Origin of the sequence: Bacillus sp. FSL K6-2861 (assembly GCF_038630725.1) — a bacterium.
In the GTDB taxonomy this organism is placed as follows: domain Bacteria; phylum Bacillota; class Bacilli; order Bacillales; family Bacillaceae; genus Bacillus; species Bacillus velezensis.
Genome location: NZ_CP152037.1, coordinates 2,572,474 through 2,798,578 on the forward strand (window position 1 = coordinate 2,572,474; position 226,105 = coordinate 2,798,578).

Below are 226,105 nucleotides of genomic sequence, written 5' to 3' on the forward strand. Positions count from 1 at the left end.
ACGTTTTTCGTTTACCATTTTCAGTTCCCTCCGTTTAAAGCGGTATATTACCGTGCTTTTTTTTCGGTCTTTCCTCTTCCTTATGCGCAAGCATGTCAAATGCCTGAATCAATTTTTTCCTCGAGTCTTCCGGCCGGATGATATCATCCACCATTCCGCAGGCCGCCGCTTTATACGGACCGGCGTTTTCCTTTTCGTATATGGCTTTTTTTTCGCGCTTCGTTTTCTCCGGGTCGTCAGAAGCCTGTATGTCTCTGCTGTATAAAATCGACGCCGCGCCTTCCGCTCCCATCACGGCGATTTCCGCATTGGGCCAGGCGAATACAAGATCTGCCCCGAGCCCTTTCGAATTCATGGCGACATAGGCGCCTCCGTAAGCTTTTCTGATGATGAGCGTCACTTTCGGCACCGTCGCTTCGGCAAAAGCATACAGCAATTTTGCTCCGTGACGGATGATTCCCGCATGTTCCTGCTGAAGGCCCGGAAGAAACCCAGGAACATCAGCGATCGTCAATAGCGGAATATGAAACGCGTCACAAAAACGGATGAATCTCGACGCTTTGTCAGCAGCATCAATCGTGAGGCTCCCCGCCAAGTGTTTCGGCTGGTTTGCGACAACACCGACTGTACGCCGTCCGAGTTTCAGAAAACCGACAGCAATGTTTTTGCCAAAATACGGCTGAATGTCAAAAAACGTTCCGTCATCCGCCAGCTCTTTTATTACCTGTAACACATCGTAAGGTTTCGAACTGTCCGCGGGAACGAGGGTGTTTAATAACGGTCTGGCGTCTTCCTTTTTAACGGGCAATGCCGTCTGTCCGCCGTGCGGGAGATAAGAAAGCAGGGTTTTCACAGCGGAAAGAGCCTCTTTTTCCGTTCGTGCGGAATAGTGGGCATTTCCGCTTATCACATTATGTATTCCCGCACCGCCTAAACTTTCCGCGTCAATCTGTTCACCCGTCACCTGTTCAATGACTTTCGGGCCTGTAATAAACATGTGCGACGTATGTTCCGCCATAATCACAAAATCCGTCAATGCGGGTGAATAAACAGCACCGCCGGCACACGGCCCAAGGATGACAGAAATTTGCGGAATCACTCCCGAGTAAAGGACGTTGCGCCTAAAGATATGACCGTATCCATTTAATGATACCACACCCTCTTGAATTCTCGCACCACCTGAGTCGTTCAGCCCGATGATCGGAGTTTTATTTTTCGCCGCCAGATCCATTACCGCCGCGATTTTTTCCGCATGTGTCTCGCCGAGCGTCCCGCCGAGTACGGTAAAGTCATGGGCAAACAAATACACGGGCCGTCCGTCAATTGTGCCGTATCCGGTAACAACGCCGTCTCCCGGAGCATTCTGGCACCCGGGCATGCGGCTTTTGGCAAACGGCTGCAGCTCTGAAAAACTGTCTTCATCCAATAAATAGTCAATTCTTTCTCTTGCCGTCAGCTTGCCTTTTTTGTGCTGTTTTTCATTTTTTTCCGCTCCGCCGCCGTTTGTTAAAAAGGAACGTCTTTCATTTAAGTGTCTGATATGATCACTCATGCTCATCTTGAGTTTCTCCTTTTTCAATTGTTTCACAAAGCTCAATCAGGACCCCGTTCGCCTCTTTTGGAGAGAGAAATGCGATCTTCTTCCCGCCCGCTCCGTTTTGCGGTTCATGATGGATCAAAGTCATGCGGCATGCTTCAAGCTCCTTGATCGTTTCCTTCATATCGGCGCAGCGGAATGCCAAATGATGCAGCCCTTCGCCTCTTTTCTGTAAAAAAGAGCTGACGGGAGACGCGTCCGACAGCGGCTCAATCAGCTCAAGCTTTGTGCCTCCCGCCTCTAAAAAAGCAACTCTCACATTTTGGCCGCTTACCAGCTCGTCTCCCATATACGTAAGCCCGAGCATCCGTTCGTAAAATCCTCTCGCAGCTTCAATAGAGCTGACGGCAATGCCGACATGATCAAGTTTTTTCATAGCGCGGCCACCTGCTTTCCGCCATAGGATATGGCTTGTTCATACAAGCAAAACACGTTAAAATGATAGACAGTAATCTTAAGGAGTGAAACAATGTCTCAAAAATTTATGAAAAGCGCCGTTATCGTCATTTTGGGCGTATTTATACTTTCAACCCTCCTCTCAGGCATTATGATGTATTTGCGTTAAAAAAGCAGGCGCCTCATTGCAAGGGGGTTTCCTGCTTTTTTATGAGGGCTTTCCGCTCTATTGCAATGTCCTCGAATGAGCGGTTTTCTTTTGTAATCAATACTTTCGTTCCGGGAGGGATAATCCGGAAAATACGGATGACATCCCGGTTTTTCATACGGATGCAGCCGTTTGAAACAAACCCCCCGATCAGCTCTTCTCTGTTTGTTCCGTGAATGCCGTATATCCTGCCGTCGGTGCCTTTCGCGTCAAAACCGATCCAGCGGACGCCGAGCGGGTTTTCCGGCGCGCCTCCCTCTACATTTTTCTTCCGGTAATACGGATTGACGGCTTTGACCGTTACCGTAAATTCTCCTTCAGGCGTCAAATCATCCGTTTTTCCCGTCGCCACCTGATAAATGCCTTCTATTCGGTTATCCTTCACAACAGCAAGCGCATTTGTGGCTTTATTGACGATAATATAAGGGTCACCCGGCAAAGGGTTCGCGCCAAGCGGCCAAAGCGGTGACAGCAGCAGGACGGCTGACAATAAAAAAAATCGCATGGGCTCCCCTCCTTTTTTCATTAGAATGACCAATGAAAGGAGGACTCATGCGATTGATCCATATGTTTTTTACAGCTTGATGCCTTTGAAATAACTTTTAATCACAAGATATTGTTCCATCTCACCGAGGAGGTGGAACAAAGCCGCCCGCGCTTCAAACTCCTCGCGCGTTGCCGGGAGCGGCATTTCTTCAAATTCCGTTCTCATTTCTGCAAGTCTTTTTAAAAATTTATGAGCGGTATTGCCGGGGTGAATGGCTTCCCTTAATTCATGGATGAAATGGGCGATTATTTTGCCCTGCTCCACCGTTATTGAAATAGAGGTAATCTTCGGCAGCAGCCGTTCAATGATTTCAAATTGTTTCTGTCTCATCTTAAAATAATGATAGTAAAGATTTTCATGGCGCAAAATATGATTCTGAACGTCCCGATAGGCGAGGTTTTTCGCCTCTTGAATCATCTGATGCGTCTCCGGTATTTCCTTCCCCGACCAATCTTGCTCACCAGTTAACAAATACCGTTCGATTTCGGCGAAGATGACGGAAAAGTTGTCCTCAATTTTTTTCCGGTACGCCGCGAGTTTTCTGTCGAGGCTCGGCATATACAGATTCATTAACAGCGCGACGCCGATACCTACGGTGATCAGCTGGAACTCATTCCAGATAAACGCCATCGTAATGCCGCCGGACATGTATAAATGAAGAATGATTACTGAGCTGGTGACGATCCCTTCGTTTATTTTTAAAACGACTGTAGTCGGAATGAACAGCACCAGCAATATTCCGATCGCAAACGGATAATAGCCGATCAGCCCGAAAAAGACATATGAGAAGACGATCGCCAATAAACAGGCGGCAAATCGGGCCCACGAGGCCTGAAGCGACCGCTTTTGCGTAATCTGGATGCACAATATGGTGATGATTCCTGCGGATGCGAAGTTTTGCAGATGCAACAGCTGGGCTAAATAAATGGCCAGCGCCGTTCCAAGTGCGGTCTTTAGTGTGCGGTAACCGATTTTAAACATTGCTTGCTCCATTCTGTTTGTTTCTTTCTCAAAAAAAAGAAGAAGAGCATTCTTCTTCTTTTCTTCCAGTTATATTTTATAATATTTTTTCTAAAAAGTCCTGTGCTCTTTTTGACTTCGGAGAAAGAAAAAATTCTTCCGGCTGCCCGTCTTCCACGATCGTCCCTTCATCCATGAATAATACGCGGTCTGCCACTTCTTTGGCAAATCCCATTTCGTGCGTTACGATCACCATCGTCATGCCCGTCTGCGCGAGCTCTTTCATCACCTCAAGAACTTCTTTGACCATTTCCGGGTCAAGAGCCGAGGTCGGTTCATCAAACAGCATGATGTCAGGATTCATGGCAAGCGCCCGCGCGATGGCGACCCGCTGCTTCTGTCCGCCTGACAAACGGTTCGGATAGTCGTTCCGTTTGTCAAGCAGTCCGACTTTTTCAAGGAGGGCGCACGCCTTTTCCTCCGCCTCGTTTTTAGACTCTTTCTTCACGCTGACCGGCGCGTATGTGATATTTTCAAGCACCGTTTTATGAGGAAACAAATGAAAATGCTGAAATACCATGCCGATATTTTCCCGCACTTTCAGTTTATTCGTTTTAGCTGCGGTAATTTCATTTTCTTTAATGGCAATCGTTCCGCCGCTCGGGGTTTCCAGCAGATTTAAGCAGCGCAGAAACGTTGATTTGCCGGAACCGGAAGGGCCGATGACAGCGACGACTTCCCCTTCTTCGATCTGTGTTGAAATGTTTTTCAGTACTTCATGTTTCCCGAATGATTTTGACAGGTTGTCGACCTTAATCATTGGCTTTCAGCTTCCTTTCTACGCCTTTTCCGATGAATGCTAAGATCAAAACGAGCACGTAATAGATTAAGCCCGCCACAATAAGAGGTTCTAAATAGTTGTATGTTGCGGCGCCGGACTGGTAGGCCCGTCTCATAATGTCGCCAAGACCGATAACTGTGACGATCGCCGATTCTTTCGTTAAGGTGATTAATTCGTTAATAATAGCCGGAGAAATGTTTTTAAACGCCTGCGGCAGCAGCAGATCTTTCATCATTTTTCCGTACGGCACGCCGAGAGCGACGGCAGCCTCTTTTTGTCCTTTGTCAATTGCGTTGATTCCCGCTCTGATAATTTCAGAGACGTAAGCGGCTGAATTGAGCGATAATGCGGTGACCGCCGCCCAAAATTGATCGATCTGAAAGCCGAGGAGCTGCGGCATACCAAAATAGATGATCATCAGCTGCAGCACGAGCGGTGTGCCGCGGAATATCGAAGTATAAAAATCCGCAATCCATTTCAGCGGACTGATCGTGCTGATTTTAAATAAGCTGAGCACGATGCCTAATACAAGACCGATGACCGCCGAAACGAGCACAATTTTCAATGTGACCGCAAGGCCTTCCAATATAAAAGGAATTTGGGGGATTGTTGCTGAGAAATCCAAATTCATACGTGTGATCTCCTTTGTCTTTATTCAAGATAAAAAGCTCAACGAAAAGTTGAGCTTTCTTTTATTTCTCGTTGGTGAACCATTTTTTCTTCAGTTTTTCGATTTCTCCGTTTTTCTCCATTTCTTTCAGCGCTTTGTTGAACTTCGCTGTCAGATCACTGTCTTTGCGGAACGCAATCGCGGAGCCCGATTCGTCTGATTTCGCATCTGCTGACGCAAAGCCCTGCAGATCTTGATTTGAACTGAAATAGCCTTGTGCTACGATGTCTTCGATAATCGCGGCATCAAAACGCCCGGATTTGATCTCTTCGGTTAAGTCTGAGATCCGGTTGCGGTCTTCGAGCTGAAAACCGTATTTCGAAGCGAGCTTCTTGCCTTTTTCCTCTTGAATGGAGCCGAGCTGAACACCGACGGTTTTGCCTTTCAGATCATTCAGGGATTTCATGCTGCTTCCCTTTTTCGTAACGATCATATTGTTAGCAGTATAATAAATATCAGAAAAATCAACTTGCTTTTTCCGTTCCGGCGTAGGTGTCATTCCAGATAAAATCATATCTACCTGCTTGGACTTCAAGGCTGTAATCAGGCTGTTGAAGTCCATGTCCTGCACCTCAACGTCATAGCCAGTCTTTTTGCCTAGAGCTTTTGCCAGATCAACGTCAAACCCGGTGATCTGATCGCCGTCTTTATATTCAAATGGTTTATAGTCAGCCGATGTACCCATAATCAGCTTGTTCTTTCCGCCCTCTGAGCCTGAATTGCCTGATCCGCAGGCGGACAGCGCAAAGGTGATACATGCGGCAGCTAATACCAACAGCCATTTCTTCATGATTCATTTCCCCCATATCTACTGATCTCTTAAATTTGAATATTTATTCGTTAACTTGTATTTTAAACACTTTTTAATTGTGATGCAATACTATTTTCGAAAAATATATTTTCCTTTCTGTGTTTATTATAGTCATTGTTTTTCAGATTAGTGACAGCTGAACGCCGATGTATATATATTTATATTTATACAGATTCCATATAAAAAAACCCCGCAAGCGCTTGGCTCCGGGGTTTTTCTTTCACTTATACTTCTTCACAATATTCTTCAAATGCTTCCTGCAGTTTTGTGACGACGGCCATCGGCTCATGGCCTTCAATTTCATGGCGTTCCACCATTTTCATGATTTTCCCGTCTTTTAAAATGGCAAATGACGGGGAGGACGGCGGGTAGCCTTCAAAGTATTCTCTCGCTTTGGCTGTCGCTTCTTTATCCTGTCCGGCAAATACCGTCACAAGCTGATCCGGGCGTTTATCGTAATGTACGGAATGGTACGCGGCAGGCCGTGCAATACCGCCTGCGCATCCGCACACAGAGTTGACCATGACGAGTGTCGTTCCTTTTTTCGAAAGCGCTTCGTCCACTTCCTCAGCGGTTTTCAGCTCTGTATACCCGGCGGCCGTGATTTCCTGGCGGGCTTGACGCACGACATCATTCATAAATAAATTAAAATCCATATTCAACTGGGACATCTCCTTTTTGATCATCTCTTCTTATGATAGCAAGGAACCTCCCTATCGGCAAATGACACCGCTCATATCCAATTGTTTTTTGTCCCTTTTATGCTCCCGATGTAAGTTTATGACCCTTTAAAAACGGGAAACTTGTTAAGGAGATTGTCTGAAATAAAGGAGCAGTCATATGAGCCAACGGAAAGCAGTTTTAATTTATAACGGAAACGCCGGTCAAAAACAGATTGATAAAACGCTCGGCACGGTCGCCCCCATTTTGGCCCAGTCAGCTGACGAACTTTTGATTAAACCGACCAAACATCAGGATGATGCCCGTCAGTATTGTGAAAATCTCGACAGTTCAGTTGACCATTTATATATTTTAGGCGGAGACGGCACTGTGCATCAATGCATCAACAGCATCAGCAAGCTTGATCACAGACCCGCTGTCGGCATTTTGCCGGGAGGAACGTGCAACGATTTCTCACGGGCGCTCGGCATCCCGCAAAACCTTCAAAAGGCCGCTGAAGCGCTCGCGGCCGGACATAAACGGATGATTGACGTCTGTAAAACGGATGACGGCTATTTTCTGAACTTCTGGGGCATCGGACTGATCACCGAAGCATCAAGCCATATTAATGAAACTGAAAAAGCATGGCTTGGTAAAATCAGCTACTTCACGAGCGCCTTGCGGACGATGACAAGCGCGAACCCGTTTCCTGTCAAATTGACGATTGACGGCGAGGTGAAAGAAGACGAAGCCGTAATGGTGCTTGTCATGAACGGGCATTATATCGGGACAAACAGAGTTCCCCTGCCTGATGCCAGCCTCCGGGACGGCTTAGCCGATGTGTTAATCTGCCGCAACACAAGCCTTGCCGCGCTGCGGGAGCTGATGACGATGGAGCAGGGTTCGTTTGATGATTTCAAAGGGGAGCTGTCCTATATCCAGGCCTCCAGAATTGAAATCGAAACCGCACGTGAGATGGACGCGGATACAGATGGCGAGGTATACGGAACAACACCTTGTACGATCGAAGTGAAAAAACATCATCTCACTATGATTGTTCCCGAGGATTCACAATGAAAATAAAAAAGCTCCTTTTGCCGCCCGGGCAAAAGGAGTTTTTTTTAATAGACGGAAGTATGTTCATCAATGTTTTCTAAGATCTCTTTGACGCGTCCGAGGAATCGGCCGCACACGAGCCCGTCGAGCACTCTGTGATCTAAAGACAGGCAAAGATTAACCATATCACGAACGGCGATCATCCCGTTATTCATGACAACCGGACGTTTGACGATAGATTCTACCTGAAGAATCGCCGCCTGCGGATGGTTGATAATGCCCATAGATTGAACTGAGCCGAAAGATCCCGTGTTATTGACGGTAAATGTGCCGCCCTGCATATCTTCCGCAGTAAGTTTTCCGTTTCTCACTTTTTTCGCAAGGTCCGTTATTTCTCTGGCTATGCCTTTAATCGTTTTTTCATCAGCATGCTTAATAACCGGAACAAACAGCGAATCTTCCGTGGCAACGGCAATGGAGATGTTGATGTCTTTCTTTTGGACGATTTTGTCTCCCGCCCACATGCTGTTCATCTGCGGGAACTCCTTGAGAGCCTGCGCCGCCGCTTTTACAAAGAAAGCGAAAAACGTTAAATTGAAGCCTTCTTTCTGTTTAAATGAGTCTTTAATGCTGTTTCTGTACGCCGTCATGTTCGTGACGTCGACTTCCATCATCGTCCAGGCATGCGGAATTTCTGTTTTGCTTTTATGCATATTGGCGGCGATGGCTTTTCTGACACCTGTAACCGGAATTTCAATATCACCGGCTGACAGAGCGGGTGCCGGTGCTTGTTTTTGCTGTTGTTTCGGCGCTTGTTGCGTTGTTTGAACGGCTGCCGGCGCCGGTGCTTCCGACTTCTGCTGCATTCCCGAATCAATGATTTTTTGAATGTCTTTTCGCGTAATTCTTCCGCCTGCACCCGTTCCTTCAACTTCTTCAAGCTGAATGCCGTGTTCTCCCGCTAATCTGAGCACGGCCGGCGAATAACGCGCTTTATTTGACTGATCTTTACCTTGACGGTTTGCACCGGTGTCTGAAGGGGTATTCTGCTCTTCTTCCCGCTTCGGCGCCTCTTCGGTTTCCGTTTCTTCTGTTTCAATTTTGCAGATGATCTCGCCGACTGCAAGAGTCTGGCCTTCTTCTCCTACAAGTTCTGTAATCGTACCGGTAAAAGAAGACGGCACCTCCGCATTCACTTTATCCGTCATGACCTCCGCGATGGGGTCATATTTATTCACTTGATCACCGGGGGATACCAGCCACTTGCTGATCGTCCCTTCCGTCACGCTCTCTCCGAGCTGAGGCATAGCCATTTGTTCAATCGCCATGTCAAAAACCTCCTTACGTCTTTAAAACTCCGCTAATTCTCTCATCGCGGCTTCTGCTTTGTCAGGATTCATCATGAAGTATTTTTCCATTGTCGGCGCATAAGGCATTGCCGGAACGTCAGGACCTGCAAGCCGCTTGATCGGCGCGTCTAAATCAAATAAGCAGTTTTCAGAAATAATGGCGGCGACCTCGCTCATAATACCGCCTTCTTTCGTATCTTCTGTGATCAGCAATACTTTTCCTGTTTTAGACGCGGCTTCAATGATGGCTTCTTTATCTAACGGATAAACCGTACGCAAATCTAATACGTGTGCAGAAATCCCATCTTTTTCAAGGCGCTCGGCAGCCTGCAGAGCAAAATGGACGCATAATCCGTACGTAATAACAGTAATGTCGCTGCCTTCGCGTTTTACATCCGCCTTTCCGATCGGAAGGACGTAATCATCCGCAGGGACTTCGCCTTTAATCAGACGGTACGCCCTCTTATGTTCGAAAAACAGCACCGGATCTTCGTCACGGACTGCAGCTTTCAACAGCCCTTTTGCGTCATAAGGAGTTGAAGGCATGACAATTTTAAGGCCCGGCTGGTTGGCAAAAATGGCCTCCACAGATTGGGAATGATACAACGCGCCGTGCACGCCGCCGCCGTAAGGCGCTCTGATGACCATCGGACAGCTCCAATCATTGTTTGAACGGTAGCGTATTTTTGCCGCTTCTGAAATGATTTGGTTGACCGCAGGCAGAATGAAATCGGCAAACTGCATCTCGGCAATCGGGCGCATGCCGTACATCGCGGCGCCGATGCCGACACCGGCAATCGCTGATTCAGCAAGCGGCGTATCCATCACCCGCTCTTCTCCGAACTGTTCATAGAGACCCGCCGTGGCTTTAAACACGCCGCCTTTTCTCCCGACGTCTTCCCCGAGAACAAACACGCGCGGATCTCTTTCCATTTCTTCTTTCATTGCTGCATTAATACTGTCAATATAAGACATTACAGACATAAGTATTCCTCCCTACTTCGCATAAACGTGATCAAGCGTTGATTCAGGAGATGCGTATGGCGCTTTCTCCGCTTCGTCTGTCGCTTCGTTTACGATAGCCATGATGTCATCCAGCATGGTCTTTTCTTCTTCTTCACCTAGAAGCCCGGCTTCTTGCAAGTATGCTTTGTATAAAAGAAGCGGATCTTTTTTCTTTGCTTCTTCTACTTCTTCGCGTTCTCTGTAGCTGCTGTCGTCGTCATCACTGGAATGCGGTGTCAAACGGTAGGAAACCGTTTCTATTAATGTAGGGCCTTCGCCTTTAGACGCCCGTTCGCGCGCTTCTTTTACGGCCCGGTAAACTTCCAGCAGGTCGTTTCCGTCAACAGTGACTCCCGGCATGCCGTAGCCTGCCGCCCGGTCGGATATTTTCTCGCACGCCACCTGTCTGTCATACGGGACAGAAATGGCATACTTATTGTTTTCACACATGAAAATGACCGGCAGTTTATACACGGCGGCAAAGTTTGCCCCTTCGTGAAAATCCCCCTGGTTGGAAGATCCTTCTCCAAAGGTAACGAAAGAGACGATATCCTTTTTATCCATGCGTCCCGCAAGCGCAATTCCGACTGCGTGAGGCACCTGCGTCGTAACAGGGGATGAGCCCGTTACGATTCTGTTTTCCTTTTGCCCGAAGTGGCCCGGCATCTGCCTTCCGCCTGAGTTCGGGTCAGCTGCTTTCGCAAAACCCGACATCATCAAATCCTTTGCAGTCATACCGAATGCAAGCACAACCCCTATATCTCTGTAGTACGGAAGCACATAGTCGGTATCACGGTTTAAGGCATAGGCCGCGCCTACTTGCGCCGCTTCCTGTCCTTGACATGAAACAACGAACGGAATTTTGCCCGAGCGGTTTAAGAGCCACATTCTTTCGTCGATTTTTCTGGCTAACAGCATGGTTCTATACATTTCAACGGCTTCTTCGTCAGAGAGCCCTAATGCTTGATGGCGGTTTGTAGTCATTCAAACCCCTCCTTCTTTCCTTTTAAAAATGAATCGCGTTTCCGTCTGCGGCTAACGCAGCTTCTCCAATCGCCTCTGATAGGGACGGATGCGGATGTATGGACTGGCCGATTTCCCAAGGCGTCGCGTCGAGCACCTTGGCAAGCCCCGCTTCAGAGATCATATCGGTGACGTGCGGGCCGATCATATGAACACCGAGAATATCATCTGTATTCCGATCGGCGACGATTTTGACAAAGCCGTCGCTTTCTCCGTATACAAGAGCCTTTCCGATCGCCATGAACGGAAACTTCCCGATCTTCAGTTCATGCCCTTTTCGAAGAGCTTCCTCTTCTGTCAGGCCGACGCTCGCCGCTTCCGGATTTGAATAAATACATTTCGGCACAAGAGCGGCATCAAGCGGAGCCGGATTAAGACCCGCCATATGCTCAACGGCAATGATGCCCTCACGGGAGGCCACATGCGCAAGCTGCAGCCCGCCGACAACATCACCGATCGCATAAATGTGCGATTCCTTCGTCTGCCCGGCTTCGTTCACGATGATAGAACCGTTTTCCGCTTCAATATCCGTGTTTTCAAGCCCGATCCCTTCAATGTTCGGCTGGCGGCCGATGGAAACAAGCATTTGTTCCGCGTGATACGTTTCTTTTTTTCCATTCTTTTCAGCGGCAATTGAAACGCCGTCCGCTTTTTCCAATGTATCCGGAAGCACTTTCGCACCCGTCACGACCTTAATTCCTTTTTTCGTTAACAGTTTTTCCATCTCGCTTGAAATATCACGGTCTTCCGTCGGCAAAATGCGGTCCGCATATTCAATCACAGTGATATTGACGCCGAAATCGTTCAGCATGGATGCCCATTCAATTCCGATGACACCGCCGCCGACGATCATCATGGATTGGGGCAGACGTTCAAGCTCTAACGCTTCATCTGATGTCAGAATATATGTACCGTCTGCTTCTAAACCCGGCAGCATTTTCGGCCTTGAACCGGTTGCGATAATCAATTGTTTCGGTATCAGCATGTCGTTTTCTTCACCATTTGCGTATTCGACGGAAACCGTACCGGGAAGAGGTGAGAAGATGGAAGGGCCGAGCATACGTCCGTACCCGTTGAATACATCAATCTTCCCCTTTTTCATCAAGTGGGCGACACCGCCGGCCAGCCGGTCAACGATTCCCTGCTTTCGTTTTTGCACGCTGTCAAAGCGGAGGGAGACACCTTCCGTTTCAATGCCGAATGCTGCCGCTTCCTTTGCGGTTCGGTACACTTCCGCGCTTCTTAACAGCGCTTTACTCGGGATACACCCTTTATGCAGGCATGTTCCGCCGAGCTTTTCTTTTTCTACAACGGCCGTTTTTAAGCCGAGCTGGGCCGCTCTGATGGCGGCTACATAACCGCCCGTGCCGCCGCCCAGAATGACCACATCATACTCAGTCGCCATTTGTTTTCACTCCTTCGCCGATCTGATATTGCTTTGACTGCTCCTCACCGGCTAAAACCCGAAGCGCGCCTTGCGCGAGAGATTGCAGTTCATTTTCTCCCGGGTACACCAGTACATCCGAAATCCAATCTATGTACGATCTGATGGCGGATACGAAACTTTTCCCGTACGCCAATCCGCCCGTCAGGACGATAATGTCTACTTTTCCTTTTAAAACGGCGCTTGCCGCCCCGATTTCTTTTGCTACTTGATAAGCCATGGCGTCATAAATGAGACGCGCATGCTCATCTCCGGCCTGAATGCGTTTTTCCACCTTCACCGCGTCCGTTGTCCCCAGGTAGCCGGAGAGTCCGCCCGTGCCGACAAGTTTTTTCATCATATCGGCTTTTGAATACTTGCCGGAAAAACACATTTCTACCAAATCACCCGCCGGAACAGTTCCCGCGCGCTCCGGGCTGAAGGGTCCTTCTCCGTGAAGCCCATTGTTGACATCCGTCACCCGTCCGCAATCATGGACACCGACTGTGGTGCCGCCGCCCATATGAGTGACGATCATCTTCATCTGTTCATACCGTTTGCCCAGGGACGCCGCCGCCTGACGGGCAACAGCTTTTTGGTTCAAAGCATGGAAAATGCTTTTCCGCTTGATCTCAGGCATTCCTGATACTTTAGCGAGCGGAGTCATCTCATCCACCACGACCGGATCGACGATATACGCGGGGATATTTAATCCGTCAGCTATTTCCCTGGCAATAATTCCGCCCAGATTAGAAGCATGCTGGCCGTTGTAGCCGTTTTTCAAATCAGTGATCATGGCGTCATTCACTTCATATGTGCCGCCCTCAATCGGTCTGAGCAGGCCGCCCCTGGCACAAACGGCATCGAACTTTGAAATGTTGATGCCCTGTTCGTGCAAAGACTCAAGAATGCTTATTTTTCGAAATTCGTATTGGTCGATGATGCTGTTAAATGTTTTCAGCTCTTCTTCGGGATGCCGCAGCGTCTTTTCAAAGATACAGCGTTCATTGTGAAAGACACCGATTTTCGTTGATGTTGAGCCTGGATTCAGAATGAGAATGCGTTTTTCCTTTTCGAACATTTTCATACCTCCAGATCAAATTCCTATCGTCTGCTTAATATACTTTGGCCGTTTTGCAGAAACTGGCTTCTTGAACGGCGCATGCGCTCAATTCGTTCCTCAGCCAGACGGTCGGCCGCTAAGTATGTCGGAATGCCGTCACGCGCGGAAATATCGAGCACCCGCTCAATGTTTGCATAGATGCCTTCAACTTTTTTCAAAGCCCGCTCAGCATTGTAGCCGTAAAGCTCATCGGCCACATTGATGACGCCGCCTGCATTGATGACATAATCCGGAGCGTACACGATTCCCATTTCATGAATGGTATCGCCGTGACGTGTTTCTTTCAGCTGGTTATTGGCCGCTCCCGCAATGACTTTCGCCTTCAGCTGTTTAATCGTGTCATCGTTAATGACGGCGCCGAGAGCACATGGGGCATAAATATCGCACGCCTGTGAGTAAATGTCGCCGGGATCAACTGCGCGGGCGCCGAAATCCTCAACGGCACGTTTAACAGATTCTTTATTGATATCCGTTACGATTAAAGAAGCGCCTTCTTCGTGAAGGTGGCGGCATAGATTGTAAGCCACATTTCCCACGCCTTGCACGGCAATTGTTTTACCTTCCAGTGAATCAGTGTCAAACGCCGCTTTCGCTGCGGCTTTCATCCCTTTGTAGACGCCGTACGCCGTAACGGGAGACGGATTTCCTGATGAACCGAAAGCCGGAGAAATTCCGGTTACATAGTCTGTTTCATCATGAATGATGTCCATATCTTCAACGGTCGTGCCGACGTCTTCCGCCGTAATATACCTTCCGTTTAAGCCTTGGATGTACCGGCCGAACGCGCGGAACATTTCTTCATTTTTATCTTTGCGCGGGTCTCCGATAATAACGGTTTTCCCGCCGCCTAAGTTTAAACCGGCAGCCGCATTTTTATAAGTCATGCCTTTTGCAAGTCTTAGTGCATCTTCAATCGCCGCTTCTTCACTGTCATATGTCCACATTCTTGTTCCGCCGAGTGCGGGGCCGAGCGTCGTATCATGAATCGCGATGATCGCTTTTAATCCGGATTGTTCATCTTGGCAGAATACCAATTGTTCGTAATCATAAGTCTCCATATATTTAAAAATTTCCATTGGTTCGTTCCTCCTACTGTTCTTGTGATGCGCAAATCGCAAGCGCAATTGAATACAGTTTATTTTCTGCGGTATCCGCTCTGCTCGTTAATGCGATCGGCGCTTTTGCACCGGCGATGACGGCAGCAACACTTGCTTTCGCAAAATAAATCATTGACTTATAAAGCATATTTCCGGCCTCGATTGAAGGAACCAAGAGAATATCCGCCTGGCCCGCTACGCTTCCGGAAATTCCTTTTTGCAGCGTAGCCGCTTGGGATACGGCATTATCCAAAGCAAGCGGTCCGTCCGCAATGCAGCCGGTAATCTGTCCTCTATTGCACATCTGGACGATCGCAGCCGCGTTCAGCGTTGCCTCCATTTTCGGATTAACCGTTTCAATAGCGGCAAGGACTGCGGCTTTCGGCATAGGATTCCCTACTGAATGTGCGACATGAACCGCATTTTGCAGAATATGCCCGAGCTCTTCAAGAGACGGGGCAATGTTCAGCGCTGAATCAGTCACATACATCAGCCGGTCATAGTCCGGCACCTCAAAAACAGCTACATGTGATAACACCCTTTTTGAACGAAGCCCTTCATGGCGGTTTAAAACCGATTTCAGAAGAGTAGAGCTCGGGAGATTCCCTTTCATTAAAACGTCCGCCTCTTGTTCACGCACTGCGCGCACTGCTTTTGCCGCAGATTCTTCGGGTGAATCGGCGTGGATGATTTCAGCATTGAACTTCGGCTCATTTGCCAGAAGCTCTTTCAGCTTTCCGCTGTCACCCGTCAGTAAAAATCGTGCCGACAAGTGTTCTGCCGCCATTTTGACGGCCTGGATCACTTCTTTATCTGCTGCGTGGGCCACTGCAATGGTTTTTGCGTTTTTTGCCGCGGCTTTTTCAACTAGGTCTCTCAGCTTCATTTTTTACCACCTTCCTTGTGCGAATCCGCTTTTAACAATGCAAGTTCCGTGCCAAATATGCGGGAGGGTTTATTCCGGCTTTCTTCAAGAAAACATGCAGCTGTTTGCGCTTTCTCTGCAATTTATTGCATGCCGTCATTTGCAAGGCCGTACTTGTCCATTTTGTAGTACAGATTCCGAATGCTGACACCAAGCGCTTTTGCCGTTTTGGTTCGGTTGAATTTATGATTTTCAAGCGTTTTTTGAATGACGTGCGCTTCAAATTTTTCAACAGCCTGAGACAGCTTTTCCCCTTCCACATCCGGAAAATCACTTTGGGTGCCGTTTTTTTCATTCAGCTCTGATTCAAAAACAGGCAGGTGCTGCTGTTCGATCCGTTCCATGTGCGGCTCTAAAAATATCATTGCCCGTCCGAGAACATTTTCAAGCTCCCGGACGTTTCCCGGCCAGCTGTAGGCTGATAAAGCTCGCAGCGCGTTCGGCGTGAGCCCCTTTACATTGCGGCCGTAATCCTGATTGATTTTTTCAATGAGCCGAATGCTCAGCGCTTCAATATCTTCTTTGCGCTGCCGAAGCGGCGGGATTGAGATCGGATAGCGGTTAATCCGGTAATACAGGTCTTCACGGAACGCGCCTTCCGCCATGGCCTTTTCGATGTTGACGTTCGTCGCTGCGATAATTCTGACATTGACAGAAATCGCTTTAGTGCCGCCGACTCTGATAATTTCTTTTTCCTGCAGAACTCTGAGCAGCTTTGCCTGGGTGCTTTGGGTCAGCTCTCCGATTTCATCTAAGAAAATGCTGCCGTTATTCGCTTCCTCAAAAAGTCCTTTTTTGCCCCCGCGCCTCGCGCCCGTAAACGCGCCTTCCTCATAGCCGAAAAGCTCGGATTCTAGCAGGGATTCAGACAGGGCCGCACAATTGACCCGGATGAACTTATTGTATTTTCGGTCGCTTTCATTATGGATGGCGTGGGCGAAAAGTTCTTTTCCTGTGCCGGATTCTCCCCGCAGCAGAATCGTCGCCGGCGTTTTCGCCCCGAGCTTCGCCTGTTCAAGGGCGACCAGCATTTGTTCACTCGTGCCGATAATGTCGTCAAACGTGTATTTCGCTTCAAGTGTGCGGATGATCTGGCGCGCCCGATTCAGCTCAGCAGTCAGCGTTTTAATTTCTGACACGTCGTGGATGACGCCGACGCTGCCTTTTAAAATACCGTCCACAATAACGGGGGCAACATTTACGATAACATCCTTTTTATTGGGGCCGACCTTCATTCTCACACCCCGCACGGGCCGCCTTGTCCCCAATACTTTCAGGTGCATGCTCTCCCCTTCTGAGATATCGGTGGAAGCGGGTTTTCCGATGACTTCGCTTTCTGACAGCCCGGTCATTTTTGTATACGCTTTGTTGATTAACATTCCGATGCCGTTTTCATCAACGACAGAAATGGCCTCGTCTGATGATTGTATAATCGCTTCAAGCATGGTGCGGATTTGTTTTAAGTTCGTGACCTCTTCCGCCAGTTCAACTGCGTCGGTGATGTCTTTAAACACGCATAACGCGCCGAGAAGTTTTCCGCCTTCATCAATGATCGGCAGTCTTGTCGTGACAATCTGCAGGTGCTTTCCGAGAAGCTGCTTCTGGTTATATTCCGGCTCTCTCGTTTCCAGAATTCGCGGCAGCTTTGTGTTCGGCACTACATCTTTAATTTGGCGGCCGATGACATCCTCCCGTTTTTGGCCGACCATTTTTTCTGCCATCTGATTAAATAAAATGATCGTTTCGTTGACGTCTATAAAAATCATGCCGTCGTGCGTTGAATTAAAAATCCGGTCATGCTTATACGTCTGCGACTTCAGCATTTGGATAAGCTGCTGTTTTTCCTCCATCAGCTGAAACACCATGTACGCCAATTTTCCCGGCATGACGATGGTTTGTTCTTTTTTCTCATGGAGCAGCTCATCCATGACCGCTTTATCGCCTGTTGTATGGATGATAATATCTATATCTTCAGTTATGTAGGGTTTCCAATCTGATGAGGTTGCAATTCCATATCTCCGGGCTTCTTGCAGCCCTTGCGCCTCCGGATCTTGATCAACCACCGCAATAATCCGGATCAGCTTTGTTTTCATCAAAATCTGTAGGAGCGCCGTGCCTCCTTTACCAGCACCTATAATCAGCACCTTCTGCATCCCGATACCCCTTTATATGAAAAAATTTGCACACCTGTATTTCCCGTTGCAATAATTTGCACAACCCCTATGTTACCACGTTTTGATCTCTTGACAAAATATTTTTTCGATTGGACAATAAAGGAAAACAAATCGTAAAGGGGTTTTCTGAATATGAGCCGGCTTGTTGCGCTTTTGATTCTGGTCCTCCCCGGCGCTGTCGCGGCGCTCGGCATTAAGCTGATGAGAGATGCATTATTCGGGCATGCGTTTTCCCCGTTTCCGTCCCTTTTTCTTCAGGGGGCGGCCGGATTGGCGTTTTTTTTGTTCGGCCTTTATGTTCTGGCCGGGTTTATTCTGTACAGAGATCGAAAACGCAATCAAGTCAGCCCGCGGTTCAGGAAAAAAAAGCTGTAAAAAAAGCCCTTGCAAAAAAAGGGCTTTTTCAGTCGTCCGGCAGTATCGTTTTGGCAATGGATTGATCCAGTTCTTCATAGTCATCGTAAGCGATCGTTTCATATAGTTCTTTTCTCGTCTGCATATCCGAAAGCCCCTCTTTTTGCGAGCCTTCTTCTTTCAGAAGGCGGAAAATGCGCTCAAAAGCCTTGGCCGCCGTTCTGAGTGACGTGACCGGGTAAATGACTATCTGACAGCCCATATCGGAAAATTCATCAGCACTGTAATACGGCGTTTTTCCGAATTCAGTCATGTTTGCGAGAATCGGCACACTGATTTGTTTGGAAAACGCTCTGAATTCACTTTCGGATTGGAGCGCTTCCGGAAAAACAGCGTCAGCACCCGCTTTTATATAAGCGGACGCCCTTTTTAATGCCCCCTCCAATCCTTCCTGCTGTCTGGCGTCTGTTCTCGCAACAACAAGAAGAGTCGGCGCGGCCCGCTTGACCGCTTGGATTTTTTGCGCCATTTCTTCAATCGGCACGAGCTGCTTCCCATTCAGATGTCCGCATTTTTTCGGCAGGCGCTGATCCTCCATCTGGACGGCGGCCGCGCGCGCTTCATACATTTCTTTCGCCGTCCGGGCGGCATTCAGCACTCCTCCGAAACCCGTGTCAATATCGACAAGGACGGGCAGATCAGACGAGCGGACCAAATCTTTAACCCGTTCAGCCATTTCCGCCGACGTGATGATCCCTAAATCGGGCAGCCCTCTGCTCGCCGTGTAAGCCGCACCTGATAAATAAAGAGCCGAAAACCCCGTTTTCTTGGCGATAAGAGCGGCCATCGCATCGTGAGCGCCGGGGATCTGCAATAGATCCGGCGCTGCCATCAGCGTACGGAACCGCTCTGCAAGCTCCTCTTGAGACGACTGCTTGCTGACGATCCACGTCATGTTTGTCACCCTCCTATTTTATACGAGAAATAAGTCCATAAATTCACTGACGCTGAGCTTCTGCATTCGGCCGCTGTGTTCGCAGGCCTCTTCGATTTTACGCTGCTGCTTCAATGAAAAATGAGTGCTGATGTTTGCTGAAAACTTGGCAAGAATCTTCGGAACGGCTTCTTTTCTGCGGAACCGGTGCCCGAGCGGGTATTCACATTCAATCCGTCCCGTAGCCGTGCCGTCTGTAAAATGCACCTGTACGGCATTTGATATGGATCGCTTATTCGGGTCTAAGTAATCTTTTGAGTACGCTTTGTGTTCCGTCACCTCCATTTTACTCCGCAATGTATCAATTCGCGGGTCAGACGCCGTTTCCTCTTCATAATGATCCGCCGTGATATCTCCGAAAAGCAGCCCGATTGCCGTAATGTACTGGAGGCAGTGATCCCGGTCAGCCGGATTGTGAAGCGGCCCTTTTTTATCGATAATCCGGATTGCCGACTCATGGGTCATAATCGTGATCCTATCAATGTCTTCGATGCGGTCTTTCACCTCCGGATGAAGCCGGACCGCGCATTCCGCCGCTGTCTGGGCGTGAAATTCAGCCGGGTAGGATACTTTAAACAAAACATTCTCCATCACATAGGACCCAAGCGGGCGGGCAAGCTTTATTTCCTGCCGGTTAAATAATACGTCTTGAAATCCCCACCCAGATGCGGTCAGAGCCGTCGGGTACCCCATTTCACCTTTGTGTGCCATAAGGGCCAAATATACCCCTCTGCTCGTCGCGTCGCCGGCCGCCCATGATTTGCGTGATCCGGTATTCGGCGCATGACGGTACGTTCTGAGGCTTGAATTATCAATCCAGGCATGAGATACGGCGTTATTGATTTCCTCTTTTGAGCCGCCCAGCATTTGCGCGCAAACAGCCGCAGTCGCCACTTTCACAAACAGCACATGGTCAAGCCCCACTCTGTTTAAGCTGTTTTCCAAAGCGAGAATTCCTTGAATTTCGTGCGCTTTGATCATTGCGCAAAGCACATCGCGCACGGTAAGCGGTTCTTTCCCTTCTGAAATCCGCACTCTGGATATATAATCCGCACAAGCCAATATGCCTCCGAGATTGTCAGACGGATGACCCCATTCCGCCGCAAGCCACGTATCATTATAATCGAGCCACCTGTTGATACAGCCGATATTAAAAGCAGCCGTGACCGGGTCTAAAACAAAAGGCGTGCCCGGGACTCTGCTGCCGTTGGGGACGGAGGTTCCCGGGACAATCGGGCCGAGCAGCTTTGTACATTCGGGATAGCTGAGCGCCAAAATCCCGCAGCCTATCGTATCAAGAAGCACATGTCCTGCCGTAGTAAAAGCTTCTGAACTGTCAATCTCCTGATGGAGCACGTAGTCAGAAATCTCTTCGATTACAGCGTCCATTCGGCGGGGTTCTGTCATGTTTTCATCTTCCTTTCTCATCTGTTTACAGGCGCGCTCCGGTATAGCGGACACGCGGGCGGAAAAGCCGGTTTCGGCTGTGCTGTTCAATGACGTGGGCACACAATCCGACCGTCCGTGCACTGAAGAATATAGGCGTGTACAGCGATATTGGGATGCCGAGCATGTAATAGACCGGCGCTGCGTAGTAATCTAAATTCGGATAAAGGCCTTTTTTCTCCCGCATGACGGTTTCGCCGGCTTCACACATATGATAAAGACGGAAATCACCTGAAAGATCAGACAGCTTTTTTAACGCTTCTTTCATCATGAGCGCCCTCGGGTCCATTTTTTTCATGTAGACACGGTGGCCGAAGCCCATGATTTTTTCTTTGTTTGCGAGTTTTTGAGTTAATAATTGTATAAACCCGTCTGTATCCTTCGCTTCCTCAAGCATGTACATAACCGCTTCGTTCGCTCCGCCGTGAAGATTTCCCTTAAGCGAGGCGACGGCTCCGGTCAGCGCACCGTAAATATCCGATTGCGTCGAAGCGATGACACGGGCCGTAAACGTTGAGTTCGGCAATTCATGCTCACTGTATAAAAGAAGCGACCGGTCGAAGATTTCTTCTTCCAAAGATGACGGTGTTTTTCCGGTAATCATATATAAAAAGTTTGCGCTGTATGATAAGGTTCCGACCGGCGCCAAAGGCTCCAGCCCGTTGATGACTCGATAGCTGTTGACCGTCAGATTCGGCATTTTGCCTATCAGTCCGCGTACGCGGTGCTGATTTACGGAAGATGAACGGTCATCGATGTCCTTGTCAAAGCCTCCAAGCGCGGACAAACCCGTCCTCAGTCCGTCCATCGGGTGAGTATGTTCAGGCAGCAGACGGCATATGTGCAAGATTTCCTCGGGAAGGTGCCCGCTGCGCCGAACGTCTTCTTCAAGCGCCGCCTTCTCTTTCGCATCAGGAAGTCTGTCTTCCAATAAGAGATGAACAATGTCCATATAGCCGGCCGTTTTAGAAAGCTCAATCAGATCGTGGCCTTTGATTAAAATACTGCCCTGCTGTGTATCCAGGAAAGAAATCCCCGTTTCCACCGCAATGACGCCATCTAAACCGGGAGAATAAGATTCCATGGTTTCGCTCCTTTGCCCACTTTTTATTGAAGAAGATACTTAGAAATAATCAGCCTTTGAATCTCATTGGTTCCTTCATAGATTTGCGTGACTTTCGCATCCCGAAATAAACGCTCCGCGGGATACTCTTTCATATAGCCGTAGCCGCCGTGAATCTGCACAGCCTCCACCGCCGCTTTCATCGCCGCATCGGACGCGAATTGCTTCGCCATAGATGCTTCTTTTCCGCACGGAAGCCCTCGCTGATACAGATCAGCAGCATGATAGACCAATAATTTGGCAGCTTCCGCATTCGTCGCCATGTCAGATAATTTAAATGAAACGGCCTGATTCGAAGCGATGGGTCTGCCGAACTGGCTGCGGGTTTTGGCGTACTCCACCGAGCAGCCGAGCGCCGCTTCGATAATCCCGAGCGCCTGAGCCGCTATGCCGATCCGTCCGACGTCAAGGTTTTTCATGGCGATTGAAAAGCCTTCACCCTCTTCGCCGAGCCGGTTTTCAACCGGAATTTCCGCTTGGTCAAACTGCAATTCGACAGTATTGGAACCTAACAGTCCGAGCTTTTTTTCTTTTTTTCCGACAGAAAAACCGGGTGTGTTTTTTTCAACGATAAACGCTGAAATTCCCTTTCTCCCTTTACCCGGATCGGTTATGGCGAATGTCAGATACAGATCTGCCGCTCCGCCGTTTGTAATAAAGATTTTTGAACCGTTCAGAATATATGAACCGCCTTTTCGCACGGCTGTTGTTTTCAGGCTGCCCGCATCAGATCCGGATTGAGGTTCAGTAAGCGCAAAAGCCCCAATATATTCGCCCGCTGCCAGCTTCGGAATATACGTTTGTTTTTGGACTTCTGTCCCAAAATGCAAAATCGGGATTGTCCCTACCGATGTGTGGACGGACAAAATGACGCCGACGGCCGCGCTGACTTTTGATATTTCATGAATCGCTAAAATGTAAGATGTTGTATCAGCACCCGCCCCGCCGTAAGCTTCCGGGACGGGAATGCCCATCAATCCCGCTTCGCCCATTTTTTTAATCAGCCGCTCCGGAAATTCATCTGTTGATTCCATGAGCTCAACCACCGGCGCGATTTCCTTGCGGGCAAAATCACGCACCATTTTTCTCATCATGATGTGCTCTTCTGTAAAATGCATGGCTGCCGTCTCCCCTCATGATCTTTACGTCATCTGCCGTACTCATAAAAACCGCGCCCGCTTTTTTTGCCGAGCCAGCCGGCGCTGACATATTTTCTGAGCAGAGGGCATGGGCGGTATTTCGAATCTCCGAGCCCCGCATAGAGAACCTCCATAATGGAAAGGCACGTATCCAGCCCGATGAAGTCAGCTAATGTTAAAGGCCCCATCGGATGCCGCATGCCGAGCTTCATCACCTCATCAATCGCTTCCTTTGAAGCTGCTCCTTCGTAAAGGCAATAAACGGCTTCGTTAATCATCGGCATTAATATGCGATTAGATATAAAGCCCGGGAAGTCATTGACTTCGACAGGGGTTTTATTCATCCGGACAGCAAGCTTCTTTACTGTTTCCGCCGTTTCTTCCGATGTGGCGAGTCCTCTGATGACTTCGACAAGCTCCATGACAGGAACCGGATTCATAAAATGCATGCCGATTACTTTTTCAGGCCTTTTTGTGGCCGCGGCAAGCTCCGTAATGGGAAGAGAAGACGTATTGCTTGCCAATACGGCATGAGGGGGACAGATTTTATCTAGTGTGTCAAACAATTCTGCTTTTGCTTTTTTGTTTTCGGCAATGGCTTCAATTACAAAATCAGCATCTCCCGCTTCTGTGAGCTCTGCCGGGGAAATACGGCTGAAAACGGCATCTGTCTCCTGCTGTGTCTTCCGTCCTTTTGCCTGCTCTTTCTCCAGGTTTGTCTTTATGCGGTGAAGACCTTTTGTTACCGTTTCCGGCTCCCAATCGTATAACTTGACGGCAAACCCGGCTTCTGCAGCCGTCTGCGCGATGCCTGCTCCCATCTGACCGGCACCTGCGACCATGATTGTTTTCATCTTCATCCGGCGCTCCCTCCTTTAATCAGTACACCTCAAGCAAAACGGCATCTCCTTGAGCCGCTCCGCTGCATATAGCAGCTATGCCTAAACCTCCTCCGCGACGCTTTAATTCGTATATTAAACTCATGATGATTCTCGCTCCGCTTGCGCCGATCGGGTGGCCGAACGCAATCGCCCCTCCGTTTACATTCACTTTTTCCCGGCTGAACCCGGCTATTTTTTCACTCACGAGCACGACGGACGCAAATGCTTCATTTACTTCAAACAAATCAATATCGTCAACGGACAGTCCGGTTTTTGTCAAGAGCCGGCTGATGGCCTCTCCCGGCGCGCTTGCCAGCTCGCACGCTTCCAATCCGACTGACGCAAAGCCAAGTATCGCTGCGAGCGGCCTGACATGCTGCTTCGCGGCTTTTTCCTCTGACATCAGCACAAATGCTCCGGCCCCGTCATTTACACCGGGAGCGTTTCCGGCTGTAACCGTTCCGTCGGCTGTAAAAATTGGCTTGAGCGCTGCAAGCTGCTCAAGGCTCGTATCAGGGCGCAGCCCCTCATCCGCTTCAACGGTATGCTGTTTGCCCTTTTTGCCGGTCCAGGTGACGGGGACAATTTCTTCACGCAATTTGCCCGCCTCGGCCGCCTCAGCCGCGCGTTTCTGACTCAAAAGAGCGTAATGATCCTGTTCATCCCGGGAAATGCCGTACTTTTTGGCCGCAGTGCTTCCGTGGACAGCCATATGCACCTGGTCGAACGCACAGGTCAGCCCGTCATGAACCATTAAATCCTGAAACACCCCGTCCCCCATCCTCACACCCCAGCGGCCGGCCGGAATGGCGTACGGAATGTTGCTCATGCTTTCCATTCCGCCTGCAATCAGCACGTCCGCATCTTTCGCCCGGATCATTTGATCACAGATGGTAACGGCCCTGAGCCCCGATGCACAGACCTTATTAATGGTTTCAGCCGGAACGGACCACGGAAGCCCGGCATACCTTGCAGCCTGCCGTGCCGGAATCTGCCCGGCACCCGCCTGGACGACCATTCCCATCACCGCTCCTTCCGCTTCGCTTTCACTGATAGCGGCGCGCTTGATTGCTTCTTTTATGGCAATGCCGCCAAGCTCGGCTGCCTTTACCTCTTTTAATGCGCCGCCAAATTTTCCGAACGGCGTTCTTGCCGCACTGACGATAACCGTTTTTCCCACAATTTTGCCTCACTTTCAATAAGATAAAAGATAACGCTTACACAAAACGCCCTGTTACAATATATGAACCGGCTGACCGAGTTATGAGTGCACCGCCTTTTTCCAGCCCATAAAAAAAGAAGACTGTCTGAACAGTCTTCTCAGCTGCGGCATTCTTTTTTTATAGAAACGGCCAGCTTTGGATAATCGGTAAAAATTGCGTCTGCTCCCGCTTTCATCAGCTGCTTCATATCCTCAGGACGATTGACGGTGAACGGACGGAGCGCCGCTTGGTGTTTTGCAAGATGTTTGATCACTTCAGCGCTCACCGCCGGCGTACCGAGCTTCGGATGATAACCTGAAGCGGGAATGGCGGCAAGATACCGTTCAGGCCGGTACAGCACATCCATTGTCAGCACCGCCCGTTCAATTTCAGGCGCCAAAGCGTGGCAAACCGCGAGACTCTCATGATTAAATGAAGAAAAAATAACGCGCTTTTCCAGTCCGTAATATCTGACTTTTTTAATCACTTCTTCTTCCATTCCTTCGTAACGGAATACACTGTTTTTCAGCTCAATGTTTATCAGAAAATCAGCACGTTCCGCAAAACGCAGCACATCTGACAAAAGCGGAATTCTGACACCTTTAAAAGCATCTTTCCATTTTCCGGCGGCATCGGCGGTTCTGATTTTGTCATACGCCGTATCTTTCACAAATCCTTTCAAAGACGTCGTGCGGTCGAGGGTTTCATCGTGAATGACCACGATCCGGCCGTCTTTTGTCATCTGTACATCAAGTTCGATTCCGTCAGCCCCGTCCTCAATCGCTTTTTTGAATGCGGGCATCGTATTTTCAGGGCAGTCGCCCGACGCCCCCCGGTGGGCAAAAATATTCGTCATATGTGTCACCTCAGGTGTTTGTCATCGGTTTTCTCTATTATAATCGTTATGCACATAAGGAGGGTGCTATTTACACATATTTTATAATTACCGTCCGCTGTAATAGGTTTCGATTCCGTTTACAACGGCGTCCGCGGCGTGCTCTTGTCCGTTATCGCTTTTCAGCTTGTCCGCATCTTGAGGATTTGTGATAAAACCTAATTCAGCCAGCACACTCGGCATCTTTGAATATGTAATGACATAAAAAGGAGCTTCTTTTACGCCTCTGTCCTTCATCCCTAAAGACGTGACAAGCTGCTGCTGGATGTCGGAAGCAAGCCTTTCGCTGTCTGCTCCTTCATATGTCGAATTAAAATACGTTTCCGTGCCCGATGCCGTTGATACGGCTGAATTCGTATGGAGGCTGACGAATAAATCGGATTGGCTGGCGCTTGCTTTCGCCACCCGCTCGTCCAAACGTAAAAAAGTATTGTCAGTCCTTGAAGCAACTGGTTTCGCGCCTTCTGTCTCCAATTTGGCGATCACCTTGTTTGACACCGCTAAATTGATGTTTTTCTCAAGCAGTCCATTTCCGCCGGCCCCGCTGTCTTCTCCGCCATGTCCGGCATCGATATAAATGGTTTTCCCTTGCAAAGGTTCAGCTGCATAAGCAGACGGCGCAAGCAGAAGAAGAGCGGCACCTAAGGCAGCAGCGCTTTTTGTCAGTAAACCCACGTTTTTTTCCTCCCCGTTTTCACATATCTGTTTCTTTTTTCAGTTCCTCAAGCCGTAATTGTCCGTTGCTCTCTTTTTTATAGGTGATTTGCACCGCCGTATGTTCAGGCAGAGACTGACATTCAAACCGCTTAGCGAAAGGCACCTTCACCTCTTGCCTTTCTCCGTCAATTTCGACCGCGATCGTATCGTTTCCGGCCGCTTTTATAAATGTTCCTTCCTGAGTAAATGACGGCGCCGCATCAGCCTCCGCGGTATACTCGCAGCCTGATAACAGCCATGCGGTGAAGATCAGAAGTATGACAGACTTCACACAGATCACCTCACGTTTTCTCATTCGGCTTTATCTTTTAACAGAATGGCCGATTTGTAAAGGGAGCCTCCATTCCTCCAGCGCTTTTCCATATTTGGAATGAAGGCTATCTGACCTGCTGTTTACCTGAACTTAGAAAGAAAACAAGCTGATCAGTCTATGAAAAAGGTTCTGTCTGAAGGCTGAATATGCAGAATTTAACGGAAACGGACGACTTTCTGTTCATTTTGAAAAAATATCAGATCGGCAAAAAAAGAGAGCCGCGTCATGCGCTCTCCCGAATAGAAACATTCATATTTATTTTGAGCTTTTCATAAAATGAACGGGACAACTTAAAAGAGCAGCGTATTGGCGGCAATGATGAGAATAATCACTCCGCTCAGCACCGTGCTGAACTGTCCGACGTGAAAAGAACCGATGCGCAATGACGCGGCTTTTTTTCCAAGCGAGCAGCCGATCCATATGGTCAAAAAGCTTCCGACCGCCGCAGTGATGGAAATGGCAGCGGGAGAAAGCCCGATCAACCCCGCGCTTAATCCGTTGGTCAGCGCATTTGCGGATACGGCCACCCCGAGAACCATGGATTCCAATATACCGATTTCTCCCGAACCGTCGGCATCCGCTGCCTCCGGATTTTGCAGCAGACCGGCAAAACGGCCTTTTTTTTCTGACGCGCCAACACGCGCTGTTTTTCTCGGCACAGCCAGCAGAATGATGCGGATACCGATGACAGATAAAATAAACGCCGCCAGCAATACAGGAAGAAAGCCCGGTAAAACGGCTGAAATCCATTTGCCGAAATAAATTCCGATATAACTGAATACAAAACAGATAAAAGCGATCATCATATTTGACGCATGCGATATTTTGATTTTTCTGATGCCGTATGACATCCCCACTCCTAAATTATCAATGCTCGAGGACACTGCCAAACCTAAAATCAATAACCAAGCCATGTTCGTTTCTCTCCATTCTTTGATGTCTTTTCAACATGTTGTGCCGTTGAATCTACACTATCCTATTCAGCAGCACAGAAAAGGTACCTTTTCTGCAAAAATTATTGATTAATGATCATCATTCCGGCGGAAACGAGGTGACACCCTTGACAGAAAATAAAAATACGACACTGGGGCCCCTTTTAAAATCACTGCTTGATAAGCACTCGCTCTCCATGAGAAAACTCGGCGCCTTAACAAACATTGATACGGCCACCATCTCCCGGATTATAAACGGCAAGCAGAAGGCCAATTTAAAGCATCTTCAGGAATTTTCAAAACATCTCCGCACCCCGCTGGAGGAATTGCTTGAGGCGTCAGGCATAGACATCGGCCATGAAAAAGAAGCTGCGCCGCAAGACCCGATGCACGCGATTCAGGATATGCTGAATATGGCCGAGATGTTTGATCAGCCTTTTTCCCGGGAGCAAATTGAGCGCGAACTGACCAGATATGAACAATATGCCAAAACCCAGCAGGGCCATCGCCTGATTTGCGATGAGTTTCAAAAGAAAATGGACAATGAAGAAAGCGTCGGCCCTTTTATTGATCATTTGAAAAACATGCATCATCAGTATATGGATGAATCAACACCGGCTGAAGACCGCGCGATTCTCGGGAGCGCGCTGCTGTATTATATTTTAGCGACCGACGTCATTCCGGATTACATGTTTCCGATCGGCTACCTGGATGACGCCATCGCCGTTCAAATCGCTTTGAACCGGCTGAAAAAAAAGTAAAGGCGCTTAAAAAAGCGCCCTTTTTGTGTTGAAAAATATGAAACACCGCATTACGGTTTTGTCAAAACAGAGACAGCTGTCATATGATACATCAACCTAACAAAAAGGAGGGTGTCTTCTATGGACAGCAACACAGTTGTGGCAGTGTGCGCTCTGTTAAGTGTTGTGATTCAGATCGGAACGATATTCGCCGCAGGAAAGTGGAAAAAAGAATAAACAAATTGACGGTTTTTTCGCACAAGCGTATGCTTATAAATAACCTTGTAAAAGATAAGAAAGAAGATATGTATATGAAAAAAATCATTCTCCTCTTCGCCGCCGCTGTCATATTCAGCTCGATCGGCCATCAAATTTCAGGAGGATATAAAGATCCTGAAAAGGAACGGAGAAAACCGTTTCATTCGTTTAAATGGTTCAGCCGGTCATAACCTCAGGAAGAAGAACAAGCAAAATAATTGCACACAATTAAAACATAAGCTAGAATACGGACGAGTTAAACTCCTAAGGAAGAAGGCGAAATGATGAAGCAAACTTATAAACCGCTGTTTGAACCTTTTACGTTCGAAAGCGGCGTCACTATACCAAACCGTATTTCAGTCGCACCGATGACACACTATTCATCAAATGATGACGGAACGATTTCCGACCGTGAATTAAACTACATTACTCCTCGTTCAAAAGAAATGGGCATGGTCATTACGGCATGTGCAAACGTAACGCCGGACGGCAAGGCGTTTCCAGGCCAGCCCGGCATCTATGATGATTCTCACATTCCCAGCTTGAAAAAACTCGCTCAGGCGATCCAGTCTCAAGGAGCGAAAGCCGTTGTGCAGATTCACCACGGAGGATTGGAATGCCCTCCTGAACTCGTGCCAAACAACGACGTCGTCAGCCCGAGCGGCTCAGAAGAAGACGGGAGACAAACGTCCCGGGCTCTCACCGAACAAGAAATTGAGCACATCGTGAAAGCATTCGGCGAAGCGACACGCAGAGCGATTGAAGCCGGCTTTGACGGTGTTGAAATTCACGGGGCAAACGGGTACCTGATTCACCAATTTTATTCACCGAAAACAAACCGGCGCACAGACCGCTGGGGCGGAAGCGATGAAAAGCGCCTTGCGTTCCCGCTTGCAGTCGTTGACGCTGTCAAACAGGCAATTGATACACACGCTGAAAATCCATTCGTTCTCGGCTACCGCCTGTCACCGGAAGAGCCGGAAACACCGGGGCTTACAATGAAAGAAACATTCATGCTCGCCGACGCGCTTGCAGAAGAGAACTTGGATTATCTGCATATTTCACTGATGGATGTCAATTCCAAAGCCCGCCGCGGGGCGGATACTTCACGGACGCGGATGGATTTATTAAACGAACGCGTCGGCCATAAAGTGCCGCTGATGGCCGTCGGTTCCATCTATACCGCGGACGAAGCGCTTGCTGTATTAGAAAGCGGAATTCCGCTGGTGGCTCTGGGACGTGTCATTTTGATTAACCCCGAATGGGCGGTGCTGGTCAAAGAAGGCCGCGAACAGGAAATCGAAAAAGCCATTCAAGCATCTGAAATTGAGAAATACCGACTTCCTGAACCGTTATGGGAAATGATTCAGAATACAGGCGGCTGGGTGCCGTTTGAAAAGTAGACTAAAAAACTGCCGGATGTCCGGCAGTTTTTTTGATTCACAAGTTTTTACCGCTTTGTTTACTCCTATTTCTAACACACAGCGTACATATAGTAAATAGATTAATAGAAAGGAGACCGTATATGATGGGTGGTTTTCCTATTACGATTAATAGTCTTTCCGGAAACGGGGTTGTCAATGTCGGCGGTGCGTTTTCGATAAGTCCTTTAACCGTATCAAAAACCGTCTACGGCTCAGGTGGGGGAAATACGGGGATGGTCCTGCAAATGAATCAATCCAGCACATCTCAATCTTCAAGCTCACAATACTCTGATCAAAATGTAACGAAAACATTATGACATCCGTATTTCCCTCCCTTTCCGGCTGGCAGCAGCCGGATTCTTTTTGCCGTTTTGTTTAATCTTATTCCATATCACAGCGTACATATAGTTAGTAGACTGTGAGAGAAAGGAGAAAAAATAGAATGAGCGGTTGCCCGATTACGATAAACAACGTATCAGGAAACGGAGTTGTCAATGTTGGCGGCGCCATATCCATCAGTCCGCTGACTGCATCAAAAACTGTTTTCGGTGCCGGAGGGGGAAATATCGGCATTGTCATTCAAAACAATGCTGTAAGCCAGTCCAAAATGTTTGAACATCAATTTTCAGATCAGAATATTGTAAAGTCAATTTAAGGGCTGCCAAGCAGCCCTAACTGCATAAATAAAGCAGGCACACTGATTTCCCGAAAACTTGATTTTAAACATCAGCGATCACCTTTCCATGTTTTGAATGATTTCAGTTAAAGATGAATAGAATGCAGATTGAAAGCATGAGTACTGAATCTCATTAAGGAAAGAAGGAATCGTGATGAAAAAACTTTGCCGGGAAGTTTGGATTGAAGTTGACCTTGATGCGATAAAAAAGAACGTACGGGCGATCCGCCGCCATATTCCGAATACGTCTAAAATTATGGCCGTCGTAAAAGCGAACGCTTATGGCCACGGCTCTGTGGAAGTAGCGCGGCAGGCACTGGAAAGCGGAGCGAGCGAGCTCGCTGTCGCCAGCGTCGAAGAGGGAATTGTGTTACGGAGAGCGGGAATTACGGCACCTATTCTTGTGCTCGGCTTCACAGCTCTCAGCTGTGTGAAAAAATCTGCCGTTTGGAACATAACATTATCAGCGTTTCAGGTCAGCTGGATCAAAAAAGCGAATCGGATATTGGAAAAAGAAGCAGATTCGAAACGGCTGTCCATTCATATCAATGTGGATACGGGAATGGGCCGGCTGGGTGTGCGTACGGAAGAAGATCTTTTAGCAGTGGTGAAAGCGCTCAAGTCGAGTACATATCTGTCATGGGATGGCATCTTTACACATTTTTCAACAGCGGATGAACCGGACACTGAGCTGACGATGCTGCAGCACGAAAAGTTTATCAGCTTTCTCCGCTTTTTAAAAAATCAAGACATTACGCTGCCTACCGTGCATATGTGCAATACAGCCGCCGCTATCGCATCCCCGGAATTCAGTGCCGACATGATCCGTTTAGGCATTGGGTTATATGGTTTATATCCGTCCGCCTCGATAAAGGAACTGAACCTCGTGGATCTCACACCCGCACTAAGTTTAAAGGCGCGTATCGCTTATGTGAAAGCCATGGTGACAGAGCCCCGGACCGTCAGTTATGGTGCCACATATATCGCCGAACCGGGTGAAATCATCGCGACGATTCCAATCGGCTATGCTGACGGCTACTCCCGCGCCCTGTCCAACCGCGGGTTTATTCTTCACCGCGGCAGACGGGTGCCGGTGGCGGGGAGAGTGACAATGGATATGATTATGGTCAGTTTAGGTGAGAATGAGGGCAAACAAGGAGAAGAAGTCGTCATCTACGGCAAACAACAAGGAGCCGAGATTTCCGTTGATGAAATTGCCGAAATGCTCGGTACGATCAGCTACGAAGTCTTATCTGTGTTAAGCCGCCGCGTCCCCCGCTTTTATTTCAGAGACGGCAAAATCATTAAAATATCAGCTCCGGTATTATACGTGTAGACGGCATAGATCCCGCATTTATGTATAGAACAAGTACCGGCGTGAGTGATTTCCATTATTTTCGTCAGCAAAATTTCAAAACGCCTTCTCTTCCGCGTTCATGCACGGAATAGAAGGCGCGAAAAAGACATCTAGCCAAAAGCTTGCGTTACGAAGCTTTATGCTCCAATCTCAGCTTGTCAGCAACCATCGCGATGAACTCTGAATTGGTTGGCTTTGCTTTTGTCATGCTTACCGTATATCCGAACAGTGAAGAAATGGAATCAATATTTCCCCTGCTCCATGCGACTTCAATGGCGTGGCGGATGGCCCGTTCTACACGGCTTGCGGTCGTGTTGAATTTTTTGGCGATGTCGGGATAAAGGACTTTTGTGATGCTGCCGAGGAGTTCAATATCGTTATACACCATGGAAATGGCTTCACGCAAATAAAGATAGCCTTTGATATGGGCAGGCACACCGATCTCATGGATAATGCTTGTAATGCTGGCATCGAGATTTTTCCGCTTCGGCTCAGGCTGGCTGCGGATAATGCTGCTTTGCGCAGACGGCGCACGGTGTGTGACACTGCTGACATTTCCGCTTACCTGGCGGATATGGCCGACAAGGTTTTCCATATCAAACGGCTTCAGGATGAAATAGGACGCGCCTAAATCGACGGCTTTTTTCGTAACGTCTTCCTGACCGAATGCCGTCAGCATGATGACGTTCGGCTGCTTCTCGAGCTCTGATTCCCGCAGACGCTCCAAAACCGCAAGTCCGTCCAGATGCGGCATGATAATGTCTAAAACGAGCACATCTGGATTCTTATCTTTAAACAAAGAAAGACATTCCTGTCCGTTATAAGCAACGCCGATCACTTCCATATCATCCTGTCCCTCTATATATTCACTCAACAGGCTTACAAGCTCTCGATTATCATCAGCAACACAAACTTTAATTTTCTCCACGTTTCTTCCTCCCCCAATGTATTAACAGGACGCAACCCATTTGACTGCTACATGTTACATTCGACAAAACCACTACTTCCCCTTTTAAAAAATCCATATTTACCAATAATAGTGGTATATCTTTGTTTTTCTAGCATTTTCTAGGTTTTTCGACTAAAAATTAAGTTTGACAAATCAGGAAACGTGAATTTGTCGAAAAATCTTCATGTCTTATTTTACATGAATCCAGGAAAGAAGTGAAGAACGCATCACATAAAAAAACTGCCGGATCATCCGGCAGTCAGCTTGCTTTGTCTTTCCCGTAAACATCAACACCCGCTTCAGACAGCATCCATTCGATATGAACGCCGTAGCCGCTTGTCGGATCATTGACAAATACGTGGGTTACGGCTCCGACGACCTTTCCGTTCTGGATGATCGGGCTTCCGCTCATCCCCTGAACGATTCCGCCGGTTCTTTTCAGCAGTTTCGGATCTGTCACTTTCAACACCATTCCCTTTGTCGCCGGGAATTTTTGCGGCGTGGTGCTGACGATTTCAATATCAAATTTCTCTACTTTATCGTTTTCGATAACCGTCAGCATTTGCGCAGGTCCTTTTTTTACTTCATTTGACAAAGCAATCGGAAGCGCTTTGTCGGAAATGTTGTTTTTAATCGGCTGATGCAGTGTCCCGAAGATGCCAAACGGGCTGTTGCGGTTAATATCGCCGATCGTTTTCCGTTCTGACGAAAACCTTGCCAGTTTTTCGCCGGGATTGCCGCCTTTTCCTTTTTCAATCGATGTTACAGTTGAACGGACGATTTCTCCGTCTTCTACAACAATCGGTTTTTTTGTATCCATATCAGAGATGACGTGGCCCAATGCGCCGTATTTTTTTGTTTTCGGTTCAAAAAATGTCATGGTGCCGATGCCGGCTGCCGAATCGCGGATATAAAGGCCGATTCGATATTTCCCCTCGGCTTCGTCCTTTGTCGGAATCAGCTTTGTTTTGATTTTTTGCTTATCGCGTTTCACCAATAAATCCAAAGATTCACCGGTTTTGCCCGCTTTTTGAATAAACGGGGCGATATCGCTCATTTTTTCAATTTTATGTCCGTTCATTTTAATAATGATGTCGCCAGATTCAATTCCCGCTTGTTCTCCCGGAGACTTTTTCCCATCCTTTGTCATCACTTGGTGAAAACCGACCACCAAAACACCGACTGAATGCAGTTTTACACCGATGGACTGTCCGCCCGGAATGACCTTCAATTCTGGAAGGACACGCACTTTCGTTTTTTTAATGGGAAATCCGGCAAGATCATATACTACTTCTGACCGGCCTTGTGTTTGCCCTGTTATGTTTGCATGGCCGTGCTCTTCTTTCAGCGTAAAGGCTTCTGATAATTCGCCCTTTTCAGCGCTTATTGATGCATTAACCGGAACGGCCTGTGTCTGGTTTTCAAAGACGCTCATTTCTGATGGTATCAGTAAATATTCTTTAAATGGCTTAAAAAAGCCTACACTTAGTAAAGAAACAAGGAGAATTACACCTATTGCTTTCCTCATGTTATCGTGCATTCATTCCTTCACTCTCCTCGCTCCTATCCCACACCACTTTCTTTTTCTGCTACATCTATACTTTTGCCTTCCTGCGCTTGATTTATAACCGGCATACGAAGAAAAACATTGGATACACTGTTAGAGAAATGGAACAAAAAAATAAGCTGCCTGTATCAGCAGCTTATCCTGTCGTTTTTACCTGTCCGGCCTGTTTTAAAAGCTCTTGTGCATGCCGTTTTGTCAGATCGGTCACTTCGACGCCCGCAATCATGCGGCCGATTTCCGCTACCTTGTCCTGTTTAGAAAGCGGCGTGACATGCGTTGTCGTCCGGCCGTCTTTGAATTCTTTTGCGATCAGAAGGTGCGTATCCGCCATAGCGGCAACCTGCGGAAGGTGTGTAATGCAGAGCACCTGTGAACCGGTCGATACTTTATGGATTTTTTCCGCGATGGCTTGGGCAACCCGCCCGCTTACACCGGTGTCCACTTCGTCAAAGATGATGGAGGTGACATCCTGCTGGGAAGAAAAAATACTCTTCATCGCCAGCATCACCCTTGAAAGCTCGCCTCCGGAAGCGACCTTTGACAGCGGTTTTAAAGGCTCACCGGTGTTTGTTGAAATTAAAAACTTCACAAGGTCAATCCCCTTTTGGGTAAGCTGCACGGGCTGCCCGTTAACAACCGGTGCTTCACTGGCTGACGGATCGGTTTTCACGAGAAATTCCGTATCAAACGTTGATTTGCCCATATACAGACTTTTTAATTCCTGATGAATCGCTTCCGCCAGTTTCTTAGCCCATGCTTTTCTGATTTTTGATAAATTGGCGGCTTCTACGGCCACATCTTTGCCGACCGACTCCAATTCCTTCTTCAGCGCTTCAAGGTGGCTGTCGCGGTTCTCGATTTGATCGATTTCCTCTTCTATTTTGGAGCCGTATTCCAAAATGTCTTCTACCGTCGCTCCGTATTTGCGCTTCAGCTGTTTGATCTCATTTAAACGGGTTTCAATAAAATTCAGCCGTTCCGGGTCATATTCCAGATCATCTAACAGATTGCGCATCTGAAAGGTTGCATCCTCCAGCAGATAATAGGAACTTGACACACTTTCTGACAGCTTTTGCAGCGGTTCATTGATATCCGAAATATCTTCAAGCTGGGCAGAGGCCATTCCGACCCAGTCAAGCCCCCCCTGCTCGCTGCGGAGCGCATTATAGGCGTTTTGCAATGATTCATAAATTTTTTCAAAGTTGGATATCTGCTTCCGCTCTTCCTGAAGAAGTTCGTCTTCATTCAATTCAAGCTTCGCCGACTCGATTTCTTCAAGCTGAAATTGAATCAGGTCTAATCGATGCGCCATTTCCTGCTCGCTTTCTGACAGCTTCTTCACTTTTTTGAGCAGCTTCATATAACGCTCATAGCCTTCATGGTAAGCCTGAAGCGCGGATTCGGCCTCAGCGCCCGCAAACCTGTCCAACAGCTCTAAGTGTTTATCGTCCTCCATTAACAGCTGGTTATCATGCTGTCCGTGAATATCTAATAAAAGTCTGCCGATTTCCCTCAAAGCCGCAATCGTCACTAATTTTCCGTTGACACGGCAGACGCTTTTTCCTCCGGCATTAATGTCCCTTCTCATGACAATCATGTCGTCAGATGCGTCTATTCCCTGCTCACGGCATACTTCAAAAACAGGATGACCGCTGTCCAAAAGAAACAGTCCTTCAAGCTCGGCCTTTGTTTCACCGTAACGGACAAATTCAGACGAGCCGCGGCCGCCGACTAATAGGGAAACGGCGTCTATAATAATTGACTTGCCGGCCCCTGTTTCTCCCGTCAGGACGGTGAGCCCCCGTTCAAACGAAATCGTCAGTTCCTCTATAATGGCAAAGTTTTTTATTGATAGTTCAGCTAACAAACAGCATTCCACCTTTTATCTGATAATTACGCTACAGCAGCTCCAAAAGACGGCTTTGAACGCCCTCAGTATCTTCAGGCGTCCTGCAGATGATTAAGATCGTGTCATCTCCGCAAATCGTGCCCATGATTTCTTCCCATTCGAGATTATCCATCAGAGCGCCGATTGCCTGAGCATTGCCCGGCATCGTTTTTAATACGATCATATGGCTTGCTGAGTCAATTTTTACGAACGCATCCATTAATGAACGCTTCAGTTTTGACAGCGGATTGAACCGCTGATCCGCCGGCAGGCTGTATTTGTAGGAGCCGTTGTTTGTCGGCACCTTTACGAGATGCAGCTCTTTAATGTCTCTGGAGACAGTCGCCTGAGTTACCTTATATCCTTCTTCTCTCAGCATGTCAACTAAGTCATCCTGCGTTTCAATCTCATGGCTTGTAATAAGCTCTCTGATTTTTATATGCCTTTGGCCTTTTGTCATGTAAGCACCTCTGTTTTCAAGCTGTTCTTGTCATTATGTTAACCGCTTCTTGATAAAAAGTACATGATGGCAGAAAAAAGGAATAATAGCCCCCTATTATTCCGGTACATCTGTCTTTTTGGCTTTTAATGTCTCATGTGCTTCGCGGACGGTACGGAGAATGTCTTCTTCCGGCAGTTCAGTGCCGTTTCCGTCTTCTCCGCCCCATTCCAAATGAAGCAGAAACTCAATATTGCCGTCTCCCCCTGTAATCGGTGAGAAGGACAGTCCTTTCACTGTATATCCTTCAGAAGCGGCAAATTGATTCATGCGGCGGAGAACGTCAGTATGAACACCGGGATCTCTGACAATGCCTTTTTTTCCGACGGATTCCCGTCCGGCTTCAAATTGCGGCTTCACCAGTGCGATACAATCGCTCCCCGGTACAAGCAGCGTTTTTAAAACCGGCAGAATGAGGCGGAGTGAGATGAAAGAAACATCGATTGTCGCAAATTCCGGCAAACCCTCTGTGAAATCGGAAGGCTCGGAATAGCGGAAATTCGTCCGTTCCATGACGACGACCCTCTCGTCCTGTCTGAGCTTCCAGGCAAGCTGATTATAGCCGACATCCACTGCGTAGGACCGCTCGGCTCCGTTTTGGAGGGCGCAATCCGTGAATCCCCCTGTAGACGAGCCGATGTCAATCATCGTTTTGCCTTTTACCGAGACGGGAAACACTTCCAGGGCTTTTTCAAGCTTTAATCCGCCTCTGCTGACGTATTTAAGAGGGTTTCCTTTTACCGTTAACGGAAGATCCCGGGCGATTTTTTCACCCGGTTTGTCCAATCGGTTTTCATTTGAGTATACGATGCCCGCCATAATGGCGCGTTTCGCTTTTTCCCGCGTTTCCGCAAGGCCTTTTTCTACAAGAAGTACATCTAATCGTTCTTTTTTTGCTGTCATGATCCAATTCCTTTATGTGTCTTCGGCGGCATCAGCAGTTTGATCCGGTTCATAACCTCAGCCTTCGTGAGACCGATTTCTTCAAGCAGGGCGGTTACGCTGCCGTGTTCAATAAACCGGTCTGGGATGCCCATTCTGTCAATCGGTGTATGATACATGCCGAGGTCATGAGCGTATTCAAGAATCGTGCTGCCGAATCCGCCTTCAAGCACGGCTTCTTCTATCGTTAAAATCGGCAGACCTTCATTAAGAATGGCCTTCATCATTTGTTTATCAATCGGTTTTATAAACCGCGCATTCACGACACGCACGGACAGGCCTTCTTTTTGCAGTTCTTCAGCCGCTTCCAGCGCCATTTCAATGGTCGTACCGAATGTTAAAATGACCGCGTCTTTTCCGGGACGGAGCACTTCCCATGTTCCGATCTGAATGGTTTTCAGCTCTTTATCCATCTTTACGCCGAGCCCGTTTCCGCGCGGGAAGCGCATCGCGATCGGACCCTCCTCATAATTAAGGGCTGTATTGACCATATGGCGGCCTTCATTTTCATCCTTCGGCATCATTAAAACGAGGTTTGGTATATGCCGCAAAAAGGCGATGTCAAAGACGCCTTGATGCGTCTCCCCGTCGGCGCCGACCAAACCGGCGCGGTCAATGCCGATAAATACATTCGCGTTTTGACGGCAGATGTCATGGACGACCTGATCGTACGCCCGCTGCAAAAAGGTCGAATAAATCGCAAGAAACGGCTTCATGCCTTGGAGCGCCATTCCAGCCGCCATCGTCGCCGCATGCTGTTCTGCGATTCCGACATCAAACATGCGTTCAGGGAATTCTTTCGCAAACCCTTCCAGTTTAGAGCCGACCGGCATGGCCGGTGTAATGGCGACAATTCTGTCATCCTCGCGCGCCAGCTCCTGCACGGTGCCGCTGACAAGTCCGCTCCATGAAGGCGCCGCGGCTTTCGGCTTGACGAAATCACCCGTATTGATTTTATAAGGACCCGTTCCGTGCCATGTGCCGATTGTGTCGGTCTCAGCCGGTTTATAGCCTTTGCCCTTTTTCGTAATGACATGTAAAAGGACAGGGCCTTTCGTTTTTTTGGCGTATTGCAGGTTTTCAAACAGTTCGTGGTAGGAATGACCGTCAACCGGGCCTAAATACGTAAAGCCCAGCTCTTCAAAAAACATGCCTGACACAAGCATATATTTCAAACTGTCTTTTATCCGTTCAGCTGTGGCGGCCAATTTTCCGCCGACGGCCGGGATGCGCTTAAATAAATATTCAAGCTCGTCTTTTACCCATTGATATTTGCCGGCCGTGCGAAGCCGTCCCAGCATAGAATGAATCGCCCCGACATTCGGCGCAATGCTCATCTCATTATCATTCAGGATGACGATCATGTCTTTCTTCTCATCACCGATATGGTTCAGCGCTTCAAGCGCCATTCCTCCGGTTAAAGCGCCGTCTCCGATAATCGGGATGATATATTCTTTCGATCCTTTAATATCACGGGCGGCAGCCATTCCCATCGCGCCTGAGAGCGAGGTTGAGCTGTGGCCTGTTTCCCATACGTCATGTTCGCTTTCGCTGCGTTTCGGGAAACCGCAAAGCCCTTTATATTGGCGCAAGGTTTCAAACTCCTTGCCGCGCCCGGTTAACAGTTTATGAACATAGGACTGATGTCCGACATCCCATAAAAATTTATCTTTCGGACTGTCAAATTCTTTGTGAAGCGCAATTGTCAGCTCGACAACCCCGAGGTTCGGCCCGATATGGCCGCCAGAGGCAGACAGCGATGTGATGAGGAAATTGCGGATCTCCTCACTCAGCTCTTCCAGCTGTTCAATTGACATCTTTTTAAGAAATGACGGGTCCTGTATTGATAAAAGATCCAAAGCGGATCAACTCACTTTCAGAATGAATTTCTGCAAATTAAACAGTGTCTTTTTGAAAAAAGAAAAAGACTCCCTTTGTATTTTCATCGAAACTGCTTACATTTTACCATAGGAGCGGCAGCCCCTTCAAATCAGGACCGTTTTTAATGATCTCTCGCCGCGATTAAATCACAGAGGTCATGCAGCAATTCTTTCTGAAGAGAAAGGCCGCTGATGATCTGTTTCGCCTCGCTGATATGATACGCAAGCTTTTCTTTCGCACCTTCAAGCGTTAAAAGCGACGGATACGTTGATTTTTCATTCGACGTATCTGAGCCGACCGGTTTGCCGATCCTCTCCTCATGCCCTTCAATATCAAGGATGTCGTCTCTGATTTGAAATCCGATGCCGATATGGCTGCTGAACAAACGGAGCTTTTCGACTTCATCCTCCGGCGCATCTGCCAAAATGGCGCCCGCCGTCACGGAAAAACCGAGGAGCTTGGCCGTTTTCCGCTCGTGGATGGATTCCAGCTCCTCAAGCGTTATCCGCTTTTGCTCCGCTTCCATGTCGGCAGCCTGTCCGCCGACCATTCCTTCCGTTCCCGCCGCGCTGATCAGCTCATCGACGAGACGGAGCCGTTTTTCTGCTGAAACCGCCTCAGACACATGAGATGTGATCAATTTAAAGCTTTCTGTCAGAAGCCCGTCTCCGGCCAATACGGCTGCCGCTTCTCCGAAGACTTTATGGTTTGTGGGCTTTCCCCGGCGCAGATCATCATCGTCCATGCAAGGCAGATCATCATGGATTAAAGAATACGTATGAATCATTTCGACAGCGCATCCGACCGGAATCCCGTCTTTTTCATCTTTTCCGTAAGCATTCAGAACGGCTAAGACGACGAGAGGGCGCAGCCTCTTTCCGCCCGCTTCCAAAGAATACAGCATAGATTTTTTGAGGGTTTCCGGCATCGCAAGCCGTTCTGTATACAAAGAAAGCTGCTGTTCAATCAGTTGTTTGCGCGATGCTAAAAATGCGTCCAGTTTATTTGTCACCTTCGTCTTCCTCCTGAACGCTGAAAGGTGCAAGTTCGCCGTTATCTTTTAAAATAAAGTCCATTTGCTTTTCGACATGCTGCAGCTTTTCATGGCACATTTTTGAAAGGGCCATCCCTTCCTGAAAATAATTAATCGCCTGCTCCAGCGGCACGTCTCCTTCTTCAAGCTTTGCCACAATGCCTTCAAGGCCTTTCATCGCCTCTTCAAATGTCAGCTCTTCACTTTTTTTGGTTTCTGTCATTATCGTTCGCCTCTCTTTTGCAATACTTCACACGTCAGAACGCCGTCTGTCATCTTTACTTCAAGCGTATCATGTTGTTCCACTTGATCAACGCTTTTGATCAGCTCTTTGTCTTTATAGGCCAGACTGTATCCTCTCTCCATCACCTGAAGGGGACTTAATGCATTCAGTTTACCAAGAACCGTCTGAAACTGCGAATGAAGCTGCTTCAGCTGGACATTCATGCTTCGGGCGAGCTGATTTGAGCGCTCCTCGTACCGTTTTTTCGCCTGTTTCAGCTGGGTTTCAGGGTGGAGCGCCGTTAATCTGTACGTATTCCGCTCAAGCTGCCTTTGTTTCCTGTCCGTAAGCCCTGTGAGCTGTGATTGGAACTGCTGATACAAAAGGTCAAACTGCTGTTCTTTTTGGGTATACAATCGTTTCGGAAAACGGAACGCGTAGGATGACTGGAGCGATTGAACCCGTTCTTTTTTCTTGCTGATATGCTGCTGCATCGCTCTTGTCAGGCGGACTTCCGCCGTTTTTGTCCGTTCCATTAAGTCCGTCGTGTGGGGGACGGCGATTTCTGCCGCTCCTGTCGGCGTTGCCGCCCGGATATCCGCGACGAAATCACTGATTGTAAAATCTGTTTCATGTCCGACGGCTGATATAATCGGAATGGCGGAAGCAAAAATCGCCCGGGCCACGATTTCTTCGTTAAATGCCCACAATTCTTCGATCGAGCCCCCTCCCCTTCCGACGATCAGAACGTCACACATTTTTTGTGCATTGGCTTCTTCAATGCGCTTCACAATCGATCTGCTGGCATTTTCACCTTGAACGAGCGCGGGAAGCACAATGACTTTCACAAGGGGGTATCTTCTTTTGAGTGTGGTAATGACGTCTCTGACGGCTGCTCCCGTCGGTGACGTGACGACCCCGATCGTGGCCGGAAAAGCGGGGATGGCCTGCTTATGCCGGTCATCAAACAACCCTTCGCCGGCAAGTTTTTTCTTTAATTCTTCATATGCTAAGTAGAGCGCCCCCACACCGTCCGGCTGCATTTCTTTCGCGTACAGCTGATAGCTTCCGCTCGGTTCATAGACGGAGATGCCGCCTCTTACGATGACCTTCATTCCGTCTTCTGGCTTAAACGCAAGCCTCGAACTTTGCCTCTGAAACATGACGGCCTGCATGCGGGCATGCTCATCTTTTAATGTAAAATAGATGTGGCCTCTCGTATGAATTTTAACATTGGAGAGCTCACCCTTAATCCAAATGTCTTCAAGATGAGGGTCCACATCGAATTTTCGTTTAATGTATTTGGTCAGCGCGGAAACCGTGACATATGCCGCTTCACTCACATCCTGCACTCCTTTCATAAAGGCTTTTTGCCCTAAACTAAGAAAACCCGCTCTGGCTGAAAGGAGCCTTAAGAAGCGGGTATCGTGCTCATTGTCACACTTTTTGTGACTGTCTCCGGTTATCTATGATAACGTACGTCTGGCAGATTTAACAGTATTATGCGCAAGCATTGTGATGGTCATCGGACCTACTCCGCCCGGCACCGGCGTAATGAAAGATGCTTTTTCTTTCGCTTCATCAAACTGAACGTCTCCGCAGAGTTTTCCGCTCTCGAGACGGTTGACGCCGACATCAATGACAATGGCGCCCTCTTTGATTTGATCAGCTTTGATGAAGTTCGCTTTACCGACCGCTACCACAAGAATATCTGCTTTTTTCGTATGCTCAGACATATTTTTCGTCCGGGAATGGCAATATGTGACGGTCGCGTTTTCGTTCAGCAGCAGCTGGCCGACCGGTTTACCGACAATATTGCTTCGTCCGACTACAACAACTTCTTTGCCGGAAAGATCTACGTTCGTCTTTTTCAATAACTCGACAATTCCGTGCGGCGTGCATGGAAGAAATGTATCTTCTCCAAGCAGCATTTTCCCGACGTTGAGAGGGTGGAAACCGTCAACATCCTTATCAGGGGAGATCCGCTCGATTACGGCTTTTTCAGAAATATGATCCGGGAGCGGCAGCTGGACGAGAATGCCGTGGAATTCCGGATTTTGATTATACTGATCAATCACTGTTAAAAGCTCCGCCTCGGTTAAGCTTGAGTCAAAGCGGTCAAGCTTAAATTTCATTCCCATTGTTTCAGCGGCTTTTTTCTTGCCTGTCACATATGAAACAGAAGCGGGATCGTCTCCGATTAAAATGACCGCCAATCCAGGCACTACGCCTTGTGCTTTCAGCTCTTCTACTTCTTTTGCCAATTGTTCGCGTTTTTCTTTAGCCGTTTCTTTTCCGTCGATGATTGTTGCAGTCATTTTCTTTCCTCCTATGATTCGATATCAGTTTTAATGTTAGAAAGAACCCCGTTTACGAATTTTGCAGCTTTATCGTCGCCGAACCGTTTTGCCAGCTCGATTGCTTCGTTTAATGACACGTTAGCAGGAATGTCGTCAGAATAAACCATTTCATACACCGCCAGACGCAGGATCGCGCGGTCTACGTTTGCAATCCGGTCAAGCTTCCAATTGACGAGATGGCCGGAAATCATTTCATCAAGCTGAACCTGATGTTCGATCACTCCGTACACCAGCTGTTCAAAGAAGGCATCTGTTTTTTCACCATCAAGCGCGTGCTCAATGGCATCGTTCGGTGCAATATCGCTGACATCAATCTGAAAAAGTGCCTGCAAAGCTTTTTCTCTAGCTGTTCTTCTTTTCATTTTCTTTCTCCTTCAGATCCGCTTTATCCGCTTGTCGTTAAGCTTAAAGAGATCATAACATATTTTTTTCTCAATCGCATGTCGAAATTTAGGTTTTTTACCCTAATGCCGAATATTTTCACAAAACGCATTAATTTCATTCGGATTTCACAGCATGAAGAAACTCGGCTGCCGTTTGTAAGCCGGCTTTCTTCATGCCTGAAATGACGGGAAACGTATAAAAAACCAAAGGGCTGCCCATCCCCTTGGTTTTTATACGCTCATTACATTTCTTCGTCGGTTTCGACTTCTTGGGCTTTCGTGTCAAATTGAATGCCGACGATATGAATATTGATTTCATTAATGGTCAGAGACGTCATGTTTAATAAGGTTTGGCGGATATTCTCCTGAACGCTTGCCGCCACTTTCGGGATCGAGATCCCGAATTGAACGACGCAATAGACGTCGATGGTAATCCCGTCATCGGCTAAATCGACCTTTACGCCTTTGCCGTGATTGATTTTGCCGAAGCGTTCTACGACGCCCGTGGCGAAATTGCCGCGCATTTCAGCAACTCCTTCAACTTCGGAAGCGGCGATGCCGGCAATGACTTCAATGACCTCAGGAGCAATTTCAACCTTGCCTAAATGAGCCTCATCATGATCCATTTTAAGCACACTGTTGTCTTCCATTCAATTCACCTCCCGCAAAAATTATGAGCCCATTACATCATATGTTTCTAAAAACTTTGTATTAAACTCTCCGCTGACAAATGTTTCGTGTTCAAGCAGTTTCAAATGGAACGGAATCGTCGTTTCAATACCTTCAATCACGAATTCGCTCAGCGCGCGTTTCATCCGTGCGACTGCCTCATCACGCGTTGTTCCGTATGTGATGACTTTAGCAATCATACTGTCATAGTACGGCGGGATCGAATAGCCGGGATATGCGGCTGAATCCACGCGTACGCCGAGTCCGCCCGGCGGCAGGTACATGTTAATTTTACCGGGTGAAGGCATGAAGTTTTTCGCAGGATTTTCAGCGTTGATGCGGCATTCAATCGCCCAGCCGTTAAATTCAACGTCTTCCTGTCTGAGCGAGAGCTCCTGTCCGGATGCCACTTTGATCTGTTCTTTGATCAGATCCGTTCCCGTCACCATTTCTGTGACAGGGTGCTCTACTTGAATACGCGTGTTCATCTCCATGAAGTAGTAGCGCTGTTCTCTGTAGTCATAGATGAATTCTACTGTGCCGGCTCCCGTGTAACCGACGGCCTTCGCTGCTTTTACCGCTGCTTCACCCATCTGCTCCCTGATTTCAGAATCAAGCGCAGGTGACGGTGACTCTTCAAGAAGTTTTTGCAGACGTCTTTGGATAGAACAGTCACGCTCTCCGAGATGGATCGTGTTTCCGTAATTATCCGCAAGCACCTGAATTTCTACATGGCGGAAATCTTCTATGTACTTCTCGATGTACACACCCGGATTTCCGAATGCCGTAGCGGCTTCCTGCTGGGTAATCTCAATGCCTTTGATCAGTTCTTCTTCTGTGCGTGCGACCCGGATGCCTTTTCCGCCTCCGCCCGCAGTGGCTTTTATAATGACAGGATACCCAATTTCACCTGCAAGCGAAACCGCTTCTTCCGTATTTTTTATGATTCCTTTTGAACCGGGCACAATCGGCACGCCCGCCAGCTGCATCGTGTCGCGGGCGATATCTTTTGTTCCCATTTTTGAAATGGCGTCAGCCGTAGGGCCGACAAACGTTACGTTTAATTCTTCGCACAGCTCGGCAAAATCGGCGTTTTCAGCTAAAAACCCGTATCCCGGATGAATCGCATCCGTGCCGGTCAGCTTTGCGACGCTGACGATGTTCGTTACATTTAAATAGCTTTCTTTTGATGTTTTCGGCCCGATACAAAAAGCCTCATCGGCCATTTGGACATGCAGGGCGTCTTTATCTGCCTCAGAATAAACGGCTACAGTTTCAATGCCCAGCTCTTTGCAGGCCCGGATGATTCTGACGGCGATTTCTCCTCGGTTGGCGATCAATAGCTTTTTAATCATAATAGCAGGTCTCCTTACTCAGCTTTTACAAGAAATAGAGGTTGTCCGTATTCGACCAGCTGGCCGTTTTCAACTAACACTTCAACGATTTCTCCTTTTACTTCGGCTTCAATCTCGTTAAAGAGTTTCATTGCTTCTACGATACAAACAACTGTATTTTCGCTCACTTTTGAACCTTGGTTTACGTAAGGGCCGGCTTCCGGCGATGAAGAAGCATAAAACGTTCCGACCATCGGAGACGTAATTTTGTGCAGGTTTTCGTCTTGTTTCGGCGCTTCCTGAGCAGGGGCGGCTTCACTCGCTTCCGGTTTTGCAGCCTGCGGAGCAGGTGCGTAAGCGGCGGGAACGGCTTGGGCTTGTCCCGTTACATTCACTGCCGGCGCTTCATTTTTTTTCAGTTTGAGGCTTACGCCTTCAATTTCGTAAACAAATTCGTCGATGGAAGATTCATCGATTCTTTTTATCAGTTCATGAATTTCGTTGATTTTTAACATCAGTTTCCACTCCTATGTATAAAAAATAGAAATTTATGGGTTGCTACTAAAAGTACATACTATGTTTATCTTACAGGAGCGCTTGTGTAAATTCAACACTGATCTAAAATGACATCAGAAAAGCCCGCAGCGGGTGCGGGCGGTTCAGGTCTCTTATTTTGTCGGTTCAAACGTGACGGCGACGTCTTTCATCGTCTTGATTTCTTTTTCCACCAGGTCAATGATAGCGGAAGCTTTTGCGTTTGAATGTTTGTCAGACATGACGGTAATGTTGATTTTGTCTCCTTCAGCATCCACGAGCGCATCTTTGTAGCCTTGTGTTTTAATCAGCGTTTCCAGCTGTTTTTCCGTCCCTTCAGCATTGCTCAGCGCCGTCATTTTATCGTAGGCTTCGCTTTTTTCCTTTGCGGTCGCATCATCGCTTGAAACAATGCTGTTTAACTGTTCCCTTTCTTTGCTTCTCGCGTCTTCAAGCTCCATGCGGTATGCGGTAAATAAGTTTTCATCAGCTGTTTCTGTGGCGACCGATCCGTCTTTGTCCGAAGCTTCGGCTGATGTTTCTTTATCCTCTTTTGTGCCTTTAGAATCTTTCGTTCCTTTTGTACCGTCTTCTTTTTCCGTGCCGCTTCCGCTCTTATCTTTCGTTTCAGGAGCCGGCGTTTTTTCAGTGGCGACTTCTCCGCTGCTTTTTTCGCTTTTCATCTGCACGGCATTTTTGCTTTCCGGCGACATAATATAATAAACACTTAATACCACGACGAGACTGAGCATTGTTAAAAGCCAAACCGTTTGTTTTTTCAGCATGATTTATGAATCCTCCTTGATTTTTTTAGGGGCAACCGCTACACGGTAGCTCGGAACATCAAGCACCCTTGTGACGGCATCAATGATGGTTTTTTTTATTTGAACGTTGTCCACTCCCTGAGCGACAACGAGTACACCGCGGATATCGGGCTTTTTCGTCTGGACGACGACCGGGGTTTCCTGGTCCCCGTTTCGAATTATGACAATTTGTTCTTCAGAGGTTTGATCGGTTACGCTTCTTTTGCCGCCTTCTTTATCGGTTTCTTCAGTGGTGGTGTCTTTTTTCGTTTTATTTTTCTCAAACACTTTCAAAGATGTTGCGTCTACGTTTACGACAATTGAGACATCCTCCACGCCGATAATCGTTTCAAGGATTTCTTTCAGCTGGTTTTCATAGTCTCTTTCGTAATCATCGATCGTGGTTTTTGCGCTGCCGTCTTTCGATGCCTTAAAAACAGGTGCGCTTTTTTGCCCGCTTTTGTCTTCCGTTCGGCCGGACATGACGGTCTGCACCGCTTGGTCCTTCCCGGTTTTCTCCGGTGAAGAGAACAGCTGGCTGACCAGCATAAAAGATACCCCGAGCACAAACACGAACAGAAAGTAATGATATTTTGTCAGTTTTGGTTTTTCTCCGTCTTTCGCCTGTCCGATCATCAGCTGTTTTTTGAGTATGGTCCATAGTCCGTTTTTATTCATGGCCGTTTTTCTCCCTGCCTTCCATATAAACCGTAATTTTCTCACTGCCGATTTCCCATATATCCGCAAGTTTTTCTTTGATGTCTGCGGCCTCTTTTTTGTCGGCTGCGCCTTCCGGTTCGTATTTGCGGTCTGTGCGGATGTCGATCGGTGCGACGGTTTGCACGGTTTTTTCAGAAGATGGGGCCATATACACGCTGATCGTTTTTACATCTTCTTCTGAACGAACCTGTTCTTCCGCTGTAAGGCGGATGTCGTCTATTTTGTATTCGTCATGACTGAACATCTCCTCCGCTTTCTTTTTTAGTTGGACAGCCATTTCTTCTAAAACATATGCGCGGTTTGATGCTTGTATTTCTTTTTTTTCTGATTTAATTTGATTTTTTATATCAGCGGATTGAGATTGCTCTTGTTTTGTCAAATAATCGAAGATGATTTCCGGGTCTGTTTTGAAAAGTTTGAATATCGGGTTGAGCATGACAATGATTAACAGCAGACTGACAACCATCTTTGCGTATTTTTGCATACTGGAGCTGGGCAGCAGCATGTCGATGACGATGGCGAATAAGATAAATAAAATAATGCTTGTCAGCCATTCTGTTAAAAAGCTCATATCCAATGGGCCTCCTTTATTTCATCATCATGGTGAGGTTGCCTGCTGTAATAATGACTGTGATGCTGAGGAAAAACATGAGAGAGACGATGGCGAGCGCCGCGAAAATATACAGTACGCTTCTGCTGATGACGCCGAGGCACGTAATGACGGGCCCGCCTCCGAGCGGCTGCAGAATAGCGGCCGCGAGCTTATAAATAAAAGCGAGCGAGAGCACTTTGATCGCCGGAAACGCGGAGATGCAGATCAAAATTCCGACTCCGAGGATTCCCACGGTGTTTTTTAATAGGAGCGAGGCGCTGATGACCGTATCCGTCGCATCCGTAAACATCCGGCCGAGCACGGGAATAAAATTGCCTGTTATAAATTTTGCAGTCCTGAGCGTAATCCCGTCCGTCACGGCAGCCGAAGCCCCCTGTACGGAGATGACGCCGAGAAACACGGTGAGAAATACGGCAAGCGCGCCGATCGCGATATTTCTGAGCAGATTGGCAAGCTGCGTGACTTTATATTGATCCGTCATCGTGCTGACGATGCTTAAAATCGCTGACAGGAAGATAAGCGGCATGACGATGTTTTGAATGAGAAGGCCGCTCGTATTCATCAGAAATAAAATAACGGGGTGAAAAAAAGCTGCGGAAACGGCTCCCCCGGAAGACGCCAAAAGCGCAAGTAAAAGCGGGATGAGCGCGAGAATGAAGCTTGTCATCGTCTGGATCGCTTCACTGGCATAATTAACGGCAACATGAAAGCTGTTTAAAGCGAGAATAATCAGCACCATGTAGACGATTGCATAAGCCACTTTGCTGACGGTGCTCTGCTGGAACGCATTTTGCAGGAGCTGCAGAATGACACAAAAAATGGTGAGAAGAATCAAAGTTCCCAGAAGCTTTCCGTTTGCGAGCACTTCATGAAACAAGTATGAAAATAAAGCCTTCAGCCATGCCTCCGGCGAGAACGTTTTTTCTCCGTTAATAAAGTCGATGATGCTTCCCTTTTGGCTTTCAGGCAGAAGACCGCCGTATTCTGTCATGATGTCGTCCCAAAATTTTCCGATGCCTTCTGTTTTCAGCGCTTCGGCCTGCTTTTTCGCCACTTCATCAGCGGATTCTTGGTGAACTGCGGTTTCCTGCGACGCACCGTCTGTTCCGGCAGCTTGTACACATTCAGTCTGAAAAAATAAGAGGATGAACAAAAAAGCTCCCGCCCACCGAAAGCGCTTCATTTTTTGTGCCCCCCCTTTCCATTTTATTTATGATCAAGAAGGAATAAGTCCGAGAATCGTTTCAATAATGACGGTGAGTATCGGCACGGCCATTACCAGTATCAAAATTTTTCCGGCCAGCTCTATTTTCGAAGCAATCGCTCCCTGGCCCGCATCCTTTGTAAGCTGCGCTCCGAATTCAGCGATGTAGGCGATGCCGATAATTTTTAAAATGGTTTCCACATAGACCATATTGACATTTGCATTGACGGCTATTTTTTCTATCATTCTGATAATGTCGTAAATCTGGTCGATGAGATAAAGAAAGATCACGCAGCCGCTGAAGACGACAATCATAAACGCGAAAGTCGGTTTCTGTTCTTTTACGATCAGGGAGAGAAATGTGGCGATCAGGCCTAAACCTACAATTTGAACAATCTCAATCTGTAAGCCCCCCTATCCTTGGAATAGAAACACAGCTTTGATCTTTTTGAACAGGTCATCGACAATCGTCGCCACCATAAATAAAATATAGATAAAGCCAAGCAGCGTCACCCACTGGGCGTATTCTTTTTTTCCCATTTGATCAAGTATGGTGTGCAGAAACGCAACCACGATACCGACTCCGGCGATTTGAAAAATGACATTTACGTCGACTCCCATTTTATGTTTGCTCCCCTCATGTTTACATCAATAGAAGAATGAGTAACAGTCCGGCTAAAAATCCTAAGCTTTTCACCATTTTTTCATTTTTCGCCTGCGCCCGTCCGGCATCCGCTTCCGCCGCTTCCAAATGTGTAAGCGCAAGCTTGATATGTTTCTGCTGAGAAACACGGTCATGGAGCCCGAGCGTCTCTCCGAATTGCTTCAGCACATCATATTCGCTTTTTTTCATCGCCATGGACGACCAATTATGTTTCAAGCTCTGTTCCCAAGCCGTTTTGGCGGAATCGCTTCCCTGCTCAAGCCTTCTGCTGAAAGCTTGAAACAATAACGATACAGGTTTGGAAAGCTGTGCGGCAATTTGTCCCGAGGCGGTATGCAGCGGTGTATGCCCGAACATGATTTCCGCTTCAAGCGATTGGAGCGCCGCGCGCAGCTGACGGATCTGCCTCGGCCTTTCTATATACATTTTGGCGATCTCAAATCCGGTCCAAGTCGTCGCTGTCAGAATAAACACGGCACCCAAAAGCTTCAGCATGTCATCACGCTTTCAGCATGCGGAACAGGTTCCCCGTCCTTTCCGTACATCCTGCTGATCGTTCCCGGACCGCGGCGCCTTGACAGTTCAACATACCGGTCAAACACGTTTTCCTCCCAAAGCATTTTCAGCGACGGCCTCTTTACCAAGTCTTTCATATTCCACCCGTGCGCAGATACGATAACGGATACGCCCGCATGGAGCGCCTCCAGCAGCGCTTGTGAGTCTTCCATTCTCCCGATTTCATCCACAATTATGACATCAGGACTCATAGAGCGAATCATCATCATCAGCCCTTCCGCCTTCGGACAGGCATCAAGGACATCGATTCTGCGGCCGAAACTGTGCTGGGGAATGCCCCGCAGGCAGCCGGCAATTTCCGAACGTTCATCTACGATACCTGTCTTTTTTGCGGGAATGCGTTTTGATCCGGTGCTGGAAAGCCGGGCCAAATCACGAAGCAAGGTCGTTTTCCCCGTTTGCGGAGGACCGATGATCAGCGTATTCAGCCAGTTTTCTTTCCATAAGAAAGGAATGAGCGGTTCTGCGATTCCCAGCTTCTCCCGGGCGATTCGGATATTAAAAGAAGTAATATCCCGGAGTCCTTTGACGGCTCCGTTTTCGACGATGACTCTTCCGGCCAGCCCCACGCGGTGGCCTCCTCTGATTGTGATATATCCTTTTTTCAGCTCTTCTTCCAGCGTGTACATACTGTAATTGCTGAGCCGGCTGAGGATCAGCTGTGCGTCGCCGGCTGTACAGACATATGACAAATACAAAGGTTGTCCTTTTTGGATCAGTTCAACCGGCCTGTCGACGCGGATTCTGATTTCTTCTGTATCCCGTCTCGCTTCTTCGGGCACAGCGGAGATGGCATCTCTCAATAATTCAGGGAGAACCTCTGTAATCTCATTCAATAGAGTCTCCTCCTTTTTTACCGATTGGCTTCTTTAAAATGTATGATCCGGGACAGACTTTATGACACCCCGGCCCTCTATTTATGCACACCGGCCAAAATCAGCACCACTCCCGCAAAAATCAATATTAATTTTGCATATGAGAGCTGTCCGGCAATCTGATAAATGCCGATCGTCATTGTGATGATAAAGATCAGCGGGCCAACGATTGCCAAAATACTATTCACCACAACTGCCTTTCTGATGTCGTTTGTCAAAAGCATGATAATAGCGGCCGATAATTCAATGAGCGAGGACAAAACTCGTAAACCGGCCATCGTTAAAACAGTAGAATTGATTGAACCAAACAAAAATTTCATTGCAATCCCCCAACTTCAAGCATTTTGTTACACTATATGCTCTAGCTGACGGAAGTAGTCTCACTATTTTCATATAGAAGAAAGATTCTGAGGCAGAACGCAAAAAAAGCCTGCCCCGTAAAAGGAGCAGACTCCGAATGTCTTTGACTACGCTCTTGACACGTAAGAGCCGTCTGATGTATTTACAACCAGCGTATCGCCTTCGTTCACGAAAAACGGTACGTTTACGACAAGACCTGTTTCCGTTTTGGCAGGTTTTGTGCCGCCTGACGCCGTGTCGCCTTTAATTCCCGGCTCTGTTTCAACAACTTTCAGTTCAACTGTGTTCGGCAGTTCAATACCGAGCGTTTCAGACTGATACATCATGATGTGCACAGACATATTTTCCAGAAGATATTTCAATTCTTCTTCGATTTGGTTTTCGTTCAATTCAAGCTGTTCATATGAGCTTGTATCCATGAACACGTGCTGATCGCCGTTGGCATAAAGATACTGCATCGTTTTTGTTTCGATTTGAGCTTTCGCGACTTTTTCACCTGCACGGAATGTTTTCTCCTGAATAGCGCCCGTGCGGAGGTTACGCAATTTAGAACGGACAAATGCCGCTCCTTTTCCCGGCTTTACGTGCTGGAAGTCAACGACGCGCCAAATGCCGCCGTCTACTTCAATCGTTAGTCCTGTACGAAAATCGTTAACTGAAATCATGTTTGATGTCCTCCTATATTCCGATCACAAAATAATTAATTCTTTAGGGGAATGCGTAATTGTCCGGTTGCCGTCGTCAGTGATGATGATATCATCTTCGATTCTTGCGCCCCCAACTTCCGGTATGTATATGCCCGGCTCAACCGTTACCGCCATGCCCGGCTCAAGAACGGCCGATGACCTGAAAGACAGCCCCGGTGATTCATGGACTTCCATTCCGAACCCGTGTCCTGTCGAATGGCCGAAATACTGTCCGTAGCCTTTTGCAGTGATGTGATCCCTCGTCAGGGCGTCCGCTTCTTTTCCCGTCATGCCGGGTTTAATATGCAGGACACCAAGCGCTTGGGCATCGTATACGACCTGATAAATCTCTTTCAGTTTATCACTTGGCTCTCCGACCGCGACGGTGCGTGTGATATCAGAACAATAGCCTTTATAATAAGCGCCGAAATCGAGCGTGACCAAGTCTCCCTTTTCAATCAATTTGCCGCTTGCCACTCCGTGGGGAAGGCTGGATCTGACTCCCGAGGCGACGATCATATCAAAGGAAGAGCCGTCTGCTCCTTGACGTCTCATATAAAATTCAAGCTCGTTTGCAACTGAAATCTCTGAGATGCCCGGTTTGATAAACGTCAGAATATGTTCAAACGCATCATCCGCAATCTTCGCAGCTTCCTCTAATATCTTAATCTCTTCACTTGACTTAATCAAGCGCAACTTTTCAACGGAATCCGCGACGGGAACCATCTCCGCTTCCTGCAGCACCGCTTGGTAGGATGCATATGTTCCGTACGTCATGCTGTTTTGCTCGAAGCCGAGTTTTTTAATGCCGTACTCAAGAATCGTATCCGCAGCCGTTTGGATTAAGCTTCCGCCGTGCTCGATAATGTCAAAACCCTTCACTTGCGTCTTCGCCTGCTCGGTGTAACGGAAATCCGTGATAAATGCCGCACGTTCTTTCGATATGACCGCAAGGCCTGACGAACCCGTAAATCCCGTCATATACTGCAGATTGGCGGAGCTTGTCACCAACATTCCGTCTATATCCAGCTGACCGAAAAGATTTCGCAATTTCTCAAGTTTCATTCCCTTTCTCCTCCTCGCCGATTCTTGACTGCCGCCTGACAACGCGGGAGCATCCCCGCCCGGTTTTCAGCATAAAAAATGTTCACTTCTCGTGAACATTTTACCATACCGGACAGGGATTATACACTTATTCACTTGTTGCCAAGCGCCCTTGCAAGCTTGTCTGACGTAAGTTCATTGTAGTTGAAGGAAATTGAGTAGCCGACAAACAAACCGTACAGAATGTAAAGGCAAAGCGTCGTCACGATTGTATCTGATTTCAATTCAGTGACGGATTTCACATCTTCGAAAATCGGATTGAATAAGAAAAAAACCGCACACCATAAAATGACGCCGTACACCATCCCCGGCCACATGGTTTTAAAACGTTTCAGGCAGACGAAATAAATAAACGCCCCGGCAATTGAAATGAACCCGATGACAACGATGCTGACCATCGTGCCGAGCCATTGTTTTTTCCATTCTCCGATCATAAACGGCTGAAGAATCATGTTGGGGCTGATCTCTGAAAAATGAAAGACATACCCGAGATAGCCGATCAAACTCCAAAATACACCGCCGGCAAATCCGATACCGCAAATTCTGCCGGTAAATGAAACAGGCTGCTGATCATCATCCTGCTTCTTTTTTTCTTCCTGTTCTGAATGTTTTTCGCTTGTCATCATGGCACCTCCAGTCATAGACTGCCCCAAAATTGAAAAGTCATAAAAAGCTGCGCCATATTTTCATTCAATGAGTAAAATCTAAAGAAACGGGGTATACTGCATGTAGAAAAAGCATTGATTTTCCGGCTGTCTAACTAGAGGTTTACCGCGGTTTCCTGTACAATAGAGTGAAAGGAAATGGTTAGTAAATCCTAAAAAAACAGGCAGGTTGATAAACAATGTCCAAACAAAAAACGCCCCCTGCTTACGGCGGGCAGGCTGTCGTTGAAGGGGTCATGTTCGGCGGCAGAAAAAATTATGTTACCGCCATCCGCAGGAATGACGGAAGCATTGATTTTTTCAAGCTTCCGAGAGTGCCGAACGCCAAGCTTTCGGCTTTAAAAAAGATTCCTTTTTTGCGGGGAATCGTCGCCATCATTGAGGCGAGCGCCAACGGCACAAAGCATTTAAACTTTTCCAGCGAACGTTACGGGCTTGATCCTCAAGATGACGCAAAGCTGGAGCAGGAAGATAAGAAAGGTTCGGGCTTATCGATGTTTTTCAGCCTGGCGGTGATCGGCGTTCTGTCGTTTTTGTTCAGCAAATTCGTTTTTACGCTCGTCCCGGTCTTCTTAGCGGAGCTTGTAAGGCCCGTATTTTCCTCAGACGCCGCGCAGATCGGAATCGAAAGTCTGTTTAAGCTTATTCTGCTTCTCGGCTACATTTATTTTTTATCAATGACGCCGTTAATTAAAAGAGTGTTTCAATATCATGGAGCCGAACATAAGGTCATAAACTGTTATGAACAGAATTTGCCAATCACAATAGAAAATGTTCAGAAACAGTCACGGCTTCATTACCGTTGCGGTTCAAGCTTTATTTTATTTACGATCATTGTCGGCATGTTCATCTATTTACTCGTTCCGACAGATCCGCTTTGGGTGCGGATTTTAGACAGGATTGCGCTTATACCGGTCGTTCTCGGCATCTCCTTTGAAGTGCTCCAGCTGACGAACAGAGTGCGGAATATCCCCGTTTTGAAAGTGCTCGGTTATCCCGGCCTGTGGCTGCAGCTTTTAACGACAAAGGAACCGGCGGATGACCAGGTCGAGGTTGCCATAGAAAGCTTTAACGAGCTTCTCAGACTGGAAGACATTTCAGAACAGAGCGAAAAACCGTCTCACAACGTAATCTGAACCGTTACCGTTATTATTTTGGAGGTGGGCAGTTATGAATCATCGTGTACAACCTTTTTTTGCTGTATTGATAGCGCTTGGCGCATTCGGTTTCATTTATGCGGCGGTAACCAACCCCGGGCAGATGATTTCAAGAGCGATCACCGTTATTATCGCAGGCATCATTATTTATTTTATCGTGAGGACGGTCCTGAACCGCCGCACCGGCCGTGACGGAACCGCTTTCAGAAAAGCGGCCAGACAATCGCGGCTCCGAATGAAGGAGCAAAAAGCGAAGCACCGCGCCGGACACAGAGGCCGGGTCAGCCATTTGCGGAGCGTGCCGAGCAGCAGCAGACCGAAGCCGATGATTCTTAAGAAAAAAAGCCAGACCCAGCTTACCGTCATAGAAGGCAAAAAGAATAAAAAGAAAAACAGAGCGCTTTTTTAATAACTCCATTGCTTCAAAAATTGCTCTGTTCTGCTTTTTCCTAGCTCAATGAGAGCTAGTTTTTTTTGCGGTGTGAGATGAAACTCCGTCGCCATCACATGTTCCACCGGAATAAAAATAATATTTTGTTCGTACTTTGTCGCGATATGCCTGGCATCATGAGCGTCTTTCATCGTTTCAAACAAAGCCCCGAACAGCTCAAAAGCGTTGCGGATTGTTTTTTTCGGGCGCTCTTTTTCGTTGGGCGAAAGCGAAATTCCGACGACCGGCCGTTTGCGTTCTTTTGAATACAGCCAAATCGGGAAATTGCTTAACACGCCGCCGTCAACAACCGTTGAGGTGCCTTTTTCTGTCTTCAGTTTTATCGGTTCAAAAAAATAAGGAATGCTGCAGCTCATTCTGACGGCTCTGGCAACCGGGAACATCTCCGGATTTAATCCGTAGCGGGGAAGATCGTCAGGAAGCACGATCATCGTTCCGTTCGTCAGATCTGAAGCGATGAGACGGAGCGAGCCTTTTTTCAAATCGCCGAACGCGATGATACCCTTCGCTTTTAATTTATCCGCAATCCATTTTTCCAGCATATCGCCTCTGTATAGTCCGAGGCGCCAATATATCGACACCCACCGCAGGATTTTCAGCGGGAGGAATGAGTATCTCTGATCAAGCAATTGCCTTCCGTCCACCTCATCTATGATGGAATGAACCTCTCTGCTCGTATAGCCCGCAGCGATAAATGCGGCAATAATTGCGCCGGCGCTTGTTCCGGCGAGCCTTTCAAAGCGAAAGCCCTTTTCTTCCAGCGCTTCATAAGCGCCGGCAAGCGCCACCCCTTTTATCCCCCCGCCCGAAAATACGCCGTCAATCTGCATAGCGCGCCCTCTCCCTTCCATCTCAAGGTGTATTATTATTTTAAGAAACGGCTGGGCGAAATAGACCAAAGAATGAAGACATTAAAAAAAGGGCGCCCCATTTCGGGCTGCCCTTTATTCACCGGGATTTTCGGTTTTTTTCTGTACGGATTTCAATTCTTTTTTCCGGCTTTCGTCATCTTCAAAATACTGAACGAGGTCGCCGATGCGGTCAATGCTGTTCCAGCTCAGATGATGTTCGATTCCTTCAACATCATTGTAAATCTTCTCTTCATCAACACCAATGATTCTTAAAAACTGCTCAAGCAATTCGTGTCTGTATACGAGCCGTTTGCCGATCTTTTTGCCTTTTGACGTCAATACGAGCCCGCGATATTTTTCATAAATCAAATACTCGTCTTTATCTAGTTTTTGAACCATTTTCGTTACAGAGGAGGGGTGGACTGCCAAAGCTTCCGCGATATCAGAAACCCGTGCATATCCTTTTTCTTCTATCAGCATATAAATCTGTTCAATATAATCTTCCATACTTGGTGTTGTCATAAGTAACCCTCCCAAAAAGCACCTTAACTTTATAAACCATTACAAGTTTACACTAACGGTCATGAAAAAACAAGGATGCTTCCGGTCTGTCAAGCCTTATCAGCGCTTATAATTCCATTCATCAGACGCGTATTTCGTCTCAGCCAGCTCATTGACAAATGCAAGCTCTTCAGACGTGAGTGTGTAAGGCTCAAGATGAATGTTCAGCCCTTCCTCAAAACCGGCTTTAAAAGCGATTCTGGCCTCATCCATCGTTACCCGTTTCGGCGCTAAGGCGTTGATGGCTACCGCCTTGTTTTTGAAATTCCGCTGCATGCGCTCACGGACTCTGTCGCTCGGATATAAAAACAGATCAAACAGCTTATCCTCATCAATGTCAAGCAGGATGGAACCGTGCTGAAGAATGACGCCTTTTTGGCGTGTCTGTGCGCTTCCGGCAACTTTCCGTCCTTCGACGACCAGTTCATACCACGAAGGCGCATCAAAGCAGACGGACGAGCGCGGATTTTTCAAGCTTTCTTTTTCTTTCTCCGTTCGCGGAATCGCAAAGCAGGCATCAAGTCCAAGGTTTCTGAATCCCTGCAGAATACCTTCTGAAATCACCCGGTACGCCTCTGTCACCGTGGCCGGCATTTCCGGGTGATCCTCTGAAACGATTACGCTGTATGTCAATTCTTTATCATGCAGAACACCCCGTCCGCCTGTCGGTCTTCTGACAAACCCGAGGCCGTGTTTATGTACTGCGTCAAAGTTAATTTCCTTCTTAATATTTTGAAAATACCCGACAGACAAAGTTGCCGGATTCCAGCCGTAAAAACGGATCACCGGTGGAATTTTTTTTTGGCTGTGCCAATATAAAAGCGCTTCATCCAGCGCCATGTTAAATGCCGGGCTTTCGTTCCCTGAGTCAATAAACCGCCATGTTTCTTTTTCCATACACTGAACCCTTCTTTATCGTTTTAATAAAATCAGTTTAACAAACTGCCTTGAAAATGAAAAATATTTCGTTTCATTAAGGATGACAATCGCTTCATGCTTTACTATAATAGTATTTGTCCCAAAACGTCCGGTAAGCCTTGTTTTCAGGAAGCAGGGTTTTGATTTTATAAGTTAAAGGAGTAGAATCGCATTGTCTAATATGATTGCTTTAATTATTGTTGCGGCGTTTATCGTTTATATGATCGTGTCGTATTTTTACCAGCAGCGTTTAATGAAAACACTTACGGAAGAGGAATTCCGCGCGGGCTACAGAAAAGCGCAGCTGATTGACGTCCGTGAACCGAATGAATTTGAAGGCGGCCATATTCTCGGCGCGCGCAACATTCCGCTGTCACAGCTGAAACAGCGCAAAAGTGAAATCCGTCCTGATAAACCCGTTTATCTGTACTGCCAAAACAATGTCCGCAGCGGACGCGCGGCACAGACGCTCCGCAAACACGGCTGTAAAGATATTTACAACCTGAAAGGCGGATTTAAAAAATGGGGCGGAAAAATTAAAGCAAAAAACTAATCATAAAAAAGAGCTTCCGTATAAAACGGACAGCTCTTTTTTTTACACCGTGTCAGCGGATGCCGTCAAGTGTACGTTCGTATTTTAAAACGGGCTTTCTTGCCGCCTTGGTTTCATCCATTCTTTTGACAACTGTTGTATGCGGCGCTTCCTGAACGATTTCAGGCGATTCCTCCGCTTCCCGCGCAATTTGAATCATGGCATCTATAAACGCATCTAGCGTTTCCTTTGATTCCGTTTCCGTCGGTTCGACCATGATGCTTTCTTCAACATTGAGAGGAAAATACACAGTCGGCGGATGATAGCCGAAATCCAAAAGCCGTTTGGCAATATCAAGCGTTCGTACGCCGAGCTTTTTCTGCCTTCTTCCCGATAACACAAATTCATGCTTGCAATGACGGTCATACGGGAGATCATAATAAGGCGCGAGTCTTCTCATCATATAATTTGCATTTAAAACCGCGTTTTCGGTCACAGCTTTTAAGCCGTCAGGCCCCATGGAACGGATATACGTGTAGGCTCTGACATTAATGCCGAAGTTGCCGTAATAAGGTTTTACGCGCCCGATCGACTGCGGCCGGTCATAGTCAAAAGTCAAACGGCCCTCTTTTTTCGTGAGTACGGGTTTCGGCAGATACGGAATGAATTCTTTTTTCACTCCGACCGGACCTGAGCCCGGTCCTCCCCCGCCGTGCGGCCCGGTAAATGTTTTATGCAGATTAAGGTGAACGACGTCAAATCCCATATCTCCCGGTCTTGCTTTACTTAAAACGGCATTTAAATTCGCTCCGTCATAATAAAGCTTTCCGCCGGCCTGATGGACGATTTCAGCCATTTCCGTAATGTTTTCCTCAAATAATCCAAGGGTGTTCGGATTCGTCAGCATCAGCGCCGCTGTTTCTTCGTTTACCGCTCTTTTCAAATCTTCAATGTCAACCAGCCCGTGCTCATTTGACTTGACGGTAATCGTTTCAAAACCGGCGACCGTGGCGGATGCCGGATTCGTACCGTGGGCTGAATCAGGGACAATCACCTTCGTCCGTCCGAAGTCTCCCCGCGCTTCGTGATAGGCGCGGATCATCATCAGGCCGGTCCATTCGCCGTGAGCGCCCGCCGCAGGCTGCAGCGTCACCTCGTCCATGCCCGTAATCTCCTCCAAGTGTCCGCTTAAATCGTATAAAAGCTCAAGCGCCCCCTGAACCGTGTCCTCGTCCTGAAGCGGATGAATAGCGGAAAAACCTGCGATCCGGGCAATTTTTTCATTTAATTTCGGATTGTATTTCATCGTACAGGAGCCGAGCGGATAAAAGCCTGAATCAACTCCGTGGTTCCTCTTAGAAAGAGCGGTATAATGCCGCATAATATCGAGCTCTGATACTTCCGGCAGCTTTGCGTCTTCATCGCGGATATAGTCACCGGGAAGAAGGCTTCCAAGCTCTGTTTCCGGCACATCAAGCTCCGGAAGGCTGTAACCGATACGCCCTTCGCGGGACATTTCAAAAATAAGCGCCTGATCTTGATTATTCATGTTGATCCCCCAATCCCGCAATAAGCGAATCGATCTCTTCTTTTGTTCTCAGCTCTGTGACGGCAATGAGCATATGCTGATTCAGTTCCGGATACGCAAGGCCTAAATCATATCCGCCGATGATGCCGTCTTGCAGGAGCCGCCGGTTTGCTTCCTTGACGGGAAGATTCAGCCTGACGGCAAATTCATTAAATATCGGGCCGTCAAATGCTACGTGCAAGCCGGCTTTTTCCGCTTGGCGTCTCGCGTAATCAGCTTTCAATATATTTTGGCGGGCCATGTCTTTGACGCCGTTTTTTCCGAGCGCCGTCATCGCGACTGAAGCCGCTAAAGCATTCAGCGCCTGATTTGAACAAATGTTAGACGTGGCTTTGTCTCTTCTGATATGCTGCTCGCGCGCCTGAAGAGTGAGAACAAAACCTCTTCGCCCGTTTTCATCTTCCGTTTGGCCGACAAGCCGGCCCGGCACCTTTCTCATCAGTTTTTTCGTTACTGCAAAATAGCCGCAGTGCGGGCCGCCGAACGCCGCAGGTATGCCGAAAGGCTGCGCGTCCCCGACAACGATATCAGCTCCGTATGCCCCGGGCGGTGTCAAAATACCGAGCGCGAGCGGGTTTGAAGAAACAATCAGCTGGCTGTTTCCTTTATGTGCGAGCGGCTCAATGTCCTTTAACGGCTCGATTTGTCCGAAGAAGTTCGGATACTGGACGATCACGGCGGCCGTTTCATCACAAACGGCATGTTCCAATGCTTCAAGATCTGTGACGCCGTTTTTCGCGGGCACCTCTACAACCTCAATATATTGGCCCTTTGCGTATGTTTTCAAAACATCCCGCGATTCCGGATGAACGGCTGCGGAAATGACGATTTTTTTCTTTTTCGTATGTCCCGACGCAAGCATCGCCGCTTCCGCCAGCGCCGTTCCCCCGTCGTACATAGAGGAGTTTGCGATATCCATTCCCGTTAATTCACAGATCATCGTTTGAAATTCAAAAATCGCCTGCAGCTCTCCTTGTGAGATTTCAGGCTGATAAGGCGTATATGCCGTGTAAAACTCTGATCGGGATATCACATGATCGACGATAACCGGCTGGTAGTGATCGTACACTCCTGCGCCCAGAAAAGATGCATATGTAACAGCGTCTTTATTTTTCGCCGCAAGCTTCGTCAGCTCTCTCGTCAGCTCTGTTTCTGATTTTGCTTTTTTAATTTGGTAGTCTTTTTGAAACCTCACATCTTCCGGAATATCGGCAAACAGTTCATCAATTGTTTCTGCGCCGATGGCTTTCAGCATTTCTTTTTTATCCTGTTCTGTCGCGGGCAAATATCGATGCTTCATATGACTCTCCTTTTTCAGCTCTGTTTTGGACGTTTATAAAACGGTGTGCGGACAATCTTCGCTTTTACCGTTTTTTTACGGATTTCCACTTCTACTTCCGTTCCGACTTCACTGAATTCCGTTTTGATTAAGGCAAGGCCGATATTTTTCTTTAAAGTCGGAGATTGCGTGCCTGTTGTGACTTCACCGATCGGAACACCGTCTTTTTTCACGGCGTACCCGTGTCTCGGAATCCCTTTTTCAATCATCTCAAGTCCGACCAGCTTTCGCGGGGCTCCTTTTTCTTTCTGTTCGCGCAATACAGACTTCCCGAAAAAATCGGAATCTTTCTTGTGTTTCACGGCAAATCCGATTCCGGCTTCAATCGGTGTAATATCTTTCGTCAATTCCTGACCGTATAAAGCAAGCTTCGCTTCAAATCTCAGCGTATCACGGGCGCCGAGGCCGCACGGAACGAGGCCTTCATGCTCTCCCGCTGCAAGTATCTCCTTAAATAGATGAACCGCATCTTCATTGCGGCAATATAACTCAAATCCGTCTTCACCGGTATAGCCTGTTCTTGAAAGCAGGACTTGGCGTCCGGCAACGTCCGCCCCATCAATAAACGTAAACGGCTTTAAGGAGGACAAATCACATTCAGTCAGCTTCGTAAGAACCGACTGAGCATTCGGCCCCTGAACGGCAAGCAGTGAAATCCCGTCAGACTGATTCGTCAGCGTGACATCGCCTTCCGTATGTTCCGTCAGCCAGGCGATGTCTTTTTCAATATTAGACGCGTTAATCACGAGCAGATAGCAGCTCTCGCTTTTCTGATAGATCAGCAAGTCATCGACCGTACCGCCGTCAGGATAACACATGGCGGTATAGAGCGCGTTTCCCGGCTTTAAATCGGCAACGTCATTTGTCATCATTTTTTGCAGAAAAGACAGGGCGTCTTTACCGGATACTTCAACTTCCCCCATATGGGACACATCAAACAGGCCCGCTTTTGTGCGGACGGCTTCATGCTCCTCTTTAATAGAAGAAAATTGAACCGGCAGCTCCCATCCTCCAAAATCAATCGTTTTTCCGCCGTATTCTTTATACACGTCATAAAGCGGTGTTCGTTTCAGCATCATCTTCCCCCTTCAGTCATTGGCGCATTGTAAAAACATATAAAAAAGGACAGAGAAACACCTCATGAAAATGAAGGTTTCTCTGTCCCGGCACCTGAAAGTTTACTTTATGAACATATCATAAAGACGTCCCCTTTGGTGGCCTGCTTCTTCTAAGTGCAGACACTCTCCAGAGTTGCGTCGAGCAAGAGTTCTTTTGCCTGAGAGATTCACTCCGCAGTTTGCTCCTTCGGCGCCCGGACGCCCATCTTTCGTCCGAGTCTCTCCCCTTGCTGTCATTCGCTCATATTTACCAATTTTATGGACATACTAAAGCAATATCTTTTAGTGAAATCATTACTTATATCCTACCACCCTCATTTACGTCCGGCAACAAAAATTATGATAAATCAGTTTTTTAAAAGAAAGGCGGTTTTGTTACATATGACAGCAGAGATCATATTTGATGCAAACTGGCCGGGAGAGTTTTCTGAGCGGCTGAAAACGGACGGTCCCTGGTCAAATTGGGAGATGTACAAACTGTCGGCTGAAGTCCAGCAGACCCTTGCCATTCCTGAATTTGAAGGGTTGAGGGCTCCTTTATACCTGCCCGATTTCACTCCGCTCCCCCATCAGCTTGAGGTCGCGCAGAAAGTCGTTGAAAAAATGAACGGCAAGGCGATTTTGGCTGATGAAGTGGGGCTCGGAAAAACGGTGGAAGCGGGCCTGATTTTAAAAGAATATATGATTCGCGGGCTGGCCAAAAAAATCCTGATTCTTGTGCCGGCATCACTCGTTTCCCAGTGGGTGAAAGAGCTTCAGGAGAAGTTTTTAATACCCGCTGTTGAACAGAAGAAAAGCTATGTGTGGGAACAGTGCGATATCGTCGTTTCTTCTATTGATACGGCCAAACGCTCGCCTCACAAAGACATTGTCCTTTCTATTCCGTATGATCTCGTCATTATTGACGAGGCGCACAAGCTCAAAAACAGCAAAACGAAAAATTATGAATTTGCGAGAAGTCTTGTGAAGAAATACTGCCTGCTTCTGACGGCGACGCCGATTCAAAACCGGATCGAAGAAATCTTCAATTTAGTGTCACTGTTAAAGCCCGGCCATTTAGGAAACGAAAGCGGATTTCAAGAAACCTTCAATCAGAAGGACGGGATTGACGCTCATGAGCATTTGAAAGAGCTCGTCAATAAGGTGATGATCCGCAACACGCGGAGCGACACCGGCCTTACATGGACGAAGCGCCACGTGGAAACAGTGCCGATCACCTTTTCACCGACGGAACAGGCGCTTTACGATGACATCGCCGCACTGAAAAACGGCACGGAAAAGCCCGCCAGCGCATTTTCCATTATGACGCTGCAAAGAGAATGCTGTTCAAGCAGGGAAGCCGTGTATATGACGCTCAAAAAAATGCTTGACCAAAAAGACAAACAAGCGCCCGCATTCGATGATCAGACGATTGCTAATTTAATGGACCGCATCAATCAAGTCACGCAAAACTCAAAAGCGATTCAAGTTGTTGACTTGATCCAAAAGATTAATGACAAAGTCATTATTTTTACTGAATACAGGGCGACACAGATTTACCTGCAATGGTTCCTTCAGCAGAACGGCATAAGCTCCGTTCCGTTCAGAGGCGGATTTAAACGCGGAAAAAAAGACTGGATGAAGGATCTCTTCCGCGGCAAAGTGCAGGTGCTGATCGCTACAGAAGCCGGAGGCGAAGGGATCAACCTGCAATTCTGCAACCATATTATCAATTATGACCTCCCGTGGAACCCGATGCGGCTTGAACAAAGAATCGGAAGGATTCACAGACTCGGTCAGGAAAGAGATGTCCATATCTACAATATGGCGACAAAACATACGGTGGAAGAGCATATCTTAAAACTTCTGTATGACAAAATTCAATTATTTGAAAATGTCGTCGGAGAATTAGATGACATCTTAACAAAAATCAAAGTGAGCAATTTTGAAGACCATTTGCATGATATTTTATGCCATTCGCTGACAGAGGAAGAAATGAGAATCAAAATGGACAATCTCACCTCTTTTCTGTCGTACGGTACGGAAAAGCCCGCCAGAAAAAAAGGATCTTAATCTAAAAGGAGGAAGCGCGACATGAGACAGCAGGAGGTTCACGAATTTTTACTGCGCTTTTTTGAAGCGAACCACTGTCCGATTACAGAACACGGGCCGGGTTTTATGACGGTTCAGTTGACGGTCGAGATGGACAAACAAATTATGAACCGCCCGTTTTATTGGCATTGGCGTGAAAAAACGGGCGGCGAACCGAACCCGATGAAGATCACGTTCATCACTGATAAAGAAACGGCTCCGGAGGATATGGACGGCGAATTTATTTACTTTGGAGCCCCGCGCCTCTTTCAAATCTTTCAAGCAGTTAAACAAAATGGGAGATTTACAAGAATATATGAGAAAATTGTATCAGCCGGAGCCAGAGTGCCGCTTCAGCCCTGGCTTGGATTAAATGTAGTGATTTCATACCAATCCGACATGAAAAAAGACAGACTTTTGTCTTTAGGCCTGCATCTTGTTTCTGGAACAATTATAGAGGGGTTTCAGCAGAAGCTTGCACCGCTTCCGCTGACCTCGCAAATATCAGACTATTGCTTTACCATATCGCCGATGATTAAGCCGGAAAGCGGAATTAAAAGAATGGAGCATTACTTAAAAGACGCTGCCGCCAAAGAGCCGTCCGACTGGGCTGACAGCGCGATCGCCAGATGGAAAAAGGACCTCAGGCTGCTCGATCAGTTTTATGAGCAGACAGAGGAAAAACCTGAGGAATACCATTTGGAAAAACAAGCGCTGAAAGCCTTATATCAGCCGAACATTCACATTCAGATTGAAAACGGCGGTTTATTTTTCCTGCAAAGTAATTTTTCTGGATAAGCGTTATCCATTCGACACCTTTCCCGTTTTTTCTGGAAATTCTATATTATAATAAAAGTATATAGAAAAAATTTCTGGCGTTTCGCATGCGATGAATCACTTCCAGACATGTAAAGATAAGGTCATGGGCGGATTGGCTGAAATACATAAACAAGTATTTTAGGAGGAGAAAATGCATGAAAAATGCAAAAATGGAATTTTCGCAATTAGATAAGGAATGGGTTGAGCTGATATTAGAAGCCCAAAAAGCAAATATCAGCCTAGAAGAAATACGCAAATACCTGCTTTCGCATAAAAAGTCTTCTCAACATATCCAGGCAGCCAGAAGTCATACCGTAAATCCTTTCTGAATGTGCTATAATATCACAAGGAAGGTGATGACATTGATTGGCCAGCGTATTAAACAATACCGAAAAGAAAAAGGCTACTCACTATCAGAACTAGCTGAAAAAGCTGGGGTAGCGAAGTCTTATTTAAGCTCAATAGAACGAAATTTACAGACGAACCCCTCCATTCAATTTCTCGAAAAAGTCTCCGCTGTTCTGGACGTCTCGGTTCATACTTTACTTGATGAAAAACATGAAACCGAATACGATGGTCAATTAGATAGTGAATGGGAGAAATTAGTTCGCGATGCGATGACATCCGGGGTATCAAAAAAACAATTTCGTGAATTTTTAGATTATCAAAAATGGAGAAAAGCGCAAAAAGAGGAGTAGTGCCGCCATATGTGCACAACTCCTCTTTTAACTGTCCGACTTTCGGATTAGTTTTTATCCTCACTGTGAGCCTTTTCATTTTCCTTGACGTAACCGTCTTTATCCGTATGATCTTTCGTAATGGTCAAGCCGTTCCATTGCGTTGCTTCAAAAGAGAATTGAAGAGAAATCGCATTGCCTTGGAACTTGTTTTGCACACTTAATCCGTCCGCAGTTTTTGCGGTGTCATTTTTAAATTGGATTTCCATTCTCACCTGGTCATAATCAGCAGGCGTTTTCGGAACTCCGTCGTACTCAGGAGCTGTTTTGCCGTTAATGGTTGCTACATTGACTTTTCCGCTCTCACTCAGGAATTTCGGATCAATGTGCTTGCTGATCGCTTCGGCAGCTGCTTTATCCTGTTTTGTTGACATTAAGTATAAGTCTTTCAGGCTGGCCGCCTTCAAAATGATATTTTTAGGATAACCGTTGCCCCCTTCTTTACCGACTGTCAGAACCGTAATTTCAAACTGACTGAGGAAATCCTCCGCAGATTCATTTCCTTTCTTTGCTCCTTTAAAGTCAGTAAAATTCAAAGCCATCAGCACTTCTTTAATAGCAAGTGAACCATTGTTTCTGAATTCAAAATCTTTCGTCAATTTATCGCCTGGTTTTAAGTTTGACAAATTGACATTGGCTGATTGTTCTTTAGCCGATAAATCAAGTGTTCCTGACGCAAATGTAGCGTCTGTCGACTTCACATCATTAAATGCGGCCCATGTGCCTCCTCCTACTAATGCTAAACCGAGTGCGGCTGAGGCAACGCCCAAGCTTAATTTCTTTTTCATACCCATGTTTGTACTCTCCCCTTACTTTTTATTTTTGTTATCAAATCCTGTCGCCAGGTTGCAACCGTATTCATGTGGAGATGGTTCCCTTTTTCGCATGTTCTTCCAGCGCTTTCGTTTTCCGCTCAATATCGCGGAGGGCGCTGACAATGACTGTTATTGAGTAAATCAAGAGCATGACGCCGGGAACGATTAACAGAATCGCCGTTCCGATCGGCTGGCTGGCCAAATGTATGACATATCCGGCATACGGAAGCTGATATCCCGTATACTGGGCCGCCACTTTTTCAGCTTGAACGGGTGCGGCATCCGAGGCGGCATTATGGTCCCCTTTTGTCTCAAACAGCAGGTTCCCGTCCTTTTTTGTGATCCCGATTATTCTGTGTGTGACGGCTGTTCCGTCATCTTGGGTAAAGGTGATCACATCCCCTTTTTCTAAGTCATTCACGTCAGAAATTTTCTTTACCGCTATGAGCGAACCCGTCTTAAATTCCGGGTCCATTGAACCCGACAGCACGGATTTCAGCGTATAGCCGAAGATGGCCGGCTCACCCCCGGAAGCCCGGGTCGAAATCACCGTTAACGTCAGCACAATAATCAAGCTGAAGATGACGGCATACAAAATATTACTGATCAGTTTCAGCGTTTTTTTCATGTTCTTCCCCGCTTTCTTTTACCGGCTCAGCCGGCTCTTTCTCCGTTTTCTTTAGATCGGAAACGGTCGCCTGTTCCCGGCATTTGACGAGTTTCATCGGTTTTGACCACTCAAATTTTTCTTCGTCCGCCGGATACCCTTCAGGCTTGTAAACCTTGAATGCGTATATGCCCGGCTTCAAAGACCGCTTTGACTCAATTTTATAAATCGTTTTGCTTTTTTTATCAGTAATAAGCCCTTTATCCACAACATTGCCGTTTCGTAAAGGCTGCTGCTGAGAAGCAATTTTATGGAGCTCCCATTTCCAGTCAGAAACAGTCCGCTCTTTTCCCTTATTCTCCAGCTCGGCATAGAGCTGAAGCGGCGCACACACGGTGCCTGACGTATCAGTTTGATTTGTTATATGTAAATCACTTTGATCCCAGCGTTCGTCATAACGGCAATCGTCATCCGTATATTGAAAATCTCCGCACGTTTGAACCGGGAGACTGAAGCTTTTCACATCATTGAAGGAGGAACTTGTATCACCTGTGAACTGAGCACATATCGTCACGGACAGGCAAAAAATGAACGAAAGCCGTAACAATAGCATCATCCGCCATCTCACCTTGCCCTTTTTTTCCATTCGCAACAATCGGAACATGCCTTCCCCCCTGTAAAACTGTTAATAAATATGACAACCGTTCTCTTTAAAGAACCGTATGAACAAAGTATAATCAAGGATTATCGTCTTGAAAAATGTCAAAATCGGTCAAATTGTTCGTTTTTGAGAATGGTATCTTTTAAAAACAGCGTTTTGCTTCAAATTACACACCTTTTTGGAATTTTTTCTAATAAAACGTGAGAAAATAACGAGGTGCCTAGAACAAAATGGCAAGTATATACAGCGAAAGGACGAAGAATGATGATCAAACAAAGTCTGATTTGCCTTTCTCTTCTTGTTTTCGGGGTTTCAGGAACAGCTCAGGCGGAAACGGTGCCTTATTATGCTGTTCACCATAAATCAAAATGGGAAAAGTTAGCAGAAAAGGAAGCTAAAAAAAGATATCCGCTCGCCCAAACGTTATTTATTCAAAAGGTGTGGGATCGGAAAAGAACGGACGAAGCAGTCAAGCAATACCACTTGACATTGCGGGATGGCGCAAAAGAATTTGGTGTGTTTGTTACGATTTCTTTTAATCCCTACAGCCAAAAGGTAAATAAAATTGCCGTCATTGAGGAATACCAATAAGGCCCTCCTGTATCAGGAGGACCTTTCGTGTGATTCACTTTATTTTTTCCGCTGCATCCACAGCTTAAAACTATACGGCAATATTCCGAACCAGTGCTGAGAAGCCGGCACTTTCTTTTCTTTCCGCACTTCTTTTCGCTCTCTCCGTTCCTGTTTCGGCGTATCGAAATATTTAACGAATTGCTCAGTCATATATTTTACATAATCATTTGTTTTCACGGCTCTCACCTCATAGTGCTGTCTTTACTATGAAGTGTTGTCCCGCCGCCTCTTTTTTATACTTCCGTCCATTGAATCAGCTGTTTCTTCTTCTGATCGAACAAAAGGTGAGCCTCCCGTCTCGTACCTGTCGTGGTTTCCGCCTGAATTGTAACCTGAACCGTTTCCCGGCGATCACTCCCCGTGATGTGAAAAGAAACGGTGCCATACGGAAAACGCTGTGTACCAGTTTGGACCTTTTGTCCCTGTGTCATATGGCGGCTTGACAGCAGCGCGCCGTTTTGGAGCAGGTTCTCTCCGATCCAGTACTCCCCGGCCTCTTTTGCAAATGTTTTTCGGGTGATGAAATCAGAGGAAGTATAGCTGATGACAAGTAAAACTGCGGCAGAAACAAACAGAACCGCGGGATATATAAAACCGTCAGATTTGTACATTTAATCACCTTTAAAAGAGCTGTAAACCGGAATGACCGCCTGATTCTTTTTACCTGTAACGCTTGAGATCTCTAATAAGAGCAGGCCGTTTTTCACATCAGCCGTTAATGATGCCGCGTTTTGCAGGATCGGCACGTGGCCTTTTCCGTTTACTCTTTTCCTTATCATCTTATGATAAATTTCAAAACGCACTTCTTCGTCTCCTGTTTTCCGGCATGCTAACGCCCGTCCGCCGTCCGCCGGCTTCACAGTCTCAGCCTGTTTACATTCGTTCATGATCTGCTGAACGGCAATTTGATGCTCCCGGCTGTCTAATCCGCCGTTATCGGTCCGGTTTGATAAAAACAGATGTAAAATCGGACCCAGGGTGCCTGATAGGAAAAGACAGACTGCTAAGGAGAACAAAACATTAAGAAGCGTAAAGCCAGTCTGTTTTGAGAATGCTGAGGCACATTTCTTTTTCGCCGCGGTCAGCCGCACACACTTTGTAATACTCACCATCCTCCTTCCACTTCACACCGGGAGACGGCGGCTTTTTTCCGGTCATCATATAAGTGCTGATATGTTTCTGAAGAAGCTGGTACGCTTCCTGGCGATCTTCTATTTTCAGACCATCTGTCAGCATGGCCGTCCAGACCGGAATGATAGACGTCATAAGGAACAGCCAAATGGCCATTGCTGATAGTGTTTCAATAGTAGAGAACCCCTTATTTCCGTTTAGCATGGACATTTCCGCTCCCTAAGTAAACTGTTATCTCATAGGTGAACCCGGCGCTCTTCAATTGAATCTTTCCTCCCGAATTCGGATGGCCTTTTTCGTTAAATTCAAGGCTCTCCGGTAAAGTCACAAGTGTAATGTGAAGCGAATCAAAGGAACGCTCGACAATCCTTCCGCCTGACTGCAGTTTGTATTTATGCTCTTTTGGAAGAAAAGTGATTTTTGTTCTTTTATGTTCTGCGATAGCCGTTTCCTGAGCAAGCTGAATATCTTTTTGGAGCTGTTCTGTTTTTTGCCGCACGGCAAGGTGGGTGTAGGCCGGTGGAACCGTCGTGAACAAAACCGTCAGCAGGACGGACGCCAGGCTTAACACAATCAGGCTTTCAAGAAGGGTAAACCCATTTTCTGTCCGCCTGTTATTGTTCAACTGTAACTTCTCCGCCACTAATTAAGATCTGTTTACCATTCGGGCAGGCTGTATTCTTTTTGATATACCCTTCTGATTGTAAATCGTTCATATCCGGCATTTTACCTTCATGGTCGATTTCGTACGCCGTCACTTGGGCTTTCACCATATTCTGCAGTCCTTCACAGCCTTTATGCTGAATGCTTTGATTATGTTTTGTAACGTTAGGAATGGTGATTAAAAGCAGAATGGAAACGATAAATAAAACGATCAGCATTTCAATTAAAGTAAATCCATCTTGATTTTTCAGACGAAGCACTCCCTTACATTTGGTTCATCATCTGGTACATCGGCATCAGCATTGACATGTAGACAATTAAAATCATACCGGCCACAACACCGTAAATGACAGGCTGGAGAATGCCGGTATACTTCGCCGCGTTTTGTTCAAGACGCTCCATCATAAACTGGCTGTACGTATAAAGTTCGCGGTGAAGCCGGCCGTTTGCCTGTCCGTGGCTGACTGCAGCCGCAAGATCTTTTTCATAACACGGATGCCCGGAAAGAGCGGATTCTATGGTTTCTCCGGCTTTCAGACGTGTTATGAGCATCTCTGCTTCTTCACGATAAAAAGGCAGAAAAGATTGTTCTTTAAAAGCTGTTAAGCTGTCATAGATAGAAAGGCCGGATTTCAGAAGACTGCTGAGCTGTAAAGAGAAAAAGTAGCTGTTAAAAAGAACGGCCGCTTTTCCTAATAGGGGTATTTTCACAACAATCAGCATTTTATCTTGCGGGGATTTTTTCTTACATAAGAACCAAACGTACAAAAACAAGCAGAAAGCGGCGGACAGCGCCAGTGCGCAGGCTTCATGAAAATGCCGAAAAAACACAAAGATGAAAGCAGTTGCACCGGATGTATTCATATTCATTGATTGATAAATCCCAGAAAACTGCGGAATGATTAAACTTTGCAGGATATAAAACATGACACAGACGGAAAAAATTAAAAACATCGGATACCGGAGCATTTTTTTGATTTGATTCGTCTGCATGAGCTTTCTCTGTAATAATTCGCCGCTTTGTTTCATCGCCCCCGGCAATTCTCCGTGTTTCTCCGCGAAATAGCAGATAGAGACGGCTTCTTTGTGGAAAGACAGTGCCTCAAGCACTTGGTAAAACGCATCACCTTCTCTCAGCCGGCGGATTCCTTCCTTCAGCTCTGCAAGCTGACGTTTATGCAGCTGGAGTTGCAGCAGTCTGAGCCCTTCAATCAGGCTGTATCCTTTTTCCGTCATTTCACCGAGCCTTTTCAAAAAAGCCGCTTGATCCTTCAACGGCCATGTTCGTTTAATCCGCTTCATGATACACCCACCGATCGTAATTGTCGGTCGTGACATAGCCGAGCGCGATTCCTTTTCTGATCAGCCTGCGGAGCGTCTGATATTGAAAATTGGCGTGCTCTCCCTTTGCTTCCTGAAAGCATTGGGTGAGGTTTTTCCCGTAGAGCAGTTCATAAATGCCCGCACGGCGTGTCTGCCTGTACATCCGGCAGTACACGGAACAGTTTTCCTCTTTGCAGAACGGACATGTTAAATCAACCAGACGCTGAGCGGCAATAGCAATGACGGTTTGTTCAATTTCTGTCATGTTCACGCCGAACTCCAGCAGCCTGTATATGGCGCCCTTAGCATCTCTTGTATGCAGGCTTGAAAGAACGAGGTGTCCCGTCATGGCCGCGCGGACTGCGATTTCAGCCGTCTCGGCATCTCTGATTTCCCCTAAAATGATCATATCGGGATCATGTCTTAAAATCGCTTTTAAACCGGCGGAATATGTGACTCCGGCTTTTTCATTCACCTGAACTTGCAACACATCCTCATCTCTTGTTTCTACGGGGTCTTCAAGCGTGACAATACGCCGGTTGAAATGCCTTTTTGCATAGTTGACAAGCGAGTAAAGAGTGGTCGTTTTTCCAGATCCGGTGGGGCCGGTAAACAGAAGCAGGCCGTGCGAATGCTTCAGAAAGGACAATAGTGCGGCGCCCGCCCCCCGAAATAAGGACAGTTTATCCAGAGGGGGAATCTGCCGCTTAGGCAAAAGCCTGATGACAAGACTTTCATCATTCATTGTCGGCAAGGTTGACATTCTCAAATGAACGGTTTCCGTGGGAAGCGGCAGAGACAATGACCCGTTTTGCGGCTTACGTCTTTCTCCTATATCCATGGCCGATAAAAACTTAAAATGAGAAATAAGCCTTACGCATTCCTCTTTTTTTAAGACTCTTTTTTTCACAAGAGCATGGCCGATGCGAAAATGAATGAAAGCATCCTTTTCTCTCGGCACAATGTGTATATCTGAAGCCCTTGCCATATAGGCCTCGTTTATGATGTTCCTGCTGTATGTTTCTATATTTTTCACAAGACTTCCCTCCTTCCGCACGTATTGTAAATCAGATACACAAAAGCCGGCAAAGGAGAGATTATGCGTTTTACAGTGTGTAAAACGTAAAAAAATAAAAAATAAGCCCCCTGACATTGATTTACCGAATGAAATCCGGAACCATTCGGCCATTTTCTGCCATCAAAAAAAGCAGGCGTATGCCTGCTCTTCTTAGCGTTTCTTTTCTTTCCGCAAATATTTTTTTTGATGCTCCCTCAAAATGTCCCCTGTCCAGCCTTTCTGCCGCAGATAAATATAAATCAGCAGGGTTGATACAATAATGAGCACGATGGAACAGATATACGCATATTTCCAATGAAGCTCCGGCATGTTATCAAAGTTCATCCCCCAGAGAGCTCCAAGCGCCGTCATCGGTGTAAAGAGAGTTGTAAAGATCGTCAAGGCTTTCACAATTTCATTTCCTCTTTGGGAGGTAATGACTTCCTCGGCGTGCAGCAGATTGCTCAGTTCCTGATCAAACTCATTGATATATGTAATTCCTCTTTCCATCTTTTGATGAGCTCTGAGGTAATCTTTCTGCCTGTCATTTTTCGGGAGAAAAGCTTCTTTTAAAGCCATTTCCACTTTTTGAGCCCCCAGTGTAAGGCCTTTCCAAATGAACAGCTCATGGCGCAGTTTATGCACATTTTCCAAGATTCCTTTGCTGTTGTCATCATGAATCTGCCATTTCAGCGTCCGCTGCTTGACTTCAAATTCATCCAGTCCGATCAGATAGGAATTCATCAGCTCTCCCAGCAGAACAAAAAAGCCTTCAATCGGATTTTCACAGGTTTGAATCTGCTGTGTGGCATGCTTTTCTTTTACACCGCGCAACAGCGAAAAATCAAAATTAATTGTAAAAAAGAAGTCTCTCGTAATATAAAAGTGAAATACGGTATGGTTTTTTTCATCATCTAATCCTTGATGATAGATTAAAGAACCGAAAACCGCTTCATTATTCTGATCATTTGTATCTGAGCGCAGAAAGTTTATATGATTTTCATGTTCAAACCACTTTTCGCATTGCGGCCAGTGATTGTGATGGATCATTTTTTTCGCTTCTGTCTTTTCATGCGGACCGAGCTGGTACCACAGCCAGTCCGCACCCGAATGTACCTTCATCTCTTGTCATCCTCCAGTATCGCTTTCTTGTTTTATTACCGTAAATGAAGAAGGCTAAACCAGGTTCGATGTTTGAGCAGCTTTCTACAGTGGTATTATTCCGAAAAAAGGGAGGTGCAAGCCTTCCTTCGCGGAAGGCGTTACATTGTATATCATCAAACTATCTGCCATCGTACTATTTATTTTATTAACGGCATGTTTTGTCGCCATAGAGTTTTCAATCGTTAAAGCAAGGCGCTCCCGCATTAATCAGCTCATTGAGGAAGATGTAAAAGGAGCAAAAGCAGCCAAGCATGTCATTACACACCTCGATGAATATTTATCGGCATGCCAATTGGGCATCACCGTCACCGCTTTGGGAATCGGCTGGCTGGGTGAACCGACAGTCAAAGCGATGCTTCAGCCGTTATTTTTAAAGACCGGAGTTCACGAAGCGGTTGCCCAAGTCCTGTCATTGATCATCGCCTTTCTGCTGGTTACATATGTGAATGTCGTTATCGGCGAACTCGCCCCGAAAAGTTTTGCTATCCAAAAAGCCGAGCGGATTACACTTTTGTCTGCCAGACCGATGATTTTGTTTTATAAGTTAATGTTTCCGTTCATCTGGCTGCTCAATCATTCCGCCCGCCTGATTACAGCCATGTTCGGCTTGAAGCCTGCTTCCGAACATGAAATGGCTTATACGGAAGAGGAATTGCGGGTGCTCCTTGCCGAAAGCTATCGAAGCGGCATGATTAAAAAAAGCGAGCTGCATTACGTAAATAACATTTTTACATTTGATAAGCGCACTGCCAAAGAAATTATGGTGCCCCGGAATGAAATGGTGAGCCTGCCGTTAGACAGCGGATCGGGACATATGCTCCGGGACATTATCAAAACAAATAAATATACCCGGTATCCCGTAGTAAAAGGAGATAAAGATCATGTAGTCGGCATCATCAATATAAAAGAAGTTTTATTCAGATTCCTGTCAGAAGGAGCGGCGTTTACAAAACACGAACTCAGCCCTTACATCCAGCCGGCGATCCATGTGATTGAGACGATTCCGATTTATCAATTATTCGTTAAAATGCAGCGGGAACACGCCCATATGGCCATTCTCATTGATGAGTACGGCGGAACCGCGGGATTAGTAACGGCGGAAGACATCATTGAAGAGATCGTCGGCGAAATCCGCGACGAATTTGATACGGATGAAACACCTTCCGTTCAAAAGCTTGGGAAGAACCGCTATCTCCTGAACGCCAAATTGCTGATCAGTGACGTCAATGATGTACTCGGAACAGAGATTACGGCTGATCAAGTCGATACACTCGGGGGCTGGTTTCTTACTCAGCATATTGACGCGAAGCCCGGGAGCACCATTGATTTTGAAGGCTACACATTTACGGTAAAAGAAATCGACAGCCATCATATCATTACGATTGAAGCTGAAAAAGCTGAATAGCTGAGGGAGACATCCCTCCCGGCCATTCAGCTTTTTATCATCTTAATGATTCTTTTACGATAAATCCGTTTTTTGCCAGCGCTTTCGCCAGACTCTGCTCCGTTTTCACCTGAGAAAAATCGATGCCGAGCTTCACGACGGTCTGCGCGATTTCCGGCCTGATGCCTGAGATTGTCGTTTCTATGCCAAGAAGTTTTGTGCTGTCAATCACTTTAAAAATCTGATAAGCGACCATCGTATCCACAATCGGCACACCTGATATATCTAAAAATAAATAAGAAAGACGGAGTGAAGAACATTGGTCAAGCACCGATTCCAAAATCATTTTTGCCCGGTAGGTGTCAATTTCGCCGACGAGCGGCAAAATTCCAATACCGTCGGCAATCGGCATAATCGGCGCACTTAGTTCGTTAATCATTTCTTTTTGGGCGTTTAATTGTGTAACCGTCACTTTATAATATTCCTCTGTAAATACTTCAATCATATGGTCAATTGCTTTGTTCAGCTTCTCTCCCCAATGGAATACCGCATTCGCCCCAGGCTTCTCAGACATTGTTTCACAGCACGTCTGTATGCGGTTCCAGACCAATCTTCGGAATTCTTTAAAGCTCGTGACGCTTTCATAGACCGGTACTTCATGGACGGCCCGGTCCCTTGCGAACTGAAGCGCCCATTTCGTCAGCTCCTCTTCCCCGCCGTCTTTTTCCGATAAAATGCCGGCAACGATTTCAATTAACAGACGGTGCTGCATTTCCGCTTTCTGATCATCTGTAGGCCGCCCCGATTTTGGTATGAGCAGCCACTGGCGTGTGATTTCACCTGATTCTTCAATTAAGGTTCGAGATAATGCTTCACTCAAATGTTTCACGGGTCTCCTCCATTCAAATTCCTTTGTATGTATAAATCGGCGCCGGACGCACATACTGTAATTACATCCGATGGGCTATAGCCAAGCGGTAAGGCAATGGACTTTGACTCCGTGATCGTTGGTTCGAATCCAGCTAGCCCAGTCCCGCAACCGCAAAAAACGAAGATTAGCTGATAAATTTTGATCAGCGGATCTTCGTTTTTCTCTTATGATACAGATTGATGTACCGTTTTTTTCTTCGTCAGCTTCATCAGTTCTCCCGGATTGTATCCGATAACGAGTTTATTGCGATCGATCAGAATCGGACGCCGCAGCAGTTTCGGCTTCTCAGTCAAAAGCTTCAGCACTTCATTTACAGTCATTTCTTCAATGTTCAGGTTGAGATTTTTAAATGTTTGACTTCTCGTCGCCAATATTTCATCAATTCCTTCAGTCGTTAATGATAAGATCTGCTTCAATTCATCAATTGTCGGTGTCTCCCTGAATAGATGGCGCTCTTGAAAGTCAACATTGTGGGCTTTTAACCAATGTTTCGTTTTTCGGCATGATGTGCAGCTCGGGTATGAATAAAAAATAACTTCTTTCATTTTTAAAAATTCCTCCCTCGGATAATCCGTCTCTTTGTTAACATAAGTACCCTGAACTTTTTTTCATTAAACATATTTCAAAAAGATTTTTCGGATCTTTTTCAGAGAGCGGCATAAGATATAAAACACAGGGAAAGACATAAATTCCACAATAAATATAATCATGAAAATGTTTACATTTTGAGTGCCGATCTATTATAATAAACTTCAGATAGACTCTCGGGAGGGGATAAGGAATGAATCGCATGTTCCGGGTGTTAGGATTTTGGACGGGGATATTTGCAGTCATGTTTTTTTTAGGGGGCATGAAAGACGCTTCACTTTTGTTTTTTGGACAGACGATCTTTTTCGTATTTCTTTCTTATTTGAATCTGACTGAGCGGATGTATATTTATATTTTCGGAGCTTACTTAACCGTATTTTTCGCCGGATTTACATATTACTCTATTTTTATTATGACACCGGGCGGCGGAACCCACTGACAGAAAAAGACAGACCGATTATGGTCTGTCTTTTTTCATTTACAGTGAAAAACCATTGATAAACGGGTTTCGCTCCTGCTCTGTCTGAATATCCGTTTCCGGCCCGTGCCCGCTTAACACAAGTGTATGTCCGGGAAGCGTGAGCAGTTTTTGATGAATGGAATCAAGCAATACGTCCTGACTTCCGCCGTGTAAATCAGTTCGGCCGATGCCTCCCTGAAAGAGCACATCACCTGAAATCACCAGATCCGCGTCCTTCACATAATAAGAAACGCTTCCCGGTGAATGTCCCGGCGTAAACAATGTCTCCAAATGGAAAGGCCCGATGTCCAATATGCCGTCGCCTTCAATCAGCCGTTCGGCGGGCCGTGCCGTTACGGCGATGCCCCGCAATATGCCTGATCCGTTTAAGGAAGAGTCCTCCAGCCACTTTTCTTCATTTTTGTGAAGATATACGGGAACATCCCATCTGTCTCTTACTTCGTCAAGCGCGCCGATATGGTCAAAATGGGCGTGCGTCAGTAAGATGGCCAGCGGCTTCAGATTGTTTTCTTTTATGTAATTGTTGATTTTGTCCGCTTCTCCGCCCGGATCAAAAATAAGACAGGACTGATCCTCACTGACAAGAAAATACGCGTTTGCCTGAATCGGACCGGCCGGCATTCGTCTCCATTTCACTTTCATCACCTCTTTATGTATATGCCCTTATTATGAAGGTTTTCTGCGGAAGATTCAATGAATGCGGCCGGGAAAACGCTATCGACAAACAAAATGAAAACGGTTAAAATGAAATGGAAAGATTTTCAGGTTCCAATGACAAAGGAGGAGCATGATGTTACTTGTTGTAATCTTCGGCCTTGTCGCATTATTAGCTGTATTAGGAGTCCTGCGGGCTGTCAGACAGAGAAATATCCTGGGATTTTTGTTAGCCGCCGCCACGCTGGGCGTGTTTGGCTGGTTTACCGTAATGACCGTTGTAACCAGCGGCTATCCGACTGCACATTAAAAGCCTGTATCCATTGGATACAGGCTTATTTTTTATTGCTGCAAATGTTTGCTGACACTTTTGATTTTGCTCTCCAGCGTCGTTTCTTTATCACGTCTGTCATCAATGCGGATATTTGTCGCCACTCTGTGCAGCCCTTTTTGGAACGGGGCTTCGTGAATGTCCTGAATGACTGCGAATAAGTCGCTCAGCTCACCTTCAATCAAAGTGTTCATCGGCGTGAGCTGAAATTTGATTTTGCCGGCAGCTTTGTAACCCTCCAAAATGTTTTGCACATCCGCTACATACTCACTGACGCTCGGTGTTTTTGTTCCGATCGGAATGATTGTCACATCTGCAATTGCCATTTGATTCAAACTCCTTTTTCATTTGTTATGATTGGTTCTGTCATGCCTGTTTTCAGTGAAATCAGACGGTCATACGTAAAGCCGTATAAAGCGTATTCCCCGTTCGGAGAGATCTGAATCGGCTCCATTTCCGTGTTTTTGAGCACCGTCCGCTCCCGTTCATCTCCTAAGTCAAAGCTGATCAGATTGTAAGAGCGGCCTTCAGGCTTAAATATGTAAAACCGCTTGTGTGTCTGATCGTAATCATATTCCATCGGCGCAAAGCTCTGATACTTTTCTTGGAGAGGAAAGCGGTGCGTCACGGATGCCGGCTTTTGGAAAAGGAACTCGCCGTCTCCGTCCGATTGATCCGTTTGTCTGACGGCAATCGTCATGCCCGGGCGGGAATCGGCCCAGATGACGTGATGAAGCACTCTTTTTTCTTTTTTCGTCTGCAAGTCATAAGAATATAAAGGACCCTCTTCCTCCGTTTTTCCTTGCTTGATATATTGGAATTCATCAGTGGAGGTCCAATGGACAAAAGGGGCCTGAACGGGACTCTTTTTTAAAATGCCGTTGTTCATATCGGCCGTATAGGCAGTGAAGTCCCATGTTTCAGTAAAAACGGTAATCATCATTTGATACGGGTCATACGGATTCCAAGCCGTCTCAAGCTCATAAGAGTTAAAGGCTTTGTGATAAAGTCTTTTCCCCTGCTTGTTCATAAGCACAAGCTCAGTCTGACCGCTGCTTGTCACCTGTACGAGAATCAGCTGTTTTTTCCGGCTGATCTTTACATTGACAATATGGCCCTTTGTTTCATAGAGCCGTTCGGATTTTCCGCTGAAAAGATCATATTTCATCAGCTGATGATGTGCTGTATACAGAATCGTTCTGTTATCCAGCCATCCTTCCGTTTTCTCCGCTTCCTTTTTACTGAGCGGAACGATTTTCTGTTCTGCCGATTTTGCCGAAACGCCTGTGTCTTGCTGCTGATGAGATGGTTCACAGGACGCTAAACACAGAACGAATGCGGACAGCAGAACACAAACCAAGTATCTCACCAGCCTTCCCTCCATTCTTTTCTATTGTCCCATATTTGTTTATGTAAACAAATGAGAAATTTCACAGATGTCTCAAAAAACAAGCGACCTCCACAAAATACCTTCCGTCGCTTGATAAATATCAGCAAACTGATGAAAAGGCAAAGGGTTTTTTCCCTTCCCGAGCTCAATGGTATAGCCCTCTTTTCCATACTGCTGTATAAACCAATCCCTAAAACCGGCATGGCTGTCAATGGTTTTAACGCCTTGATAGCGGTTTCCGCTTATCGCTTCAAACTCCCGAATCATCCGGGATGATTGCTCCGGTTCACATCCTTCGTACCCCCAATAAATCTCTTCTCCCTGCGTATGAAGAGCGATCAGCCGGTCAGGCGGCTGTTCCGTTATCAGCCGGTGCATCGCCTGCGCCTCCGGTTCAGTGAGCGGCGCCGTCCCCGGAAAATCACGGTGTGAAGGGGCTTTCGGTTTGCGCCTCTGTTCAATATCCCAATTGGATGGGAAATGTTTATTTAAATCCACACCGTTTATATTCGCCTTCCATTCGCGGAAATCCGGGCGGTGTTCATTTAATCGATTAAGAAATTCATTTTTTTCTGATAAATCTTCACATCCGTAAAGTACGAGATCAACACCGTCGGGATTTACGAGCGGAACGAATGACAATGATGTCAGGCTGAATATATCAAGCGCAGAGTGCCCGAAAACGGTTTTATTTTCGCATAATCCCGCGCAATATTCTTTACACCATTTAAGCGCGACCGAGGTGGTGATCCATTCATTGGCATGAAATGAGGCGTTTACATGGACTTTTCTTTCGGCCGTATCCGCACCTATTTTCAGCTCATAAAGCGGCTTTCCCAATACGGAACTGCCGATTTTACGGCACGTGACAAACGGAAAGACATCCGTTATTTTCTCAATTTCTTCATAAACCGATTGGGACCCGTACACCTTTTCTTCCTTCACCCATTGATCAGTGGAAAGAGTCCTTTCACAGTGCCGGATGTATCGCGAAAGCCCGCTCAGCGTCTCAAGCGGCGGACCCTCTGACTGCCCGCTCACGGCAAAGCCGGGGCAAAATAATTCATCGTTTTCCGCCGTTTTATCAGCGGCTTTCAACAGTTTTTCATCAATTGAAAGCACCTTTGCAATATCTTTCATATGCTGTTTCAATTCAGGTTTGACACGAATTCCCGCCATGTTCATCCCCCTTTTTTAAAAACTATATGACAGGGGAGATAAAAAAAGAAAGCCGCCCGCGATATGGGCAGGCAGACTTTCTTCAGCAGTTTTGATGTTTGAGCCATTCATTTTTGGCAATCCACGCCCCGCCGATGACTCCGGCGTCATTTCCAAGTGCCGCAATCGAAATATCCGCCGCTTCCGCAGAACGCGGGAATGCGGTGATTTTGAAAGTCTCTTCCACTTTTGACCGCAGGATTTCACCCGCTTTAGACACGCCTCCGCCGAGCACGATTTTCGTCGGATTCATGGCGCTTGCCAGATTTCCGAGCACGAGGCCTAAATGTTTTGCGACATAATCGACGACTTCAAGCGCTGTCTTATCCTGCTGTTTAGCCGCTTCGAACACGTCACGTGCCGTCAGATCATCCACTTGTAAGAGCGAAGAGTCGGAAACCGCCGCAAGCTTTTCTTTCGCGATGCGGACGATGCCGGTTGCGGACGCAATCGTTTCGATGCAGCCGGATTTTCCGCAGTTGCACGGAGCTCCTCCTTCCGGAATACTGCAAATATGACCGATTTCTCCGCCGGCCCCGTTTTTACCGTGAACGATTTCTCCGTTGACGATGATGCCTCCGCCGACTCCGGTTCCGAGCGTCACTAAAATGACATCTTTGGCCCCGTCACCTGCACCCTTCCACATTTCTCCGAGCGCCGCGATATTGGCATCGTTTTCAATGACGGCCGGAATACCCGTTTCCGCCTCGAGATGGTCTTTCAGCGGATAGTTTTTCCACCCCATATTTGTCGTCTCATAGACCACTCCCGTCGCCATTTCCACGGGTCCGGGCGCTCCCATTCCGATCCATTTTACGATCCGTTTCGGCTTGTTCAGTTCTTCCAGCTTCTGATCAAGCGCTTTGGCGATCGTGACCGTAATTGTGTTTCCTGATTTATCGGTCGGAACTTCCCATTTATGCTGAATTTCACCGTACATGTTGATGAAGGCCAGCTTGATGGTTGTCCCGCCAAGATCAATCCCCGCAAACCATGTATCTTCCATAATAATCTCCTTTTCTTATTAAAATCCTGCTTTGTTATCTGCCTTTGATCCGCTCCGATTCTCTCTGAAGAACACCGGCGGCTTTTTGCCATAATTCTCTTTCAATCACGTTTGACAAGTACATTTCCTTTAATTCATCTTTCATAAAGTCTATTTCGGCTTGTCTGTCACCGAAATAAACGATATGTCCGAATGACTTAAACAGCTGCTGCACGTCATAAAATGAATTCATCTGCTTCACCATTTCTATTCTTCTTAGTATAAGCGTATTTCATCACTGATCCGGGCGTCAAGCAAAAAACGATTGGAGAAAATATCCTTGTATTATTTTCATAAATTGTATATTCACAATTGTAAAAAAACACTCATTTAAGCGTTTTTCTGTTACAATACTTTCGTGCCCAAAAGCACAAAAGGATTAAAGTTTGATGGGGTGTTGTTTTGAAACAAGAAAAAAGGCTGACGTTCATCTCAGCCATCAGTTTATTTGTCTTGATGTTAGCAGTCATTATGTCCTGCCTGTTTTTCTTTCATACAGAGCCGCATATGCCGCTGTTCTTTTGCGTCATTATTCTGTCTCTGGCAGGTTTGTGGCTCGGTTTCTCGTGGGAGAGTCTTGAAAAAGGAATTGTCAGCGGATTGAAAAACGGTGTGCAGCCGATTATCGTACTGGCTTTGATCGGTATGCTGATCGGCGCCTGGATGTACAGCGGCGCCATTCCCACCGTCACCGTTTACGCTTTGTCAATTATACAGCCGAGTCAGCTGCTTTTGACCGCATTATTTTCCTGCATGATTATCAGCACGCTTGTCGGCTCAAGTCTGACAACTGTCAGTACAATCGGCGTCGCGCTGTTAGGGGTAGCAAGCGCGGCGGGAGTTCCGCTCGAATGGACGGCGGGAGCAGTCATTTGCGGGGCTTGTTTCGGTGATAAAATGTCACCGATGTCCGACACGACGAATTTTGCCGCCGGAATCGGCGAAATTCCGATTTTTAAGCATATTCGCCATATGATGGGCACTACCGTTCCGGCACTGCTGATCACGATTGTTCTTTTTTATATTCTCGGTTCATCGGTTTCAATAAATGCCGCTTCAACGCAAAATATTGAGGCGGTCATTTCCGGAATGAAAGAGGCCGTGCACATTACGCCTTGGTCGCTTCTTTCACCTCTGTTGGTGATCATTTTAGCTGTGAGACGGATTTCCGTGATTCCGGTGCTTACCGCCGGTATTATTTCCGCAGGGCTTCTGACTGCTGTTTTTATTCCTGACAGCAGCATTCAAGGATTTATATCCGCCCTGCAAAGCGGGACGGCGTTTAAAACCGGCGACCAGGCTGTGGCCAGCATTATCAACAGAGGCGGGCTCCAATCGATGATGGGATCAGTCTCTCTGATCATGATCGCCTTTGCGCTCGGCGGCCTGATGGAAAAAACGGGCCTGATCGCGGCGCTGCTTCAAGGATTGATAAAAGGCGTGCATACGAAAGGACGTCTTGTCATGGCGACCGTCTTCTCAAGTATAGGCGTAAACCTTGCGACAGGTGAGCAGTATTTGTCGATCTTAATTCCGGGTCAATCTTATAAACCTTTATATGACAAGCTCAGCATTAAGCGGATTCACCTTGCGCGGTCGCTTGAGGACGGCGGAACATTGATCAACCCGCTGATTCCCTGGGGAGTAAGCGGCGCTTTTATGGCAAGCGCACTAGGGGTTTCCGTCATCGACTACCTGCCGTTTACCTTTTTCCTGTACATTTCTCCTATGATCTCAATTCTGCTCGGTTTCCTGAAAAAAAGCTGACAATACGAGAAAACCTGCCGTTTTTTACCGGCAGGTTTTCTTATGCAAAAAATCCCGCTGAAAAACGGGATTTGTTTAAAATGCCTGCTGAATGAATTTGTTTCTGATAAACGGTATTTTTAAAAAGAAATGAATGAATGACCGTCTAATCCCCGGCTGGCTGAGCACGCTGTTCATCAGACGGTAGCGGTTTTGGTAAACGGCTAAAACAGATACGGCGCATAATGAGTAGATCAACAATTTTTTCATCTTATCCCTCCTGCCCCTATCGTTTGTCAAACAGCGAGAATTATTCCGGTGCAAGAAGTTTTTATGCGATTAAGCGATGGTTTCAGATTCAGTCACGATCATATCGACCGGAATATCGTGGGGCATGCGGGGAATGCGGTCTGTCAGCTGGCAGTCAAAGAGAAGCGACACGGTACGGCCTTTATAACCGGAGAGGTACCGATCATAATATCCTCCGCCGTATCCGATTCTGAAGCCTTCCCGGTCAAAAGCCACGCCGGGCACAATCACAAGGTCAATGTCATTTGGGGCGGCTTTTTCCGTCTGGCTCTCGATCGGTTCACTGAGGCCCGCATATACGGTTTCCAGCTGATCATACGCAGAAAATGTACGGAACTCCATCGCTCCCGTCTGCGGAAAGCATTTTGGGATACAGACTTGTTTTTTCTCTTTCCAGGCCTGTTCAATAATCGGCCGTGTCGGAATTTCCAGGCGTGTCGAGATGGTAAGGGCGATCACGCGGGCCTGTTTCCATTCTTTTAAAGAAAACAGCGTTTCACGCATGCTGCGGCATTTTTTCTCCCATTCACTTTCTGTCATGTCAGAAAGCTTTGCTTTGATAGCGGTTCTGATTTGTGCTTTCACGTTTCTCAAACCTCCCTGAAAGACAAAAAAGCCAGAACTTTATTGAAAGCTCCAGCTTTTTCCGCTGTTTTAAACAGCTTATTTTGTTTCACGGTGTAACGTAGATTTTTTATCACGTGGGCAATATTTTTTAAATTCAACGCGGTCCGGATTGTTGCGTTTGTTCTTTTTAGAAATATAGTTACGCTCACCACATTCAGTGCAAGCCAAAGTAATATTAACGCGCATTATTTTCCCTCCAAACTAAATATCATTTACTTATTCAGACTTATATATAATACCACTATAATGGACGGAATGCTAGAGTGATTTACATGAAATGTTGTTTAAGTGCAGAAAACATCAGTTTATGCTTCTGATCCTCTGAATGAGCTTGCGCCAGGTGAAGGGAAAATATGACGAAACAGGACAAAAAAGGACTTTCTGATGCGAAATCTATAGAGAAATAACCGTTTGCTCCCCGAATAAAAAAGATTTCCCGACAAAATTCCGTTTTTTTCTCTATTTCCTTTAGAATGGCGGCGTTTTATGGTATAAAAAAGAAGGGCAAATTAATAATAGAAGGTGATGAAACGTGGAAATTGCTATTATTGCGTTGTTTATCGTCAGTATAGCGCTTATTGCATTCTCATATTCTCAAAGAGATCCGATGAAAGACGTGGAACAGGAGCTTGAAACGCTTCAGCTTTCCGCCATGCAGGAAATTTACAAGTTGAAAAAGAAAATGACGGTGCTTGAAGAAGAATTGCTGGAAACCAACCTCGTGATCCGCAAAGCCAAAAGCAGCGGCATTAACCAAAAAATCGCCAAACAAATCATTTCAAAATATAACAACGGAATGTCTGCGGAAGCCATCGCAAAAGCGGAGCACGTGTCTGTCGAGGACGTCAATACCATTATTAAAGATAATGAGAAGGTGCTCGTATGACAAAACGGGGCATTCAGGCTTTTGCAGCAGGCATGATTTTAGCGACGGCCGTTCTCGCCGCTGTCTTCTATTTGACTGACCATGACCAGGCAGCCGCCGTTAAAACCGAAAAAACAGCATTGACAGAAAAAGAAGTAAACAGCTACCTCGACGATCAGCAAAAAGTCTCCGTCAACCGGGATGACTATCAAAAACTGCTTGATTCTAAAGAAAAATCGTTAAACAACGACCAAAACACAGACGCCAAAAAGAAAAAAGTAACATACAAACTGACGATTAAAGACGGAATGAGCACTGCTGATGTGTCATCCATTCTTGAAAAAGAAGGGATTATTCCTTCAGCGAAGGACTTTAATGATTACGTCATTGACGCAGGCTACCATAAAGAAATCCGCGCCGGCCATTTCAAAGTCGACTCAGATATGAGCTTTAAAAAAATCGTCAAAACATTAACCCGCTAAAAAAGCTTGCAGGCATCGTCCATTCAGATGGATACGGCCGGCAGGCTTTTTTAATAGGGAGTATAAAACGGACCCGGTCAATGGCCGGGTCCGTTTTTTTCATCCGAATTTTCCGGTGATATAATCATGTGTTTTTTGATGATCCGGCTGAGAAAATATTTTGCCCGTATCGCCCCACTCTACCAGTTCGCCCATATAGAAAAACGCGGTTTGATCAGAGACCCTCGCAGCCTGCTGCATGTTGTGCGTCACAATGACGATTGTATACTTTTCTTTCAATGTCAAAATCAGCTCTTCTATTTTCCGCGTGGACACGGGATCAAGAGCGGACGTCGGTTCATCCATCAGAAGGACGTCCGGTTTTGTGGCGAGCGCCCTTGCGATGCACAGCCGCTGCTGCTGACCGCCTGACAGTGAAAGCGCCTGCTGGTGAAGGCGGTCTTTCACTTCATCCCAGAGCGCAGCTGCCTTTAAAGATTCCTCGGCGATTTCAAGCAGTTTCTTTTTATTTTTTTCGCCGTGAATTCTCGGACCGTACACGACATTCTCAAATATTGACTGGGGAAATGGATTGCCTTTTTGAAACACCATACCGATCTGTTTTCTTAATTCTGCCGCATCCGTCTTTTCTTTCAGCAGATTGCGCCCGTTATAGATCATGTCGCCTGTCACTTTGACATTCGGGGTCATTTGCAGCATTAAGTTTAATGTCTTAATAAAAGTGGATTTCCCGCAGCCGGACGGACCGATGATCGCAGTTACCTTCCGCTCCTCAAAACCGATCGTAATGTCTTTTAAAGCCTGGTGGGCTCCGTACCATACGTTCATGCCGTGAATATCAAATAAATCCTGTGTGTGCACCGCTTCCTTCACAAGGCTCACAGTCCTTCCCCCTATCCGAACTTTCCGTTAATGTAGTCATCTGTCTTTTGCGCTTTAGGACTCGTGAAAATTTGTTCTGTCTGCCCGTATTCCACCACTTCCCCGTTTAAAAAGAAAGCCGTTCGGTCAGACACCCTAAGTGCCTGCTGCATGTTATGCGTAACAATAATAATCGAATAATCTTTTTTCAGTTCTGTCAAAAGCGTCTCGATTCTGGCGTTTGAAATAGGGTCCAGAGCTGAGGCCGGTTCATCTAAAAGTAGCACGGCAGGTTTCATCGCAAGCGTACGGGCGATACAAAGACGCTGCTGCTGGCCGCCTGATAACGAAAGAGCCGATGAATGAAGCCGGTCTTTGACTTCATCCCAAAGCGCCGCCTTCGTTAAGCTTTCCTCGACCGCATCATCCAAAACGGCTTTCCTGCGTTCCCCCGCATACTTCAGCGCATGTGTGATGTTATTGTAAATGGATTTCGGGAACGGATTCGGTTTTTGAAACACCATACCGATCTCCCGTCTGAGAGACACGACATTAATCGCTTCCCCCAAAATATTCAGCCCTTCATAAAGGATCTCTCCCTCGCTTCTTGCAAAAGGAATGGCATCGTTCATTCTGTTAATCTGTCTCAAAAATGTTGATTTCCCGCAGCCGGAGGGACCGATCAGAGCCGTCACCGCATGTTTTTCAATATCCATGTTTACATCTTTAACCGCTTGTTTGTCACCGTAATAAATTGATAAATGCTTCACTTCCAAAATTGAAGACTCCGGCGAACGCTTTGTCTGTTCCGCTTGTTCCCTGATGATGTGATCAATCATGTTTTCGCCTCTTTCCGATTAATTTGCCGTAAGCTTTTTATAAATGACAGATCCGAGCCATCTTGCACAAAGGTTAAACAAGAGCACCGAAATCACCAGCACCGCCGAGCCGCCGTTTGCAATCGCTTCGGCGTCAGGGATGATTCCCTGCGTATTGACACTCCATATATGAACCGCCAGCGTCTCAGCCGGCCTGAAAATGTTGAAAGGAGATGATTCAGAAAACGGGTTCAAATCCGTAAAATTCAGCCGCGGCGTTGTCAGTCCCGCTGTAAATAACAATGCGGCCGCTTCTCCGAATACTCTTCCTGATGCGAGAATGGCTCCGGTTAAAATCGAAGGAATCGCACTCGGAATCAGCACCGTTTTGACGGTATGCCATCTCGATACGCCTAAAGCGAGAGAAGCTTCTTTCAGCTCCTTAGGAACTGCAGTGAGCGCGCCTTCTGTCACCCGGACCATAACGGGAAGGTTAAAGACCGTTAATGCGAGCGCGCCTCCGATAATCGTGTAGCCCCATCCGGTCAGGTTTACAAACATCAGCATGCCGAACATCCCGATGACAATGGACGGAAGCGAAGACAGAACCTCAATACACGTTCTGATAAAATCAGTGATTTTATTTTGGGGCGCATATTCAGCCATAAAGACGCCGCCCCCCACACCAAGCGGTATCGTGATCAGCATGGTGATAAACAGAATGTAAAAGGAATTAAAAAGCTGATCCCGTATTCCGCCGCCTGACGCAATGGCGCTCGATTTTGACGTAAGAAAATGCAAGGAGATTTCAGAGACGCCGTGAATAAGAATGTACAAAAACAATCCTGCCAAAATCGCCGCAATTACAGCGGCGCATAACCCGAATACACCGGTGGCCAATTTATCCGTTATTTTCCGGTTCATTACACTTTCCTCCTAGACGACAAATAGCGTATGAGCAATATAAACAGAAACGACATGATGAGAAGAACAAGCCCCATAGACCATAACGTATTATTTTCAATACTGCCGTATGTGGTATGGCCCATGTTTAACGTAATAATCGTCGTTAATGTTCCCGCCGTATCAAGCAGGCTTTCCGGCAGAAGCTTTGTATTTCCGATAACCATCTGTACGGCGAGTGCTTCTCCAAACGCTCTTGCCATCCCGAGCACGACAGCGGTCAGCAATGTCGGAAACGCCGCCGGGATAAGCACCTTTCTGATTGTCTGCCACCTCGTCGCACCAAGCGCATATGAACCGTCGCGAAGGTGTTTCGGAAGTGACGCAAGCGCATCAGCGGAAATCGATGTAACAGTCGGCAGAATCATTACCGAGAGTACGATCGTCCCCGCCAGAAGGCTGTGACCCGTTCCGCTTGATTTAAAAGAGCCGATAAACGGAACCAATACTGTAAGACCTATGAATCCATAAACGACGGACGGAATGCCGACAAGCAGCTCAATTACCGGCTGCAGCACCTTTTTTCCCCAAGTCGGCGCAATTTCCGTCATAAACACGGCACCCGCAATACCGAGGGGCGCTGCGATCAGAGCGGACAGAACCGTGACCGCAAATGATCCGAAAATAAAAGGCAGCGCGCCGAACTCAGGTTTTGCCTGGGTTGGATTCCAATTCAGACTTGTTAAGAACTCAATCGGGCTTACACCATTTACAAAAAAAGATTGCAGCCCCTTTATGCCGAGAAAAATTGTGATCGCCGCTGATGCCGCAATGATAATCGCGGCACACACAGACACAATCACCCTTCCGCGGACTTCATCCATTTGCCTGTTTTGTTTTGAGCTTATTAAGCGTTCGCTTACAGACTCTTTTTCTCTGTGATTTATCATTTGTTTACACTCCTATAAAGAAGAAGAGGCGGGGAGCCCGCCCTCCCCTCAGCTTTGCTTGCCGTTTGCGTCACGTGTGACTTTCATATCAGAGATCGGAATGTAGCCTTGATCTTTTACGATACTTTTCTGTACTTCATCGCTGTTCATATAGTCAAGAAACATTTTTGTAAGGCCTGACGCTTCACCTTTCGTATAAGAGTGCTCGTAAGCCCAAATCGGATACTCGCCTGTGACGACGTTTTTCTCTTCCGGTTTGATGCCTCCGATCGATAAAGGCGTTACTTTGTCATCGTTTATATAAGAGAATGCCAGATAACCGATAGCTCCCGGCGTTTCCGCAATGATTTTTTTGACTGTATTGGAGGAATCCTCTGTGATGCCCTCAGCAGGATCTGCTCCGTCAAGCGCGTATTTGACGAACGTAGCGCGTGTTCCTGATGAATCAGGACGGTTCACGAGTGTAATTTTTTGATCTTTACCGCCAAGCTCTTTCCAGTTTTTAATTTTTCCTGTAAAGACGTCTGTCAGCTGTTTTTTGGTTATATCCTTTACGCCCGCACCGGGGTTGACCGCAGCCGCCATCGCCACTACCGCTACTCGGTGGTCTTTTAGGGCTTTCGCATCAATGCCTTCTTTTTCTTCAGCAAAGACATCTGAGTTGCCGATTTGCACTGCCCCTTCAGACACTTGCGAAAGACCTGTTCCTGAACCCCCCGCTTGCACCTGCACATCAGCATCCGGATGTTTTTCCATAAACTTTTCCGCCGCTGCCAGTACTAACGGCTGCATGGCTGATGAACCAGAAATGGTTAAAGAACCTGATGCTTTTTTATCCTCACTTGCAGATTGACTGTCTGTCTTGCCGCTTTCCTTTGCATTTCCGCATGCTGCAGCAACAATCATAACAGCAGCCATCAGAAGCATAAGCATCCATTTGTTTTTTTTCATTTCCTGAATTCCCCCTGCATTTAATGTGTAATTTGTCCTACACGTATAGAGTAAAGGGTTCTTGTAAAATGCGTATAAATCAAGTGTTAAGGTTTTGTAAATCCGGATGTTTTTTTGTATAAAAAAACGCTCACAAGTTGTGAGCGTTTTTCTGTTAGTTGTTTGTATTGCCGTTTTCAGCGTCTTCCTGAATTTTATCTTCGTTTTTCTGCTTCGTATTATTATCTTCTTGTTTCTTTTTCAGCTCAAAGTATTTGTCCAGAGCTGCTCTTCCTATATCATCCGTAATCGAATATCGATCGCTGTAATTAATATAGGCCCAAGGAACGACTACAGAAATAGCCACTTCCGGATTATCAGCAGGTGCATATGCGACAAGAGTCGTGTTATATGTTGCTTCACCCGTCTCTGATTTGTCAGGACCGTCATAGAAAGATTGCGCGGTACCCGTTTTACCGGCAGGACTGTATTTCGCAGTCGCAAAATCAGTTGCGGCTGTCCCTTTTGTCATGACGCGTCTGAAACCTGCCTGCACTTCTTTAATGTCTGCATTATTCATATCAATCTTGTTCAGTACTTGGGGCTGAACAGACTCTACAACGGCTCCGATTCCTTTTTTCGAATCAGGCTGCCTGACCTCTTTTACAAGCTGAGGCTTCAAACGATAGCCTCCATTGGCAATTGTAGATACATACTGCGCCATTTGCAGCGGTGTAAACGTATCATACTGCCCGATGGCAAAGTCTAACAGAAGACCGGAGATTCGCTGTGACCCTTGGTACCCGGTCGCTTCATTCGGAAGATCAATCCCCGTCTTAACTCCGAGTCCGAACTGATTGAAGTAGTATCTGAAAGTATCGAATGCCTTCATATCAAGCGGCAGGGACTGGCCTTTTTTGTACTCCCCTTTACCGACGGCAATCGCCGTTTTGAACATGAACACGTTTGATGATTCCTGAAGCGCTTTTTGGATATCTACGGGACCTAAATTCGTCCATGATTTTTTCGGGTTTTTACTTCCCTTGAAATACATAGGTTCATCCTGGAAAACGGTGTTCAAATTAATCGCACCCGTCTGCAGTCCGGTCAACACCGTCGCTCCTTTGACCGCCGATCCCATTGCGTAGGAGGAAGTCATTGCGCCGAGGGCATAATCATTAATTTTGTACTTTCCATTGTCATTCGTAATCTGTTTACCGGCCATCGTCAGCACTTCTCCGTTTTTCGGGTTCATCATGACGACGAAGGCCCGATCAAGAAGCTTCGTGCTCGGTCTTGCTTTTGCCGATCTTAAATTTTTCTCAATGATTTTTTCAACGGATTTCTGCAGGTCCATATCAATGGATAAAACAAGGTCTTTGCCGGCCTGTCCTTTTGAAATCACTTTGCTGCCCGTGACATTTCCGGATGAGTCGGTTAAGTTCTGCACTTTCTCTTTTTGACCCTGCAGCAGGCTTTCATATTGATATTCTAAATAGCTTTTTCCGACCCTGTCATTCCGGCTGTAGCCGAGTGACAGATAGTGATCCAGCAGGTTGGAAGGAAGACCTTCGTTCGCACTGGATACACTGCCGAGCAACGTCCGGATCAGGCTTTTATAAGGATAAGACCGTTCCCAGTCAGACGTCACGTCAACTCCCGGCAGTTCATCCAAATGTTCGCTGACGACGGCCATTTCTTTTGCCGACACCCCTTCATTTTTGATGTATTGAGGCGTCAGTGAGTAGCCTGAATCCATCTGCCTTTTGATCGCAAGGATCTGCATGTCTTTTGAAGTGAGCTCATTCAGCTGTTTGTCTGTGATGCGTTTCAGCTGAAGCTGATATAAATCATCGTCAGACAGTTTTTTGTCTTCAGCTTTTTGCTTTTCTTCGGCCGTAATCAGTTTTTTCGCTTCATCAGGCCTCGTTAACATCCAATAGTCTTTTTTATCCCGCTCAGTCACCTTTTTGGTGCTTACCTTAATCATACCCGACAGTTTTTTTGCGATTTTTAAACGCTGCGCCTGGGTGGTTGAGGCTGAACGTGTATATGTAATCGCATTTAATGCTTTATTCGTTACGATGGGATTTAGGTTCCGGTCGTATATTTTACCTCTCGGAACCGCCGTGCTGACATCAGACTCCTCCTGCTTATTAGCGGCGTTTTTATAATCATCACCCTGAACGATCTGCTTGATGCCAAGCTCGACGATAATCCAAGTGAAAATAAGAAACGCGGCCAAAAACAAAAAATTAAGCCGGATCGGCAGTGATTTTTTCTTTTCTTTGTTTACAGCTATTTTCTTTTTATTTCTCCTCATGACATCACCTTTTCTTATTTACAGAAAGAAATGACACCTTCTGTTCAGGTGCCATTTTTCATTCTAAAGGTTTTTTCGATATTTTTCTACAGATAACCCTTTTATCTTTCTCCTTTTATAAAATTCGGTTCCGCCGCCTGTTTTTGTCGGTCTTCTTCTACTGTTTCATCAGAAGTTTCCGTATCCAGTTTGATGTCTTTTATAAAGTAATAAATCAGCGGATGGCCGGCTCCGAGCAGCACGAGCGCCGCCGGTATTCCCACTTTTTCCTTGAACAATGTAACGATTACAAGGAAACAAAGGATGGAAACGATCCGGCCCGCATTTAAAAATAACTCCCTGAGCACAATGTATTCAATTCTGGCTTTTCTGGCAAGCCGCGCCCGGCCTATCACATCATATGTAAGCGAGACATACGGCACGAGCAGAACTGGATAGCCGATCGCAATAAACACTCCGTACAAAAGGAGCGTCGTGAAGCTCATTTTAAAAATGATGAGAAACAGGGCGCCGTACAAGATCAATCCGCCGATAAGAATCGCCTTTTTCCGCGCTCTTTTTTTAATGAGCCTTGATGCAAAATAATAGGCAAAAAAAGAAACCGCGGAATTGACGAGACCGAATGTTCCGAGCGCCAGCTCACTGTTTGTCGCAATGAATACAAATACGCTGATTAAAAAAACAAAAATCCCTTCTCTCAAGCCTTGAAAAAAGTGCGCGTTGGTAATCCGGCGCCAATTCAGATTCGTGTGGCGCTCATCAAAAACTTTTTTCAGCATAAACCGGCCTTTCGACTCCCTCCGCTTCAGAAAAAAGCTCATGACCACGGCAAGGGCAAATAAGCCGAGCGACAGGCTGAAAATGATTGTATAACCCGTATTGTTTTCAAGTCTTGAAATGACATATCCGGCCACAATCGGACCGATCATGCCCGCCGATGAAGACAAAATGCCTAAAAACCCGTTAAAAAAATCTCTCGTTTCCGGTTCCGTAATTTCGAAAGTCAGCACATTAAAAGCCAGCCAGTAAAAGCCGTATCCAACTCCGAGCACGGCCCCTATCAAAACGAGACGGGAAGCCGCAGTTTCTCCGGCAAGCAGCACACTTAAATAAAAAGCGGCCAAAAAGATAACGCCGAACCTTAGAATAAACACCCTGTCAATTTTTTTAGCCAGCCGGCCCGCCAGCAGAAAGGTAACCGGCTGCATCGTCACGACCGACAAATTGTATATGGCCAAATCAATAAATTTTCCCGACTGCTTCCACAAATACACGTTGACAAATGTATTTGACAGCGCGATGCCCAATGAGTAAAGGCCGCCAATCGTCAATAACAGCAGCAGCCCTTTATTTATTTCGATGTCGCCGATAATTTTTTTTATTTTGCTCATCATTGACTCCCCTTTACTACACATTAGTTTGTCTCACTCAAACTGAGATATGTAAAAGGAATCAAAGTCAATAAAAAAACAAGGCCTCCCGCGGGAGACCTTGTGATCATTCAACTCAATTATTTTGCTTCGCTGTAAAGACGGGCAACTTCATCCCAGTTCACAACATTCCAGAAAGCTGAAATGTAATCAGGACGGCGGTTTTGGTAGTTCAGGTAGTACGCGTGCTCCCAAACATCAAGACCGAGAACAGGTGTTTTACCTTCTGAAAGCGGTGAATCTTGGTTTGGCGTGCTTGTAATTTCAAGTTTGCCGTTGTTTACAACGAGCCAAGCCCAGCCTGAACCGAAACGGCCTGCAGCTGCTGCGGCGAATTTTTCTTTAAATTGATCGAAGCTTCCGAACGTGCTTTTGATCTCTTCAGCAAGCTCACCAGTCGGTTCGCCTCCGCCGTTCGGAGATAAAAGAGTCCAGAATAAAGAGTGGTTTGCATGTCCGCCGCCATTGTTGCGGACTGCCGTGCGGATGTCCTCCGGCACTGCGTTCAAATCAGCAACAAGCTCATCTACAGATTTCTCTGCAAGCGCAGATCCTTCGATCGCTTTGTTGAGGTTTGTCACGTATGTGTTATGGTGCTTCGTATGGTGAATCGTCATCGTTTCCTTATCGATATGAGGTTCTAAAGCATCATAAGCGTAAGGCAATTCTGGAAGTTTGTAAGCCATAATTTTTTCCTCCTTTAAATATATGTACTGAAATGCCGCTTAACGCGAACTTTTCTAATCTCAATGTAACAAAAGAAAGCGTGGTAATCAATGAAAAAGCTCACAATCCGGCGATTCCAGCAGACATATTACACTTTATCCGTTCACGGCCGAAATTAAACCTTTCTAACTAAAGCACCGTCCATAAGAAATATCCGATCATAAAGAGCTGAATGACGCCTTTTGCCGCCACGCTTGTTAAAAAGCCGATTAACGAGCCGAGCCCCACTTTTGCCGCGGACTTGATATCCTTTTGATGAACAAACACCTCAGCGCAGACAGCACCGATAAACGGGCCTAATATAATGCCTGCCACGGGAATAACGAAGGGCCCAATCAATAATCCGATCGTGCTTCCCCAGATTGCCGCCCTGCTTCCTCCGTACCTTTTAACGCCAAGTAAATTTGACACATAATCAGCTGCGAATAAAACCGCCGCAAATACCGCCTCAATGAGCCAAAACAGGTAAGAATAAGGACTGAAGGAAAACAAAAATCCGTAGAGAAGAAAACCGGCCACAATAAAAATAACGCTTGGAATCACCGGATATACAAGCCCGATAAAAGCAATGACGAAGACCGCAATGATAATCAGCCAATACAAAACACTCATGACAAAAACACCCTCCTTTGTTTTGCGGGAGATCACCGCTTCCCACTTTATCTTATTATGTATGATTCCTTATCACCGCTTTAAATACTCTCACTTGTGTTCATCCCCTGTGAACGATACAATAAGCAACATATACCAGTTTAGGCTAGGAAGTGAAGATGTTGAACATATTTACGGCTTTATTGAAAAGTACATACTCTCCGGCAGATATTGCAAAAACACGGTTTCAGGGGATAGGAAAAGCGATCCTTTATGTCTTTTTGCTGTCTGTCCTTTTTACGCTGCCAAGCGCTTATTACCTTTGCTCCGGCACCGTAAACTCAATGAACGGTTTCAAAACCGTGTTAAAGAAAGATTTCCCTGATTTCAGCATTTCAAACGGAGAATTGCAGACGAAAGCGTCCGCCTCTAAGGAAACGGAAGCGAACGGGTTCGTCATCGTGTTTGATCCGACAGATGCTTACGGCGCTAAACAAATAGCGGCGAAACAAAATGCGATCGGCATTTTGAAAAATAAAATGGTGCTTGCTGTAGACGGACAAGCGACAGAAATGAATTATTCGCTGATGCCAGCTGATATCACAAAAAAAGAAATCATATCAGCATTAAACCAAAATAAAACGATGATCGTCACCGTCCTGTCCGTTTTGCTGTTCATCATGACAGCGGCCGGAAAATTTATTGAAGTATCATTTCTCGCCGTCATCGGCCTGATATTGAAAAATGCGCAAAGAAAGACATTAAATTACCAGCAGCTCTGGAAGCTTTCGGCTTATTCCATTACACTTTCGACCATATTCTTTACAATCATGCGCGCGCTTGTTATTACAGTGCCGAGTGAATTTTTAGTGAATTGGTTTGTAAACTTTATCATCCTTTTCCTCGTCTTAAAAGAGATACCGCCAAGAAAAACAGCTGTGTAACAAAGACTGCCCCCGGCGGTCTTCTTTTTTGTCATGAACAAAATGGGACAAGCATACAATGAAGTAAAAATGTATGCGGGAGGCGGTTGGAATGAAGCGGCTTACTTTTGTATTCGGCAGTTTATTTGTGATATTCATTATCTTTTACGATCTTAAAATCGGCACGATCCCTTCTCAAGACCTTCCAGCATACACAGCTGCTGCACAGCCAGCCCGACAGGAATCTTCATACAGAACGGTTACGGTCAAAAAAGGCGATACGGTGATGTCGATAGTCGGCGCACATAAAGCGCCAGATGATATTGCACAAGATTTTGAAGCGCTGAATCCGAATGTAAAAGCAAACGCCATTCAGGCAGGCACCGCTTATAAATTCCCCGTCTACCGCAATTAAACGTTAATTTCTTGTCAGTTCGGCAAATACACTGTTACAATATAACATGTAAATAGAAGTTGCCTGACATGTAAAAGGCTCAGCCTGCAAAAGCGGTAACTACAATTAAGGAGCGATTGACAAGTGAGTGAAATCACACATCGTACAAAAACGCGTCCCGTCAAAGTGGGACCTTTAACAATAGGCGGAAATAACGAAGTCGTCATTCAGAGTATGACGACGACCAAAACACACGACGTAGAAGCAACAGTTGCGGAAATCAACCGTTTAGCCGAAGCCGGCTGCCAAATTGTCCGGGTGGCATGTCCGGACGAACGCGCCGCTAACGCGATTGCCGACATCAAAAAACAAATTTCCATCCCTCTCGTTGTCGATATTCATTTTGACTACAAGCTTGCATTAAAAGCAATTGAGGGCGGGGCCGACAAAATCAGAATCAACCCGGGAAACATCGGCCGCCGCGAAAAAGTGGAAGCCGTCGTAAAAGCAGCGAAAGAAAAAGGAATTCCGATCCGGATCGGCGTAAACGCGGGTTCTTTGGAAAAACGCATTTTAGAAAAATACGGCTATCCGACTGCTGACGGAATGGTTGAGAGTGCGCTTCATCATATCAAAATCCTGGAAGACCTTGACTTTCACGACATCATCGTCAGCATGAAAGCGTCTGACGTCAATCTAGCCATAGAAGCATACGAAAAAGCATCAAAAGCATTTGATTATCCGCTCCACCTCGGAATTACAGAATCGGGCACGCTGTTTGCCGGAACGGTAAAAAGCGCGGCCGGACTCGGAGCGATTTTAAGCAAAGGAATCGGAAACACGCTCCGGATCTCTCTGAGCGCCGACCCGGTTGAAGAAGTAAAAGTAGCCAGAGAACTGCTGAAATCATTCGGTCTTGCTTCAAACGCGGCTACGCTTATTTCATGCCCGACATGCGGACGGATCGAAATTGATCTCATCAGCATCGCAAATGAAGTGGAAGAATACATTTCTAAAGTCAAAGCGCCGATTAAAGTAGCCGTTCTCGGATGTGCCGTTAACGGACCGGGCGAAGCAAGAGAAGCTGATATCGGGATTGCCGGCGCGCGCGGCGAAGGACTTCTTTTCCGCAAAGGCCAAATCGTCCGCAAAGTCCCTGAAGAAACCATGGTCGAAGAGCTGAAAAAAGAAATCGATAAGCTGGCAGAAGAACACTACGCAAAGCTTGAAGCGGAAAAAGCAAAAGCAGAACAAGAAACACAAAAAGCTTGACGGATATTCCGCCAAGCTTTTTTTTGCGTTGTGTTAAAAAAACGGTGTAATGAAGATGCCGAGCACAAGGGAAACAATACCGATTCCCATCGCCCATCCGCCTAAAGCGCCTGCTCCTCTTCTTCTGGCGATATAGCCGACGATAATGCCGCATGCCCCTAATAAAACAGGGAGCACAAACAGGGAAATGATAGAAATAGCCAATGCTGCATACCCTATCCCCCGGCCTTCACTTACTCCGTCCCGATTATCATCACGGTCTGCTGCCCGGTCAGAAGCACGATATGGCTCTGAGATTTCGGCCGCTGTTTCTTCTGAATAAACATCACGCGTGATATCGGTTCCTTCCGATCCATGATCCACGTAGTAGTCGTTGCCTTTTCGATTTTCGTAATCGTATGCCACCTTCAATTCCCCCTTTTTCTTTTATGAAAGGAGCTTTTTTAGTTTCCGCGTTTTTTACGGATTCATGTTTGCTAAACTTTTCTGGTATTGTTAATTGTTTATGTTACACTTGAAGGGATGAATTTATAGGAGTGTGGACATGTTACGGTTAGGTATAGATATTGACGGCACAGTTACGGCACAGGATACATTTGTCCCTTATTTAAACCGCTCATTTCATCTTTCCATTACCTTGGATGATATGACTGATTATGATCTGACGAAGCTTTTGAACATTACAGACGAGGAATTTTGGGAATGGATGAACGTTCATGAAGCAGCCATATATAAAGAAGCGAAGCTCGCGGAATTTGCCAAGCAGGCACTGGACGGACTGAAAGAAGAGCACCGTCTGATCTACATTACGGCAAGACGCGGCCACTTAGAAGATGTTACGCTGGACTGGTTTGCAAACCGGGACATTCATTACGATCACATTGAGCTTGTCGGAGGCCATCACAAAGTGGAAGCCGTCAAAAAACACGGCATTGATTTATTTTTCGAAGATCACCACGGCAATGCGACAATGATCGCAAAAGAAGCAGACATTCCGGTTATCCTTTTTAACTCCCCATATAATCAGCTCCCCATCGATTCCAATATTATCAGGGTGCAGAATTGGCTTGAAGCCGTCGCCTGGATTAATAAAAACAAACATAGCTTTCAGCATGTCAAAAGCTGAAAAAACCTCCTGTATAAGCAGGAGGTTTTTTATCGGCACGCCGGACAGGTGCCGTAAATTTCAAACTTATGGCCGCTGATTTCATACCCTTCCAAATCATCGTGCAGCTTATCCATCGGACAGGACTCAATTTCCTTCGTTTTCCCGCAGGTTAAACAGATAAAATGGTGATGATGATGGGTATAAGAGCATGTAAAACGAAACAGTTTTTCTCCGGAAAGCTCCGTCGTTTCCAAAATGCCGAGTTCTTCATATAACGAAAGATTTCTGTATATGGTATCAAAGCTCAGACCCGGATAGTCGTCATTTAATGCGGCAAGCACGTTTTTGGCGGTCAGATATTTATCAGAATCAGCAAAAAGCTGCAGCATGTCTTCTCGCTTACTCGTATATTTATACCCTTTTTCTTTCAGCAGGTTCAACGCTTCTTGTACGTTCATGAGGACCTCCCCTTTACAACACGGTATCGCTCCAAAAAGAAAATGGCAGCTGTCTGAACAGCAGGCCATTTTCTTATGATGTATCAAATTATACCTATAAAATGATGAAAAGTAAATGAAAGCCTAGTGAATCGCGGTTTTGAACTTACCGCCCCTCGTTTCATGGGTATTCATGATCGTAATAAAGGCGTTTTTATCAATTTCAAACACAATGGATTTCAATTTAGTCACTTCAAGCCTTGTCACGACCGCGTAAATGACTTCTTTGGTTTCATCCGTATATCCGCCTTTTCCCTGAAGCTTAGTAGTTCCCCGTCCAAGCCGGTGCAATATAGCATCTGAGATCTCAGCATATTGCTCTGCAACAATAATGACCGCTTTTGTTTCATCAAGCCCCTGGATGACGGCGTCAATCGTTTTCATGGCAATATAATAAGTCATGAAAGAATACATTGCCTGCTCCGGACCGAACACAAAACCGGCCCAAATGAAAATAAACACATTGATGAGCATAACGAATTCCCCGACTGAAAAGGGCAGCTTTTTCGTGAGAAGGATACCGAGGATTTCAGTACCGTCCATCGAGCCTCCGTTTCGGATGACAAGGCCTACCCCGAAACCGAGCAAAAGCCCCCCGAATACCGTCGCCAAAATAGGCTGGGTCGTAATGGCCTCCACATGGTGCAATGAGGATTCAATCAGCGCTAAACCGACGATTCCGATAACAGTAGAGATGAGAAATGTTTTTCCGATATATTTATATCCGAAAATCATAAATGGAATGTTGAGTAACACAACGAATAAGGCAAAATTGAGGAGGGGATTGGACATAAAGAGGTGGTCTAAAATTAATGAAACACCGATAATGCCTCCGTCGATAAAATTATTAGGGACCAGAAACAATTCAATACTTACGGCGGCTGAACCCGCCCCGATCAGAATCATAATGACCCTGAAGATAAAGTGTAAAAATGATTCTCTTTTATGCTGTTTATTTGGGGTCATAAAATCTCCTTTCCTATAATAACTATTTTAAACAGTAAGCAACTTTATTTTACCATTAAAAGCTGTAACATTTTAATGATCTGCTCAATACATTATGTCTAAAGAGGTGAAAGTATCGATGATTTTAATACAAAGAATTATTTTGCAGCGGCTCAATCAAGTCACTGCGGACGATCTGCTGAAATATTCCAAGCAATACGGAATCAGCATTACAAGAAGTCAAGCGGCTGAGGTAGCGGCTCTGATGCACGGAAAAAACATCAATATTTTTGATGAACAGGAGCGGCTGCGCCTCCTGAAAAAAGTGGAAACGATAACCTCAAAAGAAACGGCGCGGAAAGTTGACGAACTTTTCAATCAATTCTCAGGATAAGAAAGGAGGGACACCCGCCCCTCCTTTCTTTCTTATTGAGCTGATATTTTTTCAAGAAGCTCCTTATCAAACTGCTTTTCTTTCAGCATTTCGATTTCAAAACGGTACGGCGGCTTCTTATTTTTCTTGTCTTCGCCTACATACGGTGTTTCGAGGATTTTCGGAATATCGGCAAGCTGCTCGTGATGAACGATGTACTGCAGAGCGTCAAAACCGATCTCTCCGAACCCGATATTTTCATGGCGGTCTTTCCGGGCGCCTTTGATATTTTTACTGTCGTTCACATGAAGGACTTTTATCCGATCGATGCCGACGATTTTATCAAACTCGTTAAGAACACCGTCAAAATCATTAGCGACATCATACCCGGCGTCATGGGTGTGGCAAGTGTCAAAGCAGACGGATAGATGTTCATTATGCGTGACTCCCGCAATGATCTCGGCCAGCTCTTCAAAGCTTCTCCCGCATTCTGATCCTTTGCCCGCCATTGTCTCCAGCGCAATCTGCACGTTTTGCCCGGGAACAATCACTTCGTTTAAACCTTCAATAATTTTTTTGATGCCCGTCTCAGCCCCGGCTCCGACATGCGCTCCTGGATGAAGCACGATCTGTTTCGCGCCGATCGCTGCCGTTCTTTCAATTTCAGAACGCAGAAAATCAACGCCCAGCTCAAACGTTGCCGGATTTGTCGTATTTCCGATGTTAATGATGTACGGCGCATGCACGACAATCTCGTCGATGCCGTTTTCCTTCATATGGGCGCGGCCCGCTTCGATATTCAAGTCTTCAATTTTTTTGCGGCGCGTGTTTTGGGGAGCGCCCGTATAGATCATAAATGTATTCGCCCCGTACGAAACAGCTTCCTTGCTTGCGGCAAGGAGCATATGTTTTCCGCTCATTGAGACGTGTGAACCTATTTTCAGCAACCCGATTCCCCTACTTTCCTTTGTTAGATTTGTTTCTTCTCTGCTTTCTTTTTATCTTTTCCATTTCGTAGCTCATTTTCTTTTTATAGCCCGGCTTCACTTTTTTCGGTTTTTTCACGAGGCGCTTCGCCATTTGGTCGGCCTCATTCTCCGATTTTTTGCGTTTTTTGCGGCGGTGGCGGTCATCGCCTTTCTTCCATTCGCCGTTTACAAGCTCCGCATAGTCAAACACAATGCCCATCTTTTCGAGTCTTACGAGCGCATCTTCGTCAGAAAGCTCATAAATGGTCAGTGCTTGGCCTGATGAACCTGCGCGTGCAGTTCTTCCGACACGGTGAACATAAAAATCCAGATCGTCCGGAAGCTCGTAGTTGATGACGTGGCTTACGCCTTTAATGTCAATTCCTCTTGCCGCAAGGTCTGTTGCAATGACATAAGTAAATTCCAGATCATTAATCTGCTTCATTACCTTCTTACGCTCACGCGGCGTTAATCCCCCGTGCAGAAGACCGATCCTCATGCCCTTTTCAGTCAGGTATTTCGCAATATGGTCAGCCGTGTTTTTCGTATTTGCAAACACAATGCCCAGATAAGGATTCAGATGAGACATCATATCAAAAAGCAGTTTGTCTTTATCACGCTGTTTAGAAGGAACCAACACATGTTCAATCTTTTCGGCTGTGATTCTTTTCGGCTCAACATGCGCGTACTTCGGATTTTCCATATACTTTTTCAAAAACGGCTTCAGCTTTTCCGGAATCGTAGCTGAGAACACAAGCATCTGCAGTTCTTCCGGCATACGCGATCCGATGTAATCAACGTCTTCTAAAAAGCCCATATCAAGCATCAGATCAGCTTCGTCAATGACGAGAGACTGCGCTTTATAGACGTTCAATGCCTGCGCCTTAATCAGATCCGCGATCCGGCCCGGCGTTCCGACGACGAGATGAGGCTGTGTTTTCAGCTTATCAATTGATTTTTGCTTGTCCGTCCCGCCGATGAAGCATTTTGTCCGGATCGGCTCATCTTCCGCACCCTGTGTGATTTTGAGCGCTTCCTGATGAATCTGATTGGCAAGCTCTCTCGTCGGCGCCGTGATAACAGCCTGTACCGTATCAGAACCCGGATCAATCCGATTCAAAATTGGCAATAAATAGGCGTGAGTTTTCCCCGTCCCCGTCTGGGACTGCCCGATCACGCTTTCGTTTTTCAGTACGGCAGGTATCAGACGCTTTTGAATATCTGTCGGTTCATAAAAACCAAGGCGGTGAACTGCATCTATAATAAACGGTTTTAAGTTGTATCCATCAAATTTAGTTTCTTTCATTTTTCCCAGCTCCTTAAAGCGGCACATTCTGTGTCCATCATCACATTATAACCGATTTTACTTAAAAACACCATGTCTTGGGGGAATCCTGTTTTCGAGACAGAAAAGCAAATGCCCCCTCCGATGCATATTGTAATAGCAGAGAGACAGAAAGGAGGTACAAGTATGTTTCCACAGCAGCCGATGAGAAATATGGCGCAGCAGGGCCGGCCGTTTATGAATCCGCGTATGATGATGGGAGGAAGACCGTCATTGCCGGGACGGCAGCTGATGCAGCAGGGACGGCAGCTTTTCCCTCAGCAGCAGATTGCCGGAGCGGGCCTGAGAAACGCAGGCACGGGCGGAGGGGGCTTAAAAGGGATGCTTTCCCGTTTTTTACCCGGTTCAGGAGGAGGAAGCGCTGCCGCGTCGGCACCGGCGGCGGCCAGCGGAGGAGCAGGTGCAGGACTGCAGGGAATACAGAACCTGGCAAGTCCGGCATCCCTGTCGAGCATGCTCGGCAACGTTCAGAAGGTGCTCGGCGTGGCGCAGCAGGTTACGCCGATGATCCAGCAGTACGGTCCTTTAGTACGGAGTCTGCCCGCCATGATGAAGCTTTACAGCCAATTAAGCAGCAGTGATGACGAGAATGAATCTGACGAGACGAAAGAAACAGACGAACAGGACAAAAAGGATGAAGCTGAAAAAACAGATGAAACAGAAGACGAAAACAAATCAGACGCCTCATCCAAAACATCAAAGAAGACGTCTGAAAAAGCATCCGCTTCAAAAGAAAAAGACGCCGCACAGGCGGACTCAGCGGAACAGCCGCGTCCAAAAAGAACATCGGGCAGATCAAAGCCGAAATTATATATTTAACATTCTTTGATATCTCACGAAAGATTAGCTATAATGAGATCAGAAGAATGCAAGATTTGAGCCGTTTAACTACGGCTTTTTATATTGCCTCTACACTCACTTTTGATAGGAGGACATCTACATTGGACGTTATCAAAATATCGCCGCGCGGCTACTGTTACGGCGTTGTTGATGCCATGGTCATAGCCAAAAACGCGTCACTCGATAAAACACTGCCAAGACCTATATATATACTGGGAATGATTGTTCATAATAAGCATGTCACAGATGCGTTTGAAGAAGACGGCATTTACACGCTTGACGGCACAAACCGTCTGGAGATTTTAAAGCAGGTGGAAAAAGGAACCGTTATTTTCACGGCTCACGGGGTATCTCCGGAAGTAAGAAAAGCCGCTGAGGAAAAAGGGCTTGTTACGATTGACGCCACATGCCCGGACGTCACGAAAACACATGACTTAATCCGAAAAGTAAAAGCTGAAGGTTATCACGTCATATACATCGGTAAAAAAGGCCACCCCGAGCCTGAAGGAGCCGTCGGCGTCGCTCCTGAAATCGTTCATCTCGTTGAAACAGAGGAAGACGTGAGAAATCTCGATATTCAGGCTGAGAAATTAATCGTTACAAACCAAACGACAATGTCCCAGTGGGACGTCCACGATATTATGGAATCAGTCAAAGAAAAGTACCCGTACGTGGAATACCATCAGGAAATCTGCCTGGCCACACAGGTTCGTCAAGAAGCTGTATCAGAGCAGGCAAAAAAAGCGGACTTAACCATTGTTGTCGGTGACCCGAAAAGCAATAACTCCAACAGACTGGCGCAAGTGTCAGAAGAAATCGCCGGAACAAAAGCCTACCGAATCGGAGACATCAGTGAACTGAAGCTCGAATGGCTGAAAGACGTCAATACCGTCGCCGTTACCGCAGGCGCATCAACACCGACACCGATTACAAAGGAAGTCATCCGCTTTTTAGAGCAGTTTGACCACAACGATGAATCGACATGGCAGCTTGAACACAGTGTGCCGCTTAAAAAAATCCTTCCGAAAGTAAAAATAAAAAACTGAGGCCCGGGGCCTCAGTTTTTTATAAGAAGGTAAATGGGTTTGTATCTGTTTCAGAAGCGAAAATGCGCACATCATAGTTTTTCTCCCCGGCCATTGCCGTAAGCTTCTCAGCCGTGCCTTTTCTCATGATCTTTTCAGCATAATGCCCCGGATCCACAACGTTTAATCCCATCATCATCGCATCATGCGCTACATGGAAATAAAGATCGCCCGTCACGTAAACATCTGCACCCTTCCGCTTTGCCTGATAAATATATTTATTTCCGTCACCGCCAAGAACCGCGACTTTTTTCACCTTGCTGTTTCGCTCTCCGACCATCCGGACTCCGTTAACGTCAAACTTTTCTTTCACAAACAGCGCAAACTCTTCAAGCGTCATGTCTTGCTGAAGTTTTCCGATGCGGCCGAGCCCTTTTTCAAGCGGAGACTGCTCCACTGGATAAATATCATATGCCACCTCTTCATACGGATGGCTTTTTTTCAGCGCTTTTACGACGGTTTTCTCCATACTTGCCGGAAAAACGGTCTCAAGTCTCACTTCATGGACGAGCTCCAGCTCTCCCGTCTGTCCGATAAACGGTTCTGCCCCGTCCAGCGGCTTAAAGCTGCCGATTCCCTCAGAGGAGAACGCGCAATGGCTGTAATTGCCGATATGTCCCGCTCCGGCGTTGCCAAGTGCGGTTCTTACAGCTTCTTCATAGTCTTTCGGAACATATACGGCAAGCTTTTTCAACGGGTCCGAATATGTCGGGACGAGCACTTCTGTGTCTGTCAGGCCGAGAGCTTCGGCAAGCAGGTCATTCACACCGCCGTCCGCTACATCAAGATTCGTATGAGCCGCATATACGGCAATATCATGCTTTATACATTTCTCAATCAGTCTTCCGCCAGGCTGATCAGTGGTGATCTGTTTAAGCGGCCGAAAAATCGGCGGATGGTGGGCGATAATTAAGTCAACTTTTTTCTCAATGGCTTCATCTACCGTTTGTTCCAGAACATCCAGTGTCACCATGACATTTTTCACCGGCTTATTCAATGTACCGATCTGCAGGCCGATTTTATCTCCTTCCACCGCAAAAGCCTTCGGTGAAAATTGTTCAAACAGCTGGATGATTTCCTGTCCGTTTACATGTTTAGGCATGTCCGATTACCTCCTTCAGCAGAGAAATCCGCTCTTTCAATTCAGCTAATTTTTCATGACTTTCATGCTTTGCGCTGCGGCTGATCTGTTCATAAATTTGTTCAGTATGCTTAAGTTCCTGGCTCCATTTCCGAAGAAACACTTCATTCCTCTCTTTTAATAAAAACGGACCCGCAAGCATTCCGGCAGCCATCGGCACGTCCCGATACGGCGCATCACGGTCGCCAGTTTCCGCAACGAGGATCTCATAACACTTTCCGTCTTCTTCGAGAATCACTTCATCAATCAATTCATAGCCTTCCTGATACAGCCACTCTCTTATATGAACGGCATGAATATTCGGCTGCAGAATCAGCCGTTCACGCCCCGTCAATTTCGTTTTTCCGGACTCCAAAATATGAGCGATCAGCGCTCCGCCCATGCCAGCGATTGTAATGGCGCCGGCTTCTCCTTTTTTAAGGACGCTCAGCCCGTCACCTTTCCTTACGGAGATAAGAGTGCTTAAGTCCAGTTTTTCCACCTGCTGTTTGGCGGATAGAAACGGTCCGTCTGTAATTTCACCGGCGATTGCCCGGCTTGCCAAATGATTCAAAACGGCATAGCAAGGAAGATACGCGTGGTCCGACCCGATATCAGCAACCAGGGCACCCGGAGGGATATATTCCGCCACAGACTGCAATCTTTTAGATAACTTCATTTCATTCACAATATCACAACTTTTCTCAGGTTCTTTTTCCTTTACTATCATATAAAAAAACCGCCCGGAATCCAAGCGGCGGATAGAGTTTTTCATATGTCTTTTATATAGGGACCGGTAAAGCTTTATTTAATGTCAGAAACCCATTTTGCCATGTCATCCAGTTTTTCGGCCGGCACAAGGCCTGCGGGCATCCCGTTGCCGCCTTTTTCAATTTTTGTTTTAATCTCAGCGACATCTTTTCTTTTGCCGACGCCTTTTAAGTTCGGCCCTGAAACACCTTCATAGTTTTCCCCGTGACAGGTGATGCAGTTCGCTTTATAAATCTCTTCAGGTGAAGCGTTTGCAGTTTCCTTCTCGGCATTTTTGCTTTCACCGCCGCTTGCGATCTGATGCGCATCTCCATTGCCTTTTACAGCTAAAAAGAAAGTCAGCCCTATTCCCAGCACTGCAATGAGCAAAAAAGGAATCAGCGGATTCCACTTCATATCTCCATCCCCCTTATTCATTCTCCCCCTATGTAAACACTTCTAATTCTAACTTATTTTTACAAAAAGTAAATGGTCTTGCTCAGCAATTTCATTGATTTCACAATTTATACAAAAAGCAAAAATAACTGTTTTGTTTATCACAAAATTATCTTTATTCTATTGTATAATGAATTGTATACGCTTACAATAAAGAATATAAATAAACTTATCTCATTTTCCCCCTTTCAGGACATGCCGCATTTTTTCCAAACTCATTTGCAAAACATATGCTTATCCAGTAAAATAAAGGTATATTATCCATATATCTTATACATAAAAAAGAACGGATCAAAAAGACCCGTTCCATTCTATTCGAGAAAATCCTTCAGACGTTTGCTTCTGCTCGGATGTCTCAATTTGCGAAGCGCTTTTGCTTCAATTTGGCGAATACGCTCTCTCGTTACTCCAAACACTTTGCCTACTTCTTCCAAAGTTCTTGTGCGTCCGTCATCCAGACCGAAACGGAGACGCAGCACGTTTTCTTCACGATCTGTCAACGTATCCAGCACATCTTCCAGCTGTTCTTTTAAAAGCTCATATGCCGCATGATCCGACGGAGATGTCGCTTCCTGGTCTTCGATGAAATCACCGAGATGTGAGTCGTCTTCTTCACCGATCGGCGTTTCTAAAGAAACAGGCTCTTGAGCAATTTTTAATATTTCACGGACTTTTTCAGGTGTAAGATCCATGTCTTCAGCAATCTCTTCCGGTGTCGGCTCTCTGCCAAGATCCTGAAGAAGCTGACGCTGCACCCGGATTAATTTGTTGATGGTTTCCACCATGTGAACCGGGATACGGATTGTTCTCGCCTGGTCAGCGATGGCGCGTGTAATCGCCTGTCTGATCCACCAAGTCGCATACGTACTGAATTTATATCCTTTACGGTAGTCAAACTTCTCGACGGCTTTCATGAGACCCATGTTTCCTTCTTGGATCAAGTCTAAGAAAAGCATGCCGCGGCCGACATACCGTTTAGCAATGCTGACAACTAAACGAAGGTTTGCTTCAGCCAGTCTGCGTTTAGATTCCTCGTCACCCTCTTCAATTTTTTGAGCGTAGGTGATTTCTTCTTTAGCAGAAAGAAGATTTACCCGTCCGATTTCCTTAAGGTACATGCGGACTGGATCATTGATCTTTACGCCAGGCGGTACGCTGAGGTCATTAAGGTCAAATTCTTCTTCGGCTTTGGCAAGCTGTTGAATATTAGGATCTTCCGTTTCTTCATTTTCACTAATTAATTCAACACCTTGTTCTCCTAAAAATTCATAATACTCATCCATTTGGTCTGATTCAATTTCAAAGCTGGACATGCGTTCAGCAATTTCTTCATATGTTAAAACGCCACGTTTTTTTCCAGTTTCAGTAAGCTGTTCTTTTACCTGGTCTAATGTAAGTTCTGTTTCTGTTTCGTGGGTTTGTTTATCAGCCATTATGGATCCCTCCTTCCAAAGCTTGCAACGAATTCTAAAAGCGGTATGTTTCTTATCCGACCCGGAAGCCTTCTCTCTTTTTCAGCATGCAGGGCTGCGGATAATAAATGACAATTCATGATGAGGTTAAGCGATCTATTTGCTCCTCCGCAAGGAATCATTGCCAATCAGAACGCAAGCCTCTTTGTGGTGTTACTTTAATGATCGGTTCAATGCAACAATTTCTTGAGCCAGAGACGCAGCTTTCACGAAGTCTTTCTGCCTCTCCGCATCCGCTCTTTCTGCTTCTTTTTCCTTTATCATTGACCATTTTCGGTGATCCAACACTTTTTTTACGTAATCGGATAACTCGGCCTCTGAGAGCTCCTCGTTTACTTGGAGCATCCCTATATCTGAAAGCAGCTGGCTGATTTCCTCATCCTGCATTCTCGCCATAAGATGCTGCGGCGTCATGTCAGCGCCCTCTTCATAAACAGCGTACAGGTATGCTGCCAGCGCACGATGTCCGTCAATGTTAAATTCAAAGCCGACACGCTCAATCACTTTCTTTATGACGTTTCGGTCTCTCAGCATATGAGCGAGCAGAAGTCTTTCCGCGTTCTCATAGGCGGGACGGAGACGGCGCCGTTTTGCTTTTGTCGTCACCCGGGCCCGTCTTGTCTGCGGTTCGGCGTTTTTGTCGCCGGGGGCGTTTTGTCTGGCGTAGATGGAAAGCTGTTCCGTCAAAGATTCTACCGAAAGAGAAAATTCTGAGGCGAGCTGCTTCACATACATTTCCTGCTCAAGCGACCCGGAAAGAGCGCTGATTTCTTTCAGCACTTCTTTCATGTAAGCGAGCCGGTCTCCTTCGTCAGATAAGTTTTTCCCTTTGCGGAAATATTGCATTTTAAAAGCCATGACCGTAACGCTTGCATCAATGATATCGGTCCGGAATTTTTCTCCGCCCCGGGTTCTGATATAATCATCAGGATCAAGCCCGTCAGGCAGCATGCTTACTCTTACCTTACAATCGGCTTTCTGAAGCAGGCCGGCCGCTTTCAGCGTAGCTTCGTACCCGGCTTTATCCGAATCGTAGCAGAGAATGACCTCCTGAACATTTCTCCTGAGAATTTTCACATGTTCTTCGGTGAGCGACGTCCCCATTGTGGCGATACTTTCTTTTACGCCTGAGCTGACGGCGGATATGACGTCAGCGAAGCCTTCAAACAGAACGGCTCTCTCCTCTTTCCTGATCGGCAGGCGCGCTTTATGAAAGTTATACAGCAGCTTAGATTTATGAAACAGCGGCGTTTCCGGGCTGTTCATATATTTCGGCTGCTGGCTTCCGAGCGCCCTTCCTGAAAAAGCCGCCACGGCTCCGTGGTGATCATGAATGGGAAACATAATTCTGTTTCTGAAACGGTCAAAATACCCGCTGCCGTCTTCCCTTCTGATCAGCAGACCCGCTTTTTCCATCAGTTCTTCCTCAAAACCGCGCTTTTTCAAGAATTTCGTCATGAAATCCCAGGAATCCAGCGCGTAGCCGATTTCAAACTCATCTATGAGCTCTTTCGTAAAACCCCTTGATAAAAGGTAATCTAACGCTTCCTGGCCTTCCTTTGTATTTATTAGCAAATGATGGTAAAATTTCTTCAAAAGCTCGTGGGCTTCCGCCATCTTCTGCTCTCCGGAAGATTCCGGCCTGGATGCAGAGTGAATCGTTATATCATCAGGGAAATCAATCTGATATTTATCCGCAAGGTGAGAAACAGCTTCCGTAAATGAATAGCCTTCCATCTGCCGTAAGAAAGAGAAAACGTTCCCGCCCGCCCCGCATCCGAAGCAATGAAAGATCTGCTTATCGCTGGAGACGGAAAACGAGGGCGTGTTTTCCCCGTGAAACGGACAGAGCCCAAAGTAGTTGCGGCCTTGCTTTTTCAATTGGACATAATCACCTATGACTTCAACAATGTCTGCTGACTGCTGCACCTGATTAACTACTTCATCTGGTATGCGGTTTCCCATCTTATAACACTCCGTCGTACATTATTCGATGCTTTGATTTGAAATCCCTTCATCATTCGACAGGATTTTTTTAAGCAGGGTAACAAATCGATTCCGATCTTCTTTATTTAATTTTTTAGGTCCTTTGGAATGAATGCCGCTTCTTCTCATTTTGCCTGACATATGACGGCTCATCAGAGCGAAGTCAATCGTGTCTTCAGTATAAGAACGGCCCCTTTCCGATAAGACGGCAATATTTCTGTTCAGCAAAAGAGAGGCTAAACCGATATCCTGCGTGACTACGACATCTCCCGATCTCACATGGTTTGCGATATATAAATCTGCCGCTTCTTTATGAGGATCAACGTATACCCAGTTCTCGTCTTTGCTTCTGGAAAGCTGGTAGTGTTCAAATGATGCGACGAAAATAACCCGAACGCTGTATTGCGATGCAATGAGCATTATTTCCTCTTTTACGGGGCATGCGTCTGCATCGACAAAAATCGTCTTTTCTTTTTCATTTAGAAGACTAATTCTCCATCCCTCCATCAATCTCCTGCATAAAAACAAGCGAAATCGCATATGCTCCATGACTGCGGATCTATTTTGAGCTTTGTCGAAAAATTTCCGGGAGTTATTCTTGACATCTTACCCATAATAGTTTATTCGTATCACACGAAGCTTAAACCTAAAAATAAACATTTTATCACAATTTTTTATTATAATACAAACTTCGCGAAGATGCCATCCTTTTTGTTTATTCCCTATTTGCATACCCAAAAACCCAGGATAAAGCGTCCTGAGTTATCGGCCCTTTGTTTTGAGGTGATGAATGATGTTCGCTGTTTCCTCGACCGCTTTATTCGAAACGTCAACGACTTGGCAGCCGATCCGGTCCACGATTTTCTCAAAATACTCCAGCTCTTCTTTAATTCTGTTGATATTGGCGTAAATGGCTTTGTCATTTAAGCCGAGAGATTTTAACCGTTCTTTTCGTATATGGTTCAGTTTATCAGGGCTGATTTTTAAGCCGATGCATTTTTTCGGATCAACGCTGAACAGTTCTTCCGGCGGATCGACCTCAGGAACGATCGGCACATTGGCCACTTTCAGACGCTTATGGGCAAGATATTGTGATAATGGGGTTTTAGACGTTCTGGATACTCCGAGCAGGATGATATCGGCTTTTAAAATGCCTCTTGGATCTCTGCCATCGTCATATTTGACGGCAAACTCGATCGCCTCGACCTTTTTGAAATAATCTTCATCAAGCTGGCGGACGCGGCCCGGTTCATATTTAGCGGTCAGACCGTAAGCCGATTCCATTTTATCGATGAGCGGACCGATAATATCGTAATACAGCACATTCGCTTTTTCCGCTTGTTCAACCAGGTATTTGCGCATTTCAGGAACAACGAGCGTAAAACAAATAATGCCGCCGTCCGCTTTGGCGAGAGACACGACTTCATTAATGGTGCCGATATCTTCCACATAAGGTATTCTTCTGATATGCGTATCATCTGCTGAGCCGTTAAACTGGCTGAGCGAGGCTTTTACAACGAGTTCGGCGGTTTCTCCGACTGAGTCTGATACTACATAAATGATGCGATTGTCCATGTTATCCCCCCGTTAGTTTTCAAGCTTATATGATTTCATTTTCTGATAAACTGACAAGTATCCTAGTCATATTCGTTTTGGTAAACCGGCCGATGACCTCAAAGCCTTTATCCGTATCTTTAATAACGGGCAGGGCATCGATCTGTTTTTCAATTAAATACTTGGCGATGTCCATCACATAATCGTCACGCCGGCAGACGGCGATATTCGGCATTCTTGTCATGATAATATGAACCGGTATTGAGGCAAGTTCCTGCTGGCCGATGCTCGCCCGCAGCAAATCTTTGCGTGACAGCACACCGACTAAGACAGCATCACGATCTACGACAAATAACGTGCCGACATCTTCTAAAAACATTGTGCAGATGGCATCGTATACCGAGACATTCTCATTGATGACAACAGGGATCGATTGAAAATCTTTCACTTGCAGCTTTTTCAGTTTATCCGCAAGCAGCTGATTTCCCGTTTTCCCCGTATAAAAATAACCGACCCGCGGACGGGCCTCTAAGAAGCCTGACATGGTGAGTATGGCCAAGTCCGGCCGCAGCGTGGCCCTCGTTAAATTGAGCTGTTCTGCGATATGCTCTCCGGTAATCGGGCCGTTTTCCTTTACAATCTGTAAAATTTGTTCTTGCCGTTTATTTAATTCGATCGTACTCACCACCTTTATGGAAGGGTTTCTTTATCTATGTTTTCATTCTGTGATGTTTATGTAAAAGGGGAAAAGACGATTGCCGATCACACAGCAACCGTCTTTTTCTTTATTTTACAATAAGATGATTCATATTAGCAAAAGACTTGATCACATCTGCAAGAGCGGTCATTTGCGCTAAACGGTTGGTTTTTAATGCTTCATCGTCCGCATTTACCATCGTGTGATTAAAGTAGTCTTCAATCGGCTCCTTTAATCCGCTGAGCACGGCAAGCGCCTGTTCATAGTTTTTGGAGGCAAAGCTTTCCGCGACACTGTCTTTTGTTTTTTGATAAGCGTCAAACAGCTTTTTCTCCTGTTCATTTTCAAACAGATCCGGATTGATATCGCGGCTCTCGCCTTTTTTGCTGATGGAGATGACCCGGCCGAGTGATTCAGCCGTTTCTTTAAATCCGGGTGTGCCGAGGTGCTTCTCAAGCACTCTTGCTTTATGAACGGCTGCATACGGCTCAAGCTCTGTGCTGTCCAGAACGGCTTCGATAACGTCATGACGGATGTCTTCAGCGTTTAAGACGTATTTCAGACGCTGTGTAAAGAAATCGAGGAGCTCATTTTCTTTTTCCGTTTCTGTCAATGACAGCAGCTCTTTAAAAGAAATGCCCCAGTTGCGGTCGATCAGAATGGAAACGATGCCGCTTGCCTGACGACGCAATCCGTACGGGTCCTGAGAACCTGTCGGAATCACGTCAATGCTGAAGAAGGAAGCAATCGTGTCCAGTTTATCAGCTAACGCTACAACCGCGCCGGTGAAGGTTGAAGGCACTTCTCCCCCGGCCGCTCTCGGCATATAGTGCTCATTGACAGCGGCAGCGACGGCTTCATCTTCACCGAGCATGCGCGCATATTTTTCTCCCATCACGCCTTGAAGCTCAGGGAACTCATAGATCATATGTGTAACCAGGTCAAATTTAGAAATCTCTGCGGCGCGCTTCACAAGGTTTTGCGTCTGTTCATCCGCTTTCAGCCGGACGGCAAGTTTGCCCGCAATGGCGGCCACTCTTCTTACTTTATCTCCAAGGGAGCCGAGCTCTTCATGGAAAACGATATTTTCCAGTTTCTTCACGTTTTCATCAATGTTGAGCTTTTGGTCTTCTTTGTAGAAGAACGCAGCATCTGAAAGCCTTGCTCTCAGCACTTTCTCGTTTCCGCGGGCAACATTTTCAATTGCATGGCTGTTCCCGTTTCTTACCGTAATAAAATGAGGAAGCAGATTCCCGTTTTCATCTTTTACCGGGAAGTAGCGCTGATGCTCTTTCATTGTTGTTACAAGCACTTCTTCAGGAATAGAAAGAAACTCGGATTCAAAAGATCCGTAAAGCGCCGTCGGGTATTCCACCAGATGGTTGACTTCGTTCAGCAGGTCCTCATCGATCGGAATGTTCCATTTCTTCTCGGCTGCAAGCGCGTCCAGCTGGCTTTGGATCATTTGTTTGCGTTCTTTCGGGTCAGCAATGACGCTTTGTTCTTTCAGCAGCTTTTCATATGATGACGGCGCATCAACAGATACTTCTTGGCCGAGAAAGCGGTGTCCCTGTGTGTTCCGGCCCGTCTCGACATTTGTGATTTCAAACGAAATGACGTCTTTTCCAAAGAGAGCGATAATCCATTTGATCGGACGGATATAGCGCAGATCCTGCGTGCCCCAGCGCATGTTTTTCGGAAAATGCATTCCGGCAATCAAATTTTCCAGCTGCGGTAAAAGTGTCTTCGTCTCTTGTCCCGCCTGGAATTTTTGAACGAAGACATATTCCGTGCCGTTTACATCTTTTATATACAGATCATCCACTCCGGCGCCTTGGCCTTTTGAAAATCCGATAGCGGCTTTTGTCCAGTTTCCGTCAGCATCCAGAGCAATTTTTTTCGCAGGGCCTTTTGCTTCTTCCTGAATATCAGCCTGTTTTTCTGCTACGTCTTTTATATATACTGCCAGACGTCTCGGCGTATTAAAAAGTTTCACTTCGCCATGGGCGATATTTTTTTCAGCCAGCCAGCCGGTCAGCTTTTCACCGAGCTGCACCATGCTGTCATGTAAAAACCGCGCCGGCATTTCCTCGAGTCCGATCTCTAAAAGCAAGTCTTGTTTACTCATGGGAAGAGCCCTCCTCTTTAAGCATTGGGAACCCTAATTTTTCCCGTTCTTCATAATACGTTTTTGCCACTTTTCTCGCTAAGTTGCGGACACGGCCGATATAACCCGTCCGCTCCGTCACCGAGATCGCGCCTTTTGCATCGAGCAGATTAAATGTGTGAGAGCATTTCAGCACATAATCATAGGCCGGATGCACGAGCCCGTTATCCATTTGTCTGATCGCTTCTTTTTCATAGGTGCTGAACAAATGGAAAAGCATATCCACGTCAGATGTTTCAAAAGTATAAACGGAATGCTCATATTCAGCCATCATAAATAAATCTTTCACAGTAAATCCTGACGTCCATTCAAGATCAAAGACGTTTTCTTTATCCTGAATATATGACGCGAGACGTTCAATGCCATACGTGATCTCAACGGATACCGGTTTACATTCAATTCCGCCCACCTGCTGGAAGTATGTAAACTGAGTAATTTCCATCCCGTCAAGCCATACTTCCCAGCCGAGACCTGCACAGCCTAAAGACGGGTTTTCCCAGTTGTCTTCTACGAAACGGATATCATGTTCAAGCGGGTCAATGCCGAGCGCACGCAATGAATCAAGGTAAAGCTCTTGAATGTTATCAGGCGACGGCTTGATAATGACTTGGAATTGGTGATGCTGATAGAGCCTGTTCGGGTTTTCACCGTACCGTCCGTCCGCAGGCCGTCTGGACGGCTCAACGTAAGCCACTCTCCACGGTTCCGGCCCGATGCTTCGTAAAAATGTATACGGGCTCATTGTGCCTGCGCCTTTCTCCACATCGTACGACTGCATGAGCACACAGCCTTCATTCGACCAGTGCTTCTGCAAGGTTAAAATCATATCTTGAATGTTCATTTCAAGCACCTCCACTTTCTCCATTCTTTTACAAGTGCGGCGGCAACCAAAAAACTCCCGTCTCTATGCTTGCCGGCCGCAAACATAGGGACGAGAGTTCTCCCGCGGTTCCACCCTAGTTGCTGAGGATGTGAATCACTCAGCCTCTTTTTAAAGGGTTGCTCGAGAATGCCTTTCGTTGCGCGCTCATCCTTAGCTTACACTGCCCTAAGGTCGCTTGTATGAGTTGGACGCAAGTACTTCTTTCTGTCACTGCAACATATTTTATAATAAATGATCATATAAAAAGATGGGCAGAATGTCAACTTTTGTTTTCATCCAAAAGGTTCTTCATGCTTTCCATCTGATCTAAAAACCGTTTTGACTTTAAATAAAGTCCTGAATATTCTTCGTAATACAGATCAATGACCCGTTTAATTTCATTTTTGGTTTCCTGTTTTAACGAGACGCTGCCGAGCCTTCCGATATCAAAGTAATAAAAAAGCCTTAGCAGCCTTGCCGTTTGCGGCGAAATCGGAACTCTGTACGGATCCTTTTCAAAGCAGCGGTGGCAGATAAACCCGTTATCTCTTATCGAAAAATGAAACGTCCCTTCCCCGCTTTTGCAGTGGACACAATGATTCAGCTCCGGATACAGCCCCATGACGCCGAGCATTTTCATCTGCACGATGAAGGTGATCACGTCCGGGTCAGTCCCGTCATTCAGCCTCTTAAAGGATTCGAGAATCAATTCGAATAAATAGGGGTTCGGTTTCTTCTCTTCCGTTCCTTTGTCAGTGAGTTCAGCGATAAAAGCGGCATACGCCGTCAAAAATAAATCTTCTCTGATCGTTCTCATGCTGAGAATCATTTCACCCTGCTGGAGCGTGCCGAGTCCTGATGTTCTTTGCATTAAAAATGACCCGTACAAAAACGGCTGGCTGACTGCTGACAGCCGGCTGGCTGACTTCCTGGCGCCCCTTGCCATGACGCCGATTTTGCCGTGTTCCCTCGTCAGCAATGTCACGATTTTATTCGTCTCCCCGTAGTCATTCGTACGGAGCACGATTCCTTCACATTTAGTCAGCATTTCCGCACCTTCCAACAATGGGAGGGGCCAAGAGGTTTACAAAATTGGAAAATCAATTCGGGCTAGCTCATCTTCCGGTTCTTCGGGTCTTTCCAGGTTCTCTTTTTCCAGTTCTTTAAAAAGAAGGTACGTATCAACACTTCCTGTTTGAGAAAATACGTTCCAGGTAAAATTCAACACAAAAAACCCACCTTTCATCATTAAACTAGCTTGCCAATCCAAATTCTTACCCTTATCTTGACCTGATGTCCTCCTTTTCATGTTAAACAAATTTTGCTAATGAATCCCTGCTTCTGTGAGGTAATCTCACACCTCAGGCATGCGCCTTAGATGAATTAATATTCATCCTCTTTGAAGCCGAAATCACGCAGCTGAGACATTTTATTCCGCCAGTCCTTCTGCACCTTCACCCATAATTCCAGGTAAACGCGTGAGCCCAAAAGAGCTTCAATATCAGCCCGCGCTCTTTTGCCGACTTCTTTCAGAAGCGCTCCTTTTTTACCGATGACGATGCCTTTTTGAGAATCCCGCTCGACCACAATGGTGGCGGCGACATGGACGGAGCCGTTTTCCTGCCCTTTAATGGACTCGATAGCGACAGCGATGCTGTGCGGCACTTCTTCCCTTGTCAGATGGAGCACCTTTTCTCTGATCAGTTCAGAAATAATGAACCGCTCGGGATGGTCAGTCACCTGATCGCTCGGATAGAACTGAGGCCCTTCCGGTAAATACGCTTCAATCTGCGCGAGAAGGGTTTCGACGTTGTTCCCTTCCAAAGCTGAGATCGGCACGATTTCCTTAAACGGATAGCGCGTACGGTACTCATCAATTAAAAGAAGCAGCTGGTCAGGGTGGATCTTATCAATTTTGTTTACGATCAGAAAGACCGGTGTAGACGTCTGTCCGAGCTTTTCAATGATAAACTCGTCGCCTTTTCCGTACCCTTCTTCGGCGTTAATCATAAATAACACCAAGTCAACTTCTTTCAGTGTATTCTGCGCCACTTTCATCATAAAGTCGCCAAGCTTGTGCTTTGGTTTGTGAATGCCCGGTGTATCAATAAAAATGGTCTGCGACGTGCCGGTTGTCAGCACCCCTTGGACTTTATTTCTTGTCGTCTGGGGTTTGTCGCTCATGATGGCGATCTTTTGACCGATGACCCTGTTTAAAAAGGTAGACTTTCCTACATTCGGCCTTCCGATGATAGATACAAATCCTGATTTAAAGCTTTCGTTCGTCATGTAAATCCTCCGATGAAAATGCGCCCGGCAATAATTCTTCCGCAGTCATTTCTTTTATTTGTCCTTGTAAGTTGGTCAGAATAACAAGCATATCCTTTGAGCACAGCTCGGAAATTACTTGTCTGCAGGCTCCGCACGGCGAAACCGGTCCCGGAGTATCCGCAGCCACGGCGAGCATCGCAAATTCCGTATCCCCCTCGGAAACAGCTTTGAATATCGCCGTGCGTTCAGCACAGTTGCACATGCTGTATGCCGCATTTTCGATGTTGCAGCCTCTGTACACTTTTCCGTCTTTGGTAAGAAGAGCGGCTCCCACTCTGAAATTTGAATACGGCACATACGCTGTGTCCCGCGCTTTTAATGCTTCTGCAATCAATTCTTGTCTGTTCATGTGTACTTAATTCCTCTCTTACCTTTATCCTGTATGATACCGCTGTCACTTTTATTTTACATAATTATGATTGGTTTTTCACGCCCATTTTTGGCAATGTAAAATAATTGTAAGAATCTTCTGCTAACATATCTTCGGCAAGAAGATGAGTAAACCAATGATACACGATATCACGGCAAAGACGCAAACGGCTCCGGCGGCCGCGTCCTTTGCCGCTTTTGCGAGCGGGTGATACTGATCGGTAACTAAATCCACAACATGCTCTATCGCCGTATTTAAAAGCTCCAAAGCAAGCATTCCTCCGATCAGCATCAAAACAACGGCCCATTCGGCTGTGCTCAGCCCGGTGAGAAAACCGCAAACGATAACGGCGCAGGCCGCGGTAATATGAAATTGAAAATTCCGCTCTGACCGCGCCGTTTTCCAGATTCCCCTCCATGCATGGACAAAGCTCTTCAGGAACCTGCTCCACTCGTTTTTATGATCTCGTGAGTCCATACTCATCCAGCAAATCCTTTTGCTTTGAAAACATTTCTTCCTCTTCTTCTTTTGTCATGTGATCATAGCCAAGCAAATGCAAAAAGCCGTGCACGGCCAGAAAACCGAGCTCTCTCATAAACGAATGGCCGTACTCTTCCGCCTGCTCTTTCGTTCTGTCAGCGCTGATGATAATATCTCCTAAAACAGGCGGCATGTCGGCGCCTACGATTTCAACCTCGTCTTCGCCTTCTTCTTCAAGCGCAAACGAAATGACGTCAGTCGGAGTGTCTTTTCCCCGGTAGTCTCTGTTGATTTCTCTGATTTCCTCATTTGTCACAATCGTGACCGATACTTCAGCCTGGTCCTGAACGCCTTCTTTTTCCGCCGCGAATTGGAGCAGCTTCTCCACTTCTTGGAGCGCATCAGCTGAGACGCTGTTCGTTTCATCAACAATATCTATGAGTAAACTCATTTATTTCACCTTCTTCGTAGCCTCCGGATATTCAATCCGGGAGTGGAAAATTCCTTTTAAAGTCGCACATAGTGTTTTTGCGATCGTATCCAGTTCTCGGAACGTGAGATCACATTCTGAGAATTGTCCGTCCTGAAGCTTATCGGATATAATTCCCCGCACCAGTTTTTCGATCCGCTCGGGATTGGGATTATGCATGGAACGGACGGCGGCTTCAACGCTGTCGGCCACTGAGATAATAGCCGCTTCTTTCGATTGCGGCTTCGGCCCCGGGTAGCGGAACTCTTTCTCTGTAATCTGGTCGCCCTTTTCTTTCGCTTTATAATAAAAGAATTTTAAAAGGGACGTTCCGTGATGCTGCTCCGCGATATCCACAAGCTCTTTCGGAAACTTATAGCTTCTGAGCATATTCGCACCGTCTGTCGTATGTGCGATAATGATATTTTTGCTGAGCTGCGGAGACAGCTTGTCATGCGGATTATCCATATTCATCTGATTTTCAATAAAATATTGCGGACGTTTCGTTTTGCCGAGATCGTGATAATACGCTCCGACCCGTGCTAAAAGACCGTTTGCCCCTACGGCTTCACAAGCCGCTTCCGACAGATTTGCCACCATGACGCTGTGATGATATGTACCGGGTGTTTCCGTTAAAATCTTTCGAAGCAGGGGATGATTCGGATTAGACAGTTCAATCAGCCTCATTGTTGAAAGAATGCCGAATCCCGTCTCAAAAAACGGCATCAGACCGATAATCAAAACGGATGAAGCAAGTCCCGAGACGACCCCCATCAGCATAAGCGTTCCGATTTCAACCGGTGACAGCGCCGTATTTTGTATTAATAAAAGCGACAGCACGATAATCATATTAATAAATGAGACGAACAGTCCCGTCTGCAATATTTTTGATCTCGCATTATGTTTTCCCAAAAACAAAATGCCTGAAATGCTGCTGATTAAATAGTAAATGCCGATGACGTAATTAAATGTTCCCGTCACACCCTGATTAAACATCATACTGCCGCAGATCGCCAGAATGATGCTTCCTAAAATGGCGAGCCTTTCATTGAGCAGCAGCCTGATTAAAATCGCGCCGGCGGCGATCGGCACAAGATAGCCGATATTGGTGTATTCAATCTTCTGAAAGAGACTGACGACTTCCATAATGACGAGAATAAGCGTTGTAATGATAGAAAACAGCAAAAGAGATTTATTTTTCAGCTTAAGCTCCTGCTGCTGTTTCTCAAAATAGTAGACAAGCGTGGCAATAAACAGGCCGATCATCAGAAGGAGACCGCTGATCGGTTTTAACAGGTTGGAATTATTCAAAAGACCCGTCAGTTCAAGCTTCCTGTATACTTCCCGGTCAATCAGGTCATTCTCTTCCACGAGAACCTGTCCCTGTTTGATCTGTACCGGCTGGACGCTGTCTGACGCTTCCTGGCGTTTTTCATCGGTCGCTTTCGGATCAAAAACGTAATTCGGGATGACCGCGTATTTTCCGATTTCAGTCGCAGCCGCTAAATATTTTGACGGCACAGAAGCGCTTTTCAGCTCTTTTGCGACCTTATCCTTCGCTTCAGCAAGCTTTTCAGAAGGAATTTCACTGCTCATCACCGTATTCACCGCGGTAATGACGGAATCCCTCACAAATGAGAAATCTTCATTGTTTGCATGGAGAAGCGATTTAATGGCATCTTCCGAGACGGATTCATTGACATCCTGTGTCAGCTTGTTTTTCACCGATTTTACCAGTGATTTTTCCGAAGGTGACTTTTTGTCTTTTTCCGCATCTTTTTTCACTTCGCCGATGCTGTCAAAAATGGAAGTGATCAGGTCAAGCCGATTGTCGGTATAGCCTTTTTTCAGGGTGTATTGATCTTCCACCGCATCTTCGGCCGCCTGTTTTTTCGATTCCGTCGCCTGCTGATCTTCAACTGTGGCGGGCGCGTAAATCGTTTTATCACTGACTGCAAACAAATCCAAATTAAGTGATTCAGGTTTTACATGAATAAAGAGCAAACCAAACATGATCGCTGAAAGCAGCAGGTACAGCAGCACATGGGCTGAGCGGGCATGTCTGAAACTGCGGAACCGTTCCCGGGCGCTTTTGCCCTTTCCCTTCTTTTTCAAAACAAGAACCTCCTCCCTGAAACATCAGGAACACATCATATAAAAATGACCCGATAACGGGAGATCGGGTCATTTTTGCATTACTTTTGCTTATCATAAGCTTCAATAATTTTTGCAACAAGCGGATGCCTGACCACATCTGTCTGGTCAAGTTCAATCACGGAGATGCCGTTTACGTCCTTCAGCATGTCCTTCGCTACTGCAAGTCCCGATGTGACGCCTTTCGGCAGGTCAATTTGGCTTACGTCGCCCGTAATGATCATTTTAGAGCCAAAACCCAATCTCGTCAAAAACATTTTCATTTGAGCGGGAGTGGTATTCTGGGCTTCATCAAGAATCACATACGCGTCGTCAAGCGTCCGCCCTCTCATATAGGCAAGCGGGGCGATTTCGATAACCCCTCTTTCCATAAGACGCTCCGTATGGTCGCTTCCGAGCACATCATGGAGCGCATCATACAGCGGGCGCAGATAAGGATCTACTTTTTCCTTTAAATCTCCGGGCAGAAAACCGAGGCTCTCGCCGGCTTCCACAGCGGGTCTTGTTAAAATGATTTTTTTAATGTGGCCGTTTTTTAAAGCATGCACCGCTTTTACGACCGCCAAATAAGTTTTGCCGGTTCCCGCCGGCCCGATGCCGAACACCATGTCGTTTTTCTTCATCGCCGCCACATATTCTCTTTGGCCGATGGTTTTGACACGGATCGGTTTGCCTTTTGCCGTTTTCGTTATTTCCTCTTCATACATGCTTTCAAAATAGTCCAGTTCATCTTTTTTTGCCATTTTCACGGCATACAGCACATCACGTTCCGAAATCTCGATCCCCTTGCGAATTAAAGTAAGGAGCGAGCCCAATAATCTGTCAGCGATCTCAAATGTTTCATCATTCCCGGAAACGTAAATGGTTTCACCGCGTGTGATGAGGCTAATGCCCAGATCCTTCTCCATTAAATGTAAAAAGGCATCTTGGCTGCCGAACAAAGAAAGTGCTTCGTCCGGGCTTTTCAGTTTGTGATTAATCGCAAGTAAATGTTCTGCCATTCTTTAGTCTCCCTGAACAATAGGTGTGGTTTGAACGATATCTTCTATAACTTGGTAGAGAATAATCAACTTTACTTTACCATTCTCAACGGATTGGTGCAAAACTTTTTCACTTTCCACCTCTCCGCTGCCGTTTAATCGCTTTTCTACATCTTGTCTTCCCATTTTGATACCGGCCTGAACCGCTTCGCCTTTCGTATAAGTCCGCACGGATGTTTCACTTTCTCTTGTCTGTTCTTGAACGTAAGAAACCGGAAGCTTCATCCCCAGAAATTGAAACGGATGCTTTTCTTCCTCTGTTTTCGGATGTTTCAGCGGCTTCTCATTAAATTCAAAGCCCCAAAAAGGAACGCCCCATGATCCGAAAGACAGCTTGTGCTTCGTCCTTACTTTACCCGTATATAGCGTAAATGATGTTTCAAGAGGCACGGTTACTTCTGACTTGTACCATGTTTCTCCGTAAATTTCCGCTTTTGAGGCGACTTTCCGGTCTTCATTTCCGATCAGTCCTGAGACGAGGAGCTGTCCTTTGTCAACATGATCGTTCACAAAAGCCATCGGCTGCCCCTTTTGCACGAACATCCTTTTGATGACCGCCTTCTTTTTGGCAACGATATGGCGGGGGCTTACGTACTTTTCTTTTGTCGGTTCGTTCTTTTCGACCACTTTCATATGAAGGGCTGTCCCGTTCAATTCCACACCGACCCACGTAATATTATCGATGCCGTTTGTTAATGATTTTTGAATTTTTTCCGGCGTCATCATTAAAAATTGCAAACGGCCTTTTTTCACACCGATTTCTTCAAGGTGCTTTACCATCTGATGCTCGGTTTCTGGCTTGGCCCCTTTAATATCAATTTCCCAAATCATGTTGGACAAAAGAAACAATATAACAAAAAATATCACAAATCCCGCAGTGAAGCCCAGATTTAACTTTGATTTGAGAAGCAGAAAGGGAAGACCCTTTCTTTTTGTAAAGCTTGCTTTGCATTCATGTTTTCTGATGACTCTTCTGAAAGCATGTACATCTTGAAGCTGAATCATCAGCAGAACACAGTCTTGCTTTTTTTTCACCGCAAAGATGGCGATTCCGTTTCTCGTGCATTCATTCAGCAGCCGTTCAATCCCTTTTCCTTTGACTTCCATTTGGACTTTACCCGAAAAAAATGACAGCCATTTGTTTTTCACATTATTTCCCCCCGGCTTTATGAATCGACATATCGTACGTGATCTATCGTGCCTTCCAAAAGGATTTCCTCAGGAAGGATTGCCTTAATGACCAAGTTTTTTCCTGATATGATACACTGCCCCTGCTTGAGCATCAGCCTGACTTCTTCTTCACTGAACAGCAGGAGGCCTCTGTGATTCTCTATGTAGATATGAAGTCTGCCGACCATCGTAATACGAGGCAGATCCATCATAACGTCCGGGGGAATTTCCAATGCTCTTGTCAGCCATGCCTTTACACGATTCTTTCTTTGCCCCATAAAAAAAGAACCCCCTTTCATCTCATATGTATGATTTGAAAAGGGGTTCTAACACTTTATTTTTTACCGATGTTCCGCATGGTCCGGTGCGGTTTTTTTGCACGGGGCGGACCCAAAACCTCACTGAATATAATGCCTTGGACCGCAGTTTCTTTATTTATTTTGAGGGCTGATTTCTTCAGAGACGCGTTTCGTGCGCGTGCGGATGTCAGCTTATGTTCGAGCCCGTTAAACATCTGCTCCGTCTCCGCTAGGCGCTTTTCAGCTTCCCTTCTTTTTTGCTCAAAAGGGTTCTCTTCTGAAACGGCAGGCAATTCTTCCGCTTCCGGCTTATGCTCTTTCTGCGGCTGTTTTTGATCCTGCTTTTTTGCCTGATTTCCGGGACGTGTACCCGGCGGACGTTTTTCATCTTTGTTTTTCTTGCCGAATATTGCCGATATAATGCCGATGACGGCGGCAATGACGAGCGGATTTGTCAGAATCTCGTGCATATAGCGGCTCCCTCCTTAATAGAGAGGTTATTGTTGGTCTTCATCTTGCTGGTCATTCGTCAGCTTGCCGATAGAATCCCTCATGTCCGTATCCGCGTCGATATTTTTTATGTTCATATAGTCCATGACGCCGATGTTTCCTTCACGCAACGCTTCTGCCATCGCAAGCGGCACTTCGGCTTCTGCTTCTACGACTTTCGCACGCATTTCTTCTACGCGAGCGCGCATTTCCTGCTCTTGGGCGACCGCCATGGCGCGGCGCTCTTCGGCTTTGGCCTGCGCAATGTTTTTGTCTGCTTCTGCCTGATCCGTCTGAAGAATCGCTCCGATGTTTTTGCCGATATCAACGTCGGCGATGTCAATCGAAAGAATTTCAAATGCGGTGCCTGAATCCAGCCCTTTGCCAAGTACGGTCTGAGAAATCATATCAGGGTTTTCAAGCACTTTTTTATGATTGTGTGAAGAACCGATTGTCGAGACAATCCCTTCTCCGACACGGGCGACAACCGTCTCTTCTCCCGCTCCTCCGACAAGGCGCTCAATATTGGCTCTTACCGTGATTCTGGCTTTTGCTTTTACTTCAATTCCGTCCATGGCGACACCCGCGATAAACGGTGTTTCAATGACCTTCGGATTGACGCTCATCTGTACGGCTTCCAATACGTCACGCCCGGCCAGGTCAATGGCTGCGCAGCGTTCAAATGACAGCTCAATATTGGCGCGCTGTGCCGCAATCAGGGCATTGACCACCCTGTCGACATTACCTCCGGCCAGATAATGGCTTTCGAGCTGATTTGTTGTTGCGGACAGGCCGGCTTTGTGCGCTTTAATTAACGGATTGACAACGCGGCTTGGTATGACGCGCCGCAGCCTCATCCCGACCAAAGTGAAAATGCTGATTCTGACTCCTGCCGCAAGCGCCGAAATCCATAGCATCACCGGTACAAAGGTGAAGAATATGGCTAACACAATAATGGCAGCAGCAACTAATGCTAAAATCGCCAAACTTGACAGTTCCATCTAATTCCTCCTCAAGGTTATCATCTATATTTCTCTCACGACAATGCGTGAGCCTTCCGCTTTCACTACTTTCACCTGTCTGTCTTTTTCAGTGAATGATCCTTCCGAGACGACATCCAGACGTTCATCATCAATTATGACGGTGCCTGACGGTCTGAGGGCTGTAGCGGTAACGCCGACTTTTCCCAACAGCTCCGTCCGGTTCTGATTTGAAACATAACCGCTCTCCGTGCTTGTTGAATCAGTTAATATTAATTTTTTAAAGAATTTCATTCGTTTCCCCAACACCCTTGTTAATATGATAAAGGCTGTAATAGACACAGCAATGGCGATCAAGAGAGAAACCGCCATTACGGTAAAGCTGCCCGCAGCGAGAAAGAGGCTCGCGATGACGCCTGCAATACCGATAAGACCGATTATGCCTCCGGGCAGAAATATCTCTAAAAGGATAAAAACCAAGCCCGCGCAAAATAAGAATACGCTGTCATAGCCGGCGAATCCGGCAGCGATATGCCCGGTGAAAAACAGCAGCATGGCTGTCAGTCCGACGGCACCCGGTATCCCGAGGCCCGGCGAGAACAATTCAATGGTCAAACCAAGCAAAGCAAGCGTTAATAAGACGGGGACAACAAACGGATTTGTCAGCCATCTGCCCAGTTTGCCGACGAAACCTTCTTCTGCATGGTGAACATCCGCTTTGTCAAAACCGAGCTTTGTATATAAAGCATCAAGGTCTGAAACCGTGCCCTCCGAATATCCGACTTCCTTGGCTTTTTCAGCTGTCAGTGTCAGCAGTTTTCCCTTTGGGGCGCCCGCTTCCTTTGCATTAATGGCGGGATCTGCCATGGCCAGGGCGTATTTCGGATTTCGGTTGTTTTTAACCGCTGCGTCCTCCATTTCTGCATGCCACAGTGATTGGGCCTTTTTGTCTGCCGCGTTTCCCTTTCCGTCGATGATGGCTGCGGCACCCATTTTTCCGCCCGGCGCCATATAGATTTCATCTGCCTGGAGCGCTATATACGCTCCGGCAGAAAGCGCCCGTTTATTAACGTAAGCGGTAACAGGCACATCCGCGCGGCCGATGATATCCGCAATATCCAAGGCTGATTGAACGGCGCCTCCCGGTGTATTGATGTCAAGAATAATGTGTGACGCGCCGGACTCTTTCGCTTCTTTGAAAGAACGCGATAAAAACGAGGCGAGCCCCTGTTCGACATTTTTCTCAACCGGGATGACATAAACCGATGGGTGATCAGCTTTCGCGTTCAATTGAACCCCTAATAAAGATAATACAAATAAGCCCAATAGAGCAACAGCAATTCCGGTTTTTTTTCGGAACAAGGCAAATATACCCTCCTTCCCGTTTCGTTCTTCTTTATATACGTAACAAATGTACTTTAGTTTCATTTTTTTATGTATAAAAAAAGACATCTCTCAAGGAAAGATGTCTTTTTTCTTGTCAATTAAGATAATTGACTGCTGACAAGTCTGTTAATTACGCTGCCGTCAGCTTTACCTTTTACTTTAGGCATAATAGCACTCATCACTTTGCCCATGTCCGCTTTGGAGCTCGCACCGACTTCAGCGATGGTTTCATTTACGATTGTCTGCAGCTCTTCTTCAGAAAGCTGCTTCGGTAAATAAACTTCTAAAATGTCCAGCTCTTTTTGAACTTTATCTACTAAATCTAAACGATTAGCGTTTGAAAATTCATGGAGGGAGTCTTTACGTTGCTTAAGTTCACGAGATAGGACAGTAAGTTCCTCATCCTCGGTCAAACTGTCTTTCTTAAGCTTAATTGCTTCGTTTTGAAGTGAAGCTTTCACCATTCGAACGACAGTCAGTTTGTCTTTCTCACGGCTTTTCATATACAGCTTCATATCTTGGTTAAGTCGCTCAAGAAGACTCATAAATCCACCCTCTTTTAGAATTTGCGTTTTCTAGCAGCTTCTGACTTTTTCTTGCGCTTTACGCTAGGTTTTTCATAAAATTCGCGCTTTCTTGCTTCTTGCAAAGTACCTGTCTTTGATACACTGCGTTTGAAGCGACGAAGAGCATCTTCAAGCGATTCGTTTTTTCTAACGACCGTTTTTGACATTCTCTTTCCCTCCCTCCGAATACACCAATCGACTACCTTTAAAAAGATACATATATAAACATGTACTTTGACATTATAATATAAGCCATCAGTCAGGTCAACTAAGCGAGCTCACTTTTCCGTCATGAATAAGGCTGCTTGTCTATATAATGATGGAAAGGGGTGTTTCGTTTGATGATACTGATTCTCTTTACCGCACTTATCCTGGTTTTTTTACTCGGAATGAGCCTGCTCAGGCAGGGGCTGATCGCATTAACGTATTCAAAAATTGAGAAAAGCCTGCTCTTATTTACCGACCACCCTTTGAAAGCTTTTCTCATAAGCATCGTGTTCACCGGTTTTCTTCAGAGCAGCTCAGCCTTCATGGTCATTGTCATCGGCTTTGTCAGCGCAGGCGCTTTATCTTTTAAACGGACCATTCCGATGATTCTCGGTACGAATGTCGGCTCCACGTTTACGACGGAGTTTTTAGCCATAAAGATGGATGTGCTCATTTGGGTGCTTTTTATCGGAGGCCTTGTGTTTATCCTCCTCCGTAAATATCCGTTCAGGCAGATCGGCATAAGCTTCCTCGGTCTCGGCATCATCTTTTTTTGCATCACATGCTTCAGCCGGCTCGCCGTTCCGCTGACAGAAATGAAGGCGGGGGCGGAGGTTTTGCGGTATGTGAATGATTCGAGCTGGTCCGCTCTTTTTATCGGCATGATATTGACGGCAATCATTCATTCAAGCTCCGTCTGCATCGGCATTTTGATGAGTTTTATGAACGAAGGGGTGATCGGCATTGAACAAGCGGTCAGCGTCGTTCTGGGATCTAATATCGGGACATGCGTCACGGCCGTCATGGCTGCTGTTTCAGGCGGTTATGCCGCCAGACAGACCGCCGGTGCTCACGTTGTGTTTAATATTCTCGGCGTGCTGCTCGTATTTCCCTTCCTGTCCGCATCAGCAGGTTTTACGGAGCGCCTGTCTGATGATCCCGCGCAGATGATTGCGCATTTCAGCCTGTTATTTAACGTAGTCACCGCCTTATTGTTTCTGCCGTTCACACATTTGTTTTACCGGCTGATTGACAGGCTGATTCCTCCGAAACCGTAAAAAAACCGATGCGGGAAGGCACCGGTTTTTTTATCTGTTATGAAGACATGCGCATGTTCCGGGTCATTTCATCCTCAACGACGCGGACGAATTGCCCTTCATTATACGGATAGCCCGCTTTTTGAATTTTGACTTTGACAAGTTTGCCGATTACATCTTCCGTGCCTTTGAAGACGACTTTCATGTAATTGTCCGTATAGCCGACGAACATGCCGTCTTCATCAGACTCTTTAAACGCCTCTTCCGGAATGATTTCCAGAACCTCTCCTTCATAATCGGAGGCGTATTCTTTTGCAAGCTGGTCAGACAGCGCGATCAGCTTATGCACCCGTTCGTTTTTCACGTTCTCGTCAACCTGGTCTTCCATTCTGGCCGCAGGTGTTCCGGTGCGTTTGCTGTAAGGGAATACGTGAAGCTCTGAAAACTTATGTTCTTTAATGAACCGGTATGTTTCCATAAATTCTTCTTCCGTTTCTCCCGGGAAACCGACGATGACATCAGATGTGACGGCAAGACCCGGCAGCGCTTCTTTCAGCTTATTTAAACGGTCCGCGAAAAATTCCATCGTATATTTGCGTCTCATCCGTTTCAGAACGGTGTTTGATCCTGACTGAATCGGGATATGAAGGTGACGGACGATTTTATCAGACGCATCCAGCACTTCAATCACTTCATCAGTGATTTGGCTTGCTTCAATAGATGAAATTCTGATCCGCTTCAGTCCTTCTACACGTGTATCAAGCTCGCGGAGAAGCTTGGCGAAATTATAATCTTTCATATCTTCGCCGTAGCCGCCCGTATGAATCCCCGTCAGGACGATTTCTTTATAGCCGGCATCCACCAGCTGCTGCGCCTGTTTAATGACTTCTTCCGGATCGCGGGAACGAAGCAGGCCGCGCGCCCAAGGGATAATGCAGAACGTACAGAAGTTGTTGCAGCCCTCTTGGATTTTTAACGACGCTCTTGTACGGTCAGTAAAAGCGGGAACATCCAGCTCTTCAAACACGCGTGCTTTCATAATATTGCCGACGCCGTTGATCGGCTGGCGCTCTTCCCTGTACTGCTCAATGTAACCGAGCATTTTTTCACGATCCTGCGTGCCGACGACGATGTCAACACCCGGGATGGCCATAATTTCCGCCGGAGAGGTTTGCGCATAGCACCCTGTTACGCAGATGACGCCGTCAGGATTTTGGCGGATCGCCCGTCTGATGACTTGACGGCTTTTTTTATCTCCCGTGTTTGTTACCGTACATGTATTAATGACATATACATCTGCTGTCTGTTCGAATTCTTTTCGTTCATAACCCGCATCTTTAAACAGCTGCCAGATTGCTTCTGTTTCATAATGGTTGACCTTGCAGCCAAGGGTATGAAAAGCAACAGTTGCCATTACTGATCACCTCTTAATAACTCTGTATGATAGGAAACTGCGCTTAACGCGTAAAGAGGCGCAGTTTCAGTCCGTAAAATTCTCGGTCCGAGGCCGCATAAGACGGCGCCTTTTTCTGAAAGCTGATGAACTTCAGACTCAGTCAGACCGCCTTCAGGGCCGAATACGATTAAAAGAGACGAACCTTGCGGAAGGCTTTTGAGCTCCGCAGCGAAAGCGCCCGTTTCTCCCTGCTTTGATGACTCCTCGTATGCAACGACACATTTATCGACATTCTCCGCCATTTCAAGCAGCTGCCGGAACGTATGAACGGTTTTCACTTCGGGAATTTCATTGCGGTACGATTGCTCCGCCGCTTCCTTCGCGATTTTCGCCCATCTCTCCCGCTTTTTCTTTGCCTTTTTGTCGTCTAGCTTAACGACGGATCTGGCGCCCTGAAAGGGGATGAACATACTAGCCCCCAGCTCGGTCCCTTTTTGGATAATCCATTCAAGCTTATCGCCTTTCGGGAGGCCGCTTGCGATCCTGATCTTCAGCGGCAGTTCACGGTTTTCACCCGTCCACTCAGCAATGCTGCATGATATATGATCTTTAGAAACCTCTTTAAGCAGGCATAACGCTTCATGGCCGTCTTTCGAACAGCAGATAATCCGGCCGCCCGCACTCATTCTCATGACGTTCGCTATATGGTGGACGTCTTCCCCCGTGATTTGAAAATCGGGAGTTTCGTCCATCTCCTGCTTCGTGAGCTCGATAAAATATCGTTGCATACGCTGTGACACCTACTAACTGTTATTTTTTCGCGATGATGCTGACCCAATCTTCCATAGACAGAATTTCTATGATGGTAAAGCCGGCTTTTTCCAACGCTTCTTTTACTTCCTGTTTTTTCTGGCCGATAATGCCTGAAGTAATAAAATGGCCTCCGTCTTTGAGCAGGTCGTACGCCTGTGATGTAAAGCGGAGAATCACTTCCGCCAAAATATTTGCGACAATGACATCATGTTCGCCCGTGATGCCGTCTAACAAATTGTTCTGCTTCACTTCGGCCGTATCACTCACTTTGTTCAATTTTACATTCAGACGCGCGCTTTCAACAGCGACCGGATCAAGGTCATACGCATGAACCGATTCGGCCTCAAGCATGGCGGCCGCGATGCTTAAAATTCCTGAACCGGTGCCGACATCAATGACACGGTCGCCTTTTTGAACGATACGCTCAAGCGCCTGAATGCACAGAACGGTTGTCGGATGCGTTCCCGTACCGAATGCCATACCCGGATCCATTTCGATAATCAGTTCATCTGTATGAACAGGTGTGTACGTTTCCCAAGTGGGAACGATCGTGAACTTTTCAGAAATTTTCACAGGATGATAATACTTTTTCCAAGCTGTCGCCCATTCTTCTTCATTAACTTCAGAAATGGTGATTGTGTTTCTGCCCAAATCAATGTCGTACAAAAGCAGATTATTAATCGTCTCTTTAATGCCGTCCACCGTTTCGCCGAGGAAACTGTTGATCGGCAGATACGCTTTGACAATGACACCCTCATCGGGGTAATCATTGGGGTCGAGCTGGTAGATTTCCCCGTAAACATTCTCACGCTCTTTCATTAAATCAAGCGGATCTTCGATGACAACCCCGCTCGCACCAGCTTCATGCAAAATATTTGAGATGGGTTCGACCGCTTCATGTGTTGTGTGAATGCTGATTTCGGACCATTTCAAAACTACCAACTCCTATCCAATCATTACTCGCCTTTAAATGCGCGTTTTACTTTGTCAAAGAAACTCATTTCTTGTTCATCCGGCAGGTTTCCGCTGACTTCAGCGAACTCGCGGATGATGTCTTTTTGTTTGTCTGTCAGATTCGTCGGTGTGACGACGCGGACGACAATGTGCTGGTCGCCTTGTCCGTAGCCCCGGACGTTCTGAACGCCTTTGCCTCTTAATCTGAATTTCGTGCCTGTTTGTGTGCCGGCAGGTATTTTCAATTTCACTTTTCCGTGAAGCGTCGGCACTTCCACTTCGTCTCCGAGTGCCGCTTGGGCAAACGTTAACGGCATTTCGCAATAAATATCGTCTCCGTCGCGCTCAAAGAACTCGTGGGCGCGCACATGGAATACGACAAACAGATCTCCCGCAGGCCCTCCGTTTACGCCCGGTTCACCTTGGCCCGGAACGCGCAGCTGCTGTCCGTCATCCACACCGGCAGGAATGGTGACATTGATTTTTTTCCGTTTTTTCACTTTGCCCGTGCCGCCGCAGTCAGAACACTTGTTTTTGATGATTTTTCCTGTTCCTTCACAGTGGTGGCAGACTCTTCGGTTAACCACTTTGCCAAACGGCGTGTTCTGTTCGACGTTCAGCTGGCCAGAACCTCCGCAGTGCGAGCACGTATCCGGCTTTGTTCCCGGCTTCGCGCCAGACCCTTTACATGTTTCGCAATTCTCTTCGCGCGGAATTTCAATGATCGTTTCTTTTCCGAAAGCCGCGTCTTCAAATGACAGGGTCATTGTATACTGCAGATCCGCGCCTTGCCGCGGCGCATTCGGGTCACGGCGTCTCGTGCCGCCTCCGAAGATGCTTGAGAAGATGTCATCGAAACCGAAGCCGCCGAAGTCTCCGCCGCCTCCGAAACCGCCGCCGAATCCCTGGTTAGGGTCTGTATGGCCGAATTGGTCATATTGAGCGCGTTTTTGGTCGTCTGAGAGCGCTTCGTACGCTTCTTTTACCTCTTTGAATTTTTCATCTGCTCCGGATTCTTTATTGATATCAGGATGATATTTTTTTGAAAGCTTCCGATAGGCTTTTTTGATTTCATCCTTTGAAGCGCTCTTACTTACCCCAAGCACTTCATAGTAATCACGCTTACTCATCTCGCTTCACTCTCCCGAATTTCTCACATAAATTAGATTGTATCATTTTGAATTATGTTTTTTCAATTCCTTTTATCCCGGGCAAGAAAAAAAGTCAAAGCCAAGAGATGCCTGACTTTGACTTTCTGTCTGTTGAATCAGAATATGCTGTGTGTTCTTCCGCCTATAGTCTGTGCGGGAAAGAACTTATTTTTTCGTTTCGTCGTCTTTTACTTCTTCGTATTCCGCATCGACAACGTTGTCATCCGCTTTTTTGCCTTCAGCGTTTGCTCCGCCTTCAGCCTGCTGCGCTTTCGCCGCTTCTTCGTAAAGCTTCATAGAAAGCTCTTGAACGATTGTTTGAAGCTCATCTTTTTTCGCTTTGATGTCTTCAATTTCGTTTTTCTCGATAGCGGCTTTCAGCGCGTCTTTCGCGTCGTTTGCTTTTTTCACTTGCTCTTCGTCCACTTTGCCTTCCAGATCTTTTAATGTTTTTTCCGTTTGGAACACAAGCTGGTCAGCTTCGTTGCGGACTTCGATTTCTTCTTTTCTCTTCGCATCAGCGTCAGCGTTTTCTTCCGCTTCTTTTACCATGCGTTCGATCTCATCATCAGAAAGACCTGAAGAAGATTTGATTGTAATGTTTTGTTCTTTTCCTGTGCCTAAGTCTTTCGCTCTTACGTTTACGATACCGTTTTTGTCAATATCGAAAGAAACTTCGATTTGCGGTACGCCGCGCGGTGCAGGCGGGATATCAGTAAGCTGGAAGCGGCCGAGCGTTTTGTTGTCGGCAGACATCGGGCGCTCACCTTGAAGCACGTGAATGTCAACAGCCGTTTGGTTGTCAGCTGCAGTTGAGAATACTTGAGACTTGCTCGTCGGAATTGTCGTGTTGCGGTCGATCAGTTTCGTGAACACGCCGCCCATTGTTTCAATACCGAGAGAAAGCGGTGTAACGTCAAGAAGAACAACGTCTTTTACGTCTCCCGTGATGACGCCGCCTTGAATCGCTGCACCCAGTGCTACAACTTCATCAGGGTTTACGCCTTTATGCGCTTCTTTACCCGTTTCTTTTTTGATTGCTTCCTGTACGGCTGGAATACGTGTTGATCCGCCGACAAGGATAACTTTGTCGATTTCGCTCGCAGAAAGATCCGCATCTTGAAGAGCCTGACGGACAGGAGCCATTGTGCGCTCAACAAGGTGAGCGGAAAGCTCTTCGAATTTAGCGCGGGTCAGTGTCAGCTCAAGGTGAAGAGGGCCTGCTTCTCCCGCTGTGATAAATGGTAAAGAAATTTGTGTAGATGAAACGCCGGAAAGATCTTTTTTCGCTTTCTCAGCCGCATCTTTCAAACGCTGAAGCGCCATTTTGTCTTTTGAAAGATCAATGCCGTTTTCTTTTTTGAATTCTGCTACGAGATGATCGATGATGACTTGGTCAAAGTCGTCCCCGCCAAGACGGTTGTCACCGGCAGTTGAACGGACTTCAAACACGCCGTCGCCAAGTTCAAGAACAGATACGTCAAACGTACCGCCGCCAAGGTCGTAAACAAGAATCGTTTGGTCTTCGTCCGTTTTATCAAGTCCGTATGCAAGCGCTGCTGCAGTCGGCTCGTTGATAATACGTTCTACTTCAAGACCGGCGATTTTACCGGCATCTTTTGTCGCTTGGCGCTCCGCATCGTTGAAGTATGCAGGAACCGTGATAACGGCTTTTGAAACTGTTTCGCCGAGGTAGCTTTCAGCATATGCTTTCAGATGCTGAAGGATAATAGCTGACACTTCTTGAGGCGTGTAGTCTTTTCCTTCGATTTCCACTTTATAGTCAGTACCCATATGGCGTTTGACAGACATGATTGTGTTAGGGTTTGTGATGGATTGGCGTTTTGCCACTTCCCCTACTTGGCGCTCGCCGTTTTTAAATGCAACGACTGACGGAGTCGTACGGTTTCCTTCAGCGTTGGCGATAACTGTAGGCTCTCCGCCTTCAAGCACTGCCACACATGAGTTTGTCGTACCCAAGTCAATTCCGATTACTTTACTCACTTTGAATTACCTCCTGCTATGTAGTTATTGATTCACTTTTACCATTGAAGGACGAATGACGCGATCCTTCAGTTTGTAGCCTTTTTGCAGTTCTTCGATAACAATATTGCTGCCGAAGTTTTCATCTTCCACCTGCATGACGGCTTGGTGAAGGTTCGGATCAAATTCCTGGCCGACAGCTTCGATGGCTTGAACGCCTTCTTTTTCAAGTGCGTCCATCAGCTGGCGGCGGACCATTTCCATACCTTGCAGCAAGCTTTTTGTCTGCTCGCTTTCAGCTTCTACCTGTAACGCCCGTTCAAAGTTGTCGAGCGCCGGAAGGATTTCCGTTACGACGTTTTGAGAACGGTATTTCTGAGCAGCTTCCATTTCAAGGCGGCTGCGTCGTTTATAGTTTTCAAAGTCTGCTTGAACACGCAAAAGCTTGTTTTCTTTTTCATCAAGCAAACCCTGCAATTCATCAATTTGGTGCTGAAGGGCTTCTTCCTGACCTGCCGTTTCTTCATGCTGCTCTTGTGAAGCGGCTTGTTCTGCCTGTTCTGTCACTTCTTCTTGTTCTGCTGCTTCAACCTGTTCTGCGGTTTGTTTTTCTTCTGACATTGTGTTCACCTCCCTCAAATGCTGTAAAAAGATGACTGAAAATGATTGCCAAAATTCCCTTATTCATCATACAAACTTGTGAATGCTTTTGACAAGTCCGAAGTCACGTGCTGCAGCAGGCTGACGACTCTTGAATAATTCATGCGCGTCGGCCCGATAATGGCGATTGATCCGATCTGTTTCGTATCAACTGTATAGGTGGCCGTGATTAAACTGCAGTTTTCCATTTCTTCGTAGTCGTTTTCTTTCCCGATTTTGATTGAAATCCCGGCTTTTGATGACTGAAACAGCTTCAGAACATCCTGCTCTTTTTCAATTAAAGATAAGAGCGAGCGGACCCTTTCAATATCATGGAACTCCGGCTGATTCAGCATGTTGATCTTTCCGCCGAAAAACAATTTCTCAACGTGGGCCGCCGGATGGAATGTGGAGCGGAGCGATTCAAGTATGCTGTCATAGTTGGCGATATGCTGCCTTAAATATGTGACAACCTCTTTGAAAATGCGCTCATTCAGTTCGTCCATCGGCACGCCCGCTAATCGATCGTTTAGTATATTGACCAGTTTTTCAATATCGGCCAAATCCACTTTAGCCGGGAAATTGATGGTGCGGTTTTCGACATGCCCCGTGTTCGTGACGAGGATGGCGACCGCCTTATCCGGCTGGATCGGAACGATTTGAATCTGTTTAAGATAGTTCTCGCTCAGCGTCGGCCCGAGGACAATCGATGTGTAGTTTGTCAGGTCGGACAGGATTTGCGCTGATTTTTGGACTGTTTTTTCCAGCTCGAAGATTTTTTCTTTAAATATCGAGTGAATTAAATCCAGATCGGTTTTTGTCAGCTTGACGGGTGACAGCAAATGATCGACATAATACCTGTACCCTTTTTCCGACGGAATCCGTCCTGAGGATGAATGGGTTTTTTCAATAAAGCCCAATTCCTCCAAGTCAGCCATCTCGTTTCTGATCGTTGCAGAGCTGAATGTAATCTCGTCTTTTTTTGAAAGAGTTCTTGATCCTACAGGCTGCGCTGATTGTATAAAATCATTAATAATCACTTGCAGGATCAACAGCTGACGATTTGTTAACATCATCATCACCCCTGTTAGCACTCAAGGTCAGCGAGTGCTAATTCTATATCAAAAGTAACAAACCAAAAGAAAAATGTCAATTATAACTCACCCAAAAAAGCGCCAAAAACCTCATTTCCTAATAATTTGCCCTCATGCGTTAATGCAACCGATTCTTCCGTGTCACAGATCAGGCCTTTTTCGGTTAAATCTTTGAGAACATCGGGAAACAGTTCGTCGACCGAGCGTCCGAATTTATCGAGAAAAGCTTGCTTTTGTACGCCGGACATTTTTCTGAGACCGAGGAACATTTCTTCTTCAATCTGCTCCTCACGTGTCACCTCGTGCGTGTCACGGTAAGGCAGCCCCTTTTCTTCGATGAGCTGCATGTAATGTTTCACAGGCCCGGCGTTGACGGTGCGCGTGCCGCTGATATATCCGTGAGCGCCTGCGCCAAAACCGAAATACTCTTCATTGCTCCAATACGTCAGATTATGCTGGGACTCGTATCCGGGCTTTGCAAAGTTACTGATCTCGTATTGACGGATGCCCGCTTCACTCATCTGCCTCATGACCGTTTCATACATCTCGGCCTCTTGTTCTTGCGCCGGGAGATGCAGGCGGCCTTTTTGCATTAAATTATAAAACACCGTTTTCGGCTCTACGATCAGCGAGTAAACGGAATAGTGCTCCGCATCAAGAGACAAAGCCGTTTTGACGGAATTGTCAAGATCGGCCAGCGTCTGACCCGGCAGGCCGAACATTAAATCGAGACTGATGTTGTCGAAGCCGAGAGCCCTCGCACGTTCAAATGAAGTGAATACGTCCTTTTGTTTATGCACTCTGCCGATTTTTTGTAAAAGCTCATCTTCAAAGGTTTGAACACCGAAGCTCAGCCGGTTGATACCGGCATTTTTCATGATTTTTAATTTTTCCGGGGACAAATCATCCGGATTCGCTTCCGCGGCAAATTCTATGAGTCCGTCAGAAGGCTTCAGCACGCGGTGAATGGAATCCATCAATTTTTCCAGCTGGACGGGTGAGAGCGATGTCGGCGTGCCTCCCCCGATAAAAATCGTGCGGAGATCAGGGCGTCCCGTCCGTTCTATTGTATTTATCATTTCCTTTTCGAGTGAGTTTAAGTACTCATCGACAGGCTGGCTCTGAATAAAATATTTATTGAAATCGCAATAGTGGCAGATATGCTCACAAAACGGAATATGAATATAAGCTGATTTCATTTTGAAACACCTTCTTCTTTACAGAAAGAAGCCGCAGCGCGGGACTGCGGCGGCTTCCGTTATTTTTTCGGGCTGTCATCCATTTTAAGAACGGCCATAAACGCTTCCTGCGGCACTTCTACTGAGCCGACCTGCTTCATCCGGCGTTTTCCTTCTTTTTGTTTTTCAAGAAGCTTCCGTTTCCGCGAGATGTCTCCGCCGTAACATTTAGCCAATACGTTTTTACGCATCGCTTTAATGGTAGAGCGGGCCACGATTTTCTGGCCGATCGCCGCTTGAATCGGTACTTCAAAGTGCTGGCGCGGAATGAGCTCTTTCAGTTTTTCTACAATTACTTTTCCGCGTTCGTACGCGTAATCGCGATGCACGATAAATGATAGGGCGTCGATTTTTTCTCCGTTCAGCATAATGTCCATCTTGACAAGTTTAGACGGTTTGTAGCCGATCAGTTCGTAATCAAAGGACGCGTACCCTTTCGTGCTTGATTTCAGCTGATCAAAAAATTCATATACGATTTCCGCTAATGGCATGTCATAGACAATGCTGACACGATTTGCGTCTAAATATTGCATGTCGATAAAATTGCCGCGTTTTCCTTGGCAAAGCTCCATCACCGCACCGACATAATCGTTCGGCACCATCATTGTCGCTTTTACATACGGCTCCTCGATTCTTTCGATCTTTTGTGGGTCAGGCATGTTGGACGGGTTGTCAACAACAACCTTTTCGCCGTCTGTCATATACACATCATAGATAACACTCGGTGCCGTTGTGATCAGGTCGATTTTAAACTCACGCTCAATCCGCTCCTGAATGATTTCCATGTGAAGCATACCTAAAAATCCGCAGCGGAAACCGAATCCGAGCGCTTGGGATGTCTCTGCTTCATATTGAAGCGATGAGTCATTCAGTTCAAGCTTCTCAAGAGCTTCCCTTAAATCATTGTATTTGGCCGTATCGATCGGATACAAACCGCAATACACCATCGGGTTCAGCTTGCGATACCCAGGCAATGCTTCGACAGCCTGATTGGCCGCGCTTGTTATCGTGTCACCGACGCGTGTGTCACCGACATTTTTGATCGCAGCAGTTAAAAAGCCTACATCGCCGACAGTCAGTTCATCTGTCGGAGTTGCTTTCGGCGTGAACACACCGACTTCTGTCACTTCAAACTCTTTTCCGGTTGCCATCATTTTAATTTTCTGGCCCGGTTTGACCGTTCCTTCTACGACTCTGATATACGCGACGACTCCGCGGTACGCGTCATAAAGCGAGTCAAAGATGAGCGCTTTCAGCGGAGCTTCCGGATCTCCCGCGGGAGCCGGCACTTTTTCTACGATCTGTTCTAAAATGTCTTCGATGCCGATGCCCGCTTTCGCTGAAGCGAGGACGGCGTCTGAAGCGTCAAGGCCGATAACGTCCTCAACCTCTTGACGCACACGTTCTGGCTCTGCGCTCGGGAGATCGATTTTATTAATGACAGGAAGAATCTCAAGATCATTATCAAGCGCCAGATAGACGTTCGCCAATGTCTGCGCTTCTATTCCCTGAGCCGCATCAACAACGAGAATCGCGCCTTCACAGGCAGCCAGGCTTCGCGATACTTCATATGTAAAGTCGACGTGTCCGGGCGTGTCGATGAGATGAAATATATATTCTTCTCCGTCTTTTGCTTTGTATTTCAGCTGAACGGAATTTAATTTGATGGTAATTCCCCGTTCGCGTTCAAGGTCCATTGAATCAAGCAATTGTTCTTTCATTTCCCGCTGGGTGATCGCCGATGTTTTTTCTAAAATCCGATCCGCCAAGGTCGATTTGCCGTGGTCTATGTGGGCGATGATGGAGAAATTCCGGATTCTTGACTGCCTCTCTAAACGCTTTTCTTTATCTGTCACAATCTATCACTCCTACTATTAAACGCAAAATACACTAGCTTAGATTATATCAATAGGATTGTAAACATTCAATTAAAACAAGAAAGAGAAAAGCTTCCTTTAAGGAATCATCCGCTTTTCTCTTCATCAATGCTAACGGTTCAGTTTCGAAACCCACTCATACATCGCCTGCGCCGAGTCCGTCACGGTATTTGAAAGGGTTTCTCCGACTTTTGAAAACAGGTTGAAGGTTTCCGCCTGTTCCAGCTGTTTTTGTTTTTCTTCCAGATCTTTCGCCGTAACGGTTTGCCCCAAAATGGAAGCTTCTTTTTCCTGTCCTTCTCCGCCGCCGAGCGTGAATGCTCCTTTTAAGGAAGGGTCTTTGTATCCTTTCATATCAAGCATTCCGCTGTTTGCCTGCTGCATGCCGAACAATACGCCGAAAAACATGACAATGGCGATCAGCAGGCATTTGCCGGTAAAACGGATCATTCGAATCACCTGATTTCTATTGTTTTTTCTTCTCTCCTGATTGCGAGCTGACCTTTTCTGCATCCCAGTACAGTTCGCTGAACACATCGGCCACGGCATCTGATGCGCGCCTCAGTTCTTCAAGATTGTTATCCACGCCCCCGAATTCCAGCAGAAGCGACCGGTCGTTTAAATCTTGGTTGTATACTCCATTATCTCCCGGAGAGCCTTTTGATAAAACACCGACGCTTAAGCCGGGGTATTTTTTCTCCATCAGCTTATGAAGTTCACTTGCGAGTTTATAGTTTTCTTCAAAATTAGCGCTTTTTTTGCCGACGACGATGGCGACTCTGGCATAGCTTTTTCCTTTGATGTCGGCTGTCGTATTTTTCTTGCGGCGGGAATCCCGGTGAATGTCTATGGTATATTGCAGGTTTTTATTTTTGGCGAGCGCGCTTTTTACGACCGGCCTTGATTCGTCGTAGCTTCGCGCATAATTTAAACCGTCTTTGTTCAGGCGGGCCTGAATGTCGGTTTTATCTACGGTCGCTCCTACACCTTGCGCTTCAAGCGCTTTTCCGAACATATCTCCGACAAGCGTGACATTGGCCTTCGAATGGCGGGCGTTATCCGGATTTGTTTCCCCCTTTAACAGAGGAAGATAGGATTCGGTATTATGAGTGTGGTAAATAAAAACGACTTTTTTGCTGCCTGTTGAATGTTTCGGCGGCGCCGTTTCTTCTTTTTTCGTTTTGTTTTCAATTTCTGCCAGGTTCACTTCTTTTTCTTTTTCCATCACCTTTGACGGCGGCGGAGATTCAGCCGGCATATTCGTATAATCCGTCCCCTGCCCCGCCAGAAGGATCTCCGTATCATATTGGGCAAATCCCGGCAGCTCACGTCCCAAGAAACTCCGCGGGTCTTCCATATTAATGCTTGTCGCCAGTTTTAAGGACAGCCGGGACAGCTGAAAAGAGTCTTTTTCAGGAAGCTCTGAGGCGAAATAATGATTTTCCATGCCGAGGAGGTGTGCAAACGCGTCACCCGGAAGTTCTCCGGCAATTCCGTGAAGAGAATCCGAAGAAAGCCTCAGTTCAGGGCGAAGCGATGTGAGCACACCCGATAATACGAAAATAACGATAAGGCTTGTCATAAACAAAAACATGCCCTTGAGCGCATTTCCACCGTTTACTGCAACGACAATTTGACGGTTTCTGCGTTTTTTTCTCATGATTTGAATCCCTCCAGCGCTTGTCTAGTAATTACTCTATGAACAAGCTAGAGGAGGTAGAACCATTTTAATGATTATAAGAACCTTTGTTATCTTGTGACACTTTTTCATGAAGGGCGGTGTTTAACCCGTTTGCAAGTACGTTCGCCATATCATCAATAAAGGTGTCAATCTCCTTCGGCGTGACCATCAGATTATGGCCGAGCGGAGAAAGCACTTCGTGAATCAGCTGGCGTTTTTCGTTTTCGTCCAGCGTGCCGACAATACCGAGAAAGGATTGGCGTTCTTTTTCTCCGGGAAGGTCTTCGTCTGTCAGCACCTTCTTTTTGCCGAAGTTCATTCCGGCGGGCACCAGAGATCTTGACGGGCTGTCATCTTTCATCTCTCTTCCGAAATGTTTTAATATATAATCCACCGTATCGCTTGCGATCGTAACCGCATCAACGACAGTCGGTACCCCGATTGCGATGACGGGAATGCCGAGCGTTTCCTTGCTTAATTCTTTTCTCTTATTGCCGACGCCTGATCCCGGGTGAATGCCCGTATCAGAAAATTGGATGGTCGTGTTCACCCTTTCAACGGCTCTGGCCGCAAGAGCGTCTACCGCGATCACAAAATCCGGCTTTGATTCTTTGATCACACCTTGAATAATATCGCTCGTTTCAATTCCCGTTAATCCCATCACACCGGGAGCAAGCGCGCTGACCGGCCTGTACCCTTCTTGCACGTTTTCCGGCTGAAGCCTGAACAGATGCCTTGTCACAAGAAGGTTTTCGGTCACGAGAGGGCCGAGCGCATCCGGCGTCACATTCCAGTTGCCCAGACCGACGATCAAACAGCTTGCATCCTTTGGAATCTTTAATGCCGACAGATAGGCGGAAAATTCCTCGGCAAACACTTCCGTTACTTTTTCCTGCATGTCAGAGTCGTGTTCCCGAACCCCTTGAGCCTCGATCGTGACATAGCGTCCCTGCTTTTTCCCCGATAGCTCGGCGCCTTCTTTGGTAATATCGACGGTTCTGACTTTAATGCCGCCCTTGTCGCGTTCTTTTTCAATAAACCCGTTTATTTCTTTTTTCTGACCGGCTTGTCCGTCTTTTACCGCCTGTTTCGTTTCTACCGCTAAATCCGTCCGTATCAGAAATTGATTGACATCCAGTTCGTTGTTTTTCACAGGGAAGACCTCCTTCAATCATCGTGGTACATAGTGTGGCCATTTACAAAACGAATCATGCGAATTTACCCATCAACGAAAAATACTTTACATTTATATTGCAATCTAAAGTTCTGTTTGATAGAATACAATTTGTTCTATTGTGAAGAAGATTTAACCTTAAGACACTGTGCTACAGGTTGTATCTTAGGAGGTGAAACACATGCCAAACATTAAATCAGCGATTAAACGTACAAAAACAAACAACGAACGCCGCGCTCATAACGCGACAATCAAATCTGCTATGCGTACTGCAATCAAACAAGTTGAAGCTTCTGTTGCTAACAACGAAGCGGATAAAGCGAAAACTGCTCTTTCTGAAGCAGCGAAACGCATTGATAAAGCAGTGAAAACAGGTCTTGTACACAAAAATGCCGCAGCTCGATACAAATCTAGACTTGCGAAACAAGTGAACGGACTTTCTGCATAATACAAAAACGATCCCTTTAAAGGGGATCGTTTTTTTCATTCAGTCCGGAGAAGCTCAAGGAGAAAGAGCTCCAGCAAGAGCTGCTTGTCCTTTTTCCCCGTTTTCATTTCATAATCCATCACTGCGAGTCTTTCTATAATACGCCGCAGCTCTTCTTCAGAAAAAAGCGTCGCCTGATCCATCGCCAGTTTTACCCGGAAGGGGTGCACCTTTAAGTTGGAAGCGATTTGCTTTTGGCCGTATCCTTGTCCCGCAAAATACTTTGTCTGCATAATCAGACGGAATTGGTTGGCGATCAGCGCCATAATTTTGATCGGTTCTTCGTTTTGTTTTAAAAGATCATAAAATATTTGAAGACTTTCCGTCCGTTTTCGGTTCACGATTTTGTTGATCAGCTCAAAAATATTCTGCTCCAAACTTCTTGCGACGAGCTCCCGGACATCTTCAAGTGTGATCTCATGTCTGTCACCGGTGTAGGCAGAGAGTTTTTGTATTTCCTGATATATGGATGACAGATGGCCGTTTGCAAGCAGAACCAAATGCTCGGCAGCTTCTGTATCGATCATTTTATTTTCGGATTTCGCCAGATTAATCGTAAAATCAGTTGTCTCCTTTGCATTCAGCTCCTTAGCTTCAATCATAAGGGCTTTTTGCTTCAGCGCTTTCGTCAGCTTTTTCCGTTCGTCCAGTTTCTCATACGGAGCCACAATCACAAAGACCGTGTAAGGTGCAGGCTCCTTCAGATAAGTCTCCAGAGCGGCTGTATTATGCTCTATTTTTTCTTTCTTTTTTTCCCCTGTTAAAAAAGACGGATTTTTTACGATGACCAGCCGCTTCTCTCCCATAAACGGAAACGTTTCCGCATCGGTTACGGCCTGGTCAAGCGGATCCTCTTCAAGATCAAAAACAGACAGGTTAAAATCCTTAGTCTCCTCATCAACGACAGCTTGTCTAATCCGGCTGACAGTTTCTTGGAGCAGATACGTTTCTTTTCCGTATAAGCAATAAACGGAGCGGACATCCCCTTTTTTCAGGGCTTTCCAAACATCAAATACCATGATCGTATGACTTCCTCTCTTTCTTGATCCCCTTCTATCCTAAATTGAGTTTGGCAAATAGTAAAGAGGAAGCTTTAAGGACAGCTTCCTCATTTATAATAAACGCCTGATTCACAAGCTCCCGGGTCTGCTTGTAAAAAGGCGATAATCACAAGAACAGAAAACGTTACCATCACTTCTAGATTTTTCAAAACAATTCCAGTATACTTAGGGAAGTCAGGAGGGATGAAATTGAATGATTTTGAAAAAAACGTTCAAAGCAAACGAAATGATGCTGTTGACTCAGCTGTCGGTTTTGTCGTGTCCTTCGGATTTTTCGCCTTTTTGTTCGTGATGGCAACAGCCATCCATCTTATCGGCTCTTAGCCGCATTCCGGGCTGCTGTCAATCGGCAGTCTTTTTTACTTCTTGCGCCCTGGTTTCTTCTATATCATATGGAGGGAAGACGGAAAACGTTCCGGCGCCTTTTTTAAATCTGTATTGAATCGTTCCGCTGATATCGGTGCGAAGCACATTGACAGAGTACGCCTTCAAACGATCCAGCACTTCTTCATGCGGATGATGGTATCGATTCTCTTTTCCTGCTGAAATCAGCGCTGCTTCCGGCTGAAGCTGCTTCAAAAAGGCTTCACTCGTTGAGCTTTTGCTGCCGTGATGACCCGCCTTCAATATATCAGCCTTCAGATTCGGATACGTTTTCAGGACTTCCGTTTCGCCGTCCGATTCTAAATCTCCCGTCAAAAGCCAGCTCACTCCGCCAAAAACCGTCCAAAGCACCAGTGACGAATCATTTTTACTCCTTCCGTCAGACGACTCCGGAGACAGCACCTGAAACTGAAGATCTCCGGCTGTAATGGTGTCGCCCCGCTTTGCTTCGGCAACGGGAATGTTGTTTTCTTTCGCCATATTTAATATGTTCTGATCTTTCGGTTCTTTTACGAATCCTACGGGGACAATTAACCGTTTGACTCTATGATTTTTGATTAACACTCCGGCTTCCCCGATGTGATCTTGATCCGCATGGGTTAAAATCAGTGCATCCAGCTTTTTCACCCCTTTTCCGTTTAAAAACGGAATCAAAACCTTCTCGCCGATAGAATACGGGTGGCGTTTTTCTTTCCATGATTCTCCGGGATAAGCAATCACTCCCCCTGTATCAACCATTACGGTCCCTTTGCGGTGCGGCGCGCTTATAAACAGTGAGTCTCCCTGCCCGATATCAAGCATATCCGCTTCTCCCCATGGACTGAAATACGGACGGCATATTAAATAAGCCAAAACCGCGCAGAAAAAAAGAGCCGATTTCCTGAGTTTTAAAAAACCTCCCTTTTCCAAAGCCGCAAAAAGCGTAAAAACGGAAACCGCAAGCAGAAGAAGGGAAAGAAAGTCAGGCTTTGACACAATCATAGTAAATAAATCAACGGATGCCGCATATGTAATGAAATCATGCACAGGCTTCATCACAAGGTCAAACATACCAAACAAACATTCTCCCATCTGCCTTGAGAGTAAAAGAAGAAGGAAACCGATGACAGAAACCGGAATGACAAATAACGTATAAAAAGGCACCATCACCATATTCATCGGAAAACTGACAAGTGAAATCTGCTGAAAATGATAGAGAAGAAACGGAAGTGAGCTGAGCTCCGCAATGAATGAAGCCATCGCAAGCCCGGCAAGTCTGCTTTCCCCTGCTTTCTTTAAAATGGAGGATGACAGAATTAAAGAGGCGCTTACCGCAAAGGAAAGCTGGAAGCCCGCCTGCCAAAGGAAGTAAGGATTAAACAGCAGAAGCAGCAGATAAGACAGGGACAATGCAGCAGAGGAATGAATGCCGCGTTTAACAAGAGTTCCGGCGATATAAAACCCCAGCATGAGGGATGCGCGCAATACGGATGGGGCGGCACCGCTCAGCAGCGTATACACCGGCAAAAACAGCAGCAGCAAAATTCCCGCCTTTTCTCTTGTCAGCCCGATTCTGATCAGAGCATAAAATAATCCCGCCGTAATAAGACCGACATGCATTCCGGAAATCGCCATTAAATGAACGACTCCCAAATTTTGATACGCACTCAGTATATCGTCCTCTATAGAAAATCTTTCACCTAAGGTCAGCGCTTCAACAATTCCGGCGGAAGATTCAGGCACGTGATTCCGAATGATCGAAATCAAATTTTTTCTGATGTTCAGCAGTTTAAACAGCGGCTGTTTGGATTTTTCACACTGCTCAATGGAAGTCACGGAAAATAACCAGTGAATCTGCTGAGAGTAAAGATATTCCTTATAATCAAAACCTCCGGGAACCGTCGCATGTGCAGGCTGTTCCAGAGAGCCTGTAAACGTGCAGCGCATCCCCGGTTCAAGCTGTTCAATGAGTCTTTTTTCCTCAAGAGAACGGATTTTGTACGAAGCCGCCCATTTTTCCTTGTCATGTGTACGGATAACAGCTGACATTTTCGCTCCGTCAACCTTCGGAATATTAGTGATGACGGCCTGTTCAGTATAACTGCCGGCCTGATAGCGCGTTACATTCGCAGCGTCACAAACCGTATAAAGAAAGAAATAAAGACAAAAAGAAACGAGGCAGACGATAACCGGAGCATACTGCTTTGTTTTTACAATAATAAAGAGAAGATACAGAAGAAAAAGGAGCAGAACCCAGAAGACATGAGCGGCGGCAATTCCCGCAGTTGCAGAAACCGCCGCCAGAGGCAGAAGAAGGTATTTATATTTCATTTATACGTAACTGGTAAACAGCTCATTGGCCTGTTCATGAATTTTTTTCAGTTCATCTGCCTTAACCCCCGCATCAGATAATTGCTGAATCAGACCTGCTACAAAAGACAATTTTTCACGGTTTTTCAGATCGATGATCATCTCATCAAGTTCGACCTGCTCCACCTTGACTCCGGCTTGGCTGAACAGCTCTTTTGCATAAGGCTGTGTTTTGTAATCTTCGGCATAATAGACCGTTTTGATGCCTGCCTGGATAATTGATTTGCAGCATTGAATACAAGGATAATGCGTCACATAAATTTCGGCGCCTTCCGTCGGAACACCGAACTTAGAACATTGCAGAATCGCATTCATCTCTGCATGTATGGTCCGCTGGCAATGATTATCTATTAAAAGGCATCCTTCATCAGCGCAATGGACGCCGCCGGCGATTGAGCCGTTGTATCCGCCGGCAATCATACGCTTATCTCTGACTATGGTTGCCCCGACTGACAGTCTCGGACATGTGCTTCTCAGCGCCAGCAAATGGCTTTGCGCCATAAAATATTGATTCCATGAGATTCGTTCCACAAGTGTTCCCTCCAAAAAGTCTTGTTGCTTTTCTAAGTTTACATAGATTTAAGCAGAACCGTCAATTCACTTTACCGTAATGGAAGTTTTTATCCGCTCAAATGACTTCTCTCCAAAGCCTGATACATTCATCAAATCTTCAGCAGTCTGAAACCGTCCTTTTTCTTCTCGGTAAGCGATAATCGCTTCCGCTTTTTTCTGCCCCACCCCGGAAATCGCCTGAAGTTCGTCCAGAGATGCCGTATTGATATTGACAGCTGCATTCTCCTTTTCACCCGCCGCTGTTTTCGGGCGATTCTCCTCTTCGCCTTCACTCGGAATATAAACAATCGTCCCGTCCTGCAGCTGCTCTGCTAAATTAACATTCAATTCATCCGCCTTTTTCTTCAGGCCGCCGGCTTTTTCAATGGCTTGCGTCACTCTGTCTCCCGCTTTCATTTCATACACGCCGGGATTTCGGACCGCGCCTTTCACATCAATCATAATCTTGTCGTCTGCGGTGTCTTTTTTGTCCGCGACGGATGCTGAGGCTGTTTGGCCGAGCACGGACTGCTGTTTGACCGGCTCTTCCTTTTCAGAACGAAACAGCCAAATGCAGATAAAAACCGCCCCTGCTACAAGACAAGCGCCCAGAATTTTCAGGTTCCGCCGCAGCCGCTCCGTCATCATCGCTTTCGTCATATTGCATTGCCTCCCCGCATAAGGTTTAGAGGATTAAGGGAAAAAGGAGGGGAATTCATTGAAAATAGGCTTTATCGGCACCGGAAACATGGGAACGATCCTGATTGAATCGTTTATCGAATCAAACGCTGCCGATCCCTCACATATCACCATCACAAACAGAACAATCGAAAAAGCATTAAAACTAAAAGAACGTTTCAGCGGCATCCATGTCACCGAGGATCAGGAAAAGCTCGTACAGGATAATGAAATAATATTCATTTGTGTAAAACCGCTGGATATATATCCTTTGCTGAAAAAACTCACACCGCATTTACGGAAAGATCACATTTTAATCTCCATTACCAGCCCCGTTCAGACGGATCAGATTGAACATACGGTTCCGTGTCAGACGGCCCGCGTCATTCCGAGCATTACGAACCGCGCCTTGGCCGGCGTCTCGCTTGTTACGTTCGGCAAAAGCTGCAGCGAGGCTGCAAAAGCGGATATTCAAACGCTGTTCACTCATATTTCAAAACCTGTAGAAATCAGCAGCGGCATTACAAGAGCGGCGTCAGACATTGTCAGCTGCGGGCCCGCTTTTATGAGTTATCTCGTTCAGCGCTTTATTGACGCGGCAGTGGAAGAAACGGACATCACCAAAGAAGAAGCCGTGATAATGTCGACGGAAATGCTTGTCGGTCTCGGAAAGCTTCTGGAAACAGGGCATTACACGCTTTCCGCCTTGCAGGAAAAAGTATGCGTAAAAGGCGGCGTCACCGGGGAAGGACTGAAGGCTCTCGAAAGCGGTGTTCAGGATATGTTCAACCGTGTCTTTCAGCGTACACATGACAAATACGATGAAGATATATCGTTAGTGAAGAAGCAATTTCACGTGTAACTGAGTATGCCATAAAGTGCTTTATCGCGCCAATCGCAAAAAATGCATTTTAAAAACCATCGTTCACGTTTAAACGATGGTTTTTGGTTTGCCTGCCGTAAAGAAAAGACGTTCAGACTCTGTTGAAGGAGGCCGGTCTGTAAAATCAGCCGTCACCTTCTTCAGTTCAAATCCGGTCTCTGCAAGCATTTGTTCATATTCTTCAATGTAAAATGTTTTTTGCTCATGCGTCTCGTCATAACGGTCATAAGATTGTCCGTTCCATACGAAAAAGGACATATCATGGATGACAGAAAGCTCTTCATCGCCGGCAAAGCTTTGCCAGATATAGCTGATCTGCTCATCCTGATCCGCATGGGTGCTGTCCGGAAAAAGCTCCGTCATTTTAAATGGGGAATGGACGTCAAACAGAAGCAGGCCGCCCTCTTTCAAAACTTGAAAAACACTTTTGAAGGTGCTTAAGACATCACTTTTCGTTTTTAAGTAATTTAGGGAATCACAGCAGATGACAACGGCATCAAACTGTTCTTCAAAACCGGAAAGCTCTCTCATATCCTGCTGGAGAAAAAGAATCGGCTTTCCCGTTTTTTTCTGCTGGGCACAGCTCAGCATATCTTCACTCAAATCAATCCCCGTGACTTCGCAGCCTTTTTCAGCAAGCCTGATGGATATTTCTCCGGTTCCGCAGGCAAGATCAAGCACCCTTCCCTTTTCCGGAAGAGACGCTTCGATCCAGCCCGCCCATTCATCATACGGCGCATGTGACATTAACTCGTCATATACGCCGGCGAAGCCTTGGTAAATCATGAGTTCAAGCCGAGTTCAAGCTCTGCGAGCGGCGCGTCGCCCCATAGCTTTTCAAGATTGTAGTAGCTTCTTTCATCTTTATGGAAAACGTGGACAATGACGTCGCCGAGATCAACTAAAATCCAGCGGGCCTCATCAAACCCTTCCATCTTTTTGACATCAATGCCGTTTTCTTCTGCCTGATCTTTAATTTCACGCGCAATTGCCTGAACCTGCTTATCAGAATTCCCGTGGCAGATTAAAAAGTAATCCGCTATAAGTGAGATTCCTTCCATGTCCAGCGCTAAAATATCTTCTGCACGTTTATCGTCGCATGCTTTTGCCGCGATTTTTAATACGGAAGCTTGATTCATTCTTTAAATTCCTCCTGTCAATTTTGAGACACCAGCCAATTATAGGTTGCAAACGTCTCCGGAAAGACCGGCTGGTTTTTTTTCATCAGAAATATCATTGTATTTTTCATTGCTTGTATGAGCGCTTCGTTCAGATCTGTTTCCGCCAGACGGCGCACCTCTTCCACTCCGGGGAAATGGCGTCCGGGTTCAATGTAATCCGCAACGTAAATGACTTTGTCTAAAAGGGTCATTCCGGGACGCCCTGACGTGTGATAGCGGATTGCATCCAAGATCTCAGGATCAGTGATCCCCGCTTCTTTCTCAGCCAAATACGCTCCCACAGGGGCATGCCACAGCTCGGCATTGTAATCCAAGAGCTCAGCCGGCATTTTTTCCCGCACGATGATCTGCTTCATTTCTTCTTTCGGCCGGAATTTCGCATAATCATGAAAAATAGCCGCCATTTCCGCTTTTTTCGGGTCTGCTCCGAACCGGCCTGCGAGAATAACCGCCGTATCTGTCACGCCGATTGTGTGGATGTAGCGATGCTCGGTCAGCTGCTCTTTGACGCAGGCAAGTGCTTCCTCACGATTCATATAAATCATTCTCCTCTATATACTGCCTCACTTTATCCGGCATTAAGTATTGCGTCGGCTTTTTTGCTTTGAGACGTTCTCTCAGCATCGTTGACGAAACGTCAAATTCCGGAACGTCGGCAAAAAGCAGCGGGTACGGTGTCTCAATATGATACCCCGGGCGCCGCACTCCGATAAATTGAATGAGCGTGAGCAGTTCGTCCAGTTTGTACCATTTCGGGAGATATTCAATCATATCCGCCCCGATAATAAAGAAAAGCTTGTCGTTCGGGTGCCGCTCCTTCAGTAAACGGACGGTATCATAGGTATAAGAAGGGCCTTTCCGGTCCATTTCCGCAAGCTCAAGCTTAAAGCCGGAATTAGAGCTGATGGCAAGCTTCAGCATCTCCACCCGGTGCCGGCTGTCTGTAAAGTCTTCATTCTGCTTATGCGGAGGGATTTTATTGGGCATAAACCAAATCTCATCGAGCTCCGCCTGATGAAGGACTTCATTAGCCATCAGAAGATGTCCGTTGTGCGGAGGGTCAAATGTGCCCCCGAATATTCCGATTTTCTTCATGTCAACCACCTTACGGAAGCTCGATTTGTTTATTTTCCTTTGATTCCTTATACAGTACGATCGTATTTCCGATCGTCTGCACCAATTGTGAGCGGGTGCCTTTCACAAGGGCTTCTGCGACATCATTTTTATCGTATTCGCAGTTTTGAAGCACGCTGACTTTAATCAGCTCTCTTGCTTCTAAAGCCTCAGCAATCTGTTTCACCATGTTTTCGTTGACTCCGCCTTTTCCCACTTGAAAAATAGGCGTTAAATGATGCGCTTTTGAACGCAAAAACCGTTTTTGTTTTCCTGTTAACATTGTGTTCCTCCTAGTTTTCCTTCAACAATTGCTCTCATTAAGCCGCTGTCAGGCTCTTGTCCCGTCCACAGCTTGAAAGACAGTGCGGCCTGTTCCACAAACATGCCGACACCGTCAAGGGTTGTTAAACCTCTTTTTTCAGCTTCTTTTAAGAACGCCGTTTGAATCGGGTTGTATACGATATCACAAACAATGGCGCCCGTTTTGGCCCGTTCCAATGAGAGCGGCACGGCATCCGTTTTCGGATACATGCCGACAGATGTTGTATGAATAATGACGTCATATTGTTCAAGCTGATTTTCAGCTTCTTTTAAAGTAAGGGCGCGTTTCTGCTGAAAAGAGGGAGCAGCCGCAATCAGATTTTCTGCTTTTTCCGGCGTGCGGTTGCAAACGTCAAATTGTTTCGGCTCTCCGCGGACGATCGTCGTAAAAATCGCTCTTGCCGCTCCTCCCGCCCCAATCATGAGGATGGAGAGCTCTGATATCGGTTTGTCCAATACTTTGACTAAGGATTTATAAAACCCATCTCCGTCAGTATTATACCCGATGAGCCTGTCTCCCTCTCTTTTGACGGTATTTACGGCCCCGAGTACTTTCGCGCTTTCATGTATTTCATCCAGATGCTCCATGATCGCGACTTTATGCGGGACTGTGACGTTCACTCCGCAGATGCCAAGCGCCTTGATTCCGTTAACGGCGTCCTTGAGATGATGAGGTTCCACCTGAAACGCAAAATACTGCCCGTTGATGTTCTTATCTTGCAAAGCCGCGTTATGAATATCGGGTGACATTGAATGCCCGATCGGATTTCCGATTACTCCGTACAATTGTTTCATGCTCCCTCTCCCCTTCTCTCTATATTAATGAACGGCGGACAAATACGTGTACGCCTTTCGGAGCGTATGCCGTTATTTTTTTATCTGCTTGCTGCACCGTGACCCAGCCGAGACCCGAAAAAACGATATCCGTCTTTCCTTCTTTAATCGAAAACGTATGGGGTGTAAGCTCCGGAAATTCATCCAAATAATCTTTTCCGGGCGGGGTAAGCAGTTCTCCCGCATGCTTTTCGTATAAGGCATCAGCATTTTCAAGCTTTGTTCTGTGAATCATCAATTCATTCGGCATATAGCAGACAAACGCCGTTTTATCGCCTGATACATAGTCAAACCGGGCAAGCCCGCCGAAATAAAGCGTTTGTTTTTCATTCAGCTGAAAAGTGCGCGGCTTCAGTTCTTTTTTCGGTGTCAGCACCTTTAAGTCACGCTTGTCCACGTAATGCGCCATCTGGTGATGGTTAATGATTCCCGGCGTATCATAAAGCGCAGATCCGTCATCGAGCGGGATTTCAATCGCGTCAAGCGTCGTACCCGGAAATTGAGAGGTGGTAATAATATTCTCTTCCCCTGAGACCTCTTTAATAATCCGGTTGATAAATGTGGATTTGCCGACATTGGTACAGCCCACCACATACACATCGCGCCCTTCGCGGTAATGTTCAATGGCGTCAATGACTTCCTTCATCCCTTGTCCGCGGGAAGCGCTGATTAAAAAGACATCAAGGGGTTTTAAGCCGTATTCTTTCGCTTCGCGTTTCATCCATTGAACGAGCCGTTCCCGTTTTACGGATTTCGGCAGGATATCGGCCTTATTACCGACAAGAATGATCGGATTACCGCCGACAAAGCGGTTCAGCCCGTTTATCCAGCTTCCGTTAAAATCAAAAATATCAACGACTTTGACAATAAGAGAGTCAGTATCGCCGATTGTGTGCAAGATATTTAAAAAGTCATCATCCGTTAATGAAACATCTTGAATTTCATTGTAATTTTTCAGTCTGAAGCAGCGCTGGCAGATGACATTCTCTTTCGTGAGCGATGCCTTTGGCGCGTATCCGAGACCTTGTTTATCCTCGGTCTGGATCGTTACTCCGCAGCCGATGCAAACAACCTTTTCCATTTCTAATCCTCCCACTGAATATGGCCTTTACGTTTCAAAGAACTCAATATTCTCCGTTCAATCCGGCGGTTAAAGCGCGTCATGACTCCGTCAGAGGAAGCGACAGGCACGACGAGGATCGTATGATACCCGTTTCTGTTTCCGCCGAGAACATCAGTAAGCAGCTGATCGCCGATGACCACACAGTCTTCTTTTTTCAGATCCATGCTGCTGACGGCTCTTTTAAAGGCGCGCCCCATCGGCTTTCTTGCCTTATAAATAAACGGTATGCCAAGCGGCTCCGAGAATAATTTCACTCTTCGTTCATTATTATTGGAGACGATCGTGACTTTAATGCCGTGCTCCTTCATTTCTTCAAACCACTCGATTAATCGAGGTGTCGCACTCGGTCTGTCCCACTCCACAAGCGTGTTGTCAAGGTCTGTAATAATTCCTTTCACATTGCGTTCTTTGAGCTTTTCCGGTGTGATATGAAATATATTTTTCACAAATTCGTCAGGTAAAAAAAACTTTTTTAACAAAACCCGCACCCTTCCTTTTCTTTCTATCATCTATATGTCGAAACCTGTCAGATTTAAAAACAAAGTCGGACTCAGTAAAAAAATTTCGACAAAAATTGGGTTTCTTCACCAGTTGTGGATAAAATTACACACATTATCCACTCTTATTACATCCGGATTTATCCAGATTATAAACAAGATACTAACAAGTTATCCACTTACGAGTGTGGATAACAGAACGATTGTTCTTATTTGTATTTCATGGTAGATTAAAGATAACCTCACCATGATTGAAACGCAACCTTCCATCATATGCTTGCGTCTGATGATTGATTACAATTGTAAGGAGGTGCCACTCCCATTAATTGGGTCCCCGGCATGAGAAAGCTTTCTGATGAATTACTAATAGAATCTTATTTCAAAGCCAATGAAATGAATTTGAGCCGTGAATTTATCGAGTTAATTGAAAACGAAATCAAAAGAAGATCGCTCGGACACATTATTTCCGTTTCTTCTTAAACAGAAAAAAGTTCCCGGGCGAATTTCCTTTTTTTACTCAGATGACTGATATTATATCACTTCGGTTATGCGCATTACTACCACTTTCAACAAAAAACACCCCTAAAATAGAGGTGTTTAAGAGGACGGCTGCTATATATTGAACCAATACAGACCGCCCAGGACGAGAATGACGACGAGCAGCACAACAAAAAATGCGTACCAGTACCCCGCATTCACCCGAGGAGGCGGGCATACAGGATATTGCGGAGGGAAACCGCGGTTCATAGCAATCGCCTCCAAAGAGATGTTTTTCTACAGGCTATGAAGCAGAAGCAAAACGGTTTAGGCAGCTGACGGCGTCAGCGTTCCAAAACCCGCCCATTTTTTATGCCTTCAATTAAGATTCTGGCGCCTTTTGGCGTCATATGATTTCCGGAGGGATCTATCAGTCCGGATTGGATCAGCGCCCGGTCTGTATCTTTGCCGCCGTCCACGCGTATAAAGTGTTTCCAGTTATCCACCAGCGGCACTTTCAACTCAGCTGCAACCTGCCTCGTAACGCCGTTATAGGAATTATGCCATTTTCTCGCGCCGCCTTTTTCTTTAAAGGCTGAGGCTTTATATCTCGAATAGTAATAGAGATGATGCGTTCCGTTTCCTTCTATAACCGGGATGCACGTCATTAAAATCGGCTTTATGCCGTGATTTCTGCTTTCGTTTATGAAATAAGTCAGGTTTTCTTTAAACCGTTTCTTTGATACCCGCGGCTGATCGCCCGTCAAAATGCCCGCATCATTTGTTCCGAACATGATAAATAAATATTGGGGCTTACGGTCCAGCACGTCGCTTTGAAAGCGCAGGCGCGCATCCTCAGTCGTCTGACCGCCTATTCCCGCATTTATAACCGTAAGACGGCCGCGTTCCGCTGTTTTTAAAATGTTTACCCACTGCTGCGCCTTCGGATAATCACGATAATCCCAGTTGGAACCGCGCGTATTGCTGTCGCCGAACGCGACAACACTTTTTTCTTTGCCCGCGGCGCATCCTGATAACAGACAGATTATCGTAATAAAAAGAACAGCAAACTTCATTTTCTCTCCCCCCAAACCTTACCTCCTATGGTACACATCTCTTTGGCGGCTTTCAACGCGGCGCTCTCTTTACTGGATATGAAAAGGGCCGGAATCCTGTCCGATCAAATCCGAAACCTTAACAAACGTGTAGCCCTGCTTTTTCAGCTTGGGAATGATTTCTTTCAAAGCCTCAACCGTCTGGCGCCGGTTTCCTCCGCCGTCATGCAGAAGAACGATATCTCCATCTCTGGCATGTGAAACAACGTGCCTGACGATTTTTCCTTTCCCTGGCCTTTTCCAGTCCCTCGGATCTTGGTTCCATGACCACATGATGATATGATAGCCCTCTTTTAAGATGCTTTTGAAAGCCGTATGATTCAGCGACCCTCCCGGCGGGCGGAATAACTTGTCCCCTTCCGGCTGCAGCGATGTGATATGATGCGCGGAGCTGTGAAGCTCTTGTAAAATGTCTTTGCGTTTCAGTCGGTGAAAATAAACATGGTTCATCGTATGGTTGCCGATTTCATGCCCTTCTTCAACGATGCGTTTTGCCGTTATGGGGTATTTGTCTATACGGCTCCCGACACAAAAAAAGGTTGCTTTAACATTGTGCTGTTTCAGCACGTCTAACACAGCCTCCGTATAGACAGGATGGGGGCCGTCATCGAAGGTTAAAGATAGTTTCTTTTTTTCAGACCTTATATCCCAGTACACGTTTCCCGTCTTCTCCATGTCACTTCTTTTTAAAGATTTCGCATCGGCGGACACGGCAGTGAGACTCGTGAGGACGCATATCATGATGATCAGATGAAAGCATCTCAACGTTTACACCTCCAGTAAACACTACTGTTAACGTGTCCCCTTTTATAAAAATCATTCTCTGCATCAAATGATGCACATCACCCGCTTCCCGCTTGTTTTTGTCCAAACCCGGGTGCCAGCCGTTTCTCATCAAACGGCAAATGCTGATAAATCAAATACGCTTATCGGACAGCTTATTTTAATAGAAGGAGATAGATTTGTGCTGTATACTAATTGACAAGAGGTGAACGTGCAGATGATAAAAAAGGGATTCAGTCTTGCCGTCATCATTGCTGTCGTGATGATCGGCTTTTTGCAAAAAGACGTCTGGCTCAGCATGATTCGCGCGGGCGGCATGTACGCCGTGCTTATGAGTATCCTTCTGGTCGCAGCTGACGTATTTTTTCCGATTGTTCCATTCGCCATTATCGCGGCCTTAAACGGAGCGGTTTTCGGGATTGTAAACGGGGTGTGGATTACATTGTCAGGCGCGATGCTCGGAACAATGGCATTGTTTTTTCTCGTCCGGTACGGATTCAGAGACTGGGCCAGAAAAAAGCTGCTGGCTTACCCGGCAGCGGCCCAATATGAAGATTCATTTCATCAGCACGCGTTTACGGCGGTGCTTTTCGGGCGGCTGATTCCGATTATACCGTCGCTTGCCATGAATACCGTCTGCGGGCTGAGTAACATCCGATGGCCAATCTTTTTTTCTGCGTCGGTGCTCGGCAAAATTCCGAACATTGTGATCGTGACGGTCGCAGGCGCTTCATTTACAAGCAACAAACTGCTGTCTTTCGGGATTTACGGAATGTATATGCTCGTCTTAATGGCGGTCATTTATAAGAAGTTTCCCGGCCTTTTAAAAACAACGAAAAAATGAAGCGCGTACCGCTCCCTATTCCGGCGGTACGGCTCCTCTCATTCTGAGAACTTTTCCGTTACATTCTGAACCGATCACTTCCATGTTTTTCTTTCTGTAAAATGACAGAGCCGCTTCATTGCCCGGCGAAACTCTCAGGTGATATTCCGAAACACCGTTCGCTCTGAAAAACTGATTCGCGTATTGATACAGTTTTGTTCCGCACCCCCTTCCCCTCTGCTGCTCAGTCATATAGTAAAGGTGCATATAACCGGTTTTTTGGCTGCGGTAAAATTTGATGGAAGCTTCAAGCTGTCCGATCGGCTGCCCGTTATGAAGAAGCAGCTTAAAATTGTCGGGTGAGTATTTGATTTGGGATGACAGCCACCTGAGATATTCCATCCTTATTAAAATGATCCGCCGTGCCAAAGCTGACGAAAAACGAATCCTCACGAAATGAAACGGCCGTCTCTTTATGTTTGTTTACATTGATCCGCTTGAAATACATCGGGAGTCCTCCTTTTTGAGGCCGCAAATAAGAACGACCATAAAACGGCTGCCAACGCCAGCATAACAGCAGCCCCTGCGATGACGATGCCGCGGACGGAAGAACTGACAGCCGCCGCTCCGAAAACCGCCGTTACCACTATAATGAAGACGGCTTCGACTAATGAATAAAAGCTCCCCACTCTCCCCATGATGTCCACCGGAACATTCTTTTGATAAAACGTCAGAAAGCCTGTATTGGCAAACGCCAGAAAAAAAGCGAGAAGGAAAAATCCGAAAGCAGCCGTCCAAAAAACGTCAGAAAACGCATAAATCATATATCCGGCCGCTGTGAATAAAGAGCCCATTCCCATCAATAAAGAAGCCGGCATTTTTTTATTAAAGAACACATTGACAAGCGCCCCCGCAATAATGCCTGCCCCTGAGACACTGACGAGAAAACCGTAATCGGCATCAGTCAGCTGAAGAACCTCTTTTGCAAAAGCGGCTTCAAGCGAATCAAGCGCGGATGGCATAACGGTCATGACCAGACTGAATAAAAAATAAATGATCATGACGTTTCGCGCCGTGCGGCTGAAGCGATAGACGAGCTTCCAATCTTCTTTGTACACTGCCAAAGAAAGCTTCTGTGCGGGAGAATGTACGTGGGGCTCATTTTCAAGGTTCGGCAGCATCATCGTAATGAAACCGGACAGCACTAAAGCCGCCGCATTCACCCAAATCGCAAAAATCGGCGTGCCGGCGATAAAAAGCAGCCCGGCCGCAGCCGGCCCGAGGAGAAAAGCCCCTGATTCCGACAAAGCCCTTAGTGAATTGAATCGTTTTCTCCTTTCAGCCGGAATAAGCATCGTCACATACGCCATGGAACACGGACGAAACATCGCATTGGCCATTTGAATCAAAAACACGATACAATAAATGGAAAATAAAGACCGTACAGTAAACATCAGCGGCAGAACGGCAATGAATGCAGCCCTGATGAAATCAAGCGACATCATCATATTTCGTTTGTTACACCGGTCGATGATGCTGCCCGCCCACCCATTTGTCATCAAAACAGCCGCAGGCCTGATTAAATAAAGGATGGAAACCGCAAAAGCAGACCCCGTTTCTTTTAAAACAATAAGATTAAGAGACAAAAAATAAATCCATTCACCAATATTTGCTATCCCGATTCCGGTTAACAGAAGCATCGGGTACCGCCAAGACTTCAGGTTTTTCATCTTATCCCTCCCTTAAAAATAAAAAACGCCCTCAAGACAATAAAGTCTTGAGGACGGGAAACAGCCCGCTATGCCACCTCAATTCGGTTTGGTGCCGGCCTAAGCCGGGTACAAAGCTTACTCGGTAACAGGAGTATCCGCCGCATCATCCTCGTGTTTCATGATTCCGATGCGAAGCTAAGAGGTTTGTTTCAACACATCCATTCATACTCCTTCACAGCTCCCGGAGCTCTCTGTCATGAATGATATCTGTCTACTCGTCTCTTCAGCGCTTTTCGTTATATTTTTTTCACCCTTACTTTTTTTAACAATATACAGGCTCAATCAGCAAAAATCAAGAGGCTGTAAGAAATAAAACCTGCCTTTGATTAATTTCCCTGTACAGACACAAACAGCCTGACTGCCACATACAGTTACATATAGGCTTTTGCCTACATAACTTTGTGGAGGTGAGGACGGTGACAGGTGTTTTTGCAGCGCTCGGGTTTATTGTGAAAGAACTTGTGTTTTTAGTATCATACGTGAAAAATAATGCCTTTCCACAACCGCTCTCAAATAATGAGGAGAAAAAATACTTAGACCTTATGGCTGAAGGAGATGAACACGCCCGCAACATGCTGATCGAACATAATCTCCGTTTAGTCGCCCATATTGTGAAAAAATTCGAAAACACGGGAGAGGACGCGGAAGATCTGATCTCCATCGGTACAATCGGGCTGATTAAAGGAATTGAAAGCTACTCAGCCGGAAAAGGCACGAAGCTTGCCACATATGCCGCACGATGTATTGAGAATGAGATTTTAATGCATCTGCGCGCATTGAAAAAAACGAAAAAAGACGTCTCCCTTCATGATCCGATCGGCCAGGATAAAGAAGGGAATGAAATAAGCCTGATCGATGTCCTCAAGTCGGAAAGCGAAGATGTGATCGACACCATTCAGCTCAACATGGAACTTGAAAAGGTCAAAAAATATATCGATATTTTAGACGACCGCGAAAAAGAAGTCATCGTCGGCCGCTTCGGGCTTGATTTAAAAAAAGAAAAAACGCAGCGCGAGATCGCAAAGGAGCTCGGCATTTCAAGGAGTTATGTGTCGCGGATTGAAAAACGCGCATTGATGAAGATGTTTCATGAGTTTTATCGGGCGGAGAAGGAGAAGCGGAAGAAGAAGGGAAAGTGAGCGAAAAGCCGGATCTGACATCCCGGCTTTTCCTATTTTATCTTTTTCAATCATGACTATAAACAGAATATGCGTAGCGCTCAGTATGAAGGGATAAATATACAAACTGTTTAATCGCGTCAAGGCCTGTGATGAATTCATTTGTCATACGGCCATTTTCAAAATCAATTTTGTAGGTTTGGAGGGCTCTATAACTTCGCTGTCATCTTCAATATCATCAATTCAATTTCTGAGGAAAGGGGCATGATAAGATCACTCCTATAACGTTCCTCCATTTATTGATTGAATGAACCATAATAAAAACCGCTCCTAAAGAGCGGTTTTAAAATATAAGAAATAATCATTCTAAGAAGAAATCGAAAGGGATTTATTTACTGCTTTTTGAGCATGGATTAAAGTCGTATCAAATAATGGCACCTCTGAATCCTCTACCTTTACTAATAGTCCAATTTCAGTGCATCCAAGAATGATTCCTTCTGCTCCTCTATCCACCAAATTATTTATGATCTTCTTATAAATGTTTTTGGAAGACTGTTTAATTTCACCCAGACACAGTTCTTGATAAATAATATTATTTATCAATTCTCTTTCATCATCATCAGGAACAATGACATTAATATCATGAGACGCAATACGTGATTTATAAAAATCTTGTTCCATCGTATATTTAGTACCTAGCAATCCTACTGAGCGAATGTCTTGTCTAATAATTTGTTCTGCAGTTGCATCGGCAATATGCAAAATAGGTATAGTGATCATTTCTTGGATATATCCAAGAACTTTATGCATAGTATTTGTACATATTACAATAAAATCTGCACCTGCTTTTTCTAATGATCTTGCAACTTGACCTAAAGCTTCACCTGCTTTATCCCAAGCTCCTATGGATTGATAATGTTCAATTTCCTTAAAATCAACACTGTATAAAAGGCATTTTGCCGAGTGAAGCCCTCCTAACTTCTTTTTTATTTCTTCATTGATAATTCGATAATACTCAGCTGAAGATTCCCAACTCATTCCGCCAATAAGACCAATAGTTTTCATAACCCACCTCGGATGAAATTTTCAAAATATTATAGTTATTCTATAGCATAGATTAGGTCTTTACAATTATTTATTTTTTCAGGATTATTATCATAAATTTTATCGAGAATAAAAAATGATTGCCCGCCCTTTAAGGAGACAACCATCAAATTCCCACCCATTTTCAGTCCTTCATCTTCTCCAGAGCGCCACCGTTTAGGAATAATAATCAAATCAGCAGGTATTATTAATTTGTCATTTCCATTATGCCTTATTTCAATAGATGAAACGGAAATCACTTCAGCCGGCATAATATCCACCGGTGACTCAGAATCAATAAAGTCAGAATATAGAAAAAGAGATGTGACAGTTATGAAAATCATTTTTCTCATTCGTTACTGCATTTTGGTATCAAATGATTTGACTTATAAGTCCTTAACTTGGTCCTCTCTCAAACGATTCAACGCGGGACGCTCTAAAAAGCTCCTCAGAAAATCCTTCACAGGCATACCTCAGTCCCTGCTTTCTATATGCAGAAGATGCGCTCGCCCAGCTCGAAGAAGCCAAACAGCACATTGCCCATTTGGAACAAAAAACCGCCCTATATCAAGCCATTCTGGAGCACCGCTCTTTTGATACAGCCAATCCCGCCAACTGGGAAAAAATACAGCATATGCATAGTGACGTATTTTACTCGCCCACTGTCCGGTAGGTGTGAAAGATATTTATGAGCACATCAATGGCTCTTAAACTCCTAAATTGGAATCCATATTGAGTATGCTAAGTTTGATGACATATTATGAGCGATTAAATTTGTTTATACGGCTATAGGGCTGCAAGTCCTTAATTTTTTTCTTAAGGTTACTTTCTATTAATTAGAAATTGATAGAAGTCGCATCTGTATGCGACTTCTTGTTCGATGTTATTTTCAAGTGTGTCAGTTGTTTCCACGATTTAATGGTGTTCACTGACACTCCGTACTTCTCGGCAAGGTCCTTGCATTTCATACCTTTAAGGTAGTCTTTATGCGCTTGAATGTTCTTTTCTGCCATCTACATCCACCGCTGCCTCCTTTGAATTGAGTTGTTTTGGAAGCTAATTTCTAAAACAACTCAATTCATTACGTTGACTAAATTGCATATTCTGAGTATTAAAAAGTACAAAAAAAGATACCCTTTGAGGTATCTAGTTTATAAAGTACTAAAAGAAGCCATTGACATAAAAATAGAGTTTAAGTGTCTATTGTCCTTATTTAGATCAACAACTTCTTCGAGGCACTGCTCATAAAATTTAGTTCCAATTCCGGTTAACTTCCTTATTACGTGTTCATTCATTTCATGTTTCAACATATTTACCACGGAGTATTTTATTAGACCATTTAAATCACTTCTATCTATACTATTCTTTAAGAAGTTAGCCGTATCAGCTGTAATCTTTTTTAATTGCTCTCCCTCAAATTCAATAAGTAAAAAATCGTTATCTTTTTTAAAAGTAAGTTCATTTGCTAATTTTAAATATTTTTCAAATTGATCTCTGAAATTATTAGGTAAAGGCACAGAATAATCATTTATCTTTAAATTGTTATATTTAAGGTCTAGATTATTTTTTTTCAAGTTGCAAATTATTTCATAGCGTACCCCAGTTAATATTATCAATTTAATGATTATTGCTGATCTAAATTTATTAAAATATCTTTTCTCTTCAAAGGCATTTATATATATATCATCTGAATTTAATGTTTCATCACATTGCTTAATGAGATCATTAACCTCTTCTTCAAGTAATGTATTAAAACCGCTACTGTCTTTTAATATAGAGTTGTTTGAGATAAATTCATTCATTTTATATCTATATGATGAATGATTGCTAGCTGATAAATTTAACTCTCTTTCAAAGTCGAGGTTCTTGATACAATGTTCAGATTGGAGATACATAAAAAATTTTTTTATAACAACACTATACATATAAGCAGTTTCTTTTTTTAAAATTTTTTTCTTGCTCTGTGATCGATTTTCAATATTGAATTTTAAAGAATCAATTATCCTTTCTGTTCTAACACCTTGGAGAAAATCTATAATTGTATCATCAGTGACCTTTAAATGTCTCAGATAATCTTTAAAAGCCTTCAAATGAGTGAAATATGTATAAGGTACACTTTCAAGAAAAGACTCAAATATTTGTTCCATTTTACTCATCTCCCATCTTATTATCGACGAAAAACAATAATAATGGAACCATTTGCAAAATTTGTCGACAAAAAAGCACCCTACAGGATGCTTTATTTTCTGCTCTTGATGTAATCTTCCTTACTGATACCTAAAAGCTCCGCAGAATGCTCATCAGCTGAATGTTCTAAATGGTGCATTTGGTATTTAACGAATTCTTCTGTAAATACCTTTTTGCCGATGAGAATATCAATAAGAGCTTCTATTGTACATTGACGGTTTACCGATCCGCATGCTAACTATTCTAACAAATGTTGTTGATTAACATTAATTGTTCTTGTCATGCTTTCACCTCCTACCTTAATATCGGCAAGAGATTATGACAAAGAACATTGTGCAGAATTTGTCGAACGATTATGCATTACACAGATCCTTTTTTATATTAAAATTATTTCAAGCTTTAGTAAGCTAGGTGGGCGCGGCTCTCACGGTTAATCCGACCAAGTCGAAATCCTTACTCGCCTAGAGGGGGGTGTGGTTATGGAAATCCACATCAAAATTTCCCGAGAGTTTGCAGTCGCTATTTTGATTGCAATCGCTCATGCCTTTCTCCGTTAGGAGAAAGGTTATTTCTAACGCGAATGATTCGCATTTGACGCTACAGGTTTTTTCAGATTCAACAAACGCTCAAAGTAGCAACCTGGGTATAAATGGATGATGAACTCATCTTTCATTTTGCGTACAGTTTCCCTTGAAATGCCAAGGTGAAGGCCAATAGCACGGTAACTCACCCCCTCCCTCATGCAATCATAAATAACTTTGTGTTGCTCTCCTTTGGTTTTTCCGGCGCCTAACTCAACTGCATATACTCGTTCCTCATAGTATTTAAGACGTTTGAAAAGACGCTCTTCTCTCATATCCATTTGTCGCAACTCAGCCTGACTCTTCCCAAGACTTCCTTTTGGCATAGCTGCTTCTAATCCATATTGAGCAACACCCTAATTTTTCATAGGAATTGTTGAACCATAAAGTACCCTTTGCAATCGATGAACATCTTTCACCATCCAGTGATAGCTATTGATTAGATTTTAAATGCCTTTTCGATTCATGAATAGGTCCTCCTTTTCCAAATAAAAACGACACTAAACAAACAGCGTAAATAATACTATAAGTTCAGTGTCCACAGGCTCTCCGTCTTGGGCTTAATCTTTTAAATTTAATAATAAATCATTCAAATCGCAAATAAATTTGTAAACAACTTCGTGAAATTCTTTGCAAAATTCCCTATTTAGTATATGTATTCTGTCACGGTCATCAATTTCAATATAATTGTTTTTTCCAATAATTTGAATTAATTCTTTTTGCTTTGTTTCATCTGGTATCATTGTTATTATTCCTGAATTGTGAATATAACAATTTCTAATCTTAGAATAATCAACTATTTTATTCCAAACATTGTTCGAGAATATTTCTGACTCATTAAATTTCTCATTACTTTTATATCTTAATTTAAAATAACTTTTGGCTTTAAAAATCCCTCTATCATACTTAACTTTGTCTAAAATTGCTTTATCTAAACATCTGCTTATAAGGTGGTACTCTAAAAAGCTATATATACTCGTGAATACACTACTTCTCACAATTGAAGGATATGTGCTATTGAAGTCATGATATTCATCAATATAATAATCCCAATAATCTTCTTCAATTTCTGGGCTCAATTCTTTTGCTTCATTTTCATACCGCATTTTTGATTTTTCAAATCTGTCTTCAACATCATCCAAATATTTAATAAACTCATTTAAAGGTGACAAAACCCTTAAATAGAAAGCAACACCTGATTCCTTTAAAAACATACTATCCTCCAGCGTTTTTGTTTATTTTACTACAAAACCACTTTAAAGTGCCTTTTTAATAAACTATCATGCATTTTAAACCCTATCTCATGATCAACCCGCGCAAAGCTACCCTTTACAGTTTGAATCACTGTTTCACGGAGCATCTAAAACATGGGCAGTTCCTTGATTCTCATCTAAAACAATGATCTGAACTTTTCTGGGTCAATTTTCTGCTGAATAGTGAAGTCTTTTTTGAATTTCTCTTGGATTGTACACTCAAAGCGCCCCCCTGTGTTATGATAGAAGGACCAGTTCATATCAAGAACACTGAGGCTAAGCGTTTCGGTGTTTTTTATTTTTAGGCAGAAATCTCTTTTATCTTGATCTCCACTCTCAGCTCTGCGCTATAAAACTTGCTTACTTTCAGATCCACAACCTGACTATCATCTTTGTATATCAGATGATTCAAGGCACCTTTTACACCCTTTACATAGTTTTCAATATCAGGCTTCGTTTTTCCGGTTCGTCTTTGTTAGAAGGCTCGGAATCGATAATTTCTGAACTGTCTGCTTCATTAATAACTGCTTTTTAGAAAGAATCCCCACTTGCTCAAAACTGCTTTTCATACAGGCTTAAGAGCCATCGCATCCCAGTCATTTTTCCATCCAACATCAGACTTACTGAATTTCTTTTTGTGCTTTTCTACTTGTGCCTTTGTCCAGTACACAGTTTTTCGGAAGCCATTTATCAATTCAAAATAAGCTGCATAACCAATTACCGCATCTGATTCTCGTTTTTCAAAATCAATCTCGATCTCCTCAGTCAGCGGATTCCACTTCTGCAATTCGCTTTCATGAATCGGTATGAAATTGATGGACTTATATTGGCCTGTTCGCAAGGCAAGCTGTATGTACCCTTTGTAGCCAAGCTGGAATTGAGCCTTTCCTTATAAGGAACTATCCAGGCATACCCTAAGTTTTTATGTATAGGCAGGTCGAGTGTAGCTGCCACAGGAGCGCTTTTCATACATACTAATAATAAAAATAAAACCTAGTTGAAACTTTACAAGACAAGCTGAATTGACTATAGTCTAATTAGACTAAAATATTGATGTAAAGAAGTGAAAAATTAGATGATAAAGTCTTTTTTAATGTTGGGGCAGTCGAATATGGCGGGCCGTGGATTTTTGAATGAAGTAGACCCTATCTATAATGAAAAAATAAAAATGCTGCGCAATGGACAATGGCAGATGATGACAGAGCCGATTAATTACGATCGTCCGGTTTCCGGCGTTGGCCTGGCGGCATCTTTTGCAGATGCATGGTCGAAAGCTCATCCCGATGAAGAAATTGGCTTGATCCCTTGTGCGGAAGGCGGCAGTTCATTGAATGACTGGCATTCGGAAGGCATCCTTTTTCAGCATGCTTTGTCCGAAGCCCGCTTCGCCCTCCGATCCAGTCAAATTTGCGGAATCCTTTGGCATCAAGGTGAGAGTGACAGTTATCGTTCGCTGCATGAAACTTATTACGAGAAATTAACTCTTATCATCGGGACGCTAAGAAACGAGTTGGAATTAGATGAGGTACCGTTGATTATTGGAGGGCTTGGTGACTTTCTTGGGAAGACTGGTTTTGGACAGCACGCGACTGAATTTCGACAGGTTAATGAACAATTGCTGCGTTTTGCTGATCAACAACAGAATTGTTATTTTGTTACTGCAGCAGGTTTGACTGCGAATCCTGATGGCATTCATTTAGACGCAGCTTCACAACGCAAATTCGGTTACCGCTATTTCGAGGCTTTTTCGAAAAAGTACCATATCCTGAAACCCATTTCGGGAGAGGAGCAATCACTGAAAGTGAATGGTGACTATTCTAAAACAGAACAGATTTACCTTCATAGTATGGATTTGGCTTCGGGTAAAATCACGTACGCGGAATTTGAAGCGCGGATGGCGAAGGTGATGAAACCATGATTCCCTTACTTATCCTTGGCTTGCTCATCCAAAACCCCGGAGCTCACGGCTATGAACTTCTGGCCTTAATGGAAAAACGTCATTACAAGTACATCGTTAACTTCACGAAAGGTTCATTTTATTACAATCTGCAGCAACTTGAAGAAAAGTGTTTGATTGAACAGATTCAGCAGAAACCCTCAACCGGCGGGCGTGAAATCCGTAACTTTAAAGTCACAGATTCGGGAAGGGCAGAATTCGAAAAATTAATGATCAAATACGGCACCAAATCGGAATATGTGAACCTGCAATTTTATGGGGCGTTACTCTTTGCTGATGAATTCGACAAAAATAAATTACTGGATCTGATCCAATCACAAATCGATCAGACTAAAACTCGAATCGAGCTCCTTGACGAATACCTGTCCATCACTCAAGAAATTCCCGGCACAATCGATTACTTTCGCCGTATGAATGAAAATTCCCGTTCACATCACTTGGTTAATTTAGAGTGGTTCGAAAAATTGAAAGCAGAAATAAAGTGAACTATTGCATAATAAAAAATGCAATGTTGCATATATAAGAATATTAGTTACCTACATATAAAACCTGTGTCGCAGATATCTAGTAACACCATTGATACAGATTTTATACTCCTTCTTTAATTAAACCAGTAATAGGGTTGTCAACACTTGCCCCAAACAAGAGCAAGTGAATCTGCTGCGTGTTCTTCTTTTTCAATCCGTATGAATAACCGCTTTTTACACCTATTCAGTATTCAAGTAAGTCAACTGATTTTTCTCCTTCTTCCGCTAAACTGTTGCTTTCGTCGAATAAGAAAAAGTGATCTCCCTTAAGGAAGAATCACTTCCTCTAATTGAACAAGCAGTGAAGGTGAACACCGTTCTCGACATAACTAAAATTTTTTATCTACCTCTGCGTAAGCAACTTTCAATTGATTGATAGTAAACCCCTCCAACAAGAAAACTCCGGATTTTTCTATTTTTTCAATATAAAACAATGATAACTTTCTTTCATCTTATGCAACCCAAAGCAGTTATGAGGTGTTTTCTTTATCTGTACAAATACAGGTGAATCACTTAATTTATTACATATAAGTTATCCTGCAAAACTGTGCACGAAATGTCGGGTAGATACATTTCGCTCCTGTTATTCTTTTGTGAAAGGAGGTCAAATAAATGGATTCGCTTAAAAGGATGAACAGCGCATTAACGTATATTGAAGAAAACCTCACGAACGATATTGATTTCAAAGAAGCAGCAAGGCTTGCTTTCTGCTCTGAATATCATTTTAAAAGGATGTTTTCCTTCCTTACAGGTATTTCATTATCGGAATATATTCGTCGACGACGTCTTACTCTTGCAGCTTTTGAACTTAAAGACAGCAGCGTAAAGGTGATTGATCTTGCAATAAAATACGGTTATCACTCACCAGATTCTTTTGCACGAGCATTTCAAAATCTGCATGGCATAAGACCATCAGAAGCTAAACATAATGGCCATTCACTTAAAGCTTATCCGCGAATGACCTTCCAGTTATCAATCAAAGGAGGAAATGAAATGAACTATCGCATTGAAGAAAAAGAGGCATTTCGCATCGTCGGCATTAAAAAAAGAGTCCCTATTTTGTTCAAAGGCGTGAATCCTGACATTGCATCGATGTGGGAAAGTTTAGATGAAGCAGCAATCAAACAACTAAAAGAGCTTTCTAATGCAGCGCCTGTAGGACTCATTAGTGCATCCACGAACTTTTCTGACGGCCGGACAGAGGAAAACGGAGAGCTTGATCACTATATTGGCGCAGCCACAACGAAACATTGCCCAAATCATCTATCACAGCTTGAAGTCCCTGCCTCAACGTGGGCTGTATTCGAAGCAGCCGGATCATTTCCGGATGCACTGCAGGAAGTATGGGGGCGGATTTATTCCGAATGGTTTCCATCGTCACATTATGAACAAATTGAAGGCCCAGAAATCCTGTGGAATGAGCATAAAGATGTAACATCGCCATCTTTTAAAAGTGAAATTTGGATACCCATTTCAAAAAAGTAATATATCTTACAATGAAATTAGAGGAATTGAAGGTTTTAAGGAAGGGGTCTCATCCCTTCCTCTTTAAGTTACTAACCCGATCTGCAGCATTATTGATGCCACTAATCTACGAATTGAGTTTTTTAATGAGCAGAGCCGTTCTTACTGAAAATCTAAATTGAGGTGTCCTATTGCGTTTTGATGATCTGCTTCTCACCTCTTATTTTCCGCCTTAACGTCCGATCCTTTCTGCAATTGCTTCTGCAAAGTCGGACGTTGATGATTGACCGCCAAGATCTCCCATTTTGATTCCTGCCTTCACGGTTTCCCGAAGTGAGTTTTCTATTAATTCCGCTGCTTCTTTCAGCTTTTTATCACGATACTGTGTACTGAGCCATTCAAACAACATAGCAGTTGAAAGTATAATACCGATAGGATTCGCAATATTTTCACTGCAATGTCAGGTGCCGAACCGTGAGCAGCCTGGGCCTTGCCTGCTTTCCCATTTGTATTAATTGACAGTGCAAGCCCCAAGCTGCCGACGAACTAAATGTACCGTCATTGCATCGATATGATAATCATCCACTTCAGGGTATTGTTCGCCACTTCTCGGCACGTATTCAAAAAGAGTCCCGAGCCATGTAACCTTCTTACGGCGTTCCATCGCACTTTGAAAGGCTGCATGCGCAATACGTGTAATAGCCTTTTTAGTGAAAACTCCAGTCAATACAGCCACTTCCGGGGTTACCTGCCATACATATTTCGGCCAGCGTAAAAGCCTTCCGTATTTTCACGGTAAATGACCAAATTAGCTTTCCCTGCAATACTTTTCATTCCAGGTATTGTCTTTGCCGGCGGCAATTGCTTTTCACTCAATGGTAACCAGCTTAAACGCTGGCTGGACAGGTTTCAGGGTGTATCTATTCATTGGAGTTCCGTTTCTTGCAACTTAACCAAAAACTTCCTCACGAAGAACAAATCACTTCTCTATTGTGGGATGCTGCCGAAAATAAATCACTTCACAACAGAGAAACTGAAAGCGGTATAAAAAAACAGCTCCGTTAAAATGGAGGGAACTGTCTTTGAATTTTGGATTTTGCAGTTATCCCCATCCGTTAGTTTAATTAGAATTCAGATAATCCAAGACACGATCAACTCTTTCATTGACTGAGTAATCTCCTTCAATTTTTAGCAATGGACAAGATAAATCTGCCATCCAATGTTCGTGTAAAGCTTTGCTTCTAACTTCCATTCCAGCATTATCATATAAAGAAGCCCACTCTAAAAATGTTTTTGATTGTTCATATTTACTGCCGCCGGCTAACACTTCGTTTCCATAACGCTGAAATTCCCTATGCCTTAATCTCTCAAGCCGTATATCTTGCGGAATCCATAAGAAGATGACAAGGTCAAAATAACTTTTTAGATCATCACCCCAGCCGCACACTGCGCCAGAAAGAATCCATTTCTCATTTATTGTCAAGTCTTTTTCAAGCAACTTTCTTCTTTCAGGAATTTCTCTTTTCTTAGTGAATTTGTCTGTCCAATAGTAATCATCAGTATCAAGATGTGTATGAGGCAAATGCTTTGATAATGCAACACCCAATGTTGAAGTTCCGACTCCGGAGGCTCCCAGTATGTGAATATTTTTTTTCATAGTTCCCTCTCCTTATAAAGCAACGAAACTCCCTGTCCGCTGCACAAGGTTCTTACAATTTTAACACAACTACCCAAAAACCTTTACTCTTTGCCAAGGGAATCCAGATGCGTGTTAAAACTTTACTGCTTACGAACTTCATGGTCATTTTCAAACAGAATGATTAACTTTCTCTCCGGCCTTTTTTAATATCCTCATACACTTTCTCAAAAGTCTCGATTGGCAGTGAAAACTTGGTTGTTTTCTCGTTACGATAATTGATCATGATCTCAATTTGATTATTTTTTTGTTCAAACTCAATAAGTGCATTCTCCCATTTATCTCTGATTGAAATGATACAATTTCCATTTTTCTTTTCCTTTTTCTTATAAATGTAATTCACTTTAACTCCCCTTTCATTGATCGACAAAAGGTTTCGGAATAAGGAAGCTCCTCAAAAAAAGGATCAAAACTTTTATCAAGTTTGATTCTTTTCCCTTTTTAGTCATTTCTTTGCGAACGTTTATAGACATTCATGGTTACCAGCCAGCTCAAAACAACGATTCCTGCAAAAAGAATGAGCATATTACTGTATAAGCGGAATGATCAGCGTTAACAGGCAGCAGCCTTTGATTCAGCAAGCGGATCGATAATAAACCGCCTGCAATCGAAATACCCGTCCCCTCACTGACAAAAAGCTCGTAAAATTAAGCAGACTCATTCCGGCGCCGGCTTCCTTTTGTTTCAAACTGCCAGACACAATTGTAGATATAACCGTTTTTGTGAAGGAGAGCCCCCCAAAAACAAAAACGATGATAACGGACATGAGCCATGGTGTCGCATCTATAAAAAAGGCAGCGATTAAAAAGCTGGAAAACATCAATGCAATCCCAATGGTCAGCACATATAAAGAACCTTTCCGATCAACAAGCCATCCTCCAATGTAACCGAAGATGATGACGCTCATCGTTCCGGGAAACATAATCCCGCTTCCAATTGCCGCAGTACTTAATGGTGAACATCTTTCATCATATAAGGAACCATAGACACAAATCCTGCAGCAGTGCCGAATATCAGGCCTCCGCAAAGGACGCCCATCATAAACAAGACATTTTTCCCCAGTGCAGGGTCAACAAAGGATTTTGCACTTCATCCATAACTCCCCCTGCATTGATTGATATACCTTATTATAAATCCTCAAGCCGATGTTTTGAATACTTTGCGACACACACCCGCTAAATGACGAAACATCAAATACTGTTATATTTAAAATTTACAGTACCAAAAAACCGCAATTTCATTTGCTGTTGAAAAATTGGAATAAAGCATTGTATCGACCGCTCCTATGACAAAGTTATTTTTGGCATAAAAATGACAAGCTGAAACATTAATATCTTGTGTTTCAAGCATAAGACCGCATAAATGATTCTCCTTTGCCCACTCAATCACTTTATGCAATAAAGCCGTCCCGACACCATTTTTTCTATAATCTTTTGCAACGGCAATGTCTTCAATCAGTGCGTATCCATTCCAATTAGAACGAAGCTTACTCCGGCCGACACAGTCGTTCTCTGCGTAATAAAAAAAGACAACTTTATCCTCTTCTTCAATATAACTGACATCAATGTCTTCATCGTCATATTTTTTGACATAAGGCTCAGCAAATTTCTCCTCTGTATATGTCCAAACATTGTCCTCAAATGAAGGGATGATTCTCCCTGAAACTACGAAAGGTTCGTTTGGTTTATTGAAGTCTTTCATATTGAATCGCGTCATTTTAGTTATCATCATAATCACCTTTCTGCATTTATTGACCTTAATTTACATCTATTGAACTGTTGATTCGTCTGCATGTCATGGATACCGGTTTAATCACTCTAAGACTAAAACAAAAAAGATACCAACATCGATTGGTATCATCTATTCATTCGAGCCCTTACAACAATATCCTATTTCGGAGCTTCCAAACCGAATTTAATCCATTCCTCTTTTGCCGGACCGTAAATACCCGGAACAGGTAAACCTGCTTGTCTCATAAGGACAGTCATTTGTCCTCGATGATGGTTTTGATGTTGAATTAAAAACATCAAAAGTGAACCATTTGGCAATTGCTGACCAATAAAGTTGACACATTCTTGAAGTGTATCGTCAGTCCATTGCGTTTTTAACGCCTGTACAAATGCATTACTGGCTTGATGATAACTCTCAGCAATAAACCGCGCCGATGCAGGAACAGGATAATCTTCGGCCGGAGCGTGAAACGTTAAATCTGTGTTTGAGGTAATGATGTGAATGGCAGCGACAGTATGCCATGCAATACGGCCTAAAGTCCAATGTTGTGAAGTGATTTCTTGTTTAAGTGATTCATCAGTCAGATGATTCAGCAGTTTCTGTGTCGCATCGGCTTCGAACTCCCAAGATTTCAAAAAATGGTCTAAGGTTTGAAACATAAAAATCCTCCTTATCCTTTTTTGTTTTTCTATGTATCTACAGTTCAATTATAGTGCTCCGCTTAGTTAAAAAAGAACAAAACGATAGACAGACATTTTTAACAGAAAGCCCGATCTGACAACAACAGACAAAATATAAGAACATAACGGATAACTCTATCTTTCTTTTTCTTCAATCGACAAAAAAAGGATAGCTGTTCAAACAGGATTCTTCTGTCTAATATTTTCTCTTTGCAAAAGTCCATATCGCCTTAGTGATTGAACCGGAGACAAAACAGCTCCCCGTCATCATAGCCACCCAAATGAAAAATGTCGGTTCGGCACCTATTACAATAAACATGAATATCAAGGACAAAATGAAGACAATAACAACCATCATCCATACTTTTTTAAAGATGAAATACCCTAATATCCCTAACAGAAAAGAAGCTGCCGGAAGAAAAATGAGAATGATATACGCGGGACTCAACAGCGGGCTAATACAAACACCTCCCAATTTATTTAAAAACGAGGAAGTTCCTACTTTTTGTCTGATATGAAGTGATTTTTTTCATCTTGATATTATGCCGTTTTATTCATTTTATACATATTATACCAATACAATCGAGTCAAATATAGATATTTATTCATTTTAACATATTTTAGGAAAATCAGGAGTGAATTAAAGTCTGAGGATAGCCCGCTTTTTCTTTCCCTAATAAGTCCTGCCGCATTGATTTTAGCCCATCATTGTTTTTGCAGCGCTAATATTCTCATAATCGTGTGCATGACGCTGCTTTCCTCATTTGATTTGATGACAAAGTGCGCCGCATCTTTTATTTCGTCAATGGCATTCTTAACCGCAAAGCTGTAGGATGCCGCTTCCATCAATTCTTTGTCATTGCGGCCGTCTCCGAACGCCATTGTTTCATCAGCCGAAACCCCTAATAATCGCTGCAGTACTTGTACTGTTGTTCCTTTATGTATTCCGATATTTGATATGTCCATCCAGGTATCCTCTGATGCTACGATATATAATTGGTGAAAAAATTCATGCAGCTTTTCTCTCGTTTCCGGACAGTTGGCGTCGGGGTCATGAACCGTAATCTTGATAAAATCGTCTTTTATCTCAGTAAAATCAGTTATTTTCGTTACATGTGCATAAGAGGCATTTACATATTTCATCTCACTTTCAGACAGATTTTCTTTTACGATCGCGCCATTTTTTGTGCATGCGATAATGCTATGCCCGCAGCTGATTTTTTCTAAAGCGCCTATAATTGACAGTCCCGCTTCATTGCTGATCAAAGATTCATATACGAATTTGCCGTTCTTTTTTATACGTGTGGCACTGTCTCCTAAAATCCAAAAATCTTTCGCGTCTTCTCCGAATAAAGCTTCCACCCTTTCACACTGCTTCCCGGTGCAGATGGCGAAAGCGACATGCTGTTCCTCCATTACTCGTTTTGTCTTTTCAAATAACGTTCTGTCAAAATCGCCTTGATTATTTAAAAATGTACCGTCTAAATCAGTAATCACTAATTTAATCATCGTTCAGCACCTCCGCAGTTAAAATGTCTTTTTCAGACAAAGGGTTTTTCACATTTGAGGATGGAATCAATCGCATTTAAGACCCCTTCTTCATTGTTTGATTGCGTGATATGCGCCGCAGCCTGTTTAATGCTTTCATGTGCATTATCCATGGCGACTCCATATTTCACGGCAGACACCATCTCCAAATCATTGCCGCTGTCTCCGAAGGCCGCACACTCTTCATCGCCCATCCCCCATTGTTTCTGGAGAAGCTTAATCCCGCTTGCTTTATGAAGCCCCGGTATGATCAGATCTATGTCACCGTGCCCGCTTGATACAGGCGTGACGAAAGACCCGATGGCGTTTTTTAAACGGCTCAGAAGTGCGGAACAATGTTCAGCGGGAAAGCTGATGGAAAATTTCAAAATGTCATCATCGATGTTTTCAAAATGCGGCACCCTTTTTAACACATAATAATACTTACTGGAATGCAGATATTCATCTTCACCGGCATTTTCATGAATATACGCGCTTTTTTTTCCGCAGGCAATGACGTTTTTCACCTCATACTGCTTTAAAGCACGGATCACTGCTTTTATAGTGTCTTCAGACATCCTGCCCGCGAATAATTCTTCTCCGGCATTCACGACGAAAGCGCCATTCTCGGCAACGAAAGCGATTTCACTTTTGATTTCCGGAAAGAAGGATGTAAGCTGCGCATACTGGTTTCCGCTTGCTACGGCAAATTTAATTCCCCGCGATTTTAATTCACGATACTGATTCATAAAACGCTCTTTGTTATATGCCATTTCATCATTCAAAAACGTTCCGTCCATATCAACCGCTATCAGTTTGATACTCATATTGTCCTCCTTTTTTCGGCCGCTTTTGTCAGAGACCCTTGAAGAGATCATGCATAAAGCGTATGAACGAATTATATCCGCAGTTGTTTTGCGCCGTAAATCATTGGCTGACGTCTTGTTTTGAATGACACAAAAAGTGATTTGTCACATAAATATAACACTATGTTTCTTTTAAAAATGATATGTTACGATTAGATGTACATTCACCATTCTCATAAAAAGGAGAATCCCCCTGCATGTTCACACACGAAATGATTGCTTCATTTAACGAGCTTGAAACTTCTTTATACAACTACATCTCCCTAAACAGCGAGAAAGTCGTCTATATGCGAATCCGTGAATTGGCAAATGAAACCCATGTATCTACGGCTTCTATTTTACGTTTCTGCAAAAAAATAAACTGTGAAGGGTTTTCGGAGTTTAAGGTGAAGCTGAAAATGTATACGGAGGCAAATAAAAAAACGATTTTAAAGAGTCCCCATCATTCCGTTGCCGAGTTTTTTGAAAGAACAGTAAGCGGAGGGATGGAAGAAAAGCTGAAGGAAGCAGCAGCCCTTGCGGCCGATGCAGAAAGCGTTATTTTTATCGGAGTGGGAAGTTCAGGAATTCTCGCCGAATACGGAGCCAGATATTTTTCGTGCTTAGGGAAACTTTCAATGTATATTAAAGATCCTTACTTTCCGGCCCATTCCCATTTCCGTCATAACAGCATCACGATCGCATTATCGGTTTCAGGTGAAGGAGATTCTACGGTGACTCATCTGAATCAGCTGAAACAAGAAGGCAGCCGGGTCATCAGTATTACAAATCATAAACATTCAACCATTGCCAAAATGGCCGATGTGAATATTTCATATTACGTGACGGAAGAATGGGTTGAAAATGCGAATATCACCACCCAAATCCCCGCTATGTACATACTTGAATCAATGGCTCGGGAGATATACAAATTGAGAGAATAAATTCAGGAACGAACCACTGATACGCTGGAAATTTCGGTATTTTTGCAAAAGTGATGAGAAACCCTTCTCTGATGCCAGAGAAGGGTTTTGAAGATCACAGATGAGACACAATACAATTTGCATGGCCTGCCAGTTTATATTCTCCCAAACCGGAAGGCAGGAGAATATGATCTCCTTTTCTAAAGAGATATTCATGACCGCCTGCAATCATTATTCCGTCTCCTTCGATCACGCTGACAAGAAGGAAGGGATGATGCTGGAATAGATTTGCTTCACCTTTTACATCCCACTTTTCGACTGAAAAATAAGGACATTCTATTAAAACAGCTGCCAGCAGATCATCTGTTTGTTTATATTGAACGGTCGGCCGTTCACGGACAGATGGAATGTCTATCACTTCTATACTTTTTTCCAAATGGAGCTCGCGCATCCTGCCGTCCGCATCTTTTCTTCCGTAGTCATACAATCTGTAAGTCGTATCTGAATTTTGCTGCGTCTCTAAAATAAGTGTGCTCTTTCCAATCGCGTGAACAGTGCCGCTTGGGACAAAGAAGAAATCTCCCGGCTTTACCTTAACTCTGTTCAGGAGCCCGTCCCATTCTCCGCGCTCAATCATGGATATCAGTTCTTCTTTTGTTGTTGCGTTGTGGCCGAAAATGATCTCCGCATCTTTTCCACAATCAATGATATACCAGCATTCGGTTTTTCCAAGTTCCCCGTTTTCATGCATTTTGGCAAAGTCATCATTCGGATGCACCTGAACGGACAGGTCTTGGTCCGCATCCAAAATTTTTGTAAGAAGAGGAAAACGATCTCCTTCAAGGTTTCCGAATAAATCTCTGTGATGCTCCCACAATTTACCGAGCGTACATCCTTTATACATGCCGTTTCGAACTGTGCTCTGTCCATTTTGATGAGCGGCGAAGGCCCAGCACTCCCCTGTCCGCTCGGACGGAATATTATAGTGAAAATCACGCAGGGCGGCGCCTCCCCAAATCCTTTCTTTGAAAACCGGATTGAAAAATATCGGTTCAGTAGACATGATCATCCCCCGCTTTATTCGATTTCTTCCAGAAGCTCATACGCCTCTTCTTTTGTCCGAACGGAGAGCAGCCTTTCCCGATAGCTGTCATCCATCAGTTTTCGGGATAACATCTGCAATATTTTCAGATGCTGATTTCCGCCGCTTTCCTTCGGTACGGCAATCATAAAAATCAGTTTTGCATCAGAACCATCAAGGCTGTTCCAGTCAACACCCGAACGCCTTATTCCGAATGCGACACCCGGCGTTTTGACGGTTTCAGACTTTCCGTGCGGAATGGCGATATTCATACCTATCGCCGTGGTTCCCTGCTGTTCCCGGCTCAAAATGGCCTGCTTAAATCCGCTGTCAGACAGCAGCATACCTTTACGGGACATTTTCTCGATCATTTCATCGATAATGTCATCCCTCGTTTCGCCGGATAAATGCGGTTCAATCAAGTCCGTACTGATAATGTCAGTCAGTTTTTTGATTTCGGTCATCCCGGCTTTTCGGCTGTCAGCCTGAGATGGTTCCTTTCTTTCTTTTGCCGCTGCAGCTTCATTTGGTTCGGCAGACGGCAGCACCTCGCCGGGCGCGGGGGATTTCGCCATATCTTTCTTCAGTACATTAACCAACAGAGCGGTGACAAGAGAGCCTGCTGTTACAGCGATAAAAAACATCAGTACATGATCTACTGCTCCAAGTACAGCAACGATGGGGCCGCCGTGTGCCACTCTGTCCCCCACATGGCCGATCATCGCTATCACCGAGCCGGTCATAGAACCCGCCATAATACTCGGGATCACACGAAGGGGGTCTTGGGCCGCAAATGGAATGGCTCCTTCCGTGATACCGAAAAGGCCCATCGTAAATGATGCTTTTCCCATTTCTCTTTCTGCGGCGGCGAATTTTCTTTTTCCTAAAAACGTTGCAATCCCAAGCCCTATCGGCGGTATACAAATGGAAACGGCAATCGGGCCCATAATTTCATAATTTCCTTCTCCGATCATTGCCGATCCGAAAAGAAAGGCCACCTTGTTTACGGGTCCTCCCATATCAAAGGAGATCATCGCTCCTAAAATCAATGCCAGGAGAATTGAGCTCGAACCTTTCATTCCCGCAAGCCAAACCGTTAATGATGCGAAAATATGAGCGACGGGGGCGCCGATCAGAAAGACAAACGCCAAACCGACGATCAGTGAGGCAAACACCGGAATAATAATAATCGGCATAATCGGCTGAATTGCTTTAGGAACTTTACATTTTTTGATTCCAAGCGCCGCATATCCCGCCAAAAATCCCGCAATGATTCCTCCAAGAAATCCTGCGCCGCTTGCACTGTCGTAAAAGCTGCCGGCTGCCGCAATATATCCGCCGATCATTCCGGGGACAAGACCCGGCTTATCAGCGATGCTGAACGCGATGTACCCGGCTAAAATCGGGATCATGAATGAAAAAGAAGCACTGCCGATCTGTTCAATCGTTTTCCAAAAAGACTCGTCCGGAATGACTAACCCCTTTGGTGTTTTTTCTCCTCCAAGCGTCAATGCAACCGCTATTAATAATCCGCCGACGACAATGAAAGGAACCATAAAAGAAACGCCGTTCATTAAATGACGGTAAATCGGGTTTTGTTTTTTGCCCTGCTGACTTGCGGATTCAGCTTTTGAAGCAGATTGATAGACCGGCACTTCACCGCTAAGCGCTTTTTGAATTAATTCTTCCGGTTTGCGGATGCCTTCCTGAACCCCGACAGCCAGCAGCTTTTTTCCCGCGAATCGGTCTTTGTTCACCGAGCGGTCCGCCGCGATAATGATTGCGTCTGCTTCCCGGATTTCCTCTTCGGTCAGCCTATTTTCCACCCCGATTCCGCCCTGGGTTTCCACTTTGATCTCAACGCCTAATCTGCCGGCTGCTTTTTGTAAATTTTCAGCAGCCATATACGTATGGGCAATGCCGTTCGGACATGATGTAATCGCTAACAGTTTCATATAAATCCTCCTTTGCAGTCTGAATTTCAAGATCTTGTCTCAACTTTATACTGAAATCAGCCTGTGATAAGCGCGTTTTTTTACCATAAGTTCCGGAAATAACGGCATTTTTCCCTATAAACAGAAAAAAAGCAGGGAGATATTCCCTGCTTTTAATAGTTTAAATACGATAAAAACGTCATCACATTTTTTTCTTCCGTCAGTTTTTGAATAAATGCCGGCTGCTCGCTAAGATAGGAAAGCTCACTGAATAATTGCTTTACCTTGTTTTGATCTTCGTGTTTGACGGCAAGCATAAAAACGAGCGACACCTTTTCTGTCCCCCACTCAATCGGCTCTTTTATGGTGGCGATTGCAATGGCTGATTGTTTGATATATTTAGAGTTCGCGTGAGGGATGGCAATACCCGCCCCGATATTTGTCGCCGACATTTTTTCTCTCATTACTGCATGAATGCCATACTCTTTTTCTACATAGCCTTTTTCATACAAAGCCTGCGCCAGCTTTTCAATGACCTGATAACGGTGCTCTGTCTCTTGCTGTAAAAAAACGAGAAACGGAGTCGTATCGTTCAGCATTTTAAACGTTTTTTGCTCCCGGCGGTGTGATGTATCAAGCTGTTGCAGAAATGCGCTGAGCTTCTTTTCATCAGCAGACTCCAAAAGCGGTGATACGATAATATGAGGGATCGTTACATTTCCAAGCCCTATCGTAGAAATGACGAAATCTATATCTTTATGCTTTTTGATATACTCTGTCAGCTCCGCTTTTGCGATACAGTCTTTTACCGTAATGTGATGAAATTTGCGTTCAATTTTAGTCCGCAGCAATTGCGACATGCCAATGCCCATATGGCAGACGATGATCGTCCTTTTAGGGTTATGACTGCTTCGGCGCAGCCGTTCGATCGCTGCCTGAAAATGCAGCGTCAAATAGGCCGCCTCTTCTTCAGGAATATAAAGATCAAATGTTTGATTGATGTCTTCTAAAACGTCAATGATAAGATGAAACAAATAAGGGTACATTTTCTTGATGTCGTGAAGCATGGGGTTTGAAACAGAGAGATCATAGCTCAGCCGCTTCAACACCGGATCGAGATGAATGTTCAATCCGTTGATCAGTTCCTGGTCTTTATAAAAATCCAGCATTTGCAGTTCTGAAACACGATTGATCAAATGCCTGACGACTTTGGAAAGCTCAGAATCTTCAAGATCAAGCTTCTTTTCTTGCTGCGATGGATAGCGGACTTTCCCGCCTATTATATGTAAAGTTAAATAGACGGCTTCTTCCTCAGGAAACCGGATGGCAAATACCGGCTCAAGCCGTTTTAAACAAGCCAGTGTCCATTCATATTCTTTCTTCTTTTTTACCGCGTCCAGCTGTCTTGCAGAGATGGCGACCGGCTGTTTCATTTTGATACGGCGGATAGTCAGCAATGTATGCAGCAGCAAACTTTCAAATGTTTCATCCGTAAAATAGATAGAATGTTTTTTTTGTAATAACTTGATTTCTTTTCTTACAAAGTCCGCTTCATAACTTAAAAACTTACTTTTTATAAATTGGCTTGTAAATTCCGCATTATCAATCAAATCTGAAATTCGCGCCAATGCTTTTCTTTTGTTTTTTTCGTCCCCTTCAATCTTTAAGCCGAGCCGCTGTTTAGAAACCAGTATGAGATCAAATCGCTTCAGCCACTCTTCAACCGCACTTACATCCTTTTTAATGGAAGCTCTGTTTACAAAATGCTGTGCGGCAATTTCTTTTGCGGAAACGGGCTTTGAATTCATTAATAAATCATAAGCGATGTGAAGTATTCTTTCTTCATCGGTCTTGTGCCTGCACGTAAAGTGCTCATTATAAATTTGCCGGATTAACCGTGACCTTTCCTGTTCAGATATATGTAAATAGACGCCTAATCCCGGTTTGCGGATCAGCTGAGCTTGAGCATGTTCATTCAGGAAATCTTCAATCGTTTTCAAATCATTCCTGATCGTTTTTTCAGAACAGCGGACCCTGTCTGCGAAATCTTGCACAACTAAGTAGTCATCAGGTTCAGATAACAACAGATACAAAATCTTTTTCTGCCTTGAATTCATGTATTTCATCTGTTTTTCTATCCTTCCTGTCCGTTTCTGCTGGAGCAATTGTGATAGGTTAAATATACTACACATACGAAACCGTTTTCATTTTATAATGAAACAAAAGAGTAAAAAGTTTTGTTTTTTACCGCAGATTCCGGAAAAATCATGTTTTATACTAAAGCTGTTCACCTTTGGTTGACAACAAAACACCAACCGTTTTTAAACGATTGGTGTCGGCAGCGAAAACCTGCTGTTAGAGCCAAAATGTTTCGCCAAGCGCTAATACTTTCAGGTTTTCAGGAGGTAATGCAAGCCGATACCACTCGCCGTGCAGTCTGCTTAGTGCTTCCGGGCCTGTATCATCAGCAAGCCGGAATGCCCCGTAATGCATGGGAATGAAGCTGTCAGCCTTCAGCTCCAAAAACGCTTTCACGGCGTCTTCCGGATTGATATGTGACACTTGCATAAACCATTCCGGTTCGTATGCTCCGATCGGCATCAGAGCCGCCTTAATACGAAACCTCTCTCCGATTTCTTTAAAGCCTTCAAAATAGCCTGTATCTCCTGCAAAATAGATGGACTCGCCGTTTTTGCTTTCTATGACCCAGCCTCCCCAATGAGAGGTATCGGTATCCCAAAGCGTTCTCCGTGTCCAGTGCTGGGCCGGAACAAATGATATGTTCACCCCCCGCATCTCAAAACGATCCCACCAATTCATTTCATGGACCTTTTTGCGGTCTTTTTTGTTGAACAGCTTTTTCAGTCCCGCAGGCACGTAAAAATCCGGGTTTCCTCTCAGTTTTTTTATACTCGGAAAATCAAGATGGTCATAATGCCCATGTGAGATGAGCACGGCATCAATGTCAGGCAGTTCGCTCAATTCATATCCCGGCTCTGTCAGCCGTTTTTGAAAACCCATCCTCCGCGCCCATACAGGGTCGGTCATTATGTTAAACCCCTGTATTTGGATCAGAAATGAAGAATGGCCGATCCATGTTATGGCGGTTTCCGTCCGATTGACGGCAACATCACGGACATCCCTTGTGACCGCTTTCGGAATGTTCTCGCTTAAGTCTTTACTTTTTTCTCTTCGTTCTTTCATCCATTTCCACATGTCCCTGAATCCATGTTCATTCTTCACGCCATTCAAGTTTTCATATCTTTTTTTCATTATCATTCTCCCTTGACACGTGTTCCATTAGATTCATCGGACATTTATACAATGTCTGTAAATACCGCCCCGCTTGCTTTGGCCAAATCTTGAGGCGCTGCTTTCAGCTGCATTCCGATTTTCCCCGCACTGACAATCATAAACTCCAGTGTTTCAGCGGATCTATCAATAAAAGTCGGAAACCTTTTTTTCATGCCGATCGGAGAGCAGCCGCCGCGCATATAGCCGGTTACTCCCAAAAGGTCCTTCGTGGCAATCATTTCTATTTTCTTCTCACCTGCCGCCTTCGCAGCTTTTTTCAGATTCAGTTCTTTTGCAACGGGAACGACAAAGACGTAATAACGATCAGTTCCTGCAGATGCCACTAAGGTTTTATAAACATATTCGGCAGCGTATCCGATTTTTTGTGAAACGGAAAGACCGTCTGCGGGCTGTCCCCCTTCTGTTTTGTAACCTAATAGCTCATAGGGAATGTTTTGCTGCTCAATGATACGGACAGCATTTGTTTTCACTGTTTTTTTCGCCATGGTTTTCCTCCGTTTTCTGTATTTCTTTCTGCTTTATTTTCAACTTCGATTTTAATAAAATGACCGCTCAGTTGCGTGCTTTGTAATACTCAAGTGCAAACTGTTTAAAACGCTCAGCAGCGGGAGAGAGAGCATGGTTTTTCAGCTGGGCTAACGCTATGGTGCGTTCGCATTGGTAATCTGCAACCGGAAGAAAAACGACCGGAAAGTATGAATGCTCCGCGGTTTTCGGCAGCACTGCAGCCCCCAGACCCGCGGCGGTCAGTCCTAATATGGTTGACACTTCCTCTCCTTCAAATGCGAGATGCGGGTGTATATTCAAATCCCGGCACATCAGATCAAACATATACCTCAGCCCGTATCCCGGTTTAAAACCCACAAAATCCTCGTCCTGCATCTCTTTCATTTGAATGCTTTTATTTCCTGCAAGCGGGTGGTTCTCAGGTAGCACCGCATAAAGAGGCTCTTTCTCCAGCACTGTCCATTGTAAAAGCTCGCTGGGAAGCGGCGGAGAGCTGAGACAGATATCCGCATCTCCCGTTTCCACCATTTTGCGAAGCGTTTCATTTGCGCCTTGATAAAGCCGGAAGGTCACGTTTGGGTATAGCTTTTTAAATTCGGCAATCAGCTGAGGCATTAAGCGCAGCCCGAGTGTATGAAGAAATGATACAGATATTTCGCCGTGCTCCAGGCTCATATTCTTTTTCACTTGTTCAACGCCTTCATTTAAAGCTCTTCTCGCTTGTTTTGCTTTTATTAAGAACTGCTCTCCGTGTCTTGTCAGCCGGACGGCTTTTGTCTCTCTGTAAAATAACGGCGCGCCTAATTCTTCTTCGAGCCTGATAATCGATCGGCTTAATGCCGGCTGAGAAATCATTCTTTCTTTTGCCGCATTTGTGAAATGCTGATGAGCTGCCGCCGCAATGAAGTTGTCAATTTGATGAAGCTCCATTTTCTCCTTCTCCCCTTTCTTCATAACCTACACGCATTAATTCTATAGTTATTATAAATTAGACACATTGAAATGAAAAGCGTACGATACATATATAACCAACAGTGAGAAAAGAGGGACATTCATGACGTTTATTCAGCCTCATACAAAGGCTTACAGAAAGGCCAGCTTGGCTCTGTTTATCAGCGGCTTTGTGACCTTCGCCACGCTTTACACGACACAGCCGCTTATGCCTTTGTTTTCGGAAGAGTTTCATATTTCCGCTGCGGCTGCCAGCTTAACTTTATCCATCTCAACAGCCGTTTTGGCATTTTCATTATTGGCCGCCGCTTCGTTGTCTGACGGATTCGGCAGAAAAAAATTAATGGTGCTGTCGTTAACAGCTACTTCTGTTTTAGGTCTATTAACAGCGTTCAGTCCGGCTTTTCCCGCGCTTTTGGCAATGAGGGCGCTGCTCGGTATTTTCCTGGCAGGAGTTCCGGCTGTCGCTATGACATATGTAGGCGAGGAGTTTGATCCGAAGGGCCTCGGGAAAATGATGGGCTTGTATATCAGCGGCACAAGCATCGGGGGAATGAGCGGCAGGCTGTTAACGGGGCTTCTGACCGATGTATTCGGCTGGCGGCCGGCGCTTGCCATCATCGGCATTCTTTCTATTGTATTAAGCTATTTGTTTTGGCGTTTTCTTCCGGCTCCGCGCCATTCATCTCAGCGGCATGCGGGCGTAAAAGCGGCATGTAAGGAATACGGAGCGGTCCTGCACCGCAAACGGCTGCTTTTGTTAATATCTCTGGGATTTATATTAATGGGGAGTTTTGTGACATTATATAATTATATCGGCTTTCATTTAATGGCGGCTCCTTATCATTTGTCGCAGACTGTGATCGGTTTTATTTTTATTGTCTATCTCGCGGGAACGTTCAGCTCGGTCTATATGGGGAAAAAAGCAGATCTTTTCGGAAGCGGAAAAATGATTAAGATTGCGATTTTTGTTATGCTTGCCGGCGCAGCGGTGACACTTTTGCCCCAGCTTGCGCTCAAAATCGCGGGGATTGCCGTCTTTACCTTCGGCTTTTTCGGCGCTCATTCGATCGCAAGCGCCTGGGTCGGCCGCGCAGCCGGTGATCATCGTGCGCAAGCCTCTTCATTATATCTGCTTGCATACTATATCGGTTCAAGCGTGGCCGGGTCTTGCGGCGGTTTCTTTTGGACGCATTTTCATTGGATCGGTATCATTTCATTTATTTCGGTTTTGCTATTGCTGTCTTATCCGGTTTTATTTCTGGCGGAATTCAGAAAAAAGGGACATAGCCGCCTGCATGTAAATCAATAAAAACATTAAAGATTTGTGCCTTTTGTCCGATACTAAAGATAAGGCCGGCACGATACTCCCTATAACTATTCCTTTTGATTCAGTAGATTTCAAATATCGTGCCGGCTTTCTTCAATTAAAAAACATTCTTCAGTTGTCTCACTCTTCTGTTACATACCTGCCCAAACATCTTTCGCATATCTTCCTTCCGCCTGCAGCTGTTCAAGCCACTCCAAGGAAACTTTTGAATCGGTGTTATGCACCTTTTCATACGCCTGAAGCAGTACATTTTCGACAGCCGGAGCCATTTTGCTTCCGTCACCGCATATATAGAGATGGCCGCCTTGGTCAAGAAGGGCAATAATTTGTGCAGCCTCGCGAAGCAGAACATCCTGTACATATACTTTACAGTCCTGATCTAACCTGGAATACGCCCGATGCACGGTGACAAGGCCGTTTTTCTCCGCATGGTCGAATTCATCTTTGTACAGATCGTCTTCTTCGGGATGCCTGCAGCCGAAGTATAAATGAGCTTCGCCCAGGCTGTTACCGGACATTTTTTCGGCAGCCCGCGCCTGGATAAATCCCCTGAACGGCGCAATTCCTGTGCCTGCTCCGACCATAATAAGAGGCGTTTTCGGATTTTCAGGCAATGCGAAACCCGACTGCGGCGAGCGGATGAAACAGACGGCAGAATCGCCTTTTTGTAATCCGGCTAAATAGTTCGAAGCCACGCCCCGGTATTCCCCACGGCCGCTCCATGCCGGAGCCGTCACAACGCCGACCGTGATACTGAGCTCCCCGCTGGCTGCCTTCGGTGAGCTTGAGATTGAATAATAGCGCGCCTTTAAGGACGGCAGAAGTTCTAAAAAGCGCTCAAACGGCAGTTCACATGCAGGATAATCTTCCAGCAGGTCCAGCATGGTCATTCGTTTTTTCAGCACGTTTTCTTTATATGCCGCATCATCAGAATAAAGATGCTCCAATTCTTTTTGGTGCGGCGGGCACACGGTATGTGCGGCAAGTTCGCGAAGCTGGGCTCTCGTTGCCGGCTCCTGCAGCTCTACATAGGACGCCAAAAGCTCCGGCGCATTAACCGGCCGGTCCATCGGCAGATGAGGCAGCTGCCGGCCCTTGATCTTAAAGTGCTGGTTCGGATCAAGACCGAATCGGCGAATGACACGGCTGATCAGTTCCCCGCTGTTTTGCGGAAGCACCCCGAGATGATCTCCTTCCTGATACGTTTCTGTTTCGGGGAGACGCAGCTCAATATGCCGGACTGAGCGCTTGCTGCTTTCGGTATGAAGCTCTTTGTTCGTAATGACCTCCGCCGCAAATGCTTTGTACGTTTTGGCAATCGGCGTCTCGGCTGCTTCACTTACGTATTCGATTGATAACTGTGATTTGTTTGTCTGTTTTGGAGCGGCCTCTATATGAAAAGCCTTCATGATGTCCTTCCAGAATGAGTCTTCCCAGACTTCCTGACTGTACTCAAAATCATCGGCATTGTCGCCCTCCCCGATAGAGGTCAGCCGTTTTGCCCCTTTTTCTTCAAGCACTTTGTCTATCAGGCGGGGGATCCTTTGGTAAGTGGCGGCCCAGTTGCGGTCTCCGCAGCCGAAGACGGCGTAAGAAACACCCTTTAATTCCTGATCTTCAAGGGTTTCCATCCATTTCACAAAACCCGCCGCATTATCAGGCGGCGCCCCGTTATAAGAAGCCGTAACAATAACGACCGCGCCTTTTACAGGCAGTTTCCCGGCATAATCATCGAGCGGGCCGGTTTCAGTTGAAAATCCTTTGCTTCTTCCGATATCAGCCAGCTCTTCCGCGATTCCTTCCGCAGTCCCTAAATTTGATCCGTAAAGAATGAGAAGCGGCGTTCCGTGGGACGGGATTTCTTTCGTTTCTTCTTTGTGACCGCTTCCTTCAGCTTTTTGGCTTTGTACGGGCTGATGATTGGACACGTCCTTGTTTTTCACACGGATTTTAAAATCACCGGGCTTAATGGTTAGAGCTTCTTTAATCGTAAGCTCATAATCATTATGATCAATCAGTTCAAAGTATTTCAGGACAAGGCCGAGCACCATTGTCGCTTCCTGCAGGGCAAACTGCATCCCGATGCATGCGCGCTGTCCGTTTCCGAACGGCTTATATGCATCAGCCGGAATTGCCGCGGGATCACTGAACCTTTCCGGGCGGAATGACTCGGCATCTTCTCCCCACGCGCTTTTATCCCGGTGCAGCTGCGGAGTCAGAATCGTCACCGGCTGTCCCTTCGCAATCGGATATTTCCCGCCGAGAACCGTATCTTCCTTCGCGTACAGAGAAAATGCCGGGGCAGTCGGATACAGCCGCAAAGTCTCGTTTAGCACCATGCGGATATATGTCAGCTGCTGAATCTGCTTATATTCAGGGGTCTCTCCCGTCAGCACCCGCTCGGCTTCCTGAACGGCTTTTTTCAATTTATCTTTATTTTTCAGCAGGCAGTATATCGCAAAAGAAAGCAGCCCGCTTGTGGTTTCATGCCCAGCGATCAAAAAGGTAATGATTTGATAACGGATATTTTCATCATCCAGCCTTTCCCCCGTTACAGGGTCTTTCGCTTCAAGCATCAATGCTAAAAGGTCAGACAGATTCTCATCCGGATTTTCCCTCCGCTCAGCGATGATCCGGTCTACAAGCGAATTCATCTCTTCAATATCCTGCTGGAACTGATGTCTCGTTTTGATCATCAGCTTGTCCTGCAGGCTGTGTCTCTGCGATTGGCGCATTGCCTCCTGCAGCGCACGAAGCATACTTGTGATAAAAGGATGCTGTGTGTCGCGGTAAAAGCTGTTAAAGCGGTAATGAAATCCGCACAGGCCGATTGTATCCAGCGTCAGGCGCGTCATATCTTCGGCAACGTCAATTTCTTCATTCGGATTTAATCTGCTCCACTTCTGCACGAGCTGCATGGCAATATCCAGCATCATTGAATGATAGCCTTTCATCGCCTTCTGGCTGAAGCTCGGCAATAAAATCCGATGCGCTTTCTGCCAGTTCTTTTCGTGAGTCCAGCTCGTAAATAGTCCGTCACCGCCAAACTCACGGACCTTCAGCAAAGCTTTGCTGAGATTTTTGTCAAATCGCTTTTCATCACAGACTTCTGCCGCGAGCTCGCGGCCTGAGACGAAGACCCCGACAGAGCTCGGAAATTCAAAACGAAAGATCGGGCCGTATTCTTCGGCAATTTTCCATAGCGATTGTGACAGTTTTTCTTTTTCCAAGTGAGGGAGATTTTTCAGAGGCCCGTATGTTTTCGGCTGCGGTATAGCGCTTAGCTGTTTCATATCGATCTTCCTTCCTTCGGCGAATAATTAATGAGTTCTGATGGCATCCCAAGAACATTGCTCCAATTCTTTCAAAAACGGTTTTGTTATTTCGACGCTTCCCGTCCGGACAAGCTGATAGAGTTTGAGATATGCCCCGAGCAGCAGCGCCATCAGCACATTGGACGGCAGATTGCGGAGCACGCCTTCAGACTTGCCGCGCTGAAAAAAGACGTCAAGCATCTGTGTTATTTCATCAAGAAGCTTACGGCTCGTTTCATTCAGAAAGTAGGCGTCCTTATTCGTTTCAAGAAAAAACAATGCATACTCACTTTCCTTCGTAAAATCAATCAGACAATAAAACAGGTGATGAAACCCTTCTCTTACAGATATCCCCTGAAAGTCCGTTTTGACTTTTTTCATAAAACGCTGCGCACTTTCCTGATACAGTACGTTCACAAGTGTCTCTTTACTGTCAAAGTAACGGTAAATTGTGCCGGTTCCGACATCGGCCTGAGCGGCAATCATCGGAATCGTCGTGGCGTCAAATCCTCTATCTGTAAACAAAGTAAGCGACGCTTTCATAATGAGTTCAACCTTGTTTGAAGCTGTCATTTCATCCCCCTTTCTAAATGCGGAATGAATATTCATTCCGTTTGTTCAAAATATTTAAAATGTACGGTCATCTGATTACCATTGTATAAGAAAAAAACTTTTTTTAATATAAAATATATGTGAAATAACCAAAAATAAGGAAATATGCCCAATTCCACAAAAAGAGCTGCAGTGACTTAAGCAGCTCTTTTTATTTCCCAAGAAATATTCTATTTAATGGCAGTAATAAAATGGAATGAATCTCTGCTGACAACTGAAATGTCTCTGAAATGCTGATCATAGAGCACCTCAATCACATCCTTTTCACTCATCCGCGAAGGTTTCAAAACCATATAGAAACACCCGTCAATTTGAAGAACGCGGTACACTTCTTTACATGCCGTCCGGTAATCGCTGACTGTTTCAGCAGTATGTAATGAGAAAACTTTATGAAAACTGCGGTCGCGGAAGGGTATGCTTTCCGGCCTCCCCTGCTGAATGTTTCCGAGCCCGGCTTTTATAACCGAACGGTTTGCGCGCTGTGTTTTCCGTATTTTACGTTTCGATGTTTCTATGCTTTTAAGACTGCCCTTTTCAAGCTGTCCGATGATTTGTTTAAACATTGAGCCGTTTCCGGTCCCGATTTCCAAAATGCGGTCGTATTCCTGTATGTCCATCAAGATTTGCTGAATGACTGACTCTGCCGGTTCTGATGCAGCAAAGTATTTCGCGCGCATTCGTTTTAATGCTGAAGATGTATGTTGCAACATTGTATAACACCCGCTTTTCCATTCCTGTGATTTATTATTCAGAAATAATATTACCTCGTATTAGTATGAGGTACTAACTAGACGCACTTCTCTTCATGAACGTTTCGATTTATTTGAAATTTATATTTGTTTTCATAAAAAAAAGACGGAAAACGTAGGTTTTCCGCCTGCTCTAGTACCAATAATACGGTGCTATATATCTTGTCTGCCGGGAAAGCGCCGCCATTCTCTGCCGGCGATACGGGTTGCCGTAGCCGTGCTTAAATGAATGGGGCATTGACGCATACCCGTGCCCGATGGATGGAATTCTGTTCTGACCGCCTTGCATGCTATCACCCGCTTACCAATTTTTCTTTCTTTACCATGGTATGCAGGCCGTCTGCGACGTGACAGCAACATCCTCGCTAAACCTGGTCCTTCTCCATTGTGTAATGATTCAGCAGTTCAATTCTGAACATGATAATCTCCTCCTTCTCCTCCGTTTTGGCCCTTCGTGTCCGTTAGTTCATATAAAAGTGTTTCAGCTGGCGTTCTTTCGCTTCATTATAAAACTCTTCGACCTGCTGTTCTCGTTCATACTCTTCCGCACTTTTAAAACGCTTTGAAATGGTCAGTGTTAAAAAGAAAAGATTAATGGTCATTATCGCTCACCCCCTTTCAATATCCGCACAAGCGAAAATAACCCGCAGCAAAGTTCATATGCGCTGCGGGCAGACTAAATCCGCAGACAAAAGAAGACGTGCTTCTTTCCCTGCGGGGAGCTGCGAATGTCCTGATACTCCGAAATTAACGTGCTTGACGGGCAGAGGTTAAGGAAGGACACGAACTCTTCCACAGGCTGAATCGGTTCAATTGTAGATTTTGATTGCCGTTTAACGTCGTCATGTGATTCAACCTCCCTTTGCTTTTTTCTTACTTTGTAAGTATATCCATCAGCTTCCATTTTGTAAACATTTTTTTCAAGATTTGGACAGAAAATGTGCTGGCATTCCGCTTCAATTGTCCGTGTTTTCCGGCATCTTTCTTACCTCAGGAAACTCTTTTCATCCCTTGCTTTTTCTGATCTTTTTTTGAATATGCAATAAAATAAATGAGGCCGACAAACACTGCCCCGCCGATGACATTCCCGATAAAGGCCGGAATGAGATTGCCAATCAGATCACCCCACGAAAATGAACCTGCAAAAATCGCAGCCGGGATGATAAACATATTGGCTACAACGTGCTGAAAACCAATTGCGACAAACGCCATAATCGGAAACCATATACCCGCGATTTTTCCGGCTCCGTCTTCTGCGCCGAAAGAAAGCCAGACGGCCAAACAGACAAGCCAGTTACAGCCGATCGCCGAAACAATGACTTTTCCAAACGGCATATCCAATTTGCCTTGTGCGACCGCAATTGTTTTTTCCAAGTAAGGTCCTGTTTCGGTTAATCCGACAACATGTCCGAAAAAGTAAGCGACAAACAGTGCGCCGACAAGATTCATCAACGTCACGATCACCCAATTTTTCACCAATGCACCGGCGGATATTCTTCTGGAAAACAGCGCCATGGATACCGACATCATATTTCCCGTAATCAGCTCCGCTCCGGCAAGAACGACGAGCACCAATCCGATGGGAAACACGGACGCCCCGATTAAACTCGACAGGCTTCCCCATTCTTTCGGAAGGTCGCCGATGACACGGATATCAAGCAAATAACCGAGTGCGATAAACGCTCCTCCCAAAAATCCTAATACAATCAGTGCTGAAAGCGGTGAATGCACCTTTTTTACCCCTGATTCGACCGCAAGCTCCGCTATTTCGTCCGGTTTACGAAAAGCCATAATAACCCCTCCATTTATCATTTCAGCCCGCAGTTTCCAAAGACGCCTAACAAAAAAGGCAGCATTCAACTAACCCGTCTGAAAAAACGGGGTTTGAATGCTGCCTAACTTGTATGCATACCCATACAACAATATCAAGCAGAATGAAAATATGCGGTATAGAATATGTACAGATCATGCACACATTCCATAAAAAATCGTCCTTAGGCCACTGCTGGCAGTTCATATCATATCAAATGTGACAATTTCGTGTCAATTGAATATTGTCAGCTTTTGATTTCTTCTTTATGCTCTTCAATTGAGCGGTCAAAGACAAACACCGATACAGCAATATTTTCCTCTATTTTAATATCTGAAAACAGATGTACAAGCTTTGCTCCGATGAGCTCTTCCATTCCGTCAGGCGTTTGTTTTGAATACAGCTCCTGAATTAAGCTGGTTCGCGCCGCATGAACCATTTCTCTTCCTTCAGGCGTGCGTGCGATAAACTGCTCACTTGCGCTTAGATTTCCGTAAAGCGTAGATACCGCCATGTTATCCACAAAAACGGTGTGAATTCGTTCAGGCCCCTTTCCAAATAATTCTTTGCGCAATTTCCGGATAATATCGTTAAATTCATGAATTTTTTTAGACATATTGACCCCTCCGATTTTAGCCTATGAAAGACATTCCCGGTTCCCCTTTGTGACATTTCACTTGGTTAAAGTTTTCCTTTCGTATTGTATTATAATAAATATCACCTTATAATAAAAGCAGTGAAGATGGATTTGTAATAGGAAACGTGTTATGAGTCTATCGTTTTATACAAATAGGATTGGTCTGTTAGTAAGACTTGCTAGTGAACTATTCCGCCATGCGTATTTATACCGTTCTCCGGACAGGAGGCCGGTATCTATGTGCATGGCTTTTTTCGAGTTTAAAAGATGGAGGGGAATTGGAAGTGACAGACGTTCAGTCTATCCGTGTCAAAATTGACGGCACGGAGTATGAAGCACCAGAGGGGTCTAAGATTTTAGATATTTTAAACCAAAACGGAATTGAGATTCCGCAAATATGCCATGTACCGGAAGTGGATCCGATTCAAACATGTGACACCTGTATTGTTGAAGTAAACGGGAAATTGCAGCGCTCTTGTTCCACGGCTGCAGAAAACGGGATGTCCATCTCGCTTACGTCGGGAAGGGTAAAAGAGGCTCAGACAGAGGCCATGGACCGCCTGCTCGAGAATCACCTGCTTTACTGTACGGTATGCGATAACAACAACGGCAACTGCACACTGCATAATACAGCGGAAATGATGGGAATTGAGCATCAGAAATATCCGTATACGCCGAAAGATGATTCAAAGTGCGCGGTTGATATGTCTCACCCGTTTTACCGCTATGATCCGAACCAATGCATCGCCTGCGGCCAATGTGTGGAAGTGTGTCAAAACCTTCAGGTGAATGAGACCCTTTCAATTGATTGGGAGCGCGACCGCCCGCGGGTCATTTGGGATGAAGGCGTCGCCATTAATGAATCTTCCTGCGTCAGCTGCGGCCAGTGTGTCACTGTCTGTCCTTGTAACGCACTGATGGAAAAATCAATGCTCGGCCAAGCCGGATTTATGACAGGAATAAAAGAAGATGTCATGGAACCGATGATTGATTTAGTGAAAAATGTTGAACCCGACTATACAAGCATCTTCGCCGTGTCTGAAGTGGAAGCGGCTATGCGCGATAAACGGACGAAAAAAACAAAAACAGTCTGCACGTTCTGCGGCGTCGGATGCTCTTTTGAAGTATGGACAAAAGGCCGTGACATCCTTAAAATTCAGCCTGTTTCCGATGCTCCGGTTAATGCGATTTCCACTTGTGTGAAAGGGAAATTCGGCTGGGACTTCGTGAATTCGGAAGAACGGATTACAAAACCGCTTATCCGGAAAAACGGCGCATTTGTTGAATCGTCATGGGAAGAAGCTCTTGATCTTGTCGCTTCAAGACTCGGTTCGATCAAGACCGAACATGGAAATGGTTCTGTCGGTTTTATTTCTTCTTCTAAAATTACGAATGAAGACAACTACGTCATTCAAAAATTGGCACGCCAAGTATTTGAAACCAACAACGTGGATAACTGCTCACGCTACTGCCAGTCACCGGCAACGGACGGCTTATTCCGCACCGTCGGTATGGGCGGAGACGCTGGCACAATTAAAGATATCGCAAAAGCGGGCCTCGTGCTCATCGTCGGCGCCAATCCGGCGGAAGGACATCCGGTTCTGGCCACACGCGTGAAACGCGCCCATAAACTGCACGGCCAAAAACTGATTGTTGCCGATCTGCGCAGAAATGAAATGGCTGAACGGTCCGACCTCTTTATCAGCCCAAAACAAGGGACTGACCAGGTCTGGCTCATGGCAGTAACGAAATATATGATTGACCAAGGCTGGCACGATCAAGCGTTTATTGATGAAAATGTCAACTACTTTGATGATTATAAAGAAACGCTGGAAAAATACACATTGGAATATGCGGAGCGCATCACCGGACTTTCTCAGGATACGATCATCCGCATTGCCGAAATGATTCGTGATGCAGACGGCACTTGTGTTCTTTGGGGCATGGGCGTTACCCAGAATACAGGCGGCTCTGATACATCAGCGGCGATTTCCAACCTGCTGCTTGCCACAGGAAACTACCGCCGTCCGGGCGCCGGAGCCTATCCGCTGCGGGGACATAACAACGTTCAAGGCGCTTGCGATATGGGAACTCTTCCAGGCTGGCTTCCGGGGTATCAGCATATTACCGATGATGCGGCACGCGCTAAATTCGAAAAAGCTTACGGTGTTGAAATTGACGGCAAGCCGGGTCTTGATAATATCGAAATGCTCCATGCGATTGAAGAAGGAAACATGAAAGCCATGTATCTCGTCGGTGAAGATATGGCGCTCGTCGATTCAAACGCCAACCATGTTCATAACATTTTATCCAGCCTTGATTTCTTTGTTGTGCAGGATATTTTCCTTTCAAGAACGGCGCAATACGCGGATGTCATCCTGCCTGCGGTTCCATCTCTTGAAAAAGACGGAACATTTACAAACACAGAGCGGCGTGTGCAAAGATTGTATCAGGCGCTTCCGACACTCGGCGATGCAAAACCCGACTGGTGGATTATTCAGGAAGTCGCCAATCGTTTAGGCGCTGATTGGAATTACACGCATCCTAGCGACATTTTCTCAGAAATGGCGAGCCTTTCTCCGCTGTTCGGAAAAGCAAGCTACGACGTTCTTAGCGGCTGGAACAGCTTCTTGTGGGGAAGCTTTACGGGAGAAAGCACTCCGCTTCTTTATGAAGACGGCTTTAACTTCCCGGACAAAAAAGCCCGTTTTGCGCTGAGCGATTGGGTGGAGCCTGCTGTATTCCCTGAAGAATATGACCTGCATATTAACAACGGACGGATGCTTGAACATTTCCACGAAGGAAACATGACAAACAAGTCAAAAGGCATTCAGTCTAAAGTTCCGGATGTATTTGTTGAAGTATCGCCGGAGCTCGCGGCTGAACGCGGAATTTGCGACGGGACAATGATCCGGCTCGTCTCTCCTTTTGGGGCGGTTAAATTGAACGCGCTTGTGACAGACCGAGTCCGCGCAAATGAGCTTTATCTGCCGATGAACTCTACAGATAAAGATTCTGCGATTAATTTCCTGACCGGGCCTGCGTATGATTCACGGACACATACACCTGCCTATAAGCAGACAAAAGTCCGCATGGAAGTGCTTGGTTCCTGTGATACTCCGCCGCTTCCGAAAACGAATCCGCGGAACAAAAAACGTCATCCGCAAAACGGTGTGGAAGCTCAGCGAAAATGGAACCGTCCGGGCTATGTGCACTTAACTGATTAAGGAAAGGAGGAAACATTATGGCAAGCCCAATTACTGAAATTCAAAAAGAAACGAAAACAGAGGAACAGCTGAAAGCTGAAAAACTGGAAGAACTGAAGACGCTTCTCGCAGAAAATGAAGAAGCCGTCGCGAAAACGATGTCCATCATGGCAAAGCTGAATGGCTTGGGCATTTTTGATGCCGCCGGCTATATGCTCCAGGCAAAAGAGGAGATTGCCAAAATCGCACTCGGACAGATTTCCCGGGAACCTGTCACCAATCTCCTGAATACGATGATGGCCGCGGGAGGCGCGCTGTCAAAAGCTGATCCTGAATTTATGGGCAGACTTTTAGAAAGCGCCATGGCCGGGACGGATCAGGCGCAAAGATTTTTAAAAGAGGACAGGAAAGTCAGTATGTTTGAACTGATGAAAGCCGTCGGTGATCCTGATATTAACCGCGCGCTCGGCTTCGGGCTGCAGTTTTTAAAAGGAATGGGAAAAGAATTACGCGAAACCCCGTCTGAATAAGAAACGAAAAAGCCATTGTCAAAAGACAATGGCTTTTTTTTATTCTTCGGCCTCTTCCAGCCTCTTTTTATAAATAAGTGAACGGTCAACGCAGAAATAAGCGCCCGCTAAAAATACACAATCCGTTACAAACATCAGCATTTTCTGGCCCGCAGTCAGCCCTTGTCCGGGAAGAACCGCGCCGATATAAATGAAGGTGCTGACTGCAAGCAGAATAAATGCGTAATGCTTAAAATCTTCTATTAATGATTTCAGTCTTTTCTTCTCCATATAAGGTCACCTGCCAGTTTTATAGTCTACCAACATTATAATACAAGCTGACAGCCGACAGAGAATGTAAATCTATCCATTCTTTATAAAAGTGAATCAAGCGCCTGTTTCACATCCGCCGTTAAATCCTCAGTATCCTCAATACCGACTGAGATCCGCACGAGCCCGTCGGTAATGCCAAGCGCAAGCCGGCGGTCGCGCGGGATCGAAGCGTGCGTCATTCTGGACGGCACGGAGATTAAGCTTTCAACCGCTCCTAAACTTTCCGCGATCGTAAACAGGTTCAATTTTTCTAAAAACGCGTCGACGCGTTCGCTGCTGCCGACATCAAAGGAAATCATTCCGCCGAAACCGGAGCTTTGCGCTTTTGTCAGCTCATGGCCCGGGTGTTTCGCTGATCCCGGATAGTAAAGCGTCTGAACGGCATCATGTGCTTCAAGCAGCTCGGCGATTTTTCCGGCGCTGTGATTGATGGCATCCATTCTGAGTCCCAGTGTTTTAATGCCTCTCATCAAAAGCCATGAATCCTGCGGTCCTAAAACGCCGCCTGTTGAGTTTTGCACATAATGAAGCTTTTCGCCCAGTTCTTTATCAGCCGTGACGACTAAGCCGCCGACGACATCGCTGTGGCCGCCGAGATATTTTGTCGCGCTGTGCAGCACGATGTCAGCGCCGAAGCTGAGCGGCTGCTGGAAATACGGCGTGTAAAACGTATTATCGACGATAAGCAATACGCCCGCTTCTTTTGCGATGTCAGACATCAGTTTGAGGTCAGTCACTTTCAATAGCGGGTTTGTCGGTGTTTCGATATAAATGGCTTTCGTATTCGGGCGAATGGCCTTTTTGACTTTTTCTTCACTGCTCGTATCGACAAAGTCCGCTTCAATGCCGAAGCGGTTCAGCACGCCTGTCATCACCCGGTAAGTGCCGCCGTATACATCATCCGTCAAAATAACATGATCGCCGCTGTCAAACAGCATCATGACGGCAGTAATCGCAGCCATGCCTGAGCCGAACGCATATCCCGCCGCGCCGCCTTCAAGCTCTGCAATTAAGCTTTCAAGCGCCGTCCGCGTCGGATTGGCCGTTCTTGAATATTCATAACCCGTGTGCTCGCCCGCTTTCGGCTGTTGGTACGTGCTTACTTGATAAATCGGTACGGAAACCGCTCCTGTTTTTTCATCTCCCGTAATTCCTCCGTGCACCATCAGCGTTTTTTTCTTCATCTTACTGACCTCCTTGAAAAATGTTTTTGCTTATATATCGATCGCTGCCGTCAGGGAAAATGGTGACGATATTTGATCCGGCGGGCGCTTTTTTCGCTTCTTCAAGCGCTGCATAAAGAGCCGCCCCTGAAGAGCTTCCAATTAAGAGGCCTTCTTTCTCGGCCGCTTCTCTGACAAGCGAAAACGCCGTATCGTCCTCCACCGTGTAAGTGGCGTCAAAATGGTTCTCGTCCATATAATCCGGGATAAACTCCATGCCGATGCCTTCCGTTTTATGGGCATACGGCTCTCCTCCGTTCAGGATCGAGCCTTCCGGTTCAACGATCACCGTTTTGACGGCAGGATTTTTCTCCTTTAAATAAGCTGCCGTACCGGCAAAGGTGCCGCCGGAACCCGCTCCTGCGACAAAAGCGTGGATATCCCCGCCGAGCGCGTTCCATATTTCAGGTCCGATCGTTTTGTAGTAAGTCAATGGATTTACTCGGTTTTTAAATTGCAGAACGGCATAAGAATTATTAATCTCTCTCTCCAGTTCAAGCGCTTTTCGGATGGCTCCCTGCATGCCTTCTTCTCTCGGCGTATGCACGATGTCCGCTCCGAGAGCTTTCATAATTTGCTGCTTTTCTCTGCTGAAATGCTCCGGGACGCAAAAAACGGCGCGAAGCTGATGCTTTCTGGCGCACAGAGCGAGTCCGATCCCGGTGTTTCCGGCAGTCGCCTCAATGATAACGCCGCCCGGTTTCACCTTTCCCGTGCGAAGCGCATCTTCAATGAGCATCCCGCCCAGCCTGTCTTTAATGCTTCCGCCCGGATTCATCATCTCAAGCTTAGCATAAACCGCTGTTCCCTCCGGTAGATCAAAATGCTTGAGACGGAGCAGCGGTGTATTTCCGATCAGTTCTGTAATATCTGTTATCACGTTCAATATATGTCCTCCTCCTGGAAAAGCGGAGGAGAACGAGAATCCCCCGCTTAGTGAATTCGTTTGATGACATTCAGGACAAGCTCAGTTGAATGAACGGCAGCCTGTTCTAAAAATTTATCAAATGAAACGTCAGATTCTTTTCCGGCAATATCAGATAAAGCTCTGATGACAACAAAAGGCGTTTTGAACTGGTGGCACACCTGTGCGACAGCCGCAGCTTCCATTTCAACCGCGTACAAATCCGCAAATTTGGCGCGTACGTCTTCAACCCGCTTCGGATCATTCATAAAAGAATCTCCCGTAGCGATTGTGCCTTTGGCGACTTGAATGCCGTTCAGTTCAGAAACCGCTTCCTCAGTAATACTGATCAGCTTTTCATCAGCTTTGTATGCTGCCGGAAGACCCGGCACCTGTCCGTATTCATAGTCAAACGCCGTCACATCTACGTCATGATGGCGGACATCTGTTGAGATGACGACGTCGCCTACATTCAATGTATGATGAAAACCGCCCGCTGAGCCTGTGTTAATCACATAATCAGGTTTGAAACGGTCAAGCAGAAGCGTCGTGCTGATCGCCGCGTTGACTTTCCCGATACCTGATTTCAGCAAGATGACTTCGACGCCTTCATAGCTGCCAGTTGTAAACTCACAGTGAGCGATCATCTCTTGTTTTGCGTCTTTCAGTTTGCTTCTTAAAATCGTAACTTCCTCTTCCATTGCTCCGATGACTGCCAGTTTCATTTATACACAATCCCTTCGATTTACCGTTTAATCGCCTCCATTATCCAGACAAAGTCATTTTGCTGCGTAAACCGCGCGGCAAATCCCTCTTCTGAAAAGATGTTTTTCATTGTCCCGAGTGTCGGATAATGTTCCGTCTTTAAATCGTCCGCTAATTGATGATAGCCGTTTCGGATTGCTTTTTTAATGGCTACATCATAAGCTTCATGATCTTTAAAGACTGTATCGGCAAACACTATTTTATCATGCTTCTGAAGGATTGCGCCATACTGCTTTACAGCCGTTCGCTTTTCTTCATCGGTTAAATGATGAAAGGCGTACGAGCTGACGATGGTATCTATTTGAAAAGGCGGAGCGGGAAACTCCAGAAAATCTCCGTCACTGAACACGGCTTTGTCAGAAAGCTTGTCAGCCGCCAGTTTTCTCATTGACGGAGACGGTTCTACACCAAACACCTTTTTGTTCGCGGCGGCTAATTTCGCCGTTAAATTCCCCGTTCCCGGTCCGAACTCTAAAACGTTTGAACCTGAAAGTGCGACGATGCTGTCAAGAATGTTGTCATACCCTTTAAAAACATCAGCATATTGTTTGTCTGCCCCGTGCACTGTGGCATCATAAGTCGCTGCCCAATCTTCAAATAATGGAATAAATTCACGGCCCATATTTTTCACTCTCCATAATTTATAATTCCTATGAGTATAGTATGGATTAATCGTGGAACAGTTCCTATCCTATCACAAAAAAGAATGGAAGGGTACTAAAATACTTTGGGATTATTGCGCAATTACGGCAGAAAGGCTTATACTTTCATTGACTCAGAAGAAAAATCAGGAGGATCTGTACTGATGAATTTTCAATTGGATTTAATCAAAGATAAAGTAGAATTTTTCGAAGCGGCATCTTTGCAGGAGCTTGAAAAGAAAATAAACGTTCAGATTGAAAACAACCAGGCGATTATGCTTCGCGTCCGTTCCGTATCCCATCAGGTGACGGCCGTTGACGGCAGAATCCTTTACAGCGCGTCGGTGCATTTTTCAGCTGACGTATGACAGAAAAAAGCAGCTGAATAATCAGCTGCTTTTTTGCGGTTATTTTAAGGTTTCTACTTTTGTCGGCTTCCAGCCTTTTTTGTCTTTCCAAGTGATGGTGACCTGATACTTTTTGCCGTTCGTTTTGTCTAAAACTTTACCCTTCGCATCTTGCGGGCTTCCATTGTTTCCGAGCCACAGCACTGTCATATGATCTTTTGACACGCCTGTTGCGTAAGAGATGGCGTCAAGCATTTCGGACCAGTCTTCAGAGCTTGAGTCATACGTCGCCGCATGTTCTCCCGTCTGCTTTGTGCCGACCGCTTTCCATTTTGGGTTAACAATTGTTTTCTCGACATCGCTTGATGAGCCGCCCTCTGTTATTTTTGCGCCTTTAAAAGGATCGCTTGAATCAGAGTCTTTTTTGCTGCTGTCATCACTTTTCGATGAATCATCGTCTTTTTTGCTGTCAGAGTCTGAAGATGAATCAGATGTATCCTTATCCTGTTTATCTTTTTTGTCATCGTCTGATGCCGTATCTTTTTTGCTGTCTTTTATGTCTTCATCGGATGTCTGCTTCGTCTTGCCTGATGCAGGTGTTTCCTGCTTCTGGCTTGTATCCGCTTTTTCGCTCACGTCGCCCGACGGACTGTTGATGAAGAGGCTGACGGCAACGACGACAATAAGAATAGATACGATAGCAATTAAAATGTTAAGCACCATATTTGCTTTTCTGCGCTTATCACGGTTTTCAAAACGAGATTGTTTATTGCTCAATCATTCTGCACTCCTTTATCCCTCTTGCTCAGCATATATTTTAACATGGGCTGAGCGGTTGTTCTATGTCTGATTTATTTCATTTTCATGTACCTTTTTAACAATATCATAAAACACTGTATTTGTCAGAGCCTTATCCCCCGGCGTGTCCATGTGCAGCACCACGAGAGCATATTTCGGCTTGTCCGCGGGAAAGTATCCCGCAAACCATTTGTGGTAAAGCGTCTGTTTTTCTTTTGTAAACATTCCCGTCTGGGCCGTTCCCGATTTGCCTGCTATCTCATACGGCAGATCCTGAAACCTTCGGCCGGTTCCTTTCGGTGAGGTGACGACTTCTCTGAGAATTTTTTGAAGCTGCTGCGCCGTATATTTGTCGATGTTTTCCCCTTTTAACGGCTGATCTTTGAATGACGCCATCGTCGTTTTGTTTTTGTATTCAATTTTGTCCGCGATTTTGACTTGTTTTTTTTCACCGCCGCGCGCGATCGCCGCCATCATATTGGCGACTTCAAGAGGCGTGACTTTCACGTTTTTTTGCCCGATCGCCGTCTGTGCGACGGCTTTTTTTACGGTTTTGTCTTTGTCATCTCCCCAAATGACCCCGCTTTTTTCATTATACAGCTGCCTGAATCCGTCTTCCCGGTACAGCTTGCCTTCCCAGCCCGCCCGCTGGGTGAGACCAAGTTTTTCCGCCATGTTTTCAATAACGGAATCATCTTTTTTGATCAATTTTTCCGCAAGGCTTGTAAACGTATAATTGCAGCTTTGGGCAAAGCTTTCTCCAAAACTGAGCGTGCCTTTGTCATCCCCCGGCTCTCCGTACAGGTTGAGATTGCAGTTAAAGGATGTGTCCGGCTTCACTTCGTTTTGTTCTATTGCGGCTGCGGCGATCACCGTTTTAAATACTGATCCCGGATAAATCGGCGTCAGCATGTAATTTTGCAGTGTCTGCTGCTTTGACATGTCGGCGTCAGGCTTTGATACCATTCCGAGCACACTGCTTTTTTCAATGTCTAAAAGGACGGCTCCCCCCTTTTTTAACCCGCGGTCTTTCAATACATCTTCCATTGCTTTTTGAATATTACGGTCGATGGAGGTTTTGACTTGCAGCGGATAAAACGCGTTTGCTTCAGCCGTATATTTGACGTCCATTCCGAATAAAGGGTTTCCCCTTCCGTCGACATGATACAAAAGTTTTGTGTCCTGATCCGCCAGTAAAAACTCATCAAACGTCCGCTCCATCCCGCTTGTCCCGATCTTTGCCGTGATCGGCAGTTCCTTCCTGCCGGGGTATTTCTTTTTCAAAAGCTCAGGGTCCTGGTTTGTCGCGCCCAACAGATGAGCGGCTATGTTTGTTTCTTTGCTGTCTTTCATATATACGCCGTAAATGCCGGGATATTTCAAAGAATTGATATTTGACACGGATTGTTTCGTCAAATGTTTTATTTTTCTGCTGTTCAGGACCACCGGTTTTTTCGCTTCCGTGAGCAGCTGCCTGAGCTCCCCCTGTTTCATTCCGAGAATGTCTGATACCCGGTCAACCGGCCAATCCTGCGTCACGAGAAAGGGAAACAGTATGACGGCAGGCTGCTTTTTTCCGGTCAGTTCTTTGCCGTTCCGATCAAGAAAAGAGCCGCGTCCATCTGAAATAAGGACTTCTTCCGTCCGCTGCTTGACGCTTTCCTGAATCAGATTAATATTGGATTTTGAAAAAGATTCTGTAAAAAACAACTGAATTTCAGCCAGCCTCGCAAGCAGAAAGAAAAACACAAGCAGAAAACAAATCACGGCCGTTTTCAGCCTTTTTGATACGATCATAAAAAACACCTCATCCACATTTTGGACGAGGTGTTTCATTGTTAAACGGATCTTATGAAATTTTCACAATTTTCACGAGCATTTCTCCGCCCGGCGTCTGAACTGTCACTTCTTCGTCCACTTTTCTGCCGAGCAGGCTTTTGGCGATTGGCGAGTCGTTTGAAATTTTCCCTTCAAACGGATCGGCTTCAGCGCTTCCGACAATCGTGTAAGATTCTTCTTCACCGTCCGGCAATTCGATGAATGATACGGTTTTTCCCAAACCGACTACATTTGAACCGCCGTCGTCCTCGATGATTTTCGCATTGCGGATCATGTTTTCAAGCGTCGTGATGCGCCCTTCCACAAATGCCTGTTCTTCTTTTGCAGAATCATACTCAGAGTTCTCTGACAGATCTCCGAAGCTTCTTGCGATTTTAATTCGTTCTACTACTTCTTTACGTTTAACCGTTTTCAATTGCTCTAATTCTTGTTCTAGTTTTTGTTTTCCTTCGTGAGTCATCGGAAAAACTTTTTCTTGTGCCATGTTCCTTCACTCCTTGGTGGTTGTCCCTCAACAATAACGTGTGATTATGTATGAGAGCATAAACGAAAAAATCAAGAATGAGAACACAGGGCAGTCCTCGTTCTTCTCTCCCATATAGGTACTGTTTATCTTAAACTGAATGTGTGTTTTCTGCAAATGTTTCGGTTTATAAACAGGGAAAGAAGGGAACTGTCTCATTCCCTTCCAGCCTATACATAATATGGTCTGAGTTATTTATGTCTATGCTATGGTATTACAAAATTGCATTTTGTTCAAGGATCGTTTGAATCTTCGTGACCATCAGATCAATTGCGACGTGGTTTTGTCCGCCTTCCGGAATAATGATGTCCGCGTAGCGTTTCGTCGGTTCAACAAACTGATTGTGCATCGGTCTGACGACGGACACATACTGCTCAATGACAGAATCGATTGAACGGCCTCTTTCGTTAATATCTCTCATAATCCGTCTGATGATACGGAGATCCGCGTCCGTGTCGACATAAAGTTTCATATCCATGAGGTCGCGAAGTCTTTTATCTTCGAGAACGAGAATGCCTTCCAGAATAATGACATCCTTCGGCTCAACCGGAATGGTTTCCTCAGAACGCGTATGCAGTTTATAATCATAAATCGGCTTTTCTATTGGCCGGTAATTCAAAAGCTCTTGAATATGCTCGATTAAATAGTCATTATCAAATGCGAGCGGGTGATCATAGTTTGTGTTCAGCCTTTCTTCAAACGGAAGATGGCTTTGGTCTTTATAATAAAGGTCTTGCTGGATCATTAAAATCGAGTGTCCTTTAAACTGTTCATAGATGGAACGGGTGACGCTTGTTTTTCCTGATCCGGAACCTCCTGCGATGCCTATAACTACAGGACTCTTACCCATTGGTGATTACTTCCCCTTTCTCATCATGTTGCTCGGATAAATCTTTTTGTCTACTTTAAATGTAACGATTTGCAGGGGATGGCGGGCAGCATCAAGCTCGTTTCCGTCTTCGTCCCAAATAGTGCCGACTGTGAATGTGAAATTGTCGATTTCAGGACCGAAAAATTCCACTTCGTCACCTTGTTTAAAGAAATTGCGCTGCTGGAGCGTCACCATTTGAGTTTCCTCGTTATACGCGAGCACGAGACCGGCAAAATCAAATGTTGTTTTCTTTCCGTGTTCGCCGAACATCTGCTCTTCATACCCGGGCGTGCCTTCAAAGAAAGCAGGCGCGGTATCCCGGTTTGCACATTTGTCCAGCTCATCCAGCCATTCTTTTTGAATGACAAAGTTTTCAGGATCAGCGCAGTATGCGTCGATGACTTTGCGATACACGCTGACAACCGTCGCAACGTAATGAATCGATTTCATCCGGCCTTCAATTTTCAGGCTGTCGATGCCCATCTCGATCATTTGCGGAATGGATTCAATCAATTTTAAATCTTTCGGGCTCATCGCAAACGGAGCGTCTTCTTCGTCATAGAGCGCGACCGCGTTTGCACCGTCTGTCTGATACAGGTCATAATCCCAGCGGCAGGACTGACAGCAGCCGCCGCGGTTGGAATCCCGGGCTGTCATGTGATTGCTCAGCACGCATCGGCCTGAATAAGCGATACACATGGCGCCGTGGATAAAGGTTTCAATTTCAATATCCACCTTTTCCTTCATTTCTTTAATTTCCAGTCCGCTCGTTTCACGGGCAAGCACTACGCGGTCAAGCCCTTCTTCTTTCCAGAACTGCACCGCTTTCCAGTTGGAAAGGGACTGCTGTGTACTGAGGTGAATTTCTACGTCCGGGGCCACTCTCCGGCATGTTTCAATAATCAGCGGATCAGCGACGATAATTCCGGCAACTTTTGCGTCTCCCAACGCTTTTAAGTATTCTTCCAGACCGTCCATATTTTCATTATGGGCGAAAATGTTTGTTGTCACATATATTTTTGCCCCGTATTTTTTGGCAAATTCTACGCCCTCTGCAATTTCTTCTATTGAGAAGTTATCCGCATTTGAGCGGAGTCCGTATTCCTGTCCTCCGATAAAAACCGCGTCCGCTCCGTAATGAACGGCAATTTTTAATTTTTCAAGGTTTCCTGCCGGAGCAAGGAGTTCAGGTTTTTTCGTAATGACGCGTTTTCCGTTTACGACTTTGGAAATGGTTTGATTTACGGCTGTCATCCGTTGCACCCTCCTTTTTAATAGACCGTTTCTTTAAAGAAGAATCCTGTGTCGATGCTTCTGTTCACAGGCTGAATGCTTTCAATCCGCTCTATCCAGCTCTCTTTTTTCTCTTCGTATGTCTCTCGGCTTTCGAAGCACAGATCGATTGCTTCTCTGTACATGCGGGTCACTTCAGTTAAGTATTCAGGAGACTTCAAAACTCCGTCGATTTTGAAAGAATCGATGCCGGCGTCCATCAGGTCCTCTAATTCATCAATCATGCACACATCGTTCGGGCTCATGATGTGCGTGCCGTTTTCATCTTCAAAAATCGGGTATTTATTGCCCCGTTCTTTGTCATGCAGAAACATCCCCGCTTCTTTTTTCTTCTGTTCGATGTCCATGACTTTACCCTGGTATTCGAAGTAATGGCCCACTAAAGAACGCTTCGATTGGAACATGCACGTCATGCCGTGGATTTGAATTTCAATTTCCACTTCGGCGTTTTCTTTTATGTCAATGATGCTGTCCATATTTAATTCCTTAGCCAGCACTGCCCGCCGTGCGCCTTTGCGTCCCCAGTAATTGCAGGAATAGTAGTTGGTTCCCGTTGTTTCCGTGCTCCAATGCAGTTTAAGCTCGGGAGCCGCTTCACGCGCCGCCATTAAAACGGCCGGATCACCGAAAACAGCCGCATCAACGCCGGCCTCCTGCAAAAAGGCAAGATAGCCGTTCAGCTCGTCCACTTTTTCGTTGTGAAAAATAGCATTGACGGCGGCGTACACTTTCGCGCCTTCCTGATGAGCTGTCTTTACGGCTTCTTTTATATCTTCTCTTGAAAATTCACCGGCCAGTCTCAGGCCGTATCTCTGTTCTCCGACCAACAGGGCCGTTGCGCCCGCTTGAATGAGCGGAAGAATATCCTGTACAGAAGTCGGAGTCACCAAAAGTTCAGGTTTTTTCATGATCCTTCACCTCTTCTTTTTACTGATGGCGATGCCGTCTCCGACCGGCAGTATGACCGTTTGATAGTCAGGCCGGTCCATCAGCCATTGGTTATATTGATCAATTTTTTCAACAAGCTTCCGTCTTCTTTTCGGCTCAATGTCCGAGTGATTTTGCGCCACCAGCCCTTTAAACAGAACATTGTCCGTAAAAATGACTCCATCCGGCGCAAGCATCGGTTCATAGAGCTCAAAAAAGTTCGTGTACTGGCCTTTGGCCGCGTCGATAAAAATGGCATCATAAGGAGCCGTGACACGGACAGACTCAGAAAGTTCCAGCGCATCCCCGTGCATTACGTGAATCCGGTTTTCCATTTCAAAGTCTTTTATATTGTTCACAGCTTCTTCATAGCGTTTGTCGTCCCGTTCAATCGTGTAAATATTCGCACCCGGAAGCTCAAGCGCCATCCGTATGGCGGAATATCCGATTGCCGCGCCGATTTCCAAAATGTTTTTCGCCTGTTGAATCGACAGCATTTGAAGCAGCACTTCAATGCCCGCTTCTTCCATAATCGGAACATGGTGCTCTTTTGCATAGGCTTCAAGCTTTTTCACTTTATCAGGCCGAGGCTTCAGCATCGCGTTTATATACTCGTTTATTTGTTCATACCGATCATTCACGGCAAACAGCCTCCGTTCTAAAAAGGAGTGCCCCTGACGAATCCGCGGGGACACTCTCTTAAGACACTTCTTTATCCATAAGTAAACAACCCGATATATTTTATCATAAAACCTTTCAGAATGGAATAAAAGGAGAGCTTTTGCCCTCCTTTTATTCGCTGTCTTTTTTGGAAATATACTTTTCCTTCGCTTTATTATGGTCTTTTAATGTTTTGGTGAAAACGACCTCGCCGTTTGATTTTGCAAGGAAATAAAGATAATCCGTTTTTTCAGGGCGGAGAGCCGCTTCCCATGATGAATCACCGGCATTTGCAATCGGTCCCGGCGGCAGCCCCTTATGTTTATACGTATTAAACGGAGAATCAATTTTCAGGTCTTTGTAGTAGACCCGGCTTTTATGCTTACCGGCCGCATATAATACCGTCGGGTCAGTCTGCAGCGGCATTTTTTCTGCAAGCCTGTTGTAAAAAACGCTGGCGATTTTGTGACGGTCGGCTTTGGCGGTGGCTTCTTCTTCAATAAGTGATGCCATCGTCAGAGCGTTATGAACGGAAAGTTTCTTTTTTTCCAGTTCAGATTTATACGTTTCGATACGGGTGTTTGTTTCCTGAACCATTGCCGTCAAAATCGTGTCAAGCGATGCATCCGGATCATTAAACGGATATGTGGCCGGATACAGATAGCCTTCGAGCGGATGCTTGAGCTTCTTGTTTGAAAGTGCGTCCGTTATCGTATCAGGAAACTGTTTCTTCAGTTTGCCGATGAATGTTTTGTCATCCAGTTTCGCCATGATCTCTTCTTTTGAATATGATGTTTCCTTTGCGATCGCATCCGCAATCTGTGTAAGCTGTTTTCCTTCAGGAACGGAGATCTGAAAGGCATATCCCGTTGATCCCGCGGTCAGTTTTTTGATAATCGCATCCGCATCCATTCCTTTATTCAGGTGGTAAAATCCCGCCTGAAACCCGGAAGCGCCTTTATACTTCACATACAGCTGAAATGCTTTTTTGCTTTTGATGACATGCTGATCCTCAAGAATTTCAGCGATTGCCGAAACGGAAGAACCGCTCGGAATATTAATATTGACTGCCGTTTTGCTGCCTTTGTCAACCGGGGACAGCAGAGATTTTCCATAGAAAAAAGCACCGCAAATGATGATAAGCAGAGCGATCACGGAGGACAGTATTATCGTCGTTTTTTTGTTTTTACGCGGAAATGAATGTTTAGTCTGATTGATATTCATACAAGTATTTTCCTCCCAACAGCTCTTATACTACATGATTCGTGTGCATTCGGCAATTTATTACAAAAAAAAGCCGAAGCGCATATGCGCTCCGGCTTTTTCCGTTCATTTTATTCTTCGTCTTCTTCCGCTAAAAACGTGTTCAGCGTTTCTTCGATCATTTCCCACTCTTCATCGGTTTCAATCGGCATCAGTTCGCCGTCTTCACCGTTTTCGTTCGGTTCGAAGCTTGAAGCGTGAATTTCGATTTCATCATCGTCTTGAGCATCAATCGGATAATAAAGTACGTAAGATTTGTTGAATGTGTCGTTTTCAAATGTGAACAGCACTTCGCAAAGCTGTTCGTTGCCTTGATCATCGACAATTGTAATGTGTTTTTCGCCGTGTTCCATTTTTTTCACCTCTTAGTTTAAACTGTCCAGATATCCTTGAAGGATCATGACAGCCGCCATTTTATCAATGACTTTTTTTCGTTTTTGCCTGCTGACGTCAGCCGCGATCAGCATTTTTTCAGCCGCCATCGTCGTCAGACGCTCGTCCCACAGCACAACAGGGACATTGTACGCTGTTTCAAGCAGTTTCGCAAATGTTTGGCTGGCTTCGCCTCTCGGACCGATCGTCCCGTTCATGTTTTTCGGAAAACCGAGCACGATCTTCTCTACATTATAGTCTTTCATCAGCTCGGATAAACGGTCCAGACCGTAATCTCCTTCAGCCTCGTTTATTTTTATCGTCTCAATGCCTTGAGCGGTCCAGCCCATTTCATCGCTTAAAGCTACGCCGAGTGTTTTCGTTCCAAGATCAAGTCCCAATATTCTCATGAATGTATTTACGCCTCTTTATGCTGTTCTAGATAGGATTTTACCAATTCCTCGATTAATTCGTCACGTTCCAGTTTGCGAATTAAGTTCCGGGCGTCGCGATGCCTAGGAATGTATGCAGGATCTCCAGACAGCAAGTATCCGACAATCTGGTTGATAGGATTGTACCCCTTTTCCTGAAGCGCATCATATACCGTATTCAGCACTTCTTCGACGTTTGTTTCAGCAGAATCATCGGAGAAATTAAATTTCATCGTTTTATCAAACGAGCTCACCGTTTTGCACCTCTTTCCCAAATTCGCAGGCAAAGTTCAGCCTGAGGTCCTCATCTTATCATCATTCTACACTACTTGAAAGGATTATAAAACGGATTTTATCCAATCTTCCGCAGATGCCAGCGCCTCTTCCAATTTTTCAGGCTGCTTTCCGCCGGCCTGCGCCATGTCCGGACGGCCTCCGCCTCCGCCTCCGCAGACTTCAGCCGCTTGTTTGACCATTTTGCCGGCATGAAGGCCTTTTTCGATCAGGTCTTTCGTCACGCCTGCTGAAAGGTTGACTTTCTCATTTTGCACGGCGCCGAGAATGATGACCGCAGAACCGAGCTTCGCTTTCAGATCATCCACCATAGTGCGAAGGTGGTTCATGTCTTTCGCATTTACTTTTTCAGCCAGCACTTTTACGCCGCCGATGTCTTTTACTTTAGACAGAATGGCTCCGGCTTCCACATTGCCGAGTTTGCTGAGCAATGATTCATTTTCTCTTTGCGCTTCCTTCAGCTCCGCTTGAAGAGACTGAATTCGCTTCGGTACGTCTTTTACGTTTGATTTCAGCTCGTCCGCAGCGTGCTGCAGAAGGCTGAGCTGGCTGTTCATTTCCTGATAAGCGCCTTTTCCTGTTACGGCTTCGATTCTTCGCGTCCCTGCGCCGATCCCTGATTCGGATACGATTTTAAACAGGCCGATTTCAGCCGTATTCGTGACATGGCATCCGCCGCAAAGCTCAAGGCTGTAATCTCCGACTTGTACGACGCGGACAATATCGCCGTATTTCTCGCCGAACAGGGCCATCGCGCCCATTTCTTTCGCTTCATTGATCGGTTTCAAATCAATCGCTACCGGAATGCTCTCCCAGATTTTTTCGTTGACGATTCCTTCAATGCGTTCAAGTTCTTCTTTCGTCACTTGACCGAAATGAGAGAAGTCAAAACGCAGGCGATTTTCGGTAACGAGTGAACCCGCTTGGTTGACATGTGTGCCGAGAACGTCTTTCAGCGCCTGGTGCAGGAGGTGGGTTGCCGTATGGTTTTTCACCACGCCGCTTCTCATTTGATCTTCAACTTCAGCCGTCACGCTTGCGCCTTTTTGAATCGTGCCGCTAGCCACCGTGCCTTCGTGTACATGCTGACCGTTCGGAGCTTTTTTCACGTCTTTAATGGTTACGACAGCCTGCTCGCTTCTCAGCACTCCTCTGTCACCGATCTGTCCGCCGCTTTCAGCATAGAAAGGCGTTTTGTCAAGAAGGATTTGGACGGTATCCCCTTCATGCGCCTCGCTGATTAATTGCCCGTCATGAAGAAGCTCGATCACCTTCGCTTCAGCTTTTACGGCACTGTAGCCGACAAATGTGCTTTCTGCGGTAATGTCGCGCAATGCGCCGCCCTGCACCTGCATGCTTCCTACATCTTGGCGCGCATTTCTCGCCCGTTCACGCTGTTTTTCCATTTCGGCTTCAAAGCCTTTATGGTCAACCGTCATTTGCTCATCTTCCGCGTATTCCTCCGTCAATTCAACCGGGAATCCGTACGTATCGTACAGTTTGAATACGTCTTTTCCGGAGATGATGCCGCTGCCTTTTTCCTTCTCTTTCTTTATCACGTCGGATAAAATGGCCAGACCTTCGTTTAATGTTTCGTGGAAGCGCTCTTCCTCCGTTTTGATGACTTTGGCGATAAACTCTTGCTTTTCTTTCACCTCCGGATAGAAAGCGTCCATAATTCCTGCAACAGCCGGTACTAGCTCATACATAAACGGACGGCTGATACCGATGGTTTTCGCGTATCGCACTGCCCGGCGCAAGAGGCGTCTCAGTACATACCCGCGCCCTTCATTCGACGGCAGAGCTCCGTCGCTTACCGCAAATGCGACCGTTCTGATATGATCGGCGATCACTTTAAAGGCCGTATCCTTCACTGCGTCCTTTCCGTAAGCATCTCCGGAAATGCGCTCTGTTGCTTCAATAATCGGCATAAACAAATCAGTGTCAAAGTTTGTCGGGACATCCTGAATCACGGAGACCATCCGTTCAAGCCCCATGCCCGTATCAATGTTTTTCTTCGGAAGCGGTGTGTACGTGCCGTCCGGGTTGTGGTTGAACTCTGAGAATACCAGGTTCCATACTTCAAGATAACGATCATTTTCGCCGCCCGGATACAATTCAGAATCTGACGGGTCATTGCCGTATTTCTCGCCGCGGTCATAGAAAATTTCCGTATTCGGTCCGCTCGGGCCTTCGCCGATATCCCAGAAGTTCCCTTCCAGACGGATGATTCTTTCTTCCGGAACGCCGATTTTTTCCGCCCATAGCGTATAAGCTTCTTCATCCTCAGGGTGAACCGTTACAGACAGCAGCTCCGGATCAAAGCCGATCCACTTTTCGCTCGTTAAAAACTCCCATGCCCACGTGATCGCTTCTTCTTTAAAATAATCACCGATGGAAAAGTTTCCGAGCATCTCAAAGAACGTGTGGTGGCGCGCCGTTTTCCCCACATTTTCAATATCATTTGTTCGAATTGATTTTTGCGCGTTTACAATTCTCGGATTCTCCGGCACAACGCGGCCGTCAAAGTATTTTTTCAGCGTCGCAACGCCGCTGTTGATCCATAATAAAGACGGATCTTCATGCGGAACCAATGAGGCGCTCGGTTCAACGGCATGGCCTTTTTCTTTAAAGAAATCTAAAAACATTTGACGCACTTCAGCAGAAGTTAAGTGTTTCATCTATATTCCTCCTTATCACTACCCGAAATTCTCTTTTGCGACAGCAAAAAAGCTCTCTCCCTATGCAAACCATGCGTTCACACAGGGACGAGAGCTGTCTCGCGGTACCACCCTGATTACAGGCCGAAAAAGGCCTGTCACCTTTCATCCCGTAACGCAGGACTGCGGCAGCCTTTAACTGCACTCAGGATTAGCTTCGGCCGATCTTCTGCTGAAGCTCCTTTCAGCGTATCGGAGCTTCTCTCTTAAACAGGGCTTCGGCGTACTCATATCCGTCACTCGAGATTCGTATGTATTCTACTCGAAATTATAGACAAGCAGAACCCGAATGTCAATGTTCCGTCCTGATCCGCAAAAAGTGTATGGCCGTCACTTTTAAAACGGCTGCCGCCGGAACAGCGAGAATCATGCCGGGAATGCCCGCGAGCTCTCCTCCGGCAAGGAGCGCCAGCATGATCACGACGGGATGCATTCTGAGACTGCGCCCGACAATAAGCGGGCTCAAAATGTTTCCTTCTATAAATTGAAGAATAAAAATCGTGACGATTACGATGATCACAGCTTTAGCAGAAATCGCCAGCGCAAGGAGCAGCGCCGGTACAGCGCCGATAAACGGACCGAAATACGGGATGACATTCGTAATCCCGATGGCAAGGCCCAAAATCAGCGGGTAAGGAAGCCCGAACAGCCAAAATGAAACGCCGGCTATTAGCCCGAGCAAAAAACAAACGAGAAGCTGACCGCGGATGTAATCACCGAGAGAGTCGTCCACATCCCGCAGAAATTCACTCCCCCTTTTTCTCCAGGACTTCGGCGTCAAATACCAGACTGTCTTTTTCATGACGTCTATATCCTTCACCATATAGAACACGAGAAAAGGAATCGTCGCCGCGATCAGGATATAATCAAGCACGAAACGGATGCTTCTGATCGTGCTTTCAATCGTGCCGGCAAGAAACGTTTCTGTCTGCTGAATCATTTTGTCCATTCGATGGTGCATGCCGTCAGGCCAATGATCCGTGTGATTATGCAGATGCTTCAGCATGCTGTTGTAGTTTTTGGCAAGACCGGGAATGCTCTCAGACAGATCCTGCAGCTGTTCAATTAAAACAGGAACCCCTTTATAAACCCCCCAGCCGATTCCGCCGAAAAACAGGCAATAAATCAGAAGCAGGCTTAAAGTTCTAGGCATCCCTTTTCTATGAAGCCATTCAGTAATCGGAAGTAAAAGATAAGCAATAAATACTGCGATGAATATAGGAATAAAGAGAGATTTTATAACAAGCCAAATGGGAGACCATAACATATCGAGCATGCAAAAGACATACACTGTTAACAAAACGAGCAGACATACAGCCGTCCACATTAAGAGCTGCAGCGGTTTTTGAAGCATGACGTTTCACCTCTTGCTTTATCTTTTGACAGAAAGCCGGAATTATTCCCGTTTCATAAACTCCGCCTTATGACGCAGACCTCTTGACGGAAACAATTATCAGAAATTACAAAATAATCTAAATAATATTCATAAAAATCTGCATAACTATCGTAATGTGTTAAAGGGTTTTAAAACTGTCCAGTCAATATGACTCATGTTTTTTAAGGAGGATGGCCATGATTTCATTTCAGGATGTAAATAAGCACTACGGACATTTCCACGTGCTGAAAAACATTAATCTGCACATTAAAAAAGGGGAAGTCGTCGTTATCATCGGACCTTCAGGATCGGGAAAAAGCACGCTTCTCCGCTGCATTAATCAGCTGGAAACAGTTGATGGAGGCGCCTTAACGGTAAACGGCGTCTCCATCCATGACAAGAAAACGGATATAAATAAGGTCCGCCGCAATATCGGCATGGTGTTCCAGCATTTTCATCTGTACCCGCACAAAACCGTTCTGCAAAACATCATGCTCGCACCGATCAAAGTACTTAAGCAATCAAAAGAAGAAGCAAAAGAAACGGCCTTATACTATTTGAAAAAAGTCGGTATACCGGAAAAAGCGGACGCTTATCCTTCACAGCTTTCCGGCGGCCAGCAGCAGCGTGTCGCCATCGCCAGGGGGCTTGCGATGAAGCCCGAAATTATGCTGTTTGATGAACCCACATCTGCGCTTGATCCGGAAATGATCGGGGAAGTGCTGGATGTCATGAAAACACTCGCAAAGGAAGGCATGACCATGGCAGTCGTCACACATGAAATGGGATTCGCAAAAGAAGTGGCGGACCGCATCGTGTTTATCGACGGCGGAGCCATCTTAGAAGAAGCTGCACCGGCTGAATTTTACGAAAGCCCCCGTGAAGAGAGGGCGCGTTTATTCTTAAGCCGTATTTTAAATCACTGAAAAGAAACGGAGGAGCGCTTATGTCACGCGTAACAAAATGGCTGTCATTCGGATTGATATCACTGCTGGCCGTCTTTATGCTGGCCGCCTGCGGAGGGAAAGAAACGTCCGGAGATTCAAAAGGAACGGGAAAAGACACGTTAGCCTCTATTAAAGACAGAGACAAAATCATCTTCGGCGTCAAAACCGACACGAGGTTATTCGGGCTGAAAAACCCAAGCTCCGGTGATATTGAAGGCTTCGATATTGATATCTCAAAACAGCTCGCAAAAGATATTCTGGGGGATGAGAAGAAAGCGGAATTTAAAGAAGTAACGTCAAAAACGAGAATTCCGATGCTGCAAAACGGCGATATCGACGCCATCACCGCCACGATGACGATAACGGATGAGCGGAAAAAAGAAGTTGATTTCTCAGATGTTTATTTTGAAGCCGGGCAATCCCTGCTCGTCAAAAAAGGAAGCAGCATCAAAAGCACCAAAGACCTGGGAAAAGGCTCAAAAGTATTGGCGGTAAAAGGCTCTACTTCCTCACAAAACATCAGAGAAAAAGCGCCTGACGCCTCAGTGCTGGAATTTGAAAATTACGCCGAAGCGTTCACTGCGCTTAAAGCGGGACAGGGAGATGCGCTCACAACCGATAATGCGATTTTATACGGCATGGCAGATGAAAATAAACAATATCAGCTGACAGGCGAAACCTTCACCGATGAACCTTACGGAATCGCCGTCAAAAAAGGCCAATCCGGACTCATCAAGGAAATCAACGCCTCTTTGAAAAAAATGAAAGCCGACGGCAGGTACGAAAAAATCTATAAAAAATGGATTAAAGAAGAACCGGCAAAATAGAAAGGACCGCGGGATGAGCAGGCATGCTCATCCCCGTTTTATAAGGAGTGACATAGATGAACTTTTCAATTTTAACGGAAAACTTCGATATGTATATGGACGGTTTCCTGCACACATTGCTTGCGAGCTTCATCGCGCTGGCAGGCAGCTTTGCGCTGGGCGTTCTGATCGCAGTCATGAGAATCACGGCTTTCAAACCCCTTCAATGGATCGGCACTGCGTATGTGGAATTTATCCGCAACATCCCGCTTCTCCTCATCACATTCGTTTTTTATTTCGGACTTCCGAACGCCGGGCTGAGACTGGACGGCTTTCAGGCGGGAACGATTGCGCTGACGATTTACACATCCGCCTTTATCGCAGAAGCCATCAGAGCCGGAATTCAGACTGTCTCCAAAGGGCAGATGGAAGCGGCCAGATCGTCAGGCTTCACCTACAGTCAGGCGATGAGATATATCATTCTTCCTCAGGCCGTAAAAATCGTGATTCCCCCGCTCGGAAACCAATTTCTCAACCTTGTCAAAAACTCATCAATACTCGGAGTGGTGGCGGGACTCGATTTGATGTATCAGGCGGATCTCGTTTCCTCAAGCACTCTTGTCGTGTTTGATGTCTATATTTTCGTCGCGCTTTTTTATTTGATAGTAACGATCCCGCTCAGCATCGGGGTTCACTATTTGGAAAGACATCTCGGAAAGAGTTATTAGAGAAGGAGAGTGAAAAACATGGATTTTAGCGGCGCCTATACACCTGACCATCTGCTGTTTTTATGGGACGGCTTTTTGGTCACACTTTATGTTGCGCTGATCTCCATTGTCCTGAGTTTTATTTTCGGGCTTGCCGCCGGCACTTTGCGCTATGCGAAAATTCCTATCGTCTCGGGCATTATAGCGGCCATTGTGGAAACCATCCGCAACCTGCCGCTGTTATTAATCATTTTCTTTACGTTTTTTGCCCTTCCGGAAATCGGGGTCAAGCTGGAAATTACCGCGGCCGCCATCACGGCGCTTACGATTTTTGAATCGGCCATGCTGTCAGAAATCATCAGAAGCGGTTTGCAATCCGTTGACAAAGGACAGCTTGAAGCGGCGCGTTCTTCAGGACTGACGTACACGCAGACTCTTTTTCTCATCGTCATGCCGCAGGCGCTCAGGCGTATGGTTCCTCCGATTGTGAGCCAGTTTATTTCTTTATTAAAGGATACGTCACTTGCGGTCGTCATCGCTCTGCCCGAACTGATTCATAATGCGCAGATTTTAAACGGACAAAGCGCTGACGGAGGGTATTTTTTCCCGATCTTTCTGCTGGCGGCCCTGATGTATTTCGCGGTCAATTACAGCCTGTCTCTCGCAGCCAGTCGGCTGGAAGCGAGACAAACGTAAAAAGGATACTTCCGGAGAAGTATCCTTTTTTCTGCTTAAAACATTTTCATGACTCGTCTTCTCATCCGTTTCATACCTTTTTTATTCAGCATATCGGACTGAGAAGCCATACGATACATAACGGCTCCAGCTCCTAAAGCCAACAGAGAGGTCATTGTTCTGCCCATCGCGCGTATCTCCTTTCAACTTTAAAAATTGATACTGCGTTCGTCTTCAGAAAACAAATCATCAAGACTGCTTAACGTGCCGTCTTCCTCTACTTGATGTGTCGCAATTTTGCCTTTGGCTACCGTCAGCTCAATGAAGCAGCCCCAGCAATAGTATTGGTTTACGCCGATTTTGCCGATATCTTTACTTTTGCAGTTCGGACATACAAGCACAGACTACACCTCTTATCCGTTCAGGACGATGCCTTCTTTCCCCGCTTCAATAAGCGTATCGGCGGCGCGGCGCACTTGGCGTCTGCCGGCCAGATCTGAAAAGAAGCCGTCCGAGAGTTCATATGCTACGATTATGCCCCTGTCCAAACAAAAGTATACATCTTCCAGCAAACCGAACATTTCACCATCAGGCGATTTCACCGGCTGCATTTTAATCTGTTCAAAAGTGAAACAGCTCTTCGGCAAAGGCTGCAAATGAGCATGACCGGCAGCTACGGCTTCTTGATCCATCTCTTTTATATCACTTGCCTCTAAAAAAAGATGGCGGTTGTGAAACAGGCGTTTCTGCTCCAGCACGAAACCGAGAAACCGGCCGTCCAGAGAGAAACATACATCCGATATCATCCCGAGACTGCGCCCGGTGTTTTCGTCATATACTGTTCGTCCTTCAGCTGCATGGCATGTTCTCAAAGTGTGATCAACCACCTTTTGTTGAACACGTATAGGTTTTGCCAAGAAGCCGGGCAGCATACTTTGAAATGACTTCCACAGGCGAAAACCCGGCGCATGTTTATACTCCGGGTTTTATTTACGCTTTTTCTTCCATAAAGTCAAACGGCGTGATGCCTTCCATTCCGATGTTCGCATCATATACACTGAACGGCAGCTCTTTTTGCAGGGCGGCCAGTTCTGCATCCATCTCTTCAGTCTGCTCTGTGAGCCTGTTTCTAAGCGACGTCTGTCTGACGGTGGCATCATTGTTTTTGACGCCCCATTCAAGCGCTTCTTCTTCTCCGCAAAGAATCAGAAATTTTTTCGCCCTTGTTATGGCGGTATAAAGCAGATTTCTCCTGAGCATTCGATAGTAGCCTTTGACGACAGGCAGGACGACAATCGGAAATTCGCTTCCCTGCGACTTATGAATCGAACAGCAGTACGCGTGGGTAAACTGGCTGAAATCCTTTTTCGTAAAGGTGATTTCGTTGCCGTCAAATGAGACGACGACCATGTCTTCTTTTTCCGTATTTTCTTTGGCATAAAAAATGGATACGATTTCGCCGATATCGCCGTTAAACACATTGTTTTCCGGCTGGTTGACAAGCTGTAATATTTTATCGCCCGTCCTGTAGACGACATCACCGAATTTCAGCTCCCGCCTTTTTTCTTTCGGCGGATTCATGATGTCTTGAAGAAGCATATTCAGCTCGTTAATTCCCGCTTTTCCCCTGTACATCGGGGCCAGCACTTGAATATCCCTGGAGGTATACCCCTTTTTTAACGCGTTCGAAACGACCTGATCCACGACTTCTTTAATCTGTGAAGAATTACAGCGGATAAATGAGCGGTCCTTTGTCGGCGCGGTCAGCCCCTTTGGAAGCAGTCCTTTTTTCATATCATGCGCAAGTTCCACAATGGATGATCCTTCAGCCTGACGGTAAATATCTGTCAGGCGCACGGTCGGCAGCACCTCAGAAGCCAAAAGGTCTCTGAGCACCTGCCCCGGTCCTACTGAAGGAAGCTGGTCTTCATCACCGACGACAATGAGCTGAATGTGCTTAGGAAGCGCCTTAAACAAATGGCTGGCGAGCCAGATATCGAGCATACTCGCTTCGTCTATAATGATCAGTTTCCCTTCTATCGGCTGATCTTCATTGTAGGTAAAGCCTTCAGCGCCATTCCAGCCGAGCAGCCTGTGTATCGTAACAGCCGGCAGACCCGTAGATTCGCTCATCCGTTTTGCGGCTCTTCCCGTCGGCGCGGCAAGCAGCACCGGGAACGTCTCGTCTTTTTTATAATCACCGGGGTCAAGCGATACTCCGTGCAGTTCACTGTATAATTCCACGATTCCTTTAATAACGGTCGTTTTCCCCGTCCCAGGTCCTCCGGTCAGTAAAAGCATCGGTGAAGACAGCGCTTTTTGAATGGCATCCTTTTGGCTTGGCGCGTATTGAACATTCATCCGTTCTTCCAGTTCACCGAGTGCAAGCAGAAATTCCGATTCAGGAAATTGATCGGCATACTCCGTCTGAGCCGCAATGTCGAGCACGCGTTTTGCGACATTTTGTTCGGCGTAAAACAAGGACGGAAAATAGCAGCGTTCTCCTTCTATGACGATATCCTTACTCTCCCCGAGGGCGATGATGCCGTCAGCCGCATCCATTTCCGTGACGCGGCCGCCTTCAGCTGACTGATTCAGGAGCGTTTGCGTATTGATTATCAGCTGCTTTGTTTCTATGTACGTATGGCCCTCTGAAAGACAGGTCGATTCAATTGTATATAAGATAGCCGCTTTGATCCGCTCCGGGTGGTTTCCTGACAGACCCATTTTTCCGCCCAGCTCGTCAGCTTTCACAAAGCCGATGCCTTCAACGTCTTTTACAAGCTGATAAGGATTTTCCTGAATTTTCTCCAGTGTTTCCGTTTCGTAGGCCTGATATATTTTCATGGATAGCTGGGGCCCGAAACCGTATTGGTTCAGAGAGATCATAATCTGCTCAAGCCCCTGATGCCGCTGCAGCTCTCCGGCAAGCTTATCCGCTTTCTTTTTCGACATTTTCGGCACATCGTAAAGCACCGATGCATCCGTCAGAATTTTATTGAGCGCGCCGTCTCCGAGCTTTTTGACGATTTCTTCCGCCGTTTTTTTTCCGATTCCTTCAAACAGATCACTTGATAAATAGTGAATGATCCCTTCTTTTGTGGTCGGAATTTCTTTTTTAAAGTGTTCAGCCTGAAATTGCAGGCCGAACTTAGGATGCGTGGCGGTTTTTCCGTAAAATGTGTAGGTCTCATCTTCTTGCAGCAGAGGGAAGTAGCCCGTTACGGATACGACCTTGTCTTCGATCGCCTCAGACGTTTCTGCAACCTTGACTTTCAGCACTGTATACAGGTTGGTGTCATTATGATAAATGACCGTATGAATGACGCCTTTTACATACGGCTGTTCTTCGATGTTCAGCTGATCCACGAGCCTTCCCTCCTTTTGTTATGACTGGGTGATAAGCTGTTTCGCATGAAGCGCAAGCATATGATCAGGCTGTATGCCGATTGCGCCTTCCAGCATCTCAAGCGCCTTTTCACGATTTTCTTTGTACGCGTAAGCGACTCCGGCATTATAAAATGCGTCCGCGTGGCTTGGGTCCTGCTCGATCACCGTCTCAAACTGCGCCAGAGCTTCATCCAGCATTTCTTCATTTGCGAGGCACATTCCGAACTGGAAGCGTGCTTCCGTGTCATTTTCGTTTAATTCAACGGCACGCTGCAAATATGGCAGTGCAAGCTTCGGCCGCTCTAATTTAACGAGAACGGTCCCCAGCATATAAAACAAATCTCCGTTTTCCATTCCGGAGCGAAGCGCTTTTTCAAACATATCCTTCGCTTCGGAAAACGATTCTTTCATCACATATACGTTTCCCGCACCGTAATAAGCGGCTGCCGCCGAATTGTCCAATTCAAGCGCTCTGTTATAGAATGCAAGCGCCCGTTCGAGTTCGTTCACAGAAGAAAGCAGATTTGCGAAGTTGATATACGGCACCGGATCTTGGCCGTTTTCCTCAATCGCTTTCGTAAAAGCCTCTGCCGCTTTTTCAAAATCGCCCTCCTGCATGGCGTCAATCCCGATTTTATTATAATCCATTTTTAACTTCCTTTCGCTAAAAAACCCCAACATGCGAGTTGAGGTTTTTTACATGTGTTATACGTACCACAGTTTTGTTCCGTCTTTATAAACGTCATCTATCGTTCCGCCGCCGAGGCACTCTTCTCCGTCATAAAAAACGACGGCTTGTCCCGGCGTAACGGCGCGTACCTGCCCGTCAAAAATGACTTCCGCTTCATCATCACCCGTCATTTTCACCGTTACTTTGTGATCTTCCTGGCGGTAGCGGAATTTCGCCGTGCATGTCATTTCGCCGCCGTCCATCAGACCGGAACGCGTCCAGCTGACATTTGTCGCCGTGATCTTATCAGAATACAGAAGCGGATTATGGAATCCTTGATCAACATACAGAATGTTTTTTTCAAGATCTTTACCGACGGCGAACCACGGCTCGCCGCTTCCGCCGATTCCAAGACCGTGGCGCTGTCCGATTGTATAATACATCAGACCGTCATGACGCCCTTTTACTTCTCCGTCCATTGTCATCATATCGCCCGGCTGAGCGGGGAGATATTGGCTGAGAAACGTTTTGAAGTTGCGTTCGCCGATAAAGCAGATTCCCGTGCTGTCTTTTTTCGCAGCTGTCGCAAGTTCCGCTTCTTTGGCGATTTCCCGCACGCGGCTTTTTTGCAGATCACCGATCGGGAACATGACTTTGCTGAGCTGTTCCTGATTGAGCTGATTCAGAAAATAAGTCTGGTCCTTGTTTTCATCCAGACCGCGGAGCATGCGCACTGTACCTGCGCTTCTGTCCACGCGGGCGTAATGGCCCGTCGCAAGATAATCCGCGCCGAGTGACAGAGCATGATCCAAGAAAGCCTTAAACTTAATTTCTTTATTGCACATGACATCCGGATTGGGGGTTCTTCCGGCTTTATATTCATCAAGGAAATATTGAAATACCTTTTCCCAATATTGCTTCTCAAAATTGACGGCATAATACGGAATTCCGATTTGGTTGCAGACCCGGATGACGTCTTCATAATCTTCCGTCGCCGTGCAAAAACCATTTTCGTCCGTATCATCCCAGTTTTTCATAAAGATTCCGATTACATCGTAGCCCTGCTCCTTCAGCAGAAGGGCCGCCACGGAAGAGTCCACGCCGCCGGACATGCCGACTACGACTCTTGTATCCTCCGGCCGTTTTTCCATTTGCATTCACTCCATTAAAAACGTAAGTCCGCCGTTTTAAGCAAGCCGTTTAACGACGGCGGCAAGCTTTTCGGCGGCTGTTTCGATTTGTTCCGCCGTATTGCCGAGGCCGAAGCTGAGGCGGATTGACGAAGTCAGCCTGCCGCTCTCACTTCCGAACATGGCCGTAAGCACATGGGACGGAAGAACGGATCCTGCCGTACAAGCAGATCCGCTGGAGACGGCAATGCCTTCCATGTCAAGATTGACCAGCAGCGCTTCCACCGGCACACCGGGAAAGTAAAGGTTTAAAATATGAGGCAGGCATTTCTCGGCATCTCCGTTCACCTCCGCTGTGACGCCGGATTTTTCCAGCGTGCTCATGATAATGTTCTTAAACTCCTTATACTTCGCTGTTTTCTCTTCCCTCTCACGGTTTGAAAGGACGACCGCTTCTTTTAAGCCGGCGATGCCCGGTACATTTTCCGTCCCCGCGCGGCGCTTTCGTTCCTGCTCTCCCCCGAGAAGAATCGGTGACAGCTTCACCTCTTGATTTACATATAAAAAGCCTGTCCCTTTAGGCCCGTTAAGCTTGTGACCGGAAACAGACAGCATGTCAATTCTGCTTTTTTTCACGTCAATCGGCATATAACCGAATGCCTGGACGGCATCTGTGTGAAAATAGGCCTGATGCCCGCTTAACAGCTCTCCGATTTCGTCAATCGGCTGAATGGTACCGACTTCGTTATTGCCATACATGACGGTAACAAGGATTGTATCATCACGGAGCGCTTCTTTCACCTGATTTGCACTGATCCGTCCTGAAGGGCCGGGGATGAGGTATGTCACCTCAAAGCCGTCTTCTTCCAGCTTTTCGCAGGCGTGCAATACAGCATGATGCTCAATAGCGGTCGTAATGATATGCTTACCTTCATTCTTCCGGGCGGCAGCCGTTCCGAAAATCGCTAAATTATCAGCCTCCGTGCCGCCGCTTGTGAAAATAATTTCCTGTTCTTTCGCACTGATTTCGCGCGCGATGTCCGCTCTCGCTTCATCGACCCATTTCCGGGATTCTCTCCCGAATGAATGAATGCTTGACGGGTTGCCGAAACTGCCGAAGAAATGGGGCTTCATTTCTTCGAGCACACGCTCATCCATCGGGGAAGTCGCGGCATGATCTAAATAAATCCGTTCCATTGTCTGTACACCTCTGGTTTAAATATAGAACATATAAGCTTCCTGCTCGCCGTCCGTGTAGCTCGCAAGGTCTTCTAACGTCGTGCTGTCCAGCACGTCTTTTACAGCGTCGCGGATGCGGATCCATAACTCCCGCTTGGCAGGCTCTTCATCCTCAAGCACTTCTACCGGGCTGATCGGCCCTTCCAGCACTCTGATAATATCTCCGGCCGTTATCTCTTCAGGCTGGCCCCCGAGCACGTACCCCCCGTAAGCGCCTCTGATGCTTTTTACGAGTCCGGCGTTTCTGAGCGGTGATACAAGCTGTTCCAAGTAATGCTCAGAAAGGCTGTTTGTTTGGGCGATGCTTTTGAGCGACGTCGGACCGTCTCCGTGCTTTTTCGCCAATTCAATCATAATGGTGAGCCCGTATCTTCCCTTTGTCGATATTTTCAATATGAACACCCCAGTCAATTCTAATTGTTAATTTATACAAGTAAATGGATATGAATAATCTGTTTAGTATCTTATAGACCAACTGTTATTATAACATAACTTATCCTAATTTTCATTGAAACACGGGGCCCGCCGCAATTCGCTTTTCTAATCGTCCGTTTTCCGTTACCCTGTATATGTAAGGAGAG

Annotated in this window: 247 protein-coding genes, 1 tRNA gene, 12 pseudogenes, 1 riboswitch and 2 other annotated features (1 of these 263 cut by a window edge); of the genes and pseudogenes, 51 read left to right on the plus strand and 209 right to left on the minus strand. The window is 45.8% G+C overall.

The window, feature by feature from the left end:
• The 3 genes in view from NYE62_RS12510 to mce are tightly spaced (at most 16 nt apart) and all read right to left on the minus strand, a layout consistent with a single transcriptional unit that may run on beyond the window.
• Positions 1-18, minus strand: the 5' portion of a protein-coding gene (locus NYE62_RS12510; protein WP_003153237.1) for a tripeptidase T. It extends 1,098 nt beyond the left edge of the window; the window shows 18 of its 1,116 coding nt (coding positions 1-18); its start codon is at positions 16-18; its stop codon lies beyond the left edge, outside the window.
• A gap of 16 nt (positions 19-34) precedes the next feature.
• Positions 35-1,552: an acyl-CoA carboxylase subunit beta gene (locus tag NYE62_RS12515; RefSeq protein ID WP_096335158.1), complete on the minus strand. Its 1,518-nt coding sequence runs from the start codon at positions 1,550-1,552 to the stop codon at positions 35-37.
• Positions 1,545-1,973, minus strand: a complete 429-nt coding sequence (mce, locus tag NYE62_RS12520; protein WP_015240172.1) for a methylmalonyl-CoA epimerase — start codon at positions 1,971-1,973, stop codon at positions 1,545-1,547. Before mce ends, NYE62_RS12515 begins: the two co-directional genes overlap by 8 nt.
• A gap of 93 nt (positions 1,974-2,066) precedes the next feature.
• On the opposite strand from mce, the gene prli42 reads away from it, so the two are divergent.
• Complete coding sequence (gene prli42 / locus NYE62_RS12525) at positions 2,067-2,162, plus strand: stressosome-associated protein Prli42 (protein WP_007408390.1); 96 nt, start codon at positions 2,067-2,069, stop codon at positions 2,160-2,162.
• Positions 2,163-2,175: 13 nt separating this feature from the next.
• Here the strand turns inward: prli42 and NYE62_RS12530 are convergent, their stop codons facing one another.
• From NYE62_RS12530 to brxB, 6 genes are all read right to left on the minus strand, one after another.
• The gene (locus NYE62_RS12530) at positions 2,176-2,706 is read right to left on the minus strand and encodes a L,D-transpeptidase (protein WP_014305372.1); all 531 of its coding nucleotides are present in this window, start codon (positions 2,704-2,706) and stop codon (positions 2,176-2,178) included.
• Positions 2,707-2,775: 69 nt separating this feature from the next.
• Positions 2,776-3,729: an aromatic acid exporter family protein gene (locus NYE62_RS12535; RefSeq protein WP_007408388.1), complete on the minus strand. Its 954-nt coding sequence runs from the start codon at positions 3,727-3,729 to the stop codon at positions 2,776-2,778.
• 76 nt (positions 3,730-3,805) lie between these two features.
• Entirely contained in the window at positions 3,806-4,528 is a 723-nt protein-coding gene (locus tag NYE62_RS12540) for an amino acid ABC transporter ATP-binding protein (RefSeq protein WP_012117941.1), read from the minus strand.
• Complete coding sequence (locus tag NYE62_RS12545) at positions 4,521-5,180, minus strand: amino acid ABC transporter permease (RefSeq protein ID WP_003153227.1); 660 nt, start codon at positions 5,178-5,180, stop codon at positions 4,521-4,523. Before NYE62_RS12545 ends, NYE62_RS12540 begins: the two co-directional genes overlap by 8 nt.
• Before the next feature lie 61 nt (positions 5,181-5,241).
• Positions 5,242-6,009, minus strand: a complete 768-nt coding sequence (locus NYE62_RS12550) for a transporter substrate-binding domain-containing protein (protein ID WP_007408386.1) — start codon at positions 6,007-6,009, stop codon at positions 5,242-5,244.
• Between the two features lie 245 nt (positions 6,010-6,254).
• Positions 6,255-6,692, minus strand: a complete 438-nt coding sequence (gene brxB / locus NYE62_RS12555; RefSeq protein ID WP_003153223.1) for a bacilliredoxin BrxB — start codon at positions 6,690-6,692, stop codon at positions 6,255-6,257.
• A gap of 178 nt (positions 6,693-6,870) precedes the next feature.
• Between brxB and NYE62_RS12560 the strand changes: the two genes are divergently transcribed.
• Entirely contained in the window at positions 6,871-7,767 is an 897-nt protein-coding gene (locus tag NYE62_RS12560; protein ID WP_342496974.1) for a YegS/Rv2252/BmrU family lipid kinase, read from the plus strand.
• Between the two features lie 44 nt (positions 7,768-7,811).
• Here the strand turns inward: NYE62_RS12560 and NYE62_RS12565 are convergent, their stop codons facing one another.
• The 8 genes from NYE62_RS12565 to NYE62_RS12600 form a co-directional block, all read right to left on the minus strand.
• The gene (locus NYE62_RS12565; protein WP_276787940.1) at positions 7,812-9,074 is read right to left on the minus strand and encodes a dihydrolipoamide acetyltransferase family protein; all 1,263 of its coding nucleotides are present in this window, start codon (positions 9,072-9,074) and stop codon (positions 7,812-7,814) included.
• 21 nt (positions 9,075-9,095) lie between these two features.
• Positions 9,096-10,079 carry a 3-methyl-2-oxobutanoate dehydrogenase subunit beta gene (gene bfmBAB / locus NYE62_RS12570; RefSeq protein WP_003153216.1) on the minus strand — a complete coding sequence of 328 codons (984 nt, stop codon included), beginning with the start codon at positions 10,077-10,079 and terminating at the stop codon, positions 9,096-9,098.
• Positions 10,080-10,091: 12 nt separating this feature from the next.
• Positions 10,092-11,084 (minus strand): thiamine pyrophosphate-dependent dehydrogenase E1 component subunit alpha, encoded by a 993-nt coding sequence (locus NYE62_RS12575; RefSeq protein WP_342496975.1) that lies wholly within the window; start codon positions 11,082-11,084, stop codon positions 10,092-10,094.
• Between the two features lie 22 nt (positions 11,085-11,106).
• A complete protein-coding gene (lpdA, locus tag NYE62_RS12580) occupies positions 11,107-12,528 on the minus strand; it encodes a dihydrolipoyl dehydrogenase (protein ID WP_241457548.1) in 1,422 nt (473 codons plus the stop codon).
• The gene (gene buk, locus NYE62_RS12585) at positions 12,518-13,633 is read right to left on the minus strand and encodes a butyrate kinase (protein WP_094032254.1); all 1,116 of its coding nucleotides are present in this window, start codon (positions 13,631-13,633) and stop codon (positions 12,518-12,520) included. Before buk ends, lpdA begins: the two co-directional genes overlap by 11 nt.
• A 17-nt stretch (positions 13,634-13,650) precedes the next feature.
• On the minus strand, positions 13,651-14,745 hold the full coding sequence (bcd, locus tag NYE62_RS12590) for a branched-chain amino acid dehydrogenase (RefSeq protein WP_342496976.1): 1,095 nt from the start codon (positions 14,743-14,745) through the stop codon (positions 13,651-13,653).
• Positions 14,746-14,758: 13 nt separating this feature from the next.
• A complete protein-coding gene (gene yqiS, locus NYE62_RS12595) occupies positions 14,759-15,652 on the minus strand; it encodes a phosphate butyryltransferase (RefSeq protein ID WP_094032253.1) in 894 nt (297 codons plus the stop codon).
• 122 nt (positions 15,653-15,774) lie between these two features.
• Positions 15,775-17,844 carry a sigma-54-dependent Fis family transcriptional regulator gene (locus tag NYE62_RS12600; RefSeq protein ID WP_015417788.1) on the minus strand — a complete coding sequence of 690 codons (2,070 nt, stop codon included), beginning with the start codon at positions 17,842-17,844 and terminating at the stop codon, positions 15,775-15,777.
• A 153-nt stretch (positions 17,845-17,997) separates the two neighbouring features.
• On the opposite strand from NYE62_RS12600, the gene NYE62_RS12605 reads away from it, so the two are divergent.
• The gene (locus NYE62_RS12605) at positions 17,998-18,240 is read left to right on the plus strand and encodes a DUF2627 domain-containing protein (protein WP_007408378.1); all 243 of its coding nucleotides are present in this window, start codon (positions 17,998-18,000) and stop codon (positions 18,238-18,240) included.
• Positions 18,241-18,268: 28 nt separating this feature from the next.
• Here the strand turns inward: NYE62_RS12605 and prpB are convergent, their stop codons facing one another.
• The 10 genes from prpB to ytaF form a co-directional block, all read right to left on the minus strand.
• Positions 18,269-19,174 carry a methylisocitrate lyase gene (prpB, locus tag NYE62_RS12610; protein WP_342496977.1) on the minus strand — a complete coding sequence of 302 codons (906 nt, stop codon included), beginning with the start codon at positions 19,172-19,174 and terminating at the stop codon, positions 18,269-18,271.
• An 18-nt stretch (positions 19,175-19,192) separates the two neighbouring features.
• Positions 19,193-20,620 carry a bifunctional 2-methylcitrate dehydratase/aconitate hydratase gene (locus tag NYE62_RS12615; protein WP_162262649.1) on the minus strand — a complete coding sequence of 476 codons (1,428 nt, stop codon included), beginning with the start codon at positions 20,618-20,620 and terminating at the stop codon, positions 19,193-19,195.
• A 25-nt stretch (positions 20,621-20,645) separates the two neighbouring features.
• The gene (mmgD, locus tag NYE62_RS12620) at positions 20,646-21,743 is read right to left on the minus strand and encodes a citrate synthase (RefSeq protein WP_342496978.1); all 1,098 of its coding nucleotides are present in this window, start codon (positions 21,741-21,743) and stop codon (positions 20,646-20,648) included.
• 23 nt (positions 21,744-21,766) lie between these two features.
• On the minus strand, positions 21,767-22,900 hold the full coding sequence (locus tag NYE62_RS12625; protein ID WP_144664000.1) for an acyl-CoA dehydrogenase: 1,134 nt from the start codon (positions 22,898-22,900) through the stop codon (positions 21,767-21,769).
• A 29-nt stretch (positions 22,901-22,929) separates the two neighbouring features.
• Positions 22,930-23,781, minus strand: coding sequence for a 3-hydroxybutyryl-CoA dehydrogenase (locus NYE62_RS12630; protein WP_039254529.1), 852 nt, complete (start codon positions 23,779-23,781; stop codon positions 22,930-22,932).
• 19 nt (positions 23,782-23,800) lie between these two features.
• Entirely contained in the window at positions 23,801-24,982 is a 1,182-nt protein-coding gene (locus NYE62_RS12635) for an acetyl-CoA C-acetyltransferase (RefSeq protein ID WP_032866408.1), read from the minus strand.
• A gap of 140 nt (positions 24,983-25,122) precedes the next feature.
• Positions 25,123-25,860: a glycerophosphodiester phosphodiesterase gene (locus NYE62_RS12640; protein WP_053573207.1), complete on the minus strand. Its 738-nt coding sequence runs from the start codon at positions 25,858-25,860 to the stop codon at positions 25,123-25,125.
• Between the two features lie 87 nt (positions 25,861-25,947).
• Complete coding sequence (locus NYE62_RS12645; RefSeq protein WP_342496979.1) at positions 25,948-26,574, minus strand: N-acetylmuramoyl-L-alanine amidase; 627 nt, start codon at positions 26,572-26,574, stop codon at positions 25,948-25,950.
• 19 nt (positions 26,575-26,593) lie between these two features.
• Positions 26,594-26,911: a hypothetical protein gene (locus NYE62_RS12650; protein ID WP_014721488.1), complete on the minus strand. Its 318-nt coding sequence runs from the start codon at positions 26,909-26,911 to the stop codon at positions 26,594-26,596.
• 308 nt (positions 26,912-27,219) lie between these two features.
• On the minus strand, positions 27,220-27,843 hold the full coding sequence (gene ytaF, locus NYE62_RS12655; protein WP_040237929.1) for a sporulation membrane protein YtaF: 624 nt from the start codon (positions 27,841-27,843) through the stop codon (positions 27,220-27,222).
• Between the two features lie 146 nt (positions 27,844-27,989).
• On the opposite strand from ytaF, the gene NYE62_RS12660 reads away from it, so the two are divergent.
• From NYE62_RS12660 to alr, 6 genes are all read left to right on the plus strand, one after another.
• Complete coding sequence (locus NYE62_RS12660) at positions 27,990-28,622, plus strand: helix-turn-helix domain-containing protein (RefSeq protein ID WP_007408365.1); 633 nt, start codon at positions 27,990-27,992, stop codon at positions 28,620-28,622.
• A gap of 290 nt (positions 28,623-28,912) precedes the next feature.
• A complete protein-coding gene (locus NYE62_RS12665; protein ID WP_014470646.1) occupies positions 28,913-29,050 on the plus strand; it encodes a hypothetical protein in 138 nt (45 codons plus the stop codon).
• Positions 29,051-29,143: 93 nt separating this feature from the next.
• The gene (locus NYE62_RS12670) at positions 29,144-30,262 is read left to right on the plus strand and encodes an NADH-dependent flavin oxidoreductase (RefSeq protein ID WP_144664018.1); all 1,119 of its coding nucleotides are present in this window, start codon (positions 29,144-29,146) and stop codon (positions 30,260-30,262) included.
• A gap of 125 nt (positions 30,263-30,387) precedes the next feature.
• Complete coding sequence (locus NYE62_RS12675) at positions 30,388-30,600, plus strand: spore germination protein (RefSeq protein ID WP_186314433.1); 213 nt, start codon at positions 30,388-30,390, stop codon at positions 30,598-30,600.
• Positions 30,601-30,725: 125 nt separating this feature from the next.
• Positions 30,726-30,938 carry a spore germination protein gene (locus tag NYE62_RS12680; protein ID WP_003153181.1) on the plus strand — a complete coding sequence of 71 codons (213 nt, stop codon included), beginning with the start codon at positions 30,726-30,728 and terminating at the stop codon, positions 30,936-30,938.
• A 175-nt stretch (positions 30,939-31,113) separates the two neighbouring features.
• Entirely contained in the window at positions 31,114-32,295 is a 1,182-nt protein-coding gene (gene alr / locus NYE62_RS12685) for an alanine racemase (protein ID WP_342496980.1), read from the plus strand.
• 148 nt (positions 32,296-32,443) lie between these two features.
• Here the strand turns inward: alr and spo0A are convergent, their stop codons facing one another.
• From spo0A to NYE62_RS12815, 26 genes are all read right to left on the minus strand, one after another.
• Positions 32,444-33,244 carry a sporulation transcription factor Spo0A gene (gene spo0A, locus NYE62_RS12690; protein ID WP_003153177.1) on the minus strand — a complete coding sequence of 267 codons (801 nt, stop codon included), beginning with the start codon at positions 33,242-33,244 and terminating at the stop codon, positions 32,444-32,446.
• Positions 33,245-33,524: 280 nt separating this feature from the next.
• Complete coding sequence (gene spoIVB / locus NYE62_RS12695; protein ID WP_007408360.1) at positions 33,525-34,805, minus strand: SpoIVB peptidase; 1,281 nt, start codon at positions 34,803-34,805, stop codon at positions 33,525-33,527.
• A 163-nt stretch (positions 34,806-34,968) separates the two neighbouring features.
• On the minus strand, positions 34,969-36,699 hold the full coding sequence (recN, locus tag NYE62_RS12700) for a DNA repair protein RecN (RefSeq protein WP_007408359.1): 1,731 nt from the start codon (positions 36,697-36,699) through the stop codon (positions 34,969-34,971).
• 31 nt (positions 36,700-36,730) lie between these two features.
• On the minus strand, positions 36,731-37,180 hold the full coding sequence (gene argR / locus NYE62_RS12705) for a transcriptional regulator ArgR (RefSeq protein ID WP_003153173.1): 450 nt from the start codon (positions 37,178-37,180) through the stop codon (positions 36,731-36,733).
• A gap of 96 nt (positions 37,181-37,276) precedes the next feature.
• Positions 37,277-38,122, minus strand: a complete 846-nt coding sequence (locus NYE62_RS12710) for a TlyA family RNA methyltransferase (protein WP_342496981.1) — start codon at positions 38,120-38,122, stop codon at positions 37,277-37,279.
• Complete coding sequence (gene dxs, locus NYE62_RS12715) at positions 38,119-40,020, minus strand: 1-deoxy-D-xylulose-5-phosphate synthase (protein ID WP_144464123.1); 1,902 nt, start codon at positions 40,018-40,020, stop codon at positions 38,119-38,121. Before dxs ends, NYE62_RS12710 begins: the two co-directional genes overlap by 4 nt.
• A gap of 143 nt (positions 40,021-40,163) precedes the next feature.
• Entirely contained in the window at positions 40,164-41,054 is an 891-nt protein-coding gene (locus NYE62_RS12720; protein ID WP_007408353.1) for a polyprenyl synthetase family protein, read from the minus strand.
• Complete coding sequence (locus NYE62_RS12725) at positions 41,044-41,298, minus strand: exodeoxyribonuclease VII small subunit (RefSeq protein ID WP_007408352.1); 255 nt, start codon at positions 41,296-41,298, stop codon at positions 41,044-41,046. The genes NYE62_RS12720 and NYE62_RS12725 overlap by 11 nt, the downstream gene beginning before the upstream one ends.
• Positions 41,298-42,641, minus strand: a complete 1,344-nt coding sequence (xseA, locus tag NYE62_RS12730; RefSeq protein ID WP_144663996.1) for an exodeoxyribonuclease VII large subunit — start codon at positions 42,639-42,641, stop codon at positions 41,298-41,300. The genes NYE62_RS12725 and xseA overlap by 1 nt, the downstream gene beginning before the upstream one ends.
• Positions 42,642-42,764: 123 nt before the next feature.
• Positions 42,765-43,616: a bifunctional methylenetetrahydrofolate dehydrogenase/methenyltetrahydrofolate cyclohydrolase FolD gene (folD, locus tag NYE62_RS12735; protein WP_007408350.1), complete on the minus strand. Its 852-nt coding sequence runs from the start codon at positions 43,614-43,616 to the stop codon at positions 42,765-42,767.
• Positions 43,617-43,627: 11 nt separating this feature from the next.
• Positions 43,628-44,020 carry a transcription antitermination factor NusB gene (nusB, locus tag NYE62_RS12740; protein ID WP_007408349.1) on the minus strand — a complete coding sequence of 131 codons (393 nt, stop codon included), beginning with the start codon at positions 44,018-44,020 and terminating at the stop codon, positions 43,628-43,630.
• 263 nt (positions 44,021-44,283) lie between these two features.
• Positions 44,284-44,691 carry an Asp23/Gls24 family envelope stress response protein gene (locus NYE62_RS12745; protein ID WP_342496982.1) on the minus strand — a complete coding sequence of 136 codons (408 nt, stop codon included), beginning with the start codon at positions 44,689-44,691 and terminating at the stop codon, positions 44,284-44,286.
• A 21-nt stretch (positions 44,692-44,712) separates the two neighbouring features.
• The gene (gene accC, locus NYE62_RS12750; protein ID WP_007408348.1) at positions 44,713-46,065 is read right to left on the minus strand and encodes an acetyl-CoA carboxylase biotin carboxylase subunit; all 1,353 of its coding nucleotides are present in this window, start codon (positions 46,063-46,065) and stop codon (positions 44,713-44,715) included.
• A gap of 14 nt (positions 46,066-46,079) precedes the next feature.
• Positions 46,080-46,559 (minus strand): acetyl-CoA carboxylase biotin carboxyl carrier protein, encoded by a 480-nt coding sequence (accB, locus tag NYE62_RS12755; protein WP_007408347.1) that lies wholly within the window; start codon positions 46,557-46,559, stop codon positions 46,080-46,082.
• A gap of 153 nt (positions 46,560-46,712) precedes the next feature.
• Positions 46,713-47,363, minus strand: coding sequence for a SpoIIIAH-like family protein (locus NYE62_RS12760; RefSeq protein WP_007408346.1), 651 nt, complete (start codon positions 47,361-47,363; stop codon positions 46,713-46,715).
• A 3-nt stretch (positions 47,364-47,366) separates the two neighbouring features.
• Entirely contained in the window at positions 47,367-48,059 is a 693-nt protein-coding gene (gene spoIIIAG, locus NYE62_RS12765) for a stage III sporulation protein AG (protein WP_342496983.1), read from the minus strand.
• The gene (gene spoIIIAF / locus NYE62_RS12770) at positions 48,052-48,672 is read right to left on the minus strand and encodes a stage III sporulation protein AF (RefSeq protein WP_277506511.1); all 621 of its coding nucleotides are present in this window, start codon (positions 48,670-48,672) and stop codon (positions 48,052-48,054) included. The genes spoIIIAG and spoIIIAF overlap by 8 nt, the downstream gene beginning before the upstream one ends.
• Before the next feature lie 16 nt (positions 48,673-48,688).
• Positions 48,689-49,897 carry a stage III sporulation protein AE gene (gene spoIIIAE, locus NYE62_RS12775; RefSeq protein WP_003153145.1) on the minus strand — a complete coding sequence of 403 codons (1,209 nt, stop codon included), beginning with the start codon at positions 49,895-49,897 and terminating at the stop codon, positions 48,689-48,691.
• A 33-nt stretch (positions 49,898-49,930) separates the two neighbouring features.
• Positions 49,931-50,320: a stage III sporulation protein AD gene (gene spoIIIAD / locus NYE62_RS12780; protein WP_071392571.1), complete on the minus strand. Its 390-nt coding sequence runs from the start codon at positions 50,318-50,320 to the stop codon at positions 49,931-49,933.
• 12 nt (positions 50,321-50,332) lie between these two features.
• Positions 50,333-50,539 carry a stage III sporulation protein AC gene (gene spoIIIAC, locus NYE62_RS12785; RefSeq protein WP_003153142.1) on the minus strand — a complete coding sequence of 69 codons (207 nt, stop codon included), beginning with the start codon at positions 50,537-50,539 and terminating at the stop codon, positions 50,333-50,335.
• Between the two features lie 22 nt (positions 50,540-50,561).
• Entirely contained in the window at positions 50,562-51,077 is a 516-nt protein-coding gene (gene spoIIIAB / locus NYE62_RS12790) for a stage III sporulation protein SpoIIIAB (protein ID WP_007408343.1), read from the minus strand.
• Complete coding sequence (gene spoIIIAA / locus NYE62_RS12795; protein WP_007408342.1) at positions 51,071-51,994, minus strand: stage III sporulation protein AA; 924 nt, start codon at positions 51,992-51,994, stop codon at positions 51,071-51,073. The genes spoIIIAB and spoIIIAA overlap by 7 nt, the downstream gene beginning before the upstream one ends.
• Positions 51,995-52,071: 77 nt before the next feature.
• Positions 52,072-52,353 carry a YqhV family protein gene (locus NYE62_RS12800; RefSeq protein WP_003153124.1) on the minus strand — a complete coding sequence of 94 codons (282 nt, stop codon included), beginning with the start codon at positions 52,351-52,353 and terminating at the stop codon, positions 52,072-52,074.
• 147 nt (positions 52,354-52,500) lie between these two features.
• On the minus strand, positions 52,501-53,058 hold the full coding sequence (gene efp / locus NYE62_RS12805) for an elongation factor P (RefSeq protein ID WP_003153123.1): 558 nt from the start codon (positions 53,056-53,058) through the stop codon (positions 52,501-52,503).
• A gap of 24 nt (positions 53,059-53,082) precedes the next feature.
• Positions 53,083-54,144 (minus strand): Xaa-Pro peptidase family protein, encoded by a 1,062-nt coding sequence (locus tag NYE62_RS12810; RefSeq protein ID WP_032870608.1) that lies wholly within the window; start codon positions 54,142-54,144, stop codon positions 53,083-53,085.
• 131 nt (positions 54,145-54,275) lie between these two features.
• The gene (locus NYE62_RS12815; RefSeq protein WP_003153121.1) at positions 54,276-54,806 is read right to left on the minus strand and encodes a YqhR family membrane protein; all 531 of its coding nucleotides are present in this window, start codon (positions 54,804-54,806) and stop codon (positions 54,276-54,278) included.
• Positions 54,807-55,027: 221 nt separating this feature from the next.
• On the opposite strand from NYE62_RS12815, the gene NYE62_RS12820 reads away from it, so the two are divergent.
• Together NYE62_RS12820 and NYE62_RS12825 are read left to right on the plus strand one after the other, a co-directional pair.
• Positions 55,028-55,984: a DUF1385 domain-containing protein gene (locus NYE62_RS12820; RefSeq protein WP_007408341.1), complete on the plus strand. Its 957-nt coding sequence runs from the start codon at positions 55,028-55,030 to the stop codon at positions 55,982-55,984.
• A gap of 34 nt (positions 55,985-56,018) precedes the next feature.
• Positions 56,019-56,414 carry an SA1362 family protein gene (locus NYE62_RS12825; RefSeq protein ID WP_007408340.1) on the plus strand — a complete coding sequence of 132 codons (396 nt, stop codon included), beginning with the start codon at positions 56,019-56,021 and terminating at the stop codon, positions 56,412-56,414.
• On the opposite strand, the gene NYE62_RS12830 is transcribed toward NYE62_RS12825, so the two are convergent.
• The 3 genes from NYE62_RS12830 to NYE62_RS12840 form a co-directional block, all read right to left on the minus strand.
• Positions 56,411-57,286, minus strand: coding sequence for a patatin-like phospholipase family protein (locus NYE62_RS12830; RefSeq protein WP_342496984.1), 876 nt, complete (start codon positions 57,284-57,286; stop codon positions 56,411-56,413). The two genes, NYE62_RS12825 and NYE62_RS12830, sit on opposite strands and share 4 nt — an antisense overlap.
• A gap of 114 nt (positions 57,287-57,400) precedes the next feature.
• A complete protein-coding gene (gene mntR, locus NYE62_RS12835) occupies positions 57,401-57,829 on the minus strand; it encodes a transcriptional regulator MntR (protein WP_007408338.1) in 429 nt (142 codons plus the stop codon).
• Between the two features lie 99 nt (positions 57,830-57,928).
• A complete protein-coding gene (locus NYE62_RS12840) occupies positions 57,929-58,765 on the minus strand; it encodes a biotin/lipoate A/B protein ligase family protein (RefSeq protein ID WP_003153114.1) in 837 nt (278 codons plus the stop codon).
• Between the two features lie 193 nt (positions 58,766-58,958).
• Between NYE62_RS12840 and NYE62_RS12845 the strand changes: the two genes are divergently transcribed.
• Positions 58,959-59,339, plus strand: coding sequence for a rhodanese-like domain-containing protein (locus NYE62_RS12845; RefSeq protein ID WP_007408335.1), 381 nt, complete (start codon positions 58,959-58,961; stop codon positions 59,337-59,339).
• A gap of 52 nt (positions 59,340-59,391) precedes the next feature.
• On the opposite strand, the gene gcvPB is transcribed toward NYE62_RS12845, so the two are convergent.
• Genes gcvPB through gcvT form a run of 3 tightly spaced genes read right to left on the minus strand, consistent with a single transcriptional unit; the run spans position 59,392 to position 63,321 of the window.
• On the minus strand, positions 59,392-60,867 hold the full coding sequence (gene gcvPB, locus NYE62_RS12850) for an aminomethyl-transferring glycine dehydrogenase subunit GcvPB (protein WP_144464129.1): 1,476 nt from the start codon (positions 60,865-60,867) through the stop codon (positions 59,392-59,394).
• Positions 60,860-62,206, minus strand: coding sequence for an aminomethyl-transferring glycine dehydrogenase subunit GcvPA (gcvPA, locus tag NYE62_RS12855; RefSeq protein WP_015417808.1), 1,347 nt, complete (start codon positions 62,204-62,206; stop codon positions 60,860-60,862). Before gcvPA ends, gcvPB begins: the two co-directional genes overlap by 8 nt.
• 14 nt (positions 62,207-62,220) lie before the next feature.
• A complete protein-coding gene (gene gcvT / locus NYE62_RS12860; protein ID WP_015240202.1) occupies positions 62,221-63,321 on the minus strand; it encodes a glycine cleavage system aminomethyltransferase GcvT in 1,101 nt (366 codons plus the stop codon).
• A gap of 178 nt (positions 63,322-63,499) precedes the next feature.
• Positions 63,500-63,600: riboswitch (glycine riboswitch) on the minus strand.
• 144 nt (positions 63,601-63,744) lie between these two features.
• Between gcvT and NYE62_RS12865 the strand changes: the two genes are divergently transcribed.
• The 4 genes from NYE62_RS12865 to sinR all read left to right on the plus strand — a co-directional run bounded on the left by NYE62_RS12865 (position 63,745) and on the right by sinR (position 66,950).
• On the plus strand, positions 63,745-65,415 hold the full coding sequence (locus tag NYE62_RS12865) for an SNF2-related protein (RefSeq protein WP_063094778.1): 1,671 nt from the start codon (positions 63,745-63,747) through the stop codon (positions 65,413-65,415).
• Positions 65,416-65,436: 21 nt separating this feature from the next.
• Complete coding sequence (locus NYE62_RS12870; RefSeq protein ID WP_007408330.1) at positions 65,437-66,231, plus strand: YqhG family protein; 795 nt, start codon at positions 65,437-65,439, stop codon at positions 66,229-66,231.
• Positions 66,232-66,407: 176 nt separating this feature from the next.
• Positions 66,408-66,581, plus strand: coding sequence for an anti-repressor SinI family protein (locus NYE62_RS12875; RefSeq protein ID WP_003153105.1), 174 nt, complete (start codon positions 66,408-66,410; stop codon positions 66,579-66,581).
• A gap of 33 nt (positions 66,582-66,614) precedes the next feature.
• Positions 66,615-66,950, plus strand: a complete 336-nt coding sequence (gene sinR, locus NYE62_RS12880; protein ID WP_003153104.1) for a transcriptional regulator SinR — start codon at positions 66,615-66,617, stop codon at positions 66,948-66,950.
• Between the two features lie 47 nt (positions 66,951-66,997).
• On the opposite strand, the gene NYE62_RS12885 is transcribed toward sinR, so the two are convergent.
• The 3 genes from NYE62_RS12885 to tapA all read right to left on the minus strand — a co-directional run bounded on the left by NYE62_RS12885 (position 66,998) and on the right by tapA (position 69,075).
• Positions 66,998-67,783 carry a TasA family protein gene (locus tag NYE62_RS12885; RefSeq protein WP_007408329.1) on the minus strand — a complete coding sequence of 262 codons (786 nt, stop codon included), beginning with the start codon at positions 67,781-67,783 and terminating at the stop codon, positions 66,998-67,000.
• Positions 67,784-67,847: 64 nt separating this feature from the next.
• The gene (locus NYE62_RS12890; protein WP_144663990.1) at positions 67,848-68,432 is read right to left on the minus strand and encodes a signal peptidase I; all 585 of its coding nucleotides are present in this window, start codon (positions 68,430-68,432) and stop codon (positions 67,848-67,850) included.
• On the minus strand, positions 68,404-69,075 hold the full coding sequence (tapA, locus tag NYE62_RS12895) for an amyloid fiber anchoring/assembly protein TapA (protein ID WP_095352946.1): 672 nt from the start codon (positions 69,073-69,075) through the stop codon (positions 68,404-68,406). Before tapA ends, NYE62_RS12890 begins: the two co-directional genes overlap by 29 nt.
• A gap of 258 nt (positions 69,076-69,333) precedes the next feature.
• On the opposite strand from tapA, the gene NYE62_RS12900 reads away from it, so the two are divergent.
• Entirely contained in the window at positions 69,334-69,663 is a 330-nt protein-coding gene (locus tag NYE62_RS12900) for a DUF3889 domain-containing protein (RefSeq protein ID WP_012117979.1), read from the plus strand.
• Positions 69,664-69,702: 39 nt separating this feature from the next.
• Here the strand turns inward: NYE62_RS12900 and NYE62_RS12905 are convergent, their stop codons facing one another.
• From NYE62_RS12905 to NYE62_RS12945, 9 genes are all read right to left on the minus strand, one after another.
• Entirely contained in the window at positions 69,703-69,882 is a 180-nt protein-coding gene (locus tag NYE62_RS12905; protein WP_003153093.1) for a YqzE family protein, read from the minus strand.
• A gap of 56 nt (positions 69,883-69,938) precedes the next feature.
• A complete protein-coding gene (gene comGG / locus NYE62_RS12910; RefSeq protein WP_015417814.1) occupies positions 69,939-70,316 on the minus strand; it encodes a competence type IV pilus minor pilin ComGG in 378 nt (125 codons plus the stop codon).
• On the minus strand, positions 70,317-70,817 hold the full coding sequence (gene comGF / locus NYE62_RS12915) for a competence type IV pilus minor pilin ComGF (protein ID WP_260854721.1): 501 nt from the start codon (positions 70,815-70,817) through the stop codon (positions 70,317-70,319).
• Positions 70,726-71,040 (minus strand): competence type IV pilus minor pilin ComGE, encoded by a 315-nt coding sequence (gene comGE / locus NYE62_RS12920; RefSeq protein ID WP_144663989.1) that lies wholly within the window; start codon positions 71,038-71,040, stop codon positions 70,726-70,728. The genes comGF and comGE overlap by 92 nt, the downstream gene beginning before the upstream one ends.
• Complete coding sequence (comGD, locus tag NYE62_RS12925; RefSeq protein WP_012117983.1) at positions 71,024-71,461, minus strand: competence type IV pilus minor pilin ComGD; 438 nt, start codon at positions 71,459-71,461, stop codon at positions 71,024-71,026. Before comGD ends, comGE begins: the two co-directional genes overlap by 17 nt.
• On the minus strand, positions 71,451-71,759 hold the full coding sequence (comGC, locus tag NYE62_RS12930; RefSeq protein WP_003153087.1) for a competence type IV pilus major pilin ComGC: 309 nt from the start codon (positions 71,757-71,759) through the stop codon (positions 71,451-71,453). Before comGC ends, comGD begins: the two co-directional genes overlap by 11 nt.
• A gap of 4 nt (positions 71,760-71,763) precedes the next feature.
• Positions 71,764-72,801 (minus strand): competence type IV pilus assembly protein ComGB, encoded by a 1,038-nt coding sequence (gene comGB / locus NYE62_RS12935; protein ID WP_342496985.1) that lies wholly within the window; start codon positions 72,799-72,801, stop codon positions 71,764-71,766.
• The gene (gene comGA, locus NYE62_RS12940; RefSeq protein WP_342496986.1) at positions 72,788-73,858 is read right to left on the minus strand and encodes a competence type IV pilus ATPase ComGA; all 1,071 of its coding nucleotides are present in this window, start codon (positions 73,856-73,858) and stop codon (positions 72,788-72,790) included. Before comGA ends, comGB begins: the two co-directional genes overlap by 14 nt.
• A gap of 192 nt (positions 73,859-74,050) precedes the next feature.
• Positions 74,051-75,001 (minus strand): magnesium transporter CorA family protein, encoded by a 951-nt coding sequence (locus NYE62_RS12945; protein WP_015417820.1) that lies wholly within the window; start codon positions 74,999-75,001, stop codon positions 74,051-74,053.
• A 145-nt stretch (positions 75,002-75,146) separates the two neighbouring features.
• Here NYE62_RS12945 and NYE62_RS12950 point away from each other — a divergent pair, with 145 nt between their 5' ends.
• Complete coding sequence (locus NYE62_RS12950; protein WP_012117986.1) at positions 75,147-76,448, plus strand: hemolysin family protein; 1,302 nt, start codon at positions 75,147-75,149, stop codon at positions 76,446-76,448.
• Positions 76,449-76,485: 37 nt separating this feature from the next.
• On the opposite strand, the gene NYE62_RS12955 is transcribed toward NYE62_RS12950, so the two are convergent.
• Positions 76,486-77,316, minus strand: a complete 831-nt coding sequence (locus tag NYE62_RS12955) for an STAS domain-containing protein (protein WP_015417821.1) — start codon at positions 77,314-77,316, stop codon at positions 76,486-76,488.
• 71 nt (positions 77,317-77,387) lie between these two features.
• On the opposite strand from NYE62_RS12955, the gene NYE62_RS12960 reads away from it, so the two are divergent.
• Positions 77,388-77,458: transfer RNA gene (locus NYE62_RS12960), tRNA-Gln, on the plus strand.
• 64 nt (positions 77,459-77,522) lie between these two features.
• On the opposite strand, the gene NYE62_RS12965 is transcribed toward NYE62_RS12960, so the two are convergent.
• Positions 77,523-77,903 (minus strand): Spx/MgsR family RNA polymerase-binding regulatory protein, encoded by a 381-nt coding sequence (locus tag NYE62_RS12965; RefSeq protein ID WP_064115382.1) that lies wholly within the window; start codon positions 77,901-77,903, stop codon positions 77,523-77,525.
• Positions 77,904-78,139: 236 nt separating this feature from the next.
• Here NYE62_RS12965 and NYE62_RS12970 point away from each other — a divergent pair, with 236 nt between their 5' ends.
• Positions 78,140-78,385 (plus strand): DUF2626 domain-containing protein, encoded by a 246-nt coding sequence (locus tag NYE62_RS12970; protein WP_003153078.1) that lies wholly within the window; start codon positions 78,140-78,142, stop codon positions 78,383-78,385.
• 39 nt (positions 78,386-78,424) lie between these two features.
• Here the strand turns inward: NYE62_RS12970 and NYE62_RS12975 are convergent, their stop codons facing one another.
• Positions 78,425-79,063 carry an MBL fold metallo-hydrolase gene (locus NYE62_RS12975; protein ID WP_003153077.1) on the minus strand — a complete coding sequence of 213 codons (639 nt, stop codon included), beginning with the start codon at positions 79,061-79,063 and terminating at the stop codon, positions 78,425-78,427.
• 154 nt (positions 79,064-79,217) lie between these two features.
• Between NYE62_RS12975 and NYE62_RS12980 the strand changes: the two genes are divergently transcribed.
• Positions 79,218-79,391, plus strand: a complete 174-nt coding sequence (locus tag NYE62_RS12980) for a DUF2759 domain-containing protein (protein WP_003153076.1) — start codon at positions 79,218-79,220, stop codon at positions 79,389-79,391.
• 32 nt (positions 79,392-79,423) lie between these two features.
• Here NYE62_RS12980 and NYE62_RS12985 read toward each other — a convergent pair whose 3' ends face one another.
• From NYE62_RS12985 to NYE62_RS13005, 5 genes are all read right to left on the minus strand, one after another.
• Entirely contained in the window at positions 79,424-79,738 is a 315-nt protein-coding gene (locus NYE62_RS12985; RefSeq protein ID WP_003153073.1) for an MTH1187 family thiamine-binding protein, read from the minus strand.
• 5 nt (positions 79,739-79,743) lie between these two features.
• Positions 79,744-80,781 carry a hypothetical protein gene (locus NYE62_RS12990; protein WP_064115381.1) on the minus strand — a complete coding sequence of 346 codons (1,038 nt, stop codon included), beginning with the start codon at positions 80,779-80,781 and terminating at the stop codon, positions 79,744-79,746.
• Between the two features lie 72 nt (positions 80,782-80,853).
• Positions 80,854-81,981 carry a M14 family metallocarboxypeptidase gene (locus NYE62_RS12995; protein WP_144663987.1) on the minus strand — a complete coding sequence of 376 codons (1,128 nt, stop codon included), beginning with the start codon at positions 81,979-81,981 and terminating at the stop codon, positions 80,854-80,856.
• 82 nt (positions 81,982-82,063) lie between these two features.
• Positions 82,064-83,026, minus strand: coding sequence for a glucose kinase GlcK (gene glcK / locus NYE62_RS13000; protein ID WP_045208253.1), 963 nt, complete (start codon positions 83,024-83,026; stop codon positions 82,064-82,066).
• Between the two features lie 34 nt (positions 83,027-83,060).
• Positions 83,061-83,270, minus strand: a complete 210-nt coding sequence (locus NYE62_RS13005; protein ID WP_007612586.1) for a YqgQ family protein — start codon at positions 83,268-83,270, stop codon at positions 83,061-83,063.
• A 197-nt stretch (positions 83,271-83,467) separates the two neighbouring features.
• On the opposite strand from NYE62_RS13005, the gene nhaC reads away from it, so the two are divergent.
• Positions 83,468-84,832 (plus strand): Na+/H+ antiporter NhaC, encoded by a 1,365-nt coding sequence (gene nhaC / locus NYE62_RS13010; RefSeq protein ID WP_076983531.1) that lies wholly within the window; start codon positions 83,468-83,470, stop codon positions 84,830-84,832.
• A 75-nt stretch (positions 84,833-84,907) separates the two neighbouring features.
• On the opposite strand, the gene NYE62_RS13015 is transcribed toward nhaC, so the two are convergent.
• The 3 genes from NYE62_RS13015 to rpmG form a co-directional block, all read right to left on the minus strand.
• Complete coding sequence (locus NYE62_RS13015; RefSeq protein ID WP_007408311.1) at positions 84,908-85,081, minus strand: hypothetical protein; 174 nt, start codon at positions 85,079-85,081, stop codon at positions 84,908-84,910.
• Positions 85,082-85,150: 69 nt separating this feature from the next.
• A complete protein-coding gene (locus tag NYE62_RS13020; protein WP_342496987.1) occupies positions 85,151-85,705 on the minus strand; it encodes a 5-formyltetrahydrofolate cyclo-ligase in 555 nt (184 codons plus the stop codon).
• Between the two features lie 78 nt (positions 85,706-85,783).
• Complete coding sequence (gene rpmG / locus NYE62_RS13025; protein ID WP_003153056.1) at positions 85,784-85,933, minus strand: 50S ribosomal protein L33; 150 nt, start codon at positions 85,931-85,933, stop codon at positions 85,784-85,786.
• A 346-nt stretch (positions 85,934-86,279) separates the two neighbouring features.
• Between rpmG and NYE62_RS13030 the strand changes: the two genes are divergently transcribed.
• Together NYE62_RS13030 and NYE62_RS13035 are read left to right on the plus strand one after the other, a co-directional pair.
• Entirely contained in the window at positions 86,280-86,633 is a 354-nt protein-coding gene (locus NYE62_RS13030; protein ID WP_003153047.1) for a hypothetical protein, read from the plus strand.
• A complete protein-coding gene (locus NYE62_RS13035; RefSeq protein ID WP_007408308.1) occupies positions 86,630-87,094 on the plus strand; it encodes an endolytic transglycosylase MltG in 465 nt (154 codons plus the stop codon). Before NYE62_RS13030 ends, NYE62_RS13035 begins: the two co-directional genes overlap by 4 nt.
• A gap of 99 nt (positions 87,095-87,193) precedes the next feature.
• On the opposite strand, the gene pstB (NYE62_RS13040) is transcribed toward NYE62_RS13035, so the two are convergent.
• The 9 genes from pstB (NYE62_RS13040) to NYE62_RS13080 all read right to left on the minus strand — a co-directional run bounded on the left by pstB (NYE62_RS13040) (position 87,194) and on the right by NYE62_RS13080 (position 96,647).
• A complete protein-coding gene (gene pstB, locus NYE62_RS13040; RefSeq protein ID WP_144663984.1) occupies positions 87,194-87,976 on the minus strand; it encodes a phosphate ABC transporter ATP-binding protein PstB in 783 nt (260 codons plus the stop codon).
• An 11-nt stretch (positions 87,977-87,987) separates the two neighbouring features.
• A complete protein-coding gene (pstB, locus tag NYE62_RS13045; protein ID WP_007408307.1) occupies positions 87,988-88,794 on the minus strand; it encodes a phosphate ABC transporter ATP-binding protein PstB in 807 nt (268 codons plus the stop codon).
• An 18-nt stretch (positions 88,795-88,812) separates the two neighbouring features.
• Positions 88,813-89,697, minus strand: coding sequence for a phosphate ABC transporter permease PstA (gene pstA, locus NYE62_RS13050; RefSeq protein WP_007408306.1), 885 nt, complete (start codon positions 89,695-89,697; stop codon positions 88,813-88,815).
• On the minus strand, positions 89,697-90,626 hold the full coding sequence (pstC, locus tag NYE62_RS13055; protein ID WP_012117997.1) for a phosphate ABC transporter permease subunit PstC: 930 nt from the start codon (positions 90,624-90,626) through the stop codon (positions 89,697-89,699). The genes pstA and pstC overlap by 1 nt, the downstream gene beginning before the upstream one ends.
• Before the next feature lie 48 nt (positions 90,627-90,674).
• Positions 90,675-91,577 (minus strand): phosphate ABC transporter substrate-binding protein, encoded by a 903-nt coding sequence (locus NYE62_RS13060; RefSeq protein WP_039254459.1) that lies wholly within the window; start codon positions 91,575-91,577, stop codon positions 90,675-90,677.
• Positions 91,578-91,731: 154 nt separating this feature from the next.
• Complete coding sequence (pbpA, locus tag NYE62_RS13065) at positions 91,732-93,879, minus strand: penicillin-binding protein 2A (RefSeq protein WP_144663982.1); 2,148 nt, start codon at positions 93,877-93,879, stop codon at positions 91,732-91,734.
• Between the two features lie 101 nt (positions 93,880-93,980).
• A complete protein-coding gene (locus tag NYE62_RS13070; protein ID WP_012118002.1) occupies positions 93,981-95,270 on the minus strand; it encodes an MFS transporter in 1,290 nt (429 codons plus the stop codon).
• 119 nt (positions 95,271-95,389) lie between these two features.
• A complete protein-coding gene (gene sodA / locus NYE62_RS13075; RefSeq protein WP_003153025.1) occupies positions 95,390-95,995 on the minus strand; it encodes a superoxide dismutase SodA in 606 nt (201 codons plus the stop codon).
• 169 nt (positions 95,996-96,164) lie between these two features.
• Entirely contained in the window at positions 96,165-96,647 is a 483-nt protein-coding gene (locus NYE62_RS13080; protein WP_015387996.1) for a DUF456 domain-containing protein, read from the minus strand.
• A 161-nt stretch (positions 96,648-96,808) separates the two neighbouring features.
• Here NYE62_RS13080 and NYE62_RS13085 point away from each other — a divergent pair, with 161 nt between their 5' ends.
• The 3 genes from NYE62_RS13085 to ispG all read left to right on the plus strand — a co-directional run bounded on the left by NYE62_RS13085 (position 96,809) and on the right by ispG (position 99,215).
• Positions 96,809-97,570 carry a DUF1189 domain-containing protein gene (locus tag NYE62_RS13085; RefSeq protein WP_012118003.1) on the plus strand — a complete coding sequence of 254 codons (762 nt, stop codon included), beginning with the start codon at positions 96,809-96,811 and terminating at the stop codon, positions 97,568-97,570.
• 91 nt (positions 97,571-97,661) lie between these two features.
• Positions 97,662-97,964 (plus strand): LysM domain-containing protein, encoded by a 303-nt coding sequence (locus NYE62_RS13090; RefSeq protein WP_342496988.1) that lies wholly within the window; start codon positions 97,662-97,664, stop codon positions 97,962-97,964.
• A gap of 132 nt (positions 97,965-98,096) precedes the next feature.
• Positions 98,097-99,215, plus strand: coding sequence for a flavodoxin-dependent (E)-4-hydroxy-3-methylbut-2-enyl-diphosphate synthase (gene ispG / locus NYE62_RS13095; RefSeq protein ID WP_169510269.1), 1,119 nt, complete (start codon positions 98,097-98,099; stop codon positions 99,213-99,215).
• Between the two features lie 33 nt (positions 99,216-99,248).
• Here the strand turns inward: ispG and NYE62_RS13100 are convergent, their stop codons facing one another.
• A complete protein-coding gene (locus NYE62_RS13100) occupies positions 99,249-99,626 on the minus strand; it encodes a DUF308 domain-containing protein (RefSeq protein ID WP_087920773.1) in 378 nt (125 codons plus the stop codon).
• Positions 99,627-99,759: 133 nt separating this feature from the next.
• Here NYE62_RS13100 and NYE62_RS13105 point away from each other — a divergent pair, with 133 nt between their 5' ends.
• Positions 99,760-100,341 (plus strand): hypothetical protein, encoded by a 582-nt coding sequence (locus tag NYE62_RS13105; protein ID WP_342496989.1) that lies wholly within the window; start codon positions 99,760-99,762, stop codon positions 100,339-100,341.
• Positions 100,342-100,370: 29 nt separating this feature from the next.
• Here the strand turns inward: NYE62_RS13105 and NYE62_RS13110 are convergent, their stop codons facing one another.
• Both NYE62_RS13110 and NYE62_RS13115 read right to left on the minus strand, forming a co-directional pair.
• Complete coding sequence (locus NYE62_RS13110) at positions 100,371-100,781, minus strand: Fur family transcriptional regulator (protein ID WP_003153018.1); 411 nt, start codon at positions 100,779-100,781, stop codon at positions 100,371-100,373.
• 123 nt (positions 100,782-100,904) lie between these two features.
• A complete protein-coding gene (locus tag NYE62_RS13115; protein ID WP_007408296.1) occupies positions 100,905-101,786 on the minus strand; it encodes a YitT family protein in 882 nt (293 codons plus the stop codon).
• Between the two features lie 118 nt (positions 101,787-101,904).
• Between NYE62_RS13115 and NYE62_RS13120 the strand changes: the two genes are divergently transcribed.
• A complete protein-coding gene (locus NYE62_RS13120) occupies positions 101,905-102,159 on the plus strand; it encodes a DUF2624 domain-containing protein (RefSeq protein WP_003153013.1) in 255 nt (84 codons plus the stop codon).
• A 32-nt stretch (positions 102,160-102,191) separates the two neighbouring features.
• Here NYE62_RS13120 and NYE62_RS13125 read toward each other — a convergent pair whose 3' ends face one another.
• Together NYE62_RS13125 and NYE62_RS13130 are read right to left on the minus strand one after the other, a co-directional pair.
• Entirely contained in the window at positions 102,192-103,085 is an 894-nt protein-coding gene (locus NYE62_RS13125) for a deoxyribonuclease IV (protein ID WP_014418398.1), read from the minus strand.
• A gap of 10 nt (positions 103,086-103,095) precedes the next feature.
• The gene (locus NYE62_RS13130; protein WP_003153010.1) at positions 103,096-104,412 is read right to left on the minus strand and encodes a DEAD/DEAH box helicase; all 1,317 of its coding nucleotides are present in this window, start codon (positions 104,410-104,412) and stop codon (positions 103,096-103,098) included.
• 165 nt (positions 104,413-104,577) lie between these two features.
• Between NYE62_RS13130 and vrrA the strand changes: the two genes are divergently transcribed.
• Together vrrA and NYE62_RS13140 are read left to right on the plus strand one after the other, a co-directional pair.
• Positions 104,578-105,270 (plus strand): VrrA/YqfQ family protein, encoded by a 693-nt coding sequence (gene vrrA, locus NYE62_RS13135; protein ID WP_342496990.1) that lies wholly within the window; start codon positions 104,578-104,580, stop codon positions 105,268-105,270.
• Between the two features lie 122 nt (positions 105,271-105,392).
• Positions 105,393-106,337: a 4-hydroxy-3-methylbut-2-enyl diphosphate reductase gene (locus NYE62_RS13140; RefSeq protein WP_012118007.1), complete on the plus strand. Its 945-nt coding sequence runs from the start codon at positions 105,393-105,395 to the stop codon at positions 106,335-106,337.
• A 19-nt stretch (positions 106,338-106,356) separates the two neighbouring features.
• On the opposite strand, the gene NYE62_RS13145 is transcribed toward NYE62_RS13140, so the two are convergent.
• The 25 genes from NYE62_RS13145 to rpsU all read right to left on the minus strand — a co-directional run bounded on the left by NYE62_RS13145 (position 106,357) and on the right by rpsU (position 129,341).
• Positions 106,357-107,478: a Nif3-like dinuclear metal center hexameric protein gene (locus NYE62_RS13145; protein ID WP_015240228.1), complete on the minus strand. Its 1,122-nt coding sequence runs from the start codon at positions 107,476-107,478 to the stop codon at positions 106,357-106,359.
• On the minus strand, positions 107,471-108,175 hold the full coding sequence (locus NYE62_RS13150; RefSeq protein WP_144664016.1) for a tRNA (adenine(22)-N(1))-methyltransferase TrmK: 705 nt from the start codon (positions 108,173-108,175) through the stop codon (positions 107,471-107,473). Before NYE62_RS13150 ends, NYE62_RS13145 begins: the two co-directional genes overlap by 8 nt.
• 125 nt (positions 108,176-108,300) lie before the next feature.
• Complete coding sequence (gene cccA / locus NYE62_RS13155) at positions 108,301-108,663, minus strand: cytochrome c550 (protein WP_003152999.1); 363 nt, start codon at positions 108,661-108,663, stop codon at positions 108,301-108,303.
• A 350-nt stretch (positions 108,664-109,013) separates the two neighbouring features.
• A complete protein-coding gene (gene rpoD, locus NYE62_RS13160) occupies positions 109,014-110,135 on the minus strand; it encodes an RNA polymerase sigma factor RpoD (RefSeq protein WP_003152998.1) in 1,122 nt (373 codons plus the stop codon).
• A 192-nt stretch (positions 110,136-110,327) separates the two neighbouring features.
• Positions 110,328-112,139: a DNA primase gene (dnaG, locus tag NYE62_RS13165; protein WP_007408290.1), complete on the minus strand. Its 1,812-nt coding sequence runs from the start codon at positions 112,137-112,139 to the stop codon at positions 110,328-110,330.
• Positions 112,140-112,160: 21 nt separating this feature from the next.
• The gene (locus NYE62_RS13170; protein ID WP_007612647.1) at positions 112,161-112,667 is read right to left on the minus strand and encodes a YaiI/YqxD family protein; all 507 of its coding nucleotides are present in this window, start codon (positions 112,665-112,667) and stop codon (positions 112,161-112,163) included.
• A 255-nt stretch (positions 112,668-112,922) separates the two neighbouring features.
• Positions 112,923-113,735 carry a pyruvate, water dikinase regulatory protein gene (locus tag NYE62_RS13175; RefSeq protein ID WP_003152991.1) on the minus strand — a complete coding sequence of 271 codons (813 nt, stop codon included), beginning with the start codon at positions 113,733-113,735 and terminating at the stop codon, positions 112,923-112,925.
• 25 nt (positions 113,736-113,760) lie between these two features.
• On the minus strand, positions 113,761-114,399 hold the full coding sequence (ccpN, locus tag NYE62_RS13180) for a transcriptional regulator CcpN (protein ID WP_144464144.1): 639 nt from the start codon (positions 114,397-114,399) through the stop codon (positions 113,761-113,763).
• A 100-nt stretch (positions 114,400-114,499) separates the two neighbouring features.
• Complete coding sequence (glyS, locus tag NYE62_RS13185; protein ID WP_144663977.1) at positions 114,500-116,539, minus strand: glycine--tRNA ligase subunit beta; 2,040 nt, start codon at positions 116,537-116,539, stop codon at positions 114,500-114,502.
• Entirely contained in the window at positions 116,532-117,419 is an 888-nt protein-coding gene (glyQ, locus tag NYE62_RS13190) for a glycine--tRNA ligase subunit alpha (RefSeq protein ID WP_003152984.1), read from the minus strand. Before glyQ ends, glyS begins: the two co-directional genes overlap by 8 nt.
• A 301-nt stretch (positions 117,420-117,720) precedes the next feature.
• On the minus strand, positions 117,721-118,488 hold the full coding sequence (gene recO / locus NYE62_RS13195) for a DNA repair protein RecO (RefSeq protein WP_007408287.1): 768 nt from the start codon (positions 118,486-118,488) through the stop codon (positions 117,721-117,723).
• A 36-nt stretch (positions 118,489-118,524) separates the two neighbouring features.
• On the minus strand, positions 118,525-118,668 hold the full coding sequence (locus NYE62_RS13200; protein WP_007408286.1) for a YqzL family protein: 144 nt from the start codon (positions 118,666-118,668) through the stop codon (positions 118,525-118,527).
• Positions 118,669-118,823: 155 nt separating this feature from the next.
• A complete protein-coding gene (era, locus tag NYE62_RS13205) occupies positions 118,824-119,729 on the minus strand; it encodes a GTPase Era (protein WP_007408285.1) in 906 nt (301 codons plus the stop codon).
• Entirely contained in the window at positions 119,710-120,120 is a 411-nt protein-coding gene (locus tag NYE62_RS13210) for a cytidine deaminase (protein ID WP_003152976.1), read from the minus strand. Before NYE62_RS13210 ends, era begins: the two co-directional genes overlap by 20 nt.
• A 123-nt stretch (positions 120,121-120,243) precedes the next feature.
• Complete coding sequence (locus NYE62_RS13215) at positions 120,244-120,618, minus strand: diacylglycerol kinase family protein (RefSeq protein ID WP_015240233.1); 375 nt, start codon at positions 120,616-120,618, stop codon at positions 120,244-120,246.
• A complete protein-coding gene (ybeY, locus tag NYE62_RS13220) occupies positions 120,599-121,072 on the minus strand; it encodes an rRNA maturation RNase YbeY (protein WP_012118016.1) in 474 nt (157 codons plus the stop codon). Before ybeY ends, NYE62_RS13215 begins: the two co-directional genes overlap by 20 nt.
• Positions 121,073-123,205: an HD family phosphohydrolase gene (locus NYE62_RS13225; protein ID WP_007408284.1), complete on the minus strand. Its 2,133-nt coding sequence runs from the start codon at positions 123,203-123,205 to the stop codon at positions 121,073-121,075. It lies immediately after the preceding gene.
• Positions 123,206-123,285: 80 nt separating this feature from the next.
• Positions 123,286-124,245: a PhoH family protein gene (locus NYE62_RS13230; protein WP_007408283.1), complete on the minus strand. Its 960-nt coding sequence runs from the start codon at positions 124,243-124,245 to the stop codon at positions 123,286-123,288.
• A gap of 3 nt (positions 124,246-124,248) precedes the next feature.
• Entirely contained in the window at positions 124,249-125,433 is a 1,185-nt protein-coding gene (yqfD, locus tag NYE62_RS13235) for a sporulation protein YqfD (protein WP_021494329.1), read from the minus strand.
• Positions 125,434-125,450: 17 nt separating this feature from the next.
• Positions 125,451-125,732, minus strand: a complete 282-nt coding sequence (yqfC, locus tag NYE62_RS13240; protein WP_003152966.1) for a sporulation protein YqfC — start codon at positions 125,730-125,732, stop codon at positions 125,451-125,453.
• A gap of 56 nt (positions 125,733-125,788) precedes the next feature.
• Positions 125,789-126,223: a hypothetical protein gene (locus NYE62_RS13245; protein WP_007408281.1), complete on the minus strand. Its 435-nt coding sequence runs from the start codon at positions 126,221-126,223 to the stop codon at positions 125,789-125,791.
• A 27-nt stretch (positions 126,224-126,250) separates the two neighbouring features.
• The gene (floA, locus tag NYE62_RS13250; RefSeq protein ID WP_007408280.1) at positions 126,251-127,243 is read right to left on the minus strand and encodes a flotillin-like protein FloA; all 993 of its coding nucleotides are present in this window, start codon (positions 127,241-127,243) and stop codon (positions 126,251-126,253) included.
• A 24-nt stretch (positions 127,244-127,267) separates the two neighbouring features.
• Entirely contained in the window at positions 127,268-128,584 is a 1,317-nt protein-coding gene (locus NYE62_RS13255) for a nodulation protein NfeD (protein ID WP_040237908.1), read from the minus strand.
• A gap of 122 nt (positions 128,585-128,706) precedes the next feature.
• Positions 128,707-129,153 carry a GatB/YqeY domain-containing protein gene (locus NYE62_RS13260; protein ID WP_007408278.1) on the minus strand — a complete coding sequence of 149 codons (447 nt, stop codon included), beginning with the start codon at positions 129,151-129,153 and terminating at the stop codon, positions 128,707-128,709.
• A 14-nt stretch (positions 129,154-129,167) separates the two neighbouring features.
• Positions 129,168-129,341: a 30S ribosomal protein S21 gene (rpsU, locus tag NYE62_RS13265; RefSeq protein ID WP_003152957.1), complete on the minus strand. Its 174-nt coding sequence runs from the start codon at positions 129,339-129,341 to the stop codon at positions 129,168-129,170.
• A 171-nt stretch (positions 129,342-129,512) separates the two neighbouring features.
• Here rpsU and NYE62_RS13270 point away from each other — a divergent pair, with 171 nt between their 5' ends.
• Positions 129,513-130,439 (plus strand): Na/Pi symporter, encoded by a 927-nt coding sequence (locus NYE62_RS13270; protein WP_199022047.1) that lies wholly within the window; start codon positions 129,513-129,515, stop codon positions 130,437-130,439.
• A 37-nt stretch (positions 130,440-130,476) separates the two neighbouring features.
• Here NYE62_RS13270 and mtaB read toward each other — a convergent pair whose 3' ends face one another.
• From mtaB to gpr, 12 genes are all read right to left on the minus strand, one after another.
• A complete protein-coding gene (mtaB, locus tag NYE62_RS13275) occupies positions 130,477-131,832 on the minus strand; it encodes a tRNA (N(6)-L-threonylcarbamoyladenosine(37)-C(2))-methylthiotransferase MtaB (protein WP_014305444.1) in 1,356 nt (451 codons plus the stop codon).
• Positions 131,832-132,602 (minus strand): 16S rRNA (uracil(1498)-N(3))-methyltransferase, encoded by a 771-nt coding sequence (locus NYE62_RS13280; protein WP_015417848.1) that lies wholly within the window; start codon positions 132,600-132,602, stop codon positions 131,832-131,834. The genes mtaB and NYE62_RS13280 overlap by 1 nt, the downstream gene beginning before the upstream one ends.
• A 22-nt stretch (positions 132,603-132,624) precedes the next feature.
• Positions 132,625-133,560 carry a 50S ribosomal protein L11 methyltransferase gene (gene prmA, locus NYE62_RS13285; protein WP_012118021.1) on the minus strand — a complete coding sequence of 312 codons (936 nt, stop codon included), beginning with the start codon at positions 133,558-133,560 and terminating at the stop codon, positions 132,625-132,627.
• A gap of 23 nt (positions 133,561-133,583) precedes the next feature.
• Positions 133,584-134,711: a molecular chaperone DnaJ gene (gene dnaJ, locus NYE62_RS13290; RefSeq protein ID WP_003152895.1), complete on the minus strand. Its 1,128-nt coding sequence runs from the start codon at positions 134,709-134,711 to the stop codon at positions 133,584-133,586.
• A gap of 186 nt (positions 134,712-134,897) precedes the next feature.
• Entirely contained in the window at positions 134,898-136,736 is a 1,839-nt protein-coding gene (dnaK, locus tag NYE62_RS13295; RefSeq protein WP_007408273.1) for a molecular chaperone DnaK, read from the minus strand.
• Between the two features lie 24 nt (positions 136,737-136,760).
• Complete coding sequence (grpE, locus tag NYE62_RS13300) at positions 136,761-137,336, minus strand: nucleotide exchange factor GrpE (protein ID WP_020956094.1); 576 nt, start codon at positions 137,334-137,336, stop codon at positions 136,761-136,763.
• Between the two features lie 59 nt (positions 137,337-137,395).
• On the minus strand, positions 137,396-138,427 hold the full coding sequence (gene hrcA, locus NYE62_RS13305) for a heat-inducible transcriptional repressor HrcA (RefSeq protein WP_003152889.1): 1,032 nt from the start codon (positions 138,425-138,427) through the stop codon (positions 137,396-137,398).
• Positions 138,428-138,507: 80 nt separating this feature from the next.
• Positions 138,508-139,647, minus strand: a complete 1,140-nt coding sequence (hemW, locus tag NYE62_RS13310; protein ID WP_015417851.1) for a radical SAM family heme chaperone HemW — start codon at positions 139,645-139,647, stop codon at positions 138,508-138,510.
• Between the two features lie 59 nt (positions 139,648-139,706).
• A complete protein-coding gene (gene lepA / locus NYE62_RS13315; RefSeq protein ID WP_342496991.1) occupies positions 139,707-141,542 on the minus strand; it encodes a translation elongation factor 4 in 1,836 nt (611 codons plus the stop codon).
• A 132-nt stretch (positions 141,543-141,674) separates the two neighbouring features.
• A complete protein-coding gene (locus tag NYE62_RS13320; RefSeq protein ID WP_095352939.1) occupies positions 141,675-142,013 on the minus strand; it encodes a YqxA family protein in 339 nt (112 codons plus the stop codon).
• A 16-nt stretch (positions 142,014-142,029) separates the two neighbouring features.
• Complete coding sequence (locus NYE62_RS13325; protein ID WP_007612673.1) at positions 142,030-143,223, minus strand: stage II sporulation protein P; 1,194 nt, start codon at positions 143,221-143,223, stop codon at positions 142,030-142,032.
• Positions 143,224-143,290: 67 nt separating this feature from the next.
• Positions 143,291-144,397 carry a GPR endopeptidase gene (gpr, locus tag NYE62_RS13330; protein WP_007408268.1) on the minus strand — a complete coding sequence of 369 codons (1,107 nt, stop codon included), beginning with the start codon at positions 144,395-144,397 and terminating at the stop codon, positions 143,291-143,293.
• A 202-nt stretch (positions 144,398-144,599) separates the two neighbouring features.
• On the opposite strand from gpr, the gene rpsT reads away from it, so the two are divergent.
• Positions 144,600-144,866: a 30S ribosomal protein S20 gene (gene rpsT, locus NYE62_RS13335; protein ID WP_003152876.1), complete on the plus strand. Its 267-nt coding sequence runs from the start codon at positions 144,600-144,602 to the stop codon at positions 144,864-144,866.
• A 16-nt stretch (positions 144,867-144,882) separates the two neighbouring features.
• Here the strand turns inward: rpsT and holA are convergent.
• Together holA and NYE62_RS13345 are read right to left on the minus strand one after the other, a co-directional pair.
• Positions 144,883-145,924, minus strand: a pseudogene (gene holA, locus NYE62_RS13340) (DNA polymerase III subunit delta).
• 39 nt (positions 145,925-145,963) lie between these two features.
• Positions 145,964-146,115, minus strand: a pseudogene (locus NYE62_RS13345) (hypothetical protein).
• Between the two features lie 40 nt (positions 146,116-146,155).
• On the opposite strand from NYE62_RS13345, the gene NYE62_RS13350 reads away from it, so the two are divergent.
• Positions 146,156-146,290 (plus strand): YqzM family protein, encoded by a 135-nt coding sequence (locus NYE62_RS13350; RefSeq protein WP_003152870.1) that lies wholly within the window; start codon positions 146,156-146,158, stop codon positions 146,288-146,290.
• 18 nt (positions 146,291-146,308) lie between these two features.
• Here the strand turns inward: NYE62_RS13350 and NYE62_RS13355 are convergent, their stop codons facing one another.
• The 3 genes from NYE62_RS13355 to NYE62_RS13365 form a co-directional block, all read right to left on the minus strand.
• The gene (locus tag NYE62_RS13355; RefSeq protein WP_342496992.1) at positions 146,309-148,660 is read right to left on the minus strand and encodes a DNA internalization-related competence protein ComEC/Rec2; all 2,352 of its coding nucleotides are present in this window, start codon (positions 148,658-148,660) and stop codon (positions 146,309-146,311) included.
• Positions 148,661-149,230: a ComE operon protein 2 gene (locus tag NYE62_RS13360; RefSeq protein WP_007408264.1), complete on the minus strand. Its 570-nt coding sequence runs from the start codon at positions 149,228-149,230 to the stop codon at positions 148,661-148,663.
• A gap of 66 nt (positions 149,231-149,296) precedes the next feature.
• Positions 149,297-149,911, minus strand: a complete 615-nt coding sequence (locus NYE62_RS13365; RefSeq protein WP_020956097.1) for a helix-hairpin-helix domain-containing protein — start codon at positions 149,909-149,911, stop codon at positions 149,297-149,299.
• 58 nt (positions 149,912-149,969) lie between these two features.
• Between NYE62_RS13365 and comER the strand changes: the two genes are divergently transcribed.
• The gene (gene comER, locus NYE62_RS13370) at positions 149,970-150,791 is read left to right on the plus strand and encodes a late competence protein ComER (protein ID WP_020956098.1); all 822 of its coding nucleotides are present in this window, start codon (positions 149,970-149,972) and stop codon (positions 150,789-150,791) included.
• Positions 150,792-150,860: 69 nt separating this feature from the next.
• On the opposite strand, the gene NYE62_RS13375 is transcribed toward comER, so the two are convergent.
• The 8 genes from NYE62_RS13375 to NYE62_RS13410 are packed head-to-tail and all read right to left on the minus strand — an operon-like array spanning position 150,861 to position 155,866.
• Positions 150,861-151,598, minus strand: coding sequence for a class I SAM-dependent methyltransferase (locus NYE62_RS13375; protein ID WP_015240247.1), 738 nt, complete (start codon positions 151,596-151,598; stop codon positions 150,861-150,863).
• Positions 151,595-151,951 (minus strand): ribosome silencing factor, encoded by a 357-nt coding sequence (gene rsfS / locus NYE62_RS13380; RefSeq protein WP_007408260.1) that lies wholly within the window; start codon positions 151,949-151,951, stop codon positions 151,595-151,597. The genes NYE62_RS13375 and rsfS overlap by 4 nt, the downstream gene beginning before the upstream one ends.
• Before the next feature lie 17 nt (positions 151,952-151,968).
• Positions 151,969-152,529, minus strand: a complete 561-nt coding sequence (gene yqeK, locus NYE62_RS13385) for a bis(5'-nucleosyl)-tetraphosphatase (symmetrical) YqeK (protein WP_014418422.1) — start codon at positions 152,527-152,529, stop codon at positions 151,969-151,971.
• A complete protein-coding gene (locus tag NYE62_RS13390; protein ID WP_007408258.1) occupies positions 152,519-153,088 on the minus strand; it encodes a nicotinate-nucleotide adenylyltransferase in 570 nt (189 codons plus the stop codon). Before NYE62_RS13390 ends, yqeK begins: the two co-directional genes overlap by 11 nt.
• Before the next feature lie 10 nt (positions 153,089-153,098).
• Positions 153,099-153,389 carry a ribosome assembly RNA-binding protein YhbY gene (gene yhbY, locus NYE62_RS13395; protein ID WP_342496993.1) on the minus strand — a complete coding sequence of 97 codons (291 nt, stop codon included), beginning with the start codon at positions 153,387-153,389 and terminating at the stop codon, positions 153,099-153,101.
• Positions 153,383-154,225, minus strand: a complete 843-nt coding sequence (gene aroE, locus NYE62_RS13400; RefSeq protein WP_039254404.1) for a shikimate dehydrogenase — start codon at positions 154,223-154,225, stop codon at positions 153,383-153,385. Before aroE ends, yhbY begins: the two co-directional genes overlap by 7 nt.
• Before the next feature lie 19 nt (positions 154,226-154,244).
• Complete coding sequence (gene yqeH, locus NYE62_RS13405; RefSeq protein ID WP_199022051.1) at positions 154,245-155,345, minus strand: ribosome biogenesis GTPase YqeH; 1,101 nt, start codon at positions 155,343-155,345, stop codon at positions 154,245-154,247.
• A gap of 2 nt (positions 155,346-155,347) precedes the next feature.
• Positions 155,348-155,866: a YqeG family HAD IIIA-type phosphatase gene (locus NYE62_RS13410; protein ID WP_007408254.1), complete on the minus strand. Its 519-nt coding sequence runs from the start codon at positions 155,864-155,866 to the stop codon at positions 155,348-155,350.
• A 357-nt stretch (positions 155,867-156,223) separates the two neighbouring features.
• Between NYE62_RS13410 and NYE62_RS13415 the strand changes: the two genes are divergently transcribed.
• Positions 156,224-156,364 carry a sporulation histidine kinase inhibitor Sda gene (locus NYE62_RS13415; RefSeq protein ID WP_003152850.1) on the plus strand — a complete coding sequence of 47 codons (141 nt, stop codon included), beginning with the start codon at positions 156,224-156,226 and terminating at the stop codon, positions 156,362-156,364.
• 132 nt (positions 156,365-156,496) lie between these two features.
• Here the strand turns inward: NYE62_RS13415 and NYE62_RS13420 are convergent, their stop codons facing one another.
• From NYE62_RS13420 to NYE62_RS13430, 3 genes are all read right to left on the minus strand, one after another.
• Entirely contained in the window at positions 156,497-156,631 is a 135-nt protein-coding gene (locus tag NYE62_RS13420; protein WP_003152848.1) for a hypothetical protein, read from the minus strand.
• 74 nt (positions 156,632-156,705) lie between these two features.
• The gene (locus tag NYE62_RS13425) at positions 156,706-157,437 is read right to left on the minus strand and encodes an SGNH/GDSL hydrolase family protein (protein WP_220007386.1); all 732 of its coding nucleotides are present in this window, start codon (positions 157,435-157,437) and stop codon (positions 156,706-156,708) included.
• Positions 157,438-157,506: 69 nt separating this feature from the next.
• On the minus strand, positions 157,507-158,241 hold the full coding sequence (locus NYE62_RS13430) for a polysaccharide deacetylase family protein (RefSeq protein ID WP_007612700.1): 735 nt from the start codon (positions 158,239-158,241) through the stop codon (positions 157,507-157,509).
• 235 nt (positions 158,242-158,476) lie between these two features.
• Here NYE62_RS13430 and NYE62_RS13435 point away from each other — a divergent pair, with 235 nt between their 5' ends.
• Positions 158,477-159,103, plus strand: a complete 627-nt coding sequence (locus tag NYE62_RS13435; protein WP_007408251.1) for a TVP38/TMEM64 family protein — start codon at positions 158,477-158,479, stop codon at positions 159,101-159,103.
• A gap of 15 nt (positions 159,104-159,118) precedes the next feature.
• On the opposite strand, the gene NYE62_RS13440 is transcribed toward NYE62_RS13435, so the two are convergent.
• Together NYE62_RS13440 and NYE62_RS13445 are read right to left on the minus strand one after the other, a co-directional pair.
• Positions 159,119-159,484 carry a GNAT family N-acetyltransferase gene (locus tag NYE62_RS13440; protein ID WP_251257461.1) on the minus strand — a complete coding sequence of 122 codons (366 nt, stop codon included), beginning with the start codon at positions 159,482-159,484 and terminating at the stop codon, positions 159,119-159,121.
• Between the two features lie 71 nt (positions 159,485-159,555).
• The gene (locus NYE62_RS13445; RefSeq protein WP_144663965.1) at positions 159,556-160,812 is read right to left on the minus strand and encodes an MFS transporter; all 1,257 of its coding nucleotides are present in this window, start codon (positions 160,810-160,812) and stop codon (positions 159,556-159,558) included.
• A 46-nt stretch (positions 160,813-160,858) separates the two neighbouring features.
• Positions 160,859-161,090 (minus strand) — a binding site (T-box leader).
• 180 nt (positions 161,091-161,270) lie between these two features.
• Between NYE62_RS13445 and sigK the strand changes: the two genes are divergently transcribed.
• Entirely contained in the window at positions 161,271-161,993 is a 723-nt protein-coding gene (sigK, locus tag NYE62_RS13450) for an RNA polymerase sporulation sigma factor SigK (RefSeq protein WP_007408248.1), read from the plus strand.
• Between the two features lie 49 nt (positions 161,994-162,042).
• Here the strand turns inward: sigK and NYE62_RS13455 are convergent.
• The 3 genes and pseudogenes from NYE62_RS13455 to NYE62_RS13465 form a co-directional block, all read right to left on the minus strand.
• Positions 162,043-162,238: pseudogene (locus NYE62_RS13455) on the minus strand (DUF2634 domain-containing protein); the annotation flags it as partial.
• Between the two features lie 100 nt (positions 162,239-162,338).
• The gene (locus NYE62_RS13460; RefSeq protein ID WP_020955347.1) at positions 162,339-163,037 is read right to left on the minus strand and encodes an amino acid racemase; all 699 of its coding nucleotides are present in this window, start codon (positions 163,035-163,037) and stop codon (positions 162,339-162,341) included.
• Positions 163,038-163,132: 95 nt separating this feature from the next.
• A pseudogene (locus NYE62_RS13465) lies at positions 163,133-163,399 on the minus strand (phage portal protein); the annotation flags it as partial.
• Between the two features lie 152 nt (positions 163,400-163,551).
• On the opposite strand from NYE62_RS13465, the pseudogene NYE62_RS13470 reads away from it, so the two are divergent.
• Positions 163,552-163,728: pseudogene (locus tag NYE62_RS13470) on the plus strand (MerR family transcriptional regulator); the annotation flags it as partial.
• 229 nt (positions 163,729-163,957) lie between these two features.
• On the opposite strand, the pseudogene NYE62_RS13475 reads toward NYE62_RS13470, so the two are convergent.
• From NYE62_RS13475 to NYE62_RS13505, 7 genes and pseudogenes are all read right to left on the minus strand, one after another.
• A pseudogene (locus NYE62_RS13475) lies at positions 163,958-164,068 on the minus strand (phage terminase small subunit-related protein); the annotation flags it as partial.
• A 138-nt stretch (positions 164,069-164,206) separates the two neighbouring features.
• Entirely contained in the window at positions 164,207-165,202 is a 996-nt protein-coding gene (locus tag NYE62_RS13480) for a tyrosine-type recombinase/integrase (protein WP_168985065.1), read from the minus strand.
• Between the two features lie 611 nt (positions 165,203-165,813).
• Positions 165,814-166,245 (minus strand): annotated as a pseudogene (locus NYE62_RS13485) (sigma-70 family RNA polymerase sigma factor).
• Positions 166,246-166,383: 138 nt separating this feature from the next.
• A complete protein-coding gene (locus NYE62_RS13490; RefSeq protein ID WP_342496994.1) occupies positions 166,384-167,037 on the minus strand; it encodes a hypothetical protein in 654 nt (217 codons plus the stop codon).
• A 29-nt stretch (positions 167,038-167,066) separates the two neighbouring features.
• A pseudogene (locus NYE62_RS13495) lies at positions 167,067-167,295 on the minus strand (XtrA/YqaO family protein).
• 82 nt (positions 167,296-167,377) lie between these two features.
• Positions 167,378-167,533: pseudogene (locus tag NYE62_RS13500) on the minus strand (RusA family crossover junction endodeoxyribonuclease); the annotation flags it as partial.
• Positions 167,506-168,039, minus strand: a pseudogene (locus tag NYE62_RS13505) (recombinase RecT); the annotation flags it as partial. The pseudogenes NYE62_RS13505 and NYE62_RS13500, both read right to left, overlap by 28 nt.
• A 112-nt stretch (positions 168,040-168,151) precedes the next feature.
• Here NYE62_RS13505 and NYE62_RS13510 point away from each other — a divergent pair.
• The 3 genes from NYE62_RS13510 (at position 168,152) to NYE62_RS13520 (ending at position 171,045) form a co-directional block, all read left to right on the plus strand.
• Positions 168,152-168,994: a sialate O-acetylesterase gene (locus NYE62_RS13510; RefSeq protein ID WP_144663963.1), complete on the plus strand. Its 843-nt coding sequence runs from the start codon at positions 168,152-168,154 to the stop codon at positions 168,992-168,994.
• The gene (locus tag NYE62_RS13515; protein WP_144663962.1) at positions 168,991-169,518 is read left to right on the plus strand and encodes a PadR family transcriptional regulator; all 528 of its coding nucleotides are present in this window, start codon (positions 168,991-168,993) and stop codon (positions 169,516-169,518) included. The genes NYE62_RS13510 and NYE62_RS13515 overlap by 4 nt, the downstream gene beginning before the upstream one ends.
• A 654-nt stretch (positions 169,519-170,172) precedes the next feature.
• The gene (locus NYE62_RS13520) at positions 170,173-171,045 is read left to right on the plus strand and encodes an AraC family transcriptional regulator (protein ID WP_144663961.1); all 873 of its coding nucleotides are present in this window, start codon (positions 170,173-170,175) and stop codon (positions 171,043-171,045) included.
• Positions 171,046-171,256: 211 nt separating this feature from the next.
• On the opposite strand, the pseudogene NYE62_RS13525 reads toward NYE62_RS13520, so the two are convergent.
• The 9 genes and pseudogenes from NYE62_RS13525 to NYE62_RS13565 form a co-directional block, all read right to left on the minus strand.
• A pseudogene (locus NYE62_RS13525) lies at positions 171,257-171,885 on the minus strand (isocitrate/isopropylmalate family dehydrogenase); the annotation flags it as partial.
• A 259-nt stretch (positions 171,886-172,144) separates the two neighbouring features.
• Positions 172,145-172,681, minus strand: a complete 537-nt coding sequence (locus tag NYE62_RS13530; protein WP_032866675.1) for an AAA family ATPase — start codon at positions 172,679-172,681, stop codon at positions 172,145-172,147.
• A 163-nt stretch (positions 172,682-172,844) separates the two neighbouring features.
• A complete protein-coding gene (locus tag NYE62_RS13535) occupies positions 172,845-173,063 on the minus strand; it encodes a hypothetical protein (protein ID WP_144663960.1) in 219 nt (72 codons plus the stop codon).
• Positions 173,064-173,161: 98 nt separating this feature from the next.
• Positions 173,162-173,797, minus strand: a pseudogene (locus NYE62_RS13540) (MFS transporter); the annotation flags it as partial.
• Positions 173,798-173,926: 129 nt separating this feature from the next.
• Positions 173,927-174,448 (minus strand): streptothricin N-acetyltransferase SatA, encoded by a 522-nt coding sequence (gene satA, locus NYE62_RS13545; protein ID WP_032870506.1) that lies wholly within the window; start codon positions 174,446-174,448, stop codon positions 173,927-173,929.
• 161 nt (positions 174,449-174,609) lie between these two features.
• Positions 174,610-175,110 carry a DinB family protein gene (locus NYE62_RS13550; protein WP_012118046.1) on the minus strand — a complete coding sequence of 167 codons (501 nt, stop codon included), beginning with the start codon at positions 175,108-175,110 and terminating at the stop codon, positions 174,610-174,612.
• A gap of 217 nt (positions 175,111-175,327) precedes the next feature.
• Entirely contained in the window at positions 175,328-175,606 is a 279-nt protein-coding gene (locus NYE62_RS13555; protein WP_342496995.1) for a DUF2651 family protein, read from the minus strand.
• Between the two features lie 230 nt (positions 175,607-175,836).
• Positions 175,837-176,640: an HAD-IIB family hydrolase gene (locus NYE62_RS13560; RefSeq protein ID WP_342496996.1), complete on the minus strand. Its 804-nt coding sequence runs from the start codon at positions 176,638-176,640 to the stop codon at positions 175,837-175,839.
• A 32-nt stretch (positions 176,641-176,672) separates the two neighbouring features.
• Positions 176,673-177,485 (minus strand): Cof-type HAD-IIB family hydrolase, encoded by an 813-nt coding sequence (locus NYE62_RS13565; RefSeq protein WP_144663958.1) that lies wholly within the window; start codon positions 177,483-177,485, stop codon positions 176,673-176,675.
• Positions 177,486-177,721: 236 nt separating this feature from the next.
• Here NYE62_RS13565 and NYE62_RS13570 point away from each other — a divergent pair, with 236 nt between their 5' ends.
• Complete coding sequence (locus tag NYE62_RS13570) at positions 177,722-178,447, plus strand: MurR/RpiR family transcriptional regulator (protein WP_144663957.1); 726 nt, start codon at positions 177,722-177,724, stop codon at positions 178,445-178,447.
• Positions 178,448-178,541: 94 nt separating this feature from the next.
• Here the strand turns inward: NYE62_RS13570 and manA are convergent, their stop codons facing one another.
• The 6 genes from manA to NYE62_RS13600 form a co-directional block, all read right to left on the minus strand.
• Positions 178,542-179,489: a mannose-6-phosphate isomerase, class I gene (gene manA, locus NYE62_RS13575; RefSeq protein ID WP_342496997.1), complete on the minus strand. Its 948-nt coding sequence runs from the start codon at positions 179,487-179,489 to the stop codon at positions 178,542-178,544.
• A 14-nt stretch (positions 179,490-179,503) separates the two neighbouring features.
• Complete coding sequence (locus tag NYE62_RS13580) at positions 179,504-181,462, minus strand: fructose-specific PTS transporter subunit EIIC (protein ID WP_342496998.1); 1,959 nt, start codon at positions 181,460-181,462, stop codon at positions 179,504-179,506.
• Between the two features lie 152 nt (positions 181,463-181,614).
• On the minus strand, positions 181,615-183,567 hold the full coding sequence (locus NYE62_RS13585) for a BglG family transcription antiterminator (RefSeq protein ID WP_342496999.1): 1,953 nt from the start codon (positions 183,565-183,567) through the stop codon (positions 181,615-181,617).
• Between the two features lie 229 nt (positions 183,568-183,796).
• Complete coding sequence (locus NYE62_RS13590) at positions 183,797-184,714, minus strand: MBL fold metallo-hydrolase (RefSeq protein WP_342497000.1); 918 nt, start codon at positions 184,712-184,714, stop codon at positions 183,797-183,799.
• A gap of 44 nt (positions 184,715-184,758) precedes the next feature.
• Complete coding sequence (gene ybaK / locus NYE62_RS13595; RefSeq protein ID WP_060674684.1) at positions 184,759-185,241, minus strand: Cys-tRNA(Pro) deacylase; 483 nt, start codon at positions 185,239-185,241, stop codon at positions 184,759-184,761.
• Between the two features lie 67 nt (positions 185,242-185,308).
• On the minus strand, positions 185,309-186,193 hold the full coding sequence (locus NYE62_RS13600; protein WP_015240269.1) for a LysR family transcriptional regulator: 885 nt from the start codon (positions 186,191-186,193) through the stop codon (positions 185,309-185,311).
• 124 nt (positions 186,194-186,317) lie between these two features.
• Here NYE62_RS13600 and NYE62_RS13605 point away from each other — a divergent pair, with 124 nt between their 5' ends.
• A complete protein-coding gene (locus tag NYE62_RS13605) occupies positions 186,318-187,526 on the plus strand; it encodes an MFS transporter (protein WP_119001860.1) in 1,209 nt (402 codons plus the stop codon).
• Between the two features lie 149 nt (positions 187,527-187,675).
• On the opposite strand, the gene NYE62_RS13610 is transcribed toward NYE62_RS13605, so the two are convergent.
• The 7 genes from NYE62_RS13610 to NYE62_RS13640 form a co-directional block, all read right to left on the minus strand.
• Complete coding sequence (locus NYE62_RS13610; RefSeq protein WP_342497001.1) at positions 187,676-190,837, minus strand: bifunctional cytochrome P450/NADPH--P450 reductase; 3,162 nt, start codon at positions 190,835-190,837, stop codon at positions 187,676-187,678.
• A 27-nt stretch (positions 190,838-190,864) separates the two neighbouring features.
• Positions 190,865-191,431 carry a TetR/AcrR family transcriptional regulator gene (locus NYE62_RS13615; RefSeq protein ID WP_014418456.1) on the minus strand — a complete coding sequence of 189 codons (567 nt, stop codon included), beginning with the start codon at positions 191,429-191,431 and terminating at the stop codon, positions 190,865-190,867.
• A gap of 209 nt (positions 191,432-191,640) precedes the next feature.
• Positions 191,641-192,180 carry a methyltransferase domain-containing protein gene (locus tag NYE62_RS13620; protein WP_007408228.1) on the minus strand — a complete coding sequence of 180 codons (540 nt, stop codon included), beginning with the start codon at positions 192,178-192,180 and terminating at the stop codon, positions 191,641-191,643.
• A 172-nt stretch (positions 192,181-192,352) separates the two neighbouring features.
• The gene (locus tag NYE62_RS13625; RefSeq protein ID WP_007408227.1) at positions 192,353-192,508 is read right to left on the minus strand and encodes a hypothetical protein; all 156 of its coding nucleotides are present in this window, start codon (positions 192,506-192,508) and stop codon (positions 192,353-192,355) included.
• A gap of 172 nt (positions 192,509-192,680) precedes the next feature.
• Positions 192,681-192,821: a YrzI family small protein gene (locus tag NYE62_RS13630; RefSeq protein WP_003152787.1), complete on the minus strand. Its 141-nt coding sequence runs from the start codon at positions 192,819-192,821 to the stop codon at positions 192,681-192,683.
• A 388-nt stretch (positions 192,822-193,209) separates the two neighbouring features.
• The gene (locus tag NYE62_RS13635; RefSeq protein WP_007408225.1) at positions 193,210-194,010 is read right to left on the minus strand and encodes a formate/nitrite transporter family protein; all 801 of its coding nucleotides are present in this window, start codon (positions 194,008-194,010) and stop codon (positions 193,210-193,212) included.
• A gap of 266 nt (positions 194,011-194,276) precedes the next feature.
• Positions 194,277-194,645 carry a DUF2294 domain-containing protein gene (locus NYE62_RS13640; protein ID WP_007408224.1) on the minus strand — a complete coding sequence of 123 codons (369 nt, stop codon included), beginning with the start codon at positions 194,643-194,645 and terminating at the stop codon, positions 194,277-194,279.
• A gap of 305 nt (positions 194,646-194,950) precedes the next feature.
• On the opposite strand from NYE62_RS13640, the gene fdhF reads away from it, so the two are divergent.
• Together fdhF and NYE62_RS13650 are read left to right on the plus strand one after the other, a co-directional pair.
• Complete coding sequence (gene fdhF / locus NYE62_RS13645; protein ID WP_199022055.1) at positions 194,951-197,893, plus strand: formate dehydrogenase subunit alpha; 2,943 nt, start codon at positions 194,951-194,953, stop codon at positions 197,891-197,893.
• A 17-nt stretch (positions 197,894-197,910) separates the two neighbouring features.
• Positions 197,911-198,402, plus strand: coding sequence for a DUF1641 domain-containing protein (locus NYE62_RS13650; RefSeq protein WP_342497002.1), 492 nt, complete (start codon positions 197,911-197,913; stop codon positions 198,400-198,402).
• A 39-nt stretch (positions 198,403-198,441) separates the two neighbouring features.
• Here NYE62_RS13650 and NYE62_RS13655 read toward each other — a convergent pair whose 3' ends face one another.
• The 5 genes from NYE62_RS13655 to NYE62_RS13675 all read right to left on the minus strand — a co-directional run bounded on the left by NYE62_RS13655 (position 198,442) and on the right by NYE62_RS13675 (position 202,228).
• Positions 198,442-198,672, minus strand: a complete 231-nt coding sequence (locus tag NYE62_RS13655; RefSeq protein ID WP_007408222.1) for a YrhC family protein — start codon at positions 198,670-198,672, stop codon at positions 198,442-198,444.
• Positions 198,673-198,755: 83 nt separating this feature from the next.
• Positions 198,756-199,898 (minus strand): bifunctional cystathionine gamma-lyase/homocysteine desulfhydrase, encoded by a 1,143-nt coding sequence (locus NYE62_RS13660; protein ID WP_007612766.1) that lies wholly within the window; start codon positions 199,896-199,898, stop codon positions 198,756-198,758.
• A 1-nt stretch (position 199,899) separates the two neighbouring features.
• Positions 199,900-200,823, minus strand: a complete 924-nt coding sequence (locus tag NYE62_RS13665; protein ID WP_199022056.1) for an O-acetylserine dependent cystathionine beta-synthase — start codon at positions 200,821-200,823, stop codon at positions 199,900-199,902.
• Positions 200,824-200,870: 47 nt separating this feature from the next.
• Positions 200,871-201,566: a 5'-methylthioadenosine/S-adenosylhomocysteine nucleosidase gene (gene mtnN, locus NYE62_RS13670; RefSeq protein WP_003152774.1), complete on the minus strand. Its 696-nt coding sequence runs from the start codon at positions 201,564-201,566 to the stop codon at positions 200,871-200,873.
• 20 nt (positions 201,567-201,586) lie between these two features.
• Positions 201,587-202,228 (minus strand): class I SAM-dependent methyltransferase, encoded by a 642-nt coding sequence (locus NYE62_RS13675; RefSeq protein ID WP_144663946.1) that lies wholly within the window; start codon positions 202,226-202,228, stop codon positions 201,587-201,589.
• 183 nt (positions 202,229-202,411) lie between these two features.
• Between NYE62_RS13675 and NYE62_RS13680 the strand changes: the two genes are divergently transcribed.
• On the plus strand, positions 202,412-202,615 hold the full coding sequence (locus tag NYE62_RS13680) for a YrzA family protein (RefSeq protein ID WP_003152771.1): 204 nt from the start codon (positions 202,412-202,414) through the stop codon (positions 202,613-202,615).
• A gap of 39 nt (positions 202,616-202,654) precedes the next feature.
• Here NYE62_RS13680 and NYE62_RS13685 read toward each other — a convergent pair whose 3' ends face one another.
• The 13 genes from NYE62_RS13685 to NYE62_RS13745 form a co-directional block, all read right to left on the minus strand.
• A complete protein-coding gene (locus tag NYE62_RS13685) occupies positions 202,655-203,371 on the minus strand; it encodes a YrrS family protein (protein WP_021494371.1) in 717 nt (238 codons plus the stop codon).
• A 63-nt stretch (positions 203,372-203,434) separates the two neighbouring features.
• Positions 203,435-205,189 (minus strand): penicillin-binding protein 2, encoded by a 1,755-nt coding sequence (locus tag NYE62_RS13690; RefSeq protein WP_342497003.1) that lies wholly within the window; start codon positions 205,187-205,189, stop codon positions 203,435-203,437.
• Between the two features lie 52 nt (positions 205,190-205,241).
• Positions 205,242-205,715, minus strand: coding sequence for a transcription elongation factor GreA (greA, locus tag NYE62_RS13695; RefSeq protein ID WP_003152766.1), 474 nt, complete (start codon positions 205,713-205,715; stop codon positions 205,242-205,244).
• A gap of 253 nt (positions 205,716-205,968) precedes the next feature.
• The gene (udk, locus tag NYE62_RS13700; RefSeq protein ID WP_003152763.1) at positions 205,969-206,604 is read right to left on the minus strand and encodes a uridine kinase; all 636 of its coding nucleotides are present in this window, start codon (positions 206,602-206,604) and stop codon (positions 205,969-205,971) included.
• A 6-nt stretch (positions 206,605-206,610) separates the two neighbouring features.
• Positions 206,611-207,879: a U32 family peptidase gene (locus tag NYE62_RS13705; protein WP_241457580.1), complete on the minus strand. Its 1,269-nt coding sequence runs from the start codon at positions 207,877-207,879 to the stop codon at positions 206,611-206,613.
• A gap of 17 nt (positions 207,880-207,896) precedes the next feature.
• Entirely contained in the window at positions 207,897-208,826 is a 930-nt protein-coding gene (locus tag NYE62_RS13710; protein WP_007408214.1) for a peptidase U32 family protein, read from the minus strand.
• A gap of 6 nt (positions 208,827-208,832) precedes the next feature.
• On the minus strand, positions 208,833-209,486 hold the full coding sequence (locus NYE62_RS13715; protein WP_174747042.1) for an O-methyltransferase: 654 nt from the start codon (positions 209,484-209,486) through the stop codon (positions 208,833-208,835).
• A 151-nt stretch (positions 209,487-209,637) separates the two neighbouring features.
• Positions 209,638-210,729, minus strand: a complete 1,092-nt coding sequence (gene mltG, locus NYE62_RS13720; RefSeq protein ID WP_144663941.1) for an endolytic transglycosylase MltG — start codon at positions 210,727-210,729, stop codon at positions 209,638-209,640.
• Between the two features lie 110 nt (positions 210,730-210,839).
• Positions 210,840-211,121, minus strand: a complete 282-nt coding sequence (locus NYE62_RS13725; protein WP_003152751.1) for a DUF1292 domain-containing protein — start codon at positions 211,119-211,121, stop codon at positions 210,840-210,842.
• A gap of 12 nt (positions 211,122-211,133) precedes the next feature.
• Positions 211,134-211,550: a Holliday junction resolvase RuvX gene (gene ruvX / locus NYE62_RS13730; RefSeq protein WP_003152750.1), complete on the minus strand. Its 417-nt coding sequence runs from the start codon at positions 211,548-211,550 to the stop codon at positions 211,134-211,136.
• An 8-nt stretch (positions 211,551-211,558) separates the two neighbouring features.
• Positions 211,559-211,825: an IreB family regulatory phosphoprotein gene (locus tag NYE62_RS13735; RefSeq protein WP_012118070.1), complete on the minus strand. Its 267-nt coding sequence runs from the start codon at positions 211,823-211,825 to the stop codon at positions 211,559-211,561.
• A gap of 84 nt (positions 211,826-211,909) precedes the next feature.
• A complete protein-coding gene (gene alaS / locus NYE62_RS13740) occupies positions 211,910-214,546 on the minus strand; it encodes an alanine--tRNA ligase (RefSeq protein WP_061582044.1) in 2,637 nt (878 codons plus the stop codon).
• An 80-nt stretch (positions 214,547-214,626) separates the two neighbouring features.
• Positions 214,627-214,834: a binding site (T-box leader), on the minus strand.
• 43 nt (positions 214,835-214,877) lie between these two features.
• Positions 214,878-215,939, minus strand: a complete 1,062-nt coding sequence (locus NYE62_RS13745) for an AI-2E family transporter (RefSeq protein ID WP_007408210.1) — start codon at positions 215,937-215,939, stop codon at positions 214,878-214,880.
• Between the two features lie 218 nt (positions 215,940-216,157).
• On the opposite strand from NYE62_RS13745, the gene NYE62_RS13750 reads away from it, so the two are divergent.
• Genes NYE62_RS13750 through NYE62_RS13765 form a run of 4 tightly spaced genes read left to right on the plus strand, consistent with a single transcriptional unit; the run spans position 216,158 to position 219,116 of the window.
• On the plus strand, positions 216,158-216,886 hold the full coding sequence (locus NYE62_RS13750) for an amino acid ABC transporter ATP-binding protein (protein WP_007408209.1): 729 nt from the start codon (positions 216,158-216,160) through the stop codon (positions 216,884-216,886).
• A 20-nt stretch (positions 216,887-216,906) separates the two neighbouring features.
• Positions 216,907-217,734, plus strand: coding sequence for a transporter substrate-binding domain-containing protein (locus NYE62_RS13755; RefSeq protein ID WP_199022058.1), 828 nt, complete (start codon positions 216,907-216,909; stop codon positions 217,732-217,734).
• A 56-nt stretch (positions 217,735-217,790) separates the two neighbouring features.
• A complete protein-coding gene (locus NYE62_RS13760) occupies positions 217,791-218,441 on the plus strand; it encodes an amino acid ABC transporter permease (RefSeq protein WP_199022059.1) in 651 nt (216 codons plus the stop codon).
• Positions 218,442-218,459: 18 nt separating this feature from the next.
• A complete protein-coding gene (locus tag NYE62_RS13765; RefSeq protein WP_199022060.1) occupies positions 218,460-219,116 on the plus strand; it encodes an amino acid ABC transporter permease in 657 nt (218 codons plus the stop codon).
• Between the two features lie 35 nt (positions 219,117-219,151).
• On the opposite strand, the gene NYE62_RS13770 is transcribed toward NYE62_RS13765, so the two are convergent.
• The 8 genes from NYE62_RS13770 to cymR all read right to left on the minus strand — a co-directional run bounded on the left by NYE62_RS13770 (position 219,152) and on the right by cymR (position 225,917).
• Positions 219,152-219,283 (minus strand): YrzQ family protein, encoded by a 132-nt coding sequence (locus NYE62_RS13770; protein WP_003152741.1) that lies wholly within the window; start codon positions 219,281-219,283, stop codon positions 219,152-219,154.
• 21 nt (positions 219,284-219,304) lie between these two features.
• Positions 219,305-219,496, minus strand: coding sequence for a hypothetical protein (locus tag NYE62_RS13775; RefSeq protein WP_003152738.1), 192 nt, complete (start codon positions 219,494-219,496; stop codon positions 219,305-219,307).
• A gap of 12 nt (positions 219,497-219,508) precedes the next feature.
• Complete coding sequence (locus NYE62_RS13780; protein WP_007408205.1) at positions 219,509-219,967, minus strand: PRC-barrel domain-containing protein; 459 nt, start codon at positions 219,965-219,967, stop codon at positions 219,509-219,511.
• Between the two features lie 118 nt (positions 219,968-220,085).
• The gene (locus NYE62_RS13785; RefSeq protein ID WP_095352925.1) at positions 220,086-222,464 is read right to left on the minus strand and encodes an ATP-dependent RecD-like DNA helicase; all 2,379 of its coding nucleotides are present in this window, start codon (positions 222,462-222,464) and stop codon (positions 220,086-220,088) included.
• A gap of 18 nt (positions 222,465-222,482) precedes the next feature.
• Positions 222,483-223,133 carry a tetratricopeptide repeat protein gene (locus NYE62_RS13790; RefSeq protein WP_007408203.1) on the minus strand — a complete coding sequence of 217 codons (651 nt, stop codon included), beginning with the start codon at positions 223,131-223,133 and terminating at the stop codon, positions 222,483-222,485.
• Between the two features lie 57 nt (positions 223,134-223,190).
• Positions 223,191-224,306, minus strand: a complete 1,116-nt coding sequence (gene mnmA / locus NYE62_RS13795; RefSeq protein WP_015417906.1) for a tRNA 2-thiouridine(34) synthase MnmA — start codon at positions 224,304-224,306, stop codon at positions 223,191-223,193.
• A 36-nt stretch (positions 224,307-224,342) separates the two neighbouring features.
• Complete coding sequence (locus tag NYE62_RS13800) at positions 224,343-225,482, minus strand: cysteine desulfurase family protein (RefSeq protein ID WP_007408201.1); 1,140 nt, start codon at positions 225,480-225,482, stop codon at positions 224,343-224,345.
• A gap of 18 nt (positions 225,483-225,500) precedes the next feature.
• On the minus strand, positions 225,501-225,917 hold the full coding sequence (gene cymR / locus NYE62_RS13805) for a cysteine metabolism transcriptional regulator CymR (protein ID WP_003152730.1): 417 nt from the start codon (positions 225,915-225,917) through the stop codon (positions 225,501-225,503).
• Positions 225,918-226,105 lie beyond the last annotated feature (188 nt).

Excerpts from the sequence above, each read along its gene's own strand:
- NYE62_RS12865 (WP_063094778.1), top strand. The coding sequence starts at position 63,745 with ATGACAGCAGAGATCATATTTGATGCAAACTGGCCGGGAGAGTTTTCT.
- NYE62_RS13445 (WP_144663965.1), bottom strand. The coding sequence starts at position 160,812 with ATGAAAAACCTGAAGTCTTGGCGGTACCCGATGCTTCTGTTAACCGGA.
- comGF (WP_260854721.1), bottom strand. The coding sequence starts at position 70,817 with ATGGTGAGTATTACAAAGTGTGTGCGGCTGACCGCGGCGAAAAAGAAA.
- ybaK (WP_060674684.1), bottom strand. The coding sequence starts at position 185,241 with ATGGCGAAAAAAACAGTGAAAACAAATGCTGTCCGTATCATTGAGCAG.
- NYE62_RS13765 (WP_199022060.1), top strand. The coding sequence starts at position 218,460 with ATGGATTTTAGCGGCGCCTATACACCTGACCATCTGCTGTTTTTATGG.
- mnmA (WP_015417906.1), bottom strand. The coding sequence starts at position 224,306 with ATGGAAAAACGGCCGGAGGATACAAGAGTCGTAGTCGGCATGTCCGGC.
- NYE62_RS12870 (WP_007408330.1), top strand. The coding sequence starts at position 65,437 with ATGAGACAGCAGGAGGTTCACGAATTTTTACTGCGCTTTTTTGAAGCG.
- dnaG (WP_007408290.1), bottom strand. The coding sequence starts at position 112,139 with ATGGGAAACCGCATACCAGATGAAGTAGTTAATCAGGTGCAGCAGTCA.
- NYE62_RS12985 (WP_003153073.1), bottom strand. The coding sequence starts at position 79,738 with ATGGCAATTGCAGATGTGACAATCATTCCGATCGGAACAAAAACACCG.
- NYE62_RS13590 (WP_342497000.1), bottom strand. The coding sequence starts at position 184,714 with ATGAAAAAAAGATATGAAAACTTGAATGGCGTGAAGAATGAACATGGA.
- NYE62_RS13705 (WP_241457580.1), bottom strand. The coding sequence starts at position 207,879 with ATGACAGCCGTAAATCAAACCATTTCCAAAGTCGTAAACGGAAAACGC.
- dnaJ (WP_003152895.1), bottom strand. The coding sequence starts at position 134,711 with ATGAGTAAGCGTGATTACTATGAAGTGCTTGGGGTAAGTAAGAGCGCT.
- manA (WP_342496997.1), bottom strand. The coding sequence starts at position 179,489 with ATGTCTACTGAACCGATATTTTTCAATCCGGTTTTCAAAGAAAGGATT.
- NYE62_RS13770 (WP_003152741.1), bottom strand. The coding sequence starts at position 219,283 with ATGGGCAGAACAATGACCTCTCTGTTGGCTTTAGGAGCTGGAGCCGTT.
- NYE62_RS12545 (WP_003153227.1), bottom strand. The coding sequence starts at position 5,180 with ATGAATTTGGATTTCTCAGCAACAATCCCCCAAATTCCTTTTATATTG.
- greA (WP_003152766.1), bottom strand. The coding sequence starts at position 205,715 with ATGGCACAAGAAAAAGTTTTTCCGATGACTCACGAAGGAAAACAAAAA.
- NYE62_RS13570 (WP_144663957.1), top strand. The coding sequence starts at position 177,722 with ATGTTCACACACGAAATGATTGCTTCATTTAACGAGCTTGAAACTTCT.
- NYE62_RS13435 (WP_007408251.1), top strand. The coding sequence starts at position 158,477 with ATGATAAAAAAGGGATTCAGTCTTGCCGTCATCATTGCTGTCGTGATG.
- accB (WP_007408347.1), bottom strand. The coding sequence starts at position 46,559 with ATGTTAAAAATCAACGAAATTCATGAACTGATAAAAAGAATCGATGAA.
- gcvPB (WP_144464129.1), bottom strand. The coding sequence starts at position 60,867 with ATGAATAATCAAGATCAGGCGCTTATTTTTGAAATGTCCCGCGAAGGG.
- spoIVB (WP_007408360.1), bottom strand. The coding sequence starts at position 34,805 with ATGCACGATAACATGAGGAAAGCAATAGGTGTAATTCTCCTTGTTTCT.
- rpoD (WP_003152998.1), bottom strand. The coding sequence starts at position 110,135 with ATGGCTGATAAACAAACCCACGAAACAGAAACAGAACTTACATTAGAC.
- folD (WP_007408350.1), bottom strand. The coding sequence starts at position 43,616 with ATGACTGCAACAATCATCGACGGAAAAGAAACGGCTAAAGAAAAACGC.
- spoIIIAE (WP_003153145.1), bottom strand. The coding sequence starts at position 49,897 with ATGAAGCGCTTTCGGTGGGCGGGAGCTTTTTTGTTCATCCTCTTATTT.
- gcvPA (WP_015417808.1), bottom strand. The coding sequence starts at position 62,206 with ATGAAGCATCGATATTTGCCCGCGACAGAACAGGATAAAAAAGAAATG.
- NYE62_RS13390 (WP_007408258.1), bottom strand. The coding sequence starts at position 153,088 with ATGAAGAAAATCGGAATATTCGGGGGCACATTTGACCCTCCGCACAAC.
- spoIIIAG (WP_342496983.1), bottom strand. The coding sequence starts at position 48,059 with ATGAATAAAAACGGACTATGGACCATACTCAAAAAACAGCTGATGATC.
- mtnN (WP_003152774.1), bottom strand. The coding sequence starts at position 201,566 with ATGAAACTGGCAGTCATCGGAGCAATGGAAGAGGAAGTTACGATTTTA.
- pstA (WP_007408306.1), bottom strand. The coding sequence starts at position 89,697 with ATGAACCGGAAAATAACGGATAAATTGGCCACCGGTGTATTCGGGTTA.
- glcK (WP_045208253.1), bottom strand. The coding sequence starts at position 83,026 with ATGGAAGATACATGGTTTGCGGGGATTGATCTTGGCGGGACAACCATC.
- NYE62_RS13520 (WP_144663961.1), top strand. The coding sequence starts at position 170,173 with ATGGATTCGCTTAAAAGGATGAACAGCGCATTAACGTATATTGAAGAA.
- mntR (WP_007408338.1), bottom strand. The coding sequence starts at position 57,829 with ATGACAACACCAAGTATGGAAGATTATATTGAACAGATTTATATGCTG.
- mtaB (WP_014305444.1), bottom strand. The coding sequence starts at position 131,832 with ATGGCAACTGTTGCTTTTCATACCCTTGGCTGCAAGGTCAACCATTAT.
- NYE62_RS13580 (WP_342496998.1), bottom strand. The coding sequence starts at position 181,462 with ATGAAACTGTTAGCGATTACATCATGTCCGAACGGCATTGCCCATACG.
- NYE62_RS13790 (WP_007408203.1), bottom strand. The coding sequence starts at position 223,133 with ATGGATTATAATAAAATCGGGATTGACGCCATGCAGGAGGGCGATTTT.
- mce (WP_015240172.1), bottom strand. The coding sequence starts at position 1,973 with ATGAAAAAACTTGATCATGTCGGCATTGCCGTCAGCTCTATTGAAGCT.
- yqfC (WP_003152966.1), bottom strand. The coding sequence starts at position 125,732 with ATGGGGCAAAGAAAGAATCGTGTAAAGGCATGGCTGACAAGAGCATTG.
- alr (WP_342496980.1), top strand. The coding sequence starts at position 31,114 with ATGAAAAAACTTTGCCGGGAAGTTTGGATTGAAGTTGACCTTGATGCG.
- comGB (WP_342496985.1), bottom strand. The coding sequence starts at position 72,801 with ATGAAGCGGATTAAACGAACATGGCCGTTGAAGGATCAAGCGGCTTTT.
- NYE62_RS13115 (WP_007408296.1), bottom strand. The coding sequence starts at position 101,786 with ATGACCCCAAATAAACAGCATAAAAGAGAATCATTTTTACACTTTATC.
- prli42 (WP_007408390.1), top strand. The coding sequence starts at position 2,067 with ATGTCTCAAAAATTTATGAAAAGCGCCGTTATCGTCATTTTGGGCGTA.
- pbpA (WP_144663982.1), bottom strand. The coding sequence starts at position 93,879 with ATGAGGAGAAATAAAAAGAAAATAGCTGTAAACAAAGAAAAGAAAAAA.
- NYE62_RS12820 (WP_007408341.1), top strand. The coding sequence starts at position 55,028 with ATGTCCAAACAAAAAACGCCCCCTGCTTACGGCGGGCAGGCTGTCGTT.
- NYE62_RS13415 (WP_003152850.1), top strand. The coding sequence starts at position 156,224 with ATGAGAAAGCTTTCTGATGAATTACTAATAGAATCTTATTTCAAAGCC.
- NYE62_RS13550 (WP_012118046.1), bottom strand. The coding sequence starts at position 175,110 with ATGTTTCAAACCTTAGACCATTTTTTGAAATCTTGGGAGTTCGAAGCC.
- NYE62_RS12840 (WP_003153114.1), bottom strand. The coding sequence starts at position 58,765 with ATGGAAAAAGAAACATGGCGGTTTATTGACTCAGGGAACGAAAGCCCG.
- comGG (WP_015417814.1), bottom strand. The coding sequence starts at position 70,316 with ATGTACAAATCTGACGGTTTTATATATCCCGCGGTTCTGTTTGTTTCT.
- NYE62_RS12665 (WP_014470646.1), top strand. The coding sequence starts at position 28,913 with ATGAAAAAAATCATTCTCCTCTTCGCCGCCGCTGTCATATTCAGCTCG.
- NYE62_RS13760 (WP_199022059.1), top strand. The coding sequence starts at position 217,791 with ATGAACTTTTCAATTTTAACGGAAAACTTCGATATGTATATGGACGGT.
- NYE62_RS13680 (WP_003152771.1), top strand. The coding sequence starts at position 202,412 with ATGAATTTTCAATTGGATTTAATCAAAGATAAAGTAGAATTTTTCGAA.
- gcvT (WP_015240202.1), bottom strand. The coding sequence starts at position 63,321 with ATGCTGAAACGAACACCGCTTTATGACGTGTATAAAGAATACGGCGGA.
- NYE62_RS12560 (WP_342496974.1), top strand. The coding sequence starts at position 6,871 with ATGAGCCAACGGAAAGCAGTTTTAATTTATAACGGAAACGCCGGTCAA.
- argR (WP_003153173.1), bottom strand. The coding sequence starts at position 37,180 with ATGACAAAAGGCCAAAGGCATATAAAAATCAGAGAGCTTATTACAAGC.
- NYE62_RS12745 (WP_342496982.1), bottom strand. The coding sequence starts at position 44,691 with ATGGAAGACAACAGTGTGCTTAAAATGGATCATGATGAGGCTCATTTA.
- NYE62_RS13005 (WP_007612586.1), bottom strand. The coding sequence starts at position 83,270 with ATGGTGAAGCAGATGAATTCATTTTATGACGTGCAGCAGCTGTTTAAG.
- NYE62_RS13440 (WP_251257461.1), bottom strand. The coding sequence starts at position 159,484 with ATGGAATATCTCAGGTGGCTGTCATCCCAAATCAAATACTCACCCGAC.
- yqiS (WP_094032253.1), bottom strand. The coding sequence starts at position 15,652 with ATGAAGCTGAGAGACCTAGTTGAAAAAGCCGCGGCAAAAAACGCAAAA.
- ytaF (WP_040237929.1), bottom strand. The coding sequence starts at position 27,843 with ATGGCTTGGTTATTGATTTTAGGTTTGGCAGTGTCCTCGAGCATTGAT.
- NYE62_RS12875 (WP_003153105.1), top strand. The coding sequence starts at position 66,408 with ATGAAAAATGCAAAAATGGAATTTTCGCAATTAGATAAGGAATGGGTT.
- grpE (WP_020956094.1), bottom strand. The coding sequence starts at position 137,336 with ATGTCAGAAGAAAAACAAACCGCAGAACAGGTTGAAGCAGCAGAACAA.
- NYE62_RS12760 (WP_007408346.1), bottom strand. The coding sequence starts at position 47,363 with ATGCTGAAAAAACAAACGGTTTGGCTTTTAACAATGCTCAGTCTCGTC.
- NYE62_RS13490 (WP_342496994.1), bottom strand. The coding sequence starts at position 167,037 with ATGTTTTTAAAGGAATCAGGTGTTGCTTTCTATTTAAGGGTTTTGTCA.
- NYE62_RS12810 (WP_032870608.1), bottom strand. The coding sequence starts at position 54,144 with ATGAAACTTGAGAAATTGCGAAATCTTTTCGGTCAGCTGGATATAGAC.
- NYE62_RS12575 (WP_342496975.1), bottom strand. The coding sequence starts at position 11,084 with ATGACTACAAACCGCCATCAAGCATTAGGGCTCTCTGACGAAGAAGCC.
- mltG (WP_144663941.1), bottom strand. The coding sequence starts at position 210,729 with ATGAATATCAATCAGACTAAACATTCATTTCCGCGTAAAAACAAAAAA.
- NYE62_RS13320 (WP_095352939.1), bottom strand. The coding sequence starts at position 142,013 with ATGATCCGTTTTACCGGCAAATGCCTGCTGATCGCCATTGTCATGTTT.
- prpB (WP_342496977.1), bottom strand. The coding sequence starts at position 19,174 with ATGACGTGGATCGTCAGCAAGCAGTCGTCTCAAGAGGAGCTTGCAGAG.
- NYE62_RS13630 (WP_003152787.1), bottom strand. The coding sequence starts at position 192,821 with ATGACCATTAATCTTTTCTTTTTAACACTGACCATTTCAAAGCGTTTT.
- NYE62_RS12675 (WP_186314433.1), top strand. The coding sequence starts at position 30,388 with ATGGGTGGTTTTCCTATTACGATTAATAGTCTTTCCGGAAACGGGGTT.
- NYE62_RS13460 (WP_020955347.1), bottom strand. The coding sequence starts at position 163,037 with ATGAAAACTATTGGTCTTATTGGCGGAATGAGTTGGGAATCTTCAGCT.
- NYE62_RS13420 (WP_003152848.1), bottom strand. The coding sequence starts at position 156,631 with ATGAACCGCGGTTTCCCTCCGCAATATCCTGTATGCCCGCCTCCTCGG.
- NYE62_RS12600 (WP_015417788.1), bottom strand. The coding sequence starts at position 17,844 with ATGCAGAAGGTGCTGATTATAGGTGCTGGTAAAGGAGGCACGGCGCTC.
- NYE62_RS12890 (WP_144663990.1), bottom strand. The coding sequence starts at position 68,432 with ATGAAAAAAACGCTGAAACTGATCAGTAATATTTTGTATGCCGTCATC.
- NYE62_RS13620 (WP_007408228.1), bottom strand. The coding sequence starts at position 192,180 with ATGTTGCAACATACATCTTCAGCATTAAAACGAATGCGCGCGAAATAC.
- recO (WP_007408287.1), bottom strand. The coding sequence starts at position 118,488 with ATGCTGACTAAATGTGAAGGAATCGTGCTCCGTACGAATGACTACGGG.
- bfmBAB (WP_003153216.1), bottom strand. The coding sequence starts at position 10,079 with ATGTCTGTAATGTCTTATATTGACAGTATTAATGCAGCAATGAAAGAA.
- NYE62_RS13070 (WP_012118002.1), bottom strand. The coding sequence starts at position 95,270 with ATGAGCAAAATAAAAAAAATTATCGGCGACATCGAAATAAATAAAGGG.
- ybeY (WP_012118016.1), bottom strand. The coding sequence starts at position 121,072 with ATGAGTTTACTCATAGATATTGTTGATGAAACGAACAGCGTCTCAGCT.
- comGE (WP_144663989.1), bottom strand. The coding sequence starts at position 71,040 with ATGCTAAACGGAAATAAGGGGTTCTCTACTATTGAAACACTATCAGCA.
- NYE62_RS12565 (WP_276787940.1), bottom strand. The coding sequence starts at position 9,074 with ATGGCGATTGAACAAATGGCTATGCCTCAGCTCGGAGAGAGCGTGACG.
- NYE62_RS13635 (WP_007408225.1), bottom strand. The coding sequence starts at position 194,010 with ATGGCTTTTCGTAAACCGGACGAAATAGCGGAGCTTGCGGTCGAATCA.
- NYE62_RS12800 (WP_003153124.1), bottom strand. The coding sequence starts at position 52,353 with ATGAAATTTTTGTTTGGTTCAATCAATTCTACTGTTTTAACGATGGCC.
- NYE62_RS12535 (WP_007408388.1), bottom strand. The coding sequence starts at position 3,729 with ATGTTTAAAATCGGTTACCGCACACTAAAGACCGCACTTGGAACGGCG.
- NYE62_RS13560 (WP_342496996.1), bottom strand. The coding sequence starts at position 176,640 with ATGATTAAATTAGTGATTACTGATTTAGACGGTACATTTTTAAATAAT.
- spoIIIAB (WP_007408343.1), bottom strand. The coding sequence starts at position 51,077 with ATGCTGAAGCTTTTGGGTGCCGTGTTTATTCTGACAGCGACGACTTGG.
- NYE62_RS12885 (WP_007408329.1), bottom strand. The coding sequence starts at position 67,783 with ATGGGTATGAAAAAGAAATTAAGCTTGGGCGTTGCCTCAGCCGCACTC.
- NYE62_RS13090 (WP_342496988.1), top strand. The coding sequence starts at position 97,662 with ATGAAGCGGCTTACTTTTGTATTCGGCAGTTTATTTGTGATATTCATT.
- rsfS (WP_007408260.1), bottom strand. The coding sequence starts at position 151,951 with ATGAATCAAGCTTCCGTATTAAAAATCGCGGCAAAAGCATGCGACGAT.
- NYE62_RS13755 (WP_199022058.1), top strand. The coding sequence starts at position 216,907 with ATGTCACGCGTAACAAAATGGCTGTCATTCGGATTGATATCACTGCTG.
- rpsT (WP_003152876.1), top strand. The coding sequence starts at position 144,600 with ATGCCAAACATTAAATCAGCGATTAAACGTACAAAAACAAACAACGAA.
- vrrA (WP_342496990.1), top strand. The coding sequence starts at position 104,578 with ATGTTTCCACAGCAGCCGATGAGAAATATGGCGCAGCAGGGCCGGCCG.
- NYE62_RS13640 (WP_007408224.1), bottom strand. The coding sequence starts at position 194,645 with ATGTCTAAAAAAATTCATGAATTTAACGATATTATCCGGAAATTGCGC.
- NYE62_RS13660 (WP_007612766.1), bottom strand. The coding sequence starts at position 199,898 with ATGAAGAAAAAAACGCTGATGGTGCACGGAGGAATTACGGGAGATGAA.
- NYE62_RS12970 (WP_003153078.1), top strand. The coding sequence starts at position 78,140 with ATGAATCGCATGTTCCGGGTGTTAGGATTTTGGACGGGGATATTTGCA.
- NYE62_RS13210 (WP_003152976.1), bottom strand. The coding sequence starts at position 120,120 with ATGAACAGACAAGAATTGATTGCAGAAGCATTAAAAGCGCGGGACACA.
- pstC (WP_012117997.1), bottom strand. The coding sequence starts at position 90,626 with ATGATAAATCACAGAGAAAAAGAGTCTGTAAGCGAACGCTTAATAAGC.
- yhbY (WP_342496993.1), bottom strand. The coding sequence starts at position 153,389 with ATGTTAACAGGAAAACAAAAACGGTTTTTGCGTTCAAAAGCGCATCAT.
- alaS (WP_061582044.1), bottom strand. The coding sequence starts at position 214,546 with ATGAAACACTTAACTTCTGCTGAAGTGCGTCAAATGTTTTTAGATTTC.
- NYE62_RS12630 (WP_039254529.1), bottom strand. The coding sequence starts at position 23,781 with ATGAAGATGAAAACAATCATGGTCGCAGGTGCCGGTCAGATGGGAGCA.
- hrcA (WP_003152889.1), bottom strand. The coding sequence starts at position 138,427 with ATGTTAACAAATCGTCAGCTGTTGATCCTGCAAGTGATTATTAATGAT.
- spoIIIAC (WP_003153142.1), bottom strand. The coding sequence starts at position 50,539 with ATGGGAGTCGACGTAAATGTCATTTTTCAAATCGCCGGAGTCGGTATC.
- buk (WP_094032254.1), bottom strand. The coding sequence starts at position 13,633 with ATGAAAATGTTCGAAAAGGAAAAACGCATTCTCATTCTGAATCCAGGC.
- NYE62_RS13480 (WP_168985065.1), bottom strand. The coding sequence starts at position 165,202 with ATGGAACAAATATTTGAGTCTTTTCTTGAAAGTGTACCTTATACATAT.
- aroE (WP_039254404.1), bottom strand. The coding sequence starts at position 154,225 with ATGAAACAATTGTACGGAGTAATCGGAAATCCGATCGGGCATTCAATG.
- NYE62_RS13060 (WP_039254459.1), bottom strand. The coding sequence starts at position 91,577 with ATGAAAAAAAACAAATGGATGCTTATGCTTCTGATGGCTGCTGTTATG.
- NYE62_RS12965 (WP_064115382.1), bottom strand. The coding sequence starts at position 77,903 with ATGAAAGAAGTTATTTTTTATTCATACCCGAGCTGCACATCATGCCGA.
- NYE62_RS13745 (WP_007408210.1), bottom strand. The coding sequence starts at position 215,939 with ATGCTTCAAAAACCGCTGCAGCTCTTAATGTGGACGGCTGTATGTCTG.
- spoIIIAF (WP_277506511.1), bottom strand. The coding sequence starts at position 48,672 with ATGAGCTTTTTAACAGAATGGCTGACAAGCATTATTTTATTTATCTTA.
- NYE62_RS13260 (WP_007408278.1), bottom strand. The coding sequence starts at position 129,153 with ATGAGTCTTCTTGAGCGACTTAACCAAGATATGAAGCTGTATATGAAA.
- NYE62_RS12530 (WP_014305372.1), bottom strand. The coding sequence starts at position 2,706 with ATGCGATTTTTTTTATTGTCAGCCGTCCTGCTGCTGTCACCGCTTTGG.
- NYE62_RS13105 (WP_342496989.1), top strand. The coding sequence starts at position 99,760 with ATGTTACGGTTAGGTATAGATATTGACGGCACAGTTACGGCACAGGAT.
- NYE62_RS13600 (WP_015240269.1), bottom strand. The coding sequence starts at position 186,193 with ATGGAGCTTCATCAAATTGACAACTTCATTGCGGCGGCAGCTCATCAG.
- glyQ (WP_003152984.1), bottom strand. The coding sequence starts at position 117,419 with ATGAACATTCAAGATATGATTTTAACCTTGCAGAAGCACTGGTCGAAT.
- NYE62_RS13655 (WP_007408222.1), bottom strand. The coding sequence starts at position 198,672 with ATGGAGAAGAAAAGACTGAAATCATTAATAGAAGATTTTAAGCATTAC.
- NYE62_RS13130 (WP_003153010.1), bottom strand. The coding sequence starts at position 104,412 with ATGAAAGAAACTAAATTTGATGGATACAACTTAAAACCGTTTATTATA.
- NYE62_RS12680 (WP_003153181.1), top strand. The coding sequence starts at position 30,726 with ATGAGCGGTTGCCCGATTACGATAAACAACGTATCAGGAAACGGAGTT.
- lpdA (WP_241457548.1), bottom strand. The coding sequence starts at position 12,528 with ATGGCGACTGAGTATGATGTGGTCATTCTGGGCGGCGGCACGGGCGGT.
- sodA (WP_003153025.1), bottom strand. The coding sequence starts at position 95,995 with ATGGCTTACAAACTTCCAGAATTGCCTTACGCTTATGATGCTTTAGAA.
- NYE62_RS13585 (WP_342496999.1), bottom strand. The coding sequence starts at position 183,567 with ATGAAATACATGAATTCAAGGCAGAAAAAGATTTTGTATCTGTTGTTA.
- cccA (WP_003152999.1), bottom strand. The coding sequence starts at position 108,663 with ATGAAGTGGAATCCGCTGATTCCTTTTTTGCTCATTGCAGTGCTGGGA.
- NYE62_RS12980 (WP_003153076.1), top strand. The coding sequence starts at position 79,218 with ATGTTACTTGTTGTAATCTTCGGCCTTGTCGCATTATTAGCTGTATTA.
- NYE62_RS13515 (WP_144663962.1), top strand. The coding sequence starts at position 168,991 with ATGATTCCCTTACTTATCCTTGGCTTGCTCATCCAAAACCCCGGAGCT.
- NYE62_RS12670 (WP_144664018.1), top strand. The coding sequence starts at position 29,144 with ATGAAGCAAACTTATAAACCGCTGTTTGAACCTTTTACGTTCGAAAGC.
- satA (WP_032870506.1), bottom strand. The coding sequence starts at position 174,448 with ATGATAACTAAAATGACGCGATTCAATATGAAAGACTTCAATAAACCA.
- NYE62_RS13425 (WP_220007386.1), bottom strand. The coding sequence starts at position 157,437 with ATGAAGTTTGCTGTTCTTTTTATTACGATAATCTGTCTGTTATCAGGA.
- NYE62_RS13080 (WP_015387996.1), bottom strand. The coding sequence starts at position 96,647 with ATGAGTGTTTTGTATTGGCTGATTATCATTGCGGTCTTCGTCATTGCT.
- NYE62_RS13605 (WP_119001860.1), top strand. The coding sequence starts at position 186,318 with ATGACGTTTATTCAGCCTCATACAAAGGCTTACAGAAAGGCCAGCTTG.
- NYE62_RS12650 (WP_014721488.1), bottom strand. The coding sequence starts at position 26,911 with ATGAGAAAACGTGAGGTGATCTGTGTGAAGTCTGTCATACTTCTGATC.
- NYE62_RS13610 (WP_342497001.1), bottom strand. The coding sequence starts at position 190,837 with ATGAAACAGCTAAGCGCTATACCGCAGCCGAAAACATACGGGCCTCTG.
- NYE62_RS13725 (WP_003152751.1), bottom strand. The coding sequence starts at position 211,121 with ATGGAACACGGCGAAAAACACATTACAATTGTCGATGATCAAGGCAAC.
- NYE62_RS13110 (WP_003153018.1), bottom strand. The coding sequence starts at position 100,781 with ATGAACGTACAAGAAGCGTTGAACCTGCTGAAAGAAAAAGGGTATAAA.
- accC (WP_007408348.1), bottom strand. The coding sequence starts at position 46,065 with ATGATTAAAAAGCTATTGATCGCCAACCGAGGAGAAATCGCCGTCAGA.
- NYE62_RS12830 (WP_342496984.1), bottom strand. The coding sequence starts at position 57,286 with ATGCAGATTGACGGCGTATTTTCGGGCGGGGGGATAAAAGGGGTGGCG.
- udk (WP_003152763.1), bottom strand. The coding sequence starts at position 206,604 with ATGGGTAAGAGTCCTGTAGTTATAGGCATCGCAGGAGGTTCCGGATCA.
- hemW (WP_015417851.1), bottom strand. The coding sequence starts at position 139,647 with ATGAAATCAGCTTATATTCATATTCCGTTTTGTGAGCATATCTGCCAC.
- NYE62_RS13800 (WP_007408201.1), bottom strand. The coding sequence starts at position 225,482 with ATGGAACGGATTTATTTAGATCATGCCGCGACTTCCCCGATGGATGAG.
- NYE62_RS13280 (WP_015417848.1), bottom strand. The coding sequence starts at position 132,602 with ATGCAACGATATTTTATCGAGCTCACGAAGCAGGAGATGGACGAAACT.
- NYE62_RS13750 (WP_007408209.1), top strand. The coding sequence starts at position 216,158 with ATGATTTCATTTCAGGATGTAAATAAGCACTACGGACATTTCCACGTG.
- NYE62_RS13355 (WP_342496992.1), bottom strand. The coding sequence starts at position 148,660 with ATGAAATATAAATACCTTCTTCTGCCTCTGGCGGCGGTTTCTGCAACT.
- NYE62_RS12995 (WP_144663987.1), bottom strand. The coding sequence starts at position 81,981 with ATGGCGGGAATTCGTGTCAAACCTGAATTGAAACAGCATATGAAAGAT.
- NYE62_RS12615 (WP_162262649.1), bottom strand. The coding sequence starts at position 20,620 with ATGACAGAACCCCGCCGAATGGACGCTGTAATCGAAGAGATTTCTGAC.
- NYE62_RS12945 (WP_015417820.1), bottom strand. The coding sequence starts at position 75,001 with ATGAAGGTACATTCGGGTGCGGACTGGCTGTGGTACCAGCTCGGTCCG.
- NYE62_RS12710 (WP_342496981.1), bottom strand. The coding sequence starts at position 38,122 with ATGACAGCAAAAAAAGAACGATTAGATGTACTTCTTGTAGAAAAAGGC.
- NYE62_RS13565 (WP_144663958.1), bottom strand. The coding sequence starts at position 177,485 with ATGAGTATCAAACTGATAGCGGTTGATATGGACGGAACGTTTTTGAAT.
- NYE62_RS13325 (WP_007612673.1), bottom strand. The coding sequence starts at position 143,223 with ATGAGAAAAAAACGCAGAAACCGTCAAATTGTCGTTGCAGTAAACGGT.
- NYE62_RS12515 (WP_096335158.1), bottom strand. The coding sequence starts at position 1,552 with ATGAGTGATCATATCAGACACTTAAATGAAAGACGTTCCTTTTTAACA.
- NYE62_RS13245 (WP_007408281.1), bottom strand. The coding sequence starts at position 126,223 with ATGCACGAGATTCTGACAAATCCGCTCGTCATTGCCGCCGTCATCGGC.
- era (WP_007408285.1), bottom strand. The coding sequence starts at position 119,729 with ATGACGAACGAAAGCTTTAAATCAGGATTTGTATCTATCATCGGAAGG.
- mmgD (WP_342496978.1), bottom strand. The coding sequence starts at position 21,743 with ATGGAATCTTATTCTCCCGGTTTAGATGGCGTCATTGCGGTGGAAACG.
- yqeH (WP_199022051.1), bottom strand. The coding sequence starts at position 155,345 with ATGGAAAAGGTTGTTTGCATCGGCTGCGGAGTAACGATCCAGACCGAG.
- NYE62_RS12725 (WP_007408352.1), bottom strand. The coding sequence starts at position 41,298 with ATGACAGAAACCAAAAAAAGTGAAGAGCTGACATTTGAAGAGGCGATG.
- NYE62_RS13510 (WP_144663963.1), top strand. The coding sequence starts at position 168,152 with ATGATAAAGTCTTTTTTAATGTTGGGGCAGTCGAATATGGCGGGCCGT.
- pstB (WP_007408307.1), bottom strand. The coding sequence starts at position 88,794 with ATGATTGATCACATCATCAGGGAACAAGCGGAACAGACAAAGCGTTCG.
- NYE62_RS13625 (WP_007408227.1), bottom strand. The coding sequence starts at position 192,508 with ATGCAAGGCGGTCAGAACAGAATTCCATCCATCGGGCACGGGTATGCG.
- NYE62_RS13615 (WP_014418456.1), bottom strand. The coding sequence starts at position 191,431 with ATGACAGCTTCAAACAAGGTTGAACTCATTATGAAAGCGTCGCTTACT.
- rpmG (WP_003153056.1), bottom strand. The coding sequence starts at position 85,933 with ATGCGCGTTAATATTACTTTGGCTTGCACTGAATGTGGTGAGCGTAAC.
- NYE62_RS12625 (WP_144664000.1), bottom strand. The coding sequence starts at position 22,900 with ATGCATTTTACAGAAGAGCACATCATGATGAGAAAAATGGTGCGTGAT.
- efp (WP_003153123.1), bottom strand. The coding sequence starts at position 53,058 with ATGATTTCAGTTAACGATTTTCGTACAGGACTAACGATTGAAGTAGAC.
- NYE62_RS12815 (WP_003153121.1), bottom strand. The coding sequence starts at position 54,806 with ATGACAAGCGAAAAACATTCAGAACAGGAAGAAAAAAAGAAGCAGGAT.
- yqeK (WP_014418422.1), bottom strand. The coding sequence starts at position 152,529 with ATGAATCGTGAGGAAGCACTTGCCTGCGTCAAAGAGCAGCTGACCGAG.
- ruvX (WP_003152750.1), bottom strand. The coding sequence starts at position 211,550 with ATGAGAATATTGGGACTTGATCTTGGAACGAAAACACTCGGCGTAGCT.
- rpsU (WP_003152957.1), bottom strand. The coding sequence starts at position 129,341 with ATGTCAAAAACGGTCGTTAGAAAAAACGAATCGCTTGAAGATGCTCTT.
- NYE62_RS13175 (WP_003152991.1), bottom strand. The coding sequence starts at position 113,735 with ATGGACAATCGCATCATTTATGTAGTATCAGACTCAGTCGGAGAAACC.
- NYE62_RS12540 (WP_012117941.1), bottom strand. The coding sequence starts at position 4,528 with ATGATTAAGGTCGACAACCTGTCAAAATCATTCGGGAAACATGAAGTA.
- floA (WP_007408280.1), bottom strand. The coding sequence starts at position 127,243 with ATGGAACTGTCAAGTTTGGCGATTTTAGCATTAGTTGCTGCTGCCATT.
- bcd (WP_342496976.1), bottom strand. The coding sequence starts at position 14,745 with ATGGAAATTTTTAAATATATGGAGACTTATGATTACGAACAATTGGTA.
- NYE62_RS13690 (WP_342497003.1), bottom strand. The coding sequence starts at position 205,189 with ATGATCGTATCAAAAAGGCTGAAAACGGCCGTGATTTGTTTTCTGCTT.
- glyS (WP_144663977.1), bottom strand. The coding sequence starts at position 116,539 with ATGAGTAAACAAGACTTGCTTTTAGAGATCGGACTCGAGGAAATGCCG.
- NYE62_RS12900 (WP_012117979.1), top strand. The coding sequence starts at position 69,334 with ATGATGATCAAACAAAGTCTGATTTGCCTTTCTCTTCTTGTTTTCGGG.
- NYE62_RS13170 (WP_007612647.1), bottom strand. The coding sequence starts at position 112,667 with ATGGAGGGATGGAGAATTAGTCTTCTAAATGAAAAAGAAAAGACGATT.
- NYE62_RS12550 (WP_007408386.1), bottom strand. The coding sequence starts at position 6,009 with ATGAAGAAATGGCTGTTGGTATTAGCTGCCGCATGTATCACCTTTGCG.
- NYE62_RS13710 (WP_007408214.1), bottom strand. The coding sequence starts at position 208,826 with ATGAAAAAACCTGAACTTTTGGTGACTCCGACTTCTGTACAGGATATT.
- NYE62_RS13015 (WP_007408311.1), bottom strand. The coding sequence starts at position 85,081 with ATGAAAAAATTGTTGATCTACTCATTATGCGCCGTATCTGTTTTAGCC.
- nusB (WP_007408349.1), bottom strand. The coding sequence starts at position 44,020 with ATGAAAAGAAGAACAGCTAGAGAAAAAGCTTTGCAGGCACTTTTTCAG.
- NYE62_RS12640 (WP_053573207.1), bottom strand. The coding sequence starts at position 25,860 with ATGACGAATATTTTTGCCCACCGGGGGGCGTCGGGCGACTGCCCTGAA.
- NYE62_RS13675 (WP_144663946.1), bottom strand. The coding sequence starts at position 202,228 with ATGGGCCGTGAATTTATTCCATTATTTGAAGATTGGGCAGCGACTTAT.
- NYE62_RS13375 (WP_015240247.1), bottom strand. The coding sequence starts at position 151,598 with ATGATTTACCAAGGCTTCGCCGGCGTATATGACGAGTTAATGTCACAT.
- NYE62_RS12825 (WP_007408340.1), top strand. The coding sequence starts at position 56,019 with ATGAATCATCGTGTACAACCTTTTTTTGCTGTATTGATAGCGCTTGGC.
- NYE62_RS13530 (WP_032866675.1), bottom strand. The coding sequence starts at position 172,681 with ATGAAAAAAAATATTCACATACTGGGAGCCTCCGGAGTCGGAACTTCA.
- NYE62_RS13035 (WP_007408308.1), top strand. The coding sequence starts at position 86,630 with ATGACAAAACGGGGCATTCAGGCTTTTGCAGCAGGCATGATTTTAGCG.
- tapA (WP_095352946.1), bottom strand. The coding sequence starts at position 69,075 with ATGTTCCGATTGTTGCGAATGGAAAAAAAGGGCAAGGTGAGATGGCGG.
- NYE62_RS13650 (WP_342497002.1), top strand. The coding sequence starts at position 197,911 with ATGGCAAGCCCAATTACTGAAATTCAAAAAGAAACGAAAACAGAGGAA.
- NYE62_RS13365 (WP_020956097.1), bottom strand. The coding sequence starts at position 149,911 with ATGACGAAAGCGATGATGACGGAGCGGCTGCGGCGGAACCTGAAAATT.
- NYE62_RS13145 (WP_015240228.1), bottom strand. The coding sequence starts at position 107,478 with ATGCCTAAACATGTAAACGGACAGGAAATCATCCAGCTGTTTGAACAA.
- NYE62_RS13120 (WP_003153013.1), top strand. The coding sequence starts at position 101,905 with ATGATTTTAATACAAAGAATTATTTTGCAGCGGCTCAATCAAGTCACT.
- NYE62_RS13150 (WP_144664016.1), bottom strand. The coding sequence starts at position 108,175 with ATGAAGTTATCTAAAAGATTGCAGTCTGTGGCGGAATATATCCCTCCG.
- NYE62_RS13230 (WP_007408283.1), bottom strand. The coding sequence starts at position 124,245 with ATGGCAGAACATTTACTTGCGATTAATCACAAACTGAAAAGCCCGGAC.
- NYE62_RS12605 (WP_007408378.1), top strand. The coding sequence starts at position 17,998 with ATGAGCCGGCTTGTTGCGCTTTTGATTCTGGTCCTCCCCGGCGCTGTC.
- NYE62_RS13215 (WP_015240233.1), bottom strand. The coding sequence starts at position 120,618 with ATGGACTCACGAGATCATAAAAACGAGTGGAGCAGGTTCCTGAAGAGC.